142 protein-coding genes and 4 pseudogenes (1 of these 146 cut by a window edge) are annotated in these 230,686 nt (G+C 46.2%); 86 read left to right on the top strand and 60 right to left on the bottom strand.

The features are described 5' to 3' along the window. The 5 genes in view from ACWJJ5_RS05730 to ACWJJ5_RS05710 are tightly spaced (at most 17 nt apart) and all read left to right on the top strand, a layout consistent with a single transcriptional unit that may run on beyond the window. Positions 1 to 10,832: the 3' portion of an amino acid adenylation domain-containing protein gene (locus tag ACWJJ5_RS05730; protein ID WP_454022284.1), read on the top strand. It extends 4,120 nt beyond the left edge of the window; 10,832 of the gene's 14,952 nt are visible here — the last part of the coding sequence; its start codon lies off the left edge, out of view; it ends in the stop codon at positions 10,830 to 10,832. Between the two features lies 1 nt (position 10,833). After that, positions 10,834 to 24,261, top strand: coding sequence for an SDR family NAD(P)-dependent oxidoreductase (locus tag ACWJJ5_RS05725; protein WP_454022283.1), 13,428 nt, complete (start codon positions 10,834 to 10,836; stop codon positions 24,259 to 24,261). 17 nt (positions 24,262 to 24,278) lie between these two features. Further along, the gene (locus ACWJJ5_RS05720) at positions 24,279 to 34,820 is read left to right on the top strand and encodes an SDR family NAD(P)-dependent oxidoreductase (protein WP_454022282.1); all 10,542 of its coding nucleotides are present in this window, start codon (positions 24,279 to 24,281) and stop codon (positions 34,818 to 34,820) included. Then, complete coding sequence (locus ACWJJ5_RS05715) at positions 34,810 to 51,117, top strand: amino acid adenylation domain-containing protein (protein WP_454022281.1); 16,308 nt, start codon at positions 34,810 to 34,812, stop codon at positions 51,115 to 51,117. The genes ACWJJ5_RS05720 and ACWJJ5_RS05715 overlap by 11 nt, the downstream gene beginning before the upstream one ends. A 13-nt stretch (positions 51,118 to 51,130) precedes the next feature. Next, on the top strand, positions 51,131 to 58,588 hold the full coding sequence (locus tag ACWJJ5_RS05710) for a beta-ketoacyl synthase N-terminal-like domain-containing protein (protein ID WP_454022280.1): 7,458 nt from the start codon (positions 51,131 to 51,133) through the stop codon (positions 58,586 to 58,588). 134 nt (positions 58,589 to 58,722) lie between these two features. Here ACWJJ5_RS05710 and ACWJJ5_RS05705 read toward each other — a convergent pair whose 3' ends face one another. After that, positions 58,723 to 59,934 (bottom strand): cytochrome P450 family protein, encoded by a 1,212-nt coding sequence (locus ACWJJ5_RS05705; RefSeq protein ID WP_102422503.1) that lies wholly within the window; start codon positions 59,932 to 59,934, stop codon positions 58,723 to 58,725. Between the two features lie 288 nt (positions 59,935 to 60,222). Here ACWJJ5_RS05705 and ACWJJ5_RS05700 point away from each other — a divergent pair, with 288 nt between their 5' ends. Together ACWJJ5_RS05700 and ACWJJ5_RS05695 are read left to right on the top strand one after the other, a co-directional pair. Next, entirely contained in the window at positions 60,223 to 60,657 is a 435-nt protein-coding gene (locus ACWJJ5_RS05700; RefSeq protein WP_007611576.1) for a NucA/NucB deoxyribonuclease domain-containing protein, read from the top strand. A gap of 60 nt (positions 60,658 to 60,717) precedes the next feature. Continuing rightward, a complete protein-coding gene (locus ACWJJ5_RS05695; protein WP_070081855.1) occupies positions 60,718 to 61,473 on the top strand; it encodes a YoaK family protein in 756 nt (251 codons plus the stop codon). A 33-nt stretch (positions 61,474 to 61,506) separates the two neighbouring features. Here the strand turns inward: ACWJJ5_RS05695 and ACWJJ5_RS05690 are convergent, their stop codons facing one another. Both ACWJJ5_RS05690 and ACWJJ5_RS05685 read right to left on the bottom strand, forming a co-directional pair. Further along, a complete protein-coding gene (locus ACWJJ5_RS05690) occupies positions 61,507 to 61,869 on the bottom strand; it encodes a hypothetical protein (protein WP_070081856.1) in 363 nt (120 codons plus the stop codon). Positions 61,870 to 62,061: 192 nt separating this feature from the next. Continuing rightward, on the bottom strand, positions 62,062 to 63,390 hold the full coding sequence (locus ACWJJ5_RS05685; RefSeq protein ID WP_436335848.1) for a S8 family serine peptidase: 1,329 nt from the start codon (positions 63,388 to 63,390) through the stop codon (positions 62,062 to 62,064). A gap of 178 nt (positions 63,391 to 63,568) precedes the next feature. Between ACWJJ5_RS05685 and ACWJJ5_RS05680 the strand changes: the two genes are divergently transcribed. From ACWJJ5_RS05680 to ACWJJ5_RS05670, 3 genes are all read left to right on the top strand, one after another. Then, a complete protein-coding gene (locus ACWJJ5_RS05680; protein ID WP_058906034.1) occupies positions 63,569 to 63,802 on the top strand; it encodes a hypothetical protein in 234 nt (77 codons plus the stop codon). Positions 63,803 to 64,057: 255 nt separating this feature from the next. After that, positions 64,058 to 64,765: a poly-gamma-glutamate hydrolase family protein gene (locus ACWJJ5_RS05675; protein ID WP_003154076.1), complete on the top strand. Its 708-nt coding sequence runs from the start codon at positions 64,058 to 64,060 to the stop codon at positions 64,763 to 64,765. 60 nt (positions 64,766 to 64,825) lie between these two features. Further along, on the top strand, positions 64,826 to 65,278 hold the full coding sequence (locus ACWJJ5_RS05670; RefSeq protein ID WP_014305039.1) for an OsmC family protein: 453 nt from the start codon (positions 64,826 to 64,828) through the stop codon (positions 65,276 to 65,278). 13 nt (positions 65,279 to 65,291) lie between these two features. On the opposite strand, the gene erbB is transcribed toward ACWJJ5_RS05670, so the two are convergent. The 3 genes from erbB to ACWJJ5_RS05655 form a co-directional block, all read right to left on the bottom strand. Further along, the gene (gene erbB / locus ACWJJ5_RS05665) at positions 65,292 to 65,645 is read right to left on the bottom strand and encodes an SMR family multidrug efflux transporter EbrB (protein ID WP_003154073.1); all 354 of its coding nucleotides are present in this window, start codon (positions 65,643 to 65,645) and stop codon (positions 65,292 to 65,294) included. Positions 65,646 to 65,661: 16 nt separating this feature from the next. Continuing rightward, a complete protein-coding gene (erbA, locus tag ACWJJ5_RS05660; protein ID WP_071391801.1) occupies positions 65,662 to 65,976 on the bottom strand; it encodes an SMR family multidrug efflux transporter EbrA in 315 nt (104 codons plus the stop codon). 138 nt (positions 65,977 to 66,114) lie between these two features. Then, positions 66,115 to 66,420 carry a hypothetical protein gene (locus ACWJJ5_RS05655; RefSeq protein ID WP_015239898.1) on the bottom strand — a complete coding sequence of 102 codons (306 nt, stop codon included), beginning with the start codon at positions 66,418 to 66,420 and terminating at the stop codon, positions 66,115 to 66,117. 100 nt (positions 66,421 to 66,520) lie between these two features. Between ACWJJ5_RS05655 and ACWJJ5_RS05650 the strand changes: the two genes are divergently transcribed. The 9 genes from ACWJJ5_RS05650 to ACWJJ5_RS05610 all read left to right on the top strand — a co-directional run bounded on the left by ACWJJ5_RS05650 (position 66,521) and on the right by ACWJJ5_RS05610 (position 73,289). Further along, positions 66,521 to 66,925, top strand: a complete 405-nt coding sequence (locus tag ACWJJ5_RS05650; RefSeq protein ID WP_070081859.1) for a YmaF family protein — start codon at positions 66,521 to 66,523, stop codon at positions 66,923 to 66,925. Between the two features lie 98 nt (positions 66,926 to 67,023). Next, positions 67,024 to 67,968: a tRNA (adenosine(37)-N6)-dimethylallyltransferase MiaA gene (gene miaA / locus ACWJJ5_RS05645; protein WP_015388203.1), complete on the top strand. Its 945-nt coding sequence runs from the start codon at positions 67,024 to 67,026 to the stop codon at positions 67,966 to 67,968. A 39-nt stretch (positions 67,969 to 68,007) separates the two neighbouring features. Then, positions 68,008 to 68,229, top strand: a complete 222-nt coding sequence (hfq, locus tag ACWJJ5_RS05640) for an RNA chaperone Hfq (RefSeq protein WP_003154064.1) — start codon at positions 68,008 to 68,010, stop codon at positions 68,227 to 68,229. A 96-nt stretch (positions 68,230 to 68,325) separates the two neighbouring features. Next, positions 68,326 to 68,601 carry a YmzC family protein gene (locus ACWJJ5_RS05635; RefSeq protein WP_071391798.1) on the top strand — a complete coding sequence of 92 codons (276 nt, stop codon included), beginning with the start codon at positions 68,326 to 68,328 and terminating at the stop codon, positions 68,599 to 68,601. A gap of 82 nt (positions 68,602 to 68,683) precedes the next feature. Further along, positions 68,684 to 68,899 (top strand): hypothetical protein, encoded by a 216-nt coding sequence (locus tag ACWJJ5_RS05630; RefSeq protein ID WP_003154062.1) that lies wholly within the window; start codon positions 68,684 to 68,686, stop codon positions 68,897 to 68,899. A gap of 259 nt (positions 68,900 to 69,158) precedes the next feature. After that, positions 69,159 to 69,551, top strand: coding sequence for a class Ib ribonucleoside-diphosphate reductase assembly flavoprotein NrdI (nrdI, locus tag ACWJJ5_RS05625; RefSeq protein ID WP_003154061.1), 393 nt, complete (start codon positions 69,159 to 69,161; stop codon positions 69,549 to 69,551). Next, positions 69,511 to 71,613, top strand: coding sequence for a class 1b ribonucleoside-diphosphate reductase subunit alpha (nrdE, locus tag ACWJJ5_RS05620; protein ID WP_003154060.1), 2,103 nt, complete (start codon positions 69,511 to 69,513; stop codon positions 71,611 to 71,613). Before nrdI ends, nrdE begins: the two co-directional genes overlap by 41 nt. Positions 71,614 to 71,630: 17 nt before the next feature. Then, on the top strand, positions 71,631 to 72,620 hold the full coding sequence (nrdF, locus tag ACWJJ5_RS05615) for a class 1b ribonucleoside-diphosphate reductase subunit beta (RefSeq protein ID WP_024085331.1): 990 nt from the start codon (positions 71,631 to 71,633) through the stop codon (positions 72,618 to 72,620). A gap of 48 nt (positions 72,621 to 72,668) precedes the next feature. Next, complete coding sequence (locus ACWJJ5_RS05610) at positions 72,669 to 73,289, top strand: hypothetical protein (RefSeq protein ID WP_436335854.1); 621 nt, start codon at positions 72,669 to 72,671, stop codon at positions 73,287 to 73,289. Positions 73,290 to 73,338: 49 nt separating this feature from the next. On the opposite strand, the gene ACWJJ5_RS05605 is transcribed toward ACWJJ5_RS05610, so the two are convergent. Next, positions 73,339 to 74,097 carry an N-acetylmuramoyl-L-alanine amidase gene (locus ACWJJ5_RS05605; protein ID WP_069013563.1) on the bottom strand — a complete coding sequence of 253 codons (759 nt, stop codon included), beginning with the start codon at positions 74,095 to 74,097 and terminating at the stop codon, positions 73,339 to 73,341. A gap of 306 nt (positions 74,098 to 74,403) precedes the next feature. Here ACWJJ5_RS05605 and spoVK point away from each other — a divergent pair, with 306 nt between their 5' ends. The 8 genes and pseudogenes from spoVK (at position 74,404) to ACWJJ5_RS05565 (ending at position 81,870) form a co-directional block, all read left to right on the top strand. After that, positions 74,404 to 75,372 (top strand): stage V sporulation protein K, encoded by a 969-nt coding sequence (spoVK, locus tag ACWJJ5_RS05600; RefSeq protein ID WP_015417523.1) that lies wholly within the window; start codon positions 74,404 to 74,406, stop codon positions 75,370 to 75,372. A 129-nt stretch (positions 75,373 to 75,501) separates the two neighbouring features. Further along, positions 75,502 to 76,764: a GTPase HflX gene (gene hflX / locus ACWJJ5_RS05595; RefSeq protein WP_003154051.1), complete on the top strand. Its 1,263-nt coding sequence runs from the start codon at positions 75,502 to 75,504 to the stop codon at positions 76,762 to 76,764. 16 nt (positions 76,765 to 76,780) lie between these two features. Beyond that, positions 76,781 to 78,046 (top strand): methionine gamma-lyase family protein, encoded by a 1,266-nt coding sequence (locus ACWJJ5_RS05590; RefSeq protein WP_077722361.1) that lies wholly within the window; start codon positions 76,781 to 76,783, stop codon positions 78,044 to 78,046. A gap of 109 nt (positions 78,047 to 78,155) precedes the next feature. Then, complete coding sequence (locus ACWJJ5_RS05585) at positions 78,156 to 78,560, top strand: MerR family transcriptional regulator (protein WP_077722362.1); 405 nt, start codon at positions 78,156 to 78,158, stop codon at positions 78,558 to 78,560. Positions 78,561 to 78,617: 57 nt separating this feature from the next. Then, the gene (gene glnA, locus ACWJJ5_RS05580; RefSeq protein WP_003154048.1) at positions 78,618 to 79,952 is read left to right on the top strand and encodes a type I glutamate--ammonia ligase; all 1,335 of its coding nucleotides are present in this window, start codon (positions 78,618 to 78,620) and stop codon (positions 79,950 to 79,952) included. Between the two features lie 286 nt (positions 79,953 to 80,238). Beyond that, entirely contained in the window at positions 80,239 to 80,493 is a 255-nt protein-coding gene (locus ACWJJ5_RS05575) for a hypothetical protein (protein WP_224759936.1), read from the top strand. Positions 80,494 to 80,546: 53 nt separating this feature from the next. After that, a pseudogene (locus ACWJJ5_RS05570) lies at positions 80,547 to 81,030 on the top strand (ERCC4 domain-containing protein). Positions 81,031 to 81,762: 732 nt separating this feature from the next. Further along, positions 81,763 to 81,870: a DUF7667 family protein gene (locus ACWJJ5_RS05565; protein ID WP_454022279.1), complete on the top strand. Its 108-nt coding sequence runs from the start codon at positions 81,763 to 81,765 to the stop codon at positions 81,868 to 81,870. A gap of 57 nt (positions 81,871 to 81,927) precedes the next feature. Here ACWJJ5_RS05565 and ACWJJ5_RS05560 read toward each other — a convergent pair whose 3' ends face one another. Next, positions 81,928 to 82,752, bottom strand: coding sequence for a hypothetical protein (locus tag ACWJJ5_RS05560; protein WP_411306887.1), 825 nt, complete (start codon positions 82,750 to 82,752; stop codon positions 81,928 to 81,930). 367 nt (positions 82,753 to 83,119) lie between these two features. On the opposite strand from ACWJJ5_RS05560, the pseudogene ACWJJ5_RS05555 reads away from it, so the two are divergent. Further along, positions 83,120 to 83,497: pseudogene (locus ACWJJ5_RS05555) on the top strand (ArpU family phage packaging/lysis transcriptional regulator); the annotation flags it as partial. Between the two features lie 380 nt (positions 83,498 to 83,877). Here ACWJJ5_RS05555 and ACWJJ5_RS05550 read toward each other — a convergent pair. Next, a complete protein-coding gene (locus ACWJJ5_RS05550) occupies positions 83,878 to 84,294 on the bottom strand; it encodes a type II toxin-antitoxin system HicB family antitoxin (protein WP_454022278.1) in 417 nt (138 codons plus the stop codon). A 67-nt stretch (positions 84,295 to 84,361) separates the two neighbouring features. Continuing rightward, positions 84,362 to 84,544 carry a type II toxin-antitoxin system HicA family toxin gene (locus ACWJJ5_RS05545; RefSeq protein WP_127069684.1) on the bottom strand — a complete coding sequence of 61 codons (183 nt, stop codon included), beginning with the start codon at positions 84,542 to 84,544 and terminating at the stop codon, positions 84,362 to 84,364. A gap of 196 nt (positions 84,545 to 84,740) precedes the next feature. On the opposite strand from ACWJJ5_RS05545, the gene ACWJJ5_RS05540 reads away from it, so the two are divergent. The 3 genes from ACWJJ5_RS05540 (at position 84,741) to ACWJJ5_RS05530 (ending at position 87,050) form a co-directional block, all read left to right on the top strand. Further along, entirely contained in the window at positions 84,741 to 85,508 is a 768-nt protein-coding gene (locus ACWJJ5_RS05540; RefSeq protein WP_326375235.1) for a hypothetical protein, read from the top strand. Positions 85,509 to 85,878: 370 nt separating this feature from the next. Beyond that, entirely contained in the window at positions 85,879 to 86,136 is a 258-nt protein-coding gene (locus tag ACWJJ5_RS05535; RefSeq protein WP_326375236.1) for a PIN-like domain-containing protein, read from the top strand. Between the two features lie 176 nt (positions 86,137 to 86,312). Further along, positions 86,313 to 87,050, top strand: coding sequence for a PIN-like domain-containing protein (locus ACWJJ5_RS05530; protein ID WP_326375237.1), 738 nt, complete (start codon positions 86,313 to 86,315; stop codon positions 87,048 to 87,050). 625 nt (positions 87,051 to 87,675) lie between these two features. On the opposite strand, the gene ACWJJ5_RS05525 is transcribed toward ACWJJ5_RS05530, so the two are convergent. Continuing rightward, positions 87,676 to 88,770, bottom strand: coding sequence for an L-dopachrome tautomerase-related protein (locus tag ACWJJ5_RS05525; protein WP_454022277.1), 1,095 nt, complete (start codon positions 88,768 to 88,770; stop codon positions 87,676 to 87,678). Between the two features lie 546 nt (positions 88,771 to 89,316). Here ACWJJ5_RS05525 and ACWJJ5_RS05520 point away from each other — a divergent pair. Continuing rightward, complete coding sequence (locus ACWJJ5_RS05520) at positions 89,317 to 90,708, top strand: MFS transporter (RefSeq protein ID WP_454022276.1); 1,392 nt, start codon at positions 89,317 to 89,319, stop codon at positions 90,706 to 90,708. A gap of 42 nt (positions 90,709 to 90,750) precedes the next feature. Beyond that, positions 90,751 to 92,352 carry a xylan 1,4-beta-xylosidase gene (gene xynB / locus ACWJJ5_RS05515; RefSeq protein ID WP_454022275.1) on the top strand — a complete coding sequence of 534 codons (1,602 nt, stop codon included), beginning with the start codon at positions 90,751 to 90,753 and terminating at the stop codon, positions 92,350 to 92,352. 162 nt (positions 92,353 to 92,514) lie between these two features. On the opposite strand, the gene xylR is transcribed toward xynB, so the two are convergent. Next, entirely contained in the window at positions 92,515 to 93,669 is a 1,155-nt protein-coding gene (gene xylR, locus ACWJJ5_RS05510; protein ID WP_326361191.1) for a transcriptional repressor XylR, read from the bottom strand. Positions 93,670 to 93,932: 263 nt separating this feature from the next. On the opposite strand from xylR, the gene xylA reads away from it, so the two are divergent. From xylA to ppsA, 4 genes are all read left to right on the top strand, one after another. Continuing rightward, a complete protein-coding gene (xylA, locus tag ACWJJ5_RS05505) occupies positions 93,933 to 95,270 on the top strand; it encodes a xylose isomerase (protein ID WP_454022274.1) in 1,338 nt (445 codons plus the stop codon). Between the two features lie 4 nt (positions 95,271 to 95,274). Beyond that, positions 95,275 to 95,409, top strand: coding sequence for a hypothetical protein (locus tag ACWJJ5_RS05500; RefSeq protein ID WP_255764307.1), 135 nt, complete (start codon positions 95,275 to 95,277; stop codon positions 95,407 to 95,409). After that, a complete protein-coding gene (xylB, locus tag ACWJJ5_RS05495) occupies positions 95,406 to 96,905 on the top strand; it encodes a xylulokinase (RefSeq protein WP_436335862.1) in 1,500 nt (499 codons plus the stop codon). The genes ACWJJ5_RS05500 and xylB overlap by 4 nt, the downstream gene beginning before the upstream one ends. A 462-nt stretch (positions 96,906 to 97,367) precedes the next feature. Then, positions 97,368 to 99,965: a phosphoenolpyruvate synthase gene (gene ppsA / locus ACWJJ5_RS05490; RefSeq protein WP_454022273.1), complete on the top strand. Its 2,598-nt coding sequence runs from the start codon at positions 97,368 to 97,370 to the stop codon at positions 99,963 to 99,965. A 516-nt stretch (positions 99,966 to 100,481) separates the two neighbouring features. Here ppsA and ACWJJ5_RS05485 read toward each other — a convergent pair. Then, positions 100,482 to 100,580 (bottom strand): YjcZ family sporulation protein, encoded by a 99-nt coding sequence (locus ACWJJ5_RS05485; protein WP_003154037.1) that lies wholly within the window; start codon positions 100,578 to 100,580, stop codon positions 100,482 to 100,484. Positions 100,581 to 101,391: 811 nt separating this feature from the next. Between ACWJJ5_RS05485 and ACWJJ5_RS05480 the strand changes: the two genes are divergently transcribed. The 3 genes from ACWJJ5_RS05480 (at position 101,392) to ACWJJ5_RS05470 (ending at position 103,636) form a co-directional block, all read left to right on the top strand. Then, a complete protein-coding gene (locus ACWJJ5_RS05480; protein WP_003154035.1) occupies positions 101,392 to 101,577 on the top strand; it encodes a hypothetical protein in 186 nt (61 codons plus the stop codon). Positions 101,578 to 102,157: 580 nt separating this feature from the next. Further along, positions 102,158 to 103,072 carry a helix-turn-helix transcriptional regulator gene (locus ACWJJ5_RS05475; RefSeq protein ID WP_014305054.1) on the top strand — a complete coding sequence of 305 codons (915 nt, stop codon included), beginning with the start codon at positions 102,158 to 102,160 and terminating at the stop codon, positions 103,070 to 103,072. A 63-nt stretch (positions 103,073 to 103,135) separates the two neighbouring features. Next, complete coding sequence (locus ACWJJ5_RS05470) at positions 103,136 to 103,636, top strand: DinB family protein (protein ID WP_014305055.1); 501 nt, start codon at positions 103,136 to 103,138, stop codon at positions 103,634 to 103,636. A gap of 150 nt (positions 103,637 to 103,786) precedes the next feature. Here ACWJJ5_RS05470 and adhP read toward each other — a convergent pair whose 3' ends face one another. Then, on the bottom strand, positions 103,787 to 104,803 hold the full coding sequence (gene adhP / locus ACWJJ5_RS05465; RefSeq protein ID WP_079004854.1) for an alcohol dehydrogenase AdhP: 1,017 nt from the start codon (positions 104,801 to 104,803) through the stop codon (positions 103,787 to 103,789). 601 nt (positions 104,804 to 105,404) lie between these two features. Between adhP and ACWJJ5_RS05460 the strand changes: the two genes are divergently transcribed. The 6 genes from ACWJJ5_RS05460 to ACWJJ5_RS05435 all read left to right on the top strand — a co-directional run bounded on the left by ACWJJ5_RS05460 (position 105,405) and on the right by ACWJJ5_RS05435 (position 110,808). Next, positions 105,405 to 105,821 carry a UPF0715 family protein gene (locus ACWJJ5_RS05460; protein WP_454022272.1) on the top strand — a complete coding sequence of 139 codons (417 nt, stop codon included), beginning with the start codon at positions 105,405 to 105,407 and terminating at the stop codon, positions 105,819 to 105,821. 34 nt (positions 105,822 to 105,855) lie between these two features. Next, positions 105,856 to 106,617 carry a GNAT family N-acetyltransferase gene (locus ACWJJ5_RS05455; protein ID WP_454022385.1) on the top strand — a complete coding sequence of 254 codons (762 nt, stop codon included), beginning with the start codon at positions 105,856 to 105,858 and terminating at the stop codon, positions 106,615 to 106,617. A 217-nt stretch (positions 106,618 to 106,834) separates the two neighbouring features. Beyond that, positions 106,835 to 107,377, top strand: coding sequence for a GNAT family N-acetyltransferase (locus ACWJJ5_RS05450; protein WP_077722376.1), 543 nt, complete (start codon positions 106,835 to 106,837; stop codon positions 107,375 to 107,377). Between the two features lie 665 nt (positions 107,378 to 108,042). Next, on the top strand, positions 108,043 to 108,675 hold the full coding sequence (locus tag ACWJJ5_RS05445; protein ID WP_172614712.1) for a DUF3885 domain-containing protein: 633 nt from the start codon (positions 108,043 to 108,045) through the stop codon (positions 108,673 to 108,675). 225 nt (positions 108,676 to 108,900) lie between these two features. Beyond that, a complete protein-coding gene (locus ACWJJ5_RS05440) occupies positions 108,901 to 109,974 on the top strand; it encodes an LLM class flavin-dependent oxidoreductase (protein WP_454022271.1) in 1,074 nt (357 codons plus the stop codon). Positions 109,975 to 110,187: 213 nt separating this feature from the next. Continuing rightward, on the top strand, positions 110,188 to 110,808 hold the full coding sequence (locus ACWJJ5_RS05435) for a lytic polysaccharide monooxygenase auxiliary activity family 9 protein (protein ID WP_003154023.1): 621 nt from the start codon (positions 110,188 to 110,190) through the stop codon (positions 110,806 to 110,808). A gap of 164 nt (positions 110,809 to 110,972) precedes the next feature. On the opposite strand, the gene ACWJJ5_RS05430 is transcribed toward ACWJJ5_RS05435, so the two are convergent. From ACWJJ5_RS05430 to ACWJJ5_RS05415, 4 genes are all read right to left on the bottom strand, one after another. Further along, positions 110,973 to 111,071, bottom strand: coding sequence for a YjcZ family sporulation protein (locus ACWJJ5_RS05430; protein ID WP_003154022.1), 99 nt, complete (start codon positions 111,069 to 111,071; stop codon positions 110,973 to 110,975). Positions 111,072 to 111,855: 784 nt separating this feature from the next. Further along, positions 111,856 to 112,392 carry a stress protein gene (locus tag ACWJJ5_RS05425; protein ID WP_454022270.1) on the bottom strand — a complete coding sequence of 179 codons (537 nt, stop codon included), beginning with the start codon at positions 112,390 to 112,392 and terminating at the stop codon, positions 111,856 to 111,858. Positions 112,393 to 112,677: 285 nt separating this feature from the next. Further along, positions 112,678 to 112,824, bottom strand: coding sequence for a hypothetical protein (locus ACWJJ5_RS05420; RefSeq protein ID WP_164672386.1), 147 nt, complete (start codon positions 112,822 to 112,824; stop codon positions 112,678 to 112,680). 168 nt (positions 112,825 to 112,992) lie between these two features. Further along, positions 112,993 to 115,410 carry a peptidase G2 autoproteolytic cleavage domain-containing protein gene (locus tag ACWJJ5_RS05415; RefSeq protein WP_454022269.1) on the bottom strand — a complete coding sequence of 806 codons (2,418 nt, stop codon included), beginning with the start codon at positions 115,408 to 115,410 and terminating at the stop codon, positions 112,993 to 112,995. 378 nt (positions 115,411 to 115,788) lie between these two features. Here ACWJJ5_RS05415 and ACWJJ5_RS05410 point away from each other — a divergent pair, with 378 nt between their 5' ends. The 4 genes from ACWJJ5_RS05410 (at position 115,789) to ACWJJ5_RS05395 (ending at position 118,396) form a co-directional block, all read left to right on the top strand. Further along, positions 115,789 to 116,223, top strand: a complete 435-nt coding sequence (locus tag ACWJJ5_RS05410; RefSeq protein WP_003154017.1) for a dUTP diphosphatase — start codon at positions 115,789 to 115,791, stop codon at positions 116,221 to 116,223. A 276-nt stretch (positions 116,224 to 116,499) separates the two neighbouring features. Beyond that, positions 116,500 to 117,321, top strand: coding sequence for a poly-gamma-glutamate hydrolase family protein (locus tag ACWJJ5_RS05405; protein WP_454022268.1), 822 nt, complete (start codon positions 116,500 to 116,502; stop codon positions 117,319 to 117,321). 108 nt (positions 117,322 to 117,429) lie between these two features. Next, complete coding sequence (locus ACWJJ5_RS05400; protein WP_003154013.1) at positions 117,430 to 117,579, top strand: hypothetical protein; 150 nt, start codon at positions 117,430 to 117,432, stop codon at positions 117,577 to 117,579. After that, positions 117,566 to 118,396 carry a prohibitin family protein gene (locus ACWJJ5_RS05395; RefSeq protein ID WP_003154011.1) on the top strand — a complete coding sequence of 277 codons (831 nt, stop codon included), beginning with the start codon at positions 117,566 to 117,568 and terminating at the stop codon, positions 118,394 to 118,396. Before ACWJJ5_RS05400 ends, ACWJJ5_RS05395 begins: the two co-directional genes overlap by 14 nt. A 27-nt stretch (positions 118,397 to 118,423) precedes the next feature. Here ACWJJ5_RS05395 and ACWJJ5_RS05390 read toward each other — a convergent pair whose 3' ends face one another. Beyond that, positions 118,424 to 118,873: a YndM family protein gene (locus tag ACWJJ5_RS05390; RefSeq protein WP_454022267.1), complete on the bottom strand. Its 450-nt coding sequence runs from the start codon at positions 118,871 to 118,873 to the stop codon at positions 118,424 to 118,426. 141 nt (positions 118,874 to 119,014) lie between these two features. Between ACWJJ5_RS05390 and ACWJJ5_RS05385 the strand changes: the two genes are divergently transcribed. Further along, positions 119,015 to 119,443, top strand: a complete 429-nt coding sequence (locus ACWJJ5_RS05385; protein ID WP_070081879.1) for a hypothetical protein — start codon at positions 119,015 to 119,017, stop codon at positions 119,441 to 119,443. 339 nt (positions 119,444 to 119,782) lie between these two features. On the opposite strand, the gene lexA is transcribed toward ACWJJ5_RS05385, so the two are convergent. Then, entirely contained in the window at positions 119,783 to 120,403 is a 621-nt protein-coding gene (gene lexA, locus ACWJJ5_RS05380) for a transcriptional repressor LexA (RefSeq protein ID WP_003154004.1), read from the bottom strand. A 156-nt stretch (positions 120,404 to 120,559) separates the two neighbouring features. Between lexA and yneA the strand changes: the two genes are divergently transcribed. The 6 genes from yneA (at position 120,560) to ACWJJ5_RS05350 (ending at position 124,911) form a co-directional block, all read left to right on the top strand. Next, entirely contained in the window at positions 120,560 to 120,871 is a 312-nt protein-coding gene (yneA, locus tag ACWJJ5_RS05375) for a cell division suppressor protein YneA (RefSeq protein ID WP_003154001.1), read from the top strand. A gap of 15 nt (positions 120,872 to 120,886) precedes the next feature. Then, a complete protein-coding gene (locus ACWJJ5_RS05370) occupies positions 120,887 to 121,537 on the top strand; it encodes a YneB family resolvase-like protein (RefSeq protein ID WP_003153998.1) in 651 nt (216 codons plus the stop codon). Between the two features lie 68 nt (positions 121,538 to 121,605). Next, a complete protein-coding gene (locus ACWJJ5_RS05365) occupies positions 121,606 to 121,839 on the top strand; it encodes a DUF896 domain-containing protein (RefSeq protein ID WP_003153997.1) in 234 nt (77 codons plus the stop codon). A 166-nt stretch (positions 121,840 to 122,005) separates the two neighbouring features. Beyond that, a complete protein-coding gene (gene tkt, locus ACWJJ5_RS05360; protein WP_007611727.1) occupies positions 122,006 to 124,009 on the top strand; it encodes a transketolase in 2,004 nt (667 codons plus the stop codon). 151 nt (positions 124,010 to 124,160) lie between these two features. Further along, the gene (gene sirA / locus ACWJJ5_RS05355) at positions 124,161 to 124,607 is read left to right on the top strand and encodes a sporulation inhibitor of replication protein SirA (RefSeq protein ID WP_069013573.1); all 447 of its coding nucleotides are present in this window, start codon (positions 124,161 to 124,163) and stop codon (positions 124,605 to 124,607) included. Positions 124,608 to 124,692: 85 nt separating this feature from the next. Then, positions 124,693 to 124,911 (top strand): YneF family protein, encoded by a 219-nt coding sequence (locus tag ACWJJ5_RS05350; RefSeq protein ID WP_003153994.1) that lies wholly within the window; start codon positions 124,693 to 124,695, stop codon positions 124,909 to 124,911. Between the two features lie 73 nt (positions 124,912 to 124,984). Here the strand turns inward: ACWJJ5_RS05350 and ACWJJ5_RS05345 are convergent, their stop codons facing one another. Continuing rightward, the gene (locus ACWJJ5_RS05345) at positions 124,985 to 125,158 is read right to left on the bottom strand and encodes an aspartyl-phosphate phosphatase Spo0E family protein (protein WP_012117647.1); all 174 of its coding nucleotides are present in this window, start codon (positions 125,156 to 125,158) and stop codon (positions 124,985 to 124,987) included. Positions 125,159 to 125,359: 201 nt separating this feature from the next. On the opposite strand from ACWJJ5_RS05345, the gene ACWJJ5_RS05340 reads away from it, so the two are divergent. The 3 genes from ACWJJ5_RS05340 to ACWJJ5_RS05330 all read left to right on the top strand — a co-directional run bounded on the left by ACWJJ5_RS05340 (position 125,360) and on the right by ACWJJ5_RS05330 (position 127,085). Next, positions 125,360 to 126,067 (top strand): cytochrome c biogenesis protein CcdA, encoded by a 708-nt coding sequence (locus ACWJJ5_RS05340; RefSeq protein ID WP_454022384.1) that lies wholly within the window; start codon positions 125,360 to 125,362, stop codon positions 126,065 to 126,067. An 84-nt stretch (positions 126,068 to 126,151) separates the two neighbouring features. Next, positions 126,152 to 126,514: a response regulator gene (locus ACWJJ5_RS05335; RefSeq protein ID WP_007410327.1), complete on the top strand. Its 363-nt coding sequence runs from the start codon at positions 126,152 to 126,154 to the stop codon at positions 126,512 to 126,514. 79 nt (positions 126,515 to 126,593) lie between these two features. After that, positions 126,594 to 127,085, top strand: coding sequence for a CcdC family protein (locus ACWJJ5_RS05330; protein WP_088005392.1), 492 nt, complete (start codon positions 126,594 to 126,596; stop codon positions 127,083 to 127,085). Between the two features lie 27 nt (positions 127,086 to 127,112). Here ACWJJ5_RS05330 and ACWJJ5_RS05325 read toward each other — a convergent pair whose 3' ends face one another. The 4 genes from ACWJJ5_RS05325 to sspO form a co-directional block, all read right to left on the bottom strand. Beyond that, positions 127,113 to 127,541: a DUF2621 domain-containing protein gene (locus tag ACWJJ5_RS05325; RefSeq protein ID WP_003153987.1), complete on the bottom strand. Its 429-nt coding sequence runs from the start codon at positions 127,539 to 127,541 to the stop codon at positions 127,113 to 127,115. Positions 127,542 to 127,774: 233 nt separating this feature from the next. Beyond that, positions 127,775 to 128,146 carry an Hsp20/alpha crystallin family protein gene (locus ACWJJ5_RS05320; protein WP_003153985.1) on the bottom strand — a complete coding sequence of 124 codons (372 nt, stop codon included), beginning with the start codon at positions 128,144 to 128,146 and terminating at the stop codon, positions 127,775 to 127,777. 94 nt (positions 128,147 to 128,240) lie between these two features. Then, the gene (locus tag ACWJJ5_RS05315) at positions 128,241 to 128,387 is read right to left on the bottom strand and encodes a small acid-soluble spore protein P (protein ID WP_003153984.1); all 147 of its coding nucleotides are present in this window, start codon (positions 128,385 to 128,387) and stop codon (positions 128,241 to 128,243) included. Positions 128,388 to 128,416: 29 nt separating this feature from the next. After that, positions 128,417 to 128,563 carry an acid-soluble spore protein SspO gene (gene sspO / locus ACWJJ5_RS05310; protein WP_003153982.1) on the bottom strand — a complete coding sequence of 49 codons (147 nt, stop codon included), beginning with the start codon at positions 128,561 to 128,563 and terminating at the stop codon, positions 128,417 to 128,419. A 231-nt stretch (positions 128,564 to 128,794) separates the two neighbouring features. Here sspO and acnA point away from each other — a divergent pair, with 231 nt between their 5' ends. The 7 genes from acnA (at position 128,795) to ACWJJ5_RS05275 (ending at position 133,591) form a co-directional block, all read left to right on the top strand. Then, positions 128,795 to 131,521 carry an aconitate hydratase AcnA gene (acnA, locus tag ACWJJ5_RS05305; RefSeq protein ID WP_003153981.1) on the top strand — a complete coding sequence of 909 codons (2,727 nt, stop codon included), beginning with the start codon at positions 128,795 to 128,797 and terminating at the stop codon, positions 131,519 to 131,521. 61 nt (positions 131,522 to 131,582) lie between these two features. Further along, positions 131,583 to 132,092, top strand: a complete 510-nt coding sequence (locus ACWJJ5_RS05300; protein WP_454022266.1) for a TlpA family protein disulfide reductase — start codon at positions 131,583 to 131,585, stop codon at positions 132,090 to 132,092. Between the two features lie 78 nt (positions 132,093 to 132,170). Beyond that, positions 132,171 to 132,296 (top strand): FbpB family small basic protein, encoded by a 126-nt coding sequence (locus ACWJJ5_RS05295; RefSeq protein ID WP_012117651.1) that lies wholly within the window; start codon positions 132,171 to 132,173, stop codon positions 132,294 to 132,296. Positions 132,297 to 132,359: 63 nt separating this feature from the next. After that, the gene (locus tag ACWJJ5_RS05290; protein WP_003153977.1) at positions 132,360 to 132,506 is read left to right on the top strand and encodes an acid-soluble spore protein N; all 147 of its coding nucleotides are present in this window, start codon (positions 132,360 to 132,362) and stop codon (positions 132,504 to 132,506) included. 24 nt (positions 132,507 to 132,530) lie between these two features. Continuing rightward, positions 132,531 to 132,773 (top strand): small acid-soluble spore protein Tlp, encoded by a 243-nt coding sequence (tlp, locus tag ACWJJ5_RS05285; protein ID WP_003153975.1) that lies wholly within the window; start codon positions 132,531 to 132,533, stop codon positions 132,771 to 132,773. Between the two features lie 86 nt (positions 132,774 to 132,859). Then, complete coding sequence (locus ACWJJ5_RS05280) at positions 132,860 to 133,276, top strand: YbgC/FadM family acyl-CoA thioesterase (RefSeq protein ID WP_077722385.1); 417 nt, start codon at positions 132,860 to 132,862, stop codon at positions 133,274 to 133,276. A 15-nt stretch (positions 133,277 to 133,291) separates the two neighbouring features. Beyond that, positions 133,292 to 133,591: a hypothetical protein gene (locus ACWJJ5_RS05275; protein WP_003153968.1), complete on the top strand. Its 300-nt coding sequence runs from the start codon at positions 133,292 to 133,294 to the stop codon at positions 133,589 to 133,591. A 31-nt stretch (positions 133,592 to 133,622) separates the two neighbouring features. On the opposite strand, the gene ACWJJ5_RS05270 is transcribed toward ACWJJ5_RS05275, so the two are convergent. Next, positions 133,623 to 133,910, bottom strand: a complete 288-nt coding sequence (locus ACWJJ5_RS05270; RefSeq protein ID WP_007410318.1) for a HesB/YadR/YfhF family protein — start codon at positions 133,908 to 133,910, stop codon at positions 133,623 to 133,625. A gap of 88 nt (positions 133,911 to 133,998) precedes the next feature. After that, on the bottom strand, positions 133,999 to 134,580 hold the full coding sequence (plsY, locus tag ACWJJ5_RS05265; protein WP_065180807.1) for a glycerol-3-phosphate 1-O-acyltransferase PlsY: 582 nt from the start codon (positions 134,578 to 134,580) through the stop codon (positions 133,999 to 134,001). Between the two features lie 151 nt (positions 134,581 to 134,731). On the opposite strand from plsY, the gene ACWJJ5_RS05260 reads away from it, so the two are divergent. The 3 genes from ACWJJ5_RS05260 to parC all read left to right on the top strand — a co-directional run bounded on the left by ACWJJ5_RS05260 (position 134,732) and on the right by parC (position 139,957). Beyond that, positions 134,732 to 135,139: a CoA-binding protein gene (locus tag ACWJJ5_RS05260; protein ID WP_454022265.1), complete on the top strand. Its 408-nt coding sequence runs from the start codon at positions 134,732 to 134,734 to the stop codon at positions 135,137 to 135,139. 424 nt (positions 135,140 to 135,563) lie between these two features. Further along, the gene (parE, locus tag ACWJJ5_RS05255) at positions 135,564 to 137,531 is read left to right on the top strand and encodes a DNA topoisomerase IV subunit B (RefSeq protein ID WP_014305073.1); all 1,968 of its coding nucleotides are present in this window, start codon (positions 135,564 to 135,566) and stop codon (positions 137,529 to 137,531) included. 2 nt (positions 137,532 to 137,533) lie between these two features. Continuing rightward, the gene (gene parC, locus ACWJJ5_RS05250; protein WP_077722388.1) at positions 137,534 to 139,957 is read left to right on the top strand and encodes a DNA topoisomerase IV subunit A; all 2,424 of its coding nucleotides are present in this window, start codon (positions 137,534 to 137,536) and stop codon (positions 139,955 to 139,957) included. Between the two features lie 46 nt (positions 139,958 to 140,003). Here parC and ACWJJ5_RS05245 read toward each other — a convergent pair whose 3' ends face one another. Continuing rightward, complete coding sequence (locus ACWJJ5_RS05245) at positions 140,004 to 140,129, bottom strand: hypothetical protein (protein ID WP_003153957.1); 126 nt, start codon at positions 140,127 to 140,129, stop codon at positions 140,004 to 140,006. A 24-nt stretch (positions 140,130 to 140,153) separates the two neighbouring features. Further along, positions 140,154 to 140,507, bottom strand: coding sequence for a hypothetical protein (locus tag ACWJJ5_RS05240; protein WP_102422674.1), 354 nt, complete (start codon positions 140,505 to 140,507; stop codon positions 140,154 to 140,156). Positions 140,508 to 140,883: 376 nt separating this feature from the next. Here ACWJJ5_RS05240 and ACWJJ5_RS05235 point away from each other — a divergent pair, with 376 nt between their 5' ends. The 12 genes and pseudogenes from ACWJJ5_RS05235 to ACWJJ5_RS05180 all read left to right on the top strand — a co-directional run bounded on the left by ACWJJ5_RS05235 (position 140,884) and on the right by ACWJJ5_RS05180 (position 153,164). Further along, positions 140,884 to 142,302 (top strand): alanine/glycine:cation symporter family protein, encoded by a 1,419-nt coding sequence (locus ACWJJ5_RS05235; RefSeq protein WP_454022264.1) that lies wholly within the window; start codon positions 140,884 to 140,886, stop codon positions 142,300 to 142,302. A 203-nt stretch (positions 142,303 to 142,505) separates the two neighbouring features. After that, the gene (locus tag ACWJJ5_RS05230) at positions 142,506 to 143,462 is read left to right on the top strand and encodes a sugar kinase (protein ID WP_070081888.1); all 957 of its coding nucleotides are present in this window, start codon (positions 142,506 to 142,508) and stop codon (positions 143,460 to 143,462) included. A gap of 29 nt (positions 143,463 to 143,491) precedes the next feature. Next, positions 143,492 to 144,511, top strand: a pseudogene (locus ACWJJ5_RS05225) (zinc-binding alcohol dehydrogenase family protein). A gap of 13 nt (positions 144,512 to 144,524) precedes the next feature. Next, the gene (locus ACWJJ5_RS05220; RefSeq protein WP_173613222.1) at positions 144,525 to 145,160 is read left to right on the top strand and encodes a bifunctional 2-keto-4-hydroxyglutarate aldolase/2-keto-3-deoxy-6-phosphogluconate aldolase; all 636 of its coding nucleotides are present in this window, start codon (positions 144,525 to 144,527) and stop codon (positions 145,158 to 145,160) included. A gap of 1 nt (position 145,161) precedes the next feature. Further along, positions 145,162 to 146,238, top strand: a complete 1,077-nt coding sequence (gene uxuA / locus ACWJJ5_RS05215; protein WP_173613223.1) for a mannonate dehydratase — start codon at positions 145,162 to 145,164, stop codon at positions 146,236 to 146,238. Further along, a complete protein-coding gene (locus tag ACWJJ5_RS05210) occupies positions 146,235 to 147,071 on the top strand; it encodes an SDR family oxidoreductase (RefSeq protein WP_454022263.1) in 837 nt (278 codons plus the stop codon). The genes uxuA and ACWJJ5_RS05210 overlap by 4 nt, the downstream gene beginning before the upstream one ends. A gap of 83 nt (positions 147,072 to 147,154) precedes the next feature. Next, positions 147,155 to 148,156: a substrate-binding domain-containing protein gene (locus ACWJJ5_RS05205; RefSeq protein ID WP_166706253.1), complete on the top strand. Its 1,002-nt coding sequence runs from the start codon at positions 147,155 to 147,157 to the stop codon at positions 148,154 to 148,156. A 66-nt stretch (positions 148,157 to 148,222) separates the two neighbouring features. Continuing rightward, positions 148,223 to 149,494: an MFS transporter gene (locus ACWJJ5_RS05200; RefSeq protein ID WP_070081892.1), complete on the top strand. Its 1,272-nt coding sequence runs from the start codon at positions 148,223 to 148,225 to the stop codon at positions 149,492 to 149,494. 118 nt (positions 149,495 to 149,612) lie between these two features. Then, positions 149,613 to 150,428 carry a hypothetical protein gene (locus tag ACWJJ5_RS05195; RefSeq protein ID WP_176283344.1) on the top strand — a complete coding sequence of 272 codons (816 nt, stop codon included), beginning with the start codon at positions 149,613 to 149,615 and terminating at the stop codon, positions 150,426 to 150,428. Continuing rightward, positions 150,425 to 151,033, top strand: coding sequence for a DUF4166 domain-containing protein (locus ACWJJ5_RS05190; RefSeq protein ID WP_070081894.1), 609 nt, complete (start codon positions 150,425 to 150,427; stop codon positions 151,031 to 151,033). Before ACWJJ5_RS05195 ends, ACWJJ5_RS05190 begins: the two co-directional genes overlap by 4 nt. After that, positions 151,027 to 152,655 carry a YndJ family protein gene (locus ACWJJ5_RS05185; protein ID WP_070081895.1) on the top strand — a complete coding sequence of 543 codons (1,629 nt, stop codon included), beginning with the start codon at positions 151,027 to 151,029 and terminating at the stop codon, positions 152,653 to 152,655. The genes ACWJJ5_RS05190 and ACWJJ5_RS05185 overlap by 7 nt, the downstream gene beginning before the upstream one ends. Positions 152,656 to 153,029: 374 nt before the next feature. Next, positions 153,030 to 153,164 carry a hypothetical protein gene (locus tag ACWJJ5_RS05180; protein WP_255219917.1) on the top strand — a complete coding sequence of 45 codons (135 nt, stop codon included), beginning with the start codon at positions 153,030 to 153,032 and terminating at the stop codon, positions 153,162 to 153,164. Between the two features lie 422 nt (positions 153,165 to 153,586). Here the strand turns inward: ACWJJ5_RS05180 and ACWJJ5_RS05175 are convergent. Both ACWJJ5_RS05175 and ACWJJ5_RS05170 read right to left on the bottom strand, forming a co-directional pair. Next, a pseudogene (locus ACWJJ5_RS05175) lies at positions 153,587 to 154,710 on the bottom strand (alpha/beta hydrolase). Between the two features lie 196 nt (positions 154,711 to 154,906). Beyond that, on the bottom strand, positions 154,907 to 156,406 hold the full coding sequence (locus ACWJJ5_RS05170) for a cellulase family glycosylhydrolase (protein ID WP_070081897.1): 1,500 nt from the start codon (positions 156,404 to 156,406) through the stop codon (positions 154,907 to 154,909). A gap of 462 nt (positions 156,407 to 156,868) precedes the next feature. Here ACWJJ5_RS05170 and ACWJJ5_RS05165 point away from each other — a divergent pair, with 462 nt between their 5' ends. Next, positions 156,869 to 157,180: a DUF4870 domain-containing protein gene (locus ACWJJ5_RS05165; RefSeq protein ID WP_070081898.1), complete on the top strand. Its 312-nt coding sequence runs from the start codon at positions 156,869 to 156,871 to the stop codon at positions 157,178 to 157,180. 49 nt (positions 157,181 to 157,229) lie between these two features. On the opposite strand, the gene ACWJJ5_RS05160 is transcribed toward ACWJJ5_RS05165, so the two are convergent. From ACWJJ5_RS05160 to ACWJJ5_RS05075, 18 genes are all read right to left on the bottom strand, one after another. Then, positions 157,230 to 158,630 carry a sensor histidine kinase gene (locus tag ACWJJ5_RS05160; protein WP_278071887.1) on the bottom strand — a complete coding sequence of 467 codons (1,401 nt, stop codon included), beginning with the start codon at positions 158,628 to 158,630 and terminating at the stop codon, positions 157,230 to 157,232. Between the two features lie 2 nt (positions 158,631 to 158,632). Further along, a complete protein-coding gene (locus ACWJJ5_RS05155; protein ID WP_070081900.1) occupies positions 158,633 to 159,340 on the bottom strand; it encodes a response regulator transcription factor in 708 nt (235 codons plus the stop codon). Positions 159,341 to 159,482: 142 nt separating this feature from the next. Further along, a complete protein-coding gene (locus tag ACWJJ5_RS05150; RefSeq protein WP_101563064.1) occupies positions 159,483 to 160,754 on the bottom strand; it encodes a glycoside hydrolase in 1,272 nt (423 codons plus the stop codon). A gap of 52 nt (positions 160,755 to 160,806) precedes the next feature. After that, positions 160,807 to 162,345, bottom strand: a complete 1,539-nt coding sequence (locus tag ACWJJ5_RS05145; RefSeq protein ID WP_102422689.1) for a glycoside hydrolase family 43 protein — start codon at positions 162,343 to 162,345, stop codon at positions 160,807 to 160,809. Positions 162,346 to 162,515: 170 nt separating this feature from the next. After that, the gene (gene bamC, locus ACWJJ5_RS05140) at positions 162,516 to 170,384 is read right to left on the bottom strand and encodes a bacillomycin D non-ribosomal peptide synthetase BamC (protein WP_454022262.1); all 7,869 of its coding nucleotides are present in this window, start codon (positions 170,382 to 170,384) and stop codon (positions 162,516 to 162,518) included. Positions 170,385 to 170,466: 82 nt separating this feature from the next. Continuing rightward, positions 170,467 to 186,591, bottom strand: coding sequence for a non-ribosomal peptide synthase/polyketide synthase (locus ACWJJ5_RS05135; protein ID WP_454022261.1), 16,125 nt, complete (start codon positions 186,589 to 186,591; stop codon positions 170,467 to 170,469). A gap of 44 nt (positions 186,592 to 186,635) precedes the next feature. Beyond that, on the bottom strand, positions 186,636 to 198,584 hold the full coding sequence (gene bamA / locus ACWJJ5_RS05130; protein ID WP_454022260.1) for a bacillomycin D hybrid PKS/NRPS BamA: 11,949 nt from the start codon (positions 198,582 to 198,584) through the stop codon (positions 186,636 to 186,638). A 19-nt stretch (positions 198,585 to 198,603) separates the two neighbouring features. Further along, on the bottom strand, positions 198,604 to 199,806 hold the full coding sequence (bamD, locus tag ACWJJ5_RS05125; RefSeq protein WP_454022259.1) for a bacillomycin D biosynthesis malonyl-CoA transacylase BamD: 1,203 nt from the start codon (positions 199,804 to 199,806) through the stop codon (positions 198,604 to 198,606). A gap of 557 nt (positions 199,807 to 200,363) precedes the next feature. Then, positions 200,364 to 201,149 (bottom strand): 3-hydroxybutyrate dehydrogenase, encoded by a 786-nt coding sequence (locus ACWJJ5_RS05120; protein ID WP_070081905.1) that lies wholly within the window; start codon positions 201,147 to 201,149, stop codon positions 200,364 to 200,366. 12 nt (positions 201,150 to 201,161) lie between these two features. Further along, positions 201,162 to 201,824: a CoA transferase subunit B gene (locus ACWJJ5_RS05115; protein WP_094246887.1), complete on the bottom strand. Its 663-nt coding sequence runs from the start codon at positions 201,822 to 201,824 to the stop codon at positions 201,162 to 201,164. Positions 201,825 to 201,841: 17 nt separating this feature from the next. After that, on the bottom strand, positions 201,842 to 202,543 hold the full coding sequence (locus tag ACWJJ5_RS05110) for a CoA transferase subunit A (protein WP_369614199.1): 702 nt from the start codon (positions 202,541 to 202,543) through the stop codon (positions 201,842 to 201,844). 24 nt (positions 202,544 to 202,567) lie between these two features. Next, entirely contained in the window at positions 202,568 to 204,013 is a 1,446-nt protein-coding gene (locus ACWJJ5_RS05105; RefSeq protein ID WP_454022258.1) for a GntP family permease, read from the bottom strand. 303 nt (positions 204,014 to 204,316) lie between these two features. Next, the gene (locus ACWJJ5_RS05100; RefSeq protein WP_102422659.1) at positions 204,317 to 205,513 is read right to left on the bottom strand and encodes a cytochrome P450; all 1,197 of its coding nucleotides are present in this window, start codon (positions 205,511 to 205,513) and stop codon (positions 204,317 to 204,319) included. Between the two features lies 1 nt (position 205,514). Then, positions 205,515 to 206,534 carry a biotin synthase BioB gene (gene bioB / locus ACWJJ5_RS05095; RefSeq protein WP_454022257.1) on the bottom strand — a complete coding sequence of 340 codons (1,020 nt, stop codon included), beginning with the start codon at positions 206,532 to 206,534 and terminating at the stop codon, positions 205,515 to 205,517. Positions 206,535 to 206,536: 2 nt separating this feature from the next. Beyond that, a complete protein-coding gene (gene bioD, locus ACWJJ5_RS05090; protein WP_146276882.1) occupies positions 206,537 to 207,238 on the bottom strand; it encodes a dethiobiotin synthase in 702 nt (233 codons plus the stop codon). Next, a complete protein-coding gene (bioF, locus tag ACWJJ5_RS05085) occupies positions 207,235 to 208,395 on the bottom strand; it encodes an 8-amino-7-oxononanoate synthase (RefSeq protein ID WP_003153909.1) in 1,161 nt (386 codons plus the stop codon). Before bioF ends, bioD begins: the two co-directional genes overlap by 4 nt. After that, the gene (gene bioA, locus ACWJJ5_RS05080) at positions 208,385 to 209,731 is read right to left on the bottom strand and encodes an adenosylmethionine--8-amino-7-oxononanoate transaminase (RefSeq protein ID WP_204529511.1); all 1,347 of its coding nucleotides are present in this window, start codon (positions 209,729 to 209,731) and stop codon (positions 208,385 to 208,387) included. The genes bioF and bioA overlap by 11 nt, the downstream gene beginning before the upstream one ends. Next, positions 209,728 to 210,498, bottom strand: a complete 771-nt coding sequence (locus ACWJJ5_RS05075; protein ID WP_454022256.1) for a 6-carboxyhexanoate--CoA ligase — start codon at positions 210,496 to 210,498, stop codon at positions 209,728 to 209,730. The genes bioA and ACWJJ5_RS05075 overlap by 4 nt, the downstream gene beginning before the upstream one ends. Positions 210,499 to 210,776: 278 nt before the next feature. On the opposite strand from ACWJJ5_RS05075, the gene ACWJJ5_RS05070 reads away from it, so the two are divergent. The 3 genes from ACWJJ5_RS05070 to ACWJJ5_RS05060 all read left to right on the top strand — a co-directional run bounded on the left by ACWJJ5_RS05070 (position 210,777) and on the right by ACWJJ5_RS05060 (position 212,749). Further along, on the top strand, positions 210,777 to 211,184 hold the full coding sequence (locus ACWJJ5_RS05070) for a GtrA family protein (protein ID WP_278071897.1): 408 nt from the start codon (positions 210,777 to 210,779) through the stop codon (positions 211,182 to 211,184). A 6-nt stretch (positions 211,185 to 211,190) separates the two neighbouring features. Further along, a complete protein-coding gene (gene galU, locus ACWJJ5_RS05065) occupies positions 211,191 to 212,084 on the top strand; it encodes a UTP--glucose-1-phosphate uridylyltransferase GalU (protein WP_003153905.1) in 894 nt (297 codons plus the stop codon). Positions 212,085 to 212,158: 74 nt separating this feature from the next. After that, positions 212,159 to 212,749: a DedA family protein gene (locus ACWJJ5_RS05060; protein WP_003153904.1), complete on the top strand. Its 591-nt coding sequence runs from the start codon at positions 212,159 to 212,161 to the stop codon at positions 212,747 to 212,749. Positions 212,750 to 212,803: 54 nt separating this feature from the next. On the opposite strand, the gene ACWJJ5_RS05055 is transcribed toward ACWJJ5_RS05060, so the two are convergent. The 11 genes from ACWJJ5_RS05055 to ACWJJ5_RS05005 form a co-directional block, all read right to left on the bottom strand. Further along, positions 212,804 to 214,333 (bottom strand): acyl-CoA carboxylase subunit beta, encoded by a 1,530-nt coding sequence (locus ACWJJ5_RS05055; protein ID WP_454022255.1) that lies wholly within the window; start codon positions 214,331 to 214,333, stop codon positions 212,804 to 212,806. Positions 214,334 to 214,350: 17 nt separating this feature from the next. Next, positions 214,351 to 215,130 carry an enoyl-CoA hydratase gene (locus ACWJJ5_RS05050; protein ID WP_454022254.1) on the bottom strand — a complete coding sequence of 260 codons (780 nt, stop codon included), beginning with the start codon at positions 215,128 to 215,130 and terminating at the stop codon, positions 214,351 to 214,353. Positions 215,131 to 215,143: 13 nt separating this feature from the next. Further along, positions 215,144 to 216,043, bottom strand: a complete 900-nt coding sequence (locus tag ACWJJ5_RS05045; protein WP_007410122.1) for a hydroxymethylglutaryl-CoA lyase — start codon at positions 216,041 to 216,043, stop codon at positions 215,144 to 215,146. Positions 216,044 to 216,058: 15 nt separating this feature from the next. After that, positions 216,059 to 216,271, bottom strand: coding sequence for an acetyl-CoA carboxylase biotin carboxyl carrier protein subunit (locus ACWJJ5_RS05040; protein ID WP_007410121.1), 213 nt, complete (start codon positions 216,269 to 216,271; stop codon positions 216,059 to 216,061). Next, positions 216,268 to 217,617, bottom strand: a complete 1,350-nt coding sequence (locus tag ACWJJ5_RS05035) for an acetyl-CoA carboxylase biotin carboxylase subunit (protein WP_454022253.1) — start codon at positions 217,615 to 217,617, stop codon at positions 216,268 to 216,270. The genes ACWJJ5_RS05040 and ACWJJ5_RS05035 overlap by 4 nt, the downstream gene beginning before the upstream one ends. Positions 217,618 to 217,638: 21 nt before the next feature. Then, complete coding sequence (locus ACWJJ5_RS05030; protein WP_454022252.1) at positions 217,639 to 219,279, bottom strand: AMP-binding protein; 1,641 nt, start codon at positions 219,277 to 219,279, stop codon at positions 217,639 to 217,641. A gap of 44 nt (positions 219,280 to 219,323) precedes the next feature. Then, positions 219,324 to 220,466 carry an acyl-CoA dehydrogenase family protein gene (locus ACWJJ5_RS05025; protein ID WP_032857977.1) on the bottom strand — a complete coding sequence of 381 codons (1,143 nt, stop codon included), beginning with the start codon at positions 220,464 to 220,466 and terminating at the stop codon, positions 219,324 to 219,326. Between the two features lie 142 nt (positions 220,467 to 220,608). Next, entirely contained in the window at positions 220,609 to 222,147 is a 1,539-nt protein-coding gene (locus tag ACWJJ5_RS05020) for a glycoside hydrolase family 10 protein (protein WP_454022251.1), read from the bottom strand. 121 nt (positions 222,148 to 222,268) lie between these two features. Continuing rightward, positions 222,269 to 222,649 (bottom strand): DUF1360 domain-containing protein, encoded by a 381-nt coding sequence (locus tag ACWJJ5_RS05015; RefSeq protein WP_015388151.1) that lies wholly within the window; start codon positions 222,647 to 222,649, stop codon positions 222,269 to 222,271. Positions 222,650 to 222,724: 75 nt separating this feature from the next. Then, complete coding sequence (locus tag ACWJJ5_RS05010; RefSeq protein ID WP_454022250.1) at positions 222,725 to 226,528, bottom strand: non-ribosomal peptide synthetase; 3,804 nt, start codon at positions 226,526 to 226,528, stop codon at positions 222,725 to 222,727. Between the two features lie 18 nt (positions 226,529 to 226,546). Continuing rightward, a partial coding sequence (locus ACWJJ5_RS05005; protein ID WP_454022249.1) for an amino acid adenylation domain-containing protein occupies positions 226,547 to 230,686 on the bottom strand: 4,140 nt, incomplete at its 5' end.

Genomic DNA, 230,686 nt, shown 5'->3' with positions numbered 1-230,686 from the left:
AGTACAAACCGACGATCATGCAGGCGACGCCGTTTACGTGGAAAATGCTCTTTTATTCCGGATGGTCAAATGAAGAAAAAGTGAAAATCCTTTGCGGCGGAGAGGCGCTTAGCGAACAATTGAAGCAGCAGTTTCTCGATACGAAAAGTGAGGCTTGGAATATGTTCGGGCCGACAGAGACGACAATCTGGTCCGCGGTGCAGCGTATAACGGAAAATGAGAGCGCGCTTACGATCGGGCGCCCGATCGCCAATACCCGTGTGTATATTATGGATTCCGGTCTCAACCCTGTTTTAGAAGGGGTGCCGGGAGAACTTTGTATTGCGGGAGACGGATTGGCAAGAGGGTATTTCAACAAGCCTGAGCTGACAGATAAAGTTTTCGTCAGCCACCGGCTCGAACTGGGATCAAAGCTTTATAAAACAGGCGATATGGCGCGTTTTCTTCCCGGCGGCCGCATTGAATACATGGGACGGATGGACACCCAAGTCAAAATCCGCGGCTACCGGATTGAACCCGGAGATATTGAGAGCCGGCTGAATGCCTATCCGGCCGTACAGGAAAGCGTAGTGGTTGTGAACAATCACTCCGGAAATGAAAAGCTTTGCGCATTTTATATCCTGAAAAACGGAGAGCCGCTTCCATCCGCGAAGGAATTGCGCAATCATTTGAAACAAGCGCTGCCGGCCTATATGACGCCAGCTTCGTTTATCCGTCTTGAAGAGCTGCCGCTCACACCGAACGGAAAAGTTGACCGCAAGCTTCTTGCTGCCCGTGATCTGACGGAAAAGCAGCCGGACACACAAACATTTTCATCATCTCATATCCAGCAGGCGGTGCTGGCGATTTGGCAGGATGTATTGAAAAGCAAAGATATAGAGCTTGATGACCGCTTTTTTGATGCGGGGGGAGATTCGCTTCTTGCCGTGACTGTCACTGACCGGATGACGCAGGAACTGGATTGTGAATTCAGTGTAACGGAGCTGTTTGAATACGCGACGGTAAAAGACATCAGCCGGTACATCACAGAACAAAAACCGAAAGAAGCCGTTTTGGCTCCTGTGCCGCAAAAGAAAGTGAATACAGAAGACCGGGAACACCCAGCGGGAGAAATTCCCGATTATTATGAGGACAGTGTCGCGGTTATCGGTATATCCTGTGAGTTTCCGGGAGCGAAAGATCATTATGAATTTTGGAATAACATCAAAGAAGGCAAAGAAAGCATCACCTTCTTTTCAAAAGAGGAGCTCCGCCGATCCGGTGTTTCTGAAGAACTGGCTGATCATCCCGACTTCGTTCCGGCTAAATCAGTTTTAGAGGGGAAAGAAATGTTTGATCCCGGTTTCTTCGGCTTTTCACCGAAAGATGCGGAATATATGGACCCTCAGCTGAGAATGCTTTTGCTCCATTCATGGAAGGCAATCGAGGATGCGGGATATATCTCAAAAGAAATTCCGGAAACAAGCGTGTATATGTCTGCCAGCACGAACTCTTACCGCAGCCTGCTGCCGGAGGAGACGACAGCACAGCTGGAAACGCCGGATGGCTACGTGTCATGGGTGCTTGCCCAAAGCGGTACGATTCCGACGATGATTTCTCATAAACTCGGGTTGAAAGGGCCGAGCTATTTTGTCCATGCCAACTGCTCATCTTCGTTAATTGGCCTGCATTCGGCTTTTCAAAGCCTGCAGTCCGGCGAAGCCAAGTACGCCCTTGTCGGCGGTGCGACCCTTCATACGGAATCAAGTGCCGGCTATGTTCATCAGCCGGGGCTGAATTTTTCAAGCGACGGGCATATTAAAGCGTTTGACGCGGCTGCTGACGGAATGATCGGCGGTGAAGGAGCCGGCGCCGTGCTCTTGAAAAAAGCGTCGGATGCCGTTAAGGACGGCGACCATATTTATGCGCTGCTGCGCGGAATCGGCGTCAATAACGACGGAGCGGATAAGGTCGGATTTTATGCGCCGAGCGTCAAAGGACAGGCTGAGGTCATTCAGAAGGTCATTGATCAGACGGGCATCCATCCTGAAACGATCGCGTACGTCGAAGCTCACGGCACAGGAACAAAACTCGGCGACCCGATCGAACTGTCCGCACTTCAATCGGTGTACGGCCGATATACAGATAAAAAACAATACTGCGGCATCGGTTCAGTCAAAACAAATCTCGGGCATTTGGATACAGCGGCCGGAATGGCGGGCTGTATCAAGGTTGTCATGAGCTTATATCATCAGGAAATCGCGCCGAGCATCAATTACAAAGAGCCGAACCCGAATCTTCATTTAGAAGACTCTCCGTTTTACGTAGCGGGAGAAAAGAAAGAGTTAACCCGTGAGAACAGAGCGCACCGCATGGCTTTAAGCTCTTTCGGTCTTGGCGGAACAAACACTCACGCGATTTTTGAACAATATCCGGATGCATCCGAAGCAGCAGACGCTGCCGGTCCGTTCATCATTCCGTTGTCTGCCAGAAAAAAAGATCGTCTGAAGGAGTACGCAAAACAGCTGCTGGCTTTTCTGGAAAGAAAAACGGACGCCGGCCTCGCTGATCTTGCCTACACGTTCCAAGTCGGAAGGGAAGCGATGGAAGAGCGCGCGGCCTTTATCACAAGCGGCACTGCGGAGCTCAAGCGGCAGCTTGCCGATTTTATCAATGATAAGCCGGCTGTAACAGGCTGCTTCAGAGGAGAAAAACAGCAGGCGAAAGATATTGCCTGGCTTTCTGATGATGATGACAGTGCTGAACTCATTGAGAAATGGCTTGCGAAAGGAAAAGGAACGAAGCTCTGTGAAATGTGGAGTAAAGGTGTCGCCATCAATTGGCACAAGCTTTACAAAGACAAGCATCCGAAACGGATCAGCGTGCCGGTCTACCCATTTGCAAAGGAGCCGTACTGGCCGAAAAAAGCAGAAAAGAAAACATCTGCCGCACACACCGGAGTCTCAGTTTTACACCCGCTCGTGCAGCAAAATACGTCAGATTTGGCTGTTCAGCGGTTCAGCTCACGGTTTACAGGCTCAGAATTTTTCCTGAAGGATCATGTGGTCAGGGAAAAAGCGGTGCTGCCGGGAGCGGCATATTTGGAAATGTCTTATGAAGCGGTAAAACAGGCGCTTGGCGGCTTATTAAAAGACCAAGACAGAATAACGCTCCATCATACCGTCTGGATGAAACCGATCGTCGTTCACGAACAAGAGCGCCAAGTCCATATTGCGCTGTTTCCTGAAGAGGACGGCATCATCTCATATGACATTTACAGTGTAAACGCTGACGATGAAGAAGTGCTGCACAGCCAAGGACGGGCTGAAATCATAAAGGCTGAACGAGAGCCTGAGGCCGACCTTTCTGCCATACAAAACAGATGCACAGCGGACATTCTTGATCCGGCGGCCTTTTATCGGGAAGGCCGGAGCAGGGGGATGTTCCACGGAAAAGCCTTCCAAGGCATTAAGTCCGCCTTTATCGGCGAGAAAGAAGTGCTTTCGGACATACAGCTTCCGGATTCTGTTTCTCATACGAACGGACAATTTACGATTCATCCGAGCATCATTGATTCGGCTATTCAGACGGCGACGATCTGCATTATGCAGGAGTTTTCCGGACAAAAGCTGATTCTGCCGTTTGCGCTGGAATACCTTGAAGTCGTCAAACCATGCACACCGACTATGCGGGCGCATGCACGCTTCAGCGAAGGATATCAAACCGGTGATTCCGTGCAGAAAGCCGACATTGACCTGTTCGACGAAACAGGAGCGCTTTGCGTGAAGGTGAGAGGATTCTCTACGAGAGTGCTTGAAGGCGATGCAGAATCGGCTCAGCGGCCATCAGGCTCGGAAAAGGTCTTGTTTGCTCCGGTCTGGATAGAAACCGCCGCATCCGAGGAATCTTCTGTCCATGCTGATGAACATTTGATCATACTTTGTGAAGATGCCTGCCGTATAAAAGATGAAGCGGCATCCGGCCTGAAAGACGCCGAACTGCTGATTGCAGAAGGTGAGGGTGAAACAGCCGCTGAACGCTTCCAAAGCTTTGCGCAGACAATCGCTGAACACATCCGGCGGATCATCAGCGAAAAAAGGCAGGGCCGCATTCTGGTTCAGACCGTTATTTCAGCAGACGGCAGCCAGCAATTGTTTGCGGGGTTAACAGGTTTGTTAAAAACAGCCGAGTTGGAATACGGAAAACTTGACTGTCAGCTCATCGAAATGGAATCAATCGGCGAAATGCCGGCTGTGGCTCAAAAACTGAAAAACGACAGTCATCGGCCGCATGATAAACATATCCGTTATACAGGAAAAAAACGGTATGTGAAGGCTTGGGAAGAAATGCATCCCGCAGGAGGCGGCGCCGTCTGGAAGGACGAAGGCGTATATCTGATTACCGGAGGCGCAGGAAGCCTGGGCTTGATGTTTGCAAAAGAAATCACCGATTGCGTAAAACACCCGAACATGATTCTGACCGGCCGCTCAAATCTGACAGAAGCCAAACAGCGTGAGCTTGCTATGCTTCAGGACTCAGGCGCAAATGTCGTCTACAAAAAGCTGAATGCGGCAGACCGGCGGGAAAATGAAGCGCTGATAAAAGAGATTACGGCGGAATTCGGGGAGCTTAACGGAATTATTCACGCAGCGGGAGTGATACAAGACCGTTTCCTGCTGCAAAAAACGAAGGAAGAGTTCAGGGAAGTGCTTGATCCGAAAGTGATCGGCACCGCTTATTTAGATGAAGCCAGCAAAGACTGCAATCTTGACTTTTTCGTATTGTTCTCCAGTGTTTCCGGCGTTCTCGGCAATGTCGGGCAGGCTGATTATGCCGCCGGCAACGCGTTTATGGATGCATACGCCGCTTACAGGCAATCCCTTACGGAGAATGGCCTGCGGCACGGAAAAACGATCGCCTTTAACTGGACGCTGTGGAAAGATGGCGGTATGCAGGCGGGAGACGAGACGGAAAGAATGATGAAAAAAGCTTTCGGTATGGTTCCGCTTCAAAAGGCGTCAGGCCTGGCTGCATTTTATGAAGGAATGGCTCAGGAAAGGCCGCAGCTTTTAGCAGCTGAAGGAGACGCAGCAAAATTAAAACAGTCGTTCCTGTCCGTTTCTGAAACTGAAAAGCCGCAGGTGGAGAAAATAGAGCCTGTATCCGCCGTTTCGGGAGACAAATGGCACGGTGCGCTTATCAGATTGGTCAGTTCAATTTTAAAAGTCGGCCAAGACGAGATTGATATTGATACGGAACTGAGTGAATACGGTTTTGATTCCGTATCCTTTACGGTCTTTACGAATCAATTAAATGAAGCGTATCAGCTGGAGCTGGCGCCGACGATCTTCTTCGAGCACGGGACGATCCGCAGTTTAGCAGAGTATTTGACGGATGAAACAGAAGCAGGTCTTCCTTTTCAGCCGGAAGAAAAACACGATGCAGAAGAATCTCTTCAAGCGCTTCACACCGCTTTGACAGCCATGGTAATCGGCATTTTAAAAGTTGACCGTGAGGACATTGATACAGATACGGAACTGAGTGAATATGGTTTTGATTCCGTATCCTTTACCGTCTTTACGAATCAATTAAATGAAGCGTATCAGCTGGAGCTGGCGCCGACGATCTTCTTCGAGCACGGGACGATCAGCAATCTCGCCGGATATTTGGCAAAAGAGCATCCGGGCCGTTTCGGCGAAAAGAAGAAGGAGTCTCCGAAAAATGAGCAGCCAAAAGCCCAAAAACCGAAAACGCATCGGAAAAAGCGCTTTGCAACGGTAATGAACGCTAGGGCAGCGACACAAGAGCCGCGCCGCTTGGACCCGGTTGCCATTGTCGGAATCAGCGGCCGATTCCCGGGCGCGAAGGATATAGAGGAATTTTGGCGCAATCTGAAAGAAGGAAAAGATTCTATCACAACCATTCCGAAAGAACGCTGGGATTGGCAAGCGTTTGATGGCGACCCGAACCTTGAAAGGAACAAAACGAATATCAAGTGGGGCGGCTTTATCGACGGAATAGCTGAATTTGATCCGCTGTTCTTTGGGATTTCACCGCGGGAAGCCCAATATTTAGATCCGCAGCAGCGGCTGTTATTGACTTATGCATGGCGGGCGATAGAAGATGCGGGCTGTAAGCCGGAAAGCCTTTCCGGCACAAATACGGGTGTCTTTATCGGCACCGGAAATACCGGTTATAAAGATTTGTTCACAAGGGCAGGACTTGCGCCGGAAGGACATGCGGCGACAGGCAGCATGATTCCTTCCATCGGTCCGAACCGTTTAAGCTATTTGTTAAATCTTCACGGGCCGAGCGAGCCGATTGAAACGGCATGTTCAAGCTCGCTTGTTGCGATTCACCGGGCGGTATCCGCTATAGAAAACGGAGAATGCGACATGGCGATTGCCGGGGGAATCAACACGATTCTGACGGAAGAAGCGCATATCAGCTACAGCAAAGCAGGCATGCTCAGCAAAGACGGAAAATGCAAAACCTTTTCCAAAGATGCCAACGGGTATGTCAGAGGAGAAGGCGCGGGAATTCTGATGCTGAAGAAACTGACAGATGCAGAACGTGACGGCAATCCGATTTACGGCGTGATCCGCGGTACGGCTGAAAACCACGGCGGCCGGGCGAATACGTTAACCTCGCCGAATCCGAAACTGCAGGCTGATTTATTGGTGAAAGCATATCGGAAAGCGGGAGTGGACCCGAGCACCGTCACGTATATTGAAGCGCACGGTACAGGAACGGAATTGGGCGACCCGATTGAAATAAACGGTTTGAAAGCGGCGTTTCACGAGCTGGCGAAAACAAATCAAGAGCCCGAAGTCTCCGATCACCGCTGCGGCATCGGTTCGGTCAAGAGCAATATCGGCCATTTAGAGCTTGCCGCGGGAGTATCAGGCGTCATGAAAGTGCTTTTGCAAATGAAGCACAAAACGCTGGTGAAAAGCCTGCATTGCGAGACGATCAATCCGTACATTCAGCTCGATGACAGTCCTTTCTACATCGTGCGGGAAAATCAGGAATGGACGGCAGCGAAAGATAGAAACGGAAATGCGATTCCGCACCGGGCCGGGGTCAGCTCATTTGGCATCGGCGGGGTCAACGCCCATATCGTCATTGAAGAGTATGTTCCGAAAGCAGCCGCGCAGCCTGAGCACAGTCCGGAAAATCCGGCAATCATCCTTTTGTCCGCCAAATCAAAAGAAAAACTGTTTGAACAGGCGCAGCAGCTGCAAAAAGCGATCCGTCAAACGCCGTATACAGATCAAGACTTGGCGGGCGTCGCTTATACGCTGCAAACCGGAAGGGACGAAATGGAAGAGCGCCTGGCCATTCTTGCAGCGACGATGGCGGAATTGGAAACAAAGCTGGAAGCATTTGCGAAAAATGAGAAAAACATCGCGGGGTTGTATACCGGCCAGTCTCACCGCAATAAAGATACGTTTGCCTTGTTCACGGCAGATGAAGATATGGACATCGTCATTGACGCCTGGATTAAAAAAGGAAAATTCGCCAAGCTGGCAGAGGTATGGGTGAAAGGCGGCGTGTTGAATTGGAACCGGCTGTATGAAAAGGGTACGCCGCGTTTACTCAGTCTTCCGTCTTATCCGTTCGCAAAAGACACGTATTGGGTGCCTGAGAATCCTGACAAAAATAAGGTCCATACAGAGGAACGGATGAAACGTATTCTGACAAAACAATGGGAACCGAGCCCGCTCGAACTGCGTGAACCGTGCCCACGTTCCGTTGCGATTTTGACAGGCGGGGACACGATCAATCTCGCAGAAGAGATCGCAGCGCATATGCCGAATCACCGTATTATCACAACATCAGACCTTACCGGTGAATATGATTGGCAGGCGTTTGGCGGAGTCATCGACCTCCTCGGCGCAGCGAAAGAAGAAGCTTCTGGAGATATGCCCGGTATCAAATGGCTTCAGCAATTGATTGAGCATGGGCATAAAGAAGGGATGACACTGCTTTGTGTCACGAAAGACCTTGAGTCATTAAATAAAGAGGCCAATCAAACAACAGGAGCAAAACGGGCCGGTCTGTACAGAATGCTGGCATGTGAGTACGGTCATCTGTCTTCAAGGCATCTCGACCTTGAAGGAGCGCTTTCTGATGACAAACTGGCGAAGCAGATTGCCGATGAGTTTCATGCCCGTACTGATGACGCGGAAGTTTGCCGGAGGGACGGCTTGCGCTACCGCGCTGTATTGAGCGGATCAGAAAATATGAATATGCAAGGCGAGAGAATTGATTTTCCGGACAACCATGTGCTTCTGATCACCGGGGGGACGAGGGGGATCGGTCTTTTATGCGCACGTCATTTTGCCGAACATTACGGAGTGAAAAAACTGGTGCTTACAGGCCGTGAGACCCTTCCGCCGCGAAGTGAGTGGACGGGCGGACTGAATGGGGTGACGGCTTCTGTAAAAGCGAAAATTGAAGCTGTTCTCGACTTGGAATCCAAAGGTGTACAAGTGAAGGTATTGTCAGTCCCGTTAGCTGATAAAGCCGGGCTGAGACAGGAACTGAGTCAGATCAAACAGACGCTCGGATCTATCGGCGGCGTGATTCACTGTGCGGGTGTGACCGATAAAGAGACGCTCGCATTCATCAGAAAAACCGATGAAGACATACAGCGCGTGCTCGAGCCGAAAGTAGACGGGCTTCAGGCATTATACAGTGTGCTCAGCGAAGAGCCGCTGAAGTTTTTCGTCTTGTTCTCTTCCGTGTCAGCTGCGATACCGGCGCTTTCGGCAGGACAAGCCGACTATGCCATGGCCAATGCGTATATGGACTATTTTGCAGACTCATACAAAGAGCAGCTGCCGATCGTAAGCATTCAGTGGCCGAACTGGAAAGAAACCGGAATGGGCGAAGTCACGAACAAAGCTTATAAAGAGAGCGGGCTATACAGCATCACGAATGCAGAAGGATTACAGCTCCTTGACGGCATACTTCTTGCATCAGCAAGAGGCCCGGTGCTGCCGGCCGTTCTGAATCCTAAGCTGTGGAAGCCGGAGCGATTCCTGCGGCGAAGCAGGCAGGATCAGCCAATGAGCCCGGCTATGGTAAAACCGGCGGAAAAAACCGCTGATACTGCCGCAGACAACGCTCAATTAACAAGGAAAACAGAAGAATGGCTGAAAGAATTATTTTCTGAAGAGCTGCGGATTGACCAGGATCAGCTTGAGACAGACGTATTATTCCAAGATTACGGAGTGGACTCCATTATCCTTGCTCAGCTTCTGCAGCGGATCAATCGGAATCTCTCGGCATCGCTTGACCCGTCCATTCTGTATGAATATCCGACGATTCAATCTTTCGCAAATTGGCTTCTTGAAGGATATACAGAAGTTTTGTCAGAACGGTTTGATTTGGCGGCGGAGCCTGTTATGAAGAAGCCGGCTGAGCCGGTAATTGTAACACAAGCCGTTAAGGTGCAAGAAGAGCCGGCCGAAAAACAGATTCACCGGGAAGATATCGCGGTCGTCGGCATGTCCTGCCGGTTTCCGGGGGCGGCTTCCTTAGAGGCGTACTGGTCGCTTTTGGCTGAAGGCCGTTCGGCTATCGGTCCTGTTCCGGCTGAGCGATGGGGGTTGAAGACGCCTTATTACGCGGGAATGCTTGATGGAATTGATCAATTTGATCCGGACTTCTTTTTACTGGCTGAAGAAGATGTAAAGGCAATGGACCCTCAAGCTTTGGCCGCTCTGGAAGAATGTCTTAACCTGTGGTATCACGCTGGCTATACGCCGGATGAGATAAAGGGAGAAGCAATAGGTGTGTACCTCGGCGGACGCAGCCGTCACAGACCGGGTGAAGAGAAACTGCTGGATGCGAAAAACCCGATCGTCGCGCTGGGCCAGAATTATTTGGCCGCAAATCTGTCTCAATATTTTGATATGCGCGGCCCGAGTGTTGTCCTCGATACGGCTTGTTCTTCTGCTTTAGTCGGAATGAATATGGCCGTGCAGGCTCTTGTAACAGGAGAAATAAAAGCGGCCGTCGTCGGCGGTGTGAGCCTGTTTGAATCAGAAGAAACCCATAAATTATTTGAACAGCGCGGCATATTAAGTAAAGCGCAGTCGTTCCATGTATTTGACGAACGCGCCGATGGAGTCGTGCTGGGCGAGGGAGTCGGAATGGTTCTTTTAAAAACCGTGTCTCAGGCCATTGAAGACGGAGATTCTATTTATGCCGTAGTGAAGGCGGCATCCGTCAATAATGACGGAAGAACGGCAGGCCCGGCTACGCCGAGCCTGGAAGCGCAAAAATCCGTCATGAAGACGGCTCTTGAAAAAAGCGGAAAACAGCCGGAAGACATTACTCATATTGAAGCGAACGGTTCAGGCACGGTCGTGACGGATCTGTTAGAACTGAAGGCCATTCAATCCGTCTACCGTTCAAAAGACGCCGGCCCGCTCGGAATCGGATCTGTGAAACCGAACATCGGGCACCCGCTTTGCGCGGAAGGAATTGCAAGTTTCATAAAGGTTGTTCTCATGCTGAAAGAAAAGAGCTTTATCCCGTTTTTATCAGGTGAGCATGAAAACACACATTTTGATAGAGAAAAGGCCAATATTCAGTTCAGCCGCACTCTGGCAGACTGGCCGTCACCAATGCCGGCGGCAGGAATTAACTGCTTTGCCGACGGCGGAACAAATGCCCACGTCATTGTGGAAGCGTGGCAGGAAGACGAAGGGCGCCGAATCAAGCGCCACCCTTTAACACCGCCTGCATTAAATAAGCGGCTGATTTCGCCGGACAGCAAAGAAGAAACGAACGAAAAAGCTGCGGCAAACATCTGGGATACCTATGAAGTGGAGGTTTAACGTGAAGAACTTCAATAAGCAAATCACTTTATCGCTGAAAAATCCGTTTATTTTACATCATGACGTTTACGGACAAAAAGTCCTTCCGGGATTGGCTTATATTGATATGTTTTATCAGATTTTCAAAGAGCGCGGCTATTCATACGACGTGCTTCAGCTGCGCCATTTATCCATATATCAGCCGCTTATCGCGAAAGAAGACAGCGCCGTCAAGCTTACGGTTGAATGTACGAAGGTAAAAGAAGGGCGCTGGAAACTTACCGCAAAAGGGGCTGAGGTCAGCGGCGGACGAGTCCAGCCGGAAGAACGTATTTACGTCAAAGCGGAAATGCACGAGACGGCACCCGCAGTTTTCAGAGACACGCTTGATCTTGACTCTGTCAAACGCGAGGCGGAACGCACCATCGATTTAAATGAGCTGTATGCACAATGCAGAAGCCAGGAATTGGTTCACAGCGGATACATGAAAGCGGAAGGAGAAGTGTTTGAGGAGCGGGACGGCGTCACCTTTGATGTATCGCTCGGAAAAGACGCGATGGGACAGGCCGAAGGGTTTTTGTTCCATCCGACTCTTCTTGACGGAAGCGGCGTCGGCGCAAACCTATTGATCTCCTCGCTGTTAAATGGGGAAAAGAGGCTGTTTCTGCCTCTTTTCTACGAATCTTTTACAGCTTCCGAACCTTTGCAGGCCGGCTGCATCACGAGAATCAAACGTTCGTCGCTCAGGCAGGAAAAAGAGCTCATTTACATTACACTGGAGTTTTTTAACACATCCGGCCGAAAAGTAGCCGAGCTGAAAGATTTCACAAGCAAGCTCGTGCGGGATGCCGAGCTGATCAATACAGACCGAAAGACTGCTGAGAAGTCTCCTGAAAAAGCCGGTTTACCGGAAGTTGCGGCATCGCTTGAAGGCGGACACCCGCATGAGGAAGCAGAGCGGTATGTCATGAATCTGATGGCGGAAAAAATCGGCAAGCCGCTTGAACAGATTGATTCTCAAGTCGGCTACTATGAAATGGGGCTGACATCGTCCGGACTGCTTGACGTCGTCGAAACGATAAGCGAAAAAATCGGCGAAACCCTTTCTCCGACTTTGCTGTTTGAATATACGACGGCAGCAGAGCTGGCGGCTTTCCTGACAGAGCAGTACGGAAGCCATTTCAGCGCGTCTCCTGCAAAAATAGAGAAGCAGGTTGAGAAGCAAACAGAAAGAAGACGGAAAAGCAGTGTTCCGCAAGATGAAGATATCGCGATTATCGGCATGGCCGGCCGCTATCCGCAGGCCGAAAATATTCATGAATTCTGGGAAAACCTGAAAGAAGGAAAAAACTGTGTCACCGAAATTCCGGAGTCTCGCTGGGACTGGCGCCGGTTTGAAAATGTAAAGTCGCCTTCCGGAAAGAGTATTTCAAAATGGGGCGGATTTATTGATGATCCGGATTGCTTTGATCCCCAATTTTTCCGGATTACGCCGCGGGAAGCTGAAACAATGGACCCTCAGGAACGGCTGTTTTTACAAACATGCTGGGAAACGATTGAGGATGCCGGATATACGCCGAAGTCGCTCGCAGAGGCGCGCGGACGGAATAAGAGACAGCGCGTCGGCGTCTTCGCAGGGGTGATGCATAAGGATTATACGTTGGTCGGGGCGGAAGCTTCTTCTGAAGATCATGTATTCCCGCTTTCTCTTAATTATGCGCAAATCGCAAACAGAGTTTCATATTTTTGCAATTTTCACGGGCCGAGCATGGCGGTCGATACGGTCTGTTCATCTTCGCTGACTGCGGTTCACCTTGCTGCGGAAAGCATTCGGCGCGGGGAATGTGAATCGGCGGTTGCCGGAGGGGTCAACTTGTCGTTGCATCCGAATAAATATCTGACATACGGTTTATGGGACATGTTTTCAACAGACGGGGTTTGTCATACATTCGGGAAAGACGGAGACGGCTATGTACCGGCTGAAGGAATCGGTGCCGTTTTATTAAAACCGCTGCGAGAGGCGGTAAAAGACGGAGACCGGATTTATGCGGTGATAAAGGGCAGTGCCGTCAACCACGTGGGGACAGTGAGCGGAATTTCCGTGCCGAGTCCTGTCGCGCAGGCCGATTTGATTGAAGAATGCCTGGACAAAGCGGGCATCGATCCGCGCACGGTCAGTTATATTGAGGCGCACGGGACGGGAACTTCTCTCGGCGACCCGATCGAGGTTCAAGGCCTTGTCAAGGCGTTCCGCCAGTACACACAGGACAAACAGTTCTGTTCGATCGGATCAGTGAAGTCCAATATCGGCCATGCGGAATCGGCGGCGGGCATCAGCGGCTTAAGCAAAGTTGCCCTGCAGCTTCACCATAAAACTCTGGTGCCGTCTCTTCATTCCGAGGAGCTGAATCCGTATTTAGATTTTGAACAATCACCGTTTTACGTCCAGCATCATACCGAAGCATGGCAGCAGCCATCAGTGACGGAAAACGGAAACGAGACCGTATATCCCCGGCGTGCGGGCATCAGTTCTTTCGGGGCGACAGGTTCAAACGTGCATCTCATTCTGGAGGAATTTATCCCTGAAGAATCACAGAGAACAGCGTATGAACCGGCAGAAGAACAGACTTTCATTTTCCCGGTTTCCGCCCGGAATGAAGAACGGCTAAAAGAGTATGTTGCGAAGCTGTCTTCATTTATTTATCCCGGCCTGCCGCTTGAGGATGCGGCGTATACACTTCAGATCGGCCGTGAACAGATGGAGGAGCGGGTTGCGTTCACCGCTCAGAATATGACACAGCTCAAAGAGCAGCTGGAAGGCTTTCTGGCGGGTAAAACGGTCAGCGGATGCTGGCGGAACCGAGCCGATAAAAGCAATCAGGCAGAGCTTGCTCCGGACTTGATACATAAATGGCTTTCTTCCGGGAGTCTGGAGATGATTGCCAAAAAGTGGACCGGCGGAGGAACGATGGATTGGAATCTCTTGTACGGTGAAAACAAACCGAATCGGATCAGCCTGCCGACATATCCGTTTGAAAAAATCCGGTATTGGGTGCCGAAGGCGGAGAAAAGAGAATCGCTGCCGCAAAACAGGGCAGGCATGCTGCATCCGCTCCTTCATGAAAATGTATCAAACATGTCAGGCGTCCGTTTCCGGTCCTCTTTTAGCGGCGGAGAATTTTTCCTGAAAGATCACGTCGTCAAAAACGAGCGGACGTTACCGGGAGCGGCTTATCTGGAAATGGTCCGGGCGGCCGTTGAACACGCGGCAGAAACGAAGGAAGAAGGAACAGTCCGTCTGAAACATGTCGCATGGATACGTCCGTTTACAGCGGCGGATGAGTCCGCAGAACTGAATCTCCGTCTTTATGATAAAGAAAATGGGGAGATGGGATTCACGGTTTACAGTGAATCGGCTTCCTCGGAACAAGAGCCCGTTCTCTATGCGCAAGGAAGCGCGGCGTTTGTCCGAGCGGGCGAACCGGCCAAAATCGAGATTGACAAATTAAGAGAGTCACGCCGTCTGATCACACCCGACGCTTGCTATCAGGCATACAAACAGATGGGGATTGAATACGGGGATGCTCACAAAGCGGTCACGGAAATCTATGCAAAAGACAGCAAAGTGCTCGCGAAGCTCTCACTCCCGTCATCTATTTCTCATACAAAAGATCAGTTTATCCTTCATCCGAGCCTTTTGGATGCGGCCTTCCACGCGACAATCGGGTTAATGCTTGACAGAGACGGGACTGACATAAGGCCGATGCTGCCGTTTGCTCTCGAACAGATTGATGTGTTGAAAAGCTGTAAAAGCGATATGTGGGTTTCCATTGCATACAGCGGCGAAAGCAAGCCTGAAGATGCCGTGCAGAAGCTGGATATTGATGTATGTGACGAACAAGGCAATGTATGTGTGAAAATGACTGGTTATTCCGCACGGGAAATTGAAACGGATAAAACAGATACACTATTTTTTGAACACGTATGGGAAGAGAAGACCGCTGTACATGAAAAAGCACCGACTCATTTCAAAGCCCGTCACGTGATGATATCAGACCGGTTTACGGATCAAATGAACAGCATACAGACAGACTTCAGCTGTCATGTGCTCCGTGATCAGCATAAGAGTGAAGACGAACGGTTTGAAGCTTGTGCGCTTCAGGCGTTCGAAGAAGTGAAGAAAATTCTCGCTTCAAATTCCGGCGGGTGCGAGCTCATTCAGATTGTCGTGCCTCAAGAAGCGGATACGCAGCTCCTTTGCGGCTTAACGGGGCTTTTGAAAACAGCGGCGCTTGAAAACCCGAACCTGACCGGCCAGCTGATTGAATTGGAGCCGGACGTCAAAGCAGACACGCTGTCCCGATATGTAAAAGAATGCAGCGCTCATCCTGATGACAAGCATATTCGCTATGAAAACGGCAAGCGCTATACGGCACAATGGCAGGAAACAGGGCTTGAACAGTTCGGTGCCGAAAAGCCGTGGAAGGATAAAGGTGTTTATCTGATCACAGGCGGTGCGGGCGGGCTCGGATTTTTATTCGCCAAAGAAATCGCCCGGCATGCAAAAGACGCCGTTCTTATTTTAACGGGGCGTTCTCTGTTGGATAACCGTAAAAAAGTCCAGCTTCAAGAACTGTCCGATCTCGGCGCGCAAGCCGTGTACAAACAAACGGACATGACGGAAAAACAAGAAGTTCAATCGCTCACAGCGGACATCTGCCGGAAGTACGGCGGATTAAACGGTATCATACACAGCGCGGGAACGATAAAAGACAACTATATTCTGAAAAAGCACAAAGATGAAATCCGTGATGTACTGGCGCCGAAAGTCTCCGGGCTGGTTCATCTTGATGAAGCGGCAAAGGACATTGAGCTTGATTTTCTGATTCTTTTCTCTTCCGGAGCCGGAAGCGCCGGAAGCGCGGGCCAGGCTGATTATGCGATGGCCAATGCGTTTATGAACGCCTTCAGTGAAAAAAGAAACCGTAAAAAAGCCCGAAATGAACGCTATGGACACACCCTTTCAATCTGCTGGCCGCTTTGGAAAGACGGCGGCATGACGGTTGATGCTGAAACGGAAGCGATGCTGACAAAAGAAAGCGGCATGGTCCCTATGAAAACAGAAAACGGCATCCATGCTTTGTACCGCGGGTGGGCGGCAAACACATCCCAAATCATGGTGACGGAAGGCTACGCCGCAAAAATCCGGGCGTTTCTGAAAAAATCAGCGGATGATCAGCCGGATAAGGGCAGCAAAACGGAAGAAACGGCAGGTCTTACAGCAGGCGGAGAGAACATGCTTGCAGAAAAAACGGAGCATTTCTTGAAACATGTGCTTTCGGAAGTAACCAAACTTCCTGTCGGCAAAATTGACGCCAAGGCGCCTATGGAAGATTACGGAATTGATTCGATTATGATTATGCATTTGACGGGCCGGCTGGAAAAGAGCTTCGGTTCATTGTCAAAAACATTGTTCTTCGAGTACCAGAATATCGAATCGCTGGCGCAGTATTTTATGAAAGCACACCGGGACACGCTGCTGGAAGTGACCGGGATGAAAACAGAAGAAACCCCTGCAGCCAAACCGGCGCTGTCTGAGAAAGCGAAAGTAAAGCCCGTTTCCAAACGGAATGAAGGCAAAAAAGGCTTTGCGCAAGTCCGTCCAGACGCGCGGAAAAATCAGCAGCTGACGGAGCGTGAAGATATCGCGATTATCGGTATATCAGGACGATATCCGCAGGCCGAAAATCTTCAGGAATTTTGGAAGAACTTGAGTGAAGGCACTGACTGCATAACCGAAATTCCAAACGATCGCTGGGATCACAGTCTTTATTACGACGCTGATAAAGATAAAGAAGGCAAGACGTACGGAAAATGGGGAGGATTTTTGAAAGACGTGGACAAATTTGATCCGCAATTCTTCTCTATTTCGCCCCGGGATGCAAAATTGATGGACCCGCAGGAGCGGTTATTCCTGCAATGTGTCTACGAAACGATGGAAGATGCCGGTTACACGCGCAAAAAGCTCACGGAAACATCGGGTGATTTGCTTGGCGCCAATGTCGGTGTTTACGTAGGCGTCATGTATGAGGAATATCAGCTTTACGGAGCCGAAGAACAGGCGCGCGGAAAATCGCTTGCGCTGACCGGAAATCCGTCATCAATTGCGAACAGGGCTTCCTATGTATTCGGTTTTAACGGTCCGAGCATGGCGCTGGATACGATGTGCTCTTCTTCTTTAACAGCCATTCATCTGGCATGCCAAAGCTTGCGGAACGGGGAATGCGAGACAGCATTTGCCGGGGGCGTCAATGTATCCGTTCATCCGAATAAATATTTGATGCTCGGCCAGAACAGATTTTTATCAAGCAAAGGCAGATGTGAAAGTTTCGGTGAAGGCGGGGACGGTTATGTGCCCGGTGAAGGAGTGGGAGCCGTACTCCTTAAGCCGCTTTCTAAAGCGAAAGCGGACGGTGATCATATTTACGGCCTGATCAAAGGAACGGCCGTAAACCATGATGGAAAAACAAACGGGTATTCCGTACCGAACCCGAACGCCCAAGCCGCGGTGATCAAACAGGCGTTAAAAGACGCGGGAACCGATCCGAGGGCGGTCAGCTACATTGAAGCCCACGGCACCGGGACTTCACTCGGTGATCCGATTGAAATCACGGGTCTGACAAAAGCCTTTTCAGAACAAACACAAGATAAACAGTTTTGTGCCATCGGCTCAGCGAAATCCAATATCGGGCACTGTGAAAGCGCGGCGGGCATCGCGGGTCTGACGAAGGTGCTCCTGCAAATGAAACATAAGAAACTCGCACCGTCACTGCATTCCCGGACGCTTAACCCGAATATTGATTTTCTCGCTACGCCGTTTAAAGTGCAGCAGACGCTTGAAGAGTGGAAAAGACCGGTCATAAATGAAAAAGGAGTAAATAAAGAACTGCCGAGAACCGCAGGGCTTTCCTCATTCGGAGCCGGCGGCGTCAACGCTCATATCGTCATCGAAGAATATACCGCTGATGAGGATAAGGAGACGGCTTTTGCTGCACCTCATCCGTCGATGATCGTCCTTTCCGCGAAAAATGAGCAACGGCTTCAAAAACGGGCGGAACGTCTTCTTGATGCGCTGCGGAGCGGGCGTTACCGGGAAGCGGACCTGAGCCGGATCGCATATACGCTTCAAATCGGCCGTGAACCGATGGAAGAGCGTCTCGGAATGATTGTCAGCAATTTGCGAGAGCTTGAAGAAAAGCTTGACGAATTTACGGGCGGCAAGGAGTCAATTGAACGGCTCTACCGCGGACAAGTCAAACAGAATAAAGACACGATGGCGCTGTTTGCGGCTGATGAGGACATGGAAAAAACAATTGAGGCATGGCTTGAAAAAGGCAAAGCCGCAAAGGTATTAGAGCTTTGGGTGAAGGGCCTTCCGCTGAATTGGGATAAGCTGTATCAAATGGGCAGACCGCAAAAAATCAGTCTCCCGGCCTACCCGTTTGCAAAAGACCGTTATTGGATCGACACATCAGCTGATACAGCTGTCAAAAGACCGGCCGAAACACAGTCTGCGCCGATCGCACCGGCGGCCGTCCCGGAACCGGTCATTGAAGTAACAACTCTTCACGAGGAGACTGCCAAAGAAAAACCGTCAAACATTTTATTGCAGCCTTTGAGCGGCGCGACACCGAAAAGAACCGTACAGTCTGCTTCCCGTCCGGCGGTTTCCGCTGAAAAAGTAAGTGCCGAATTAACGGAAAGGTTGGCGGACGTTTTATATATGGATGCCGACGATATCGACGCAGATGACACATTTATTGATATCGGCATGGATTCAATCACCGGTCTTGAATGGATAAAGGCCGTTAATAAAGCGTACGGCACGTCCCTTACGGTGACGAAGGTATATGATTATCCGACAATCCGCCAGTTTGCGGCCTTCTTGCAAAAAGAGCTCGGGACAGAACCGATCCTTGAGGAAGCAGCCGAACCGCAGAAAACAGAGGCCGTAAAAAAACCGTCAAACATACTGCTGCAGCCTTTAAACGCTCATAAGCAGCATGTGATACAAGCAGAAGCGGATATTCTGGAGGCGATGTCTGAAACAGCAGCTTCCGCCGAACCGGAAGAACCGATTGAAGCGGTGCATGACGAGTTATCAAAAGCACTGGCTGATGTATTGTACATGGAGCGGAATGAAGTAGATATTGATGAGGCCTTTATTGACCTCGGTATGGATTCGATTACCGGTCTTGAATGGATAAAGGCCGTCAATAAACGGTACGGCACGGACTGTAATGTAACGAAAGTGTATGATTATCCGACAATCCGTCAATTTGCCGATTATCTGCGCAAGCAGCCGTCCGTCCGCGGAAGAAAAAAACAGGCGGTTCCCGTACGTCCAAAGCCGCTTACGCAGCAAGCCGCCCCGCAGGAGAAAACACCTGCCGAGCCGGAGAGATTAACGGTTCAAAAGGAACCTGAACCGGTGCAGGCCAAACGGGAGCCTAAAGACGAGATAGCGGACGCGATAGCCATCGTCGGCATGTCGGGCAAGTACCCGGATGCGCCGGACCTAAAGACATATTGGGACAACTTAGCCCGTGCGAAAAACGCCATTCGCGACATCCCGCTTTCCCGCTGGGATGTAAACAAATACTATGATCCGGCCTTAAACAAGAAGGGCAAAGTATACTGCAGATCAATCGGTATGCTTGACGGCATTGAAGAGTTTGATCCGCTGTTCTTTAATATATCTCCGTCTGAAGCCGAACTTATGGACCCGCAGCACCGGATATTTTTACAGGAAGGTTTTAAAGCCTTTGAAGATGCGGGTTACAGCTCAAAAGAATTAAACGGGAAAAATTGCGGCGTTTATTTGGGGATTATGAACAATGAATACGGAATGATGTTAAACAAACATCAGACAGGAGGAAGCGCGACGGGCAACAGTTTCAGCATCGCGGCGGCCCGCCTGCCTTATTATCTCAATTTGAAAGGGCCGGCCATTCCGATCGATACGGCATGCTCTTCATCTCTCGTCGGGACTCATTTGGCGCGTCAGGCGCTGTTGAATCATGAAATTGACATGGCCCTTGTCGGCGGCGTCACCTTGTATTTAACGCCTGAATCATACATCAGCATGTGTGAAGCAGGAATGCTGTCTCCTGACGGCCAATGTAAAGCATTTGATAACAGTGCGAACGGATTTGTGCCTGGCGAAGGCGCGGGGGCGCTCGTTTTGAAGAGGCTGAAAGATGCGGAAGCCGATCAAGACCATATTTACGGAGTCATTATCGGATCAGGAATTAACCAGGACGGAAAAACCAACGGCATTACCGCACCAAGCGCGAAAAGCCAAATGGATTTAGAGCGTCAAGTGTATGAAGCGCACAACATCCACCCTGAGAGCATCACCTATGCGGAAATGCACGGCACCGGCACAAAGCAGGGGGACCCGATTGAATTAGAAGCCTTATCTTCTGTATTCAAGGAAAAAACGGACCGCAAACAATTTTGCGCCATCGGTTCGGTTAAATCGAATATCGGGCATACGTCGGCGGCGGCAGGTGTAGCAAGCGTCCAGAAGGTTTTGCTGTCGATGAAACATCAGCAGCTTGTGCCGACCCTTCATTTCAGCACGCCGAATGAACATTTTGATTTCGATGACTCGCCTTTATTTGTCAATACCGAACTTAAACCTTGGGAAACAGGCGGAGCACCGCGGCGGGCCTGTGTCAGCTCATTCGGCTACAGCGGCACAAACGCTCATCTCGTTATCGAAGAGTATCAGCCGAAAGACCGGGGAAGCCGTAAGTCTGATGAGACAAACATTTTTGTGCTGTCGGCGAAAAAAGCGCCGCAGGTAAAAACCTATGCCGAGTCTGTGATCGAATTTGCAAAAGCCAATCAGAATATCAATCTTTCAGATATGGCATACACGCTTCAGACCGGGCGTGATGCGATGGATTACCGTCTTGCGGTTACAGCCGGTTCGAGAGAAGAACTGATCAGCCGTTTAACCGATTTTGTAAACGGAAATACGGGTGAAGGGATATATGAAGCCCACATCAAAACGGCAAAAAAAGAAATCAAAGCATTTGAAACGGACGATGATCTAAAGCAGCTTGTCAGGTCGTGGTTCGATAAGAAAAAATACGTCAAAATAGCGGAATTGTGGGCCAAAGGGCTTCAGATGGACTGGGACAGACTCTATCAAGACGAAAAACCCCGCAGAATCAGTCTGCCGGCTTACCCGTTTGCGAAGGAGCCTTACTGGCTGCCTGAACCGAAAGCCGTACCGCAGGAAACAGAAGACCGGCGCGAGGCTGTGCTTTTAGAAAAGCAATGGGTTCCGAGTGAGATCGATTCGGCCGGTGAGAAAAGCGGCAGGACGGTCATGATTCTGGCTGATGCAAGGACAGCGGGGCTTGCCGAAGAGACTGCAAAGCATTTCGCTGACTCGTTCATTTTCCCGGCCGATTCCGCTGACACTGCAGCTAGCGATTGGAATCACATAGATGGCGCAATCGATCTGACGGGATGCGGAGACGAAGACCCTTCACTGGAAGGAATCAGCCGGCTCCAGACTCTGATTGATACAAGCCGCCGGCAAGCGCGGCCGCTGACGCTGCTATATGTAACAAAAGGCTTGGAGCCATTTCAGCAGAAAACGATTCATCTTGCAGGAGCGGCAAAAAGCGGCCTGTACAGAATGCTTCAAAATGAGTATCAAAACGTGACGTCCAGACACATGGATGCCGATACAGATACGGATCAGCAGACGCTTGCCAAACAGATTGCAGATGAATTTTCGGCGGACAGCACAGAACCGGAAGTCTGCCGCCGAAACGGACAGAGATACCGTGCTTTATTCAGGGAGATTCCAAGCGGGAAGCGAGCAGAACATAAGCCCGCACCGTTTCCTGAAGACCATGTGCTTTTCATTACCGGAGGGACGAGGGGACTGGGTCTCTTATGCGCCCGCCATTTCACAGAAAAACACGGCGTGAAAAAAGTAGTGCTGACAGGCAGGGAGCCGATTCCTCCCCGTCATGAACGGTCAGCCGTTAATACGAAGCTGAAAGAGAAGATACGGGCGATTGAAGAGCTTGAAGCAAAAGGAGTGCAAGTGGCGGTGATCAGTCTGAAATTGTCTGATCATGATGCGGCGGCAGCGGAAATTGAAACGATCCGGCGCACGATGGGACCGATCGGCGGCGTCATTCACTGTGCGGGATCGGTTAATTCAGTAAATCCGGCGTTTATCAGAAAGACTGCCGACGATATACAAGAAGTGCTGGAACCGAAAGTCGCCGGGCTTCAAACATTAAGCAGCCTTTTCACAAATGACCCTTTGCAATTTTTTGTCTTATTTTCTTCAGTATCTGCAGTCGTTCCGGCGCTCGCGGCGGGACAGTCGGATTATGCGATGGCAAATGCGTACATGGATTATTTCGCGGCGGCTCATCAGCATCAATATCCGTTAGTCAGCATTCAATGGCCGAACTGGAAGGAAACCGGATTGGGTGAAGTCCGCACAGAAAACCTGAAGCAGACCGGGCTGCTGGGACTGTCCAACGCGGAAGGACTTGACTTGCTGGACCGCATTTTATCTGAAAACATCCGCCCGTCCGTTCTGCCGGCTATCGTGGATCGGAGCGAATGGCATCCCGACAGGCTGCTCTGTCAAGAGAAAAAACAAAAAGAGACTGAAGCCGTAATAAACGGCAAAGACGCGGACAAACATTCAGACAGAGAACTGCTTCTTGATACGAAGGCGTGGCTTGTGAAACTGTTTTCCGATGAGCTGAAAATCGCTCCGGAAGAACTGGAAACAGACGAACCGTTTCAGGATTACGGGGTTGATTCGATCATTTTAGCACAGCTTTTACAGCAAATGAATCATGCGCTCAAAGAGGACTTAGATCCGTCTGTTTTATATGAACACCCGACGATTGACGCGTTTGCCGAATGGCTTGTATCCAATGGTCAACAGCTGCTTGCAGAAAGGGAGGAACCTGATACAGAAATGTTGGTTCCGGCTGCCGTACAAACGGTTCACACTGAGCAAAAGCGTGCTGCTGTAACTGAAGACATTGCCGTCGTCGGAATGAGCTGCCGTTTTCCGGGAGCGGAATCGTTAGAACAATATTGGGATTTGCTGAGAAGCGGCAGGTCCGCAATCGGCTCCGTCCCGGCGGAACGTTTCGGATATGCAAATCAATACGTTGCGGGATTGATTGACAATATGGATCACTTTGATTCCGAATTCTTTTTCATTCCGGAAAACGACGCGAAAGCGATGGACCCTCAGGCGTTGGCGGTGCTGGAAGAGAGCTTGAAACTTTGGTGCCATGCCGGCTATACCCGTGAAGAAATCAAGGGCATAGAAGCCGGTGTGTATATCGGAGGCCGCAGCCAGCATCAGCCTGATCCTGAAAGTCTTGCGAATACCCGCAACCCGATTGTTGCGGGCGGGCAGAATTATTTAGCGGCAAACGTTTCGCAATTTTTTGATCTGCGCGGGCCGAGTATCGTGCTTGATACGGCTTGTTCATCGGCTTTGACAGGAATGAACATGGCCGTTCAGGCACTGAGAAGCGGCGATATCAAAGCGGCGGTAGTTGGCGGCGTCAGCCTGCTGAACACGGATGCGGCGCACCGGATGTTCCAAGAGCGCGGGCTGTTAAACGAGAAACCGGCATTTCACGTATTTGACAAGCGTTCAGGCGGAGTTGTCCTCGGTGAAGGCGTCGGCATGGTGCTGTTAAAAACAGTAAGCCAGGCGCAAAAAGACGGCGATACGATACACGCGGTCATTAAGGCTGCCGCCATGAACAATGACGGCAGAACGGCAGGCCCGTCAGCCCCGAATATGCAGGCGCAAAAAGATGTCATGCAAAGCGCGCTTTTCAAAAGCGGCAAAAAGCCGGAAGACATCAGTTATATCGAAGCAAACGGATCGGGTTCCGCGGTGACTGATTTGCTTGAGCTGAAGGCGATTCAATCTGTATACCGCTCAGGTCCGCATGTTCCGCTCGGCATCGGGTCAATCAAGCCGAACATCGGGCATCCGCTTTGCGCAGAAGGCATCGCAAGCTTCATTAAAGTCGTATTAATGCTGAAGCATAAACAAACGGTTCCGTTTCTCTCAGGAGACGAACCGATGCCGCATTTTGATATAACAAAGACAGATTTTCACTTTCATAAGTCAGCCGGCGAATGGGATGCATCCAGACCGTCAGCAGCCATCAACTGCTTTGCCGACGGCGGAACGAACGCCCACGTCATTCTGGAAGCTTGGGAAGAAAAAGATACCCGAATGAAAAGAAAGCCGCTGCCGGTACCGTCATTAAGACGTAAGGCTCTGGTAAAAGAACCTGACGTACGAGCGGAGAAACAAGAGCTTCCTGCGAAAAAAATGTTTTGGAAAGCATTTAAATAAGAGAGGAGTGGGAAGGAATGATATCGGAAAAAATCAATATCTCACTGGATCATCCCATCATGAAGGGCCATATGGTCTTTGGTGAAGCGGTATTGCCCGGTCTTGCTTATATCGATTTGATTTATCAGGTTTTTCAGGAACACGGTTATGTATACAATGAGCTCGAATTGAAGCATGTTACGATTTATCAGCCTTTAACCGTCAGTGAAACGGCTGCAATCATTCTGACCATTCAATGTTCTGATAGCGGAGATGGAAAGTGGCTCATCTCCCTTTCAGGGCAGAAACAGCAAGGTGACGAGCTGTCAGACAATATACAATATGCGACGGCTGAAATGGTGAAAAGAGACGCTGTCACATTTGACGAAACCATTGATTTCGGCGATGTGAAGCAGTCAGCCAGGTCTCTGAATCTTGATGACATGTATAACCGCTGTCTGGATCATGACTTGGTTCATTCCGGTATGATGAAATCGAACGGACGATTGTACGAAACAGAAGGCGGCATGCTGGCTGAGCTTTCTTGCGAAGAAGGAAAAGATTTCTTTTTATTCCATCCGGCCCTTTTGGATGCGAGCGGGATCGGGGGGAGCGGTTTGCTTTCAGAAACAAACCGGCTTCACCTGCCTTTATATTATGAATCGTTCACGGCCGCTGACAGGCTTCAATCAGAATGCACGGCGCGTATCGCCGCTTCCGGCGTCCGTCAGGAAAAAGAACTCACAACGATGACGATCGAGTACTTCAGCCGATCCGGACAAAAGGTGGCGGAGCTTAAAAACATTACGGGAAAAGCGGTTCGGCTCGAAGAAGACGCGAATACAGCCGAACAGAATCAACAGGCTGCAGCTGAGCCGGAAAGCGCAGATGAAAAAGACATCATTCTGTTTTTAAAGAAGCTTTTGGCTGATAAGCTTGGGCAGACTTGGGAGACGCTGGACGTTCTTGCAGGCTACTACGAGCTTGGGCTGGATTCATCTTCTTTGCTTGAGATTGTACAGGATATCAGTAAAAAGACGGGTGCGGACCTCGCGCCCACTCTTCTCTTTGAATATACAAATATAAAAGAACTCGCAGCCTTTCTGAAAAAGACTGGTTCATTTGAATGTGCGGAGGAACGTGCAGCCGAACCATCACGGTCTGAAGCTGAAGCGCCGGACGCGCCAGAACTTCATAAAAACACCGGAGACATCGCGATTATCGGAATGGCGGGCCGCTATCCGAAAGCGAAAAGTGTGGCGGAGTTTTGGGAAAACCTTAAGGCAGGCACGGATTGCATCACTGAAGTTCCGAAGTCCAGATGGGATTGGAAAACATATCAAAACGTAACGTCCCCGTCTGGAAAAACAGTATCAAAATGGGGCGGTTTCATTGACGATGCCGACTGTTTCGATCCGCAGTTTTTCAGAATCTCACCGCGTGAGGCGGAAACGATGGATCCGCAGGAGCGCCTGTTTTTAGAAACATGCTGGGAAACGATTGAAGATGCGGGGTATACGCCTGAAACGCTGGGAAATAAAGGGGAGAAACAGCATCCGATCGGCGTATTTGCAGGGGTGATGCATAAAGATTATTCCTTAATCGGCGCAGAACAATTATCTGAAACTGATCCTTTTCCGGTTTCACTGAATTATGCGCAGATCGCCAACAGAGTGTCCTATTATTGTGACTTCCACGGGCCGAGCATCGCGGTGGATACCGTTTGTTCATCATCATTGACCGCCGTCCATCTGGCCATTGAAAGCATCCGCCGCGGCGAATGTGAAGCCGCGCTTGCGGGAGGGGTGAACTTGTCGCTGCACCCGGCGAAATATCTCAGCTACGGAAGCGTGGGCATGCACTCAAGTGACGGCCGCTGCCGTACATTCGGCGAGGGCGGGGACGGCTACGTTTCCGGAGAAGGAGTCGGTGCGGTCTTGCTCAAGCCGCTGGAAAAAGCCGAACGAGACGGCGACCGCATTTACGCGGTCATTAAAGGAAGCGCCGTTAACCACGTCGGGAAAGTAAGCGGAATTACCGTCCCGAGTCCTGCTGCACAGGCAGAAGTCATTAAGGCCTGTCTGAAAAAAGCAGGTATCAGCCCGCGGACCGTCAGTTATGTGGAAGCCCACGGCACGGGTACTTCGTTAGGAGACCCGATTGAAATTGAAGGTCTGTCAAAAGCGTTCAGCCAAGGGACGCAGGATCAGCAATTTTGTTCCATCGGTTCGGTCAAATCAAATATCGGTCACGCAGAATCAGCGGCGGGAATCAGCGGGTTAACAAAAGCGGCGCTGCAGCTTCATCACAAAACGCTTGTCAAATCACTGCATTCTGCGGAATTAAATCCTTACCTGAAATTTGAGGGATCTCCTTTTTATGTACAGCAGCAGACTGCTCCGTGGATGCAGCCGGCAGCCGAAGAAAACGGAAAAGTCACACATTATCCGCGCCGGGCCGGACTCAGTTCCTTCGGTGCATCAGGTTCGAACGCCCACATCATTTTAGAAGAATACATTCAGCCTGAACAAAAAGCGCCTGCACCTGAGAACGATGCAGCAAAACTCATCCCGCTGTCAGCAAGAAATAAAGACAGGCTTCTGGCCTATGCGGAAAAATTAGCCCGATCGCTTTCAGAAAAGACGGTGCTGTCTGAACTGGCTTATACACTTCAGACAGGACGTGAAGCAATGGAGGAGAGAGCTGTCTTCCTTGTAAATGACACCCGCGACTTGAAAGAAAAGCTGAATGATTTCGTAAAAGGAAACGAAAACATCCCCGGTCTTTGGCGCGGACAAGCCGAGCTGCCGGAACTGAGCGAAACCGCTCCTGAGACGGATGATCCGATACGGCTTGCCGAGTTATGGGCAGAAGGGAAAATAATAGATTGGAATAGGCTGTACGCTTCGGGTAAACCGCGTAAAACAAGCGTTCCGACGTATCCGTTTGCAAAAGAACGCTATTGGATTCCGCAGCAGAAAAAACAGGAGAAAAGCCCGTCAGGCACAGTGCTGCATCCGCTTTTACAAGAAAATACGTCAGATTTTTCGCATCAGCGCTTCACGTCTCTTTTTACTGGAGATGAATTTTTCCTATCTGACCATGTCGTCAACGGACAAAAAATACTGCCGGGTGTCGCCTATTTGGAAATGGCCAGAGAGGCGGTCAAAAAGGCCGCTGCCGTGACGGAAAAAGGCCATAGCGTCACACTCAGGCAGGTTGTTTGGGTCAGGCCGGTCATGATTGAAGACAAACCGAAGGAAATACATATTGCCCTTTATCCAGAAGATAATGGTGAGATTACCTATGAAATATTCAGTGAAACAGAAAACGGCGAAGATCCGGTTATTCACAGCCAGGGTGAAGCGGTCATTACCGAACCGGGAAGCGCCCAGATTGATATCGAGTCTGTCAAAGCTTCCTGCAATTCAGGGACCGTGACTGCGGAAGAATGTTACGGTGCTTTTGAGAAGATCGGTCTGGATTACGGAGAGGCATACAGAGGCGTACAGCAATTGCTGATCGGAGAAGACCGATTATTGGCCCGTATTTCACTCCCGGCTGCCGTACATGACAATAAAGAACAGTATACGCTTCACCCGAGTATGATGGACGCCGCTTTTCACGCCTCCGTCGGTCTGCTTGTCCAATCAATACATGACGATGCAGACAGCCACGAGCTTTCTCTGCCGTTTGCAATGCAGGAAGTGGAAGTGTTCGGGCCGTGTCCTGAACATATCTGGTCATATATCCGGTACACAGAAGGCAGCAAAGCAGATGACAACGTAAGAAAATTTGACATTGATATGTGCGATGATGCCGGTACGGTTTATGTCCGGATGAAAGGCGCGTCCGTCCGGGCGCTTGACACAGGCCAAACAGCAGGTGGTGAAACCCCGGAGGCGCCTGTCGGCCATACGATGCTGATTCCGGCTTGGGAGCCCGTTGCACTTAAAAAAACGAAGAAAGCAAAAACGGCGGAAAAGCAGACTGCGGTTTTCGGTGAAACTGACAGAATGCATACGCGCATAAAAGAACATCTGCCGAACGCTTCCTATTATCCGATCAGAGGTACGGATGATATCACATCTCTTACGCACATGCTTGAAGGACAAAAAGAACTGGAGCAAATCATTTGGCTTGCTCCGCAGGCTGAGAGTGCTGACAGCCTCAAGGAACAGGAAAGAAACGTTCTTCATGTGTTCAAGCTGATGAAAGCATTACTTGCCTTGGGGTACGGAGAAAAACATTTGGACTGGTGCATCGTCACAGCAAATGCCCAGCCGTTTTCCGATCAAGACAGCGCCGACCCGTCACAAGCCGCAGTCAGCGGACTTGCCGGAACAATGGCGAAAGAATATCCGCATTGGAATATCCGCATGATTGACACGGAAACGGACGGCAGCTGGCCGATCGAAGAGGCGCTCAGTCTTTCTGCCGGAAAAAACGGTCAAATTTGGGCGTACCGCAATCAGCAGCTGTTTGAGCGGCAGCTGATACCGCTTGACAATATGCCGAAAAACGGCACGCTGTACCAAACAGGCGGAGTTTATGCCGTGATCGGAGGCGCCGGATATCTTGGCGAGGCATGGAGTGAATACATGATCCGCCGCTACAAAGCACATATCATTTGGATCGGAAGAAGCACACTGAATGATTCCATACAGGCGAAACTCGACCGGCTCAGCGCATTCGGCCCGGCGCCTGAATATGTTTCCGCCGATGCCGCTGACAGTGCTTCCTTAGAGCGGGCTTATCAGTTTATAAAAGAGCGTCACACAAAAATGAACGGAATCATCCACTCGGCAATGGATCTGTCTGAGCAAAGCTTAAATAATATGAAGACAGAAGAGTTCAAATCGGTGCTGCGGGCAAAAGCCGATGTCAGTGTGTCCATGGCGGAGGTATTTGGACGGGAGCCGCTTGACTTTGCGCTCTTCTTCTCCTCGCTTGTGGCATTTATCCATAACGTGAAACAAAGCCACTATGCCGCAGGATGCGCTTTCAGTGACGCATTTGCGAAAGAACTTGATCAGACGTGGAATTGTCCGGTCAAAGTCATGAATTGGGGCTATTGGGGCAACAGCGAAGCGGCTGAAGACGGCGATTTTATTCAGCTGATGGATCAGATCGGATTGGGATTGATCGAACCGGACGCTGCGATGGAGGCGCTTGAAACCCTTATGACGCTGCCGGTTGATCAAGCGGCTTTCATTCATACGACAAAACCGGTCGCAGTCGAAGGGATGAGTGAAACAGAAAAAATTTCCGTTTATCCGTCTCAGCCGCTTGTCTCTTCACAACAGCTGAAGGCCGCTCCGCCCGGCGCACGTCTTGTAAAAGAGGCTGAACATCAAAAGCTCGATGATTTTCTGTATCAGCTTTTGATCGCCCAGCTTAAAGAAGCAGACTTGCTGACGCCGCAAAGCCTTAAAGCGTATGAGCCCGAACACGAATACTTTAAAAAGTGGCTCAATCAAACGATCGCTTTCCTTCTGGAACATGGTTATCTGGAAGGGAGTGCGGATTCATATAAACTGTCGGCCCGTGCCGAAGACACAACCGCCTCGCTATGGCAAAAATGGGAGCAGGAAAAAGAGGAATGGCTCAATAACGCCGATACAAAAGCGATGACTGTTTTAGCCGAGACGATGCTTAAAGCACTGCCGGACATTCTGCGCGAAGACGTGCCGGCGACTGACATCATGTTCCCGCACTCTTCAATGGAACTTGTTGAAGGAATTTATAAGCACAATCAAGTCGCGGATTACTTTAACAGCGCTCTGTCAGATACATTAACGGCGTATGTGAAAGAAAACATCAGCAAACATTCAAAAGCCGAGATCCGCATACTGGAAATCGGAGCGGGCACAGGCGGCACAAGCGCAGGCATATTTGAAAAGCTTAGGCCGTATCAAAACTATATAAAAGAATACTGTTACACCGATGTATCGAAAGCTTTTCTCGTGCATGCGGAGACGGAATACGGCAAACGGAATCCTTATCTGACGTATAAGCTTTTTAACGCAGAAGCGCCGCTTGCCGGCCAGGACATAGAGCCGGGCGCATACGACATCGTCGTTGCCGCCAATGTGCTCCACGCGACGAAAGACATCCGCCAGACGCTGAGAAACGCCAAAGCCGTTTTAAAAGACAACGGTTTGCTGCTCTTAAATGAAATGGCGGGAAACAGCCTGTTCCCGCATATTACTTTCGGACTGCTTGAAGGCTGGTGGCTGCATGAAGATTCCGCCCTTCGTATTCCGGGGTGCCCGGGCTTGTATCCGGAAAGCTGGAAGCGCGTGTTAGAAAGTGAAGGCTGGCATTCTGTCTTCTTCCCGGCAGAAGCGGCACATGAATTAAGCCATCAGATTATAGCGGCAAAAAGCAACGGCGTTGTGCGCCAAAAAACGCTTACATCAGGGGCCGGAAAACGGACCGCTCCGCCAAAAGCAGCATATACGCCGGAACTTCAGGCGCAAACAACGGTGCAAAAAGGCGACACGTCTTTAACAGAAAAAAGCACCGAGTACTTGAAAACGTTAATCGGAGAAACGTTAAAAATTCCGCCGGCTCAAATTGATCCGAAAGCGCCGCTTGAAAAATACGGAATTGATTCTATCGTCGTCGTACAGCTGACAAACGCGTTACGAAATGTATTGGACCAAGTCAGCAGCACTTTATTTTTTGAATATCAGACGATCGAGGCGCTCGTCGCTCACTTAATCAAAACGAAAAAAGACGCGATGATCAAACTGACAGGACAAACGCCTGTTCAGGAAGAACAGAAGGCAACACCAGAACCGCAGGCTGTACAGCCTGCTAAGCCGCTTCGCACTGACTGGCGGCGGAGGGAAAAGCGGGCAGCCAAAGAGCCCGTCCGGCAAAGTTCGGTTCGCGACGTGGCCATCATCGGTGTTTCAGGACGCTACCCGCAGGCAAAAACAGCGGCTGAGCTTTGGGCCAATATTAAAAAAGGAAAAAACTGCATAGAAGAAATCCCGCGGGAACGCTGGAACTGGCAGGATTACTACGATGAAGAGAAAGGTAAAGAAGGCTCTATTTATACGAAATGGGGCGGCTTCATTGAGGATATGGACAAGTTTGATCCGCTGTTCTTTCAGATTTCTCCTTTGGAAGCGGAGCGAATGGACCCGCAGGAGCGATTATTTTTAGAAACGGCGTATGCGAGTATCGAGGATGCCGGCTATACGCCTGACAATCTGTGCCAAAGCAGAAAAATCGGTGTTTTTGCCGGCGCGATGAACAAAAACTACCCGACAGGCTACGGCTACTGGTCCATTGCCAACAGGGTATCTTACCTTTTTGATTTTCAAGGGCCGAGCATTGCCGTTGATACAGCCTGCTCCTCTTCTTTGACAGCCATTCATCTGGCGCTTGAGAGCATATACAGCGGTTCAAGCGAATGCGCAATTGCCGGTGGCGTAAACATAGTGACCGACCCGATCCATTATATGAATCTGTCAGTCATGAACATGCTTTCCGCAAGCGACACGTGCAAATCGTTCGGCGACCGCGCGGACGGCTTTGTCGACGGAGAAGGGGTGGGCGCTGTCGTATTAAAGCCGTTGGAGCAAGCGATCGCCGATAACGATCACATTTACGGTGTGATTAAAGGAAGCACCATTAACAGCGGAGGCAAAACAAACGGATACACCGTTCCGAATCCGAATGCGCAGGCCGCCTTAATAAAAGAAGCTTTCCAAAGGGCAAACGTCCCGGCGCGCACCGTCAGTTATATTGAAGCCCACGGTACGGGGACCGCATTAGGAGATCCGATTGAAATCGCCGGATTAACGAAAGCATTTGAAGAGGATACAACAGACAAACAGTTTTGCGCCATCGGCTCCGCAAAATCAAATATCGGTCATTGCGAAAGCGCCGCGGGCATTGCGGGTCTGACAAAAATATTATTCCAGCTCAAAGACCGCCAAATTGCGCCGTCCCTGCACGCGGAACAGCTGAATCCAAATATTGATTTCGCGTATACGCCGTTTGCCGTTCAGCAGGAGCTCGGTGAGTGGAAACGTCCCGTCATCGGCGGCAAAGAGCTTCCGAGAAGGGCGGGGTTAAGCAGCTTCGGCGCGGGAGGAGCAAACGCCCACCTCATCATAGAAGAATATACGGCAGACAAAGTGCCTGATGAGACGCCGGCAGATCAGCCCGCCATCATCGTCCTGTCCGCAAAAAACAGCGAACGGCTCACTGAAAAAGCAAAACAGCTCAGAGACGCTATCCGTGAAAAAAGATACAACGGCAGCGACCTTATGAGCATAGCCTTTACTCTCCAGACTGGCCGGGTGCCGATGGAAGAGCGTCTCGGCTTTATCGTCCATTCACTTCATGAACTTGAAGAAAAACTGAATGGATTTATCGCCGGACAAAACAGCGCCGGACTGCACCGTGACGGCACGGAAGAAAACAAACGGATGCTTGCCGTATTTGCGGCCGATGATGATATGGAAACCATCATAGACGCTTGGATCAGCAAAAGAAAATATTCTAAGCTGCTTGAGCTTTGGGTAAAAGGATTGGACATCAATTGGGCGAAATTATACGGAGAACGTCCTCCGGCCCGCATCAGCCTGCCTGCTTATCCGTTTGCGGAAGAACGCTTCTGGCATCAGCAGCCTGTACAAAGCAAGGCTGCGCCCGTTAAGGCGCCGGCTGATGAAACTGATCCGGCGGAGCAGTTTGAAGTAATGGCTTTTAGAGAAGTTCTTAAAGAACAGGCTCTGCCGGCTGCCGGAGAAAAGCAAGTCAAAACGGTGATTTCTTTCTTAACTGATCAGAAGAAGCAGCAGGAAGCCATCTCTGTGATCAAATCGTATGACAGTGACATTGACGTTATTTTTATCGCTCAGGGAGACCGGTATGAGGCTCTGTCCGCCGGCCGCTGCCAAGTGGTGCGGGAAGATCCGCAATCATATGTGAACGCTTTTGCGGATATTCAAAAAGAGTACGGTGAAGCTTCTGCCATTTTGTATTTATGGGCGCTTGAAGATAAAAGCTGCATCGAAGATTATTCATGTATTGTCCATATTCTCAAAGCAATGGCTGAGACCGGTCTGCAGCCGGAAAGGCTGTTATTGGCGGGGGAATATGCATCCGGTCTGGAAAGGTGCTACTTGGAATCATGGATCGGCTTTGAGCGTTCGCTCGGCATTGTTCTTCCGAAAACAAGTGTTACCGGCCACTTCAGAAAAGCCGGTGCGGCCATAACGGACTGGATGAGAACCATTTGGGATGAGCTGAAAGCTGAAACAGACCATACCGTTTTCTTGGAAGAGGGAAAACGATATGTCTATCACACCGAACCAACCGGACTAACGAAAGAAAACGGCAGGATCAGAACCGGCGGAACATATCTCATTACAGGCGGATTAGGAGGGCTCGGCTACTTATTTGCCCGCCATCTCGCCCGGAACTACCAGGCAAATGTCATTCTCACGGGGCGGTCGCCGATCAATGAAGAAAAGAAAGAAAAAATGAAAGGCCTGGAAAATCTCGGCGCGGGTGTTCTTTACGCTGAAGCCGATGTTTGTGATCCGATCGGAATGGGCGACTGCATCAAGCGCGCGAAAGAACGATTCGGAGCCATTCACGGCGTCATTCATGCGGCGGGCATCGAAAGCAGAACATCCGTCTTTGAAAATGAAATCGGGAATTTCCGCAGTACGCTTGAACCGAAAATAAACGGAAGCCTGCTTCTTGACGAGTGGCTGAAAAACGAAACGCCTGATTTCATCTGCTACTTTTCATCCACATCGGCTGTTTTAGGAGATTTCGGCTGCTGTGATTACGCGGTCGCGAACAGGTTCCAAATGGCGTATGCCCGCTATAAAAACGAACAATCCGAAAGCGGAAACGCTTTTGTCATAAACTGGCCGGTCTGGAAAAACGGCGGAATGGCCGTCGGCGGTGAAGAGACGACGGGCATGTACCTGCAATCAAGCGGCCAGCGCCTGTTAGAAACAGATGAAGGCATTGAGCTGTTTGAGCGCATCATTTCTCAAGACAACACCCAGTGCCTTGTCATTGCCGGCAAAAGAAGCCGTGCCGAACGATTTTTAGGCATACGGCGGGACGATTCATCAAAACCGGATGCGCTTTTGGAAACCGTGAGCCGCCGCATCCCGGAAGAAAGCACGGAAAAACGGCTCGAAGCGGATTTGAAAGAGCTGATACACAGTCTGCTGAAAATATCTAAAGATAAACTCGTCCTGCATAAAAACTGGGCGGAATTCGGATTTGATTCCATCTATTTAGCCAAATTTGCCGCTCTTTTGTCGAGTCATTACGGCATTGAAGTCACTCCGGCGTTATTTTACAGCTATGCCACGCTCGGAGACGTCATCAGCTATTACCTGACAGAACACAAAGAAACGATCGAAACGTTTTACCGAACGGAAGAAACCGAAACAGAAGCCGCCGCTCCGGATAACAAGGAGTATACGGATCAGGAGATCATCGCCATGATGAAACAGGTCTCTGAGGGGACATTAGATTTTAAAAGAGTGCAAGACATCATAGAAGGGAGTAAGACCTATGAATCATAAAGAACTTCTCGATGCCTACAGATCAGGAACGCTCACCATCGCTGAAGTAGAACAAAAGCTTCAGGCTTTCAAGCGGACAACTGCAAAACGTCCGCTTTCTGAAGGCCAGAAAGGTTTGTGGATGCTTCAGAAAATGTTTCCGGAGATGAGCGCATATAACATTCCGTTATGCTTTCGTTTTCAAAAGCTGGATATCGAGACATTCAAAAACGCCCTTTTGTCCGTGCAGCGCCAGCACCCTATTTTGACCAGTGTGATAAAAGAGGAAAACGGCCTTCCGTATCAGATAGAAGATACGGATCGGCATTTTCCGATTGAAGAAATGGATCTTTCTGAATTAAGCGGGCGTGACGTTCTTTCGTTTATTAAAGAAAAAGCAAAAGAACCGTTCGCGCTTGAAACCGGGCCGCTCCTGCGTGTTCATGTATTCCGGCGGGCGAAGCGGGAGCCGATTGTGTTAATCACCATTCACCATATCATTTTTGACGGCGTCTCTCTTATGACGTTTATGTCGGCGCTGCTGGACGCTTATGTAAAAGCAAGTGAAGGCAAAGAACCTGTCATGGTTCAGCAGGCCGCAGATTATCATGACTTTGTGAAATGGGAAAAAGAGCTGCTGGAAAGCGAAGCGGGAAAAACGCATCTCTCTTATTGGAAAAAGCAGCTGGAAGGACCGCTGCCGGTGCTTGAGCTTCCGTCGGATTATCCGAGATCATCGGTTCAAACTTGCAAAGGGCAGGCGTATCAGCGCTTGCTTCCTGATGAACTGAACCGGCAGATTAAAGTGTGCGCCCAAAAACATAATGTCAATGAATCCGTTGTGTATCTCGCTATTTTCAAAGGACTGCTCTATCAATATACGAATCAGGAAGATGTCATCGTCGGCATGCCGACGATGGGGCGCTCTGAGGCTCAATTTGAGTCTGTCATCGGATACTTTATTAATATGATCGCGGTCAGAAGCAGGGAGACGGGCGCCAAATCCTTTACGGCGTTTTTGAAGGAGCTGCAGCTGACACTGGCAGAAGGGCTGGACCATGCCGCGTATCCGTTTCCCGCGCTTGTCAAAGAATTGAAGACGGAACGCTCGCCTGCGGTTTCGCCTGTTTTTCAAACCGCGTTTTTCTATCAAAACTTCTTCCGGACAGAAGGAGCGGAAAAGCTGGCGGAACTATATCAATCACTCGGCATTGAAATGATAGAAGACATTCATCAGGAAGGCGAATTTGAGCTTGCGCTTGAAGTCTATAAAAAAGAAACAGGAACCGTCCTGCAATTTCTGTACAACCCGGATGTCTACAGCCCTTCTTTCATCGAACGGATGGCGGAGCATTATATGAAACTGGCAGAAAAGGTGCTTTCTGATCCGGAGATCGCTTTTGAAGCGTGTTCCGGCCTGCTCAATCAAAAACGTGAAGCAAGCCGTTCATCCCATCAGCCGAATGAGCGCTGCATTCATGAAGTGTTTGCGGAAAAAGCCGGACGCCACCCTGACAGAGAAGCCGTCACATTCGGTGAAAACAGTCTTACATATCGCGAATTAGATGAACGAAGCACGGCGCTCGCTGTGTACCTGCAAGAAAAGGGCGTCACACCGGAATGCCCGGTCGGCATTTGTACGGAGCGTTCTTTTGAGATGGTCATCGGCATCCTCGCCATTTTAAAAGCGGGAGGCGCGTATGTGCCGCTGGACCCGGCTTTTCCAAACGAACGGATGGCGCACGTGTTGACTGACAGCGGCGTTTCAATCGTATTAACGCAAGCAAAGACGCGCGGCATGATTGAACAGTTGGCCGTCGGCGGTGTGAGCACGGTGGAAATTGAAAAGAGCGGACGTTCTGTCAGCGGGGCAAAACTGACGCCGCGTTCAAAACCGCATCATCTCGCTTATATTCTATATACGTCCGGAAGCACGGGAAAACCGAAAGGCGTCATGGTTGAGCACAGGGCCATCATGAATACGCTGCAGTTTTTGGAAGCTGAGTATCCGGTCGCACAAGAGGATGCCTATTTGTTAAAAACGAATTACGTATTTGACGTTTCGATTTCTGAATTATTCGGCTGGTTTATCGGAAACGGACGGCTTGTCATTTTGCCGCCTGGTGCAGAAAAAAATCCGCAGCTTTGCATGGAATACATCCAAACCCACCAGGTCACGCACCTGAATTTTGCTCCCGCCGTGTTTAATGTATTTCTGGAAACGGTAAAGCGGCATACGGCATTTACAGAAGACGGCCCTGTGAAATATGTGATGGTGGCCGGTGAGGCGTTTCCGAAAGATTTAGTCAAAAAGTCAGTTTCCATCTTCAAACATGCCAGAATTGAAAACATATACGGCCCGACGGAAACATCTATTTATGCCGCTTACTACAGCTGCGGCCAAAAGGAAATCACAAGCAGGAATACGCCGATCGGGAAACCGATTCACAATACGCGGCTTTATATCGTCGATGAAAAGCTCAGCCCCGTCCCCGACGGTGTGGCCGGGGAGCTTTGCGTGGCCGGCGCCGGTCTGGCCAGAGGCTATTACAATCAGCCTGAGCTGACGGCGGCATCATTTATTGATAATCCGTTTAGTGAAGGAGAAAAACTTTACAAGACAGGTGATTTAGCCAGATGGCTGCCTGACGGAAATATAGAATATGCCGGCCGGATTGACAGTCAGGTGAAAATTCGCGGCTTCCGCATCGAATTGGGAGCGATTGAAACGAAATTGAACGAACATCCGGACATTCTTGATCAGGCGGTTGTTGTTCAGGAGAAGAACGGACATAAAAAGCTGATTGCTTATTATACGGCCCGCTCCGGTCATACGGCAGATGAAAAAGCGCTCCGCAACCATCTTTTATCGAGTCTGCCGGATTATATGGCGCCTGCTCATTTTATCCGTCTGGATGCGCTGCCGTTAACACCGAGCGGAAAAGTGAACCGCAAAGACCTAAAACAGCGCAAGGTAATTGTTCACCGGTCTGAAAAGACGGGCAGACTGCCGTTATCAGAAGCGGAAGCGAAAGTGACCGCAATATGGGAAGACCTGCTGAATACGGCGGGCATCAAAATCGAAGACGGCTTTTTCGATGTGGGAGGCGACTCGCTTTTGGCTGTTGCGGCGGCAGAACGCATTAAACAGGAGCTCGAATGCGATTTTACCGTTACGGATTTATTCGAACACTCTACCATTCAGGCGATCAGCCGATTTATTGTTGAAACAAAACAGGCGGCTGAACCAGAGGCGCCCGGCCAAGATGAGAGTGAAAGAGAACAAACACCGCAAAACGGGGTGCCGTCTTACTTTGATGACAGTGTGGCGATTGTGGGGATTTCCTGCCAGTTCCCCGGCGCGAAAAATCATCATGAGTTTTGGAAGCAGTTAAGAGAAGGAAAGGAAAGCGTCCGGTTCTACTCGGAAGAAGAACTTCGGGAAGCCGGCGTGCCTGAAGATTTGATCGAAAATCCCGACTATGTGCCGGCATTATCGACGATAGAAGGAAAAGATCTCTTTGACCCTGAGTTCTTTCACATTTCTCCGAAAGACGCAGAATTTATGGATCCTCAGCTTCGGCTTCTGCTGCTTCATTCTTGGAAAGCCGTCGAGGACGCGGGATATGTATCCAAAGAGATTCCGAAGACAAGCGTATATATGTCGGCAAGCAATAATTCGTATCGGTCGCTTTTGCCGGAAAAAACGACAGAAGGCCATGAATCTCCCGATGGCTATGTGTCATGGGTGTTAGCGCAGAGCGGTACGATTCCGACGATGGTTTCCCATAAGCTCGGATTAAAAGGGCCAAGCTATTTCGTTCATTCCAATTGCTCATCATCATTAGTCGGTCTTTATTCAGCCTATAAAAGTATAACGAGCGGAGAATCGGAATACGCGCTCGTCGGCGGAGCAACGCTGCATGCAGCGACCGGTATCGGCTATGTGCACCAAAACGGATTGAATTTTTCAAGCGACGGGCATGTCAAGGCATTTGACGCTTCAGCCGACGGTATGGCGGGCGGAGAAGGAGCGGCCGTCATTCTGCTGAAAAAGGCGTCGCAAGCCGTTCAGGACGGAGATCACATATACGCCATGCTCAGAGGCATCGGTCTGAACAATGACGGAGCGGATAAAGTCGGATTTTACGCACCGAGTGTAAAAGGTCAGGCTGACGTCATCCAGCATGTTTTAGACAGCACGAATATTCACCCGGAGACGATTTCCTATATCGAAGCGCACGGCACTGGAACGACATTGGGTGATCCGATTGAAATGTCCGCGCTGCAGCAAGTGTATAAACGTTACACGGACCGGGAGCAGTATTGCGGGATCGGCTCCGTAAAAACGAATATCGGACATTTGGATACAGCAGCAGGTCTGGCCGGGTGCATCAAAGTCGCCATGAGTTTATATCATCGGGAGCTGGCACCTACCATTAATTACACGTCACCGAATCCGAATATCAAATTCAGCGGTTCGCCGTTTTATGTGGCGGATAAGAGAAAACCGCTTCCGGAGAGAGAGACGCCGCACCGGGCAGCGTTAAGCTCATTCGGACTCGGAGGAACAAACGCACACGCCATTTTTGAACAGTATGAAAACAAAACGATCAGCGGATTAAATGACGGACAGCCGCCTTATATCGTTCCGCTGTCAGCGAGAAATAAGCAGCGTCTTACTGCCTATGCATCTTGTTTATCCGGCTTTCTGGATGAAGCCGAAAACGATGTTTCCTTGCATGATCTGGCATTTACGTATCAGACCGGACGTGAAGCGATGGAAGAGAGAGCCGTTTTTATCAGTCATGATCATCACGATTTGAAGCGTCAGCTGCAGGATTTTATCAACGGCAATGACCAAAACATCTTACGGGGCGAAAAAGTGAGAAGCAGAGAAGTGTCGGCTCAGGAGATGGAAGAGCTTGCGGCATGTCAGACACGTGATGAAAAGCTGAAAGCATTTGCGGCGCTCTGGATTGAAGGAGCGCGTGTTGATTGGGGCTTATTGTATCAGGATTCCGCGCCGCGAAGAATCAGTGCGCCGACCTACCCGTTCGCAGAGGAGCGCTTCTGGCCGGAAGAAACTGTGAAGCAAACAGATGCGAAGTTTTTGCATCCGCTGGTACATCAGAATACATCCGTCTTGCAGGAGCAGCGGTTCAGTTCGGAATTCACGGGAAAAGAGTATTTTATTGCCGAGCATATCATTAAAGGAATGGCGATCGTGCCGGCTGCCGTCACCCTTGAGATGGCACGGGCCGCGGCGGAGAAAAGCATCGGCGGGGCAACAGAGGATTCTCTCGGCCTGCGCTTAAAGAATATCGTATGGGTACGCCCGGTGATAGCCGATCAGGACGCTGTCCGTGTCCATATCGGACTTTATGAAGAAGAGGACGGACAGATTCAATACAGAATGTACGGCGGTAACGATTCTATCGGTGAAGAAGCTCCCCTTTATAATCAGGGCATCGCTGAAATCATCCGGAAGGAACCGGAGGAAGCGGCGGATATTGAGCAGCTGAAGCGCCGGTGCACGCAGGGAACAATCGAATCTCAAGCGTTTTACAAAGGAATGATCGGAGCTGATTACGGGCCGGGCTACAAAGGTGTACAGCTTGTATACAAAGGCGAAGACCGTCTGCTTGCTAAATTGAAGCTTCCTGAATCCGTCTCCCATACGAAAGCTGATTATATCCTTCATCCGAGTATGATGGACGGTGCGCTTCAGGCCGCCGAATATTTGCAAAACGTGACGAGAGCGCTGCTGGCAGAAAGCGGGGAACCATTCAAAGCCGCATTGCCGTTTGCTTTAGAGGAGCTGGACGTTCTGAATCCGTGCGCTGATGATATGTGGGTGCACGTCACATTCAGTGCGAACAATAAAGCCGGCGATCCTATCCAAAAAGCAGATATTGATTTATATGACAATAACGGCGGGCTTTGTGTGCGGATGAGAGGTTTCTCAACGCGGATCATGGAAGAAAACGCGGGTGCCGGCGTTCCCGTCAGCCGTACCGAGACATTGCTCGCTGAACCGGTCTGGAAAGAGCAGCCGGAACCGGCCGATCATGCGCCTTCGTATGAACAGCATATCATTTTCCTTTGTGAGTACGATGAAGCCGTTAAACAAGCTGTCGAAGCAAAGCTTGAACATGCAAGCGTCATTATCTTGGACGATCGTCCCGCATCTATTGCAGAGCGGTATCATTCTTATGCGGGTCAGCTGTTTGACCATATCAAAACCATAATGAAAAGCAAGCCGAAGGGTCGGGTTCTTTTTCAGGCTGTTACGCGGTCAGCAGGCTTACAGCAGGTGTTCTCAGGCATTACCGGCCTCTTCAAAACCGCATGCCTTGAACATTCCAAGCTGATCTGTCAAATGATCGAAGCCGAGGAGAAAGAAAGTGCTGAAGGCATCGCGGAAAAAGCGGCGGAAAACCGTATGCATGCCGAAAGCGTCCATGTGAAATATGAAAACGGCAAGCGCTTTGCCGCTGATTGGGAAGAGGTGGATATTTCTCAAGCGGAGCCGGATATTCCGTGGAAAGACGAAGGCGTTTATCTCATTACAGGAGGTGCCGGAGGTTTAGGTCTGATTTTTGCAAAAGAGATCGCAAACCGTACAAAAGACGCTGTCATCATACTAACCGGCCGGTCCGCTCTCAGAGAAAAGCAGAAAGACATGCTGGAAACAGTACGTGCTGCCGGCGCTTCTGTTTTCTACGAGCAGACCGATGTCACGGACGAAGCAGAAGTATACCGATTGATCCGCAATATCCGCAAACGGCACGGCAAGCTGGACGGGATTGTTCACAGTGCCGGCATTATAAAAGACAACTACATGGTGAAGAAGACGGCAGAGGAATTCCAACACGTTCTCGCTCCGAAAGTGAAGGGCCTTGTGTATCTTGATGAAGCGTCACAACATGAGAAATTAGATGTCTTTATTGTCTTCTCATCCTTATCAGGTGTGCTTGGAAGCGTCGGCCAGGCTGATTATGCGTCTGCAAATGTCTTTACGGAGATGTATGCCGAGTACCGCCGTTCTTTACAAGCCGCAGGACAAAGATACGGAAAGACGCTTTCTGTCAGCTGGCCGTTATGGAAAGAAGGCGGAATGCAGGCAGGAAAGCAGACGGAAGATATGCTGATGCAGGAGGCGGGAATCGCACCGCTCGGCACAGATGCCGGCATCAAGGCTTTATATCAAGGCTTGATGAGCGGGACAGCCCGGATGACGGTTCTTGAAGGAGATGTGAAAAACATGAAAGCAAAACTGTTTCGCAAAGAGAATGATCATCCGGAAGCAGAGACCGGCGTACGTCATGACATTGATGCTGACAGCCTGCTTGAAAAAGTGAAGCATCTGTTAAAACAGCAGACGGCCTCACTGTTAAAAGTAAACATTGACAAAATTGATCCTCACGAAGAAATGACAAAATACGGGCTGGATTCTATCTCGATGACTGAGTTTACGAACCAGTTAAACAAAACGTACCGGCTTACGTTAACGCCGACGATTTTCTTTGATCATCCGACAATCCATGAATTTGCCGTTCATTTAATCAGTGAATACGAAGAGGAATTTGCCGGACGGTTTGCGGTAAATACAAAAACGGTTCAATCGGCAAGACCGGTAAAAGAGACTCAAATCACGCGCCCGGCCGTTAAGCGGCGCCGCACTCTGCCTGAGACACTTCCGCAGACAGTGCAGCGGGACCAAGGGCCGGAACCGATCGCAATCGTAGGCATCAGCGGGATTTTCCCGATGGCAGAAGACATTGAAGCTTTCTGGCAGAACCTGAAAGAAGGCAAAGACTGCATGACCGAGATTCCGAAAGACCGCTGGGACTGGCGGGACTATTACGGGGATCCCGCAAAAGAAGCAAATAAAACAAACGTCAACCAAGGCGGGTTTATTGACGGAATTGCCGAATTTGATCCGTTGTTTTTCGGGATTTCACCCCGGGAAGCGGAGCAAATGGACCCTCAGCAGCGCCTCTTGCTGACGTATGCGTGGAAAGCGATTGAAGATGCCGGATATGCGTCAAAGAGTCTCTCAGGCACAAAGACAGGTGTGTTTATCGGGACCGGAAACACCGGCTACGGTTCTCTTTTAGCCAATGCCGATGCGGCGATTGAAGGGTCATCCGCGGCGAATACAAGTCCGTCTGTCGGACCGAACCGTGTCAGCTATACGCTCAATCTGCACGGGCCGAGCGAGCCGATTGATACCGCCTGCTCAAGCTCGCTCGTTGCCATACACCATGCCGTTTCTTCAATTGAAGAAGGGACGTGCGACATGGCTTTGGCGGGAGGAATCAATACGATTGTTCTTCCGGATGTGTATATCAGTTTTGACAAAGCGGGCGCGCTGAGTAAAGAAGGAAGATGCAAAACGTTCTCCGATCAGGCTGACGGTTTTGCCCATGGTGAAGGAGCCGGGCTCTTTTTCCTCAAAAAGCTGAAAGCCGCTGAGGCGGATGGGGACCATATTTACGGCGTCATTAAAGGAAGCGCGGTGAATCACGGCGGCCGTGCGGCATCTTTAACAACGCCTAACCCGAAACAACAGGCGGAAGTCATTAAAGCCGCATACAAAAAAGCGGGCATTGATCCGAAAACAGTCTCTTATATCGAAGCGCACGGCACCGGAACAGAACTGGGGGATCCCGTTGAAATTAACGGCCTGAAACAAGCGTTCAGCTCGTTTGCAGACGGAAAAGAGAAAGCGGCCGGCTATTGCGGCTTAGGGTCGGTCAAAACGAATATCGGCCATTTATCCCTTGCCGCGGGAGCAGCGGGCATTATTAAAATTTTGCTGCAGATGAAGCATCGCACATTAGTCAAAAGTCTCCACTGTGAGACGGTAAATCCGTACATTCAGCTTGAAGACAGCCCGTTTTATCTGGTGCGGGAGACGATGGAATGGAAGACGCAGACGGACGAACGCGGAAACGAACAGCCGCGCCGCGCGGGCATCAGCTCATTCGGCATCGGAGGCGTAAATGCCCACGTCGTCATCGAAGAATACATTCCAGAAGACAGAGAGGAAGCAGATGATTCTCATATCGACCCATGTCTTTTCGTTCTGTCCGCCAAAAATGAAAAACGCCTGAAAGAGCAGGCAAAACAGCTGAAACGTGCGCTTACTGAAAAACGGTACGATCATTCCAGCCTCGTTTCTATGGCATATACTCTCCAAATCGGAAGGGACGCCATGGAAGAACGCCTGGCGGTTATTGCCGGATCCGCAGAAGAACTGCAGGAAAAACTGTCACAGTTTATCACTGGAGATAAGCATGCGGATTTGTACAGAGGAAGAATAGACAAAGGCACGCTGCAAATGCTGACGGAAGATGAAGAAATTCAAGAAGCCGTTGAAAAATGGATGGCACGCGGCAAATACGCGAAGCTGCTTGAATTATGGGTCAAAGGGCTGAACGTCGATTGGGCGAAGCTGTATGGAGACCGGCCGCCTAAACGCATGAGCCTGCCGTCGTATCCTTTTGCAAAAGACCGCTATTGGGCGGCGAAACACACCGGAAAACACGAAAAAACAAGCACTGTGTCTGCCGGAAAACAAGACGCGCTTCATCCGCTTCTGCACAGAAATACTTCAAACCTTGCAGAACAGCGGTTCAGCTCAATCTATACAGGAGAAGAATTTTACCTTGCGGATCATGTTGTAAAAGGCGTGCCGATTTTACCGGGTGTGGCACATCTTGAAATGGCGCGCGCAGCAATGGAACAGGCATCTGAAGTACCGGCCGGACAAGGAAGCATCAAGCTTAAGAATACGGTTTGGGTGCGGCCGATCACCATTGAAGACGAGCCGGTCCATGTCAACATCCGTCTCATTCCTGAAACGGCAAATGACGTTCAATTCGACATTTACAGCGGCCGGGAAACAGATCAGCCGTCCGTTTACAGCCAAGGGGCAGTATCAGTCCGCCCTGACGCAAAGGCTCCGGTCATTGATCTGCAAAAACTGAGATCACAATCCGCCGAGACACCGTTTTCTGCAGATGAAGTGTACGATATGTACCGCAAAATCGGTTTTGATTACGGCCCGGCTTTCCGGGGTGTCAAAGCGATTTATACAGGTGATGATTTCGTATTGGGCAGACTGTCTCTTGATGCGGCTTGTGCGGACACGGTGCAGGAGTATGTCATGCATCCGGGCTTAATGGACTCTGCATTGCAGGCATCAAGCATATTAACCGGAACAAATGATGAAAAACTGATGCTTCCGTTTGCGGTTCAGGAGCTTGAAGTATTCAGCGCATGCGCTGCCGAGATGTGGGTATACGCCAGACTTTCTGAAGACCACAAAGCCGGCCAGGTTGAAAAACGCGATCTTGATATTTGTGATGAAAATGGCAAGGTTTGCGTAAGGCTGAAAGGTTTGTCATTCAGAACGGCTGAAAAAGAACCTGAGAAAAAAGAAAAAGCTCCGGAAACGCTCATGCTTGAGCCGGTATGGACACGAAGCGATGAAACTGCCGTTCAAACGGAACCCGTTTTTGCCCGGCATATCGTAATGCTTTGTGATACAGACGCCGGATTAAAACAAGCTGTTGAAGCCGCGGGAGCTGAATGTATTGAAATGACCTCCCCGCACGGGAAAGCGGCGGCGCGCTTCCGTGATTATACAGGACGGATATTGGAGACGCTGCAAAAACTGCTGAAGGAAGAGACGGAAGGAGACGTCCTTATCCAGACGGTTCTCGCTAAAACAGATAAGCATCAGCTGCTCTCAGGGATTTCAGCTCTGCTAAAAACAGCCGGCCTGGAACATAAAAAACTGAAAACCCAGCTGATTGAAATAGAACCGGCGGAAAACGGCAGAATCACAGACATCATCAGAGAAAATAAAACAAGGGCTGATGACAGCCATATCAAATATGAAAACGGCATCCGATATAGCGCAGATGTCAAAGAAACGGCCGTGTCCGGCGGAAAAATACGCATTCCGTGGAACGACGGAGGGATTTATCTCATTACCGGAGGAGCCGGGGGCTTAGGATTTATTTTCGCGAAAGAAATTGCCCGGAAAGTCAAAAAGCCGACACTGGTTTTGACAGGCCGTTCCGCATTAAGCGAGAATCAAAGGATGCAGCTGCAATCGCTTGAATCACTCGGAGCAAAAGCGGAGTACAAACAGGCTGATGTAACAAACGCTCAAACTGCGGCAGACCTGGTCAAAACAATTGAAACGGAATATGGCGGCCTTCACGGCATCATTCATAGCGCGGGTGTGATGAAAGATCAATATATCGCAAAGAAAACAACCGAAGAGTTTTACAGTGTATTGGCTCCTAAAACGGACGGATTTGTCAACCTTGATGAAGCAACCGAGCATTTAGCGCTGGACTTTTTCATCGTTTTCTCATCCATTTCCGGTGTCACCGGGAATGCGGGACAGGCGGATTATGCGGCGGCAAACGCATTTATGGACAGCTATGCGGCATACCGCAACGCGCTGGTTACGGCAATGTACCGCCACGGTCACACATTGTCAATCAATTGGCCGCTTTGGAAAGACGGCGGAATGCAAGTCAACGAAGAAATGGCGAAGCTCACCGAAAAAAGAACCGGCGTAACACCGATGCGCACTGAAACCGGAATAGAAGCTCTTTACAAAGCATGGAGCATGGGGAAAACAAGTGTGCTCGTCATGGAAGGAAACCGCGCCGTAATGCGGGAAAAACTGCTTCCAAAGACTCCCGCAGCCGCTTTTGCACCGGTTAAGAAAACGGAGGAAACGCCTGCGCCGAAAGACCTGACGGCCAAACTTCAGGAATTGCTGGCAAAAGAAGTTTCCGGACTTCTGAAAATAAACATTGAAGAAATCGATATCGAATTGGAGTTCAATCAATACGGATTTGATTCCATTACGCTGACGGAATTTGCCAACAAGCTGAATGACACTTATCAGCTTGATCTGACACCGACCGTATTTTTTGAATATGCGACGATTCAAGCCTTGGCGCATCATTTAGCAGAAGACTATCAAACACAATTTGCAGGCAGCACACAGCCGAAAGAAGAAAAACAAAGCGGTGTAACAGATGATGGCGGCATCAGACTGGCAGGGAACAAACGATTTGCAAAAACTGCCGTACAGCCTGTTCAGACTGCGGCTGAACATAAACCGGAACCGATCGCCATTGTCGGCATGAGCGGAGTGTTTCCGAAGGCCGCAAATATTGATGAGTATTGGCGCAACTTAGAAGAGGGAAAAGATTGTATAACAGAGGTGCCGGCGGATCGCTGGGACTGGCGGGAGTATTACGGTGACCCGCTTAATGAAGCCAACAAAACAAATGTAAAGTGGGGCGGATTTATTGACGGAGTTGCGGAATTTGATCCGCTGTTCTTCGGAATTTCACCGCTGGAAGCCGAACAGATGGATCCCCAGCAGCGCTTGTTAATGATGTATGCGTGGAAGGCGATAGAAGATGCGGGATATTCCGCTAAAAGCCTTTCCGGCACGAAAACAGGCCTGTATATCGGCACGGGGAATACCGGATACGGCTCACTGTTTTCCGACCTGGATATCGGCGGTGCGTCAGCCGCAAATATGAGTCCGTCAGCAGGGCCGAACCGCGTCAGCTATATGCTCAATCTGCACGGGCCGAGTGAACCGATCGACACGGCTTGTTCCAGCTCGCTGGTCGCGATTCATCACGCCGTATGCGCCATTGAAAACGGGAACTGCGAGATGGCGATCGCCGGCGGCGTGAATACCGTCGTCACACCGCAAGGCCACATCGCTTATGACAAAGCGGGTGCGCTGAGCAAAGAAGGGAAATGCAAAACGTTCTCCGACAGGGCGGACGGATTTGCCGTCAGTGAAGGTGCCGGAATTCTGTTTTTGAAAAAGCTGTCAGAAGCGGAAAAAGCGGGCGATCATATTTACGGCGTCATCAAAGGCAGCGCGGTCAACCACGGCGGACGCGCGAACTCCTTGACGACACCGAACCCGAAAGCCCAGGCGGAAGTCGTCAGAACGGCTTATGACAAAGCAGGCATTGATCCGAGAACCGTCACTTATATAGAAGCGCACGGAACCGGAACGGAGCTTGGCGATCCGGTTGAAATCAACGGCCTGAAATCCGCCTTTCAAAAGCTGTACGAAAAAACAGGCGATCCCGCCGTTTACGCGAGTCACTGCGGTTTGGGATCGGCAAAAACCAATATCGGCCACCTGTCACTGGCAGCCGGTGTCGCGGGTGTGATCAAAGTGCTGATGCAGATGAAGCATAAAACACTTGCAAAAAGCCTCCACAGCGAGGTCATCAACCCGTATATCAAACTGAAAGACAGTCCGTTTTACATCGTACAGGAAAAAAGAGAATGGACGGCATTGAAAGACGAAAACGGCAATCATCTGCCGCGCCGTGCGGGAATCAGTTCTTTCGGCATCGGCGGCGTAAACGCCCATGTCGTCATTGAAGAATATATCCCGAAGGAAGAAAGAAAAACAGCTGTTTTCACACACCCTCAAATCTTTGTGCTGTCGGCCAAAGAAGAAGAACGTCTGCAGGAACAAGCGCAGCAGCTGGCGCAAGCTTCTTTTACGGATGCTGATCTTGCCGATGTTGCTTACACGCTTCAGCAGGGACGTGATGCGATGGAAGAAAGAGCGGCCATCATCGCTTCCACGGCCGAAGAACTGCGGGACAAGCTAAAAAGCTGTGCGAAAGGACGTTATGATATAGCGGGCATTTATAAAGGAAAAGCGGGGGCGGGTAAAACCCCGCTGAAATCCATTCTGGCAGGCGCAAACGGCGAAGCGGATATCGAAGAGCTGATAAGCCGCCGAGAGAATGGCAAGCTTGCGGAATTATGGGTGCAGGGCGCGGATATCAAATGGGACGGCTTATATTCTGATATCAAGCCCCAACGGATGAGTCTTCCTGCTTACCCGTTTGCGAAAGAGCGGTACTGGATCACGGACAACCGGCCGAAAGCAGAAAAACCGCAAGCTGTGCCGACGGCGCGGGTGCTGCACCCGCTGCTTCACGAAAATGTATCGGATTTAACAGAGCAGCGGTACCGATCCGAATTTACGGGACAAGAGACGATTTTCACCGATCATCTTATTAAAGGCAAGCCGGTCATGCCGGGCGTTGCCTACTTGGAAATGGCCAGGGCGGCGGTTGCTCAGGCAGTCAAAGGGCAAAAGGAACGTCCTTCTGTCATCCGTCTGAAAAACATCGTTTGGGTTCGGCCGATCGAAGCGGGAAACCGCCCGATTGAAGCGCAAATCAGCCTGAACCCGAGGGAAAACGGTGAAATCGTGTATGACATTTACACCGATTCACAAACAGAAGCAAGCGGCAGGCAGATACACTGTCAGGGGGCTGCCGGCATTCTCGGCGCCGGTGAGGCTCCGCACCGTGATATAGGCGCACTGAAAGCTCAATGCGGCCGCAGCATGCTGACTTCTGAGCAGTGTTACGGTTTATTCAGCAAAATCGGCATTGACTACGGTCCCGGACAACAAGGAATTCAGCACATTCATATCGGAAGCAATCAAGCATTAGCTGAGCTCCGTCTGCCTTCCTTCCTCGAAGAAACGGCAGATCAATACGTTCTTCACCCGTGTATGCTTGATTCAGCTTTGCAAGCGACAATCGGACTGAAGCTGCATGCAGGTGATAACCAGCTGTCACTGCCGTTCGCCCTTGAGGAACTGGACATTTTCAGCCCGTGCACGACAAGTATGTGGGCGTATGTCAGCTCCCGGGGAACGGATGAAAAAATACAGCGGCTGGACATTGACTTATGCGATGAGACAGGCCGGGTCTGTATCAGGATTAAAGGGATTTCTTCCAGAAGGATGGAAGGCCCGGCGCCGGAAACATCATTAAATGGAGCAAACCTTCTGGCTCCGGTATGGGATCTTGCGGAATTCCGTGACCCAAGCCCGGCATATAAGACGGAAGAGGTTGTCTTTATCGCAGGGGATGAGGAAAGCACGGCTTTTCAATTGCATCATCCTTCTGCGAAACGGCTTCATATCAACCCGGAGGATGAAATAGAGGCTGTTGCGGCTGAACTGAAAGCAAGAGGGTCTTTCGGGCATATCGTATGGATCGCTCCTTTTCACAGCGCTGATGACATGGTGAAAGCTCAAGATGCGGGCGTCATCCAGATGTACAGAGTGATTAAGGCGATGCTTGCTTTAGGATACGGAGGCAAGCGAATCAGCTTGACTGCAGTCACAATAAAAACACAGTCCGTACAGCCGGCGGACATCATTGATCCGGCTCATGCAGGCATTCACGGTTTGATCGGTTCGCTCGCAAAAGAGTATCCGAACTGGCAAACACGGCTGATTGATGCCGGATGTCCGGAAGATGTTTCAAAGGCGGAGCTGTTCTCAGCGCCGTTTGATGAGCAAGGCAACACTTGGGCGTACCGGAACAATCACTGGTACAAACAGCGTCTCATTCCTGTACAGCAGCCGGTGTCAAGCCGGACCGCTTACCAAAAAGGCGGCGTTTATGTCGTCATCGGCGGCGCGGGGGGCATCGGCGAGGCATGGAGCGAATATGCCGTGAAAACGTATCAGGCGCGAGTCGTTTGGATCGGCAGACGAAAACATAACAGCGCCATCCAGGAAAAAATCGACAGACTCAGCCAATTCGGGCCGGCGCCGATTTATATTGAAGCTGACGCGGCAAATCCGGATGAGCTCACACGGGCGTATGAAACGATCAAACGCACGCACCCGCAAATTAACGGAATCATCCATTCCGCAATTGTTTTAGAGGATCAGAGCCTGGCGAATATGCCGGAAAGCCGTTTGAAAAGCGTGCTCGCTGCAAAAGTCAATGTCAGCGTGAATATGGCCCGCGTGTTCCAAAATGAGCCGCTGGACTTTGCTTTGTTCTTCTCATCTGTTCAATCATTTGCACGAGCGGCCGGACAAAGCAATTATGCTGCCGGGTGCAGTTTCAAAGATGCCTTTGCCGCTCATTTGGCTCAAGTCCGGCCGTATTCGGCGGCAGTGATGAATTGGAGCTATTGGGGCAGTGTCGGAATCGTATCATCTGCCGAATATCAAGAACGGATGAAACAGGCGGGAGTCGGATCAATTGAAGCGCCCGAAGCAATGGCGGCGCTTGAACGATTGCTCGGCGGCCCATTGAATCAGTTCGTTATGATGAAACAGGCGGAAGAGCCGGAGGAAAAACCGGAAGAAATGATAGAAGTATACCCTGAACATCACGGCTCGGCGATGCAAAAACTGCGAAGCTATCAGCCTAAAGTAACAAGACATGTACAACAATTGAGTTAAGGAGGGGACGGCTTTGCAAAACACTGAAGATCTTCTTTACAAACTATTGGCAGGCCAGCTGAAATCTGTCGGATTTTTTACGGAAAACGAAACGCAGCCTGTCATGCAGGGGTTTTACGGCAGGTGGCTGGAAGAAAGCATCTCCATCTTGGTGCAAAAAGGCTTTTTGAAACAGTCTGGCAGTACGTATGTGTTAACGGGTCCGATAGAGCGTGCGGACGTTCTGTGGCAAGAATGGGATGAAAAGAAAGCTCCTTTACTCAAGGACAGCAGCAAACGGGCGATGATCACCTTAGTGGAGACCGCTCTCAGAGCTTTGCCGGATATTTTATCCGGCAGAGTTTCTGCCACTGATGTTCTGTTTCCTGATTCCTCAATGGAATTGGTTGAAGGAATCTATAAAAACAATGAAACGGCAGACTACTTTAATGAGGTGCTCGCTGACACATTGACGGCTTTCATTGAAGAACGCCTGAAAGAAGACCCGAACGCGGAAATCCGGATATTAGAGATCGGAGCGGGGACGGGCGGGACGAGCGCGGCCGTTTTCAAAAGATTAAAAGAGGTCAAACCTCATGTGAAAGAATATTGCTACACCGATCTGTCAAAGGCCTTTTTCATGCATGCTGAAAAAGAATACGGTCCCGACAATCCGTATTTGACTTATAAGCGGTTTAATGTGGAAGAGCCCCCGGCTTTGCAGGGTATAGAGACGGGTGCATATGACGCGGTAATTGCGGCAAATGTGCTTCACGCGACAAAAAATATTCGGCGGACACTTCGCAATGCCAAAGCGGTGCTTAAAAAGAATGGGATTTTGCTATTAAATGAGATCAGCAGCCATTCGGTTTATTCTCATCTGACATTCGGTCTTTTGGAAGGCTGGTGGCTGTATGAAGACGCCAAACTGCGTATTCCCGGATGCCCTGGGCTGTATCCTGAAGCATGGCAGTCTGCGCTGGAAAGCGAGGGATATCGGTACGTTACATTTATGGCGGAATCGTCACATCACCTCGGCCAGCAGATCGTGGCGGCAGAAAGCGACGGCGTCATCAGGCAAAAGCAGCCGGACGCGCCGGCGGTTGAAGAAATTGCGGCTTCCAAAGAGCCGGCTGATTTCACAGAACCGTCTTTCTCAGTCACAGACCGGACGGTGCAATTCATAAAAGAAACGTTAGCCAAGTCCATAAAGCTTGCTCCCGAGCGCATTCAGCCGGAAACCAGCTTTGAAAAATACGGCATCGACTCCATTTTGCAGGTGAATTTTATCCGTGAACTGGAAACATTGACGGGCGAGCTGCCGAAAACGGTCTTATTTGAACACACGAATACGAAAGAACTTGCCGAGTATTTGCTGGAAACTTACCCGGATAAGCTGCAACAGGCATTCGGAGCCGATCAAGCGCCTCCTGAAACGGAGCATCCGGAACCTGCAATGAATGAACCGGTGCCGCTTGTCACGGAAACGCGGCGATTTATCACTGAACAAAAAGAGCCAAAAGCGCCAAAGCCGGAAACAGAAACCGTCACCGATAATCGCTCAGATCATGACGACATTGCCATTATCGGCATCAGCGGCCGCTATCCCGAGTCTGAAACCCTCGATGAGCTGTGGGAGCATTTAAAAGCCGGAGACAGCTGTATTACGGAAGCTCCGGAAAACAGATGGAAGTCCGGTCTTCTGAAAACGATGGCAAAAGAAACACGAAAAGAAGAACGCAAAACACGGTACGGCGGATTTCTGAAGCATATTGACGCTTTTGACCATCACTTGTTTGACATCCGGGAAGACCATGTGATGGAGATGACGCCTGAGCTCCGTCTAAGCCTTGAAACCGTATGGGAAACATTTGAAAACGGCGGCTACTCGTTAGAAAGAGTAAACGAATGGCAGGAATCAGACAGCGGGATCGGTGTATTTATGGGCAGTATGTACAATCAATATTTCTGGAATATCCCGTCATTGGAAAAAGCTGCGCTCAGCTCTAACGGAGGGGATTGGCATATCGCCAACCGCATTTCTCACTTTTTCAATTTAACGGGTCCGAGCATGGGCGTTACGACCGCATGCTCCAGCTCACTGAGCGCCATTCATCTCGCCTGTGAAAGCCTGAAGCTTAACAGCTGTTCCATGGCGATTGCCGGAGGGGTCAATCTCACGCTTGAACCGTCTAAATATGATGCGCTTGATCGGGCGAATTTGCTTGAACAGGGAAGTGAAAGCAAAAGCTTCGGAACCGGCACGGGTCTGATGCCGGGAGAAGGAGTCGGAGCAGTGCTCTTGAAGCCGCTCTCCAAAGCGGTTGCCGACAAAGACCATATTTACGGGATCATTAAAAGCAGCGCGTTGTGCCATAGCGGCGGAAGGCAGATGTACACGGCTCCGGATCCGAAACAGCAGGCGAAGCTCATGGCGGCTTCCATTGACAAGGCCGGAATCAATCCGGAAACAATCAGTTATGTTGAATCAGCGGCAAACGGCTCTGTATTGGGAGATCCGATTGAGGTCATTGCCCTGACAAACGCGTTCTCGCAATATACCGATAAAAAACGATTTTGCGCGCTTGGATCCGTCAAGTCAAATCTCGGCCATTTAGAGGCGGCCTCCGGGATGTCCCAGCTCGCGAAAGTGCTGCTGCAAATGGAGCGGGAAACATTAGTTCCAACCATTAATGCAAAACCGCAAAATCCGAATATCGCGCTTGAACAAACGGCCTTTTACCTGCAGGAGAAAACCGAGTATTGGGAGCGTCTGAAGGATGCCGAGACGGGAGACATCATACCGCGGAGAAGCATGATCAATTCCTTCGGGGCAGGCGGGGCATATGCAAATCTCATCGTAGAAGAATATATCAATCCGAATTCTAATCATGCCCGTCACGGCAATGAGGAATATATTTTCCCTGTGTCAGCGAAAACAAAATGGAGTTTTGAAGCCTATCTTGAGAGACTGGCGGCCTTTTTAGAAAAGACGCCATCTCTTCATCCGGCCGCCATCGCATCCGCGCTGCAAAAAAGAACGCATCATCCGGAGTATCGGGCGGCATTTACGGCTGCTTCCGTTCAGGAACTGTCGGAAAAACTGGCCGCTTACCGCATGGATCAGCGGAATCTCAATTTCTCCGATTCTGATATCGGCAGGCGTGCGCGGCAATGGGAAAAAGGAGAGAATATCACGTTTGATCAGTTGCAGCAAGAGCACGCCGTTCATCTGCCGGCCTACGCTTTTGACCACGGGACTTCTTTTCATTTCGGTGAATCAGAAAACGCTGCCGGCGTTCAGGCGGTATACAGTGATGACGACCCATACGTGAAAGGGCATCAATTCAGCGGAGAACCGGTACTCGTCGGCGCTACATATAACAGTCTGGCAGTCGATCATTTTTGTGATCTTTTTCCTGAAGCAGAGGGAGGACATATTAAAAAACTGAATTACGTCAGCCCCATTACCGTAAAAAAAGGCGATCGCATCGAGCTGAAAACAGAATCGAAACAAAACGGGGATGGATTTGAACTGAGCATAATGCACCGCAGCCGCACGTCTCCTGATTGGAGCATAGCGGCGTATGCCGAGTGCAGCCCGTATCCGTTTCAAAAGCAGCACGCGGATCTGGCGGCCATTCAGCGCTCATACCGGGAAGTGGGCCGGATAGATGAGTTATACGGAGACGGAACGGGAACCGTCGTGTGGGGAGAAGAATTTAAAACGATCACCCGCCTGTACAAAGGCACTGATGCCGTTTTAGCGAAAGTGAACCTGAACAATAGCGACTCACAACAAGCGCATCATTATGCCATAAATCCGTTAATCGCCAACAGTGCTTACTTGGCCTCGCTTTCTTTATTGGACCAAACAGAGGCGGAAAGCTATCTGCCGTTCGGCATTAATTCCGTCACCTTCAGCAGCCCGGAAAATCTTACCGATTGCTGGCTGCACATCAAGCTGGCCAAACAAACGGGGGAAATGATTCTGATTAACGCAGATGTCATCAGCAGCCGATCGGAAGTGGTGATGCGTTTTGAAGGCTATGCCCTGAAACGGTTCCGCCCGAAAACCGAACAGATGAATCAGCCGGCCCGAACGGCTGTTAAGAATGCGGGAGCACCGATTTCTGCCGGCAGTCTGACAGATGATATCCGCAGCTACGTCCTTGGCAAGCTCGCCAAGATGATGGATGAACCCGCGTCCTCTCTTCGTTCTGACGCGAATATCATGGAATTGGGACTTGATTCAGCGAGTCTGATCGGGCTGACAAAAGAGATCGGCCAAGAGGCGGACATCGATGTGAATCCAACATTGTTTTTCGAGTATCCGACGGCGGAGGAGCTGACCCGCCACTTCGCGTCAGCATATGAGAGCAAGTTTTCTCAATTGCTTGCCGATCATAAGCATTCAGAAGAGGCTGGGGTCACGGAAACAGAAGAGCGCACTTTACCGAAGAAACAGCATACGCCTTGTGAAAACGCCGATGTCAAGCAAGGAATCGCGATTATCGGTATGTCAGCTCAGTTTCCGCAATCCCCGGATATCCAGTCTTTTTGGGGGCACATCGTAAACGGGGATCGCTGTATTACCGAAATTCCGGCGGACCGCTGGGACTGGCGCCGTTACGCCGGCGATGAGAATGACACGAGTCTCAGATGGGGCGGTTTTATTGACGGTGTCGGAGAATTTGACCCGCTCTTTTTCGGAATTTCTCCTAAAGAGGCATCACAAATGGGGCCGGAGCAGTTTCTGCTTTTGATGCATACATGGAAGGCAATGGAGGATGCGGGCCTGACAAATAAGGCATTATCAAGCAGGACGACAGGCGTTTTCGTTGCCGCGGGCAACAGCGATCCGAACAATGGAACAGCCATTCCGTCCATCATTCCGAACAGGATATCATATGCCTTGAATTTACAAGGACCGAGTGAATATTACGAGGCTGCCTGCACGTCAACGCTGGTGGCATTGCACAGGGCGGTTCAATCAATCCGTCATAACGAATGTGAGCAGGCTGTCGTGGGCGCCGCCAATATTCTGCAATCGCCGAAAGGTTTTATCGGTTTTGACTCAATGGGATATTTAAGCAAAAACGGCCGGGCGAAATCGTTCCAAAAAGATGCGGATGGCTTTGTCAGAAGCGAAGGGGCGGGCGTGATCATCATCAAACCGCTTGAGGCGGCAATTGAAGACGGCGATCATATTCACATGGTCATTAAAGGAACAGGAGTGTCTCACGGCGGTAAAGGCATGTCGCTTCACGCACCGAATCCGGCGGGAATGAAGGCCGCGATGAAAAAAGCGTACGAAGACACCGATGTTGATCCGCAAACCGTCACTTATATTGAAGCGCACGGCATTGCCTCCGAAATGGCAGATGCGCTGGAGTTTAATGCAATCAAAGCGGGTTACGGCGAGTCTGCAAATCAAGAGGAAAGCACGCCTTGTTATATCAGCACCGTGAAACCTTGCATCGGGCACGGCGAACTCGCTTCCGGACTGGCCGCCCTTATAAAAGTAGCGATGGCCATGAAGCATCATACCATCCCGGGCATTCCCGGATTTACAGCTGCAAATGAGCAAATGGCTATTCAAAAAAGCCGCTTCCGTTTCACCGAAGACAATCAGGAATGGACACAGCTCACCGACCATACGGGCAGACCGATCCCGCGCCGGGCCGCAATTAACAGCTATGGCTTCGGCGGCATGAATGCGCATGTCGTCTTGGAACAGTACAGCCCGAGCCATAAAGACAAAGAATCTGAGCATGACCCGCAGCTTATCGTGCTTTCTGCTAAGAGCGAAGGGCGTCTTAAGGCGGCCGCAGGTCAGCTGGCTGATTTTGTGCAAACTGGAGATACTCCGTCATTGCGGGATATTGCTTATACGCTTCAGACCGGCCGTGAGGCGATGAACTGCCGCTTGGCACTCGTTGCCCGCAATCAAGATGAATTGCTGGAAAAACTGAAAGAGTACAGAGCATTTTCCGAAGAAAGCAATGGAATGAAAAGCTTCTTTACAGGCAGTCAGCAGACTGGATCAGGAGATATCGGCGTTTTACTGGAAGGGACTCTCGGTACAGTCGTCACGGAGACGCTGTTGGCTGAAAACAATCTGGAAAAGCTTGCATTTTGCTGGGTGAAAGGAGCGGATATACCGTGGGACAGACTCCACCAAGGCGAATCTGTTCAAAGAGTGCCGCTTCCGACATATCCTTTTGAACACCACAAGTATTGGAACGGCGGTCAGCCAGAAGAGATCAGCCTTGCACCGGTTTCCCAGGACCCTCAGCTCCGCCGCGAGAGCGCAGCTGACATTGTGGCTGACATTTTGGGGATGAAGGCAGCGGAAATTGATCAAAATAAGCCGCTGACTGAATACGGATTCGATTCAATCTCCTGTATTCAGCTGCTGAAAAAACTTGAGGACGGAGACAGCCGCATCAGTCTGGAAGCTCTTCAGAAATGCAGCACTCTTCAGGAGATCGGCATGCTGTTAAAAACGAACCAACCGCATGAGGCGGGCCGGAATTTTCCCGAACTCGTCAAGCTGAATGAAAGAGAAAAAGGCCGTCCTGTTTTTTGGTTTCACGGCGGAACAGGAGGCGTTGAAGCATACCAGCCATTCGCCAAAAAGAGTCAGCGTCCTTTTTACGGCATCCAGGCAAGAGGTTTGACAGGGAAAGAGCCGCTGCAAGGAATCGAAGAGACGGCCGCTTCTTATATGAGAATCATCCAAGCGGTACAGCCGAAAGGCCCTTATGACCTCGGCGGATATTCCTTGGGCGGAATGCTTGCATATGAAACCGCGCGCCTCTTGCAGGAGGAAGGTCATACAGTAAAAAGCGCCGTCATGATCGACACCCCGTACAGTGAAAAATGGAAAGAAAGAAAACCATCTGTTAAGTCAGTCATGCTGCAAACGATCAATACGATGCTTACGGCATATCTTAAGCCTGAAAACCTTGAAGAGGCATTAATCAGCAGAGAAGACATTACCGTCCAGGCTGAGGAAGAAGAAGTATTGAAAGAATTGATCGGCCTTGCCAAAAAGCGCGGTCTGCCAAAATCCGAAGAAGCGATCCGGATGCAGCTGGAGCAAATGATGAAGACGCAGCTCGCTTACGGAATGGAAGAGTATGACATGAAGCCGCTGCCTCATCCGGAAGCGCTGCAATGCTACTACTTCCGTAATAAAAGCGGTTTGTTCCTCGGAGATCTTGAACGTTATCTGACAGCAGAAGAAGAACAAATTCCGTTAGACCATGATGCGTATTGGAAAGAATGGGAACACCAGATGAAACACTTTCACCTGCTGGACGTCCACTCCTCCAATCATGTCACAATGCTGTCGGAACCAAAGCCGCAAAACGCCATTAAGGCATTCTGCGAAAAACTGTACGCAAACAAAGGAACGATAAGCGCAAATTTCCTTAAATCTTTCAGAAAAAAGCTGGACGAAACAAATGAGTTGGTAAAACGGTAATAGAGAACGGCCGGAGCAATCCGGCCGTTTTTTTTATACATAGAACTAAATTCATTATGTACTAAATATTCACTATTATATTGATTTCCTGTTTATAAGACATTAAAAAAACCCCCGATAAACAGGGGGCGATATTAAAATCTGACAGGCAATGTTTCAAGCCCTCTCAAAAACACGTTTTTTCTCCATGTTACATCCTCGGGCGCGCCTTTCAGCTCTATATTCGGGAACCGTTTTAAAAGCGAAGTAAAGGCAATGGATGCTTCCATCCGGGCGAGCGGAGCCCCGAGACAAAAATGAATGCCGAATCCAAAAGAGATATGACGGTTCGGTGTTCTCGCTATATTTAATGTATCAGGATCATCGAAATATTCCGGGTCCCGATTGGCTGAACCGATGCCGATAAATATCATATCGCCTTTTTTAATAGAAACATCTTTATAGGTGAAATCTTCAAGCGCCCATCGATTCGCCATCATGATGACGGGAGAGGTATACCGCAAAAGCTCTTCGACCGCCGTCTGGATATTTTCGGGCTGCCGCTTTATCTTCTCCATCTGGTCTTTGTGCAGAAGAAGCGCCAGGGTGCCGGAGCCGAGAAGGTTAACCGTTGTTTCAAGCCCGGCAACGACTAACAAAAACAGCATGGAATACAGCTCTGATTCACTCAGCTTTTGGCCGTCCTCTTCAGCGTAAATAAGCTTGGTTGTCAGATCTTCAGCCGGATGTTTTCTTTTATCTTCGATCAGTGTTTTCATATATTGTTTAAATTCTTTGAGAGCCTGGTTGGTCGCATCTTGTCCGCTTTCTGACGTGTCAACCATCGCGTTAGTCCACACTTGAAATTTGGCGCGGTCCTCTTTCGGAATTCCGAGCAGCTCGGAAATGACGATAAACGGAAGGGGTGCCGCGAAATCTCTCATAATATCAGGGTCTGCTTTTGTTTCCATTTCATCCAGCAGCTCTTCTGTGATCTGCTCTATCCCGGTGCGAAGCTGCTCAATCATCCGGGGAGTGAACCCCTGATGCACCAAAGATCGAAGACGTGAATGATCCGGAGGGTCTTTTGCCAGCATATGCTCTGAGACAAAATCGATATCTTCGCTGACATTCAGCTTTGCGATCAGCTCCTTCGGCATGACCCGTCTTACATCTCTCGTAATTCTGCCGTCTTTTAAAAACGCCATACAATCATCATAACGCGTGATGAGCCATGCCGGAAAGGTGCCTCCGAAACGCTGCAGTTCGAATTTATGTATGGGGTCCTGCTCTCTGAATCTGCTTAAAACCGCAAAAGGGTCTTCGTGAAACTCGGGTGAGTGTGGGTGAAACATTGTTTTTTCCATCTGGATTTCCCCGCCTTCATGTTTTTGAAAAGACATAACCAACAGCCGGTGCCTGCCGACCGGACGGCATTCCTCCTTTTATCTGCCGAAGACACTGATCACAACGGCTCATAAGTATGTCTAAAATATATAAGGAAACAGAAGCCGGTTCAATAGATAAATCGTAAAGCCGCCATTTTCGTTAATTATCAACAAAACAGCAAACTTTTTTTGCCAATTCATCATGTGTGTTAAATCCGGCTAATATACATATTTACGCTTCATATCAACTTCTTAAGGAGGATGTGAATGAATGCGTTTATGAAATGGGCGGCAAGTCTGCTTTTGGTGATCTCTCTTCAGTTCGGCCTTACGGGCGCCGGCATCCATTCGGACAGTGCTGCTCGTGCCGCATCCCGATACGATCAGGTGCTGTATTTCCCGCTGTCAAAATATCCAGAGACGGGAAATCATATAAAAGACGCCATTTCGGCAGGTCATTCTGAGATTTGTACAATTGATCGGGGCGGAGCGGAGAATAGAAGGAAAGAATCATTGAAAGGAATTCCGACAAAGCCCGGGTTTGACCGTGATGAATGGCCCATGGCAGTCTGCACAGAAGGCGGGGCGGGGGCTGATATCAGATATGTAACCCCGTCGGATAACCGCGGGGCCGGTTCATGGGTTGGAAATCAAATGAGCGGCTATTCCGACGGCACGAGAGTATTATTTATCGTTCAGTAACTTCTCCGGTTCGCCGGAGTTTTTTTTATGCTTTGAAAAAGCGGCGCGCCGGCTGGACATATGAAATGGCGAAGAGTAAACTTATATGTTGGAATCAGCATGAGAAAGGATTGGATCACATTGACAGTGACTACATACCGAAATATTGCACTTTTACTTCTTTGTTTAACAGCGGGAATTGTGGATGTGATCGGTTATTTAAGCCTGGGACATATCTTTACCGCCAATATGACGGGGAATATCGTTCTGTTCGGCCTGGCGATCGGCAACTCATGGCACCTTGCCGTACTCAAATCGTTAACCTCGTTAATCGGATTTATTGCCGGCGTTATTGCCGCGGCCTTGCTTGTGGGCAATAAAAAGAAATCATTCTGGCCCCCTGCGGTAACTGCCGCTTTAGCTATTGAAGGAGCTGTTTTGCTGCTGTTTGCTTTGTTCTCTTGCTTTTTTGCAGATGCCATTTCTGTTTATGTGCTGATTATGCTGCTCAGCTTCGCAATGGGAATGCAGACGACAGCCGCGAGAAAACTTGGTGTAGCGGGGATTTCCACGACCGTATTAACGGGAACGCTCGCTAATTTTTTTGAAGATCTCACCGCAAGGTTTTACAAAGCGGACAAGCGGAAGCAGTTTACGAGAGATGCTGTATTGCGCGCGCTTGCCTTGGTTCTGTATTGCTTTGGGGCGGTCATAGGCGCTTTTGCCGAACCGGATTATAAGTTTGCCGTGATCTGGCTCCCGATTATCATTATTTTAGGCATTATGCTTTGCGCATTCACGATGTTCCACGGATATTCTGAAGAAAAAAACCAATAAAAAAACGCCGCTGATTCAGGGCGTTTTTTCTTTTTATTGCTCTTTCCGGGTCCCGATTGTATACACGGCCCGATCTGTATGTACCTTTAATCCGTCTTGCTCCTTTTGGATGGTAATGTCGCCGAGCAGTGGAATTTCATACGCATCTTGGGGAAGCGGGACATTTCCTTCCACCGTATAGGTTGTGCCGTGCCCTTTTAAGACGAGTTCTTCATCCGCTACATAGTCATCGGGATGGTTTGTCCGGCGGACGAGAACGTCATCAAGGTGAAGCATGATCTGATCCATATCAGAAATCTCGTTTCGGCTGTCTGTCAGCTCTCCTTTTCTGATATCAAGCGTTTGTCCGATCTGTTTTTGCAGCCATTCAGACAATTCGGTGTTTGTAAGTGCCATTGTGATTCCTCCTTTTATCTACACCATACTTATTCCCTATTTTTTTAGAAATACACCGCCTTGCATTGATCTTTTTTTCTGACAGCCGGTTCTGACCTGTTCCGAGTTCCTTCATTATAAATGTTTCATCTATTCACCTGAAAAACGGAGTCATCTGCCGCTGCAGACGACCCCGTTCTCATGATAAAAAGGTTACTCTTTCGGCACGGCGTTTTCAGCGTTCACTGCGCCCGCTCCGTAAATGTTCGGATCTTCATTTGTCCATTGATCCGGACTTTGTTTGATCAATGTTTTCACTTCGTCAGGCGAAAGCTGCGGGTTTTGCTGAAGGATTAAGGCGGCGATGCCCGCACAGATCGGAGTGGCCATGGACGTGCCCGAAAGACTGAAATACAAGGAGCCTACTCGGTTTGATTTCTGTAATTTGTCAAGATATGAACGCGGAGAACGGAGAGATACGATATCGACCCCGGGCGCAAGAATGTCAGGCTTCTCTTTTCCGTACACCGTCGGGCCGCGGCTTGAGAAAGAAGCGACCGTATCGTCCTCATTGCTGGCTGTATCATTGTCATCATAGGCGCCTACCGTGATGACCTTCTCGCTGACACCGGGGCTTGAAATCGTTTGAGCTTCCGGACCGGAGTTGCCCGCGGCGACGCAGACGACGATTCCTTCATTCCATGCCTCTTCAACGGCCTTGACGAGCGGGTCGTCCGTTTCTTTATCATATCTGAGCGCATCTCCGCCCAGTGACATGCTGATGATTCTGATCGGATTCTTTGTGTGTTCTTTATTATATTGTATGCACCATTCCACACCTTCAATGATATCAGCCAAGGTTCCTGATCCTGATTTGTTTAAAACCTTGACTCCGATCAGATCGGCTTCCGGCGCCGGCCCCTGATATTTACCCGAAGATGAAGCGCCGCTGCTTGCGATATCACCGGCGCAATGGGTGCCGTGCCCGTTGTCATCATACGGTTCTGTCTTTTGGTTGACAAAGTCCTCAAATCCGATAATCCTGCCTTCTAAATCGGGATGCTGGTAGATTCCGGTATCAATAACGGCGACGGTTACGCCTTTTCCTGTTAATACGGTGCCGTTACGGGTCACTTCTTTTGCATGAGACGATTCAGCTGCCGTATCAAGGAGAGCTTTTACTTCACGGTTTAAATAGATTTTACGGATATCCCGGCATTGCGAAAGAAGCATGTGAAGGGCGGACGGAGTGACTTCGGCGCTGCAGCAATTGATTGTTTGAAACTGCTTTTTTATAGTGCAGCGTTTTTCTTTTGATAAGACCTGTCCTGTGCTGTGAAAACCGGATTCATGGCAGCCCTCTTCAAATTCAATGATGACTGACATTTTCTTTCTGTTTTTCACCTTTTTTTCGAAAAAATTGTGTAAAAAGCAAGGTGTCCATTTGAAAGGTTTATATAACTGTAATACGTTTTCTCTGAGCGGCCAGTCCAGCTTATGAGCATTTGACCGCACCATTTGTACCATTGAGTAACCAAACATATATACTTTTCCTCCCATTCTGGCGATTCTCTCTATACCATATGAACAGGCCGTATGTTCGGTCAGTTTGTTTGTCCTTCAGGAGCGCTGGTTACTTGCGGCTTTTTCAGGAGAAGAAATCGAGTTGGGTCGGAACATTTGTTCGTTTATAATGAATCCGGCGGAAAGGGGTATATACATGAACATCATATTGGGACACTCCTTGGAAAAACAGCTTCCGATTGATATTATATATATGAAAAAAGACGGCTCCGTTTCAAAACGGACCATTATGATAAAAAAAGGGGATGAGCGGGCTGTAACGGCATTTTGCTGTACAAAAAGGCAGATGAGAACTTTTTTGACGGGCTCCATTCTGTCCTGCGCATTTGCTTCGGGAGGCGGATATTCATTTTTAAAAGCGTATTCTTGATGCCGTCCGTTTCCGGCCGTGAATCTCCCGCCCCTGAAAATTCGGGCGTTCCTCCCTTTTTTTTTGCCCTCTCTCAACCTTTTTTCACTGATGCCCGGCATTTGAGCGCTTGAACCGTGACAATCCATTGATTTTTCGAAACCGGGAAGTTTTTCACTGATGATAATGTTAATAGAATGTTAAGATAAGACCTATTGACAAAAATCCATATAATGAATATTTCATTTTTCAGAAAGGAGCAAAGAAGGAGAGCTGATGAAAAGAATTTTACTTAATGTCATCATTATCGTAGCAATGGTCTTACTAATAAGATGTGCTCATTATGCGTCAGACCCTGATCCCTCGAATTCTTCTGATACATACACAGATTTTAAAGATCTGGCTGAACATGAAGACCCCGATGATTATCATATATCGTACAATAAGCGAAAGGGGAGCCCCGTATTGATCATGTCGCCGCACGGAGGGAGAATTGAGGGCGGGGTGAGCGAGATCGTCCGCTCTTTCAGGGATGATTATTCAACCTACCTGTTTGAGGGATTAAAAGCGCATGATAACCAGACTCTTCATATTACGAGCACCAAGTTCGATGAGCCTTCAGCAGTCGAAAGCATTAAGCAGCACCATTATGTTATCGCAGTTCACGGTTATAAAGGCGACGAGAAAAATACTCTTGTCGGAGGAAGCGACCGGAAGCGGGCGAAAAAATTGGTGAGAGCTCTCAAACGAAACGGATTTCCTGCAGAATTGGCAACCTCAAAAACCGGTCTGGCCGGGGTTGACACCGAAAATATCAATAACCAGGCGCAAACCGGGCTGAGTATACAGCTTGAGATCAGCAGAGAACAGCGGGAAGCGTTTTTTGATAATTTTGATTACCGCGAAAGGGAATTCACAAAAACGGAGGAATTTTACCGGTTTGTCCGTACGATAAAAAGAGTGATCAATCAAGAGTATTCGTGAGCTTAAAAAAAGACAAACCAGTGAAAGGTGAGTAAACTGAAAAAAAAGGAGGTTTGTCCCTTGGCAAAACATCACTTTTATTTAAAAGCAAATTGGCCCGGAAATCGCAATGACGTCGGCGATATTAAAAGCGGCCGGCTGGAAACGGCTGTGTCCATTCCTAAGGAAATGGACGGACCCGGAGAAGGCACAAATCCTGATGAAATGCTGCTTGGAGCGGCCGCGACCTGTTATATTATAACGCTTGCGGCGATGATGGAAAGAAGCGGTCTGGATAAAGAAGATCTACATATGGAATCTGAAGGAATTGTAGACGTCACGAACGGTGTGTTCACGTACCAGAAAATCATTCACCGCCCGTTTATATTATTAAAGCCGGATGCAGCCGAAACGGACTTTACGCTCGCCAGGAAGTTAGCGCAAAAAGCGGAGTCCTCCTGTATGATTTCTCGAGCGGTCCAAGGAAACGTGGAGATGGAGCTTGAGGTTGAAGTAAAAGCTGCCCGCGCTTGACGAGTTCAAACGGTCAGCTCCGGGCCGTTTGATTTTTTTTAGCTTTTTGAGACTTGGAACGGTTCAGCAGGATGACGCCCGTGATGACAAAAATAAGCCCGATCATCATTTTGGCTGTCATGGCTTCCTTAAAAACAAAAAAGCCGACAATTGCCGTTAAAGCCGTGCCGACACCTGACCATGTCGCGTATGCGGCGGATAAATCAAGGCTTTTCAAAGAGAAGCTCAAAAACATAAAAGAGGCTCCGATTCCGGCAATGACGCCGAGAGCGGGCCATAAGTGCGTAAAACCGTCCGACAGCTTCAGCATCGTGCTTCCAAACACTTCTGATACAATGGCTAATGCCAGGCAGAGTAATCCTTTCATATCATGTTTCTCCTTTCTACCAATTCATCAGAATGACACCGGCTAATAAGAATACAAGTCCGATGACGGCCTGCTTGTCCAGTTTTTCATGAAACCATTTCGCTCCGATAATGGATGCGAGCACCGTTCCGGCTCCGCTCCATGTTGCATAGGATAAGCTGAGCGGAATGAGATTCAGTGTCAGTGAAAGCATATAAAAGGCCAATGAATAGCCTGCCACTACAAGCGTGCTCGGCAAAAACCGCGTAAATCCGCGGGAGACCTTCAGCATGGCCGCGCCGATTGACTCTGATAAAATAGCAATTGTGAGGAAGATATAACCCAGAATCATATCAAATCCCCCTCTCATCATAATCCTTATGCCTTTTGTTTAAGGCAGTAAAATAAAATAATATCCGAACTTTGCCCGCCAAGTCAAGACATTAGGCCTATATAAAAAGGCCCCTGAAAGGAGCCCTTTTTGATTGTCTTAGTAGTAATACGGATAGTAAGGGTAGCCGTAACCTCCGTACAAATACGGATTGAACAAAGCGCTTCCGACAAGCCCCCCGACAAGCCCTCCGACAAACGGTCCGCCGTAAAAACCAAACGGCCGTCCGAACCCGCCAAACCAAGGGCGGCCAAACCAAGGCCGGCCAAAACCAAAACCCGGCCGCCCGAAGCCGAATCCGAATCCGGGACGCCCGAACCCGAAGCCCGGCCGTCCAAACCCAAATCCGGGCCGTCCAAACTGTCTCATATCACTATCTGCTTCGTATGTGTATTCTTCATTCATAATTTAGGTACCTCCAAGAATAAATTTGAGATGATAACAGAGTATTCAGCCCACCAATTTTTGATTGGGCGTTTATCAAAAAATAAAGGAGTGAGCTTTTGTGGGCCTGTATCAGTCCGATTGGTCAAAAAAACCTCCGCACACACACGCATACCGGGCTGTTACGGATGTAGTGCAGGGGCATTACCATGTGATCGAAGGCTTTTCACAGCCGGAGAACGGCAGCAATACAGATGAGCATACACATTTCTATACGGGCATCACCTCGTTTGAAAACGGCCATTTTCATAGGTATTACGGCATTTCCGGCCCTGCCATCCCGAGGGTTGACGGAACACATTACCATGAGCTTTCAGAGACCACCTTTGCCGCCTACAATGAGCCGATTCAGATCCAGCACGGCGGCGTCGTTTACGATCCGCGGGAGAAAGGACGGAAAACGCACCGCCATACGCTCAAAGGAAAAACGAGAGAGGTTGTCGGAAACGAGCCGATCGGGTGGTAGCGGATGTTTAGCGCTCAGGAAAAAGGGCAAAATGGATAGGTGCCTGAAGAAATGAATGCTATAATTAGGGGGAGATTTATAAAAGAGAGTGATACATATTGAAAAATAAAAAACAGCCTGTCGTCATACTCGTCGGACCGACGGCAGTCGGAAAAACAAAACTAAGCATCGGACTCGCGAAAATGCTGAATGCGGAAATCATCAGCGGAGATTCCATGCAGGTATATAAAGGGATGGACATCGGAACGGCCAAAGTCACCGAAGAAGAGACAGAAGGCGTGCCGCATCACCTGATTGATATTTTGGAGCCGTCCGACACTTTTTCAACGGCGGATTATCAGAAAATGGTAAGGGGAAAAATCACCGAGATTGCCGGTAGAGGAAAGCTGCCGATGATTGTCGGGGGGACGGGTCTGTACATTCAGTCCGTGCTGTATGACTATACGTTCACGGAAAACTCCGGCGACCCTGTATTCCGGGAGCGCATGGAGAAACTGGCGGCTGAAGAAGGGGCGGAAGCGCTTCATGCCAAGCTTGCGGCAGCCGACCCGGAAGCGGCGGCAGCCATTCATCAAAACAATACGCGAAGAGTCATCCGCGCGCTCGAAATCCTGCATGTATCGGGAAAAACAATGTCAGAGCATCTTAAAACCCAAAAACGGGAGCTGCTTTACAATGCGGTTCTTATCGGTCTTACAATGGACAGAGAAGTGCTGTACGGCCGGATTAACGAGCGCGTTGACCTGATGCTGGAAACCGGCCTTCTTGACGAAGTAAAGCGGCTGTATGATATGAATATCCGGGACAGCCAATCGATTCAGGCAATCGGCTATAAAGAGCTGTATGAATATCTTGATGGAAAAGTGCCGCTCCCTCAGGCTGTGGAGCAATTAAAACAAAATTCAAGGCGATATGCGAAACGCCAGCTGACCTGGTTTCGCAATAAAATGCCCGTTTCATGGACAGATATGACGCCGCCTGTTGATATTGAGCAGAAAAAAAAGGAAATTTTCGAGTGCATAGCAGGAAAACTGGAAATTTAATCGAAACAGTATTGTATTGAGAACCAAGGAGGACGAAACATGAAACCGATTAATATTCAAGATCAGTTTTTGAATCAAATCCGAAAAGACAATACGTTCGTCACGGTGTTTTTACTCAACGGCTTTCAGCTTCGCGGCCAGGTAAAAGGCTTTGACAACTTTACCGTTTTGCTCGAAACGGAGGGGAAGCAGCAGCTTATTTATAAACATGCCATCTCCACGTTCGCCCCGCAAAAAAACGTCCAGCTTGAGCTTGAATAGACTTTTTGACAAAGACCATGAACAATGGTCTTTTTCTATGCGCGTCTGTATATTGCAGGCCGTATATCGGAAAGATAAAAGGGGGTACGGAAAATCGTGTTCGAAAGTGAAAATGAACTGAGAAGAATCAGGATTACGCTCGTTTGGATCGCTGTTTTTTTGCTGTTTGGAGCTTGCAGCAATCACGAGACGGTGGTGACGGATGATGACGGCGGCTTGGCGGATGCCGAACCGCAGACAGAAGGCGTGGTGCAGCTGGAACATAATCGTTTCGGCATTGTCGAGGACGGTTACTTAAAAATATACCGCTATGATGAAAAAACGGATAAAATCGAACTGAAAAAAGAAACGGCGCTGGATGAGCTTGAATAAATTTCACAAGCGTTCGAATTTACAAAGCGGGCCGCACAAGCTACACTAAGTACTGACATTGATCATGCAGAGGGTGAGACGATTGAAACACAAGGTGATAATCAACCATTGGGAAGAAACTTGTGAAGATGATTCCTGCTATGAATATGGAACCAGCATCATCGTTGACGGCAAAGAACTGATCAGAGAGGCTTCCATCACAAGCGCTCTGAAAGCCGTACTGAAAGAAATCGGTGCTGATGTGGAGATTGAAGAAACCGTTGAAAGCGAAAAAAAATGTGATTCTTACAAAAAATAAGAATAAAAGTCTAGACTACTAAGCAGTTTTTTTTCATGTTATGATAGACATCGGCTTACACATGACACCTTGAGTAGGATGAGAGATGATTCTCGTTCTGCTCTCTTTTTTGGGCGTTAATCGGGCCGGAGCCAAAGTCCGCTCTTTCAAAAATATGAATTTTTTATAAATCGATCTCAATATGTTGTGTTTTTCTGAGAGGTTAGTATACTATATATAGTGTTAAGAGATTCATTATTTTTGATAGGTCGTGATAAGGATGGTTCAAATCATATTTGATTCAAAGACAGGGAATGTTCAGCGTTTTGTGAATAAAACAGACTTTCAGCTGATCCGCAAGGTGGACGAAACGGACCACGTGGACACTCCGTTTGTTTTGGTCACCTACACGACAAACTTCGGTCAGGTACCGGCATCAACACAATCATTTCTCGAAAAATACGCCCATCTCTTATTAGGAGTCGCTGCGAGCGGCAACAAAGTATGGGGCGATAACTTTGCAAAAAGCGCCGATACCATCTCTAGACAATATCAGGTGCCGATCTTGCACAAATTTGAACTCAGCGGCACATCTAAAGACGTTGAATTGTTTACTCAGGAGGTAGAAAGAGTTGTCACAAAATCAAGTGCCAAAATGGATCCAGTTAAATAACGAAATCATGATCCAACAAGATGGAAAATTCCAGTTTGATAAAGATAAAGAGGCTGTACATAGCTATTTTGTAGACTATATCAATCAAAACACAGTTTTCTTTCACGATTTAAAAGAGAAGCTGGATTATTTGATTGAAAACCAATACTACGAAGAGGAATTCTTAAGCCTTTATTCTTTTGAAGACATTAAAGAAGTGTTTAAGACAGCTTACGCTAAGAAGTTTCGTTTTCCTTCCTTCATGAGTGCGTTTAAATTCTATAATGACTATGCTTTGAAAACGAATGACAAGAAAAAAATCCTCGAGCGTTATGAGGACCGGATCTCAATCGTCGCGCTGTTCTTCGCAAACGGCGACACTGAGAAAGCAAAAGAATATGTGAACTTGATGATCAATCAGGAATATCAGCCAAGCACACCGACATTTTTGAATGCCGGCAGAAAACGCCGCGGAGAACTTGTGAGCTGTTTCTTGCTCGAAGTCAATGATTCCTTAAACGATATTTCACGGGCGATCGATATTTCCATGCAGCTGTCTAAATTGGGCGGCGGGGTTTCTCTTAATCTGTCCAAGCTCCGCGCGAAAGGTGAAGCGATTAAAGATGTTGAGAATGCCACAAAAGGCGTTGTAGGCGTCATGAAGCTTCTTGATAACGCGTTCCGTTACGCTGACCAAATGGGGCAAAGACAAGGCTCTGGCGCGGCGTACTTAAACATTTTCCACCGCGATATCAATGACTTTCTTGATACGAAAAAGATTTCTGCGGATGAAGATGTGCGTGTCAAAACGCTTTCTATCGGTGTCGTCATTCCGGATAAGTTCGTTGAGCTTGCACGTGAGGACAAAGCGGCTTATGTATTCTATCCGCACACGATTTATAAAGAATACGGCCAGCATATGGATGAGATGGACATGACGGCGATGTATGAGGAACTTGTCGACAACCCGCGTGTCAAAAAAGAAAAAGTGAATGCGCGCAAATTGCTTGAAAAGCTTGCCGTTCTCCGTTCTGAGTCAGGTTATCCATACATTATGTTCCAGGACAACGTAAACAAAGAGCATGCGAATAACCACGTATCAAAAGTGAAATTCTCGAACCTTTGCTCTGAAGTGCTTCAGGCGTCACAGGTTTCGGCTTACACAGATTATGACGAGGAAGACGAAATCGGCTTGGACATTTCCTGCAACCTTGGTTCATTAAATATACTGAATGTCATGAAACATAAATCGATTGAGCGCACGGTGAAACTCGCGACGGATTCCCTGACTCATGTATCTGAGACGACGGATATCCGCAACGCGCCGGCAGTCAGACGCGCGAACAAAGCGATGAAGTCGATCGGTTTAGGCGCCATGAACCTTCACGGCTACCTGGCCCAAAACGGCATCGCTTATGAAAGCCCGGAAGCAAGAGATTTCGCCAATACGTTCTTTATGATGGTGAACTTTTATTCCATCCAGCGTTCAGCTGAGCTTGCGAAAGAAAAAGGCGAAACGTTTGAGCATTATGAAGGCTCCACTTATGCAACGGGAGAATATTTCAATAAATACATCGAAAAAGAGTTCTCACCGGCATACGAAAAAATCGCTGCGCTCTTTGAAGGCATGCACATCCCGACAATCGAAGACTGGAAAGAGCTGAAGGCGTTTGTCGCCGAAAACGGCATGTACCACAGCTACAGACTGTGCATCGCGCCGACAGGCTCCATTTCCTATGTCCAATCCAGCACGGCGTCCGTTATGCCGATCATGGAACGGATCGAAGAAAGAACATACGGAAATTCAAAAACGTATTACCCGATGCCGGGGTTAGCGTCTAATAACTGGTTCTTCTACAAAGAAGCTTATGATATGGACATGTTCAAAGTGGTGGATATGATCGCGACAATCCAGCAGCATATCGATCAGGGAATCAGCTTTACCCTGTTTTTGAAAGATACGATGACAACTCGTGATCTGAACCGTATTGATCTGTATGCCCACCATAGAGGCATCAAAACCATTTACTATGCAAGAACGAAAGATACCGGGCAGGACAGCTGTCTTTCTTGTGTCGTTTGATTAAAGGAGAGTTAACAGTGACAAAAATTTATGACGCAGCAAACTGGTCAAAGCATGAAGATGATTTCACCCAAATGTTTTACAACCAAAACGTAAAGCAGTTTTGGCTTCCGGAAGAGATCGCATTAAACGGCGATCTTCTTACTTGGAAGTATTTGGGTAAAAATGAGCAGGATACGTACATGAAGGTGCTCGCCGGCCTGACACTGCTTGATACAGAGCAGGGGAACACAGGCATGCCGATTGTGGCCGAGCACGTCGAGGGCCATCAGCGAAAAGCGGTTCTTAATTTCATGGCGATGATGGAAAACGCGGTGCACGCAAAATCATATTCAAATATTTTTATGACGCTTGCTCCGACTGAAACGATCAACGAAGTATTTGAATGGGTTAAACAAAATAAATATTTGCAGAAAAAAGCGCAAATGATTGTCGGGCTTTACAAAGCCATTCAAAAAGATGATGAAATTTCACTGTTTAAAGCGATGGTCGCATCGGTTTACTTAGAAAGCTTCCTTTTCTACAGCGGTTTCTATTATCCGTTATATTTCTACGGACAGGGAAAACTGATGCAAAGCGGCGAGATCATCAACCTGATTCTTCGTGATGAAGCGATCCACGGTGTATATGTCGGACTGCTGGCACAGGAAATATACAATAAACAAACAGAAGCGAAAAAAGCGGAACTTCGCGAATTTGCGGTTGAGCTTTTAGAAGAGCTTTATCACAATGAGCTTGAATATACAGAGGATCTCTACGACCAAGTCGGGCTGTCTCATGACGTAAAGAAATTCATCCGCTATAACGCCAATAAAGCTTTGATGAACTTAGGGTTCGATCCTTACTTTGAAGAAGAGGATATTAATCCGATCGTATTAAACGGATTAAACACCAAAACAAAATCACATGATTTCTTCTCCATGAAAGGGAACGGCTACAAAAAGGCGACGGTAGAACCGATTAAGGACGAAGATTTTTATTTTGGCCAAGATGAAGAGCAGATATAATATCTGCTCTTTTGGCTTGAGTGGAGAGGTAAGACAGGAGGAACGGGCATGAATAAAATGGATGAAATCATCTTGGCTGCACCGCGGAGTGACGTCTTTCAAAACGAAATGCTGACATTTCAGGGAGTCAACAGCCAGGATGAACGTATCATAAAAATTATGGCTCAGATTGAGGCGCATTTTTTTGAAATCAGAAGAGGCGACGCGGAAGAGGACCCGCGATTTAAACAGCCGATTCCGTATGTCGTCATCCGCCGTGATGATGAGGTATTTGTGTATGAGCGGCTCGCGGGCGGAGGGGAATCGCGCCTCCATAATAAGCTTTCTCTCGGCTTCGGCGGACACATGAACCCTATGGAAGGGGCGGCTTCATTTTCGGAAGTGCTGAAACAGAACACCGACCGGGAGCTGGCGGAAGAACTGTACATTCGCGAGGAGGACAAACAAAACATTGTCACACTCGGCTTGATCAATGATGATGAAAACGATGTAGGGAAGGTGCATATCGGCATTCTTTCTGCGCTCCAGTTAGCGCCTGCAGCACAAGTCGAAGTGAAAGAAAAAGATCAAATCGCCGGGCGCTGGATGAAACTGAGCGAACTGAAAGAGGAAAATGTGTATCAGCGTCTTGAAGCTTGGTCTCAGTTTGTCGCCGATATACTTCAATAACAAAAAACCCCCGTTCGTCCCAAAAAAGGGAGAGCAGGGGTTTTTTCATTTAGTCTTGCACAATGAAGGCATCAAATCCGGCTTTTTCGGCCCGCGCTGCCAACGCTTCAGCATAATCTCTGAAAGAGAATGCGCCGATCTGCACTTTAAATAAGCCGCCTTTTGGAAGCACAATCGCGTCAAAACCTTTAGACACCGCATCGGCGGCAAGCGCATCAGCATTTGCTTTCACGTTGAATGCGCCGATTTGCACTTTATATAAGTCAGCCTTTTTTTTTAGACCGAAAGCTTGCTCCAAGCCCTTGGCATGTCCTCTTGCAAGGCTTTCAATAAAACTGGCTGTTTTCAGTTTGTTTGCATCAGCTGACGTATCAACAAAACCATTCTCCGTCAAAATCGCCGGCATCCTTGTCTCCCGCAGCACATGGAAGTTGGCTGTTTTTTTTCCGCGGTCATTAAAACCCGATGCTTGAATTACTTGCGTGTGGACGGCTGATTGGTAAGTCGAGGTCGGCGCTCCGACACCGGGGTAAATATAGCTTTCGAATCCGGTTCCGCCTCCTGAGTTAATATGAATGGATAAAAAATAATCTGCGCCCCAGCTGTTGGCGGCATCCGTTCTTTCCGTCAGGCTGACCGTCTTATCGCTTGTCCTGCTCATCGTGACAGAAACTCCTTCATACTCATTCGTCAGAATCGTGCGCAAAGCCAGTGCGATCTCCAGCGTGACCGCTTTTTCCTGAAGTCCGTTTCCGGTTGCACCTGAATCAGTTCCGCCATGACCGGGGTCTATAAAAATTTTAACCATTCTCCATCACCTCATTACAGCATATGATGATGTTCAAAAGGTGCTTGTACGGCTGTCATTCATGAAAAAAATGAGAGATACACCCAACATTTCCCGGAAAATAAAAATAAATGGTTTGTCCTCCCGTTTCTGCTGAATACAATAAGAAATGAAAAATATTTCTCGGGAAAGCGCAGGATTCAACATCATTCCCGAAGAGAACGGAAAAAGTGACAGATAAAGAGGAAAACGGGCCTCATGATGATAGGCGGATGTCACCGAACCTCTTCATCATGAGTAAGATAAAGAGAGAACAGAGAGGTGAGCATGTTGGAACGCGCTGTAACCTATAAAAATAACGGACAAATTAACATCATTCTTAATGGCCAAAAGCAAGTGCTGACAAATGCAGAAGCTGAGGCGGAATATCAGGCCGCCCTGCAAAAAAATGAAGCCAAGCACAGCATTCTGAAAGAAATTGAAAAAGAAATGAACACATTAGTGGGTATGGAAGAAATGAAACGCAACATTAAAGAAATTTACGCCTGGATATTCGTCAACCAAAAACGGGCCGAACAAGGGCTGAAAGTCGGAAAACAAGCTCTTCATATGATGTTCAAAGGGAACCCCGGCACCGGGAAAACCACCGTCGCGAGACTGATCGGCAAGCTTTTCTTCGAAATGAACGTTCTTTCCAAAGGACATCTGATCGAAGCGGAACGTGCCGATCTGGTCGGTGAATACATCGGACACACGGCGCAAAAAACGAGAGATCTGATTAAAAAATCGCTCGGGGGCATTTTATTCATTGATGAAGCATACTCACTTGCAAGGGGCGGAGAAAAGGATTTCGGTAAAGAGGCGATTGATACGCTTGTCAAACATATGGAAGACAAACAGCATGAATTTATTCTGATCCTGGCAGGGTACTCGAGAGAAATGACACATTTCCTGTCATTAAATCCCGGTCTGCAATCGCGTTTCCCTATCAGCATCGATTTTCCGGATTACTCTGTCACTCAGCTGATGGACATCGCAAAGCGCATGATAGCAGAGCGGGAGTATCAATTAAGCCAGGAAGCCGAGTGGAAGTTAAAAGATTACTTAATGACAGTGAAAAGCACGACAAGCCCCATTAAATTCAGCAACGGGCGCTTTGTCAGAAACGTGATTGAAAAATCAATCCGCGCTCAGGCCATGAGGCTTTTAATGGGAGACCAATACTTAAAAAACGATTTAATGACGATCAAGAGCCAGGATTTACTTATAAAAGATGAGGCGGCAGCTCACGAATAGACCTCTCAGCCGGTCTGAGGGGTCTCTTTTTTATTTCTCTCTTTAAAACCCGCCGGATGTGTGGTATACGCCCTGCGGGTTTGGTATGATAGTACTACTGCCCAATACGACACAGAAAGGAACATCCATTTGAACGAACAGGAAGGAAAAAAAGAAACGGTCATTTTGGTCGGCTGCCAGCTTCCGCACATGACAGATGAGCACTTTGAACATTCCATGGAAGAGCTTGCTTCATTGACAAAAACGGCTGACGGAACGGTGCTGACCCGGATTACGCAAAAACGGAACAGAGCGGATGCCGCTACATACATAGGCAAGGGGAAAGTAGACGAGCTGAAGGCGCTGTGTGAAGAGCTTGAAGCGGATCTGGTTATTTTTAATGATGAACTGTCACCGAGCCAGCTTAAATCACTCGCCACTGCAATTGAAGCGAAGATCATCGACCGCACGCAGCTTATTTTGGATATATTCGCAAAAAGGGCGAAGACGAGAGAAGGAAAGCTTCAGATCGAATTGGCCCAGCTTCAATACGCGTTGCCGCGTCTGAGCGGACAAGGAATCAATCTCTCAAGACAAGGCGGCGGAATCGGGACGAGAGGGCCCGGTGAGACAAAGCTTGAAACAGACCGGCGCCACATTAGAAACCGCATACACGAAATTAACGTGCAGCTGTCAACGGTTATCCGCCACAGAAGCCGTTATCGGGAGAGACGCAAAAAGAACGGTGTGCTTCAGGCTGCACTCGTCGGTTATACCAATGCAGGAAAATCAACGTGGTTCAATCAATTAACAAGCTCAGACAGCTATGAAGAAGATCTGCTGTTTGCAACACTTGATCCGATGACGAGAAAGATGGCGCTCCCAAGCGGCTACAGCGTCCTTTTGTCTGATACGGTCGGTTTCATTCAGGATCTGCCGACGACGCTGATTGCCGCTTTCCGTTCAACGCTTGAGGAAGTGAAGGAAGCAGACTTGATCATTCATGTCATTGATTCATCCAATGAAGATTATGCCGGGCATGAACAGACTGTCCTCGGTCTGTTAAAAGAGCTTGAGGCAGATGATATTCCGGTGCTGACCGCTTATAACAAACGTGACGAGACACTTCCTGACTTCATCCCGACAGCGGGAGAAGGCCACATCATGATCAGCGCCAGAATCGCCGGGGATGAAGCAAAACTAAAAGCGGAAATCGAAGCTTATTTGCGCCGGGAGCTGATGATGCCGTATGAAGTTCATGTGCCTGCCGCTGAAGGCAAATTGATGTCACGCATCAAATCAGAGACCATGATCGACAGCCTTTATTTTAATGAAGAAAATGAACGCTACGAAGTCTCAGGTTATGTACAGGAAGAACAAAGCATACTCGGAGAATTGAAGAAATTCATGTAAGGAAGGTATACACAACATGTTTGACACACTGACCCACGGCGCTCTTTTACAAAAAACCGCCGAAGAAACAGAAGCGGAAATCTCCGCCGTTCATAAAAGAATAGAAGAAATCAGTGAACGGAATGAATGGAGAGTCCTGCAAAGCTACAGAAAACATAAAGTAAGCGATACGCATTTTACGCCTTCAACCGGATACGGTTATGATGATATCGGACGAGATACACTGGAGAAGATCTATGCTGATGTGTTCGGAGGAGAGGCGGGACTTGTGCGGCCGCAAATCATTTCCGGTACGCATGCGATTTCAATCGCGCTCTTCGGCGTGCTGAGACCCGGGGACGAATTGCTTTATATCACAGGCAAGCCTTACGATACACTCGAGGAAATCGTCGGAGTAAGAGGCGGGGAGTATTCAGGCTCGCTTAAGGAATTTCAAATCGGATACAATGCAGTCGATTTAACATCAGAAGGCAGAGTGGACTTTGAAGCGGTCCGGGCTGCAATCCAACCGAATACAAAAGTGATCGGCATCCAGCGTTCAAAAGGATATGCGAATCGTCCGTCTTTCAGAATAAATGAAATTGAAGAGATGATTCGTTTCGTAAAGGAAATCAAAGAAGATGTCATTGTTTTTGTGGACAATTGCTACGGAGAATTTGCAGAAGAGCGGGAACCCTGCCACGTCGGAGCGGATCTTATAGCCGGCTCCCTGATTAAAAACCCGGGCGGCGGCCTTGCTAAAACGGGCGGCTATCTTGTAGGGAAAGCCAAGTGGATTGAGGCCTGCTCTTACCGGATGACCTCCCCGGGAATCGGAAGTGAAGCCGGGGCTTCGCTTTATTCACTGCAGGAAATGTATCAAGGTTTCTTTCTCGCTCCGCATGTAGTGGCGCAAAGCTTGAAGGGCGCGGTATTTACCGCCCGTTTTCTTGAAAAGCTCGGCTTTACGTCAAACCCAGCATGGAATGCGCCGAGAACGGATCTGATTCAGTCAGTTGAGTTTCAGGACCCTGATAAGATGATCGCTTTTTGCCAGGCGATACAATATGCTTCACCGATTAATGCGCATGTGACGCCTTATCCGAGCTATATGCCGGGATATGAAGACGATGTCATTATGGCAGCGGGCACTTTCGTACAGGGAGCAAGCATTGAATTATCAGCAGATGGACCTATCAGACCGCCTTATGTCGCGTATGTCCAAGGAGGATTAACCTACGCGCACGTGAAAAATGCGATTTGCAGCGCCGTAAATGCTTTAATGGAAAAAGAGCTGATTTAGGCCGGTTGCAATTTTCAAAGAATTTGATGTTAAGATTCCTTACATTGTATTGACACAAAATATAACATCACCTATAATGAGACTAAGATAAGAAAAGGAGGAAATTGAGATGAGTGATAACATTCGCCGCTCAATGCCTTTATTTCCAATTGGGATTGTCATGCAGTTAACAGAACTTTCTGCCCGGCAAATTCGATATTATGAGGAAAATGGATTGATATTTCCAGCGAGAAGCGAAGGAAATAGACGATTATTTTCATTCCATGATGTAGATAAACTGTTAGAAATCAAAAATCTGATTGAACAAGGCGTCAATATGGCGGGGATCAAACAAATTCTGGATAAGGCATCTGCCGAACCGGAAGAAAAATCCGAAAAAACCGCCAAATCGATGAAGCACAATCTGTCTGATGACGAACTCAGAAAGCTTCTGAAAAACGAACTGATGCAGGCAGGCCGTTTCCAGCGGGGAAATACTTTCCGCCAAGGTGACATGTCCCGATTCTTTCATTAATCCGTTAGCAACTGTTTTGCTATATACATTTACCTTTTAGAGGAGGAGTTTTACGAAATGGCAAAGTACACAAGAGAAGACATCGTAAAATTAGTAAATGAGGAAAACGTAAAGTATATCCGCCTTCAATTCACAGACATTCTCGGAACGATTAAAAACGTGGAAATTCCTGTGAGCCAGCTTGAAAAAGCACTTGATAATAAATGCATGTTCGACGGTTCTTCCATCGAAGGTTTCGTCCGTATCGAAGAGTCTGATATGTACTTATATCCTGATCTGAACACATTTGTAATCTTCCCATGGACGGCTGAAAAAGGTAAAGTAGCACGCTTCATCTGTGACATTTACAATCCGGACGGCACGCCGTTCGAAGGTGACCCGCGTAACAACCTCAAACGGATTCTGAAAGAAATGAAAGAACTCGGTTTCAGCGATTTCAATCTTGGACCTGAGCCTGAATTCTTCCTGTTTAAATTAGATGAAAAAGGCGAACCGACGCTTGAATTGAACGATAAAGGCGGATACTTCGATCTGGCTCCGACTGACTTGGGAGAAAACTGCCGCCGCGATATCGTGCTTGAGCTTGAAGAAATGGGCTTTGAAATCGAAGCATCTCACCATGAAGTTGCTCCGGGTCAGCACGAAATCGATTTTAAATATGCCGGTGCCATCCGTTCTTGTGACGACATCCAAACTTTCAAACTGGTTGTCAAAACGATCGCCCGCAAACACGGTCTGCATGCGACATTCATGCCAAAACCGCTGTTCGGCGTAAACGGTTCCGGTATGCACTGCAACCTATCACTCTTTAAAGATAACGTTAACGCATTCTTTGATAAAGACGCTGATCTTCAGCTGAGTGAAACAGCAAAACATTTCATTGCCGGTATCGTAAAACACGCGACAAGCTTTACGGCTGTCACAAACCCGACAGTGAACTCTTACAAACGCCTTGTTCCGGGCTATGAAGCACCTTGCTACGTGGCATGGAGCGCGCAAAACAGAAGCCCGCTGATCCGTATCCCGGCTTCCCGCGGCATCAGCACGCGTGTTGAAGTCCGCAGCGTAGACCCGGCGGCAAACCCGTACTTGGCGTTAAGCGTATTGCTTGCAGCAGGCCTTGATGGAATCAAAAACAAACTTGAAGCACCGGCTCCGATTGACCGCAACATCTACGTCATGAGCAAAGAAGAGCGCATGGAAAACGGCATCGTAGATCTTCCGGCGACACTGGCGGAAGCTCTCGACGAATTCAAATCAAACGAAGTCATGGTTGCAGCGCTCGGCGAGCACCTGTTCGAACACTTCATCGAAGCAAAAGAAATCGAATGGGATATGTTCCGCACACAGGTTCATCCGTGGGAGCGCGAACAATACATGTCTCAATATTAATCTCTCAATCCCTTGGCACTATTGGTGTCAGGGGTTTTTTTGATTTGTTAACAAATTTAATAATTTAATATAAATAAAATACCACCCACAAAACACCCACGAAAAATCAATAAAAAATTACTCCATAATTGTGGAGATATAATCCTCGTACTTATTCATTGAATCTCTGTCAATTTTTTTGCTGATGTGTGAGTAAATATCTGATGTAACTTGAATACTTTTATGGCCCAGTCGTTCTTGTATTATTCGATATTTGAAAGGTGAATACTCGGATCATGAACATAGTGTGAAACAGACCATAGATAAAATTATTAATTATTACATGGGCATTGATCAAGATATTAATAGAAAAATAGACGACTGGTTCAATCATGATTTTGAATCAGTTATGAAAGTGATGAAATTACTCGTTCTCTTTTGGGAGAACGGCTGGAGGGAGCTAAAAGAATCCGTTTCAAACTTTGAGAGCGAGGAAAAGGACCAGCTTTCCATAGAAATTTATGACGGGGACATGTCGTATTTTAAGGGGAAGAAAGCATGACAATTATTCACTGTAACTAATCGGAAACGGAGTTAAAAGAAATTCTGGGCAGCATGGTCATAATTGTGGATACGAGGGAGCAAAAAAATCAGCATGTTCTTGATTATCTCCGTAAAAAGAAAGTGGCAATCAAGTTCAAAGGAATGAAAACCGGCGATTACTCGGCCATGATTCCCAAGAATGATGAATTTGGAATCATTCGTGATATGTATTTAAATGCAGCCATTGAACGAAAAAACGGAGTGGACGAGCTGGTGCAGTCGATTAAAGACAGTTCTCGGTTTAAAAATGAATTGATCAGAGCATCCAGACATCCATTTACTCTTCTTGTGGGAGACCTGGAAGGGTATCAAAAAATACTGAACGGAAAATATCGTTCAAAATATGAACCGAAAGCGTTGTTGGGCAGCTTGAAAACATTTGAGGTTCGCTACGGCTTTTCGCCCGTTTTTATCAGTCCTAACGCTATCGTAAAATACATTTATCTACTATTTTAATTATATGGCTCGAGATTTATTAAAAGGTGGATTACTATAGCAAAGTCCAGACAGCAGAGAAGTTGTAAAAATTTATTATATACAAAATGAGTTTTGCTGTCTGGTTTCTTATATAATCACGTATTTTTATCGTGAGATTTGTTGTTTACCATCTAGTTCGTTAAGTGATATCCATCTACTCTCTATAGCACATACCCCAGTACCTCTTACTATTGGATATACGACATAGATGAATTCCATCCAGTCGCGTATTGTGTTGTCATATTCAAACCGTACATCATGAATAAATATTCTAGTACCTTCTAATCGTATCTGCTGGGGCTGAAATAATCTGACCGATACTTGGTTGATATTTTCTTAGTTCCGATCTTTGAATATTCTGTGTGTAATTATTGTGAATATAAGGTGACGGAACAAGATAATACATTGGATACATTTTAAAACCTTGAAAAATAATTTACAGTTCATCATATTTCTAATTTATGTATAATGTGATGGGTAAAACTTATTGTCCTGTTTTTAGGGCTTTAAGTACAAAACACCTGATGAATTATATGAGCTTTCACTAAAAGGATTAGACGGGATATTCAAAAGAAATTGATTGAAAGGGGAAAATGACCATGGCATTTGTAGGGTTTGAAGAATCACAAGAGGTACCGCAGCTGGCCGAAAGTTTAATCGATAAGCATCTTGTAGGCGTCACGGGCTCCAGAAGGTGAGGAAATGAGCGAATAGGATCTGCCTGGATGCAAACCTGAACAAGTGCTGGAAGGTGGCTGCCTTAAAGTATCAGTCCTTAATTGCTCTCACTACAAAGGATGGCGATTGGCAACACGATGTGTGCAGCCAACTTGGAGAAGTGTCTGTGGATTTCCATTGATGGGCCACAGCAGGGAAGGGACAAAAAATTAAGCCATCCTGAAAAGATGGCTAGTCTCTAGCTTTTCAATCTTTCAATAGTAGCTGATACAAATTTCTGTACTGAAGATATCTTTTTCTGTTTCTCTTTTTGATGAATTTTTTCATCGAGAATCAATTCAATCGCAAGTTGCACATTAGGGAATAGATCAAGGCATTCTTTTTCAGTTAGCTCATGTATACCTTTACTTAAAATTGCATACAGTTGTCTATTTTGAACAAGGAATTCTGGTAAATAATTTTTAAGTAGCTTAATTTTTTCATCCATTTTTGAACGATCAAAAATGCTGTTGTCCCATTGAGACTCTTGGGATGCCGCAGTTTGCCTGGCTTCTTCAATTAGATTTTCAAAGATTCTGCGAAGGTAAACAAATGAACCGGCACCAATTTCTTGGGAATTCAGTCGTATTGCCTTTGAAAAATCCCGATAGTCGTCATTTAAGATTTTTCGATATTTATCAATTTTATGTAATTGAAGGTCAGCAAGGGACGGATATTGTCCTATCTTAGTCACTTTATTACCACGAATAAGTAGCGACAAATAGAATAGATGGTCTCCGTCTCTTTGACATTTTAATAATAAGTCTATGGGATAGTCAACTTTTATCCTATCTAGAAAATTTACTGGGCCGTGCTCAGGTGGATATACCGGAAGATATCCTCTCTGTGAATGAAATTTAAATGTAGACTCTTTTTTGCATTCAATACAGTAGGAATCAAATTGAAACTTTTTGGGAGTCTTCATACAAGCTTCAAATTGATCAGCGTTTTCTTCATTGATGATGAAAGGTTGATATAAACCTAATTGTAATGCTAAATAATCTGACGTTATCTCATTACACAAACCAAAACAACTCCATTCTATTTTTTATCATAATTTTACCACAAAAGTAGGTGATTGGTGTGGGAGGTCATTGACTATATCGGATTCACCACCGCCCAGTATCGGGAATTGAAAATGACAATGACAGATATGGAGATCGCTTAGGATCAGAAGAATTGCACATGCAAAAAGCATGAACGATCTCAATTATTTAGTGGGGATTTCGATACAAAAATTTTTAATAACCACAAGATCAGATAATGCGGTCGGAACCGTGAAGGGGGAAGCTATGGAATCGTCATTCTGGCTACTCCATTCATCTGGATGGAGATCTGGAAAGACGGATCCAAGAATGGGGAAAAGAAAAATGAACGAAGGGAGGGAAAAGATGTTAAAAGAACAGCTATCTTTTCTCGATGATGTGGACGAAAAGGCCGTCCGAAAAATAGTCATCAAAGAACTGAAAAATTTACCGCGCGCTCAAAGGCCAATTAAAGAATAAAAAGGAATGTTCGTCTGCCGGCATTAACATTTTCCCTTCTCTCCGGGATTCATTTACCGTTAATGAACTCAAAGTCAAGCAGATGGAACGGGCTTTAAAAAACAGCTTGGACGATGAAGAACGTTTAATTATTGAAAAGAAATACCTGACGGCTGCCAGGATGAAAGACATTAATATTTATATGGAACTCGGGATGAAAAAGGATACTATTATGAAATAAAACAGCGTGCCATTTTACGCATTGCTACAGCATTCGGAATTATCTGTGTGCTTTTTATCAACAAATTCCCGACAAAACAGGGGGCAAATTGGGGGCTATTTATGTTTGGAATCCCGATAAACTTAACTTATCAACAAAACACGGGTGACGCGCCTAACCCTTATCAATGGCGTATCTGGATACGGAACAAAGGTGTTGAGGAATGAAGCCGAACGAGAGGAGCATTCTGAGCCTGGATAGCAGCTGGTCTGCGGCGGCCGTATCGGGGAATAGTAATTTCGTTTTACCTTCGATCTTACTGTACTTGGCTTCCTCTCGAAGTATGTGTGAGGCGCAATTCTTAATAAGCGATTAGCATAAGGAGTCGATAAAAAAAGAGCAACCGGTAGGCTGCCCATTTAAATGTTAACTTAACTTAAGGCAATTAAGACCTTGGATTTTTATAAATCCCAAGATGTTCTTTTATTGCCTCTTGAAGCAACTGTGAATAATTCACTTTATGCTCTTTTGCGATGTCATCCATCCAGCGGGGGATAGTAAGTGTTTTCTTAACTGCTGCATTTTCCATATCATGACGAAATGGGGGCATCCAAGTTTCAATTAAAACGATGCTTTGGCTTTCCTCTGCTTTGATTTCCCTTGAAGGTGTAGCTTCAGGTATTATATCGCCGTCTTGTTCGAAGCCATAAAGGTGCAAGGCCATAGCTTCTTTTGCCATTGCTAAAGCTTCTTCGTCGGAGTTGCCAAAAGTGATACACCCAGGTAAATCTGGAAATGTTACAGTGATGCCGTCGTCATCATAATCGAAAAGAGCAGGATAAATGTAACGTTCTTTCTTCAATTTATTAACCCCTTTATTTTATTTTTATTCTTATTATTTATATTTATATATCCTTTTGCAAGGAGGGCTATTTTAGCCCCGCCTGCTCAAGGATTGATTTCAATGTTTTCTTTGGAAAGTCTTTTTTAGGATGTGGGATGGTAACCGTTCCGGGCTTTGTCGGATGTTTGAATTGATGATGACTTCCTTTTGCTCGGACTTCGTACCAACCATCTTTTTCAATTAGCTTGATTAATTCTTGCGAACTCATTAGATGATTACCATCTCCTTTCTATATACTCATTATAACACGTGTTGTTATAATACGTGTTTATGCTTTCTTTTGAAAAAAACATTTTTTGTCTTACGGTTGAGACTAATTTATGAAAAGAATTTTCGTTCGACAAATTTCGTAAATTGTTCCATTGTCCCTACCTTTTACCGATAATAAGAGGGGAGGAGATTTAATGACAGTTTTAAAGAAGATATTGTTTTATTTATGGCATTTGATAAGAAAAATAGTGATTTTTGTATTTTTTCCAACACAAAATTTTTCACACTTACTTATCCAATCAATAATATTGGTACCTTCAGTTGGCGTGTCTCTGGGTATGATTCGGCGTTCGGGTCAAATTATTGAGATTACAGGCTTTCTGCTATCTAATATATTATTGTTATCTTTGCTATACGGGGTGTTAACATTTCTTTCTCATTTAAGCGGCAGGAAGGACCCGATATATGTAAAAACTTCTGAACAAAAGCCATTTTCACACGAAATTTCTAAAATAAATGACATTATTGCAGTGATGGAAGAAATAAAGAAATCACTCAAAGAATGGGCAGAAACTGATAGAGACCAAGCCCTCGAAAGGTTAAAGCTATTAAGAATATATAATAAAGTGAGTTCAGGTAAAAAAAATTTAAACCTCTTTGCTAATTCTATAATAGTTGCAATCCTTGGTTTAACAACTTCAATTATTTTTAATAAAGATATAATGAACTGCATAAAAAAAATAAATGGTGGTAAATTAAAGCTAGTTGGCGATAATTTTATTTATTATGCTAGTGGAACTACCCTATTTTTATTAGGTTTAATAATTGCAGGACATATCTTGGTACAAAGTCATAGGATTAATAAACAAAGTGAACTTTATGAAGAAATTTTGAATGAACTTATTTTAGAATTGGAAGAAAAACCGGGTGAATTTGAAAATAATAATCCTTCAAGCACCTAATTAAGTCTTTGTTTACGGTAATTCTAATCAACGTTTAACCAGCCTTTAAAGCTAGTTTGTAAAATATAACCAGGCGCTTTCCCGATTCAGGCAAGGCGCTTTTTGTTTTGGAGGGATTAACTTTGTCAGAGAATAATTTGTACGTTGTCCAATTTAAAGCATGGCACAATAACGGCACAGATAATTATGGTAATAAGTAATAGGCAATAAATAAAGGGAGTGGCACTGCTGATGAGCGGGGGCGTTTTTATGTTCTGTTCTCCCAAACAACTCTGGTGAATCGTTCGAAAAATTTCGCGATTGGTTTCTTTTTGGTATGCTTAACCGATAATATATAAGAATATAAAAAAATTTTGTAGGAAAGTTATGAATGAAGGATTGGAAACGATACTTATATCAACCAAAACCAGCTTCTGAGTTGCTAAAAGAATCGACAATTGTAATTGATACAAACGTTTTACTAGCCGCTTATCAGTGGAGAGAAGTAACAGTTAATAAAGTTTTAACAACTTTACAGCGATTAAAAAGTGAAGATAGACTTAGAATTCCTTTACAAGTTATAAAGGAATTTTCTAAGAATAGAACAAAAGAAATTAAACAACGAATGAATGATATAGACCAGGTGTAAGTTACAAAGAGACAAAAATCCAATAAGGGAACGTGTTCCCATGCTTGAAGGAAAAGATATCCTTAAGAATATTGAGACCCTACAAGAGAATCATCATAGTGCCCTTAAAGAATATAAGGATGGATTAGTTGAGCTAAGAGACCATCTAAAAAAACTTTTTTTATGAAGACCATTTCTTGGACAGTATTCTGGAAATTGCACAAGAGACGATTATTTTCCCACCGGATGGAAAAACCGATGAGGATCTGATGAAAGAGGCTGAAGAACGTTTTAAAAATAAAATTCCGCCGGGATATAAAGATAATCCTAAAGAGGAAAATAGTTCAAGAGATTTTATTATATGGTTTTCAATTCTTCAACTGGACACTGATGTGGTTTTTGTTAGTGGGGATAAAAAAAGTGATTGGGTCTATAAGGATAATAATGAAAACCCCATAGTTGCAAGGCGTGAATTAATTGAAGAATTCTTTATACAAACTGGTAAGGATTTTGCACATATTACCCCAAAAGATTTTATAACGTCTTTAAATTCAGATGTAAGTGAAGATGTAAGAGAAGACTTATCCAACTACAAAACAAAATTTAAAGTAGAGGACTCAGATGAATTAACTGTCATAGAACCAGTTAATTCTCAGGAGAAGTTAGATAAAATTACCCGAAGAATATTTGAACTCGTCGAAGATCTTTGTCAAAAAGAAGAGCTTAAAATAGAAGGCGATATATATATAGCACTAAACTCCTTAGTTGCAAATAATATAATTAGTAGAAAAACTCGTGAAGAAATAGAAACAATCATAACAATTAATAGAGATATTGATCTTGGTTTATTAGGTGTGGATGATTTCAGTGTTGGTTGGGCTATTTCAAAAGGAACGCATTGTATAAACAATATAACAAAATATCTACAAAATTAATGCTCTTTAAAAAGAGCATTTTTTTAGCAATTAAAGAGGTGATATTATTGCCACGTATTTTTATAAATCAATAGATTGGAAACGAACAAGACAACTTGCATTGATACGAGACAATTATCTTTGTCAGCATTGTTTGAAAGATCATTGCTTTACTCATACGAAAGGGCCATTATAGGGTGAAAATATTGTCCGATGTTTGTTTGCAAGCGATATGCGGCGAACACTATAAGAGACCTTAACTCATATATCAAATCAGCGTCATTCTCTTTCTAAGGCGGTGTAAACGCGAAAAAAATATTCGCATTCATGCTGCTGCTTTTGTTAAATGATTTTCTTTTTATCACAGGTGCAGCATTAGTTCACCCTTGGGAGCGCGAACAATACATGTCTCAGTATTAATCTCTCAATCCCTTGGCACTCTTGGTGTCAGGGGATTTTTTGATTTTGTCATAAGATTAAGAGGTCGATATTTTGGTCCTTGACCAAAATATGACCAAAAAAAATTGAAGTTATGAATCTAACTCCATAATTGAGGACACGTATTTATTGTAATCCCTTATTCGGTTTAGGATGAAGGCTAAATGAAGCCAATTATGCTCTAAAATTGAACCGGCCATTTTTATTTTCAAAAAGCAGGAGCAGGAAATTCATCAATTTTGATACGAAGTAAACTATAAGGTTTCTGTCGTAAGTCTTCTCCATAATGAAATCTAGCCTGCCGATGTAATTGGTTCACGATGACGTATAAGTATCCATCCGGACCAATCGAAAAAGTATCCGGCCATAAAATTCTCGGATCATGTGCGATGGTTTCCATTGTGCCATTCGGCAGCATCTTTCGAATACTATTGTTCTCGTAATCTCCGGCATAAACGGCTCCTTTTGCATCTGTAATCATTCCATCAGACGCGCCTTTTTCTCCCCAATACGCCACATGATAAAGTAAATCCATGTCCGATATATTTCTATCTCTCAGGGCTTCTGTTGAGATCGAGAACAGATGACGGCTGGTCAGTGGACAAAAAAATAATACCTTTCCGTCAGGAGAAATCGCAATACCGTCGGATGCCAGCCTAAATGGGGAAGTTGAACCATCCCTGTTACGATTCATCAAAATTTTGCCTTCTACTTTCGGTACAAAAGAGGAATCCGGTGAAGTTGGATTTGCTCCATTTAACCGTCTAAATGCGTTTCCGGTTTCTAAATCAACGACGATAATAGCTCCTGGTCCTTTGGAAGAAGAATCCGTTATATAGGCATAACCTGCAGTTCCGACACGAAAATCAAATCGGACATCATTCAGGTAAGTTGTTGGAAGGACAACATCTTCTGTAAAGGTATACACTCTTCTGATTGTATTGGTTTTTAAATCAACAGCGACTAATTTTGCCCCGCCTTTAATTGGTTCAGAAAAATTGGGTGCCGCTGTATCTAGTATCCAAATCGTTCCTCTTCCATCAGCAACTACACTTTGGACACTGATGAAAGTCATTTTGATATTCTCAAGGTTAACCAAATTGGTTTGTAAATCAGGATAAGGCTGCAATTTATCCCCAATTATTTCCGCAACCGTAAATTTAACATCGTCTCCCCATTTCGGAAAACAAATGAATATACGACCGGTTTCTGAGACAGTAACACCGGTAGGCATAGCTCCATAAAATGCATAAACCAGTTCTAAATCACCAAAATATTTTTCAAAAGGCAGCATAGGTTTCATAATATCCTCCTCAACCAATTAAACGGGATATCACTTATATATGATTCGCATTTTTTCAAGTGCATGTTTCTTAATAAGTTTTACTAAACAAAAGATGATGGAAGTGCTTATCATTTAATAAATCAGTCAGGTGACACATGGGGTTTTTATTTAACGTCTGTCGAAGCAGCCGGCAATTACAACATGGTACGTCCTTTGGTCGGTTTTAAATTCTCTGAAAAAAGAGTTGAAAAAGCAGAAAAGATTTTATAATATGAAATCAAGTTAGTTTGTTCGATCAACAAACTAATGAAACCACTTTAATTGCCCATCATGTAAAGGTCTTAAATGGGAGGGGGATAAGAGGCTCGATTTAATTGGAGGTATATAAAAAGTGAAAGCCAAGCTTTTATCCTGTTCACTATGAAGAAAATGCTCTGTGAAAGTAAATCGCTATCATTTTTTTGAAAGCGCTTTTATAAAGCCTTCACTGGCCGATAAAATTGAAGAAATGTTATACCATTTCATAATGTTCCTTATGTAAAGGATCGAAAAGGGGAGGAAATCATGCTCAGTGAAAATGTAAAGAAGATCAGCATGGTTGAAAAAGTTGGATATGCGTCTGGAGATTTTGCATGTAATTTAATTTATGCAACAGTGTCTACTTATCTTTTGTTCTTCTATACAGATATATTTGGTTTACCGGCAGCAACAGCCGGTACGATGTTTTTAGTGGTTAGAATCATCGACGCTCTCGCTGATCCTTTTATCGGAACAATAGTTGACAGAACAAATAGCAGGTTTGGGCGCTTCAGACCGTATCTTTTATTCGGAGCTTTTCCATTTGTCATATTGGCAATACTCTGTTTTACAACCCCGGATTTTTCGGATATGGGGAAATTAATATATGCTTATATCACCTATGTCGGCTTGTCGCTTACATACACAATGATAAACGTGCCATATGGCGCGTTAACATCTGCAATGACCCGAAATAATCAAGAAGTTGTTAGTATAACGTCTGTCCGTATGTTATTTGCGAATCTTGGGGGACTTGTCGTTGCATTTTTTGTTCCCTTACTGGCTGCTTATTTAAGCGATACTTTCGGCAGCGAATCTCTTGGCTGGCAGCTAACCATGGGTATTATGGGAGTTATAGGCGGGTGCCTTTTAATCTTTTGTTTTAAAAGCACAAAAGAGCGTGTCACGCTTCAAAAATCTGAAGAAAAAATTAAATTTTCGGATATATTTGAGCAATTTCGTGTTAATCGGCCTCTAGTTGTATTAAGTATTTTCTTTATTATTATTTTTGGAGTGAATTCAATCAGTAATTCGGTTGGCATCTATTACGTAACGTATAATTTAGAAAGAGCGGATTTAGTGAAGTGGTACGGTTTGTTGGGAAGTTTGCCTGCTTTGGTCATTTTACCGTTTATACCAAAGCTTCATCAATTATTAGGGAAGAAGAAATTACTAAATTATGCATTATTACTGAATATGATCGGCCTCTTAGCTTTACTGTTCGTTCCGTCAAGTAATATATTCCTGATACTTTCCTTTCGATTGCTGGCTGCTGCCGGAAGTCTCACTGCCGGGGGCTATATGTGGGCGCTTATACCTGAAACAATCGAATATGGAGAGTATAAGACCGGGAAAAGAATGGGCGGTCTCATATACGCTATTATCGGATTTTTCTTTAAATTCGGCATGGCCTTGGGAGGGGTTGTACCGGGTTTGGTTTTAGATCAGTTTGGATATGTGGCAAATCAGGTGCAAACGCCGGAGGCATTGACGGGAATTTTAATTACAGCAACCATTATTCCCGTGTTCTTACTGGTTCTGGCCATGATTGATATTAATTTCTATAACTTAGATGAGAAAAAATATAAAAACATGGTGCGAGAATTAGAGAATAGAGACAAAGTTTATTTGGATCATATTGACGATTTCAAAGCTTAAAACATGATGAGTCAACAGAAAATAGCTGAGGAGGCGTTCTGCATGAAGATTATCAATCCAGTACTTAAAGGATTCAACCCCGATCCGAGTATTTGCAGGGTTGGAGAGGATTATTATATCGCTGTATCTACATTTGAGTGGTTTCCGGGAGTCCAGATACACCACTCAAAAGATTTAGTCAATTGGCACTTAGTTGCACATCCATTACAGAGAGTTTCGCAATTAGACATGAAAGGAAATCCTAATTCAGGCGGGGTCTGGGCGCCATGTTTAAGTTACAGCGACGGAAAGTTTTGGCTGATCTATACGGATGTTAAGGTTGTAGATGGCGCCTGGAAAGATTGCCACAATTATTTAGTGACTTGTGATACGATTGATGGTGATTGGGGGGAGCCGATCACATTAAACAGCTCGGGGTTTGATGCTTCTTTGTTCCATGATACGGATGGGAAAAAATATTTATTAAATATGTTATGGGATCAGCGTATTGATCGGCACTCCTTTGGAGGCATTGTCATGCAGGAATATTCTGATAAGGAGCAAAAACTGATCGGTAAACCGAAAGTGATATTTAAAGGAACTGAAAGAAAGCTGACGGAAGCGCCGCACCTTTATCATATCGGGAACTATTATTATTTATTAACCGCAGAAGGAGGAACGCGGTTCGAACATGCTGCTACAATTGCCCGTTCTGCAAATATTGAGGGGCCATATGAAGTTCATCCTGATAACCCAATCTTAACGTCATGGCATGATCCAGGAAACCCATTGCAAAAATGCGGGCATGCATCTATTGTTCACACACATACAGATGAGTGGTATTTAGCTCATTTAACGGGACGTCCCATTCATCTGGACGATGATTCAATTTTTCAGCAGAGAGGATATTGTCCTTTGGGCAGAGAAACAGCTATTCAAAAGCTCTATTGGAAAGATGGCTGGCCTTATGTAGAAGGCGGAAAAGAAGGGAGCTTGGAGGTGAATGCGCCTTCTATACCTGAAACACTGTTTGAAGACACGTATCCGGAAGTTGATGAATTTGAGGATGCAGCATTAAATATTAATTTTCAAACATTAAGAATCCCGTTTACGGAGAAATTAGGTTCATTAACTCAAGCGCCAAATCATTTACGATTATACGGCCATGAATCCTTAACTTCGACATTTACTCAGGCATTTGTAGCCAGACGCTGGCAAAGTCTCCATTTTGAAGCGGAAACGGCTGTTGCGTTTTATCCGGAAAATTTTCAGCAAGCCGCTGGTTTGGTGAACTATTACAATACAGAGAACTGGACGGCTCTTCAAGTCACGCATGATGAAGAACTTGGCCGTATTCTTGATTTAACGATATGTGATAACTTTTCTTTTTCACAACCGTTAAAAAATAAAATTGTAATTCCTCGTGAAGTCAAGTATGTCTATTTAAAAGTGAATATTGAAAACGAAAAATATTATTATTTCTATTCATTTAACAAAGAAGATTGGCACAAAATCGACATTGCATTGGAATCGAAAAAATTATCAGATGATTATATCCGCGGCGGGGGATTCTTTACAGGAGCTTTTGTAGGGATGCAATGCCAAGATACGAGCGGAAATCATATTCCGGCCGACTTCAGATATTTCCGTTATAAAGAAAAATGAATGTCCGCATGAAAAAGGAGCTTTCTATTTTGGAACTCCTTTTTCATATTAGAAAGTGCCTGTGTGGAAAAACACGTCAGATATGCTCCCATTCAGGATGAAAATAACAAAACAAAAAACCCATCTTTAAAGATGAGCGTAAAACATAGAAGTTTATACATTTCAGTTATGAACCATGTCGAGAAAATGATCAATCACAATAGAGGACATTCCTAAAGCGGGTGCATTTTTTCCTAAGAAAGATGGTAATAGTTCATAGCTATTGTCTAGGTGGGAATAAACCCTGGATGACACTTCGCTTTTAATTGAATGTAAAACCATAGGATGCGATTCAATGATGCTGTTTCTTAAAATGATGGCTTGCGGATTGAATGTATTTAAAATATTGGTCAGGCCTATTCCTAAATAGAAACCAAAATTCTGTAATGCATGTAAAGTTCCAATATCATTCAGATGGGCGAGGTCTATGATATCTTGAGTGGACACTTTTTTCTCTTTCGTCTTTAGAGATTTTATTAAAGCCTTTTCTGAAGCATACAATTCCCAGCAGCCTCGGTTTCCGCAGCTGCATTTCGGACCATTAAAGTCTATTGTCATATGTCCCATTTCTCCAGAGAATCCGCCAACCCCTCTGTATAAATCATTGTTTATAATAACGCCGATTCCTATCCCTGTACCGATACTTGCATAAATCATGTTATCGTGATTTTTGGCAGCACCAAATACTTTTTCTCCATATGCGCCGGCATTTGCCTCATTTTCAATAAAAACGGGCACATTGAACTTCTTTTGGATGAAAGATTTTAAGTCAATATCTCTCCAGTTGGAGTTCGGAGCGAAAACAATTTTTTGATTTTTATCAATTAACCCGGGAACGCATATGCCTATACCAATAAGCCCGTACGGAGATTGCGGCATATTTGCAATAAAGTGATGAATCATCTCAATTAAAATATCTTTAGTGATTTCTGGAGAATTGCATTCCAAATGGTGGTGTTGGTCAAGGACGATCGTCCCTTCAAGATCTGTTAAAATGCCATTAATATAATCCACGCCAACATCTATTCCTACGGAGTATCCTGCTTTTTTATTAAAAACAAGCATGACAGGTCTTCTGCCGCCGCTTGATTGTCCCTGACCTATTTCAAATACGAGGTTTTCTTTCATTAATGTGTTTACCTGTGACGAAACAGTTGATTTATTTAATCCGGTCATTTCAGATAATTTTGCTCTTGAAATAGGAGAATTCTTAAGTATTTCGTTTAGTAATAACTTTTGGTTAACTTTTTTGACAAAGGCTTGATCAGCGATATCCACTTCATCCACTCCATTTGTATAATCTTTAAATTAAGTTGAACGTTCTGTGTTATCGTGCGAAACGCAGTACATAGCGAATGCAACCTTTATTATATCTAATGTGTTCGTAAAAAACTAAAAAAAATATTGAAAATACTGATGAGGTTATATAAGATGAAAATAAGTTAGTTTGTTTAGGCAACAAACTAATATATAACATGACATAAAAGCATCTGTATTTGAATGATCATGTTTAGAATTTATTTTTAAGGGGGAAATCACACATGGCTCACTCTCATTCTGGTTCAGTCGGCTATTTTGAAAGCGTAAACAAAGTGATTTACGAAGGGAAAGATTCCACTAATCCTTTAGCATTTAAATATTATAATCCTCAAGAAGTAATCGGCGGAAAGACAATGAAAGAGCATCTGCGATTTTCTATTGCCTATTGGCATACATTTACCGCTGACGGCACAGACATGTTTGGCGCAGCTACGATGCAGAGACCGTGGGATCACTATAAAGGCATGGATCTGGCGAGAGCGAGGGTAGATGCAGCGTTTGAGATGTTTGAAAAACTGGATGCGCCATTTTTTGCTTTTCATGACCGGGATATCGCACCGGAAGGAAGTACGTTAAAAGAGACAAATCAAAATCTGGATATAATCGTGGACATGATAAAAGACTACATGAGAACCAGCGGCGTTAAGCTTTTATGGAATACTGCAAATATGTTCACGAATCCCCGTTTTGTGCATGGTGCGGCGACTTCTTGTAATGCAGATGTATTTGCGTATGCCGCAGCCCAAGTAAAAAAAGGATTAGAAACAGCAAAAGAGCTTGGCGCTGAGAACTATGTATTTTGGGGCGGACGTGAAGGGTACGAAACTTTGTTAAATACCGATTTAAAATTTGAGCTTGATAATATGGCCAGATTTATGCATATGGCAGTGGATTATGCGAAGGAAATCGGGTATACAGGGCAGTTTTTGATTGAACCAAAACCAAAAGAGCCGACCACCCATCAATATGATACGGACGCAGCAACAACCATTGCCTTTTTAAAGCAATACGGCTTAGACAATCATTTTAAATTAAATCTCGAAGCCAATCATGCCACATTAGCCGGGCATACATTCGAACATGAATTACGCATGGCGAGAGTGCATGGCCTTCTTGGCTCTGTTGACGCGAATCAGGGTGATCCGCTTTTAGGCTGGGACACAGATGAATTTCCGACAGATTTATATTCTGCGACATTAGCAATGTACGAAATCCTGCAAAATGGCGGTCTTGGAAGCGGAGGATTAAACTTTGACGCAAAGGTCAGGAGATCTTCTTTTGAGCCTGATGATTTACTATATGCCCATGTTGCAGGGATGGATACATTTGCAAGAGGATTGAAAGTCGCACACAAGTTAATCGAAGATCGTGTGTTTGAAGATGTGATTCAACACCGTTACCGCAGCTTTACTGAAGGGATTGGTCTTGAAATTGCAGAAGGAAGAGCTGATTTTAAGACACTTGAGCAATATGCGCTGAACAATCAGCCAATTAAAAACGAATCAGGGAGACAGGAACGGCTAAAAGCGATATTAAACCAATACATTTTACAGGTATAACCAAATGAAAAAAGAAGCTCCAGATCCCGCCATAAAAGATGCAGGCAGCCAAGTTCCCGGAATTGCCCGTCATGAAGTTACTGTTATGGCGGGTCATTTCAATGGGGATCTATTTAGAGAGGAAGGAGTGAAAAAATGAAGTATGTCATTGGAATAGACCTTGGAACGAGTGCCGTTAAAACCATTTTAGTCAATCAAAACGGCAAGGTTTGTGCAGAAGCGTCCAAAAGTTATCCGCTCATCCAAGAGAAGGCGGGATATAGTGAGCAAAATCCTGAAGACTGGGTGCAGCAAACAATTGAAGCATTGGCTGAATTGATTTCGATATCCAACGTTCAAGCCGGAGATATTGACGGGATTAGCTATTCAGGTCAAATGCATGGGTTAGTACTGCTTGATCAAGATCGGCGGGTGCTGCGTCATGCGATTCTTTGGAATGATACCAGAACGACGCCTCAATGCAGCAGGATAACCGAGACATTTGGCGATCATCTGCTTGATATCACAAAAAATCGTGTCCTTGAAGGGTTTACATTACCTAAAATGTTATGGGTGAAGGAACATGAGCCTGAACTTTTTAACAAAACCGCTGTTTTTCTGCTTCCGAAAGACTATGTGAGATTCCGCATGACCGGCGCCGTTCACACCGAATACTCCGATGCGGCAGGAACGTTACTTTTACATATGACCCGCAAAGAGTGGAGCGATGAGATTTGCAATCAATTTGGTATTTCAGCGGAAATTTGTCCTCCGCTGGTTGAATCCCATGACTGTGTAGGATCGCTGCTTCCGAGCGTTGCGGCGAAGACAGGGCTGCTCGAAAAAACAAAAGTATACGCTGGGGGAGCAGATAATGCTTGCGGTGCTGTCGGAGCCGGTATTCTTTCTTCGGGAAAAACATTATGCAGTATCGGGACGTCAGGAGTCATACTTTCCTGTGAAGAAGACAAAGAAAGGGACTTTAAAGGGAAAGTGCACTTTTTTAATCATGGAAAGAAGGATTCTTTTTATACGATGGGAGTCACGCTCGCTGCAGGGTACAGTTTGGACTGGTTTAAAAGAACGTTTGCGCCGAACGAATCGTTTGAACAATTATTGCAGGGCGTGGAATCTGTTCCGATAGGAGCAAACGGACTGCTGTACACTCCTTACTTGGTCGGTGAAAGAACGCCGCATGCTGATTCATCTATTCGGGGAAGCTTGATCGGAATGGACGGAGCCCATAAAAGAGAGCACTTTTTGAGGGCGATAATGGAAGGCATCACATTCTCTTTATATGAATCAATTGAGCTATTCCGCGAAGCGGGAAAATCAGTTGATACGGTTGTCTCTATTGGCGGGGGAGCTAAAAATGAAACGTGGCTTCAAATGCAGGCTGATATTTTCAATACGAGGGTGGTTAAGTTAGAAAATGAACAAGGTCCGGCCATGGGGGCTGCGATGTTAGCCGCCTTCGGAAGCGGGTGGTTTGACTCTCTTGAAGAATGTGCAGAGCAGTTCATTCATGAAGCAGCTGCATTTTATCCAAAAGAACAAAATGTTCAAAAATATAAAACATTATTCGAGTTGTATAAGAACATTTACGTTCACACAAAAGATCTCAATACAGCTTTAAAGAGCTTTCGACAAACCTAATTTTCAGGAGGTCAGTTGAGGGATATCAAAGCAACGGCAGCGCTAATGTAACTTCAAATGTGTTAGCTATTGAAGGAAACTGATAAGCATTCTTGTAAGTTGTGACTGCATCAGTCTAAACTCATATGACGATGAATTGAGAAGTATACACACAAAACATCCCCTCACATTGCGTGAGGGGGATGTTTTTTATTATTGAGATTTTCCTGTTTCTTGAATCCGTGGAGATAGCCTTTCTGCAATGGATTTGCAGGTATTACTCAACTTCAGGAGTTCCTTAGAAAATGAAAAAAGAACCTCGCCAAATTGGCCAGGTTCTTTTTATATTGCACAAAAACAGACACGGTGATATAATCAGAACACGCGCGCTTTCTGTGTGAAAAGTCATAGTTATCCATCTTATATTATGATTATATCATGCTGAAAAGCTCTTGTCAAATTTTTTTGAAGGGGAGATATAGAATGAGTTCTTTGGTTCTCGGCATTCACGAAATTGAAAAAACACAGCCTTTGCTCGTTGGAGGAAAAGGGTTACATTTAGGGGAATTATCAAAAATTCAAGGAATACAAGTACCGGAAGGATTTTGTGTCACAACCGCAGGATATCAAAAAGCCATTGAACAAAACGAAACGTTACAAGCGCTGTTGGATCAACTGACCATGCTGAAAGCGGAGAATCGGGATCAAATTGGTGAAGTCAGCAAAAAAATCCGGCAAACCATTATGGAAGCAGAAATTCCTTCAGATGTAGTCAAAGCAGTCGCTTGCCATCTCTCCCGGTTCGGCGAAAAACATGCCTATGCCGTACGTTCCAGTGCGACAGCTGAGGATTTACCGCATGCCTCTTTTGCCGGTCAACAAGACACTTATTTAAATATTACCGGCGTCGATGCGATCTTGCAGCATATCAGTAAATGTTGGGCGTCCCTATTTACGGATCGCGCGGTCATTTACCGTATGCAAAATGGATTTGATCACAGCCAAGTTTATTTATCCGTTATCATCCAAAGGGTGGTGTTCCCTCAGGCTTCGGGGATTTTATTTACCGCTGATCCGATGACCGGAAACCGAAAGCTGCTATCCATTGATGCCGGTTTTGGACTTGGTGAAGCACTTGTCTCCGGCTTAGTCTCTGCCGATTGTTATAAAGTACAGGACGGGCAAATCGTCGATAAGAGAATAGAAACTAAAAAATTGGCTATCTATGAACGAAAAGAAGGCGGAACAGAAACACAGGAGATCGCTCTTGATCAGCAAAAGATTCAAACACTGACTGATGAACAAATTTTACAGCTGGCACGTATCGGGAGACAGATCGAAGCTCATTTCGGCCAGCCGCAAGATATCGAATGGTGTTTGGACCGCGATACTTTTTATATTGTCCAAAGTCGTCCGATCACAACGTTATACCCCGTTCCTGAAGCGAACGATCGAGAAAATCACGTCTATATCTCTGTTGGTCATCAGCAAATGATGACGGATCCCATAAAACCCCTTGGATTGTCTTTTTTTCTGTTAACGACTGCTGCACCTATGCGTAAAGCCGGCGGAAGGCTATTCGTTGATGTCACACATCAACTGGCATCTCCTAATGTCAGAGAAGTTTTCTTAAAAGGCATGGGGCAGCACGATCCGCTCTTAAAAGACGCACTTATGACCATAATAGAGCGGCATGATTTCATTAAGCCGATACATGATAAAACGGCGCCGATTCCCGGCAAAGGCAATGCAGATATGCCGGATCAAGCTGAAAACGATCCGGCAATTGTTTCTGATTTGATTAAGAGCAGTCAGGCATCGATAGAAGAGTTAAAACAAAACATCCAGACGAAATCAGGATCTGATTTATTTCGTTTTATTTTGGAAGATATCCAGGAATTAAAGAATATTTTATTTAATCCAAAAAGTTCGGTATTGATTCGAACTGCAATGGATGCTTCATCATGGATTAACGAAAAAATGAACGAGTGGTTAGGCGAAAAAAACGCAGCAGATCCGCTTTCTCAATCTGTACCCCATAATATTACTTCAGAAATGGGGCTTGCGCTATTGGACGTCGCCGATGTGATCCGTCCTTATCCAGAAGTAATTGCCTATTTAGAGAATGTAAAAGATGATCACTTTTTGGATGGGCTGGTGAAGTTTGAAGGCGGGCGGGAAACCCATGACGCTATCTATGCTTATCTCAACAAGTACGGAATGCGATGTGCCGGAGAAATTGATATCACAAGAACTCGATGGAGCGAAAAACCAATTGCACTTGTCCCTATGATTCTTAATAATCTCAAAAACTTTGAGTCAAATGCCAGCCAGCGGAAATTTGAGCAAGGGCGGCAGGAGGCGTTGAAGAAAGAACAAGAGTTATTAGACCGATTGAAGCAATTACCGGACGGTGAACAAAAAGCCAAAGAAACTAAACGAATGATCCAAATCATCCGGAACTTCAGCGGATTCAGAGAATATCCAAAATACGGCATGATCAGCCGCTACTTCGTTTATAAGCAGGCTTTACTGAAAGAAGCCGAACAACTCGCAAAAGCGGGGGTTATTCATGAAAAAGAAGACATATACTATCTCACTTTTGAAGAACTTCAGGAAGTCGTACGCACAAATAAATTGGATTACCAAATCATCAGCACACGAAAAGGCGAGTACAAAGTATATGAAAAACTATCTCCGCCGCGTGTTATTACGTCTGACGGTGAAATCGTTACAGGCGAGTACAAACGAGAAAATCTCCCGGCCGGAGCGATTGCCGGGCTGCCCGTTTCCTCGGGAGTCATAGAGGGCAGGGCACGGGTTATTTTAAACATGGAAGATGCCGATTTGGAAGATGGGGATATATTAGTTACCCCCTATACTGATCCCAGCTGGACACCATTGTTTGTATCCATAAAAGGCCTGGTCACTGAAGTTGGCGGACTGATGACCCATGGAGCGGTTATCGCGCGTGAATACGGCTTACCTGCAGTTGTTGGAGTTGAAAATGCAACCCAATTGATAAAAGATGGTCAGCGAATCCGCGTTCATGGAACAGAAGGCTCTATTGAAATATTATAATAGCGGGTGTGTGCATCGCGTCACCAGCTATTTCCCGCATTTTAACTGACAAAGACCGAACAATAAGAAAAGCCGGAACCTCTTAGAAGAGGAATCCGGTTTTTTTATGTGAAAATGATTTAATGTGTGAACACCGCATTTTGTGGGCGGACCCTTACAAAAAAGATTCAGTGACTAAATCTAACGAATGACAATTTTATAAAGGTGAGTAATATCCTTTTTAAGTTCACAACATCTGTAATCCTGATGAATTAAAAACCGCCTTAGTTTTTTAACAACTATTTAGGGATTTTGTTCATGAACAAGTTTTTATTCCGAATTGGATTCGCCTTATTCTTCATAGCGGCAATATTGGCGCAGGCAGGGGAGGAAACTCTCCCGCTTACCAGAGTAAAAATAAAAAATGTTTATCTTAGATGATTTTTTTTAAAAGTAAAAACGCCATAAAACTTCTTATGGCGTCTGTCCGAACTAAGGGATGCAATGTTTGGGAGACGAATATAAATCGTCAATGTGCTAGAAAAGGAATGCAGCACCTACAATGATTAACAAAATGAACAGCACAACGATCAATACGAAAGAACTTCCACCGTAATTTCCACCGTAGTTCCCCATATTATTGCCACCTCCTGTTGTTAGGATAGTACATAATATGCCGGATGATAAATTTCGACATAGATTTAAGTCTAAATAAGAAAAAATGGATATTAAGTCTAAAATGAAGAGCTTCTAAGAATATGAAATAATGGGAAGTTAACTGAAAGAGAGAAATGGATGGGACGGTTTGCTGTTTAAAGAGGGGATATGGCTCAACATGCAATAAAACTGTGTATGAAAGTGGTGAGCCATGACGTTACTTCATCATGCAGAGCCACATACGAAGAGGTACAGGGAAATCATAGTTAACGAAAATATTCATCATTTCCCGGGCAAGCGCAGTATACGACAAATCAAAACAAATCACAAAGGGACGCAAGGTACGATACAAGGAGGCTGCTTGAGGGTTTGTGATGCCGATAAAGTTTCCGTTTCAAAACGGTCATATGTTTATTCGACACTTTACCTTTATTCCTGCAGAATGATTGTAAAAGAAAGTCCGGCAAAACTGCCGACTTTCCTAACGGAATTTAGATCTCAACAGATCTAAAGAAACCATCGACACTATCACCGGTGCCGCTATCATATTTCAGGATGTATTCTCCTTTTTGGTTAACGCTGAATTCTTGAATGAACGTTTTCCCCGCATTTAATGTCGTAGAGGATATAAGGAAGAAGCTGCCTGATTGAGTGAGGTATAACGATGACCGGGGCGGCTGCGGATCAACTGAAACGAAGTATATTCCCAAGCAAGGAGTATTTCTTTAACCTGAAACTTTTATAAAGCTTTAACGTATTACTTTATAAAGGTAAATAAGGAGGCTTCTGAATGGGATTAAAAAATTTCTTTAATACTGAGTTAAAATGCTCTATCTGCGGAAAAACATTAAAATCAGGGGATGAGATAACAGCTTATCTTACACTTCCGAGTGAGAAGAAGATGCCTGTGGGGAGAATGGACAAAGTGTTAAGCAAACACTCTGATAAGGTCTGCTGTAAAAAGTGCAGTGAGTAGGTTTTTAGTGTTATGAGGAACCTCTGGCGGGTTTCCTCATAACAAATATCAACCAATTAAATTAGAAAAAAGCGAAATTGTGATGATTAAAGTAGATAAAGAACTGAGGGATACCAAAGGGATCATTTTTCGTTTACTTTGCTTTTTTGAAGGTTTGTTTAGCTCGTGGATCACTGCACCCCATAAAAGCGTGGATGCTAAAATGATAAGACTCATATGTAACAACACTCCCTTGTTTTTAAGAATTTTACCATATTTATCATAAGGATGTCGATAGAACGAACATCTCTATAAAAAGAAGATTTTTATCTAAAATTGTTGAGAGATTCAGTGAACTATTATGTAGATTAAATTGAGCCTCAAATTACTCAGTGAAGAGAACAGGCGTTTTATTGAATATCAGATGAAGCGATAGAAGGGTTTATCAGGGTCACAAAGTATATGGTAATTCGCGTATTATGCGGTTGGGTGGAAAAATTAAGCTTTCTGCGTGGTATCTTGAAGTGACAGGAGGTGAACGGCATAAATGTGTCAGAGTAAAAAGAGCACTTCCAACCCTAATAAGGAAAGGAATTGAGAATTGAAATTAGAACGTTTGTTATCAATCATTTTCAAGCTCTTACATAATGAAATTTTATCTGCTTCCAGTTTAGCTGATGAATTTCAAGTATCAACGCGGACAATTTATAGAGACATCGAAGCGATTTGTGCAGCTGGAATACCAGTCGTTTCATACCAAGGGGCTAACGGCGGTTTTGGGATAATGAGAGGATACAAATTTGATAAAAGTTTAATCGGTTCTCATGATGTATTGAATTTAATTACAGTATTAAGCAGTTTGTCGAGTGTTTTTGAAGATAAAGAAGTTGAACACACGATAGATAGATTAAAATCTCTGGATACAAGCGAAAACAGCGGGACTTTGTATGTTAACTTGGAAAGCCTTAGAACAGAACCGAATTCATTAATCCGGCTGCGAAAAGCTATACAGGAAAAAAAGGCAGTACGCTTTGATTATGTCAGTAATAAAAATGAATTTACATCACGTGAAGTAGAACCTATCCACCTTCATTATAAGTTTCGTAATTGGTATGTATATGGCTTCTGCAGAGAACGTCAAGATGATAGAGAATTTAGAGTATCACGTATGATGAATATAACGCTTACTCAAGAAGAGTTTTTGCGCAGTCACAAAGTGAAAGATGAACCATCTTATTCAGAATCCGACCTAGGAGGGTTTGCGGATGTAGTCATTTGGGTTAATCCTAATTCCATAGCTAAAGTATTAGATCAATTTCAGAACGCTTCAAAAGTCATGAACAGAGATGGAAGTATGACGTTTACAATCTCTGTGTATCGGCCTCAGCATGCCGGATGGCTTAAATCAATTCTTTTGAGCTTTGGCAGTGGCGCTAAAATTATAAAACCGCTGGAACTGCAATCAATTTTAATGGATGAAGCCGAAAAAATAATGAAAATTTATAAAGATGTATGACAATCTGCTGTCATATATCTTTTTTTATAATCACAAGTATCAACTTTAAAGGAGAGATGTTAAATGAACCATGCGAAAAATATGTATCAGTATCATGTGTGGGCGAATAAAGCGTTATTAGAAAGAATAAAGGAATTACCAAGTAATGTCCTTTATGAAGAGGTTCACAGTTCATATCCTACAATTGCTCAAACGTTCAGTCACATCTGCGCGGTGGATGTTATGTGGCTGCAAGTGCTTAAAGGAATAGACATGCAGGAAGCATTGGAAGGTTCTGTGGCTTATGCGGAAAGAGCTCATTTATATTCTGCAGATGAATTTGCGGCGTCTTATGAAGAACTGGCTTCACAGTTTGAAGAATGGATGAATAGCCAAACAGATTTAGAACAAAAAATGAACTTAAATAATCCTTGGTTAGGTTACAGAGAAACTGCTTACTCAGAAATTTTATTCCATGTTGCCAATCACGGAACTTATCATCGGGGCAGCATAACAACTATGTTAAGACAGCAGGGCTACGCTTCGGCAATGAATGACCTTGCATTATATTGGTATCAGGGTTAGTTCAGAGAGTACTTGCAAAATGAATAACCGCTGAATGGTCTGTAGAGCTTCTTTTCTGAACTAAATGACAAAGTCTCATTCAGTCTGGGTGGGGCGCAGAGCAAGAATAGAGATTAAAGGCTGCCGTATCATTCCCGGCAGCCTTAATGATTAGGAAGTAAAATCGATAACCATGCGGCCGGTCACTTTACCTTGCTCCATTTCTTCAAAAATATCATTCACATCTTCGATCGGGCGTTTTGTCACTTTAGGTACAACTTTACCGTCCGCAGCAAATTGAAAAGCTTCCTTCAGGTCTTCTCTGGTACCCACTAATGAACCTACTACCTGAATTCCATCTAACACGAGACGGGGAATATCTAAATCCATTTTGTCCACCGGTAAACCGACGGCGACTACGCGAGCTCCTGCTTTTACAACATCAATCGCTTGATTGAAAGGGGTTTTAGAGACAGCCGTGATGACCACTGCATCAAGCCCTAAATCGTTAGTCACTTCTTTTGCTTTAGCGACGGGGTCTTCGTTTAAACTGTTTACAACCGCATCAGCGCCTAAGCTCTTAGCAAAATTCAATTTTTCATCGCTAATGTCGAAAGCAATCACTTTAGCGTTAAAGACGTTTTTTGCATATTGAACAGCCAGGTTGCCTAAACCACCGACTCCAAATACACCGATCCATTGACCTGGTTTAATTTCACTGACTTTAACCGCTTTATAAGTTGTTACACCTGCACAAGTAATGCTGCTTGCTGCTGCAGGATCCAAATTTTCCGGCACCTTTATTGCATAATCGACCGCTACGATTGCTTCTTCAGCCATTGCGCCGTCAACTGTATAGCCGGCATTTTTTACATCACGGCACAAGGTTTCACGGCCTGTTAAGCAATATTCGCAGCGGCCGCAGCTTTCAAACATCCAGGCAATAGAGACGCGGTCGCCCTTTTTCAGGCTTGTTACGCCTTCACCAATCTCAGTCACAATGCCTATTCCCTCATGACCTAAAGTGACGCCGGTAACATCCCCGAAATCAGCATTTTTAACATGCAAGTCAGTATGACATACACCGCAGTATTCCATCTTAACTTTGGCTTCACCATGTCGCAAAGGACGTAATTCTTTTTGTACGATCGCTATACTTTTGTCTTTTGTTGCTACTACAGCTTTCAAATCATACACCCCTTTCAAATATTAGCAGAAAATTTTTACTTATCTTACAATTTAGCATACTGCTCTTATTTTGAAAACCCTTACATTTTTGCAGGCAAGTGTCTCTACAAAAATTGAGGGAGCTATGAAGGGAGGATTCTATGGATGATTTGTCATCCGAATGGTGTTTAAATGGGGGTTTGTCTCCAAATGCACAGAATGCTTTGCTTTTGTGGTCATAATCTTTCTATAGATATTTGACTTGCACTGCAGAGAATTACACTGGCAGGATATGATTTTACCTTTAGTGAAAAGAATTTCACGGGTAATCATTTGAACTTGAGCTCGGCTGATAAGGTGAATGGTGATGCAAACAGAAATCATTACTTATTGATTACAAAAGAAGCAGGCTGCGGAGACGTGTGGATTTCACGGATTCGAACACGATGAGCCGGATGCAGATTGGTGAGCGATCTTTTTTAATGGCAATAAAATTTCTGGATATTAAGATAGCGAATTGATGATATGCCAAAAAAACATAGATCTTTTAAAGTGATGGATATATACTGATTTTAAAAATAAAAAAATGGAAAATGTATTTTTATAAAAAGCAGGTGAAATTATGGGAGCGGCGTCTTGGAGCAAAAGTCGAAAGTATATTTACACGTTGGCTTTTTCAAGTTTGTCGTATGGTTTGATTTTCGGGCTATATATGTTTGTATACTCGGGTTTTGTGCCAATTGCATTGGTTACTGTAGTTATCATTGCTTTTTACGCATTCATTACTTACTTTTTGTTTGCTGTTCCTGTGCAACTATGGCTAAGAAAGAAGCCTAAAAAGTTTAGTTTGATTCATCTTTTCATTTATACCGCAGTCGCTTTTTTAGCTGTGTTCTTGTTCTGGCACATAGGTAATCCGTCAATTGATTTCACGGTTTTCAGAAGTTTCATTTATTACATAATGAGCATTGCTGCTGCGTTCATATATTGGTACTGGGACTCTATATTTCTGAGAAATTACAATGTTCACCGGAAGTAAAGCTGATGTTCCCAAAAGAAAGCGGGTGAGGAAAATTGAATACATTGAGTTGACTAGGGACAATATTGATGACAATCATATTTGCTGTGCGTTAGGTACGAAACAATATGAGGATGCGGTAAATGAAAAGAAGAGCTGGCTCAAAGATCGGATGAGTGATGGCTTGGTGTTCTACCGCCTAAACGAACGGGCCAAAATTTTTATTGAATATTTACCTGCAGAAGAAGCGTGGGTCCCGGTAAGCGCACCTAATTTTATGTTTATTAATTGCCTTTGGGTCTCAGGTAAATATAAGAATAACGGACATGCGAAACACTTGTTAGAAAAATGTGTGTCAGATGCAAAATCCCGCGGTATGGATGGGATATTTCATATAGTGGGGAAGAAAAAACTCCCTTATTTAAGTGATAAGCATTTCTTCGAGCATATGGGATTTGCTGTGCAAGATGAAGCAGAACCCTATTTTCAGTTGGTGTCACTGACGTGGAAGGAACATGCACATCCTCCTGTATTTAAAAAACAGGTGAAAAGTAATTCCGTTAATGATGAGGGAATCATAATATTTTATACAGCTCAATGCCCATTTGCAGTCGGAGTGTTAAAGGATTTAAAGGAACTGACTGAAAAGAAAGGGCTTCATTTTCAGGCCCTGAGAATAACGTCAAAAGATATGGCGCAAAAATCCCCGGCAGTTTGGACGACTTTCAGCGTGTTTTATAATGGGACATTTCTCACTCATGAGATGATGAGCGTAAATAAGTTTGAAAAAATACTGAATAAGCTTTTAATGGCTTAACTTTGTTTTATTACTATTGCTCGTTTCTATATTCGATACTGAGGGTTTTTCAGGAAAATTGTTCAGTACTTTACATTGCGGGCGGCAAATGAATGATTATTGTTTTTGACAAAGATGATAACACCCATCATTATAGTAAAAATAGATTGTGATAAGTTCTTCAACAAACGAAGAAGTTCTTTTCAAAGGTCGATAACAATGAAACAGGAGACTGCAAATGCAAAAAATTGAAACCCATCGCTTAATTTTAAGAAATTTTACCGAGAAAGATGCGCAAGGTCTGTTGGAATATTCGGCACATCCGAGAGTGAATTGCTTTCTTGATGACAGAATATCTACGTTAGAAGAAGCTGCCGTAAACGTTCAAAAAAGAAGCCGAGATGACTCTTATATTGCAGTTTGTTTAAAAGACAGTAATGATCTAGTCGGAGAACTATTTTATTTAAAAGAAGAGCCAGATACCTATTCCGTTTGTTGGAATTTTAATGCCCGTTTTGAAGGGATGGGATACGCAAGTGAAAGTGCGAAGGCTTTCTTTGAGTATCTCTTTATGCAAAAAGAAGCAAGAAGGCTTTATGCATATGTTGAAGATGATAACTGCAGGTCACAAAAACTATGTGAGAGATTAGGAATGCGTAAAGAAGGTTATTTTCTTGAGTTTATTTCATTTACTGCCCACGAGGATGGAACACCTAAATATGAAAACACTTACCAATACGCATTGCTAAAGAAAGAATGGTTAAAACAAAAACATAGTTAATAGAATTTGTGGGGAAATAACCTCTCCTTTACCGAAAAAACCCTGCTGAAAGCAGGTTTTTTTGTATTTAAGTTAAATACTTCATTAGGTTACCTAGTAACGATCAAAAAGATTCAGCCTGAAGGTTGGGAAAAACATGAAAATCATTATAGCAATGTTGTAAAATTAGAGAGAGGATGATTGTGATGGACATTTTGCAGTTTAACGACAGAAGGAGCGGGAAGTAATCGAATCAGCAATGTTCAATTCATTTTGATGCATTTAAAGAAGCGCTTGAGGATGGAAAAGTGGTTGATAATCAAAATGTGAAAAGCAGGTCAGAGGCAACCTATTTTACGGTGAGACCGGAAATATTCTCTTCATCTTCTGATGCTGTTCAAAGCTGACACCTCTTGATGCTTATGTATAAGAAAATAATACCATTGAAATATATGTAACATCAATGAATAAGGTTGGAAACGGAGGGGTTCAAAGTTGGTGCGATCTTGTGTAAAAGAAAGGATCAGGATGAATGTGACCAGCATCCACCCTGATCAATGGGGTTCACAGTGTTCTATTTCATTGTATTCCAATCGGAATAATATTACAAGGGTGAAAAAGAAATAAGCGGAATGTTTTCGGCTTCTTCTGTCTCTGGAGCGGGAAACGGAAAGTGAGATGTTTGAATGAAAATAAATGATTATCTGAAGGAAAGGTTTCCGACTTTAAAATTAGTGTCCGGCATTTATCATCAATGGGACGTGGGAATTCATTTTTCTCTGGGCGGCAATATGTATCAATTTAATGAAAGCGGTGCTTTGAATATTGAGTATTTTCAGCTTGTTCATCATCAAACCGCCGCACTTTTCAATGAGCTGTTTGAACATAGTGATGACATGTTCCTTGTTGCCAACGTATATAAGCATAAAACTCAAGGTAATCACGCGAGAAAATTAAAGGTTTATCAGCCGTTTCTGAAGTGTAAGGATGATTTATATCGGATTCAGGTGAAGACCTGCCCCTGTCCGTTTGAAGAAGATGATGCAGAAGAATATGAAATGCAGCAGTTTTCTTTATTATGTAAACGGAAAGATCTGCGTATTCCCCAATTACTTAAGGCAGCCGTCCACGAAGATTTTCCGCTGAAGCCAAGGTTCGGGGGCTGTTCCGTTGGGTATCCCGATGTTTTCTTTGTGAATATGACAAAAGATATTATTTTCTTTCTGTATGATGACAGAGGGTGTGAAGTCATCGCTCTTGATGCCGGAAGAATACGAAAGCTTTATGATCAATATCACGATTGGATTGAATTGGACTGAAAACGAACACATGAATTCGAATCCGCTTGTGCCGGCTTTGTTCTTGCCTAGTACGGCTGCATGAGTATAATGGGCAGAATTGAAGGGCGCCGGAAACTTTTTTTCCTCTTATACCGGCCTTCTGCATGTTAAGCTTCTGTATTTATTTTGAATGAATTCCTATTTATAAAACGGCTGAATAGAATAACATAAAAGCTTTTTTACACAGTGCAGGAGGAGAGAAATGTGAGGGCTGAACACCGTGATTGTATGGAAATTGGAATTTATTCATTTGCAGAATTATATCCCGATCCTCTGACAGGGAAAACAGTCAGCGCAAAGCAGCGGATAGATGAATTGATAAAGCTGGCGAAACTGGCTGACGACGCAGGGCTTGATGTATTCGGTGTAGGCGAGCATCATCGTCTTGATTATGCGGTATCTTCGCCGCCGGCCATCTTATCAGCGATTTCACAGATCACTGAAAATATTAAGCTGACCAGTGCCACGACTGTATTATCCACCGCAGATCCCGTCCGTTTATTTGAGGATTTTGCAACGCTTGATTTGATTTCAGACGGCCGGGCGGAAATCATTGCGGGACGGGGCGCATTTTTAGACTCGTTTCCTCTTTTCGGTTATGACGTAGGCCATTATAAAGAACTGTTTGAAGAACACATTAACCTTTTTTTAAAACTAAATTCCGGGGAAGAATCGGTTACCTGGAAAGGACGTTACCGACCGCCGCTGCGCGAGGCAGAAATTTCTCCTCGGCCTTTTCGCGGAAGCATTCCGCTATGGTTAGGTGTTTCGGGGACTCCGGAAAGCGCAGAACGAGCCGGGCGTGCAGGTGCGGGTTTGGCATTAGCTGTACTGAGCGGTGATCCGATGTCATCTAAGCCGCTTGTTGACAAATACCGAGAAGCGGCTTTTAAAGCCGGTCATCCTCCGGAAAATGTGAAGGTTGCCGTAACCGGACATATGTTCATTTCAAAAACGAATGAACAGGCAATACAAGAATTTTACCCGTATCATTCAAATTACTGGTCTCACGTTCATTCATATCACGGGATCGATGAGCCTTTAACGAAGGAAGATTTTGAGCGGGCGTCCGGAAAAGAAACAGCTTTATTTGTGGGAAGTTCACAGCAGATCATTGAAAAAATCATGCATCAATATGAGTTGTTCGGGCATCAGCGATTTCTCGCGCAAATCGATATAGGAGGTATGCCGTTTAAAAAAGCCGCGGAAAACATCGAACGATTAGCAACGGAAGTAGCACCGGTTATCCGAAAAGAAACCGGCAAATCCAGCGAATGAAGTTCTGAGCAAAAGGGGCGGGCCGGTTTTTGGCAATCGCGGATTCGACAACAGAATCGGCTCGGCTTTTTCTTTATGATTATAAAAAACAAAGGGGAAAGCGCGAACCTCATTGCTTTTTCCTATCAAGAAAAGGAAGGTCATTTCATCCTCTATCGTGAAGTGTATATACCGAAAGGTTTTTATTAACAAAAGAGGGAGGATGATGCAGTAATGAAGGGTTTAGTCAAAGCTGCAGTTTTAACTGTTACTCTTGGGATTGGAGGCGCTTTCTATTCAAGTGATGCATCTGCGCACGGGTATATAAAAGAGCCCGTCAGCAGAGCGTACATGGGAGCTTTAGAGAAACAAACATTGGGCTGGACGGCCGCTGCGCAGAAATATGGCTCCGTCATTGATAATCCTCAGTCTGTAGAAGGGCCGAAAGGATTTCCGGCTGCAGGTCCGCCGGATGGAAGAATTGCGTCTGCAAATGGGGGATCGGGACAAATTGACTTCGGTTTAGACAAGCAGACTGCAGATTATTGGGTAAAACAAAACATCCGCGGCGGTTTTAACACCTTTACTTGGTACTACACGGCTCCTCATGCGACATCAAAGTGGCACTATTATATCACCAAGAAAAACTGGAATCCGAATAAACCTTTGTCAAGAGATGAATTTGAATTAATCGGAACGGTAAACCACGACGGTTCCAAGGCAGATACGAATCTGACTCATAAGATTTTTGTGCCGACTGATCGAAGCGGGTATCATGTCATTTTGGGGGTATGGGACGTTGCGGATACTTCCAATGCCTTCTATAACGTCATCGATGTAAATCTTACACAATAATCTATGAATTACTGATCGGCTGCATGTTGATTCATCGGCCGATCTTTTTAGTTTTAATGTGTGAATGAAAAGGGGAAAAACAGCAGAGCGCCATAAACATTTCATTTATGGCGCCGTACGATCATGGAGGTGCTGCTGACATGGATGCGGAGGTAAGAGGATTCTTAATAACCGCCGAGGAAAGAAGCCCCAACGATGATTAATAAAATGAATAGCACCACGATTAACGCAAAGGAGCTACCATAACCACCTGAGAATCCCATATAATCTCACCTCCTAAAGAGGATTAATACATACTATGCCGAAATGAAAAGTTTGATAGGGATGCTAGTCTACTTTTTGAAAAAAGGTTTTTTAGTCTATATTTCCTCCACATGGCCATCCGTTAAAATGAGTAAAAGCAGGAATCGTACTGCTTCCTGTAATAGAAACGTAGGCTCATATATTGAGCAGTTGCGAAGAGGATGCGCAGTTGGCTTGTTTTTTTAAAAATGAAAATGTAACACGCTATTAGGATTGGACCCTTTTGATTCAACGGAACAGGCTGAAGAAATGATTGGTTGGTTTCAAGAGCAGTAGCATGAAAAGAGGGAATGTGATGAGGAATAGAGAAAAAAGATGCGAAGGGCATAATCGGAACCATGTATCAAAACGGACTGCCTGATAATATACGCGTATACTCCATTCAGAATGGGAACGTTAACGATCTAAATAGAAGAACTTCAAGTGTTCTGCGGTAAATAAAAAAAGCCGATGAAGGCTTAAAATTGATTAGACGCTGTAAAGCATTCTTTTTGCTGTGCTTTCTGCAGACGGAGTTTGATTGTAAGAAACGATTCCGATCATCACTAACAAGATGATGAACACCAATATGCTCCACAACATTATTTTTAAAGACTTTGACATGGCATACCCTCACTTTGAAAGACTTACCGGGGCTGCGATCGGAGCCCGCACTTCAAGTATAGTCGTTATAACGGTGAAAAATGTGCAGTATCCCGTTATTAAAATAAAAACTTGCGGGCGCTGCCGCAAGTTTTCTCTGTATTAAGGTCTGTGGAATTCAATATGCTGATTATCACGATCGAACCATCCTCTGAATGCCCAATTGATCCAGCCCCCGTCTCCTTTGTTATCAAAGGAACCGTCTTCGAAGACCCAGATTCCGTAAGTAATGCCGTCATAAACGGCTGATCCGTAAAATTGAACGCCGTTAAAGCGGTCTTCATATTCTTGATTTAAATTGAACACCATGACGTTGTACTTCTGTCCTGATGCGTAAAATGTTGTTTCCATGACATTTTTTACCCAGCCGGTTCGGTTTTGATCTGACTTAACCGCTTCAGCAATGCGATCTGAAATTCCGAGAACATCTACGTTTACGTTCAGCCCGGCATCAACACCTGCTGCTTTTACGTTTTGGCCTGCTGTTTGGGGTAATTTACTTTCTAACGGATTTGCAACGGGTGAAACGTGAGACGCGTTTGCATGTTCAGACTGACTGGCTGCTGAGGCACTGGCTGTGAAAGGAATTGTTAGAGATAAAGCTAAGCATGATCCGACTATTGTTCTGGCGATTTTCATGTCTATGACCTCCTGAGGAAATTTTTAAAAATTGTTGCAAATTCATGGTATCGCAGAGAAATTGACCAAGCAAAGAGTAGATTTTCTCAAAAGTCATGTCATTCTATTTGTGTTGTTTTCTGTAAATGAAATACTTTTCATTAGGCGAAAAGGGAAGAAAATAATAGAGTCTTTTTATGTATTGTGATAGGATGACCGGATTTTGGGTAAAAAAAGCCCGGAGAAACGCCATAATAAGAAAAACACCCGGGGTTTACCGGGTGTAAAAAGTGTTGATATGTCAAGTCAGCAGCATTTTTTACATTTTTTGCATTTTCTTTTATAAACAACGATGTAATCATAATCAAGATGCTTTTTATCTTGTTTCTTCTTTTGTTTAGGCTGCTTTGGCTGGTGATCATAATGTCCGTTCATACCCATATCCATATCCATACTCATATTCCTCCTTTTTTCATCTGACGGTAGTATTCTATGACAGAAAGCATGGATGGCTTGGACAAATGAAACGGTATGCTGAAAAAGAGGCATCTCATTCGGTATAAAAAACAGGATCATACCCGCCCGATAGAAAAGAGAGGAGATGATCCTGATATTGAGACCCTATTTGATAACCGCAATTGCAATGCCGTACCCTTTTTCAGCACTGTATAAGGCCGTCAGTTTCAATACCTTCCAGCCTTCCGCGGCTTTAGTCCCGATTCCGTTATGAGCCGTGATATAATCTCCCGGGCTGACCGTACTGTCGACCCGTACGTAATGCCGGCCGTTGAGTCCGACAATATGCCATTCGTCTCTGGCCGCGCGTGCTTCATAGTCAGCTTCAAGAGCCGGACTGCAGTCCGGGTTTTGTTTCGGTACGCGTACCGTTTCTCCTGTTTCTTCGTCAGTCACATTTTCGTATATGAAACCGCCGAACTCATTTGTCAAAAAGCGGCTTTGCCATCCGAAGCTTGCGGCTCCTGAGATAAAAGCGGCTGTTTCTGAAATGACGCCGAGCATATAATCTCCGACGTGAGCCGGTTCAATTTTTTCGCCTTTCACTGTGACGATCGTCCCGGCGGGAATCGTCTGGCCGGTTACACTTTCAAAATATTCTCCGTACCCTGACAGGGAAGAGGTGACAGCTCCGGCGAACGTACCGTGGCCGCCCGCTGAATCCAGTTTCCATTTGATGGACTGATGCCCTCCGGCAACCGTGTATGGTTCTTCCAATGTAATGCTTTCTGATGACAGAATCGTTCTGGAGACTTTGCCGCCTGTAATATGGACATTGTTTGAAGCGGCGATAAATGCCCTTGAACCTTCAGAACTTGAACCTCCGGAAGAGCTGATGATCGCATTTCTGTCACCCCTAGCCGTAATATCGCCTGTTCCCGCAATAACGGCGCTTGTCGGGTTGAATGCAAAACCGGAGCTGGTCGCGAGCTGTGCGCCTCCCTTTAAATTGACGGGGATCTGCTCATAAGTCTGTCCTTTTATAGATGCGGCCGCGCTGTAACCTTCCGCTTGCACCCCGAGAATGACAGCCTGACTGTTAGGGGACGTAATTCCGACGGAACCGCCGTCTCCGATCATTGTACCGTTCATAATATTTACGTTATATTGGCCTCCGCCGATTGAGATGCCTTTAGGAGAAGACTTGTATATATCAAAATTTAAAATTTTAACATAATCGGTTTTATTAGATCCGCCGGATATATTGATGTCAACCCCGGCTTGTGTAAAGCCGCGTATTTTAATGCCGTTGATCGTAATATTTTGACTGCGGTATTGAAGAGCCACGACTGGATTCCCGCCATAGTCGTATGAGGGATCACCAATAGCTGTGAATCCGTTTACATTAACGTTTTTATAGGCAGAGATGACCAGCGCCCTCGGGGTCACACCGTCATAGAGAGCATTGAATACCGGTTCAATCGCGGTGCAATCGGTTAAAGTAACATCATAAGCCGTCGTGCTTTCGGGGTCTGAGGCCTGATGATGGCCGATATGACGAATATCAAATGAACGTACATCACGATACGAAACATGACCGATAATATGAACATTTTGAGAAGCCGGCCACAGGCTGTGCGCCTTTACCTCAATCCCGCGGATATTTCCGCTCGTATAGTTATTTAAAAGCCACACATGTTTAGAGCCGTCGTCAATTTCAATGCCGTTCGAGTTTGCGCTGCCCTCAGCATGCTCTGTGCCGCGGGGGTTTCCGGAATGGCAGTTGGAAATGAAAATATATTCGCTGTAATGGGTGGTTATGCCGTCGTCTCCGGCGCCGTATGCCACACAGTTATCAATCCATATATAACGGCAGCCATCTTTCGTCCATTCTGTTTCAGGCAAATGATCGTAAGTCGGAGATGTAATATCTATACCATGAAGACCCGCGTTAACCGTTTCAACATTCTTAATCCAGCCGTATTGCACATTAGCAAACGTTAAACAGCTGGAAAACTGTCCTCCGGGGTTCCTGACTCCGCATTGACGATCAGGATTCCAGTCTAAAGTCATGTTCTGGACAAAAATATTACGGTTTCCATTTTCGTAATCATCGTTAGTAATGACCCATTCGTATGCGGGAGTGTCCTCATGAAGCTTAAGCACGGTAATCCCTTGTCCCTCACCGGAAATGGTAGTCCAGGAGGGGAGTTTTATCCCTTGAACCAAAAATTCTCCTGCGGGAACATTTACTTTGACCCGGCCGTTCCCGATCGCTCTCCGAAAGGCTTCCGTATTGTCCCGGCCGTCAGGGACCGCTCCGTAATCCTCCACATTCACTTCCCGGGTGATTTTATTCATAAGCATTTCGTATTCTGTATCAAGCCGTTCTTTTAAAAGTGAGGTGACCATTCCTTCCGCCGTCACCCGGGCATCTGCGACCTCAAGATTATCATCCGTTGCGGAATGCTTAATAAAATTCTGCATCCTTGCTTTGAGATGCTCCAATTCAGAGGGCTGTGCAGGGCGAGACTGCAGTGGGGCGTTTAAAGACGGATCAGGAAAGTTTTTAAATTGAACCATTCTAAAGACACCTCTTTCTTTTGATATAAGCGCCTGAGGCAGGGGACAGAAAAGAATCGCGCGCCCTTTAAGCGCTTATTCTTCAAATTCTTTATTCAGAACGAAATTCCTTTTGAAACCAAGGTGAAATTTTAAAAAAGCTCTGTTGAAAGAAGGATATAAAGCTTTGCATTATTGTAATTGAAGCTGTCATGTGAAAATGGAGGGAAAAACTGATAGGAGGGGTCCTCATTTTAGGTTTATTCTCATTGTCTTCGCCGTGCTTCCTCTTCGGCTGCATATACACCAAAATCAGCATTCTTATCAGTTAAATGGTATAATGGGGCACGGATTGGTCATCAATACGACTGAAATAGGGAAGCAAAAGGAGCAGCGAACATGACTTTACAAATCAAAATTAAATATTCAGATGATACGCAAACGAGAATCAGTAAAATTGAACAGGGCGATTGGATTGACCTGCGGGCAGCTGAAGATATAACAATCAAAAAAGGTGAATTCAAACTTATCCCGCTTGGAGTTGCGATGGAACTGCCGGAAGGATACGAGGCGCATGTCGTTCCGCGTTCAAGTACATATAAGCATTTCGGTATCATTCAGACAAATTCAATGGGAGTCATTGATGAATCATATAAAGGCGACAATGACTTCTGGTTTTTTCCTGCATTCGCGCTTCGGGATACCGACATTTCCAAGGGGGAGCGGATCTGCCAATTCAGAATCATGAAGAAAATGCCTGAAGTGGAGCTGATCGAAGTAGACAAGCTCGGAAACAATGACCGGGGCGGACTGGGATCAACAGGCACGAAATAAAACGAAAAAAAGACTGCTTAACAGCAGTCTTTTTTTTATGGAAACAACAGTTACATTCAATTTGTTTCGGGGATTCTTAAATTGGGAAATCAAACAAAACTAAGGAGAAGGGTTTCATTTTTATCATTTAAGCTTTCCGTCTCTTTGAACAGAAAGACTTTCTTAGGTTAAAGGATAGAGGTTGTTTTGATGTTTTTATTCTTCAAGATGAACGGAGGTTTTGTCCAACGTATATAATATTGTGACAAAAGTGTAAACAAAAGAAAGGATGATGTTATGGAAAAAAGGGTTAGAAGAGTAGACCGTAAAGCAGCTGGCAAAGAGGCAGAGCAGAAGAAACCGTCCAAAGTCACCCTGTTCTGCCGTTCGCTTCAAAGGCTGAAGCATTTGTATTGTAACATAAACATACAAATGCCATCAATAACCAAAAAAGGAATTTTAGTTTTAATTTTACCGTTTTTGCTTCTGCCGTTCTTTCGGGCTGATGCCGCTTCAGATATTTACGGCAGTTTCGAGGAATTAAAGCTGAATGAAGATCCTTCCGATTTTTCCATTTCAACGCGGGAGCATAACCCTTCTGTCCTCATATTAGCTATACACGGCGGAGGCATAGAGCCGGGGACCAGTGAGTTAGCCAGAGAAATTGCCGAAAACCGGAGTTTATATTTATTTGAAGGGTTAAAATCAGCCGGTAATGCGGCTCTGCATTTGACAAGTTCGCATTTCGATGAACCTAAGGCCGTGCAAATGGTGAAAGAGCACTCTAATGTCATTTCATTGCACGGTTACGGCAGTGATGATAAAAAGATAAAAATCGGCGGTACAGACAGAGAACGGGCCGAACTTTTGACCGATGTGCTGAAACGGCACGGGTATCCAGCCGTTCTTCTTGGCACAAATGATAAATATGCAGGCGTCAGTCCGAACAACCTTGCCAATCAATCTTCATCCGGATTGAGTATCCAAATCGAAATGAGCACCGGCTTCAGAACATCACTATTTGACACTTTTACGCTGAAAAGCAGAGCATCCACACAAAATAAGACCTTTTATCAATTCACAAAAACGATTTCTGATTTTATCAGTGACAATTATTAATAAGCACGCCTATTTTGTCGGCGGGGCTTTTTCTTTTGAAATTTATGAAACTTTAAGTTCTTAAGATCGTATACATAATTGACAGGATGAAAGAAAAGAGGTGGGCAAATGAAAGTGATGATCGGGTCTATCATTCTTCTTGTCATCATCGGATTCGGTTTATGGCTGATGCTTAGTCCAATCTTTAAACAAGTGGGAAGCGGAGCCAAAAAATTAAAAAAGTCATGGGAGGAAGAAGATCAGCATGAGCGAAAATAAGCGCGGAAACACAAAAAAAATTCTCGGCGGTGTGATTATAGGTGCAGCCCTTTTAATTGCGGGCGTCACAGCGTCACTATTCATTGAAAAAATACCGAACGGTTATGTCGGGGTTGTATACTCACCGAATGGCGGGGTAAAATCCGACACATTGGACCAAGGCTGGCACTTAGTCGGATTATTTAATAAAGTGACGGAATACCCGGTGCGTATGCAGACAGTGAATAATGAAAATATAAAAGTGGCAACCTCTGACGGTAAAAATATTGAAATGGATATCGCTTACAACTATGTCGTGCAGCCTGATAAAGTAGTCGATCTGTTTAACAAATTCGGGGCGGTAGATGTGGAAACGATCGAAAATACATATTTAAAAACAAGGCTGTGGGATGCGGCGCGAAAATCAATCAGCAAATACTCGGTTATTGACACATACGGGCAAAAATCTGCAGAAGCCGCTGCCGATGTTCAAAAGAGATTTGCTGATGATATGAAGAGTCTTGGATTTTTAATTGATGATCTGACGCTTGGCGTACCAAAGCCGGATAAAGCCACACAGGAAGCCATCGATGCAAGGGTGAAGTCTTCACAGGAACTTGAACGGACACAAACTGAAATTAAAATAGCCGAAGCCGAAGCGAAAAAGAAAAAAATTGAAGCGGAAGGGATCGCTGACTATAACGAAATCATAAAGAAATCAATGTCCGATGAAATGATCAAATATAAATGGATTGAAAAATGGGACGGAAAAACGCCGAAAGCGACAGGCACAGACTCACTGCTGCAGCTGCCGCTGGACGATCAGAAGCAAAAGTAAAAAGAGAAGGAGGCGATTGCCTCCTTTTTATGTTTTTTCCTGAGGGTCTTTTTCCGGCACTAATTCTTCAGACGCCTCGGTTTGATAGCTCCATAGCGTGCTATCCGTCTCTGTTGTGTCCTGATAATCTTCGGGAAGTACATATTGCTGCAAATACCGGTGAAAAAATGCCTCAAAAACAGAAATGCAAAGTGCAGAGATAACCGATGCCGCGGCAGGAGAGACATTAAACCCGCCAATGTTCATCAGGAATATCCATAATATAATGAATGAAATTCCGAAATCAGCTGCAATGGCTGTGAAATTGCTTGTTCTCGGCAGAATCATGCAATCACCCGCAAAATAAGTGATTAAACTTAAGATCACTGTAATAAACAGAACGTTTAAAAAGGTTACTTGGTACATAAGATCCAGAACAATGTACAGTAAAGCAAGTGTGAGCGCCGTTTTAGAAGCGAAAGCAATTACGTGTTTCATTTGAACCACCTTCGTTATTTCGTTTAGTCTTCATTGTAAGCAATCCGCAAATTTTTAAACTGGTATATAGTGGTTATAAAGTAAAATGTGAATAGACATCACAGGATTCACAAGTTAAAATATGTAAAAAGGGGGATGCAAATGAAAAAATACTGGATATGTATTGCTGTTTTTTTATTATGTTTTAGCGGAATACACTCAGCTAAAGCGGCTACCACTGAATTCGGATCAAAAACAAGCTTCACTTTGGAGGGAAACGCAAAAGAGTTTCATATTGAAAATCCGGGGACTGTAGCTGCCGACGATTATTTTTTAGGCTATAAGTTCACCATAATGAACAACTCTTCGTGCGGTTTAAGCATGAAACTCCAGCGGATGGCGCTGAACGGAAATTTTTATACATTAAGTTCTAAAAACTACAGCGGCAGCTGGCTAAACCTCAGTGCCCAGGATAAAAAATCAATTGATCCGTATCACAAATACAGGATTCTGGTTGAAAGTTCTTCAAACGTCTGTGGTCCCGTCTATATTAAAGGGTTTTACGGTGTAGAATATTATCATTTTGATTGAAAATAGATACTCGCTAAAGGCAGCGGGTTTTTTTATATTTATATTTAACTTATTGCACTATGTACTAAATATTCATACATAAATTTTTGACGTACCCGCCCAAAGAAAAGATAAAAAAACAAATTCATCACGCACAAATATATAAAAAGTTGAAAAATGGATGAAAAGTTTCTTGAGGGAAACATTATTAGTTGACTTCAAAAGTGTGATGTCGGATAATAAGAATGTAAGTTTTTCCTCCTTAGCAGGTTCGTTTCTTAAGCCAGGGCGAATCTGCTTTTTTTATGCAAAAAAACCCCTCTGTAAGGGGTTTTTTACGATAAATGAAGTTTAATAGAATTAATGGACGGCTCTGAATACGCCGATCACTTTCCCCAAAATGCTTACGTTTTGCAGGATAATCGGCTCCATCGTCGGATTTTCCGGCTGCAGCCGCACATAATTGTCTTCTTTATAGAAGCGCTTAACCGTCGCTTCATCATCTTCGGTCATAGCTACGACGATTTCTCCGTTATTGGCCGTGTTCTGCTGTTTGACAATGACGTAATCTTTGTCAAAAATGCCGGCGTCAATCATACTTTCTCCCATGATTTCTAACATAAAGACATGTTCGCCCGGAGGAACCATCCGGTCAGGAAGCGGGAAATACTCGTCGATATTTTCAACAGCCGTAATCGGAATACCCGCCGTCACTTTCCCGATGACCGGAACGTTTACGACCTGGCTTTTCGGAATATGGACTTCTTCTTCATCCAATACCTCAATCGCCCTCGGTTTAGTAGGGTCCCGTCTGATCAGGCCTTTTGTCTCCAGCCGCGCCAAATGGCCGTGCACGGTTGAACTGGAAGCCAGTCCTACTGCTTCTCCTATCTCTCTTACAGAAGGCGGATATCCTTTCGTTTTTACCTCTTCTTTAATAAAACGCAGGATATCAAGCTGCCTTTTTGATAGCTTCGTCATATTTCGCACCTCAAAACGTCGATTTTAAGTAGATTATAGCATGATTTTCCTGACAGTACAAACATAGGTTCGAAAAAAACGATTGACAGAAACATTTGTTCGTATATACTGAAAGATATAAAAAGCGAACAAACATTCTTATCGGAGGTTATTTACATGGCGAAAGAATCTATCATATTTGTCGGGCTGTTTACTGCGATTTTAAGTGCCGCTATTTTACTTGTCTCATGTGCGGGAAATGATCAGTCCCTCAGCCAATATGTTAAAATAAAGGTTCAGGACGGCGATACACTCTGGTCACTTGCGGATCATGTAGCAGAAAAGAAACACATTAATAAAGAAGATTTCATTGAGTGGGTGACGGAGAATAATCATCTCCAAACTGCTGATATAAAGCCCGGAGACGAACTTATTCTTCCGGTTAAGAAGAAGCATCCGGCCGTATATCAGCTGGCCATTGTCAATTAGAGAGGAAAGAGAGAAATGAAGGCGCTCATTTATGCCCGCGTAAGCACAAACAAAGAACAGCAGCAAACGTCATTAAAAAGACAGGAAGAAGAGCTCAGTGAGATCGCTGCTGCAAACGGCATGGAAGTCGTGAAAGTCATTTCTGAGAAAGCCAGCGGTTATGAAATGGACCGCGACGGAGTATTTGAAATGCTTGATGAAATTAAAAAATCACATATTGACGCGATATTGGTGCAGGACGAAACGAGATTGGGAAGAGGAAACGCCAAGATTGCGCTTTTGCATTGTATTTACAGGGAGAACGTAAAAATATATACGACGGCTCATAAAGGTGAACTGGAGCTTTCCGAAGCTGATTCGATGGTACTCGAAATCGTCAGTATTGTTGAGGAATATCAAAGGAAAATTCACAATATGAAAATCCGGCGGGGAATGAAAAGAGCCGTGAAAAACGGCTACAAACCTGAACGGAATCTGAAAAACAGGCATGAAAACAGCGGAAAAGAAAAAAAAGAGGTTCCGGTTTCGGAAATTATCAGGCTGAGAGCCAACAAGCTTACCTTTGCAGAAATCGCAGCGACCCTAAGAGGATTCGGCTATGACGTGTCCAAAGCCACGGTTCACCGGCGGTTTCAGGAATATACCGCAGACACAGAAGGCAGCTGACGCGCATCAGTTGTAAAAAAGACTGCGTTTTAGTAGTATATAATCAACACGCACCAAAGGAGCTTATTATGATTTCTAAAGAAAAAATCGCAAGAATTAACGAATTGGCTCAAAAAGCTAAATCAAACACGATAACGGATGAGGAAAAAGCTGAACAGCAAAAGCTTCGCCAAGAGTATTTGAAAGGATTCCGCTCCTCAATGAAAAATACGTTAAAGAGCGTAAAAGTGATTGATCCGGAAGGCAACGATGTCACCCCTGAAAAATTAAAAAGAGAACAACAGAAAAATAATCTTCACTAAACAGAAAGAATACGGCAATACGTATTCTTTTTTCGTATATACTAATATCAGGATGTGCTTTACGACAATTTTCAACAAGTTTATCTCAAATTTAAGCTGAAAGAGTTGAGAAAAAGTCAGCATCGCTTTATGATGAAAAGGTACAACAATAAGGAAGGGGATTATAATGGATACAATTGAAAAGAAATCAGTTGCCACCATTCGTACACTATCTATAGACGCAATTGAAAAAGCGAATTCCGGACACCCGGGCATGCCGATGGGAGCCGCTCCGATGGCATACACGCTGTGGACGAAATTTATGAATGTAAATCCGCAGAATCCGGGCTGGTTTAACCGCGACCGCTTTGTTTTATCAGCAGGCCACGGTTCAATGCTTTTATACAGCATGCTGCATTTAAGCGGATATGACCTCAGCATTGAAGACTTGAAACAGTTCCGTCAATGGGGAAGCAAAACACCGGGACATCCGGAGTTCGGGCATACAGCCGGAGTAGACGCAACGACCGGGCCGCTTGGACAGGGGATTGCAATGGCAGTGGGAATGGCAATTGCAGAACGCCATCTGGCTGAGACATATAACCGTGATTCATTCAACGTAGTTGATCATTATACATACAGTATTTGCGGAGACGGCGATTTAATGGAAGGCATTTCTTCCGAAGCCGCTTCTCTTGCAGGCCATCTTGAATTAGGCCGCCTGATCGTATTATACGATTCTAATGACATTTCCTTAGACGGCGATTTAGACCGCTCTTTCTCTGAAAATGTAAAGCAGCGTTTTGAAGCAATGAACTGGGAAGTTCTTTATGTTGAGGACGGAAACAACATCGCTGAATTGACGGCTGCCATTGAAAAAGCGCGCCAGAATGATAAAAAACCGACTTTGATTGAAGTGAAAACCACGATCGGTTTCGGTTCTCCAAACCGCGCGGGCACATCCGGCGTCCACGGCGCTCCGTTAGGACTAGAAGAGAGCAAGCTGACAAAAGAAGCGTATGCTTGGACGTTTGAAGAAGATTTTTATGTTCCGGAAGAAGTATACGGGCATTTCAATCAAGCTGTAAAAGAAGCCGGCTCGAAAAAAGAACAGGAATGGAATGAACTGTTCGCGGCTTATAAAGAAAAATATCCTGAGCTTGCTGAACAGCTGTCACTCGGCATGAAAGGCGAGCTTCCTAAAGACTGGGATCAGGAAGTTCCCGTTTATGAAAAAGGCAGCAGCCTTGCTTCCCGCGCATCTTCAGGTGAGGTGCTGAACGGGATCGCCAAGAAAATTCCTTTCTTTGTCGGGGGATCTGCTGACCTTGCGGGTTCAAATAAAACGACAATCAAAAATGGAGGAGACTTCACGGCCAAAGACTACGCCGGGAAAAACTTCTGGTTCGGTGTCCGTGAATTTGCGATGGGCGCTGCATTAAACGGAATGGCGCTTCACGGCGGCCTCCGCGTATTCGGCGGCACATTCTTTGTATTCTCTGATTATTTAAGACCTGCCATTCGTCTGGCATCATTGATGGGACTCCCTGTCACTTATGTATTCACGCATGACAGTATTGCCGTAGGAGAAGACGGGCCGACTCACGAACCGATTGAGCAGCTTGCTTCTTTACGCGCACTTCCTAACCTATCTGTGATCAGACCTGCTGATGGAAATGAAACCGCAGCTGCATGGAAGGTTGCCGTTCAAAGCCAAGATCATCCGACAGCTCTTGTATTGACACGCCAAAACCTGCCGACGATTGATCAGCAGGCTGAAGAAGCGTATGCGGGCGTGGAAAAAGGGGCTTATATCGTTTCCAAAGCCCAAACGGAATCACCGGCCGCTCTTCTTTTAGCGACAGGTTCTGAAGTCGGACTTGCGATCGAAGCTCAAGCGAAACTGGCTGAAGAAAACATTCACGTATCTGTAGTCAGCATGCCGAGCTGGGACCGCTTTGAAAAACAATCGGCCGAGTACAAAAACAGCGTGCTTCCTCCGAATGTGACGAAACGTCTTGCGATCGAAATGGGTTCAAGCTTCGGATGGGGCAAATTTACCGGTCTTGAAGGAGACGTTCTCGCAATTGACCGTTTCGGTGCTTCAGCTCCGGGAGAAACAATTATGAAAGAATACGGGTTTACTGCAGAAAACGTAGTTGACCGCGTGAAAAAACTTCTAAACAAATAACGAGACAAAAGAGGATGAGTCAAATCATCCTCTTTTTCCTGTTTATGCGACAAAAATAGAAGGGGCGGCGTAACAGTAATAGACAATTCTTTCTTTTCTCCTTTTGTATAATAGAAAGCAATAACGAAGCGCTGTAAAAGGGGATGAGGAAATGGAACGTCATTACTATACGCACCTGATAAAGGATGAGTTTGCGAACCACTACTTCGGGCGGGAAACGGCTATGTTTGAGTTGTTTCGAGACTATCATTGGACAGATCTGACACCCCAGGAATATCAAATGACAGAAAAGCAAGTTCAATATATAACGGAACCGATTCCGGTGATACATATGCATCAGCATCTCCAGCTGCATTTAAACCGAATGAGTTACAGCCGTTTGGATTCCATTTACCGGCTTACACTGCCCGGAGAAAAGGGCCGCGCCACCTTCATGATGAAAGACAGTTTAATTGAGATTGCGGCTTCGGGAGATTATGAGGCGGAAACGATTTTCTTTGAGATTCTGCGTAAAATCAGCCCCTGTTTTCTTGCAATGGATTTCAAGACACGGCGCTACGGGTGGTTAAATCCGGTCAGAGAAAGAAATTTTGTCTAAAAACGAGGAAAAAGAGATGTAAATGTTGTATAATAGCCTTTGGTTTAGTACACTTTAAACTAGACAACATGAAGGAGGAAATAAAATGACTTTATGGGTTGGCATCCTAGTGGGCGTTGTCGCATTGCTCATAGGTGTTGCACTCGGGTTTTTTATTGCTCGTAAATATATGATGAGCTATTTGAAAAAGAATCCGCCTATTAATGAACAAATGTTACGCATGATGATGATGCAAATGGGAATGAAACCTTCTCAAAAGAAAATTAATCAAATGATGAAAGCCATGAATAATCAAGCGAAATAATACGTACAGATTATGATATAGAGATACATGGTTATAAAAATAAAAAACCCGGAGAGGGTTTTTTATTTTGGCGTCATGTTTCACCCCAACTGCCGGTGTGCAGTTCTTTTTGGTATTGTATGAGAAGGTGGTCAAGCTCCTGGCTGAGTTCTATCGTAATGTTTGATGTCATTCCGTTTGTCATGACGATTTTAAGCAGCTCTGCCCGTTTTTTTTCAATTTCATTTAATAGATGCTCTCTAATCACAGGGATATATCCTTTCATACATAAATCTTTCACCTGAGTCGCTATTATTATATCCACATTTATACTGTTTTTCAAATAAGAAGGAGTATAATATCTCGATGTCAAATTAAATTATATAAGCTTTTTCTATAAAAAGTAATCCTTCTCGGGAAAGTGTTAAAAAAATGAAATGATTTTGTCATAACTCGAAGGGAGTGTGTCATCGTGAGTTTTAATTACTTTCTGACGTTTGGGGCCGGATTTCTGTCTTTCATTTCTCCATGCTGTCTGCCGTTGTACCCCGCCTTTTTATCTTACATAACTGGTGTCAGTATGGACGAGGTGAAAACAGATAAGGTGATGCTGCAAAAGCGTGGCCTCGTGCATACACTTTGTTTTTTGCTTGGTTTCTCCGTGATTTTTATCGCATTGGGATATGGAACTTCGTTTATCGGCAGTTTTTTTACCCAATATCATGAAGCGATCCGCCAGTTTGGCGCTATCATGCTGATCCTTTTCGGGCTGATTACTGCCGGTGTGTTTCAGCCGAAATTCATGATGAAAGAGCGGCGCATTCACTTTAAGCGCCGTCCGGAGGGGTTTATCGGTTCGGTTCTGATCGGTCTTGCGTTTGCAGCCGGCTGGTCGCCGTGCAGCGGGCCTATTTTAGGAGCCGTGTTTTCGCTGGCAAATACAAATCCTTCTTCAGCAGTGCCGTATATGTTTTTATATGTTCTCGGTTTTGCGATTCCTTTTCTTGTTCTTTCATTTTTTATTACCAGAATGAATTGGATTCGCAAGCATCAGCTGCTTATCATGAAAATCGGCGGCATTCTTATGATTCTGATCGGAGTTATGCTGTTTTTTAACTGGATGAGCTACATTCTGATCGTTCTGTCAAATCTTTTCGGAGGATTTACGGGTCTGTAACGGATTAATAACTTTTGAACTATTATATACCCTTTCGTTTTTGGTACAATAAGACTAGTTAATGTTAAATATGTGGAGGGGAATATGACACGAGTTTTAGTTGTAGATGACGCCAAGTTCATGAGGGTGAAAATCAGAGAGATTCTGGAATCGGCAAATTACACAGTGGCCGGGGAAGCGGCTGACGGCGAGGAAGCCCTGGCAGTATATCAAAAAATCCGTCCCGACCTGGTGACAATGGATATTACCATGCCGGTCAAAAACGGTATACAGGCGCTGCAGGATATTTTAGCTTTTGACCCGAAAGCCCGGATCATCATGTGCACCGCCATGCGGCAGCAGCGGATCGTTCTGGAAGCGATTGAATTAGGCGCTAAAGACTTTATCGTTAAACCGTTTGAAGCATCTAAAGTGCTGGAGGCCGTAGGCCGGGTAACGGGAACGTAAACGTGTTCTCTTTTCAAATTGGTTTTTTTTATGTTTTTGGAGTATAGTATATAGTATCAAACTCCGTGCAAGCAAAGGAATGATAAAGATGATGATTATAATTTCATCCGTTATTGCAGCGGCCATGGCAATTTCCGTGATGATCGTCAGGATTAAAGCCTCCGACAAGCCCGCTTCACCTAAGAAAATAATTCTCCCGCCGATTTTCATGAGTACGGGAGCGCTTATGTTCCTTTTTCCGATTTTCAGAGTGACGGGCGAAGAATTTTTGGAGGCCATTACGCTGGGCGTGATCTTCTCTATTTTTCTGATTAAAACATCTAAATTTGAGATTAAAAATAATGAAATCTATTTAAAACGGTCAAAAGCGTTTGTGTTTATCCTGATTGGTTTGCTGGTTATCAGAATCGCTATGAAATCCATTTTGAGCACGACGATTGATTACGGAGCTTTAAGCGGAATGTTTTGGATTCTGGCTTTCGGAATGATTGTCCCGTGGCGCATCGCGATGTTTATGTCTTACCGCAAACTTTCTAATGAACTGAAGACCGCTGATATTCAGATGAATTAAAACCTTTCCGTCCGCCGGAAAGGTTTTTTATTTGAGCAGGGCTTGATAAGGAGTAAGATCAATCTGTTTTTCGCGGAGATGCTTTTTTAAAAATTGATGATCACGCTTAGGAGTGGCGAGTATGTAACCCCTGATGATTAAATCACGGTTTATTTGTTCAGCTTCCTCCGCTAAGGAAAGTTCACCGATTTTTCCGGCGATTTTCGCTTTGGCTACATCCCGAAAGAGCTCCGGTACGGGAGCGACCAATTCATCCAAAAACGCCTTGTCACCCGCATTCCATAAGTGCCTGCTTTTTTCAATATAATAGTCCTGCCAATCCAGTTCTGACCGGCCGTCTTCTTTCGGTAAGCGTTTTAAAAATTTTCGAAACATAAAAAACCCGCCGATAGACAGCAATCCGATCATCACGATGACCCAAAATAAAATAAACCACATAAACCAGCCTTCTAGCATTGTTCTATCTCCTCCTTACTTTAACCATATTGTAAACGAAGACAGAATAGAAGAACACATGAAAAAAAGAATAGAAAAAATGATAGATGTCCAGTCATTCCGGTTGCTAGAACATATTCTATCGTATAGTGATTCTGCTATTTGGCCATGGGAGATTCACTTTTAGGGTATATGACTGATATGACCGGACAAAAAAGCCGCTTCCATTGAGGGATGAAAGCGGCTTTTTTATGTTATAGAGGAAATTGAAAGGAAAAAGAGGCAGGAGTCTCATTTGGCTCCTTGTTCATGGAGACGGTCAGAATATGGTTGGTGAAATCAGTGAAAATATGTTTGTCATTCAGATAAAAAGGAAGCACCATTTGTTTGTTTAACGTCCGTTCAAGCGTTTTAACAGAGAGCATAAACTCATTTCCCGAAAGAGTGACGGTGATCGCCTGCACCTGCTTCAGCGCCGTCAGGTCGGCTTCAATGATATATTGACGGCTTGTTTCATATAGATCGATCGGCAGCGTCTCGTCATACCAAGCATACGGGTCCTCGTAAAACTGCCGCAGCCATTCTTCCGTATCATCAAATTCTTCAGCGTTTTTTGAGTGATTCATGGAAGCATTCCTCCATATTAAAAAGCCTTGCTATAACGTATGCAGAAGCTTTGAATGGGTGAATGGCACAAAAAAACAGACACCGGGGTCTGTTTTACATATCGTGGCTTGTATTATGTTTTTGTCTTGTATGGTTGCGGTTTTTCACTTTTTTGCTTCCGCTCAGCGGTTCCGGCTGGCCGGGGTTATGGCCCTTCGGAGCATTTTTATGCATATCTTTACTTGTGTTTTTATTTGTCATGTTAAAGCCTCCTTTTTAAGGTGTTCCGGCTATTGGTTTGTTTTTCTTTTTTTATTGTTCTGCCGTTCTTCTTCCGTCAGGACGAGCTGGTCATTTTCTATATAACCCGCGCCTTTTCCTTGGCTTTTCGCATCATTCATGCCGTTAATTACATGATTGGCTTTCCGTTTTACCATGATCATCACCTCAACATTAATATGGCTCTTTACAGCCCGTTGTATGAGGCGGAAAATCGGACAAAATTTACCGAAAATCATGCTGATAAGACGATCTTATTGTATTTAATAAAAACATTGATATTTACTTATGTATGATTTTATACTAAGATGAAATTGTGAGAAAATTGTGATGGAATGTGAACATTCATCTAAAGAACGATCTTGATCATTGAAGGGGGATTTTGGAGAATGACAAATCAGCAAAAAGTCGCAACACAAGACGTTTTCCAAGCAAGAAAAACATTTTCTTCAAATGGGAAAACATACAACTATTATTCATTAAAAGCATTGGAAGACGCAGGGGTCGGCAATGTTTCAAAACTTCCTTATTCTATTAAGGTTCTTTTGGAATCCGTTTTGCGTCAGGTAGACGGACGCGTCATTACAAAAGAACATGTTGAAAATTTAGCAAGATGGGGTACTGCTGAATTAAAAGATATCGATGTGCCGTTTAAACCGTCACGGGTTATTCTACAGGACTTTACCGGCGTTCCGGCCGTAGTTGACCTGGCATCTTTAAGAAAAGCCATGGCCTCTGTCGGCGGAGACCCTGATAAAATCAATCCTGAAATTCCGGTTGACCTGGTCATTGACCACTCCGTACAAGTCGACAAAGCCGGTACGGAAGACGCGTTAGCCATTAATATGGACTTAGAATTCGAAAGAAATGCAGAACGTTATAAATTTTTAAGCTGGGCAAAGAAAGCGTTTAACAATTATCAGGCCGTTCCGCCTGCAACAGGTATCGTTCACCAGGTAAACCTTGAGTTTTTGGCAAGTGTTGTCCATACGAAAGAGGAAGACGGAGAACTTGTGACATATCCTGATACTTTGGTGGGAACAGATTCCCATACAACAATGATTAACGGAATCGGCGTCCTCGGCTGGGGTGTCGGCGGTATTGAGGCGGAAGCGGGAATGCTCGGCCAGCCTTCATATTTCCCTGTTCCTGAGGTCATCGGCGCGAAACTTGTCGGAAAATTGCCTAACGGAACGACGGCGACTGACTTGGCGCTGAAAGTCACTCAAGTGCTGCGTGAAAAAGGCGTAGTCAATAAATTTGTTGAATTCTTCGGTCCTGGTGTTGCTGAGCTTCCGCTTGCGGATCGGGCGACTATTGCCAATATGGCGCCGGAATACGGAGCGACTTGCGGATTCTTCCCGGTTGACGAGGAAGCACTTTCTTACCTGCGTCTGACCGGCCGTGAAGAAGAGCAGATCGATATTGTGGAAGCATACTGCCGCAGCAACGGTTTATTCTATACGCCTGACGCGGAAGAGCCGATTTTTACAGACGTTGTGGAAATTGATCTGTCAAAAATCGAAGCGAACCTTTCAGGCCCGAAACGTCCGCAGGATTTAATCCCGCTTTCCGTTATGCAGGAAACATTTAAAAAACATCTTGTCAGCCCGGCCGGCAACCAAGGATTCGGGGCGGATGCTGCTGAAGAGAACAAAGAAATTTCATTTAAACTTAACAGCGGTGAAGATGCGGTTATGAAAACAGGGGCGATTGCAATCGCCGCTATTACAAGCTGTACGAATACATCAAACCCTTATGTATTAATCGGTGCCGGATTGGTAGCCAAAAAAGCGGTAGAATTAGGATTGAAAGTGCCGAATTATGTGAAAACTTCACTTGCACCGGGGTCTAAGGTTGTTACTGGATACTTAGTCAACTCAGGCCTGCTTCCTTACATGAAGGAGCTCGGCTTTAACCTTGTAGGGTATGGCTGTACGACATGTATCGGGAACTCCGGCCCGCTTTCTCCAGAGATTGAAGAAGCGGTTGCTAAAAATGATCTCCTGATCACTTCTGTCCTGTCGGGTAACAGAAACTTTGAAGGCCGGATCCATCCGCTTGTCAAAGGAAACTACCTTGCGTCACCGCCGCTTGTTGTCGCATACGCGTTGGCAGGAACTGTAAACATCAACCTGAAAACGGATCCGATCGGTGTCGGAAATGACGGACAAAATGTTTATTTCGATGACATCTGGCCGTCCATGGATGAAATCAATTCTCTCGTCAAACAGACTGTTACGCCGGAATTATTCCGCAAAGAGTATGAAACGGTATTTGATGACAACCAGCGCTGGAACGAAATCGAAACGACGGATGAAGCGCTGTATAAGTGGGACCAGGATTCCACTTACATTCAAAACCCGCCGTTCTTTGAGGAAATGTCTGTAGAGCCGGGAAAAGTTGAGCCTTTAAGAGGACTTCGCGTTGTCGGCAAATTCGGAGATTCCGTGACGACTGACCACATTTCTCCGGCCGGAGCGATCGGAAAAGACACACCGGCGGGCAAATACCTGCAGGAAAAAGGCGTTTCTCCTCGTGACTTTAACTCTTACGGCTCACGCCGCGGAAACCATGAAGTCATGATGAGAGGAACATTCGCCAATATCCGCATTAAAAACCAAATCGCACCGGGTACAGAAGGCGGATACACAACACATTGGCCTACCGGGGAAGTGACATCTATTTATGATGCCTGCATGCGGTATAAAGAAGATAAAACGGGTCTTGTCGTTCTGGCCGGAAAAGATTACGGAATGGGCTCTTCACGTGACTGGGCTGCAAAAGGAACAAACCTGCTCGGCATCAGAACAGTCATTGCCGAAAGCTTTGAAAGAATTCACAGAAGCAACCTCGTCTTCATGGGTGTGCTGCCGCTCCAGTTCAAACAGGGTGAAAACGCGGATACACTCGGCTTAACCGGTAAGGAAGTCATTGAGGTGGATGTTGATGAATCTGTACGTCCGCGCGACTTGCTGACTGTCAGAGCAATCAGTGAAGACGGTACGGTAAAAACGTTTGAAGTCGTTGTCCGTTTTGACAGTGAAGTGGAAATTGATTACTATCGCCACGGCGGCATTTTACAAATGGTGCTTCGCGATAAAATGAAACAGTAGCAGAATGAACAAAGGAGAGAAAGCAGTCTGCTTTCTCTCTTTTTATGCGGGAGGCCTTAAGATGCTTGCGAAATGGCTGGGCGGAATGTTACTTATCGGGTTGTTAGTGTATGCGGGCTGGAATATTTATTCTGTGCAAAAAAGTCCGAAAGAAGGGACAGAAGAAGGGATGAAAGCCCCTGACTTTACACTTGATACATTGACAGGAAAAAGTATCTCCCTTTCTGATTATAAAGGAAAAAAAGTGCTCCTCAATTTCTGGGCGACGTGGTGCAAGCCGTGCAGAATGGAAATGCCCGATATGCAGGAGCTGCAGAAAGAATATCCTGATATTGCGGTAGCAGCCGTTAATTTTACATCCTCTGAAAAAAATATACAGGCTGTGAAATCATTTGCTGATCATTATCAGTTGACCTTTCCTATTCTGATTGACAAAAGCGGAATTAACGGGGATTTCAACGTGCTTTCTTATCCGACAACATACATATTAGACGAAAAAGGAACCATTCAGCACATTCGCGTAGGCACGATGACAAAAAAAGAAATGAAAGAAAAACTGGATCTCAAATAGAGGTTCAGTTTTTTTATTGTAAAGGGCTTAGGTTTTGAAAAATTGGAAAAAATGAATGAAAACACGGAGGTGAGAAGATTGAAAAAAATGCGAAAACGTTCTTTTCATGAATTGGTTATGGAAAATAAACGTGAGCTGATGACCAATACGGAATATTTGAATCAGCTTGAAGAAAAGCTGGAGCAGCGGTTCAAACAAAAATAACCTTTAATTTGCAGTCATGTTTACACCTCCTTTTGCAAAATATACTCTTAAGGAGGGATGAACATGGGCATAAACAAGAAAGACGGCCAGCCGCAATACGCTCCGAGCCACTTAGGGACAAAACCCGTTAAATATAAACGCAATAAAGGGGAAAAGTTTCATGACAAGTCAAACGGACATCCGATTGTCATGCAGACGAAAGGCGAATAACATCATCAAAGGAGAGCAGACATTATGACAAACAATGATCAAAAACCGAATCCGGATGACCGTTCCGATAACGTTGAAAAGCTGCAGGATATGGTGCAGAATACAATTGAAAATATAGAAGAAGCGAAAGAATCAATGGAATTTGCGACAGATGAGGAAAAACAGCGCATTCAAGAGAAGAATGCCAGACGCAATGAAAGCATTGAATCGTTCCGCAGTGAAATTCAGGATGAATCGGCTGCAAGAGAAAACGGCTATCAATCATAATAAAAACCAGGGAAACCTGGTTTTTTTCTCTTTCCGGCTCGTTGTGATAAAATGGGGCTAATCTGATAAAAAGGGAGCAGAGAACGTTGCGTGTGTCAAAAAAAGAAATAGAAGTGCGTTATGCGGAAACAGATCAAATGGGCATCGTCTATCATGCCAATTACTTAGTCTGGATGGAGGTCGGCAGAACGGCGCTGATTAAGGAACTCGGATTCCTTTACAAAGATATGGAAGATAGAGGAGTGCTGTCCCCTGTATTGGATATCAGCATTTCTTATAAAAAGCCGCTCCGCTACGGAGAAACGGCTGTCGTACATACTTGGATTGAAGAATATAACGGATTTAAAACCGTTTACGGCTACCACATCTATAATCCGGATCAAGAACTTGCCATCAAAGCGACATCCTCTCATATATGCGTTGATAAAGAGAGCTTCAAACCGATTCAGTTTCGCAAGGCTTTTCCTGATTGGCATGCCGCTTACGAAAAGGCAAAAAAATAAGGAGCGGCTGCAGTTATGGCATTTGGAATTACGCGTAAGGAACTGGAAAGATGGAAGCGGGATGTATCGGAAGGTAAAATCGCTTTTTTAACGCATTACTGGCTGGACGACCGCTTTCCGGAGGCTAAGACCGTGACGAAGGCCGGTTCAAGCGATCTCAATAAACTGATCAGATGGGGAGCGGAGTACGGGCTGAAGCCGGAGTGGATTCACCATAAAAATGAATTTCCCCACTTTGACCTGCTCGGAGAAACGCAAAGAAGCATATTAGAAAAAGAACGTCTGACTGATCATCTCAAAAGGTTCAGGCTGTAAAAAAAAGAACGCATCCGCTGCGTTCTTTTTTTTACACGTAATCAAATACCGGCTCTTCTGCCTGATCTGAATATGTGACTGACAAATCGTGATTATCAAAGTACCATAAGTCGCTTTCTTCAATAAAAAAGGTAATGCCTTCAACTTCCGTGCTGGTGCCGATGTTCATCGGCCGGTCTTTTAAAATGCCGAGAGAAAAGCCTTTCTGAACGTTGCTGCATCCCCCGTAACGGACAAAGAAACGGACATGGTCGCCTGTTTCCAGATCGAGCTCTTCTTTGTACCAATCCAGCGCGCCTTTCGTTACTTTCATGTTCATCCGGAACACTCCCTTTTTGTTTCTCATATAAAGAAATTATCTCTATTATAAACGCATATGGCATTTTGATGTCAAAATTGAAGTTTCATCAAAACCATTTGATCTTCGGTTCTGTTTTGTTTATAATCCGTTTGATGTTTGCCCTGTGTCTGTAGATAACAAACGCGGTCAAGAGCGTCACTACGATTAATAAATAAGGGTCTTTTACAAACAGACAGTAAATAATCGTATAAATCCCTGTTAACATTGAAGACAGAGAAACAAATTTCGTAAGGAATAAAAATACGAAAAATACTGCAACCATCGTAACGAATAACAGCGGAGCATAAAACAGCAGGACGCCCCCTGATGTGGCTACGGCTTTGCCTCCTTTAAACTTTGCGAACACCGGGAATACATGGCCGATCACTGCTGCCACCCCTGCGAGAAGAGGATGAATGGGGACGTGCAGTAAATATGGGAGCGCTGCGGCCAGGGTGCCTTTTAAAATATCGGCTGCGACGACGACAGATCCCGCTTTAACGCCAAGCGTGCGAAAAGCATTTGTAGCGCCCAAATTGCCGCTTCCGTGTTCTCTAATATCGATCCCTTTCGCAAGTTTGCCTACGACTAAACCTGACGGGATGCTGCCTATTACATAGGCCAAAATAATCAATAAAGCAATCAACATCTACATTTCTCCTTTTCAATGTCCCTTCACTCTATTTTAACACGAGTTGTTACCGTCTGATGACAAGTTTTTTGAGAATTAAGCTGACAAAGCGCTTTTTTTGATTCCGGCGAAGCGGTCATGTACAATATATCAAAAGGAGATGGTAAAGATGCAAAATCCTTCAAAATCAGAGATTAAAGAAATTCTGGACCGGAGCAAACGGATCGCAGTCGTCGGGCTGTCAGACCGTCCCGATCGGACTTCTTACATGGTTTCCAAAGCGATGCAGGATGAAGGGTATGAAATTATTCCCGTCAACCCAACGATTGATGAGGCGCTTGGCGTTAAAGCCGTTGCTTCATTAAAAGACGTGGAGGGGCCGATTGATATCGTGAATGTGTTCAGACGCTCTGAGCAGCTTCCCGGCGTTGCTGAAGAATTTTTACAGACGGACGCTCCCGTTTTTTGGGCGCAGCAGGGCCTTGCAAATGAAGAAGCGTATCGCATGATTACAGACAAAGGACGGATGGCTGTTATGGATTTATGTATAAAAGTCGCCCGCGCTGTTATAAAATAGGAACAAAAAAGGCAAAAATCCTTGGCAAATCAGGGGTTTTTGCTTTTTTATTGAAAGAATACTCTTTGCGTATGATGATGAAACAGATACAATAAAGCATGAACAGCTTTTTTAGAAACCCCTTTATACAGGGGTTTGCAGTCTGTTTGCGATGGCCGGCATAAAGCTATATAATAGAAAGCGAACTCATGTTCTTATCTGCCGAAAAGGGCACCAAAAAGATGAAAAGCCGTTCGAATGTATGTCTTGCGGCCTAAAAAAACGAGCCATTCGCTTAAATATGTTGCGAAATCAAGCATATTGGTTATAATTGTGAGTCCGAGGAGAATTGGACCGAAGCTTGCGCATACTGAAAAACAAAGACATGAAATCATTTAAAAAAGAGAATGATTAAGAGCAGGTTTTTTGAAAGGGGTTTGTACGTTTGGCTAGAAAACAGCAATTTGATTACAACGAAGATGCCATACAGGTGCTTGAAGGCCTGGAAGCCGTCAGAAAACGACCGGGAATGTACATCGGTTCGACGGACGCACGCGGCCTGCACCATCTGGTATATGAGATCGTCGACAATTCCGTCGATGAAGTTCTTGCCGGCTACGGAGATCATATTATCGTAACGATACATAAGGACAACAGCATCTCTGTACAGGACAGAGGACGCGGAATGCCGACCGGGATGCATAAGCTCGGAAAGCCGACGCCGGAAGTTATTTTCACCGTGCTGCATGCCGGGGGGAAATTCGGACAGGGCGGCTATAAAACAAGCGGCGGTCTGCATGGTGTCGGCGCATCTGTCGTAAACGCATTATCGGAGTGGCTGACAGTTACTATTGAGCGTGACGGATATGTTTATAAACAGCGGTTTGAAAACGGCGGCAAGCCCGTGACTTCACTTGAAAAAATCGGAACGACCAAAAAAACGGGAACGCTTACCCATTTTAAACCTGATCCGTCAATGTTCAGCGCAACGGTTTATAATTTTGACACGCTGTCAGAACGTCTGCGCGAATCGGCTTTCTTGTTAAAAGGTTTGAAAATAGAATTAATTGATGAACGGAACGGCGTAAAAGAAGTATTTTATTATGAGAACGGAATTGAAGCATTTGTCGCTTATTTAAACGAGGAAAAAGACGCTTTATGCGAAGTCGTTTCCTTTGAAGGCGAGCATCATGATATTGAAGTCGATTTCGCGTTTCAGTTTAATGACGGGTATTCAGAAAATATGCTGTCATTCGTTAATAACGTCAGAACAAAGGACGGCGGCACCCACGAATCAGGAGCCAAAACGGCAATGACAAGAGCGTTTAACGAGTATGCGCGAAAGGTCGCCCTTTTAAAAGAGAAAGACAAGAACCTTGAAGGCGCCGATATCAGGGAAGGTTTGTCCGCAATCATTTCCGTGCGTATCCCGGAGGAACTGCTGCAATTTGAAGGCCAGACGAAAGGGAAGCTCGGCACAAGTGAGGCGAGATCCGCCGCGGATGCCGTCATTTCTGAGAATCTTGCTTATTTCTTGGAAGAAAACCGCGATACGGCAACCCTGCTTGTCAAAAAAGCGATTAAAGCAAGTCAGGCCCGTGAAGCGGCCCGTAAAGCGAGAGAAGAAGCGAGAAGCGGCAAAAAGCGCAAAAAATCAGAAGCGACGCTGAGCGGAAAACTTACACCGGCCGGTTCCAGAAATCCGGCGAAGAATGAATTGTATCTTGTGGAGGGAGACTCTGCGGGAGGTTCTGCAAAACAGGGAAGAGACCGGAAATTCCAAGCCGTGCTGCCCCTTCGCGGAAAGGTCATCAATACAGAGAAAGCAAAGCTTGCAGACATCTTCAAAAATGAAGAAATCAATACGATTATTCATGCGATCGGCGGCGGTGTCGGCGCAGATTTTGATATAGACGACATCAACTATGACAAGATCATCATCATGACGGACGCGGATACCGACGGCGCGCACATTCAAGTCTTGCTGTTAACGTTTTTCTACCGCTATATGAAACCTTTAATCGAGCATGGAAAAGTCTTCATCGCCCTTCCGCCTCTTTACAAAGTGAGCAAAGGAAGCGGCAAGAAAGAGATTATTGAATATGCTTGGTCCGACGAAGAAATGGACGGCGTTTTAAAGAAAGTCGGCAAAGGGTATACCATCCAGCGCTATAAAGGTCTGGGAGAAATGAACGCAGACCAGCTCTGGGAAACGACGATGAATCCCGAATCGCGAACGCTCGTCAGAGTCAAAATCGACGATGCGGCACGGGTAGAGCGCCGTGTAACGACATTAATGGGAGACAAAGTAGAACCGAGAAGAAAATGGATTGAAAAGAATGTTGCCTTCGGATTAGATGAGGAAAGCAATATTTTGGAAAATGAAAACTTGTCGGTCGCTGAGGAGGTTTAATAGTGGCACAGCCAGAATTATTTCATGATTTACCGTTAGAAGAAGTAATCGGCGACCGTTTCGGACGCTACAGTAAATACATTATTCAAGACAGGGCGCTGCCCGACGCTCGTGACGGTTTAAAGCCGGTGCAGCGGAGAATTTTATACGCCATGCACGCAGACGGAAATACATTCGATAAAAATTTCCGTAAAGCGGCGAAAACGGTCGGAAACGTTATCGGTAATTATCATCCGCACGGTGACAGCTCCGTTTATGAAGCGATGGTGCGGATGAGCCAGGATTGGAAAGTGCGGAATGTGCTGATTGAGATGCACGGCAACAATGGAAGCATTGACGGTGATCCGCCGGCTGCCATGCGTTATACGGAAGCGAGATTATCTTCTATCGCGTCAGAGCTTTTGCGTGATATTGATAAAAATACGGTTGAATTCGTTCCGAACTTTGATGACACCAGTAAAGAGCCGGTTGTTTTGCCCGCCATGTTCCCTAACTTGCTTGTCAACGGATCCACCGGGATTTCAGCGGGCTATGCGACTGATATTCCCCCTCATCATCTGGGTGAGGTCATTGATGCCGTCATTAAACGGATTGAATCTCCGGATTGCACCGTCGATGACTTGATGCAGGTGATTAAAGGGCCTGACTTTCCGACAGGAGGCATTATTCAAGGAGTCGACGGCATTCGGAAGGCTTATGAAACCGGTAAAGGCAAAATTATTATCCGCGGCAAGGCTGAAGTGGAATCCGTAAGAGGCGGACGGGAGCAAATCGTCATTACAGAAATTCCGTTTGAAGTAAACAAAGCCAATCTCGTTAAGAAAATGGACGAATACCGCATAGACAAAAAAGTCGAAGGCATTTCTGAAGTCAGGGATGAAACTGACCGCACGGGGCTCCGGGTGGTCGTTGAGTTAAAGAAAGAAGCCGATGCAAAAGGCATCCTGAATTTCTTATATAAAAACACTGATCTGCAGACAACATATAACTTTAATATGGTCGCCATACATAACCGCCGGCCGATGCTGATGAGTCTTACGGCCATCCTGGATGCGTATATTTCCCATCAGAAGGAAGTGGTGACAAACCGCTCCGTCTTTGAATTACAAAAAGCAAAAGAGCGGCATCACATCGTTGAAGGACTGATGAAGGCGCTGTCTGTGTTAGATGAGGTCATAGCGGTCATCCGGGCAAGCAGCGACAAGAAAGATGCGAAACAAAACTTAATTTCTAAATTCGCATTTACGGAGCCGCAGGCCGAAGCGATCGTATCCTTGCAACTGTATCGTCTGACAAACACGGATATTACGGCGCTAAAAGAGGAAGCGGAAGAGCTCAGCAAGAAAATTCAGGAGCTCGAAGCCATTTTAAGTCATGATAAAAAGCTGTTAAAAGTCATTACAAGCAGCCTGAAAAAATTGAAAAAGACCTATGCTGACAGCAGACGGTCTGTCATTGAAGAAAAGATTGAGGAAATTAAAATCAATCTTGAAGTCATGGTTGCCTCTGAGGACGTATATGTGACAGTCACAAAAGACGGCTATGTAAAACGAACAAGCCAGCGGTCATTTGCCGCTTCTAACGGCCAGGATTTCGGTATGAAGGATACTGACAGACTGATTCACCAATTTGAAATGAATACAACGGATGTTCTCCTGCTCTTTACCAATAAGGGAAGCTATGTTTATTGCCCGGTTCACCAGCTTCCCGATATCAGGTGGAAAGACATGGGGCAGCACGTAACGAACATCATCACGATTGACCGTGATGAAACCATCGTGAAAGCTATACCGGTAAAAGAATTTGATCCATCTTCATATTTATTGTTCATGACGAAAAACGGCATGGTGAAAAGAACTGAAATGACGCATTACAAAGCGCAGCGTTACTCGAAAGCGCTTGTTGCCCTTAACCTTAAAGGGGATGATGAGCTGATTGATGTTCATGTCACAGACGGCGGCAGCCAGCTGTTTATCGCCACCCGCCTCGGGTACGGTTTATGGTTCGGTGAAGATGAAGTAAATGTAGTCGGTGCCCGTGCGGCCGGCGTAAAGGGCATAAATTTAAAAGACGGTGATACCGTCGTATCAGGGCAAATTCTGCATGAAACAGATTCGCTCGTCCTCGTCACACAGCGGGGAGCGATCAAACGGATGAACCTATCTGAATTCGAAAAAACATCCAGGGCGAAACGCGGTGTCATCATGCTGCGTGAGCTTAAAAAGAACCCGCATCGGGCAGTCGGCGTATTCGCGTGCGCTTTAGCCGACATGATCGCTGCGGAAACAGAAAAAGGCGAGAGAATCGAAATCGCCGTGAAGTCCTTGCGGTCGAATGACCGATACAGCAACGGCTCCTTCTTTACCGATGAAGATGAGACAGGGCCGGTAACAGATGTATGGCGTATCCCTGCATACGATGTTTAAGAGTAAAAATAAAAAACCTCCGCTCATTGAGCGGAGGTTTTACTATTTAGCTTTCATGGCTGCCGAATAAGTCAGTGATAGCGTGAATGACTTCGATTCCCTGCCATACAAATAAATTCAACGCAGTGAATGAAAACAACCCTAAAATCACCATTCGTAAGATAAACAACATGTTTAACAACCTCCTCATTTTATGTTACATAGATAGGCGATGTTGAACATGAAGCTCATCGAAATACGAGGACTGATAAAATTTAGCGATTAAAAAGCTTTTCTTTCGCTGTCTTCTCCAGGAGGCGGGGCGTCTCCTGTCTGATATCACGATCAGTGAGACAGAAGCGGCAAAAAGCGCCGTCAAGATATATGAGCCCGTCAGCGATTTTTTCTCATCATCAGCATTTTGGCCGGCCTTCATTTCGTGCATTTCCTGCTGGTCGGCTACCGCTTTAAAATGATGAGCGGTATCAAACGCATGGGGAATGGAGAGCAAATGAAAGCTTGCAATCGCTAAAAATAAAATAGAGGCTTTTAAAAACAAGATTTTTTTCAAATGTTCTCCTCCCTTCATAAGTCTGAATATTTTTATTATAATACCCTAATTTAAATGTAAAGTAAACACATTTATTAAATTTAAAAAATTATTATCCTGGTTAAGTATATACCATTCCATCCATCTTTTCATCTCTTTTTTCTTAAAGACCTATTTGTTATGATATGCACGCATTCCTTATAACGTGACAACATTTTTCAGGCTGTAAGATAAAAAACGGGGCATGACAGCAAAAGATGTGATGAAGAAACCGAAACATTTTCTTAAAAAAACTTCTCAACCACTGTTGTTGTGATATAATAATACCCGTTGTGTTAAAAGATCTAACATATGCAGCAAAAATGACAGTAAAAGATATGTAAAAGGGAGGTTAAACATGGAGGCTTTCATCAGTGAAATCATAAATGTTCCAAATGATTTTATTTGGAAGTATCTTGTTTATATTTTAGTCGGGATCGGATTGTACTTTACGTTCCGTTTTCGCTTTATTCAATTCCAGTACTTTTTTGAAATGTTCAGAATCGTCGGGGAGAAGCCGCAAGGAAATAAAGGAGTGTCTTCAATGCAGGCATTCTTTATCTCAGCCGCTTCTCGTGTCGGAACCGGAAACTTGACCGGCGTCGCGCTGGCGATTGCAACAGGCGGTCCCGGCGCAGTATTTTGGATGTGGATCGTAGCGATTGTCGGTATGGCTTCCAGCTTTGTGGAAAGCACTTTGGCGCAGCTGTATAAAGTGCGTTCCGGTGACGAATTCCGCGGCGGTCCGGCATATTACATGGCAAAGGGTCTGGGCGCCCGCTGGCTCGGTATTTTATTCGCCGTATTGATTACCGTTTCTTTCGGACTTATCTTTAACGCCGTGCAGTCAAATACGATTTCTGTGGCGTTTGACGAAGCGTTCCATGTGAATAAAACAGTTATCGCAATCATTTTAGCTGTATTAACGGCTTTCATTATATTCGGCGGTCTGAAGCGTGTTGTTTCCGTCTCGCAATTAATCGTTCCGGTTATGGCGGGAATTTATATTCTGATCGCGCTGTATGTCGTGATTGTAAATATCTCGGCGGTACCTGAGCTGCTTGTTACGATTGTGAAAAATGCGTTCGGTTTTGAGCAGATCGTCGGCGGAAGCTTAGGAAGCATCATTATTATCGGAGCGCAGCGCGGCCTGTTTTCAAACGAAGCGGGAATGGGAAGCGCGCCGAATGCGGCAGCAGCTGCACATGTGTCGCATCCGGCTAAGCAGGGATTAATTCAGACCCTCGGCGTGTTCTTTGATACGTTTATCGTTTGTACATCGACTGCTTTTATCATTTTATTGTACAGCTTTACGCCTAAAGGCGACGGCATCCAAGTGACGCAAGCCGCACTGCAGCACCATCTCGGCGGATGGGCGCCGACATTTATTGCGATTGCGATGTTTTTATTCGCATTCAGCTCAGTCGTCGGCAACTATTACTATGGTGAAACGAATATCGAATTTATTAAAACAAGCAAAACATGGCTTAATATTTACCGCGTATTCGTCGTAGTGATGGTGGTATACGGATGTTTGGCTGACTTCCAGATCGTCTGGGACATGGCAAACTTGTTTATGGGACTCTTGGCTCTCATTAACTTAGTGGCAATCTTACTGCTGAGTAATGTAGCCTACAAGATCTATAAGGATTATGCCGCTCAGCGCAAAAAAGGTCTTGATCCTGTATTCAAAGCCGAGAATACCCCGGAGCTCCAGCATATTGAAACATGGGCGGAAGAAGAAGGTACAAGCCCTGAACGTAAGACTGCTAACTGAGGAAACATGCATACAATTTTCAAAAAAACCCCTTACATTTTGTTGTGAGGGGTTTTTTATGTGAAAAACCGGGTTATTTTTACTGAAAACAGATTTTTTTGAATTTATTGTATTTTCCTCTTGTGTATGTAAGGGCTTTCATATAAAGTTTAACTAAACCGGTTTACCAAACCGATTTAGTCTTAAAGGAAAGGAGTATTGATGTGGCTTCTGATTATGGCATTTTTACGATCGGTGATGCGATGATCACCTTAAATCCCGCAAGCACAGGACCTTTGCGTTTTGTTACCCATTTTGAACGAAAAGCAGGAGGAGCTGAACTGAATTTTGCGATTGCATGCGCCAGATTGAACCTGCACTCAAAGTGGGTCAGCAGACTGGGGAAGGATGAGTTCGGCAGAGTGATTTATCAGTTTGCCAAAGGAGAAGGAATTGATGTGACTGACGTCTCCTATGTTGAAGGCTTTCCTACATCTTTAAATGTCAAAGAGATCAGAAATGACGGTTCAGGCAAGACGTTTTACTATCGTTTCAATTCACCAATTCTGACTCTTGCACCGGAAGATATAACAGAGAATATGTTTGCCGGCATTCACATCGTTCATCTTACCGGTGTGTTCCTCGCACTTGATAAGAAAAATCTTGAAATTGCTGAAAGAGTGCTTTCCATCGCCAAAGCAAGAAAGATTCCCGTATCTTTTGATCCGAATATCAGGCTGAAGCTGTGGACGATTGAGGAGGCTCGTGCGGCATTTCATCAAATCTTTCCGCATACTGATATTCTTCTGGCGGGCCGGGACGAAATGAAACAGCTGACAGGTATAGGAGAAAATGAAGCATTAGCCCGGTTTGCAGAGAGCTATTCAATCAGTCAGCTTGTCATAAAAGACGGTGAAGCAGGTTCTGCGCTGTATCATGATCATAAGTGGGTTCACAAAGAGGCTTTCCCGGTTGCGCCTGTCGACACGGTAGGAGCGGGTGACGGCTTTAATGCCGGCTACCTGTACAGTTATCTGCATGGTTTTGAACCGGAAAAACGTCTGGAGTTTGCAAATGCAGTCGGTGCGCTCGTCACCACAGTTTCCGGTGACAATGAAGGGCTTCCCTGCCTAGAAGAGGTTCTGTCATTTGTAAACAAAGAGACTGTGATTGAACGGTAGCAAGCACAACTTAAAAAGCGGGTGAAAAAATGAAAGCGGTTCAAGTACGGAAAGCATTTGATCTGATGGTGACGGAATGTGAGAAACCGTCAGTTGTCCACGCGGATGATGTTCTTGTCAAGGTGAAGCGGGTCGGAATTTGCGGATCAGATTTGCATATTTATCATGGGACAAATCCGTTAGCGTCCCTGCCGAGAGTAATCGGACATGAAGTCACAGGGGAAGTCGCAAAGACCGGTTCTCATGTCCGGCGTTTCAAGCCGGGTGACCGGGTAGTGATTGAACCGATATCTTATTGCGGAACATGCTATGCCTGCCGGAAAGGACGTCCGAACGTCTGCAAAGCGCTTTCGGTGTTCGGCGTTCATGAAGATGGCGGGATGCGGGAATATATCGTGCTTCCGGAAAAGCAGCTGCATGCTGTTTCGCCCGATCTGCCCTGGGAGGAAGCGGTCATGGCAGAACCATATACGATCGGCGCCCAGGCCGTTTGGAGAGGCCGTGTCGAGAAGGAAGATACCGTTTTGATTCAAGGAGCGGGACCAATCGGAATCTGCATATTAAAAATGGCAAAGTTCAAAGGCGCTTCCGTCATGATAACCGACTTGAATGATGAACGCTTGGCATTCGCTGAAAAAAACGGTGCGGACGTTACCGTCAACGCGTAAAAAGAAGATCCCGTTTTGCGGGTGAACGAATGGACAAAAAATGAAGGCGCCAATGTCGTCATTGATGCTGTCTGTCTCCCCTCAACGTTTGAAACGTCCATTGACGCGGTGTCTCCGGCCGGTCATGTGGTTGTGCTAGGTTTTGATGAGAGGACTGCCGGCATTTCTCAGCTTCCGATCACAAAAAAGGAAGTCACGATCACCGGTTCAAGATTGCAGACGAATCAGTTTCCGTACATTACAGACTTACTGAATAAAGGCCTGTTAACGCATGGCGGTCTTATTACACATACATTTTCAGCAGATGACGTCCATCAAGCATTTCAGTTGATCGAACAGCACCCGGGCAAGGTGGGAAAAGCAATCATTACGTTTGATTAAAGGAGGAGCGAGAATGCTGCCTAAGTACGCCATTTACGAAAAACTTCTGCATGCACAAGTGGTGGCTGTCATAAGGGGACAAAACAGCCAAGAGGCGCTTGAAGTTTCAAAAGCGGCCATTTCAGGAGGTATCAGCGCCATTGAGCTTACATACACAACTCCTGAAGTGGAAGATGTCTTTAAGGAACTCCGGCATCAAGATATTCTTCTTGGAGCCGGTTCTGTAATGGATACAGAAACGGCGAGACACGCCATTTTATCAGGCGCTTCATTTATCGTCAGCTCTCATTTTGTAAAAGAGATAGCATCTCTATGCAACCAGTACAGCGTACCGTATCTTCCGGGATGCATGAGCGTGTCTGATATGGCTTTGGCGCTCGAAGCCGGATGTGATGTGGTAAAGCTGTTCCCCGCTAATTCGTTTGACCCTTCATTTATCAAGTCGGTCAACGGCCCTCTGCCGAATGTCCGCATTATGCCGACCGGGGGTATCTCATTAAACAGTATGAATGACTGGCTTTCTGCCGGAGCGGTCGCGGTCGGAGTGGGAAGCGACTTGACAAGAGCATATCAAAAGGGCGGCTATGAAGCTGCCGTATCCCTCAGCAAAGAATACGTCTGCCGAAAAAACGAATATACGGGGGTGTAATATGAATATCACGTTTCGCTGGTATGGCCAAGGTAATGATACGGTGACTCTTGAACATGTCAGACAAATTCCCGGTGTCAAAGGCATCGTCTGGGCTCTTCACCAGAAGCCCGCGGGCGAAGTATGGGAAAAGGAGGACATTGAAGCGGAAGTCAGATTCATTCAATCCTATGGGTTTCATGCAGAGGTCGTGGAAAGCGTGAATGTTCATGAAGCCATTAAACTCGGCCATGAAGAACGCGGACAATATATTGAGCACTATAAACAGACCATTCGCAATCTGTCCGAATTCGGCGTGAAAGTCATCTGTTACAATTTCATGCCGATATTTGACTGGACGCGTACCGATATGTTCCGCGCGCTGGAGGATGGGTCAACCGCTTTGTTTTTTGAAAAAGCGAAAGTGGAAAGTCTGCCTCCGGAGGAACTGATCCGCACGGTTGAGAAATCTTCTGATTTGACGCTTCCCGGGTGGGAGCCGGAGAAAATGGCCCGGATCAAGGAACTGTTTGAGGACTATCAAACGGTCGGTGAAAAACAGCTTTGGGCCAATCTAGAATTCTTTTTACATGAAATCCTTCCTGTAGCGGAGGAACACGGCATTCAAATGGCCATTCATCCGGATGATCCGCCCTGGTCAATTTTTGGCCTGCCCCGTATTATCACCGGTGAGAAAAGTTATGAAAAGCTGCGAGAGATTTCAGATTCACCCGCCAACTGTATTACGTTGTGCACGGGTTCGATGGGAGCGGATCCCGCCAATGATATGGTGAAGATCGCCAAACACTATGCGGGAGCTGCGCCGTTTGCCCATATACGAAATGTGAAAATCTGTGATAACGGTGATTTTACGGAAACTTCGCATCTTACCAGTGATGGGTCCATTGATATTACCGGTGTGGTAAAAGAATTGCACGGCCAAGGCTACAAAGGATATGTACGGCCTGATCACGGCCGTCATATCTGGGGCGAACAATGCCGGCCGGGTTATGGTTTATATGATCGTGCCTTAGGAATTATGTACTTGAGCGGACTGTGGGATGCATTCTCGTCTCATGAGAAAGAGGTGAAGGGATGAGACCGATTCATGAATGTTTATCAGGAAGAACCGCTGTCATAACAGGCGGGAGCGGTGTTCTCTGTTCAGCAATGGCAAAGGAGCTTTCACGGCAGGGGATGAAAATTGCGATCGTCAGCCGGAATGCTGATAAAGCAGAGCGTGCGGCGGGCGAGATTGCTGACGCTGGAGGAACCGCCGTTTCTGTACCGGCTGATGTTTCAGCCCGTGATTCTCTCGAAAAGGCAAAAGACGAGATTATCAGCCGGTTCGGTTCTGTCAATCTTTTAATTAACGGAGCCGGGGGAAACCACGCTGATGCGATCACTGCCAGTGAGACGTATGAAGAGGATGAGCAGAGCCCATCATTTTTTGATATGGACGAAACGGGATTTTCCAGCGTATTTTCAAGCAACTTTACCGGTGCATTTCTGGCATCGCAAGTGTTTGGAAAAGACCTTTTGAAGGCGGAATGTCCCGCGATTATTAATATTTCTTCTATGAGCGCGTATACACCGATGACAAAGGTGCCTGCCTACAGCGCGGCTAAGGCGGCGGTTCAGAATTTTACGATGTGGATGGCTGTTCATTTCGCAAAAAAAGGGCTGCGGGTGAATGCCATCGCTCCGGGTTTCTTTTTGACTGCGCAAAACCGTGGGTTGTTATTACAGGAAGATGGAAGTCTGACAGACCGATCCAATAAGATTATGGCACATACACCGATGAAACGTTTCGGGAAACCGGAAGACCTTCTGGGAACGCTCCTGTGGCTTTCGGATGATTCATGCTCAGGCTTTATCACCGGGGTCACCGTTCCCGTCGACGGAGGTTTTATGGCTTATTCGGGAGTGTGACAGAATCCCTGTCCCTGTCAGATTGTAAACGATTTACTTCTGACTTATACTAGTGAAAAATGAAGACAGACGGGGATGAGTCTATGAAAACCATTACAATTTCTGATGTGGCGAAATATGCAAACGTATCTAAAAGCACCGTATCTCAATTTTTAAACCAGCGCTATGATTATATGAGCGAGAAAACGAAACAAAAAATAGAAGCGGCCATTCAAGAGCTGAACTATCAGCCGAATTTTGTCGCCCGCAGCTTAAAACAGAAATCAACATTTACGGTAGGTGTGGTGGTGGCTAATATTCTTCACACCTTTTCCACTCAGGTCATCAGGGCGGTGGAAGACTATTTTCATGAACAAGGATTTCATATTATTGTCTGCAATGCGGATGATGAACCGGAAAAAGAAAAGAAATATATTGAAATGCTCAGGGCCAAGCAGGTGGACGGAATTATTATTTTTCCGACGGGCGAAAATCTCTCTTTATATGAAAAGATGAAACGCGATACGTTTCCGGTTGTGTTTATGGACAGAACCATTGAAAAACTCGGGATTCCGACAGTGATGCTTGATAACCATCATGCAGCCGGTCTTGCCGTTGACCGGTTTATCGAGAGCGGCATTAAGAGAATCGCGATTATTACGACGTCCATTATTCGGGAAATCAGTCCGAGGGTAGAGCGGATTGAAGGGTATAAAAAGGCGCTTGACCGCAACGGAATGATGGTGCGGAACGAATATATCAAAACAGCCGATGCGGCTGATATTTCCAATGTTTTGTCAGAGCTGTTCTCCCTTCAGGAGCCTCCGAAAGCGATATTGGCGGCAAACGATATTGTTCTTGTTGAGGTGCTGAAGTATATGAAGGAGCATGATATGACAATTCCTGATAAGGCAGCCGTCATCGGAATTGATGAAGTTCCTTTTGCGGGGTTTTTTACTCCTCCGATTACGACGATCGTCCAGCCTGCGGCAGAAATGGCGCGAAAAGCGGGAAGCCTTCTTCTTCGCCAGATACAAGAAAAAGATAGCGGTGAAAAACGGATTCACCGCTATAAACCGGCGCTTCTCGCAAGGCAATCCGGATAACCGGTTTCATTGCATAAACCGGTTTACTCCGGCAATTTAAATTATGAAATAAGAGGGAGGGATTTTATGTTCTCAAAGGATAGATTCCCTATTATTCTTCTTTTATTTTCAGCCGGGGTGATTAACTATTTAGACCGCTCAGCGCTGTCTATTGCAGCGCCGTTCATACAGCAGGATCTCACATTGTCTGCAACCCAAATGGGGCTGATTTTCAGCAGTTTTTCTGTCGGATACGCTGTGTTTAACTTTCTCGGCGGTGTTGCATCTGACCGGTACGGGGCTAAATTGACATTGTGTACGGCGATGATCGTTTGGTCTCTTTTCAGCGGGGCGGTTGCGCTTGCTTTCGGATTTGTAAGTCTTTTGATTATCCGTATTTTATTCGGTATGGGCGAGGGGCCGCTGTCGGCTGCCATAAGCAAAATGGTCAACAATTGGTTTCCTCCGTCTCAGCGCGCCACGGTCATCGGCCTGACAAACAGCGGCACGCCGCTCGGCGGAGCGATTTCCGGCCCGATTGTCGGGATGATTGCTGTGGCATTCAGCTGGAAGGTTTCCTTTGTCCTGATCATGATCGTGGGTTTAGTCTGGGCGTTTATCTGGTTTAAATTTGTCAAAGAACGGCCGGCGCCGACGGAAGACGCCCCGGCCATGAAAGCGGCGATTCAATCGCATGAGCAGCATATCCCGATGACCTTTTATTTGAAACAAAAAACGGTTCTCTTCACGGCTTTTGCCTTTTTCGCCTACAATTACATCTTATTTTTCTTCTTAACATGGTTTCCGAGCTATCTGGTGAAAGAACGCGGTTTAAGTGTTGAATTTATGAGTGTGGTGACTGTTATTCCCTGGATTCTTGGATTTATCGGTTTGGCGGCAGGCGGAATGATTTCTGATTATGTATTCAAAAAAACCGCCGGAAAAGGGGTTTTATTCTCACGGAAAGTCATTCTTGTCACTTGCCTGTTCGCTTCCGCTGTACTGATCGGATTTGCCGGACTTGTTACCACTGCCGTAAGTGCCGTTATTCTCGTTGCTTTATCAGTCTTCTTTTTATATATAACGGGCTCTATCTATTGGGCGGTGATTCACGATGTGGTTGATCAAAGGAATGTCGGGTCAGTCGGCGGCTTTATGCATTTTCTTGCAAACACGGCCGGTATTATCGGGCCTGCTTTAACCGGCTTTATCGCGGATAAAAGCGGATCATTCTCGGGGGCGTTTTTGCTTGCAGGCGGATTAGCTGTTTTGGCCTCAGCTGCGGTAATCCGTTTCGTGCGTCCGATTATCATTCAAACAGTTTCTGAAGATAAAAAAGACACCATACCTTATTCATAAGTCATCAAAGTCATTGAGGCTGTCCTGCCGATAACGGGATGGCCTTTTCGTTCTGCCGTTTGACCTGTTCCTATGATAATATAGGAATTGTTTACAAAAGAAGGGAAGAGAAGGGAGCATGAAACAGAAGCCGATATATGTCGAAATCAATATTGCATCTGATATAGAAACACTTTGGGAATATACGCAAAACCCGCATCTTCATAAGGAATGGGATCTGCGTTTTTCTGACATTACATATCTTCATAGGCTGCCAGATGAACCGCAGAGATTTCTATATGAAACACGAATCGGTTTTGGGCTGAAGGTATCCGGCACAGGCGAATCAATAGGTGACATGAGGCCTCGCTCGTCAGAAAGAGTGTCTTCGCTCGCTTTTGCCTCTGATCATCCGCTGTCACTTATAAAAGAAGGCAGGGGCTACTGGAAGTATATAGAGCGGGATAACGGACAAACCTCATTTTTGACTCAATATCAATATGAAACGGTCCGCGGTCTGCCGGGAAGTTGGATAGACCGGTTTTTATTTCGTCCTCTGCTAAGCTGGGCTACCGCATGGAGCTTTGATGCGTTGCGGCTTTGGATAGAACAAAACAGACATCCGAAGATATCAGTCCGTTTCGGATTTGTCTATGTCTGTATGTGTCTCGTATTCAGTCTGTATTGGTTTTTTCAAGGCTTTCATGATGGCTGTGCCGATGCAGAGATCGTGAGGGGAGCGCTGGAGACAGGGTTAGGGGTATTATGGCTGCTTCCCATGCGGAGAAAGTGGCTGATTCACGCCGGGCAGTCAGTCTTCTTTTGTGTAACGGCACTGCTATATTCCGGCGGCGGATTCGTGATCTCTTTAGGAGTGCTTACGATAGCCGGCATGATTCTTAAGTTCAAGCTGCCGAGCGCCTGGCATACAAAACGAAAGAGAGAAGTGAAATGACGGATTCAATGTATGAAAAAGCGATTACTCATTATCAATCACTGCACCCGATGCTGCAGAAACGGTACAGATTTGACGGATCACGCACGTTTTGCGGAGAAGGCGTTATGTCAGAAATAAAGGGAGGTTCTTTTCTTGTCAGAATGCTTTTAAAGACCGGTGTTTTTTTCAGATGTTTTTTCTCAGAGAGGGGAAACGATATCCCTTTCACTATCGAAAACAAAATCAGGCAAAATGGCGTGGAATGGAATCGTACCTTTTTCTTTAAAAGCAAAACGCGTTTTTTTGATGCAGTCATGGAATATGATGAGCGGGAAAACAGAATTCTTGATTACTTCGGCAAACCTCACATCCTACTGTCTGAACTGCATTTAGAAGCGTCTTCAGACGGAGGGCTTGTTATTACATCCGGAAGGCAGTGGCTCCTGATAGGCGGAAAGAAAATCCCGCTTCCGGCATGGCTGTGCGGCAGTTCAACCGTTTATGAGGCTTATGATGAGGAAATGAATTGCTTCAGCATAAAGGTTCATGTGAAAAACCGGATACTCGGCACGCTTTTCTCTTACCGGGGGACTTTCCGGGAAACAGAGGGAGAAACATGCTGAAGCGTCATCTCATGGTCAGCGTGATTAGCTTTTTGGGATTTGCGGCGGCTGAAGCTCCGTATATATCAGCTGCTGAGACGTTTGTTTTATTATCCATACTTTTTTTCGTTCCCGCTGTATTCTGCTTTGCTTTTCGGCCGTCAAAGACCTTAGAGAATGTGTTGTTACGGAGTTATCCTGTTGCCGCTATATGTGCGGCGCTTGCGCTTGTCACAGGCTTCAGTTTTTTTGCCTTTGTGTGGCTCATTTATACGCTTGGACTGGCACTGTATGCTGTCTGGCGGCTGATGAAAACAAATATTCACAGAACAGAAGAGATGTCTGTTATGGCGGGTTTCATTTATTTGGCCGGGGGCGGATTCTGGTTCTTCGCATATGTTCTTGAGATTCCCGTCATGAATTTCGGCCCGCTTATCGTTCTGCTGACGGCGGTGCACTTTCACTATTCCGCTTTTCTCATTCCGATCTTTAACGGATTGCTCGGCAGGATCATACGGGAGAAACGCGTACTTTACCGGTGGAGCACGGTCATTATTTTGATTTCGCCGGTCCTTATTGCCTTGGGGATTACATTTTCAAAGACACTTGATGTGATTGCTGTCGCTCTGTACCTGGCGGGTCTGTATGTAAATGCATATCTCGTCTTTAAGGCGCCGTTTGTTACGAAAACAGGCAGGATCTTGATCAGGAGTTCTTCGGCTGTGTTAATGATCACAATTGCTTTTTCTTTGATATATTCGTACGGTGTCTACCGCGAGGAGGCAACGCTCACGATCAGCCAGATGATTTGGATTCACGGGGCCGTCAATGCATTCGGCGTTATCCTGCCGGCTTTGGCGGGGTGGAGAATAGAAAATCCTAGACCGTTCGATGAGAACAGTGAAAGAACGTTCAGCAGAATTTACGGGAAAGGAACGATAGGCAAAGATTTTTTGACTGACATTCATGCAGCAAATGACATCCATTATACCGGCCTTCAGGATCAGCTGAGAGAACTGCATTCTGAAGACTTTTCAATTGAAAAGCTGGCGCCGGCCGTTATTTCCTTTTATGAAGAGACAATTGATTATGACATCATGGCAAAAGTGACATGGAGCGGATGGTTTCGTCCGTTCGCGTGCGTGTACGAGCGGTTCAGCAGAAGAGCGGGGCAGATTCATCTGTCCATGAATCCGGATTGGTATATCATGCACAGTGATATTATAGGAATTGACTCTGACAAAGACGGCAGAAAAAATGTCCGTGCGTGGATCAGAACAAATGAAAAGCAGGAAACCGTTTTTACTGCGCTGTATTCAGCGTACAGGGCAAAAGGGGAAGGATACATGAATATCTCTCTTCCGCTGCCGTACGGCCAAATGACGGGCATTTTAAAGCCTTATGCGCATAAGCAGAATCTTGTTTTGACAAGCAGACGGCGAAAAAGCGGAGCGGGTGATGAAGGGATTTATCTCCAGACAAAATGGGGAACGTGTCATCTTCCGCTGGCAGAGACATTTCTTATTTCAGCCCAGAGCGAAACAAGCCTGAAGGCCGTTCATCATATGTGGCTGTTCGGACTGAAATTTTTAACTGTGCATTATCGGATCACTCACGCTTCCGCAGGTAACCGAAGCAAATAACAAGCTGCAGAGCCGTCTGTTCATCAGGCGGCTTTTTCTCATGCAAAGATTCCTACATTGAGCGGCATGATGAAGGCAGCCGGGCAGATGGCCCTGCTGAAAATCTTGTTCTTTTTGTTTATGATTCCGCACGCACTGGCTCTGTTAGTGATGAGAACTTTTGTTCGCAGGTGCGGAAACTGGGTCACATTGCCGTTTTTATTTAAATCATTCCTTTTATAATAGGTTTTTCACTCGGCATTATCTTTCCTTTGCTGCTTGGAATGTCGATTGAGTCTGTTCCGGCGGGCATGAGAGCAACATCGATGGGGCATACCAGGCGCTTTATGCACTCGGTATTTTCGGAGGACCTTGGTTGCGGGATTTTTTAATGATTGGCTGGGCTCAGAGCCGGATTTTATTTCGCTGCAGTGCTTTGGCTGGCGGCTGTCATACTTGCTCGGGGAGCCGATGCGAAAAATTCGTCGGAAAAAAGCAGGGAAGATGCGGCAAAGTATTATCAGACCTGATTTTTTATATGCTTGCCTAAAGAAATGATCTCATTGCGGGTAATGACCAAACAAGAAATTCATTTCAAGCTTGCTTTTGCGTTAGGTTTTATTTCAGCTGAATCAAAACTAACGCTGTAAACATTTTTATACGTGTAACGCTAACTGCAATAACACAATGTGCGGTTATTGCAGTTATAAATTTCTCTTTTTTGTCTCAATAACTAAAGTATACTTGGTTTATGAGACTGGTAATTCATTTCTCTGTGTAACTTCCTAGAATATATATTATGTAAACTAGAAATTGTGAAGAGAATATAAAAGTGGATACATATTCTAACAGCATCCCCTTTTTTGTAAGGTAATATTAAAAAACCTCTACGTCCTTAATAAATTAAATTGGTCATAAAGGTTTTTCAGTTTGAGTATTTTCATCGGTTATGTCACTTGTTGCTGGTCTTCTTGATCAAGTTCACGCCATCGTATGCCAGACTTTCCACACTTGCAGCTTTCTGCAGGATGTAATGATCAAATAGTCTGTAACAAGATTTCGCATCTCCGTGGCATCCCGTTCGCCTCTAAGTTCCTCATTCACACTGGTAAACACGATGTCGCAGTAATCTAAATGCGCAGCACGATTAACAGAGAAATAATAGGTATCCATGCTATTGTTAGCGCCAATGATCGCATTCATGTTATAGTTCGGTTCACAAAACAGCAGCAAAAAGGGTTTCTTAAGGTCGCTGCCCTGAAGGCCGAACGCTCCGCTGTCCAATCCAATCCCGCAGGCAAACCGGTCGTCGTCCCGGCAAACAATCGCCGTCGTAGCCCCGCCATAAGAATGTCCGACTATGCCCATGCCGATGTCAAGCCACAATCTGTCCTTAAAGATGGAATTCAGCTCTCCAGAGTCCAGTTTGACAAGATAATCGGCTGCATACCTTACATCTTCCGCCTGCAATTCACAATACTTTGTTAACTTGCCAAGAATCGGCAGTGTAAACACGTTATGGCACATCTTAATGGCAGTTTCATCGTCAGGACGCATCTCCATCTTACCAGACAACGCCAGCATCTCCGGATCTTCAGAAAACGCCAAAATGGCATCAGAAAAATCCTTTGATACATTAAACAGGCGCCCATCTTTACGCTTATACATCGTGCTATTCTGATGGCCGATGCTTACCGCCACATATCCCATGCTTGCCAAGTCTGTACAGATCACTGTGCCCCATTCTGGAGAACCGCCTCCGCCGCAAACATAGAATAACACCGGATAACGCTTTTCTTTCCCGGAGAGAGCAAGGTCGTCGTAACATTGGGTCTTGATATCTATAGAGTAAGCATCCTTCAACGCAGTGAGAAGCGGCTGCTCATCAAGCATTTCGCAGACTTCAGGAAACATGTACGTTGATGTAGTCTTCCCTTCGCTGCTGTCGGACGGATAGTACACAAACGCCGTCAGTTCTCTTTTTGTATGATCTGATGCCGTGTACTCAAAATCCATTTGGGTGCGGCCGACAGTATAGCCGCCAATTGGCTCTGGAAATGCGTCATACCTTTTCATTCTCTTGTTCCCCCTTAAGTAATAAAAGTGGCGGATGTGAAATACATACATTGCGCGATAAACGCTTTTCAAAACTGTGAAACGATTACATTAAATGTTCAGTGAATCATTATCTACTCCTTCACGTAAACCTCCATGTATTGCTGTTTAAGATGATAAAAGCGGACATCGTTGCTGATGTCCGCCTAAAGCTTAACTAATGGGGTTCTGTTCCCCAAATCAGTTTTCCTTGATGATATAATGTAATTTTTTTCGTTGTTTTAAACGTATTTGATTGAAAAAAGGAATAATCGCCGCTTTGTGCATAATTACTCCAGTCATCATGGTGAAGACGAAGCTGAATATTCCCTGTGCTTGCTCCCGGTGACAGCGTTCCTGTTTTAAACCCCAGTTCCAGATAGGTATCTGCACCTTGCTTAGGTTTATGCAGCGCCGCAAATTTGTGGATCAGATTGCCGCATCCAATTTGCGCGTAGTCACAGTCATAGTTTTGGCCTTTGTTTTTCGCGTTATACCAGTAACGGGCAGTGACATGTTTTAAATCAACCGTCGCATTGCCGTTATTTTTTATGTGAAGCTGCGGGCGGATTTGGTTGCTGTTCACACTCCCATCCCCTGCTTTGTATTGTACGGAAATGCCTTTTTCCTGTGCGGGGTTATCTTGTGCTGGCGTTTCAGGGGCGTCCTTCGTTGAATCTTTGCTGCCGTGAATGTTTTCTCTTACGAATGTTCCTGAAGCAGTTAAATCTGACAGCGGCCAGCCGCCTGTTTTAGATGCTCCCGGCTTTAAAGCCGAAGATGATTCCTGCTTATCAGAAAGATTCCAGTTCACCCAGCTGATGTTTTTGCTGTCGAGATAATTCAGCCATTCCCGCGACTGGTCAAGGAATACACCGCCATTTCCAGACGCGTCGCTTGTTCCCCATTCCGTCACGAAAATAGGCGCTCCTTTGCTGAGTGCATAGTTTGCTTTATCCCGTAAAGATTGGCCGTGTGTGCCGGCATAAAAATGAAGCGCGTACATGACGTTTGCATCTTTTAGCTGGTCATCGGCTGCATCATTCACATCTTGGCTCCATGTACCGGTTCCGACAATGATGATGTTGTCTGGATCATTTTTGCGGATAACGGAAATCACTTCTTCCGCATACGGTTTAATATCACGCTTCCAGTTCACATCACCGTTTGGTTCGTTTGCAATTTCATAAATGACGTTTGGCGTGTTTCCGTAAAGACTTGACATTTCCTTAAAAAATTCTTTTGCCTTCTCTTTATGTTGGTTTGGGTTGCCGTCATTTAAGATATGCCAGTCAATGATGACATATATCCCAAGTTCTTTTGCCGCTTCAACCGCTTCTTTTACTTTATTTTTCACGGACGGATTATCAATATAACCGCCGTCTGCCGTATACATCGCCGCGCGGAAAACGGTTATGCCCCAATCGTCTCTCAGCCATTTTAAGCTGTCTTTATTGACAAAATCGCCATACCATTGCAATCCATGTGAACTGATCCCTTTCAATTGTACCGCTTTGCCTTCCCGGTTTACGAGCTGTGTCCCTTTTATGCTAAGCTGCCCATTCTTGGCTATTGGCGTTTTTGTCCCTGCTGCAGATGCCGGCGAAACCTGCAAGCTGCCCATTGTCAATACCGTAATCAATAAACACGTAATAAAAATAGAAATTGACCGTTTCATATCTGATCTTTTCCTCCTTCGCATCATTTTGGATCTTCACTTCTTATGAGCTCGAACTCATTGTAAAAATCTTTCTCATGATTGTCTATCAACCTAATTTCTTGTTTTTGGGAGGTGTAAAAGCCTGTCAATTTGCTCTATCTCTATTGAATAAGACACACATGACACATATAGAACAAAGAAAACTGGACTGAATCGGGACTTTACACGTTATTTTTCAATCGAATCGAAAAATTAAATGTATTTCCAACGTAGACGCGCTAAATGTGATGAGTCTCAATATGGCATTGAATCTTATGATTGCTGTAAAAAGCGAGCCCTTGCCCGTCCTTGTTAATTTAAGGTTGATGTAAGGTTCGGATTAATACGGGTTAAGGTTGGAGTTGTACAATAAGATTGTACTTCAGTGTGGGATTCAGCCAGAAGAATTCCCCCTTTAATAAATCATAGAGGTGAAAAGGTTTGAGAGAAAATAAAATTTTGTCTTCATTATGTTACTTCAGTATATTTTTTGCACCGTTTCTGTTTCCGATTATCGTCTATTTCTTAAGCCAGGACGATGTGAAAGATCATGCGAAAAAATCTTTATGGACGCATCTGATTCCTTATTTGATTTTTGGAATTGGCATCATCGCTTCAGGTCTACTCGGTATGAATGATATCAGACATGCCGGGCCTTTCCTGCTTGCGACTTATGCTGTTACATTCCTTGTGGCGATCTATTTTTTCATTTGGAACATTGTCAAAGGAATCAAAGTGTTTTCGGAACAATAGGAAAAAACGGTTCTGTTATTAATCAGCAGAACCGTTTTTTGTATAGCCATTATGATAATTGTATATCTATCGTTGTCCCTTCTCCCGCGGTGCTGTGAATGGTGATGTCCCCTCCGTGCTTTTGGATAATATCCTTTGCTATGGCCATTCCAAGACCAGAGCCTGCATGCGTCGTTCCTGTATTTGTCCCCCTGTAATAGCGATCAAACACTTTTTCCAGCTCCTCTTCTTCTATCCCTTTGCCGTTGTCCCTAATTGTCACATGAGTTCGTTCTTTTTGTTCAAGCTGTACAACGATCTTCACATCGGGATCATTGTGAACGAGGGCATTTAAAATGAGATTCGTGACCGCTCTCCGAATCAATATCGCATCAAGGTTCAGCATCAGCTTTTCCAGGTTCGTTTGAAGCTCAATGGACTTATCCGCATATCTGGAATCGTTTAAAATATCAATTAACGTTTCCCGCAGAAGCGATACAAGGTTTACCCGTTCTTTATTTAACATCACATCGTTGTTTTTCAGCCTTGTCGTTAAATTTAAATCTTCCATCACATCTTTCATATAGAGGGATTTACTCTCAATGATCCGGGCGTAATCTCTGATCTGTTCGACTGTGAGATGATAATTCGGATCTTTGATGATTTCTGCATAGCCTTGAATAGATGCTAATGGTGTTTTAATGTCATGAGAAATATGACTGATCCACTCTTCACGCATTTGCTCTAATTTATCTTTTTCTTTTTTGCTTAAAGATAGTTGTTCCGATAAGTGATTGACATTATAGAACACATCTTTATAAATGCCTTTGGATTTCATTTTGATCGTATAATCTCCATTAGCTAACCGCTGGATTCCTTGAATGACACGGCCGAGCGGTTTTGTGAGCTGCCGGCTGAATAGATAGCCAATGAGTAACGCGATTAATGCATCTATTGATAATAATATGATGGTTCCTGCATTGAACTTCGTCACAAATTCCTTGGTATCATATGAGAGGACAAATTTTCCGAGAGAGGGATTTTTAAACCCTATAAAGTAACTGTACTCCTTGCCGTTTACTTTTTTTCCGCCGGCGTAAATGGTTGATAATAATTGTTCATCCTTATATTTATGTAAATTTACAATTTCAATAGGCGTATATTTTTTCTTCAGTCCTTTAGGTTCTCTATCATGATAAACATCCTGTCCGTTTTCATCTAATATTTGAATCCATGCATTCTGCTCTTTTAAAGCTTTTTGGCCCTCTTTGTTTACTGTGATACCATTGTTCGATAATGTGACATATTGCCGGAATGATCTTGTGAAAGTTTCCGGTGTACTTTCTTCATCATGTTGGGTGTTCGCCTGGAAAACGAGCCAAAACATAAAAATAAATAAATTAATGAAGACTGTAATGATGGTCACTATGATGACAGATACCATGTATCTGCCTGTTAATCGCCAATTCATCCTTACGCATCCTTTACAACAAATTTGTAGCCTAACCCTTTCACAGTGACGAGAAAGTCTGGTTTTGATGGGACAGTTTCTATTTTCTCACGGAGCCTGCGTATATGAACCATCACCGTGTTGTCAGAACCGAAAAAGTCTTCTCCCCATACAGCTTGATAGAGTGTTTCTTTACTGATCACCCGATTGGGATGCTGCAGAAAATAGGTCATAAGCATAAGTTCTTTAGGTGTTAACTCAATAGCCGCTCCATTTTTGGTGAGCTCGGCTTGTTGTTGGTTTAATTCAAATGGCCCTTTTTTTATCACGGTTCCGGTTTGAGAAGGCTGTAAGTAAGAGACCCGTCTCAGCTGCGCTTTGACCCGGTATGCGACTTCTTTAGGGCTGAAAGGTTTTGTAATGTAGTCGTCCCCGCCGATGGCAAGTCCTACAATTTTATCCGTTTCCTCCCCCTTTGCAGACAAAAAGATGATAGGAATGTGTGAAATGTCCCTTATTTGCTTGCAGATATCATAGCCTTCACCGTCTGGCAGCATGATATCCAATATCACAAGATCGGGATTTTCTTGATGAAATTGAGCCAATCCGTCACGGGCAGTTGAAGCGGTCACTACGCGATCAATGCCTTCTCTTATTAATACGGTTTTGATCAGTTCCAAAATTTCTTTTTCATCGTCTATGATTAATACTTTGCTGTGAAGCCGTGACATATATTGATCACTCCTTGAAGTCATTGTCATTATTATACCCAATGTCCGTGTATCGTTAAAAAACCAACACTTCTCTTCCACAGAAAATAAGCCAATTTTCTTTTTCGAGTAAGAAAATTGGCTTATTGCGATGCTGATGTCTCTAACGCTTTACAACAAATGTTGTCACGCTTTGAGCCGGCAGATGGGCCCAAAAATGATTATCCGTTACTTTGAGATCCGTTCCAGGTTGAAGATTGCTGCTGCTGCTCGTGATCCATCTGGATACTTGCGAAGCAGACCCATTCTGCAACACGAAGTTTTGGTTGACCCCTGTGTTATTTTTATTAATGGCAACAATCACGACTTTATTGTCTCCTTTATAGGCTGACACATAAACATTCGGTTCAGGATTTTTCGTTGCATCAATCCTTACATAGCCAGGGCGCACAAATTTTGAGAAATGAGCCATATTGTATCCGCGTTTGCTGATCATCCCATCTTCTTTCATAGGGCCGTATGATCTGCGGATGTACCACCACACATAAGCTTGAAAATCTCCCTCTACCATTGAATGATGAATATGCTCTGAAACACCTAAAGCCTCAGGCCATCGATCCGCCGAGTTGTTATCACTGTTCGGATAGTATACTTCCGTCATCCAAAGGTCCTTCCCCGCTCCTTTTTGTTTGAAAAGAGGATAAGGAAACTGACTGACCTGAGTGCCGTACAGGTGGGTTCCGAGGATATCCATATTCCTAAGCGCCTGCGGATCGTTCAAAATGGGGTCCGATATATTTTTCAGGTATTGAAATGATTCCGGCGCAATCACACGGGCATTAATGGAACCGGCATTCTCTCTCATGAAACGCAGGATTTCTTGGGGCGTCCACCATGTCCATTCGTGAGCGTAATCAGGCTCGTTCTGCATAGAAATCGCATACAGATTCACACCATTACTCTTCATGAAATTAACGAAATCGTTAAGATGCTGCGCGTATGCGGCGTACTTATCGTATCTCAGCCGCTTAGCTGATGTGTCACCATTATGATTGAAAGTCTCAACCATATCGTTTGGCGGATTCCAAGGGGAAGCAAAAACGATTGCTCCATGTTTGATCGCACTCTTTGCAGTCTCCACTTCCTTGTACCAATTGTTTCTATTTTCATCTACATGAATTCTTAAGACCGAAAAACCTAACTGATTCTGTCCATTGCCAAAAGCGGTCTCCCGTTGAGGCGCAGTCAAATCTCCAATCCAAGCCGGGTGGTTCATTCCTCCAAAACCGCGAATCACTTGTCTATCTGCAGATATATTAACTGTTGCATCACTCGCTGCTGAAACTTCAGTAACTCCCGGTCCTATGAATATGACGGACAGCATTGTGAAACATACCAATAACACACAAATTGGTTTTTTTACGCTCGACATCATTTTTTTCCTCTCCTTCATTTGTCTTTTATGGACTTAGAAAACGTACCTTTGCTTATCTTTGTGTAAACTGCCAGTAATCAACATTAAACAAGTTTCCTGTACCAGTTCCGGTAAATACAAAGAATACGTTGTGAACACCGGATGCGCCGCTTACCGCAGTTTCTATTTCTCTCCAGGATTGCGTTCCGCCTGTGGAAGGGACATTCAAGGTTCCGACAAGCTTACCGTTTGCACTGTCTAGTCGCACTTCTATTTTTCCGCCAAGAGCGGATGCTACATTTGCTTTAAACGTTCTGGCACCGCCTGACCCGAAGTCTGCATTTCCAACAGCAATCCAGTCTCCGTTATGAATGTTTGTGACATGTTGATTATTGACCGGCCCGCCGGGTGCAGAGGAATTCTCGGTCAAAATCCGTCCGTTCCAGGCAAACGTTTCCGCTTCTACCCGGTGATATGGATTCAAGTTGGATAGCTGTTTGACACCTGCAAAATTTGCCGCTACCTCTTGCAGGGAGCCATCTGGATTATGCACAAGCTTATTTATATGGGGAGAACGGTATCCTTTGCCGGCCCCGTAAAGAGCGGAGCTGACAGTTTGAGTATGATACACCACATACCACTCGTTTTTAAAATTGAAAACAGCATGGTGATTGTTTCCGCCGCCTCCGAAAAATGCTCCCGGATTTTTCAGAAAGTGCCCTCTATACGAAAAAGAATTCATAGGACTTGAGCTGGTCATATAGCCGATCTCACCTGGAGGTTTATCGGCCGGGTGCGCGCCCCCGAAATTGATACAATAGGAATAGTAATATTTTCCGTTATACTTATGCATTCCCGAATCTTCAAACATAAAAGGCGCATCAATCGTAGATGCACTTCCGGCAACACTGGTCATATCAGGCCCCAATTTCATGACTCTTGCTGTTTTAGGATCGGCCCATTGCCCCTGTGTGGGATTTGAACCGCCCGGAACGCCTCCGCCGGCATATAGGTAACCGGTACCGTCATCATCTACGAATACTGCAGGATCAAAAAGCCATACAACACCGGACATTCCTGGTGTACTTGGCGTCACCAGCGGTTTTCCGATCGGATCTGTCCATGGGCCGGTCGGGCTGTCTGCGGTGAGAACCCCGATACCTCCGCCGCCGTTTGCGAAATAAAGGAAAAATTTATCCTTACCGTTGATCTTTTTCACCGCGGCTGACGGGGCCCATGATGCTCCTGCCCATTTGGCAATCCCCCGGCCGCCATTCACCCCATTGGCACCCGCTGCGGGAATCGCTCCGTGATCTGTCCAGTTCACCATATCCGCTGAAGATATGACGGATATTTTATTCAAATTGGCAAATGAATTATCCTTAATCGTGCCGTCGCTATTATATTCATAGTCATCGCTTGACATATAGATGTAGACTCTTCCGTTATAGGTCAGCGCAAACGGATCTGCGCCCAGATGGTGGTCGATAAGCGGATTTGAATTCCCAACATGTTTTGCAATTGGAGTGCTTACCGCATTCGCATATTCCCCAGGTAAACAGCTCAATAATAAAGCAAGAACAAATAAACATACGCTGCACTTTTTCATCAGCTTAACATCCTCCTGTTTCCGCATATTAGGTTTTTAAAAAATATGATAACAACAGGTCATGAAGAATGCGTAAAATGAATGATTTTTAGAGTGAAAACGTTGCAAATATCTGACCCTCTTTTATGAAAAATGCCGCCGATTGCAGTCAGCGGCATTTTGCCCTGAATCACTTACATTTTGTCAAACTTCGTGTCGCCAGCAAACGATCCTATTGACAGTTGTTCTTCAAGAACAAGTCCGTGATGATGCCGTTCTTCAATCCTTTTGATAAGAGATCGAATTGTATCCGTATTTTCTTCGATATTGTGAGGGTCAAAGATCGTCACATGGTCTCCTTTTAATTTGTACTCAAGGTAATGCTGTGCGGTTGATTGCTTCCATCCTCTATCGGTCAACTCGCCGCATAGAAAATGATGAATGTTGGCGTTCACCGCGCCGGAATTGATCAGTTTATTGTGATATGTGAGATAGCTTCTGATTTTATCCTTAATGGAAGGAATGGTTAATAATTCTCTGTAATAATCCGGAATGATATCGAGATTCCGATGAATGATCTCTTCGGTTTCCTCTTCCGAAAAATAATTCACCGAAACGGCTCTTTTAGAATCAAGCATCATAATGTCCGATACGATGCGTCCGCGCTTCTCCAAGGCTTTGGCAACCTCAAAAGCCAAATTCGACCCCGAGGAGTAACCGAGTAAAACAAAAGGCCCTTGTTCCTGAATGCCTATCATGCTTTCTGCATACCGGTCGACTATCTCTTGCTCGTAAGACGGCTCTTCTAAGAAATCAGCGGCATAGACGGTGCAGCGGCCGTCTAGTCTTTTCGCCATTTCATTATAGACCAGCCCGTACCCGATTAAAGGCGGGAAACAGAACAAAGGGATTGAACCGTTCTGATTCATCTTGACGAATACGTTATCCGTCTTGGACTCGAAAACTGCCGCTTGAATGGCGCGTGCCATTGTTTCGATGGTAGGAAAATCGTATACGGCTTGATAATGCATTTTGATTCCCATACGGTCGTTGATTTGATGAATAACTTGCAATACTTTGAGCGAATGGCCGCCAACGTCAAAGAAGTTATCTTTAATTCCCGGGTCATTGAGAGCTAAAATGTTCTTCCATATCTCGGCCAGCTGCTTTTCAATTAACGTTCCGGGCGCTTCGTATTCGGTTCCGGTGAGCCTATTTCCCTCAGGAGCCGGCAAAGCTTTTCGATCGATTTTTCCATTTGCGGTTATCGGCATTTTCTCCATTTGAACAAAGTAAGCCGGTATCATATAAGCGGGCAGTTTGTTCAGTAAATGACGCTTCAGCTGCGCCGTATTTAATGAATCGTCTCCTGACAAGTAGGCGCACAGCTGCTTTGAGCCCTCTTCTTCAATCGCGATGACGACCGCTTCTTTGACAGATTCCGATTGCAATAAAGCCGCTTCGACCTCGCCAATTTCAATCCGGTAGCCCCGGATTTTCACCTGATGATCAATTCTTCCTAAATACTCGATATTGCCGTCAGGCAGCCACCGGGCGACATCTCCCGTTTTGTACATTTTTTCGCCTGCGGCAAACGGGTGTTCAACAAATTTCTCAGCCGTTAATTCCGGGCGGTTCAAATATCCTCTGGCCAGTCCCTCTCCTGCCACATAGAGCTCGCCCGGTATGCCCATGACCTGAATGCGTTGATATTCGTCCAAAATATACGCTTGCAGAGTAGGAATAGGTTGTCCGATGTTGCTTCTGCCCTCGTTGATTTCCCGTTCCGTGATTTCTTTATATGTGACATGAACGGTGGTTTCGGTGATGCCGTACATATTGATTAATTGTGTTAAAGGATATTTAAGCTTCCAGTCTTTCAAGAAGGATGGATTTAACGCCTCTCCGCCAAATATGATTTTTCGGATGTTTAAATTGGATTCGGGATCTGCTCTCTCCTCCTGCATCAGTTGATAAAAATAACTTGGCGTTTGATTTAAAATGGTCACAGCTTCCGATTTTAACAATTGCAAATACCTTTCCGGGTTTTTGGCTATTTGTTTCGGAACAATCACTAATTTGCCTCCATACAGCAGCGCTCCGTACATTTCCCATACTGAAAAATCAAAGCAGAAGGAATGAAACAAAGTCCAAGTGTCCGATGTGTTAAAATCAAAAACATTTTTGTTGTTAAATAACAGACGAACCACGTTTTTATGTTCAATGAGCGTGCCTTTCGGATTCCCCGTAGTTCCTGATGTATAAATCACGTAGGCTAATTGATTTGGCATCACGCTCAGATTGAGATTAGATGGTTCGGCGTCGTATGATGACGGATCGTCAAGGAAGACAGTATGACTTTGATAATCGGTACCTTCCAGAAGATGATGTTGCAATAATAAGATAGAGACGTTAGAATCCTCAAGCATATAATGGATGCGTTCTTTCGGATAATCCGGATCGATCGGTACGTAAACGCCCCCGGCTTTCAAAATAGCAAGGATGCCTATCACCATCTCCGGTGAACGTTCCGCCATAATGCCGACAAGCTCCTCGGCCTGAAGTCCTTTGGCAACCAAGGTTCGGGCCAGCTGATTGGCGCGTTCATTTACTACCCGATATGTCAGCTTCTTATCTTCAAAAACAATCGCTGCTTGCTCCGGCGTTCGCTTCGCTTGTTCTTCAAACAATTGATGAATCGTCTTTTCCTTTGGATACTCAGCCGCCGTATCGTTGAACTTATCTATCAGAAGCGATAACTCATCTGCTGTTACGATATCAAGGTCTTGAACGCGAACTTCCTGATCGTCCGCCATTTGCTTCATGATTTGCATGAAATGCGTCTGCATCCGTTCGACACTTGCTTGATCATAAACATCGCGGTTGTATACAAAACGAATGTCAATTTCTCCATCCGGCATCACGATAAAAGTAAAGTCATAATGTGTATGTTCTTCCATATGAAAATCGAGAATGTCTAATGCGTTGTCATCCTGCTTCATATGTTCTATTTGTTTCTCAACCGGGTAATTCTCAAATACCATAATATGATTGATCAACTGCTGCTTTTGCTCAGTTTGAGCCTGAATGTCATACAACGGAAATGTATCATATTTTTGAGAAGCCAGTGCCTGCTCCTGGTTCACTTTCAATACTTGTGCAGCTGTCATTTCAGGCTGCGTATGAATACGTACGGGAATGGTATTGATAAATAAACCGACCATGGTTTCAATTCCCGGAATTTCTGCCGGTCTGCCGGATACGACCGTGCCGAAGACGACATCCTGACTTCCGTTGTATCTTTGCAGCAATAAGCCCCATGCTGTTTGTATCCATGTATTGACGGTGACATGCTGGCGGCTTGCGGCCCGTTTGATTTCGTCTGAGAGCTGCTTTCCTAAATGAAACGTATGCTCTCCTTTTTCGTATCCTTTCGTCTCGTTCGTCTGGCCGGAAGGTTGTTCTTGTAACAAAACAGTTTGCCCTTCATGACCTTCCAAGTAATTACGCCAATAGGCTGACGCCTGTTTGTGATCTTGTTGATCGAGCCATTCGATATATCGGCTGTATGGAGTGACGGCTCCCCGCTTCGGATGCCTTTGTTCGAGTATCGCATAATAGGTTTCAAACACTTCTTTCGTAACAAGAGGCAAACACCAGCCATCCATTAAAATATGATGAAAGCTCCATATCAAGCGCGCTTGGTCTTCCTCTGTCCGCAGGATCGATACGCGCATTAAAGCATCCTGGGTGAGATTGAATCCCCGCGCCTTATCTCTTCTAGCAAAATCGGCAATAAACTCGCTGCGCTGATGACTGTTCATGCTGCGAATATCTTCAACGGCCGTTTCAATCGGCTTTTGCCGGAATACAATCTGCAAAGGCTGATCTTTCCATTCTGTATAAAAAAGAGTCCGAAGAATGTCATATTTTTCGGCCAGATGCGCTAAACTCATCCTGAATGCATCGATATCCAAGAAACCTTTCAGATCAAAAGCGGCTTGTTCAAAGTAAGCTTCGGAAGCCGAATCGATCAAGCTGTGGAACAACATTCCTTTCTGCATCGGGGTTAATGGGTATATATTTTCAATGTCACCGAGATGACTCGTTTGCTGCACAAATTGATCCAGTTCACCGATCGTTATACCTTTTAACGAAATATCGCTTGGCGTCAGGTGAATTTGATCTTGAGCATCACAATGTGCGATGACTTGCTGCAGGCTGCTTTTTAAGAGATCGGCACAGGCTTCCATTGTTTCTCTTTGATATTGTTTACCGCTATAGCTGATGGCCAGCGACAATCGGCCTTCTGAAATCATGCCGTTGATATCAAGTGTATAGGTCAAGGGACGATTGTCACTGGCTGTTTTCCCGCTTGAGTAAGGGGATACCTCCATCTTGCCGTTCCGGACATCTTGATCAAATTGACCCAAATAATTGAAACGTATTTCCGGATGTCTGGTCCATTCATGTGCCTTCGGGTGATCGGACAAATATTTGATCAGGCCGTAACCTATTCCTTTTTGGGGGATCTGACGCAAATTTTCTTTCACTGTTTTAATCCGCTCCGGGATATCCTGATCAGCTTTGATTTGAAGCGAAACCGGATATAGGCTTGTGAACCATCCCACGGTACGCGAAATATCGAGATCCGGAATGATAGACTCTCTGCCGTGTCCTTCAAGGTGAATGAGAATGTCTTCATATCCGGTCCAACGATGAACAGCAATTCCCAGACCGGTCAGTAATAAATCGTTCATATCGGTCGAATAAGCCCTGTGAGCGTTTTTTAATAAACGTTCGGTTTCCTCGACGGTCCATTGAACAATGACCGTTTCCTTGTCTTTGGCCAGACCGGTCTCCTGTCCATTGTCCTTTGGCAATGTATGTTGCGGATTATGTTTCTGTCTGAACCAGTATTGATTTTCCGCTTCGAATTCCTGACTTTCTGCATAACGATTCAACTGTTCAGCCCATAACAGGTAAGAGTCCGTTTTCTTCGGAAGCCGGATCGCTTCTCCGTTTTGAAGCTGCTCATAAGCTGCCGCTATATCCTCAAGTAAAATCCTCCACGATACGCCGTCGATGACCAGATGATGAACCGCAATCAGCAAATGATCTCCCTCTTGACACCGGAACAATCCCAGTTTCATGAGCGGTCCTTCCGCTAAATGAATGGATTGCTGAATCTCATTTGAAATGGTTTCTATCGTCTGGGACACATTTTTTTCTTCGCGTAATGAGATCACTTCAAGGCTGAACAGATCACCTTCTTCGATCCCCCGATTTCGGGCTTCATATCCATCTTCTGTCGGAACATAGACCATGCGCAAAGCATCGTGATGCTCTGTGATCTTCTTCATGACTTCCCGAAGCTTGGATTCATCCAGTCCCTCTTTCCAATAAAGCATAATCGCTTGATTGTAATGGTGTAATTCCGGGTATTTCTGGTCGAAAAACCAATGCTGAATCGGTGTCAGCAGTGCACGGCCTTTGATTTCTCCTTGTTCTGCGATTCGGGTTACCGGCTCTACGTATGGAACAAGCTCGGAGATGGTTGGGTATTTAAACAAGTGTTTGATTTCAAACTTATACCCGGCTTGGTATAATCTTGAGGACACTTGAATCGACTTAATGGAATCGCCCCCCAATTCGAAGAAATGATCTGAGATTCCGACCCGTTCTAAGCCTAAGACCGACTCCCACACCGCGGCCAGTATTTTTTCCAGTTCTGTTCGAGGAGCTTCATAGTTCATACCTGTAAGATTCTCTCTTGGAGAAGGAAGGGATTTACGGTCTATTTTCCCGTTGAAAGTAAGCGGCATCTCTTCCAGCTGAACGAAATACGCAGGTATCATATAGGATGGAAGCTGCCGGGACAGCTCTTCACGGAGCTCGCCTGCAGTTAAAGCATGTTGTGCGGTATAATAGGCGCACAAGGATGTTTCCCCATCGATTTCCCGGGCGATGACGATGGCTTCTTTGATCGCCGGCAGCTGAAAAAAAGCGCCTTCGACTTCGCCGATTTCAATGCGGTAACCGCGGATTTTCACCTGGTGATCAATCCGGCCCAAATACTCGATATTGCCGTCCGGCAGCCATCTTGCCAAGTCTCCCGTCCGGTATATCCGTTCTCCTGATGCAATCGGATGGTTTACAAACTTCTCGGCCGTCAGTTCGGGACGATTCAAGTAGCCCCTTGCAAGCCCATCGCCCGCTATGCACAGTTCTCCCGCCACACCGATCGGCTGCATATGTTCCAAATCAGCATGTAATATATACAATTGAATGTTGGAAATCGGTTTGCCTATCGGAATCGTTGCATATGTTTCTTCCATCTGGCAATCAAAGTATGATACATCAATTGTTGCCTCAGTCGGTCCGTACAAATTGATGATTTGAGCCTGGCTCACCGACGTGATGATGCGTCTGAAGCCTGCGACATGTACAGGCTTCAAAGCCTCACCGCTTGCAAACACATGTCTTAATGACGCTAATTTTTGTTTCAACATCCCGCTTGGCTTCTGATCCATGGATTCCAGGAAGGCATGCAGCATCGCCGGTACAAAATGCAGTGTGCTGACGCCTTTTTGTGCAATTGTATCTAAAATCAGCTCGGGATTCTTTTCTCCTCCGCTTGGCAGCAGCACCAGTTTAGAACCTGCCAGCGTCCACCAGAACAGTTCCCACACTGATACATCAAAGGTGATCGCAGTTTTTTGCAGAATCGCATCCCGCTCATCCAGAGGGTATTTTTCCTGCATCCACACCAGCCGATTGATGACCGACCGGTGCTCAACCATAACCCCTTTCGGCTTGCCCGTTGAACCCGATGTATAAATAACATAGGCCAGATGATCCGGACCAGCAGCCGGCTCTACATTCGACCCGTCTTCACAAAAGTTGTGCGGATCTTTCATATCCAGCACTTTTCCCGTAAAAGGTACTCTCTCTTGCGATTGATTCTGCACGAGTAACAACTTCGTATCCGAATCCTCCAATATGTATCGAACCCGTTCCTCGGGATAGCCCGGGTCAATCGGTACATACGCCCCGCCGGCTTTCAAGATCCCGAAGATCCCTACAATCATATCCAGGGAGCGTTCGGCCATAATCCCGACCGGCTGATCCGGCTGCACGCCTTCAGATTGCAGAGTCCGAGCGAGTTGATTCGCCTTTTCATTCAATTCCCGGTACGTCAGACGGCTATCCTCGTAGACAACAGCCGTTTGATCAGGGGTGCGTTCCGCTTGTTCCTCCAAAAATTGATGAATCGTTTTTTCTCTTGGATACTCTGCAGCCGTTTGATTATAGGCGATGAGTTGATTTGTCTCTGAGTCTGACAGAATATTAAGCTGTCGGATCATAAGGTCGGGTTGGAATAACAAACTTGAAAAAACCCGGTTTACATGTTCGATCACTTGCATCATATACTGGCGATCATAAGCTTGTTCATTATAAGTTAACTTTAAATGAATCGAATCATTTTCGATGGAAAACTGAAATAACGTATCAGCAGCAGCCGTTTCTATAAAACGAATGGGGTGAAGCTGATCTAGTGATACGATCGTATGGATCATTGGCAAATGATTTGAATCGTAGTTCAGATTTAATGGACCGGCCATTTTATCGAAAGGAACGTGCTGATTTAAGATGGCTCCGTTCAGCGTATGCTTGAATTCATTAAATATGGATTTAAATGTGCTGTCCGCATTTATGTTTTGTTTGATTAACATGACTTGATCTAAACGAAGGTCTTCATCGGTTTCGTCTTCAAAGGTCGGTACACCTACAATAACGCCCTCTTCCCCCGTATATTTGTACAAAAGACACTCGATTCCGACCAGGAGAACCATATAAACAGCCATTGGCGATTTATTCGTCATTTTCATGATGCGCAGGGATACATCGGAGCTCAATGAACTGTGAATCCGGTTGGGTGCACTCGGCACATCGTGCTCTATTGTTGAGTCCGACATTTGAAACGAAGGGATTGCACTGGGACGATCTTCCGCATCGAACATGCTGCTCCAGAACAACTCCTGTTGCTTGAATTCTGACATTAATATCCCTCCAGTGAGTTTTAGCCGGCTGACCGCTGTCCCCGTAAAAACATCATGCCGGGGACAGCCGGTACCGGCCGTTTTAGAAATTCAATTCGATTTCGTTTGCAAAGTGTTCACTTTTATTTACTTTCTCACTTAATTGAATTTCTTTTAAAGGAATCGATGGGTCTTTTATGATCGCCGACAGAATCATGGCGTAATCTTTGCTCAGCGTAGCGATGGTTTTCTGTTTAAACAGCTTCGTGCAGTACTCAAAGCTTCCTTGAATCTCGTGCGGATTCATCACGAAAGTCAGCTGTAAATCAAATTTGGCCGCCGTATTTGTTTGTTCATATGGTCTGACCGCGAGAGAGTCCAATTCGATATCCGTTTGTTCCGTATTTTGCAGAACAAACATCGTATCGAATAACGGATTACGGCTTAAGTCCCGTTTCACTCCCAGTTTCTCAACTAATTCTTCAAAAGGATATTCTTGATTTTCATAAGCTTTCAGCATCGTTTCTTTTGTTTCCGTTACATAATCCATAAAGGTCTTTTCTCCAGCCGGAGCCGTACGGATGGCCAGCGTATTCACAAACATCCCGATAATATGCTGTAAATCTTCATGCATTCTTCCCGCAATAGGCGTACCGGCGACGATATCTTCCTGACCGCTGTATTTGGCCAGCAGTATGTTATAGGCTGACAGCAAGATCATGTAAGCGGTCGATCCGGTCAATTCTTCCATCTGTTTAATCCCCTGGACCACAGTCTCATCGAGAGCGAAATTGTATCGCTTGCCTTCAAAGCTTCGAATTCGCGGTCTGGCAAAATCTTTCGGCAGTTCAAATGGCGGGAGTTCCTCATGAAATACATTCAGCCAATAGTTCTCCTGCCTTTTGATGCGTTCCCTCTGCTCCGCCTGCTGCTGCCATACAGTGTAATCTTTGTATTGAATCCGGAGCGGGGTTAATTCTTTGCCGTCATACAATTGAATCAGTTCTTCAACGAAAATATTCATAGAAGCGCCGTCTGAAACGATATGATGCATGTCAAACATGAAAACATGTCTGTCCTGTTCTAATTCGATGAGTCCGGCCCGAAGCAATGGAGCCTGACTGAGATCGAAAGGCCGCACGAAATTGCGGAACAGCTCCTCGACCTGCTCATCAGCTGCTTGGTACGTTTCTATAGAGAAATCCGCCTGCGGCTTGATCACTTGCACCAGCTCTCCCCGAACCATTTCAAATCCGGTTCGTAGCGATTCATGGCGCTGGATCAGACTTTGGAACGCAGATTGTAAACGATTCATATCGATCCTGCCTTCCAATGTCAAAATCCCCGGCATGTTGTAACTTAGTTCTCCGCCTTCAATTTGTGTAGACAGGTAAACCATCTTTTGTACGGAAGATACAGGATAAACATCTTTGGCTTCTGCAACAGGGATTTCATCCGGTCCGCTGGTTTCCGCGCCCGCAATGACCCTCGCCATTTCTTCAACCGTCGGGTATTGAAACACTTCTCTCAATGAAATGCTTTTGCCGAATTGCTTATGGATCTTGGTAACGAGCGTCATCCCCCGTAACGAATGCCCGCCGAGATCGAAAAAGTTATCTTTGACGCCGACTTGTTCTAACTTCAATACTTCTTTCCAGATGTGAACCAGCTGCTCTTCCGGATTTGTCCTTGGAGCAACATAGTCAATCCCGGTCTGCAAGCCTGCTTCAGGCAGCGGTAACGCGCTGCGATTCACTTTTCCATTGGAGGTTAACGGCATTTGTTCCAGTTGCATCAGGTATGAAGGAACCATGTAGCCTGGTATTTGATCAAAGAGTTTTTCTTTAAGCTGATTGATCGGCAGTGACTTCTCCCCTGTAAAATAGGCATACAAATCGCTTTGTCCCTCTGCATTTTCTCTGGCCAGGATCACCGCTTCTTGTACATGCTCGATGTTGAGAAGAGCGGCTTCCACCTCGCCAAGTTCGATCCGGTAACCGCGAATTTTGACCTGATGATCCTTTCTTCCGGCATATTCAATGTTTCCATCCGGCAGGTAACGGGCAAGATCGCCTGTTTTATACATCCGCTCTCCGATTACAAACGGATCGGCCACAAACTTTTCATCGGTTAATTCAGGCAAGTTCAGATACCCTCGTCCTACTCCGTCTCCGGCGATGCACAGCTCACCCTTTACACCTATAGGCAGCATCCGGTCATGGGAATCAACAATATACACACGGTTGTTGCCCAGCGGCTTGCCGATCGGCACGTAACCGCCGTCGTCAGCGGATGCCAATGTCTCCGGTACGATATGGAAGACCGATGCATCCACGCAGGTTTCCGTCGGACCGTATACATTGGTTATGAGCGGCATTGATGACCCGTTCGAAGCGAACAATTCAAGCAATTGCGCCACTGTCGCCTGCGGGAGCGCTTCTCCTCCAATAAGCATGTGCCGGATCGTTACCCCATGAAGGCTGTCTGCAGCGATAATCAATTGCAAATGTGACGGTGTTCCGTCTGTTACGTCAATGCGGTGGGTGCGATAATAGTTTGACAAGGCATAACCGTCTGATACTGATGCTTTAGGGACGATATACAGTGCATGTCCCCCTAACAGTGCCGCGAAAATTTGCTTGACCGATGCGTCGAAATAGTACGGTGCCAACAGAGACACACGCAATCCCGAATCATAAGCACCGTACACTTGTCCGCGGAGCCCCTCCATCAAATGAAGTACCTGGCGATGCTCAATCAGCGTGCCTTTTGGTTTGCCGGTTGTGCCTGATGTGTATATCACATACGCCAAGTGATCCGGTCCGGCTGCCGTCACCAGATTCGAGCCATCCCCGCTGTTCATTCGTTCGTCATTCAGCAGTAAAATTTCTCCGGCAAAGGATACACGATCTTGTAAATGGGGCTGTGCCAGCAGAACCTTTGCTCCTGAATCCTCCAGAATATAGCGGATGCGTTCCTGCGGGCTGTCCGGATCCATCGGCACATACGCGCCCCCGGCTTTCAGGATCGCCATAATCCCCACGATCATTTCCAGAGAACGTTCTGCCAGAATACCCACAGGCTGGTCAGGCTGCACGTCTTCGCTTCTTAAAATCCGCGCCAGGCGGTTGGCCCGCTCATTCAGCTCACGGTATGTGAATCGGCTTTTCTCGTAAACTGCGGCCGTAAGTTCCGGCGTACGCTCCGCCTGCTCCTCGAACAATTGGTGAATTGTTTTGTCCCTTGGGCAGTCTATTGTCGGTTGGCCCCATCTCTCCACAATCTGCTCTTTTTCCTTCGCGGTGATCATCTCCAGCGATGAAAGCGGTGCCTGCGGATCATTCGCAATCGCCTCGATCAATTGGATAAAGTGCTTTGCCATGCGTTCCGCAGTTTCCTGCTTATACAGCGCTGCCGCGTAACTGATCATACCTGTAATTCCGTCTTCATTTTCTGCCGCTTGGAACGTCAGGTCGAACTTCGCCATCGCATGGTTGTCCGGATAAGGGGTAAAACGCACATCATCGAGGCTCAATTCTCCCCGTTCTGTGTTTTGCCATATGAACATCGTGTCAAACAGCGGATGGCGGCTGAAATCCCGGGACACATTCAGCTTGTCCACCAGTTCGTCGAATGGATACTCCTGGTTTTCGTACGCTTTTAATGTATGCTCTTTGACTTCCTGCACGTACTCCCGGAATGTTTTTTCCCCGATCGGTTTCGTTCGTATCGCCAGCGTGCCCACGAACATGCCGATTAAGCTTTCCAAATCCGAATGGGTTCTTCCGGCAATCGGGCTCCCTACTACGATGTCTTCTTGCCCGCTGTATTTGGCAAGCATGGTCGTATAAGCAGCCAGCAGCACCATGTACAGCGTGCTTTCGCTCTTCACCGCCAAGCCTTTCAGCTGTTCCGTCAGCTCCGGTCCGATAACAAACTCGATTTGTCCTCCTTCAAAGCTCCGCGCAGCCGGTCTTCCGTAGTCGGTTGGCATATCCAGCACCGGAACCTCTCCGCTGAACACATCCAGCCAATACGCTTCCTGTTTCTTCATCCGTTCGCTTTGCATATCCGCCAGCTGCCACGCCGCATAATCTTTATATTGAATCCGCAATGGCGGCAACTCTTTTCCTTCATATAATGAAACGAACTCTTCAATCAAATTCTTGATAGATACGCCGTCTGAAATGATATGATGCATGTCAAACAGCAGCAAATGGCGGTCTTTTGCAAGCTCGATCAGTCCTACCCGCAGCAGCGGTGCTTTCTCCAAGTCAAATGCCCGCACAAACCCATGAACGAGGGCTTCCGCCTGTTCTTCTTTCGCCTGAGTGAATTCCACTGCAAATCGGACGTCGTCATAGATCCGCTGCACCGGTTCTCCATCTATCAGTTCAAAGCCGGTACGCAACGTTTCATGGCGCTGAATCAGCTTGCAGATCGCCTTCTCGACAAGTTCCCGATCCAGAGCTCCATCGGCCCTCATGACACTCGGCATGTTGTAGCTCAGCTCTCCGCCTTTCAGCTGATTCAAAATGTACAGCCGTTTTTGCGCCGAGGAGACGGCATAGTATTCTTTTGCGTCAACGGCCGGGATAGATGTATATGCTGTGTGTTTCATTCCGGTAATCGTTTCTGCCATTTCTTCAATTGTTGGCGACCGGAACACTTCCCGCAGCGGCAGGCTGACCCCCATCTCTTTGTGCAGCTTCGCCGTCAGAGTCGTTGCCCGCAGCGAGTGACCGCCGATGTCGAAGAAGTTATCTTTCACGCCGATACGCGGAAGTCCAAGCACCTCTTTCCAGATATGCGCCACCTGCGCTTCCGCCGCTGTACGGGGAGCAACGTATTCGCCCCCTGTTTGCACGCCTCCTTCTGGTGCTGGCAATGCTTTGCGGTCGACTTTTCCGTTTGCCGTGAGCGGCAAACGCTCTAGTTGGATAAAGTACGACGGGATCATATACCCCGGCAGTTCCTGCGACAGCGCTATTCGCAGCTCGCTCACCATCAGCTCGGTGTTCGCTGAAAAGTATGCGCATAGCTGCTTTTCTCCGGCTCCGTCTTCAAGAGCGGTGACTACTGCTTCCTGTACATACTCTATCTTTAAGAGCTGAGCTTCCACCTCGCCGAGTTCGATCCTGTATCCTCGAATTTTCACCTGATGATCGATCCGGCCCAAATATTCGATGTTACCGTCCGGCAGCCATCTCGCCAGATCGCCCGTCCGGTACATCCGTTTGCCGGGTTCGAACGGATGATCCACGAACTTCTCCGCAGTCAGCTCCGGACGGTTCAGGTACCCCCTCGCCAGTCCGTCGCCTGCGATGCAAAGCTCTCCCGGTACTCCGACTGGCTGTAGACGCATTGATCCCGGTGCCATCATATACAGCTGTATATTCGAGATCGGCTTGCCGATCGGCACCGATGCATACGCTTGGTTCGCTTCGCAGTTGAAGTACGACACATCGACCGTTGCTTCCGTCGGGCCGTACAGGTTGATCAGTCGGGCGCCGTTCATAGGCGTAATAAGGCTATGGAATCTTGCCGTATGTGCCGGCATTAAAGCCTCGCCGCTTGCAAACACTTGCCGCAACGTACGCAGCTTGCTTGTCTGTACGCTCGCCGTCTGTGCTTCCGCAAACTTCAGGAAGGCGTGCAGCATCGCCGGGACGAAATGCATTGTCGTGATACTTTGCTCTTCTATTGTGTTCCAAATCACTTCGGGGTCTTTCTCTCCGCCGAGCGGAAGCAGGCACACCTTCGCACCGGTCAAAGCCCACCAGAACAGCTCCCATACCGAGACGTCGAAGGTGATCGCTGTCTTTTGTAAAATCGTATCGCCGCTGCCGATCGGATAAGCCTTTTGCATCCACATCAACCGGTTTATAACCGGACGATGTTCAACCATAACCCCCTTGGGCTTGCCGGTCGATCCGGACGTGTAAATTACATATGCCCTATCGTCCGCACGGGACAGCGGCTCCAAGTTAGAAACGTCATCATCGTAAACGGAAGTATCATCGAGATCGATGACCGTTCCTGCAAAAGCAACCCGTTCTTTCACGTGACGCTGTGACAGCAGCAGGGTCGCTCCTGAATCTTCAAGGATGTAGCGGATGCGTTCCTCTGGGTAATCTGGGTCGATTGGCACATAAGCGCCTCCCGCTTTCAGGATTGCATAAATCCCGACCATCATTTCTAGAGAACGCTCAGTCATGATCGCAACAAGCTGGTCGGCCTGTAGGCCTTCAGCTCGTAAAGTGCGTGCTAGTTGATTGGCCCGTTCATTTAACTCAAGGTATGTCATACGCTGCTCCTCGAATATAACCGCCTCATGGTCCGGCGTCCGGAGTGTTTGTTCCTCGAACAGCTGATGAATCGTTTGTTCACGTGGGTAATGCATTTCGTTAGACTGAAAACGGCCGTGCAGCTGTTCTTTTTCTTGCTGCGTCAGAAGTTCCATTTCTTCTATTTTGACAGACGGCTGCTGCAAAATTTGGTGAATGAGCTGTTCAAAATGTCCGCGAATCCGCTCTGCCTCTGATTGTCCATATTCATTTTGGTTGAAATCAAAATGAACGGTGAGTTGTTCGCCAGGGATGACAACTACATTAAAATCGTAATGGGTATGTTCTTCTATATGGAAATTCACGATATTTAAATCCGCAGCATCATGGCCCTTTTCGACTTGCTGCTCTATCGGATAATTTTCAAAGATCAGTATATGATCAATTAAGTTTTGCTTTTGTTCCGTTTGGGCCTGAATTTCGTATAAAGGATAGGTATCGTATGATTGGGAAGCCAGAGCGTTTTGTTGAACCATTTGCATCGTATCAGCAAAAGTGCAGTCCTCATCGCAGCGGATGCGAACCGGAATGGTATTGATGAACAGGCCGATCATCTGTTCTACATCAGGAATTTCCGCCGGCCTTCCCGACACGACACTGCCAAAGACAACGTCTGCTGACCCGCTGTATTTCTGTAATAAAACTCCCCATAACGTTTGGATCAACGTGTTTAATGTAACCTGATGCTGATTTGCGATCTGCTGTAATTGTTTTGTCTGTTCGTGATCAAATCGGCAGATCACATTGGCATAGGCGTATTCTTTTTGTTCATGCTGCTCTATTTTATGAAGAAGCGTGGTTTCACCTGTATATCCTTCAAGATACCCGCTCCAGTACCGCTTTGCCGCTCCCTGATCTTGGCGGTCAAGCCACTCGATATAGTCGCTGTAAGGAGCTGCCGATGACGGTTCTGGTTCCCTGCCTTCCTGTAAGGCGCGATAATGATCAAACACTTCCTTCGTGATAAGAGACAGGCACCAGCCATCCATCACAATATGATGGAAGCTCCAAATCAAATGATATTTGCGGTCTTCCATACGGAAAATCGCTATACGCATCAGCGGACCCCGAGCCAAGTCAAATCCTTTTGCCTTATCTTCTCTTTGATAGGCTGCGATTGCATCCTCTCTCAGGTGCTCCTCTATATCACGCAAATCTGCAAAATGAATTTGCGGTGTTTGCGTTTTATAGACAATTTGTAAAGGAGTATCGTTCCAGCCGCTGTAAAAACGGGTTCTGAGCACGGCGTATGTTTCAAATAATTGTTTAAGGCTTGCTTTAAACCAATCAATCTTTAATTCTCCCTGCAAATCGAACGATGCTTGTTCAAAATAAGAACTTGAGGCCTCGTCCAGCAGGCTGTGGAAGAGCATTCCTTTCTGCATCGGAGTGAGCGGATACACGTTTTCAACCTCACCTGCATGCGGCAGTTGAATGAGGAGCTGATCCAATTCGTCAATGGACATGCCTTTTAACAAAATATCGCTTGGCGTCAGTTCCGATTGTTCTTTATGAACGCAATGCGTAATGATTGTCCGCAGGCGGCTTTGAATCGTTTCCGATAACCGCATGATCGTTTCTTTTGCGTACTGTTTGCTGCTGTAGCTGATCGTAAGCTTCAGCCGGCCGTCGGTGATCATTCCGTTTATATTCAATACATACGGTCTTTCTTGATTTCCGCTTGAGTCTGAACCGCAAGAATAAGAAGATAATTGAACCCCATGCTGCTGTAAATCTTGGTCAAACTGTCCAAGGTAGTTAAAGCTGATCTCAGGATTGAGTTTCGATGGCATTCCGCCGCTTAAGTACCTTGCTATTCCATATCCGATCCCTTTATGCGGAATTTGGCGCAATCCTTCTTTGGTCGTCTTGATATAATCAGAGATCTCTTTGCCCGGATGCGCGTGCAGCACAACCGGATACAGACTTGTAAACCACCCGACCGTGCGGGAGATATCTATATCTTGTATAATCTGTTCTCGGCCGTGTCCCTCTAAATGAATCGGAATTTGTTCCAGTCCTGACCAATGCGATATGGAAAGACCGAGAGAAGTTAAGAGCAAATCGTTTATTTCCGTGTTATAAGCGCGATTCGCTTGTTTTAATAGCAGCTCCGTTTCCACTTTCGTCCATTCCACAGTTGCTGTTTCACTGTCTTTTGCAGTTGTATGGGTTTCATGAAAATCTTTAGGCAGCTGTTTGACTTCGGTTTGTTCGATCTTTGTCCAATATTCCTGTTCCTGTTTTATGGTTTCACTTTTCGCATATTCTGAAAGTCTCTTAGCCCATAATTGGAAAGAGTCTGTTTTTTGCGGCAGTTGAATCACTCGCCCATTCTCTGCTTGCTTGTAGCCGCTAACGATATCTTCCAGTAAAATGCGCCATGAAATCCCGTCTATAATCAAATGATGGATGGCGATGAGCAGATGATCTCCATTTGCGCATTGAAACAACCCGGCTTTCATTAACGGCCCATCACTTAAACGCATACTGCTTTGTATCTCATCAGCTTTGGCTTCAATTGTCCGTCCCGGATCGGAATCTTCTTTCAGATTCAGGACTTCTAAGCGGTACAGTCCGCTTTGGGCGATTTCTTCATTCTGTGCCTCGCAGCCATTTTCCGTAGTCCGGAACGTCATGCGGAGCGCATCGTGATGTTCAGCAAGTTTTTGCAGGGTTTGACGAAGCTGCGTTTCCTGAAAACCTTCCGGCGCATGCAGCATGACGGCTTGATTATAATAATGCTGATCTGTCGTTATTTGTTCGAAAAACCAATGCTGAATAGGAGTCAGGCTGACTTTTCCTTTGACCTCACCTTGATCGGCTATACGCAGATTCTGCTTGATATGCGGACTCAATTCTGCAATTGTTGCATATTGAAACAAGTCTTTGATTTCCATTTTGTATCCTTGCTGATTTAATCTGGAGGATACTTGAATGGATTTAATGGAATCTCCGCCAAGGTCAAAGAAATTATCAAGAATACTGACGTTTTCAGCGCCTAATACCGATTCCCAGGCAGAAACTAATATTTCTTCCGCTTTTGTTCGGGGAGCTTTATACTCTGCTCTGTCCTGCAGCTCGAAATCCGGAGCCGGCAGCCCTTTTTTGTTTATTTTTCCGTTAGAAGTTAAAGGCATTTCATCAAGCTCGATAAAATAAGCCGGAACCATATAACTTGCAAGGGTATGAGACAATTGTTTCCGGAGCCGGGCAGCCGTTGTTTGCCCGCCGCTTACGTAATATGCACACAATTGTTTAAACCCGTGGACATCCTCTCTGGCTGTAACGACAGCTTCCTTGATCGCTTCTTCTTGAAGCAGTGCCGCCTCGATCTCGCCTAATTCGATACGATAGCCTCTGATTTTCACTTGTTCATCTATTCTGCCCGCATATTCAATGTTTCCGTCCGCCAGCCACTTCGCCAAATCTCCGGTCTTATACATCTTCGCTCCGGGTTCAAACGGGTCATCGACAAATTTCTCTGCCGTTAATTCGGGACGATTCAAATATCCTCTTGCCACACCGGCGCCGCTGATATAGATTTCTCCCGGCACTCCGATCGGTGCGGGTTTCATATTCTCATCAAGAACGTAAATGCTCGTGTTTGCCGCAGCGGTTCCGATCGGTACCGATTCCCGTCTGTCCTTTGCGGCATCATAACGGTAAATCATGCAGCCGACAACGGTTTCCGTCGGTCCGTACTCATTGCATATTTCAACCCGGCCTTCGAACTGTTCATGAATGCTGCGGGCTAACCGGGTGCTTAAGTTTTCCCCGCCCACAATCATTCTTCGGACAGCCGTTTGATCGGCAATGTTCATTTCTTTCAAAACCTGCAAATGGGCCGGAGTCAATTTAATGATATCCACCCTCGGGTCCCTCACAATCGATTCAAGCAGAGCTGTTTTATCTTCTCCGTCATAGACGATGATTGCATTTCCTGTGACAAGCGGCGTGAAAATAGAAGTCACCGTCAGATCAAAAGAAATTGACGAATACAATGGGAAGTTGGCTTTCTCGCCTTTTACATAAACCTCTTTCGCCCACCAAATATAATTGGTCAAGCCTTGGTGCTCGATTAGTACGCCTTTTGGCCGGCCTGTGGAACCTGACGTATAAATGACATATGCCAAATGGCTCACATCATTTATCGGAGCAAGGTCAGAGCCATCTTGGTGATAAGAACTTTCATCATCAAGTAAAACCGTGACGCCTTCATAGGCGAGCTGTTTCCTGACGTCCCGCTGCATTAAAACGATTCCGGCTTGGGAGTCATCCAGCATATACCGGATGCGGTCTTGCGGATATTCCGGATCTATAGGGACATAGGCTCCGCCTGATTTTAAAACGGCAAGGATTCCGACCACCGATTCGATGCTGTTTCTTGTGATGATGGCTACAGGCTGATCCGTCTGGACTCCTTTCGCTCTTAACGTTCGCGCCAGTCGGTTGGCCCGCTTATTGAGTTCTCCGTACGTGAGCTGCCTGTCCTTATCAATGACGGCTGCTTGATCGGGCGTACGCTGCGATTGCTCTTCAAATAATTGATGAACCGGCGTCTGCGGAAACGGCGCGGCCGTGTCGTTAAGCGTCTGCAGAAGGGTTCTTCTTTCGCCTTCCGTTAACAATTCCGCTTGATCCACCCGGATATCCGCATTTGTCACGACTTGATGCAGGATTTGCATGAAATGTTCCCGAACCCGCTCTATGCTTGCACGATCATACACATTTGCATTGTATTCAAAAGAGATGTTCATCTCGTCGCCCGGTATAACGGTCAAATTAAAATCGTAGTTGGTCTGTTCTTCCATTTGCACGTTGGAAATTTTGATGGATGTTCCGTTTTGGCGGCCTATGCTTTCCATATACTGATCAACCGGATAATTTTCGAATATCATTAAATGTGTAATTAAATCTTGCTTTTGCGTTGTACGCGCTTGAATATCGTACAGCGGGTGCGTCTCAAATTGTTGAGACGCTACAGCCCTTTCCTGCGCCTCTTTCATAAGCTCGGCAAACGTTGTCCCGGCTTCACACCGGAACCGGACGGGAATGGTGTTAATGAATAAGCCGATCATGGTTTCCACGTTTGGAATTCCAGCAGGTCTTCCGGATACAACACTTCCAAACACAACGTCCCGGCTGCGGTTATATTTCTGCAGCAAAACCGCCCATGCCGTCTGCAGCAGCGTATTCAGCGTGACATGATGCTCGCCTGCCGTCCGCTTCATTTTCGAAGTGAGATCGGAGCTTATGTCACACGTCACTTTTTCAGGAACGTATCGTCCGTCTTCCGCTGCATGATGATCCTTAGGAAGGCCGGTTTGCTCCTCATATCCCTCCAAGTACTGATCCCAATAAGCCGTGGCCTCTTTCGCATCTTGCCGGCCGAGCCATTCAATATATTGACTGTACGGAGTAATTGATGATTGTTCAGGCTGCTTTTGCTGAAGCAAGGCAAAGTAATTCTCGAATATTTCTTTTGTAATCAGCGGCAGGCACCAGCCGTCCATCAAAATATGGTGGAAGCTCCAGATAAAACGGTATGTCTTTTCATCCGTACGAAGGATGAATAACCGCATTAACGCGCCTTTTTCTAAGTCGAACCCCCGCATCTTATCTTCTCTGGCATACTGCTGAATGATCGCTTCTTTTTGTGATTCCTTCATCTCTCGTAAGTCATTGAATTGAAAACCGATTTTTTTCGTTTTGAATATGATTTGGAGCGGCTGATCCTTCCAGCCTCTGTAAAAATTCGTGCGGAAAATATCATATTTTTGCGATAAGCCGTCCAAGCTTTTTGAAAATGAATCAATCTCCAGATCTCCATGCAGATCAAACATCGTTTGCTGAAAATAAGCACCTGAATTCGGATCAAATAAGCTGTGAAACAGCATGCCCTTCTGCATCGGCGTTAATGGATAAATATTTTCCGCTTCGCCTAATTCACGCGTCTGCTCCAAAAGCTGTTCCAGTTCGTCGATTGAGATATCTTTTAACAGGATGTCACTTGGTGTGAGAGAAGTCTGCTGCCGGCTTACGCAATGCGCAATGACTTCTTGCAGACTTTCTTTCAACCCCCGGGCAAATTGCGCCATAGTAGATCTTTCGTATTGTTTGCTGCTGTAGCTCAGTGTCAGTGATAATGTCCCTTCGGCAATCATGCCGTTCAAATCAAGCACGGCCGTTCTCTCTTGGTTTTCGTTCATCGATAACCCTGTGGAATATGGCGATATGCGCAAAGCCTGATGCTTCAGGTCTTGGTCAAATTGTCCCAAATAGTTAAACGATATCTCCGGATTCAGCTGCAGGCTGTCGGCTTCCGGGTGCCCGGATATATATTTGATGATGCTGTAATTCATTCCTTTATCAGGGATGCGGCGCAGCCCTTCTTTCACGATCTTGATTCGCTGCGACAGGTCTTTTCCGGCTTCCATCCTCAGGACGACAGGGTACTGGCTTGTGAACCATCCTATCGTGCGGGAAATGTCAGCATCCGGAATAATCGGTTCTCTCCCGTGGCCTTCCAAATTCACGACAATGTCTTCCGTGCCTGTCCACTTGTGAACGGCCAGCCCTAACGAAGTCAGCAGCAGATCGTTGATATCCGTGTTGTAGGCGCGGTTCGCTTGTTTTAATAATTGCTCCGTTTCCTCTTTTGTCCATTGAATCGTCACTTCTTCGCTGTCACTTAATAACGATCCTTCGCTGATAGTGTCCTTAGGCAATGGCTGAGGCTTTATGCTTGAAAGCTCAGTCCAATAAGCAATCTCCTCTTTCATGTCGGTTTCCGCCGCATGCTTGGACAATTGATCGGCCCAGAATGGAAACGAATCTGTTTTTTGCGGGAGCTGGATCGTTTGTCCGCGTTCTGCCTGCTCATAACCGCTTGCAAAATCTTCGAGCAAAATACGCCAGGATACTCCGTCAATCAGCAAATGATGAATTGCAATCAGCAAATGATCTCCGTCCGGACATTGGAACAAACCGAGCTTCATCAATGGCCCTTTGTCTAATACCATGCTGCTTTGAATCTCATTCGCTTTATCGGCAATCGCTTGAGCCGGATCGGTTTCCCCTTTATAATTCATCACTTCCAGATGGTATAGTTCACTTTCATCTGTTCCTGTAATTCGCGGAGCGTATCCATCCGGCGTTTTTTCAAAAATCATCCTCAAGGCATCGTGATGCGACGCGATCTGTTCCATCGTCCGGCGAAGCGGAGCCTCTTTAAAGCTTTCCGCCGAATATAACATGACGGCCTGATTGTAATGGTGTGCATGCGGCATGTTTTGTTCAAAAAACCAATGCTGAATCGGGGTCAGCTTGGTTCCGCCATTCACTTCTCCTTGATCAGCCACCCTGCTGACCGGCGCTACAAACTGACTAAGTTCAGCAATCGAGGGGTGTTTAAACAAATGCTTCATATCAACCTTGTATCCGGCTTGATACAATCTGGATGACACCTGAATTGACTTAATCGAATCTCCGCCAAAATCAAAGAAATTATCCAGAATTCCTATACGTTCTGCCCCTAATACTTCTTGCCAGATAGACGCCAGCAGTTCTTCTATTGTGTTCCGCGGGGCTATGTATTCGTATTCCGCCCGCGTATTTTCGTCAGCAGCAGGCAAAGCTTTCAGATCAATCTTCCCATTGGAAGTGAGCGGAATGCGTTCCAATGGGATAAAGCGGGAGGGAATCATATAATTCGGCAGTTCCCGGGATAATTCTTTTCTGAACTGCGCAGCGGTCAAAGAAGGCTCGCCGACATAATAGGCATACAATTGTTTGGCCCCGTCTGCGTCTTCCCGCGCGACGACTGCGGCTTCACGAACGTTTTCCAGATTGAACATGGCTGCCTCTACCTCGCCGATCTCAATCCGGTAGCCGCGAATTTTCACTTGATGATCAATCCGCCCTAAATATTCGATTCTTCCATCCGGCAGCCATCTGGCGAGATCACCCGTTTTATACATCTTTTGACCAGGGACATGCAGATGCTCCACAAATTTTTCCTCCGTCAATTCAGGACGATTGAGGTAGCCGCGGGCCACTCCCGCTCCTCCGACATACAGCTCTCCCGGTACGCCGATCGGCTGGATTTGATGGTGCGCTCCTAAAATATAAGCTTGATGGTTGGCCACCGGGCTGCCGATTGTGATCTGTTCATCAGCGGACTGAACAGGGTGAAATGTAGATACCACGCTGTTTTCTGTCGGTCCGTATTCATTATTGATCCGAATGCGAGGCTGCAGAGAATGCAGCTTCTCAACTGTATCTGTTTCCAGCTGCTCACCGCCTACAACAACATGCTGAACATGGATGAAGTCCTCTGTGTTCATCTGTTCGATCATCGTTTTCAGAAGACGGGGAGAAGTTGAGAAATGAGTAATTCTCTCTTGTTTTATGGCATTTTGAATGGCGAAAGTTTCTTTATTCTCTTCATTAGGCAATAGGTGCAAAGTTGCCCCCGAGATGAGCGGGCCGAAGAAATTTAAAATGAACGCATCAAAAACATACGGGTACAAGACAAGCACGCGATCCGCCGGAGAATGCTTAAAAAACGCCTTCTTCCATTGGAGCGAATTCACAATGCCGCCGTGTTCAACCATGACTCCTTTCGGCTTTCCTGTTGTACCCGACGTATAAATGACATAGGCTAAATGGCTGTGTCCCGCTACTGGTGATAACAATGAGCTATCGGCATGGTATGATGTTTCATCATTCAAATCAATCACCGGGCCGTCAAAGGTGAGACTGTTTTTTAAATGACGCTGAACAAGGAGAACGTCTGCATCCGCATCATGAAGCAAATATTGAAGCCGCTCTTTTGGATATTCAGGATCCAGGGGCACATAAGCGCCCCCTGCCTTCCAAACGGCTATAATGGATACGATCATCTCTAATGAACGATCGGCGAGAATGGCGACTAACGTATCAGGTTGAACCCCGCAATTACGCAATGTTCTTGCCAAACGGTTCGCCTTCTCATTCAGTTCCCTGTACGTCAAATGGTCGTTTTTAAACTTGACGGCCGCATGCTCAGGTGTTCTTTCTGTTTGCTCTTCAAATAATTGATAGACTGTTCTGCTCCCGGAGAAATCTCTGACGGTATCGTTAAAATCAAACAATAGCTTCTGTTTTTCCGCTTCCGGTAAGATCTCTGCCGTATGGATCGCGGCTTGAGGCTGAAACAGGATCACAGACAGCAGCTGATCCAAATGGGATACAATTTGATTGATATAGCGCTCATCGTACAGGTTGCCGTTATAAAAAAGCTTCAAATGAATCCCGTTGTTCTCCAAATCAAAGTGAAACAGCGTATCGGCTGCAGTATCTTCTTTAAATTGCAAGGAATGAATTTCGTTAAGTGAAACGACGGTATGAATGAACGGCAGATGCTCGTCATTGTATTGCACGCTCAGATGCTGAACCATTTTTCTAAACGGCAGGTTTTGATTTTTCAGAGAATCATTAACGGCTTCTTTCAGCTGTCCGAATACGGTTTTAAATGTACTCTCGTTTGAAAGCGTATTTTTTAAGAGGACAATGTTGTTAACGGCTGACTGGCCGGCTTTTTGCTTCGATACCGTCGGAATGCCAAGAATCAGGCTCGTTTGATCCGTATATTTATATAACAAGCATTCAATACCCGCCAATAAAATCAGATAGGCCGCCATATCGGAATGATTCGCCATTGTCATGATTCTTTGAGATACTTCCGGAGATAAGGAACGGCAGATGCATTTTTCCTGGTAGCCGGTACGGGCCAACGACGCTTTATCCGCTGCTTTAAAGTAAGGGAATGCGCTTAGTCCGTCTTCTTCATCAAACAGGTTTTCCCAGTACGTTTCTTGGTTTTTAAATACCGACATTGGAGCACCTCATTTTATATAATTTAAAGAAATAATGCTTTTCCCTAAAAGTTCAATTGAATAGAATCAAGCGCGTTCTCTTCTTCCTCATTGCTGCCGCTCAATCCGATATGTTCGATTAGAATGCTTGGCTGTTCCAAAATCGCCGATAGGATGTGTAAGTAGTCGTTTGATAAAACCTCGATTCTGCTTTTCTTAAACAGTTTTTTCGAATATTCAAACAGTCCGTGATAGTTGTCGCGGTCCGCCTGAATCGACAAGGTCAAATCGAATTTCGCAACCGGATGATGAAATGGATACGGCTTGAGTTGAAGAGAATCGAAAGTCAATTCAGCATGATCGAGATTTTGCAGCACAAACATCGTATCGAATAAAGGATTGCGGCTTGAATCTTTTGGAAGATGCAGATGCTGAATTAATTCTTCCAACGGATAGTCTTGATTTTTATAGGCGTTCAGCATGTTTTCTTTTACTTCGTTTAAGTAGGCATCAAATGTTTTACGGCCCGCCGGGTGATTGCGAATGACTAACGTATTGACGAACATTCCCACGACCGGCTCTACATCCAAATGAGTCCGCCCGGCAGATGGCGTTCCTACGATAATATCTTCTTGTCCGCTGTATTTGGATAAAAGAATCGTATAGGCTGCCAATAAAATCATATACAGTGTTGCTCCTGTGTCTTCTTCCATTTGGCTTAAACGCTGTTTCAAGTGTTCGGGTATAAGAAATTCAAATGATTCGCCTTCGTAATCGCGTATGGCAGGTCTCTCATAATCCGCAGGCATATCCAGTACAGGAATATCACCGTGAAACTGATCCAGCCAATACGCTTCCTGGCTCTTGATGTTCCGTTTCTGAATGTCCGATTGCTGCCAAACTGCAAAGTCTTTATATTGAATAGAGAGCGGGTCCGGTTCGTTCCCCTCGTAGATTCGGCTTAAATCTTTCATCAGAATATTGACGGACACGCCGTCAGAAATGATATGATGCATATCAATCACAAGCACGTGCCGCGCAGGTTCAATTTCAATCAGTCCGGCCCGCATCAGCGGCGGTTTGGCTAAGTCAAACGCTTTGATGAAATCAAGCACACGGTCTTCCGCTTCTTCTTCGCTTGCTTGAATCCGTTCTATCGTAAAGTCGACGTTCTGATGAATACGCTGTGCCGGCTCGCCTTCATATAAATCAAAGCTGGTCCGCAACGCTTCATGACGCGCGATTAATTTTCGGAAAGCGGCGTTTAACCGTTCGGGATCGATCGTCCCTTCCACATTCATGGCACCCGTCATATTGTAAGTCAGCTCGCCGCCTTCTGTGTGACTTAACAAATACATCCGCCTCTGAGCTGAAGAAACCGGATAATATGGCATTTCCTTTGCAACCGGAATCGGTACATATCGATTTTTGTCCATGTGTAACGCCTTGTCAGCCAATTGTTCAATGGTAGGAAACTTGAATATGTCTTTGAGAGACAGATTCACATCCAGCTCTTTGTGAATTCTGGCGGCTAAGGCAGCCGCTCGAATGGAGTTGCCTCCGAGATCAAAGAAATTATGTTTGATCCCCGCATGGCTTATTCCGAGCACTTCCTTCCATAAATCTGTCAGTTTGGATTCCGTCTCATTACCCGGCGGAACATATTCAGCTGTCAGCTGCAGACTCGCTTCTGGGGCTGGCAGTGCCTTACGGTTTATTTTCCCGTTGGACGTTAACGGCATATGCTCCAGATGGACAAAATAGGACGGAACCATGTAGTCCGGAAGCTCCGATGACAATTGTTCCCTAAGCTGCGCAGCCGCTATAGGCTTGCCGCTTACGTAATACGCGCATAATTGTTTTAAGCCGTCTTCTTCTTCTTTCACTGTAACCGCGGCTTTTTGCACCGCTTCCGCGTTATGCATTGCTGCTTCAATTTCACCAAGCTCGATTCGGTATCCCCTGATTTTGACTTGTTCATCAACGCGCCCGATATATACAAGATTTCCGTCCTTCAACCGCTTAGCCAAATCCCCTGATTTGTACATCTTCGCTCCCGGGACATACGGGTTTTCAACAAATTTCTCTGCCGTTAAATCCGGACGGTTCCAATACCCTCTGGCAACACCCGGTCCGCTGATATATATTTCGCCGATTACCCCGATCGGAACCAGGTTTCTGCTTGCATCGGCCACATAAATATCCGTGTTGGCAGCCGGAGTGCCGATCGGTACAAATTCCCGCTTGTCCCGTTCTGCGTCGAAGTGATAAATCATACATCCGACGACAGCTTCCGTCGGTCCGTATTCATTGAAAATGTCCATCCGGCCTTTAAACTGCTCGCTGACACTTTTGGCCAGACGGGTGCTTAAATTTTCTCCGCCGACAATCATTTTCCGTATTGCGGTGCCGCCAGCGATATTCATCTCCTTGATGACGTGCAGATGTGCCGGGGTCAATTTGATCATGTCTATTCTTGAGTCCCGCATAATCTCAGAAAGCACAGCGCTTTTATCTTCGCCCTCAAAGACAATGATGGTATTTCCCGTAACCAGCGGTGTAAATATCGAGGTCACAGTCAGATCGAAAGAGATGGAAGAGTATAATGGGAAGTTGGTTTTCTCACCTCTTACATAAACCTCTTTCGCCCACCAAATATAATCAGCCAGTCCCTGATGCTCAATGAGAACACCTTTTGGATTTCCCGTGGAACCTGACGTATAGATCATGTAGGCCAAATCATGCGCATCGCTGTCCGATTCAAGATTCGAGTGATCCTCATGGTATGAGTTTTCCTCATCCAAAAGCACAACGTCACCATCATACGGTAATTGATCCAGCAGGCTGCGCTGTGTCAACACAACCTCCGCCCTTGAATCTCTCAGCATATATTGGATCCGATCTTCCGGATATTCAGGATCAATGGGCACGTATGCGCCGCCGGCTTTCAGAACAGCCAAAATTCCGACAATCAGTTCGATCCGATGCGGGCAGATGATGGCAACGAATTGATCCGCTTGTACGCCTTTTGTCCGTAACGTCCGCGCCAATCGGTTCGCCCGTTCATTGAGCTGTCTGTACGTATACCGCTCATTGCCAAAAATAACGGCTTCATGATCGGGACTCTGTTCCGCTTGCATTTCAAACCATCGGGTTACTGTTTCGTTATGCGGATACGGCGTCTTTGTGCCATTACACTCCGTCAGCAGTTGATGCCGTTCGGTTTCAGACAGCATAGGAACGGAAGACAATGTCATCTCCGGCTGCTCAACAAGACTGTTTAAAATGGCAGTATAGTGTTTGGTGATCTGTTCAATGGTGTCTTTTGTGAATCGTCCCGGTTTATAATCAAAATGCATCTCTATCTGTTGACCGGCATCTTCGATCGTGAGCATCAAATCATACAAAGAGACCCCTGGATTTCGTTCTTTCACTTTAAATGTACATTCATTGTGCCGGATTTGATGAAATTCAATGTTTTGAAACACAAACATCGTGTTAAACAGAGACTTTCCGGTTGTTTCCCGCTGCACATTTAATTTCTCCACAAGCCGGTCGAATGGATAGTCTTGGTTTTCGAAAGCGTCAAGCGTCTGCCGCTTTACTTCTTCCAGATAATCCGTAAACGTTCTATTGGCGTGCGGCTTCGTCCGGATTCCAATGGTTTGTATGAAAATACCGATGATTTTTTCGATATCCGGATGATTTCTTCCTGAAGCAGGCGTGCCAACGACAATGTCTTCTTGTCCCGTATATTTATGAAGCAGCACATTATAGGCGGCCAGAAGCACCGTATAGAGAGTGGTTTCCGCCTTTTGCGCCAAATCTTGAAGCGAACGGATGACATCCGGCCGTAAGGAGCATGTCACACGCTGTCCCTCAGAAGACCGTTCTGCCGCTTTTGAACCGTCTGTCGGCAGGTTAAGGATGGGAATTTCGTCTTGAAATTGTTCCAGCCAATATGTCTCCTGCCGCTTCATAGCATCCTCATTCAGCCGTTGGTTTTGCCATTCTGCGAAATCTTTATATTCAAATTCAATGTCCGGTAATGGTTTCTGATGATATAAAGCCAGCAATTCATTTGTAAGGATGTTGACGGAATAACCGTCCGAAATGATATGATGCATATCGATGAGCAGTTCGGCCTGCTCGTTTTCAATCTTGATCAGCTCCGCACGAACTAACGGAGCTTGGTCCAGGCGGAACGGTTTTACAAACCGGTCTGAATAGGCATCAAATTCGTCCCGGCTCATTGTCCGGACATGAACGTTAAAATCAACTTCGTTTTCAAGTTTCTGAACGATATCGCCATCTATAATGTCGAAATACGTGCGAAACGCTTCGTGCCGCTGCATCACTTGTTGAAGAGATGAGATCAGGGCTTGCTCATCGTACTTCCCTGTTATTGATATTTGGCCGAACATATTTTGCGCCAGCTGATCCGGTTCCAGTTGGTGCAGGAAATATACTCTTTGCTGCGCCGGCGATGTCGGGTAATACGCTTTTTTCTCGGCAGCCTTCATCGGGAGGTGCACGACTTTTGTTTCGTTCTGAATGAAATGTGCTAATTCCTTAACAGTCTGGTGATTGAAAAATTGTCCGATGGAAACCTTTTGATGAAATGTCTTCTGAACTTTGGAAAGCATAAGCGTCGCCTGGAGCGAGTTTCCTCCCAGAGCCAGGAAGCGATCTGATCTGCCGACCCGTTCAAGGCCGAAAAGTTCCTCCCAAATCCGCGCCAGCTGCCGCTCCGTTTCATTTACCGGCGCCTCGTAGGCTTCAGTGAAATTTGCTGTATTGCTTCCTATTGAAGAGACCCGCTTCTGGTGTTCGGCATACAGTTTTTGTAAATCATGCTGTTCTTCATCGGAAAACAGCATCATGGCGTCAAGAGGGATTGAATCTCCCTCAACCATTTTTTGCAGCAATTTTGTAAAACCCGCTCCCCACTTTTTCATGATTTCCGGACTGATGACGTTCGTATTAAAGTCGAAATCAAGAACATATTCTTGATGCGCGTCTGTTATGTTAAGAAATAAATCGTACAGGGTGCATTTTACCGGGTATGCAACGGGCTCCGCTTCCGCCTTTCCGAAATGCAGCTTTCGAAAAGGCCTGTCTAAATTAAAGATAATACGCATATCCGGCACTTGATCGTGCGGAAGCTCTCTGGCCACCAGTGTCATCGGGACGGCTTGGTGCCGCATTGCAAGATTCACGCTTTCTTTCATACTGCCAAGATAACCGGATAAAGTGCTTTCTGAAGAAGACGTGTTCTTCACCGGAATCATATTGACGCAATTTCCAACCAGATCATGCTGTTTCATATGCGATTGACCTGCAGCGGGGACCCCGATCACAAGGCCTGACTGTTTGGTAAGCCGGTGCAGAAAAAGATGAAATGCACCCAGCATCGTCACAAATACGCTATTTTTCATCTGAATGCTTAATGACCTTAAAGCCTCGCTCAATGGCCGTCCAAGCCTGACGGTACACCGGTCTCCCTCATACCCCTTCGGATAACGGACAGAACCTGCGCTCGGCAGAATTGGCTGCTGTATCGGTTCAGAGAAATGACGCCGCCAATACCGGACCCCTTCTTCATAATGGCCGCTGTCAATCTGTGCCTGCCGCCAGTCTAAGTATTGGTGAAACGAAACATCTGCCTCTTTCGGTGAAATCGGCTTTCCTTGTACAATTGCCGCGTAGTTGCTCTCCAGTTCTTGAACAAAAACGGCGATTGACCATCCATCGGCAATGATATGATGGAACGTGAGCACAATCAGATGTTCATTGTGAGCCGCAGTAAGCACATGGATTCTAAACAAAGGCTTTTGTTCATGGAAATGAAACGGCCGCTTGGCATCTTCTGTCAGCCATTTTTGAATTTCCGACTCCCGATGTTCATGCGGGTGACCGGTAAAATCAATGACTGGTATTTCTATATTCATCCGTTCCTGCACTTGCTGTACCTCGTCATCGGGATGAATCACCGTACGTAAAGCTTCATGACGGTCAACGATATGCCGGACGGCTTGTTTTAATGGCGTATGCTGCAGTTCGCCCTCCACTTTCAGCATAATGGACTGGTTTAAAGCGGCGGAAGCTTCATTCCCGTAATGGGATGCCATAACCAACTGCTTTTGTTCAGGTGAAAGCTCGCGCGTCCCGGACTTTTTACGGCCTCCGCCATCAGGGGAATCCGGGCCTTCCGGAATAAATCCGCCTCGGCGAAGATCCTCCACCGTGTCTTTCACCGCTTGAATAATATTTTCGATATCATCCGCGGTATGCGCGACGGACAAGAAGCAGTTGCGTCCTTCCCACACATAGACACCTTTATAGTTGAGATGGTAAAAGAACAAGTCATTATCAAGCGATGAGACAAACCGGAATAAAGAACCGAATCGAACCATGCGGATAGGCACTTGCGCTTGTTCGAAGCAGCGATTCAGCTCATCGACCAAGTAGGCTGTTTTTTGATTCAGCTGCTCATACAGATGTTCTCCCTCGGTTTGTAAATGACGAAGGACGGCTAATGACATTCTCATGGTAAGCGGATGAGTATTGAAGGTGCCGGCCACAAACGTGCGTTTCGCCTCGTCTTGCGGGTAGGAATCGTCCCCATACTGCCAGGTACCCCCGTCGATCGCATTCATGAACTCAGCTTTTCCGGCAACTACCCCTAACGGCTGTCCGCCGCCGATGATTTTTCCGTAGGTCACTAAATCAGCCTGAATGCCGAACCATTCCTGTGCGCCGCCGAGACCGATCCGAAATCCGGTAATAATTTCATCCATAATCAGAGCTGTTCCGGATTGCTGCGTGATCGCCCGCAATTCTTTCAAAAATGCCCGCGGCTGCAAATCCGGTCTGCGGCTTTGTACCGGTTCCACCAGTACGGCTGCCAATTCATCACCAAGACTGCGGATCACGTCCAGCGAATCGGGATTGTTGTAATGTAAAATAATCAAATCATCCATAAAGCTTTGCAGTATACCCGGAGCCAGCGGATTCGCAGACGCGGCTCCGCCTTTTGTGCCGGCAACCCCTAATACGCCGTCAAACGTGCCGTGATAAGATCCCGAGAACGCCACGACTTTCTTTCTTCCTGTTGCCGCCCGCGCCAAACGCAGGGCAACCATGACGGCCTCTGTTCCGGAATTATAGAAAGCGACCCTTTCCACCCCGGTACATGTGCGGATCCGGTCGGCAACTTCACCGGCGACATCTGACATCGGGCCGAGCGGAGGCAATGATGAACGGGCTGAATCATCGATAACCTGTGTAATAAAGGAAGGATGATGCCCGAAAAGGTTAACTCCGAACCCCATGGTGATATCGATATATTCATTTCCGTCAATATCCCACATTTTAGAACTGTCAGATCGTTCGGCGATAATCGGGTATACGATTTCCTTCCAATACGAACGGAAGCTGGACAAGTTGCGGTTGTTTGCATGAGCAAATCGGGTGTTGTCCGTATATTGTTTGGAACCTTTCGTTTTATCTGCGTATTTCTTGATGAAATCTTCTAAGTATTGTTTTTGCCGTGCGGTATAGTGTCCCTGATCATGCAGGTTCTGAGGCTGGAAAGGAACATAGGGTTTCGCTTCTTGAGCCGCTTTCTTTTCTGCAGTGACGGCCGGAGGCCCCTGCTTGACAGAAGGAATTGATTTCTCTTGCGCTTTAGCGTATTCTTTCTCATCGGAATGATGTCCGCTGTTTCTCAACAAATTAAAGCTATTTAATTGAGCTTGCAAGGTATCCTGAATTAATTGATTCTGAGAAGCGATTATTTTTTCGAGCATATGCTCTTGATGACCTTCTCTGCGATCCGATTCAGACTGTGCTTCTGAAATGACCTGTATTTCCTGCGCCGGAACATTCTCTTGAGGCGGAGCGGATGCAAAGGACGATGGAACGGTCTCAGCCAAGTAATCTATGACACTTTGAAGGTTGTTCATCGTATCAAAAAAACGATCCATCGGGATGTCTGCCCCAAATTCGTCCGCGATGGCTTTTTTGACCTGTGACAGCATGATGGAATCCATTCCGAGCCCGATAAAATGAGCATTCAGATCGAGTTCCTCCGCTCTGATCCCCGAAGCATTGCTGATTACAGTTTTCAGGAAGGATTCAATGTGCGACTTCGATTGATTGATATTCAATGCCGCTTCTCCTCTCTTTTCGTCCTCGTTTAAGCGCAATTGGTCAGCTTCAGCCCAGCATCGGCTCCGTTCAAACGGATACAGGGGCAATGGCGTCTTTTGTACAGTTTCACCGGAATAAAGCGCGCGCCAATCGATAACGGCTCCTTGCACAAATAATTCGGCGGCGCGATGCAGCCATATGATCCGTTCATCTTGCGTACGTAAACGCTGCTTAATCAGTGCGGCTGCTTGTTGATTCAGCTCTTCTTTATGAGCGGGCAGCATTTCCTTCATATTCTTGTAGCCGATGTATACACCGGGAAGGTTTCTGTCTCCCTGAATCAGGCGGGTCAGCTTATCCGATAGTTCTTGTTTACCGGATACAATCATGGCAATGCCATGATCCAAATGAGCCCTGCCCGTACTGGCTGTATAGCAAATGGACTTTAATGAAGCTTGGCTGTCATCCGATACATATTGCCGGTACTGCTGTGCGAGTTCATAGAGTGATTTTTCAGTATGAGCGGATAAAACAAATAGGTGCGGCCCATGTTCATCCTCGGGCGCATACTCACTTTGAGAAATATATTCTTCCAATACCACATGAGCGTTCGTTCCGCTAAAGCCAAATGAGCTGATTCCGCCTCGCAGCGGCTCATCACCGGATGTGAACGCTGCAGCTTCCTGGTTTACGTAAAATGGTGAAGAGTGAAAATGAATGAGCGGATTAGGTTCATTAAAGTGCACTAACGGCGGATTTTTCTTGTGATTCAGCATGAGGACAGATTTGATCAGCCCGACGATGCCTGCCGCTTCAAACAAATGACCGATGTTCGATTTAACAGAACCAATCGCACAAAATTGTTTTTTTGCCGTATACTTTTCAAACGCTTTACAAAGCCCGTTAAATTCAACCGGATCGCCGAGCTTCGTTCCGGTGCCATGCGCTTCGATGAAAGACAGTGTTTCAGGGGCAATGCCCGCGTCTTTCCAGGCCGTCTCAATGACCTCAGTCTGAGCTGCCGGATTCGGTGCTGTAATCCCGGCGGTTGTTCCGTCTTGATTCAGCGCGCTTCCCTTGATTACGCCGTAAATATGGTCTCCGTCGCGAACAGCATCCTGCAGAGGTTTTAGCAGGACTGCGGCCGCGCCTTCACCTGTGCCAGTACCGTCCGAATCTTTGCTGAACGTTTTCGTGTACCCGTCCGAAGATTCCATATCAAGTCCGATACAGATCGGCAAGAGCGATGTCCGGATACCGCCGGCAAGAGCCATTTCACAATCGCCGGATATTAAAGATTTACATGCCATATGAACGGCGGCAAGCGATGAGGAGCATGCCGTATCGACTGTGACCGCCGGCCCTTTTAAATTTAGGAAATAAGCGATTCGGCTGGCTAACACGGAAGGAAGATTGCCCACGATATATTGATGAAGCTCCTCCGGATAATTCGCAGAAAGGAGACGTTCATAATCGTAGCCCACCTTCGAGTACCCTGCATATACCCCGACACGGCTCCCGTTCATGCTGCCGCCGGCATAGCCCGCATCTTCAATCGCATGCCATACAGACTGCAAAAACAGTCTTTGGTTAGGGTCCATAAACTGAGCCGTTTTAGGAGCTAAACCGAAGAACGAGTAATCAAAGCGGTCGATTTCATCTAAATAGCCGCCCTTCACAAACTGATTCTCATTGATTTCGCTTTGGATGGACTTTAAATAATCCGCCGCATCTTTCAGCCGGGATGCAGGGTATTCTCGAATGCTGTGCTCACCTTTTTCAAGCAGATTCCAAAAATCACTTTTCGTTGATGCTCCAGGGACATTGAGCGACATCCCGATAATGGCGATATCTTTCGGCGTCACATGGCTTGGTTTCGCTGCCGCGTCCTGCTTGATTTCAGCCCGGCTTTCAGACAGATATGCCGCTAAATCAGTGATAGAAGGATACGTAAAGAGATCTGAAACGGCAAGCTCGCGTCCGAATTTCTGTTCTATGCGCTCGGCAATCTGCGATAACTGTAATGAATTTGCTCCCATATCAAAATAACTGTCAGCGAGGTGAACCTTTTTCCCATTGAGCACATCGGAAAAGATAGACAGTAATTCCGTTTCAATTTCATGAATGGGAGTCTGTCCGGATGTTTCCGGGCTGCTCTCCAAACATTCATTGATAGCGGCAGACTCTGTTGCAAAATTCCCTGCCTCATACTGTCTGGCAAGTTCGTAGCGTTTAACCTTTCCGCTGGTTGTTTTAGGGAGTTTTCGGATCGGAAGGACTTCTTTTATGCTCCAGCCCCCCCGCTTGAGCAAATGCTTTTTTATCTCTTTGACAAGCGGTGCGAATTTTTCAGGTGATTTTTTGTAAACAACAAAGAGCACGATTTCTCCGCTTTGTGTCTTTTGATCATATACACCGCAGGCGGCAACTCTTCCTAAGTCAACCTCTTCCATTTCAATCGCGACCCGTTCAATATCGTGCGGGTAGATATTTTTTCCGTTCACGAAAATAATGTCCTTTTCTCTTCCGGTTACGACTAAGTTACCACTTTCACTAATGAATCCGAGGTCCCCCGTTTTTACCCAGCCGTCAGAAGTCAGCGCTTTTTCCGTACTCTCAGGGTTGTTATAATACCCTTGTGTCACATTGTCTCCTTTGATCTGGATATGGCCGATGATTCCGTGTTCTACTCTTTCATTTGCTCCATCGGAGATCCGAAGCTGACAATAGTCAATAGGTTGTCCCACTTCGACGAATGAAGCGCAATTTTGATCCTCTTTGCTTACTTTTACAGCTCTTTCACCAAGATTTAAATAGTCACGATGCAAATAAACGGGAACGAATTCTTTACCTAATTTAGAGAATGCTGCGCCGACCGACGCTTCCGCTAAACCGTAAACATTCAAAATGGCGGATCTTTTCAGATTGAATGCTGCGCATCTTTTCAAAAATTCGTCACATAGCTCCGGCAATATCGGTTCTGCACCGTTTGCGATGACCTTGATGTGGGATAAATCCCAGTCTGGTTCGTTTTTCAGAAATTTAAGGAAGTAGTTGTACCCGAAATTAGGAGAGGATAGAATACTGGCTTTATGTTCATGAGCTTTTTTCATCCAAAGAATAGGTCTGCGAATAAATAATTCTGTAGGCATTAGATTTTGATTGATTCCGGTTATGAAGGGAACAAGGTGGCAGGCGATGAGCCCCATATCATGCGTTAAAGGCATCCATGATAAGAAAGAGTCTTTCGAATGAACGGCTAGGGCATTCCCAATGGCGCACGTGTTATGTATTAAGTTGTGATGCGTTAACATGACTCCTTTTGGATCTCCTGTCGATCCTGAAGAAAATTGGATAAAGGCGAGTTCATCCGCATCAGGTTCATAAAACGAAGCGGGGTAATCGTAGGTTTGATCTTGAATGATGTCAGATTTTTCGTTTAATTGATGATGGAAATCCTGTAAATCGTGTTCTGCAGCGTATTTCTTTATTTTGTCCAATACTTTTTCAGAGGCAATCAGAAACGGATGATTTAATATATTCCAAATGCGCCAGACCTTCAGCTTATGGTCATCATCTTCTCCGATACTGACCGGTACCGGGATCATTCCTCCTAATATACAAGCCCAAAAAGCAACGACAAATGATTTGTTTTCTTGGATTTGAAATACAATTTCCTGCTTCGGCTTAATGCCGAGATGCTGTAAATAGCCAAGATACCCTTGCGCCTCTTCAAACAATTGGCGATAAGAGACAACCGTCTCGTTTTTATCGGATTCGATAAAACGGATCCCGCGATCAGAGATATTGCTTCTTTCCCGAATGACTTCTACTAAGGTTTGGAATTGACTGGTATACATAGGTCCCCTCCTGGGCGCTTTATTTTAAAATCCGCAATTCTTCCCAAGCCGGAAGCTGTTTAGCCTCGCAAATTAATTTGCATAAATGGATCGAATGGTTGAGCTCTTGTTCTGAGAGCTCATTTTCATGTCTTTCCATTCTCTCTTTCAGCTCTTGGATTTGCGTAAATAATGCCGTCGTCATATTGGAATAAGCCGCTGAATCCTTGTTGTAATTTCGCGCAATGACGGATTGAATCATCAATTTATTCAGTTGTTTTTTGCGTAAACGGACAATATGTTTCTTTCTTTCCGCTGAATTGGAAAGCAAGTGAACATCAGATGTCTGTCCTAAGGGATAAGGTACAATGTGATTCGTTGTTTTTCTCAGCAGACCGGCTAAGACATTGTTCGGACCCATTTCGATGACTTCTGTGACTCCGTGTAAAAGCAAGTAATGCATCGATTCCGTCCATCTTACCGGCATCGTCATGTGCTGCTTGAGATGTTCGCTGATCGAATTTCCGCTGCTGTAAGGGCGTGCGGTGACATTTGAAATGATCGGCCATGCGGCATCCCGGAAGAAATACCGGTGTAATACAGTCTGGAATTGTTCAGATGCTGATCGTATCATCGGACTGTGAAAAGGCGCACTGACATTCAAATAAGTGTATGCCGCTCCCTTTTCCTCCGCCATCTTGATGACACGTTCCACAGCTTGCCGGTGTCCGGAAATCACATGCTGCTGTTCTGAATTCATGCAGGCTACTCCTGCCGGAAAGTCTTCCGTCGACACTTTCGAACATATTTCCTGCAACGTTTGAAGAGAGAGGTGAGTCACGGCGGCCATCGTCCCCTGCTGCTGAGGATCCGCATTTTGCATAAGAATTCCCCGCTGCCTTACAAGTGTAACGGCATCCTGAAAAGAAAGGGCGCCGGCACAGACAAGCGCTGAATATTCGCCTAAGCTATGACCTGCCAGGAAGCGGGGCTTCACCCCTATTTCCTGCATATACACTTGAAAAGCAATAACACTGACCGTTAAAATAGCGGGCTGCGCGTTCATTGTCTTTGTCAATTCATTCATATCTCCGTTAAAACACAGTTTTTTTACATCCAAGGAGATCGCATCGCTCGCTTCTTCAAACAATCTCTTTGCGAGCACAAAATCATTCCAAAATTGTTTGCCCATTCCTACAAATTGAGACCCTTGTCCAGGAAATAAAAAGGCAAGATTGTTCATGAGATTCCTCCGATCATATTGAACAGAAATACAATATCCTACAAATTATCCCTTTATCTAACATCCTAGCATGATTATAACAAATGTGTATAGAATACTTTCGGAGGAGTTATTGTTCGATTTTACAAACGAATTAGATATATTTATTCATAAAATAAAACATGGGGGTTTCACCGAAAATCAGTCTTAAAGAGAGATGATGAAAAGCCGGAGTGGAGCCTGTTACCGGCTCTTCTTCACTTAGGACGAGCTCTTCATGTTTCATATGTTTTAGGGCTATTGGCATTATTGTGTCAGAAATTACATATTTTCTGTTTATTGTAAAAATTCATTTGTATATCTGTGAAGGATTGTAAACTGAGGGCGTTTGATTATAAATGCGGCGCAAGAGATGGATCTGGTGAGGAAAATCTGCAAGGACAAAATACGCCGCAGAACAAGTAAATGACCCAGCCCGGATACCGATTGACGCAGTAAATCGGCCTATTGAGTGAACAAGGTTTTCAGGCATAAAAAAACAGCCGTTCAGAGCGGCTGTTTTTTAAATAGTACAAGAACTATTGAGCGGTATACCCGCCGTCCATGACTACGGCCTGACCTGTGACCCCTTTTGCTTTGTCGCTGGCCAAAAATACGGCGTAATCAGCGATTTCCTTCACTGACAGCAGCCGTTTTTGGGGAACGAGCGGAAAGATGACGTCCTCAAGCACCCGCTCGTACGGTACATTCCTTGTTGCGGAAATGTCCTTTAACTGATTGCGGACAAGCTGAGTGTCCACATATCCCGGACAAAGCGCATTGACGGTAATGCCGTCAGCCGCGCCTTCAAGTGCACCGACTTTCGTTAAACCGATGACGCCGTGCTTGGCGCTGTTATATGCCGCTTTCCCGTGAAAACCGATCAGCCCGTTGACAGACGCCATATTAATGATTCGACCGAATTGCTGTTTTTTCATAATGGGGAATGCATGCTTCATTGCGATAAATGGCGCAGTCAGCATGACACGAATGAGCCGTTCAAACTGTTCGGTGGGAAATTCCTCGATGGGCGCGACATGCTGAATGCCCGCATTATTCACAAGGATATCGAGACGTCCGAATTGTTTCTCGACCGTCTGCAGCATGTCGGCCACTTGCTTTTCATTTGTTACATCGCATGTGATGCTGACTGCTTCACAGCCTTCATCTTTAAGTCCTGCCGCCGCTTCTTTCCCCGCTTGTTCGTTTACATCAGAGATGATGACGGCTGCTCCTTCACGGGCGAATTCTCTTGCAATTTCAAGCCCGATTCCTCCGGCTGCTCCTGTTACAACGGCTGTTTTTTCAATAAGCAATGAATCCATGGCGGCACCTCCTCATTTTGGTCTGACCCCGTTTTTTAACGACTGGCTGACAGTAAAATGACCTTCTGTTTTCTCAAAGACCTCCTCCATTGTTACACCTTCCTGCAGTTCGGTGAGCGTCATACGACCATCATGAAAATCGAATACAGCCAAATCTGTGATCAGCCGATCGACCACCTGCCTGCCGGTTAAAGGCAGCGTACATTCCCTTCTCACTTTAGATTCCCCATATTTATTAACATGCTCCATAATGACAATAATCCGTTTTGCTCCGTGCACCAGGTCCATGGCGCCGCCCATTCCTTTGATCATTTTTCCGGGGATCATCCAGTTCGCCAAATCTCCCCGTTCGGAAACTTCCATCCCGCCGAGAATCGCTACATCAATGTGGCCGCCGCGAATCATGGCAAAGGATTCGGCACTGTCAAAATACGAGGCTCCCTTTACCTCGGTAATGGTTTCTTTTCCCGCATTGATCAGATCGGGGTCAACCGTTCCTTCCGCCGGATAAGGCCCGATCCCGAGCAAGCCGTTTTCAGACTGAAGCAGGACGTTATAATCATTCGGTATCTCATTGGCTACAAGCGTCGGCATCCCTATTCCCAAGTTCACATTCATTCCGTCCTTAATTTCCTTTACAGCCCGTTTGATCATTCGTTTTCTGCTATCTCTCATTCTGTCAGCCTCCTTTATCATGCTTGCCGGACGGTGCGGCGTTCAATCCGTTTTTCATGAATCCCGCCAAGCAGCACGTGCTGCACAAAAATACCCGGCGTATGAATTTGATCCGGATCAAGCTCTCCGGCATCGACGATTTCTTCAGCCTCTGCAATCGTCACTTTGCCTGCCATTGCAGCGAGCGGATTGAAATTTCTCGCCGTCTTTCTGAATATCAGGTTGCCCAGAGGATCGGCTTTCCAGGCCTTTACGATGGCGGCGTTCCCTGTAATCCCTTTCTCCAGAAGATAGGTGCGCCCGTCAAATGTCTTATGTTCTTTTCCCTCGGCTACTGATGTTCCGACGCCCGCAGGTGTATAAAACGCCGGAATGCCCGCCCCTCCCGCGCGAATTCTTTCTGCGAGCGTTCCTTGGGGCACCAATTCGACTTCCAGCTCTCCGCTTAAAAACTGCCGTTCAAAGGTTTTGTTTTCTCCGACATAGGATGCGACCATTTTTTTGATCTGCCGGTTTGCAAGCAAGAGGCCTAACCCCCAATCATCAACACCGCAGTTATTACTGACAACGGTCAAGTTTTTCACGCCGCTGTCCCTGATCGCGAGAATTAATTGTTCCGGAATGCCGCACAGGCCGAAGCCTCCTGCGATGAGGGTGTCTCCATCCTTGATCAGTGCAGCAGCATCTTTATAAGAGTCCATCACTTTTCCTTTTCCCATATTCGTTTCCCCTTTCTGTTTTGGCTACACAAGGCCCGTCAGACTGTAAATGGCGATGATGACAAACACAGCGGCTGTTTTAATGACGGTAATGGCAAAGATATCCCTGTAGGATTGGCGGTGGGTCAACCCGGTGACCGCGAGCAGCGTAATGACGGCGCCATTATGCGGAAGAGTGTCCATCCCGCCGGAGGCCATCGAAATCACCCGGTGCATGACCTCCGGCGGGATGTGGAATGTATTGATTGCTTCTGTATACGCTGCTGACATCGTGCTTAAAGCGATGCCCATTCCTCCTGATGCCGATCCTGTAATCCCGGCAAGCGCAGTGGTCGTCACCGCTCCGTTGACGAGCGGATCAGTAAACGTCTGCGATATGCCGCTGCTGACCATTTTAAAGCCGGGAAGCGCCGCAATGATGCCGCCAAATCCGTATTCGGCTCCTGTATTCATCGACGCTAGCAAGGCACCCCCGATGCCCTCATTCAGTCCTTCTTTCAAATTAAAGAGCACTTTTTTCCAATCGAACAAAATCGTTGTCATGATTCCGATGAACAGTGCGAGTTCTACTGACCAGATCGCAGTGACGGAGGAAAGGTCAATCTTCCCGAACGCTTCTAAACCGAGCTGCGCAAAATCAAATCCGTCAGGGTACCAATACGGGAGCCACATCGTGAAGCATTTGTTCATGACCCCCACAAGGATAAGCGGAACAAAAGCGAGCACTTGCCGCGCGGGGCTGGGTTCTGCCTCCTGCGGTAAAACAGGCGTATGTTTTTCATTAGCCAGACCTGAGGGTTCCTCTGCAGCGGAAACTTCAGATTGAAATCCAGCATAGCCTTCTCCGGCATTGGCCGCTTTTTTGCGCCGTGATTCTAAATAAATCATTCCGGCCGTAAGCACAAATGCTGCACCAATCAGTCCGAGCCAGGGAGCGGCATAAATGTTTGTTTTAAAAAAAGCTGTCGGAATGACATTTTGAATTTGCGGTGTGCCGGGAAGTGCATCCATTGTAAAAGTAAAGGCGCCCAATGCAATCGTACCGGGTATCAGACGCTTGGGAATATCAGCTTTAATAAATAGGTTTTTAGCAAACGGATAAATGGCAAACACCGCTACGAAGAGACTGACGCCGCTGTACGTTAAAATCGCACCCATTAAGACGATGGCGAGAATGGCTCTTTTTGCTCCCACAAGCCTGACGATTGTTTTTGCAATCGACTCGGCGAGCCCGGATATTTCAACAACCTTGCCAAAAACGGCCCCTAAAAGAAATACGGGAAAATACAGCTTAATAAATCCTACCATCTTCTCCATAAATATATTCGAGAAGAAAGGAAGTACGAAGCTTGGATCTGTAAGAAGCACGGCAAACAGCGCACAAATCGGGGCGAATAAAATGACTGAAAAGCCCCGGTAAGCCGCAAACATCAGCATGCCTAATGCCAATAAAATAATAACAATGTCCACAAATCCCCCTCTTTTCTGCTCAAAATTAGTAAGCGCTTACAAAAATCAAGAAAATAAAGCAAAAAACATGCCGGTTTTGCACAGTTTCTGAGGCTGAAAAAATGTGCATCACGGTGAATTTTCCGTTTTGGCGAAAGAAAAGGAGATTCTTGCTGCATGATATTGAATGGCTGAGCAGCGAGTTTTTTTAAGGATAGTGAGATGGATCAGAGAGGATTTTTGCTTTATAAATATGTATTCTTTTTTCTTTCATTTATTTCCTGCAAGAGGAACCGATAAAATCCGGCCCTCCTGCATGGTCATTCAGCCAAGGACAACCGGAAGCTCTTTGAGCGACCTAAAACCAATGAGCTTGCGGTATTCAAGGCGGTGTGCGGCCAGCCGAAGCTTAGGCATCCGCTCAAACAGTGTGAGAATTGCAATTTGTGCTTCGATGCGCGCTAATGAGGAGCCTATGCAAAAATGGGCGTTCTTTCCGAATGCAAGATGCGGATTCGGTTTTCTTCGGATGTCCATTTTATGAGGCTGATCGAATATGCTTGGATCGCGATTGGCCGCTCCTAAAAAGATGTATACCTGCTCTCCTTTTTTTATGGTTTTTCCATTTATTTCACAGTCTTCTGAAGCGGTGCGTGCCGTCAGCTGCGCGGGGCTGTCGTAGCGCAGACATTCCTCGACAGCAGTTTCAATAAGCGAGGGGTTTTCTCTCAGTGCGCTAAGCTGTTCAGGGTGTTTCAATAAAGTAAACACACCGTTGCTCATGAGGTTTACCGTCGTCTCGTGTCCGGCTATGACAAGTAAGATACATGTCGCGAGCACTTCGTCTTTTGAAAGCTGTTTCCCCATGATAAACCTGCTGATTAAGTCTTCCTGAGGATGTGCTTTCCGCTCGTGAATCAAATCTCTGAAATATGCAGTCAGCCTGCCTGCGGTGTCGCTTGCTCTGACTAACGTCTTTCTTGACCGGGTAAGATCAATGGCCTGAATGACGTCTGCCGTCCATTGTCTGAATTGATATCTCTCCTCTTTCGGCACTCCGAGTATCTCCGCAATGATGAGGCTTGCCAATGGAAAGGCAAACTCTGAAACAAGGTCTGCGGTTTTTTTGTTTTGGATTTGATCCAACAAGTCATGAACCGTTTCTTTTATACAGGGGCGAAGTGATTCCGCCGTCTTTGCGGTAAATTCTTTACCTATAAGCATCCGCATCCGCTTATGGTCTGATTGATTTTTAAATAACAGCATATCGTGCTGGATATGCGATAGATTTTGATATTTCGTTGAAGCTTCCGGAAAAGGAATGCGGTTTTTAAATCGGGTGTCTTTCAGAATCGATGCCGCCTCTTTGTACCCGGTGACATACCAGCCCGGATGTTTTAATACGGTTCCTTTATAAACAGGATCAATGGATCGCAGTTTTTCATAAAACGGGTAAGGGTCATTCCAAAAATCCGCATCGGCATGGAGAGACGGATGTGCACTTGATAGGCCCGCCGTCATCTTATACCTCCGTATTGCAGGCGGATTGCAGGCCGGCTTTCATTTCTTCAACGGATTCGACTTCAAACCCTAAATCATGGAGCATTTGATGATCCTCTGTTTCATGCTGCCCTGCTGTCGTTAAGTAATCTCCGACGAAAATCGAATTTGCGGCGTAAAGTCCCAGCGGCTGCAGCGAACGAAGGTTGACTTCCCGGCCTCCTGAGATACGGATTTCTTTTGTCGGATTGATAAAACGGAACAAGGCGAGCACTTTCAGGCAATACACCGGATGTAATTCGCTTACCCCTTCTAACGGAGTTCCGTCAATCGCATGCAGAAAATTAACCGGGATGCTGTCGGCGTCAAGCGCTTTTAAGCTGTTCGCCATATCAATGACGTCCTGTTTCGTTTCTTTCATGCCGACGATGACACCCGAACAAGGCGACATCCCCGATTGTTTCGCCGTTTCCACTGTATTGACCCTGTCGTCATACGTGTGGGAAGTCGTAATGTTTGAATGATTCCTTTGTGATGTATTGATGTTATGATTGTACCGGTCTACTCCTGCCTGTTTCAGCCGCTCTGCCTGTTCCGGCTTCAGCAGACCGAGGCATGCGCAGATTTTTAAACCGTACGTTTCTTTAATTTCTTTGACAGCATCAACAACTTGATCTACTTCTCTGTTCGACGGTCCCCGCCCGCTGGCGACGATGCAGTATGTCCCTATATTCAGGTCGTGGGCGCGTTTTGCCCCCTTAAGCAATATATGCTTATCCACCATCCGATAAGACTCGATCGGCGCTTTTGATATTGAAGATTGTGAACAGTACCCGCAATTTTCCGGACACAGACCTGATTTTGCATTCATAATCATATTCAGCTTTACTTTTTTTCCGTAAAATCGTTTTCTGATATGAAAAGCGGCATGCATCAGCAATAAAAGATCCTCATCAGAACAATTTAAAATGGCCAGCGCTTCTTGATTCGTTACTTCCGCCCCGTCCAGCACTCTCTCTGCAAGATCCATCCATTGATTCATGTTTATCTCCCCATTTGTGTCAGATTCATGAAAGAGGAAACATCTATATGTTTCTCAATCATGTGTTGAATGTTTTCCGGTGAAACGAGATCCAGCTTCGGTGTGATTCCCAAAATCGGAACTTTGCATAATGTTTCAATCATGCTCGGGTTTGTCTTCTCGTCCAGCCCCGGCCGGCTCTTTACGCCGTTGATCATAATGCCGAGAACCTCTATCCCCATGTTTTTCGCATATTCAACGGTTAAATATGTGTGGTTGATGGTTCCGAGATCAGGCCTGGCGACAATCACTGCCGGCAATTCCAAGGCTTTTATCAGATCACTGACTAAGTAATTTTCACCAAGCGGAACGGAAATGCCGCCTGCCCCCTCGACGATGAAACACTCATGACGATTTTTGATCTTACTCCAGTGGGCCATGACTTCATCCATGCTCACGGATTTCCCCTCAAGCATGGCGGCCGTGTACGGCGCAAGCGGCTCTTTCCATTCAAATGGCGTGATTTCTTCATGAGACAGTGCGGTTTGTGACATGTTTTTCAACAGCGAGGTGTCACTTTCCGGATGAGTCCGCGGCACGCCGCTTAAAAACGGCTTAAACACTCCGATATCCGCCTGTTTCTGCCTGAATGCCGCGGCAAGTCCGCAAGAAACGATGGTTTTTCCGACGCCGGTATCTGTTCCTGTGACAAAAAAACTTCTCATTTGTTTATATTCAGCTCTTTTCTAATGGAATCAAATGCTTCTGTCAGCTCGTCTATGTCCTGTAAGCTGCGATCCGCCGTAACGGTCAGCCTGATTCTGCTTTCGCCTTCCGGAACGGCGGGCGGGCGGATGGCCGGGGCGCAGATTCCCTTTTTCTCCAGCAGCGCAGCGGCTGAAACCGCTGTTTTTGCATCACCGATGATAACGGGGATAATCGGTGTATCCCCGCCTCTTACGATAAAGCCCATATCGGCCAGACGCGTTTTTATCTTTTTGACAGACGACTGCAGCTCACGGCGCGTATCGTGCATATCTGATATGAGGTCAAATGCCGTATGCGAAGCCGCACAAATTGACGGCGGGAGGGCCGTCTGAAAAATAAACGTCCTCGCCTGATTCAGCAAAAAATCAATGAAAATGTTTGATCCCGCGGCAAAACCGCCTTCCGTTCCTACTGCTTTGCTTAATGTGCCGATGACAACATCAGGACAAACACCGAAATAGTCACTGGTTCCCCCGCCGTTTTCCCCGAGTACACCGGTTGCATGCGCGTCATCTGCTATCACAAATGCCTGGTACTGCTTTGCAAGCGCCATTATTCGGTCAAGAGGCGCAATTGTGCCGTCCATGCTGAAAACGCCGTCTGTGACGATAAAGCGGCGGTTCCGCGTCTGGACGGAGGCAAGTTTTTTCTCAAGATCAGCCATATCAATATGGCGGTACACGATGGTTTCCGCTTTTGATAAACGGCAGCCGTCAACAATGCTCGCATGGTTCAGTTGATCGCTTAAAATGACATCGCCTTTTTGAGGCAGTGAGGCAAGCACGCCGATATTCGCCAAGTAACCGCTTGAAAATAATAAAGCCGCTTCCGTCTGTTTAAAGTCCGCGATTGTTTGTTCAAGTTTTTCGTGCCACACAGTATTTCCTGTCGTTAACCGTGAGCCGCCGCTTCCCGCTCCGAACCGGCTCAGCGCTGTTTGCGCGGCTGTGATCAGCCGTTCATCTTTTGACAGACCTAAATAGTCATTGGACGCCCAGGTCTGCCGCTTTTGCCCTTTGGTTTTAAGAGCGGTTTCCTGTGTTCGCAGCGTCCGATACAGCCCGTCTCTTTTCACCGCATCGAGCCTTCCGAGGAGCCATCCGTCAAAATCCACGGCCGGTCACCTCGGCTATCGCTTCTTTCATAATGGATATCATGGCTTGTAACTGATCGGTTGTGCTGGCAAGCGGCGGCAGAAAGGCGATGACGTCTCCGAGCGGCCGTGTCAGCATACCCAGCTCTCTCATTTTCAAGGACACCTTGTATCCCATCCGCTTTTCAGGCGGATAAGGCTGTTTCGTCTCTTTATCCCGCACAAGCTCTATGCCGCACATCAAACCGAGCTGGCGGACATCGCCGACATGAGGAAACTGCTTCAGATCATGAAGAAATTTCGCTGCCGTTTTTGATTTTTCGGCGACTCGTTCAACGATGCGCTCTGATTCGAATAAACGCAGATTTTCAATTGCCGCGGCACAGCCAAGCTGATTTCCTGTATAGGAATGGCCGTGGAAAAATGTTTTCATTTTGTCGTAGTCATCGTAGAAGGCTTCATAAATGGCTTCTGTGGCAAACGTCACAGCGATCGGCAAATAGCCTCCCGTAATGCCTTTCCCTGCCGCCATCAAGTCCGGCTGGACATTTTCATGCTCGCAGGCAAACATTTTTCCGGTGCGGCCGAACCCCGTCGCCACTTCGTCAACGATCATTAACACATCATATGCCGTACACAGCTTTCGTACGCCTGCCAGAAAGCCTTCAGGCATGACGATCATCCCGGATGCGCCTTGCACCATCGATTCAATCGTAAGTGCGGCAATCTCTTCGTGGTGTTTTGCAAGCAGCTGTTCGAGCGCGTGAAGGCATTCATCCCGGCACTGTACGGGGTCACCGCTATCAGATCTGTATACATAAGGAATCGGGGCTTTGTAGCTTTCAAACATCAGCGGGCCGTACACATGGTGGAAGAGTTCAATGGAGCCGACGCTGACGGCTCCGATCGTATCGCCGTGATAGCCGTTCTGCATCGAAATAAACGTCTGCTTCTTAGGTCTCCCTACGTTTTTCCAGTATTGAAAGGCCATTTTCAGAGCGATTTCCATTGCTTCCGCTCCGCTGTCGGAGTAAAAAACGCGCGTCAGCTTTTCCGGTGTGATGCCCGTCAGCATCTCCGCAAGTTCTGTTGCGGGAACGTTCGTCATACCCAGCAAAGTCGAATGAGCGATTTTTTCAAGCTGTTTTTGAATCGCTTCATCCATTTCTTTTTTGCGGTGGCCGTGTACATTGAGCCATACTGAAGAAAAGCCGTCATAATATTCTTTGCCGCTGATGTCTTTCAGCATGATCCCGTTTCCGCTTTCAATGATTAACGGATCTTCATCGTAATCTTTCATTTGTGTGAAAGGCAGCCAAAGATGCTGTTTGCTTTTTTCAATCATTGATTGTTTCATATGTTCTCCTCCCGCTGAATGAATACAGGCTGCTTCTCTAAAAAATGGATACAGCTCTCCGTATCTATGGAGCCATCAGTAAAGAAAACCCGGCATCCGCTTTCATCTCCGGCATTCTTCATCTTGGCAATCCGCTGATATCCCAGCTTCTTTGCGGCAACGTAGCCTGTTATGTAATCAGGGTCATCTGACCAGCACAATTCGGCAATAATTCCCGGATGTGCGCAAACTTTTGCCGCGATGGCATGTGCTTCTTTTATTCGTGAATTTTCCGGCATGTTGTGAGTAAAAGCCCATTTTTGAAAATCATGTGACGGCCAATCCACTCGGGATACCCGCACACCTCTATTTCCTCTGCCGTCAATGCGTTTTCCTGCCCGGATATCAAACAGGACCGCTCCTCTTGCTTCTGCATATTCCGCAATGTTTTCGTTCGCTTTCTCTATCATGTGCGGAGGAATCCCCGCCTTTTGCAGAAGCTTGCGGGCGATTGCTTGTCCTTTTTCCGGCGTGTCTGTTTGATGGAAGGCAACCGGCAAAGGGCGGATCGTTTCGATCGGTTCATGAACGCTTTCAAGCTGAATCTGCATAAAATCAGGTATCCCTCTTGAGTGTGAGAAGCCTTTATGTAATAAGCCATCTACCGCTTCCTGTAAACCGCTGTAAGTGATGAGCCGTTCTCCGCCGGAAATGTGTTTTCCGCCCTGCTCATGGGGGGCGTTTCGGGAAGCTCTCATTCTGACGCTATAATAGGTCTCTTCCCGCATGGAATCTCCCTCCTTTCTTTTATTTCGAAATTTAATGTTAACCAAAATAACAAAAGGTTAACACTCATACAGAATATTAGTGTCTTGCACGTAATATGTCAACCTGAACTATAAAACTGTTAACTTAATGGGTTTTACAAAGCCTCATTACGTTTTCATGTTTTGTTCATATTTTAGTAATTGTTTATTCAACACTGTCCGCTAAAGTAATCCATATCAACAAATAGGACAGCGATCCGCATCTTACTTATGAAGGGAGGTCAAAACCGGATGCCGTTATGCTGAAAGAAAAAGTAAAGACAGCAGGCCGTTTTTGCACCGTGGGCGCCGGCAATACGCTGATCGATTTTGGTGTCTTCTTTCTTCTCACCGCTTGCCATGTCCCCTATCTGCCGGCGCAGATCTGCTCCTATTCGGCAGGGATCCTCAACAGCTATGTGTGGAACCGGAAGTGGACGTTTCGTGTAGAGCGCAAGGCTGACGGGAAAGAGATCGTGCGCTTTCTCATCATTAATCTTGCCGCGTCGGGAATCACCTTTTTGCTGCTGTACGCGTTTCAAAAAGGCGGCTGTTCGCTTTTGGTGAGTAAGCTCGCCGCCACTATCGGCGGAATGATGTTGAATTTTATCGGAAACCGAATCTGGGTATTTGGAGATTCGCTGAAAAACATACAGGATCAGGAGTGAAGATGAATGAGAAAAAAAGTGAGAAAAGCGGTCATCCCCGCAGCGGGTTTAGGAACGAGATTTCTGCCGGCGACAAAGGCGCAGCCGAAAGAAATGCTGCCGATCGTCGACAAACCGGCAATCCAATATATTGTCGAAGAGGCCGCAGCGTCAGGAATTGAAGATATACTGATTATTACAGGGAGAAACAAACGCTCGATTGAAGATCATTTTGACCGGTCGGCGGAGTTGGAATTCAATCTTGAGGAAAAAGGCAAGTCAGAGACGCTGAAGGAAATGCAGCGGATTGCCGATTTGGCCAATATTCATTACATCCGTCAGAAAGAACCGCTCGGACTAGGCCATGCAGTGCTGTGTGCGGAGCCTTTTATCGGAGATGAGCCTTTTGCCGTTCTCTTAGGTGATGATATTATGGTATCTGACACTCCCGCTCTTTTACAGCTCATAGACGTCTATAACCAACACGGCACAGAAACGATCGGCGTACAGCCCGTCGATCCTGCTGATGTCAGCAAATATGGTATTATACAGACGGGGCGGCAGAGCGGTCATGTGTACCGGGTTGAGGATCTGATTGAGAAACCGGCCGTTGAAAAGGCGCCCTCTCATATTGCGGTGATGGGCCGCTACATATTAACCCCTGCCATTTTTAAAGCGCTGAAGACGATCGGAAGAGGCGCGGGCAACGAAATCCAATTGACAGACGCGCTGCGCGAAATATGCCGCACCCGAAGCATTTACGCGCGGGAGCTTGAAGGAAGCCGGTTTGATATAGGAGATAAGTTCGGCTGTTTTAAGGCCGGCACGGAGATCGGGCTTCTGCGGGAAGAAATGAGACCGAAACTTTTAGCTTATTTAGAAGAGGTGTTAAAAAGAGAATCTGAAGAAATCGTGCGTTAAAAAATAATTTGTAACCATTTTGCTTGTCAATCAGTCATATAATTGGGTAAAAAGATAAAGAGGTTGTGAACAGTGTGGGCAATTTTATTAATGAAATATTATCCTGGCTGACAAGTATGGGCTATTTAGGGATTGCGCTCGGATTAATGATCGAAATCATTCCGAGTGAAATCGTTCTGGCTTACGGAGGCTATATGGTGTCAGAAGGCACGATCAGCTTTATCGGCGCCATTGTCGCCGGTGTGATCGGGGGAACGATCGCGCAGTGCTTTATTTACTGGATCGCCCGTTATGGGGGACGGCCGTTTTTGGACAAGTACGGCAAGTACTTACTTCTGAAAAAGCATCATGTTGATGTTGCGGAAAACTGGTTTCGCCGTTACGGCGCCGGCGTTGTGTTCTCGGCGCGGTTTATCCCGGTCGTCAGACATGCGATTTCCATCCCGGCCGGCCTTGCGAAAATGCCTCTTTCCAAGTTTGTCATATTGACGACGCTTGCCATTATTCCGTGGTCTGTCATTTTCGTTTATCTCGGGTATCAGCTCGGGGGACAGTGGAAAGACGTAGACAGCTATGCCGGAATGTATACAACTCCGATCATTATATTGGCTCTCGTATTTATTGTTGTTTATTTTGTTGTGAAGAAAATGAGATCAAGACTGTGAAAAAAGACTGCATAAGAACGGCTGCCGAGCCGGATCTATGCAGTCTTTTTTTATTTATACCGGGTATACGGGGTGTTTCCGGTGTGTGAATGTCAGTTGTTTGGACATGTAAGCAATGAGGCGTTTATTGAGTTCTTCCCGCAAGGAATCAGCAGGAACAATGCCGTCAATCACCATTTCAGAGGCAAGCCGGTAAAGGTTAATGTCTTCCTTATATTCATTACGCTTTTCTTGAATAAAAGCCGGCCTTTCTTCAGGGGCCAGCTCGCTGATTTTGTTTGCGTAGACCGCATTCACCGCTGCTTCAGGACCCATTACGGCAATTTGCGCAGTCGGAAGCGCTAAACAGCAGTCCGGTTCAAAAGCAGGCCCCGCCATCGCGTATAATCCGGCACCGTAGGCTTTTCTGACGATAACGGAAAGCTTCGGAACAGTCGCTTCCGCCATTGCGGAGATCATTTTTGCGCCATGCCTGATGATGCCCGCCTGCTCAACCTTCGTTCCGATCATGAATCCGGGAATGTCTGCTAAAAACAGAAGCGGAATATGGAATGCGTCGCACAAAGCGATAAATTTTGCGGCTTTATCCGCCGAATCGAGAAATAAAACTCCGCCTTTGACACGCGGCTGATTGGCGATAATGCCGATCGGCTGTCCGTGAATCCGCGCAAGCCCCGTTATTAATTCCTGCGCAAATAACGGTTTAATCTCAAAAAACGAGTCTTCATCAATGACACGTTCAATTAAATCCATCATGTTGAACGGTGCGTTTTGATGTGCCGGGATGACATCTGAGAGCGGTTTTTCAAAAGCTTTCGGGTTCTTAGATTTGTTGACGGGCGCTTTTTCAGTATAATTTGCCGGAAAGTAGCTGAGATATGTCTGCGCCATCATGATTGCTTCCTGTTCCGTCGGGGCGAGGAGATCACCGCAGCCTGATACGGAACAATGCATACGGGCGCCGCCCATTTCTTCAAGCGATACTTTCTCGCCGATCACCATTTCTGCCATGCGCGGGGAACCTAAGTACATGGATGCATTGCCTTCGACCATAATGACAATGTCGCAAAAGGCCGGAATGTAAGCGCCGCCCGCAGCGGAAGGACCGAACAATAAACAGATTTGCGGAATGCGGCCCGACAGCTTTACTTGATTATAAAAGATGCGGCCGGCTCCCCTTCTGCCCGGGAACATGTCAACCTGATCCGTAATTCTCGCACCTGCGGAATCGACTAAGTACAAGAGCGGACACTGAAGCTTCTCCGCCGTCTCCTGAATGCGGATGATTTTTTCCACCGTTTTCGCGCCCCACGAGCCCGCCTTTACGGTTGAGTCGTTTGCCATCACACAAACGGTTCTGCCGCCGATGGTTCCGATCCCGGTAACGACCCCGTCAGCCGGCAGTCCGTCTGACATGCACTCGGCGAAAAAAGCGTCTTCAACGGATATGCCGTCATCCAATAAAAGCTTCAGCCTGTCTCTTACAAAAAGTTTTCCCTTCTTTTCATTGCTTGCGTGATATTTCGCGGCTCCTCCCTTTTCAATTGTTTTGCTGCGTGTCTGCCGTTCTTTTTCGTAATCCATCCGAGTCCCTCCATGTTTTATTTTCCTTTGTATTCAGGGGGTCTTTTTTCTTTAAAAGCGCGCAGGCCCTCTTCTCTGTCAAGTGTGGGGATGACTTGTTCATATGCTTTTCGTTCGATTTCGAGCCCTGTATTGAGATCTGTCTCCAGACCCTTGTTTATCGCGGATTTTGCTTGTCTGACGGCGATCGGTCCATTAGCGGCGATGCGGCCGGCCAGTGCTTTTGCTTTTTCCATAAGTTCATCGGCTTCACAAACATGCTCGATCAGCTTCATGTCTTTTCCCTCTTCGGCAGAAAGCCTTCGGCCGGTATAGATCAATTCTTTTGCCGCGCCGGGACCGATAAGCCGGGGCAGTCTCTGCGTTCCGCCCGCCCCGGGAATGATTGCAAGCCCTGTTTCAGGAAGGCCGAGGCCCGCCCGGCTGACGGCTGTTCTGATATCGCAGGCGAGAGCGAGTTCAAGGCCTCCTCCGACAGCGGTTCCGTTCAGCGCTGCAATGACCGGCTGCGGGAGAGCTTCAATGGATGCAGCCGTTTCACCGATACGCCTGACGCTTTGCTTAACTTGTTCATGATTCATCCCCGCTCTCTCTTTTAAATCAGCGCCGGCGCAAAATGTGTTTCCGGAGCCGGTGAGAATGACACAGCGAATGGATGGCGAGTTTTTGATGTCTTCAATCACACGCTGTAAATGATCAATCATTTCTGATGACAGTGAGTTGGCCGCATGCGGGCGGTTCAGCGTGATCAGACCGATCGTTTCTTGACAGACGGAATACAAGATGCAATCTCCCATGGCTTCTCCTTTCTCATTTCGTTCTGAATGCCTGCAGGTTTCTGCTTGGCAGATCTTTGCCTATTTTATCCGCGATCCAGCCGGCGGCATAAAGAAGTTTATTCATGTCCGTCCCGGTATCAATCCCCATTTGTTCGAGCATATAAATGACGTCTTCTGTGGCGGCGTTTCCTGCTGATCCCGGAGCATACGGACAGCCGCCAAGCCCGCCTGAGGAAGTATCGAAGGATGTAATCCCCATATCAAGAGCGGGAATGATATTCGCTAGAGCCGTTCCTCTTGTATCATGGAAATGGAGTGCGATTTTTGAGGCGGGAATTCTCGGCAAAAGGGCTTCAAGCACGGCTATGACCTGCAAGGGGTTTGCCGCGCCGATTGTGTCGCCGAGCGATATTTCATCAACACCCATTTCGAGCAGGGTGTCTGACAGGCGGATGACTTGTTCGACCGGCACGTTCTGTTCGTACGGACAGCCGAACACAGTGGACAGATAAGCTCTCGTCGCCATTTTTTCAGCTTTTGCTTCAGTAATAACCCGCCTGAGCTCTTGAACGGTCCGGTCAATCGGTTTGTTTACGTTTTTTTGGTTATGGGTTTCGCTTGCAGATAAAAATACACAGGCCTGATCGATTCCGCCTTCTGCAGCATGCTCCAGTCCGATGAGGTTCGGAACGAGAGCCGCGTAGACCGTATGTTCAGATCTGGCAATGCCTTTTGCGACGTCCAGGCTGTCACGAAGAGCCGGAATCCATCTCGGATGCACGAATGATGTCACTTCGATATAGGGAAGGCCTGTTTTTGACAGCATATTGATCCACTCAATCTTATCTTCTGTATCCACCCACGCCGATTCATTCTGCAAGCCGTCACGCGGTCCTACTTCATTGATGCGGACATGTTTCGGACAGTTCATGCTGCACCTCCCGTTTTATTGAAGTTCAATCAGGACCTCTCCTTCATCAGTGAAATCACCTTCTGATTTTTTCACTTCTTTCACCGTACCCGCTGCATCAGCGATAATCGGAATTTCCATTTTCATAGATTCCAAGATGGCCACTTCCTGTCCTTCTTCAATGACATCACCGGGCTTCACATGAATTTTCCACAGGTTTCCCGCCATCTGAATTTTTATGACGCTCATTTTGACGCCCCCTCGTTCATTGTTTGTAAAAAACCGGTTGTTGCCTCACCCTTTTCAAACACTTCTGAATGGGCAATTTTTGTCAGCAGCGGAATGTTGGTTTTAATCCCTTCTACATGATATTCGCCAAGGGCGGTTTTCAGTTGTTCAATGGCTTGTTTTCTCGTATTCGCCGTGACGATCATTTTAGCAATCATCGGATCGTAAAACGGAGAAATGACGCTTCCCTTTTCGACGGCGCATTCGTGTCGCACTGACGGGTGTCTTAAAACGGAAAAAGACGAGATGGCACCGGGTGACGGGTAAAAGGTGACCGGGTCTTCCGCATAGATCCGCACTTCTATCGCATGACCGCGGTGGTTGATATCTTTCTGCGAGAAAGTCAGCGCCTGCCCGGCGGCGATTTTCAGCTGTTCTTCCACAAGATCCAGTCCTGTAATTTCTTCTGTCACCGGATGCTCCACCTGCAGTCTTGTGTTCATCTCTAAAAAATAGATTTGTTTCTTTTGGTCGACGAGAAATTCTATTGTGCCTGCATTTTGGTAGCCGATCGATTTAGCGGCTTTAACGGCGGTTTCACCGAGTCTTTGTCTTAATTCATCGTCAACAAACGGCGACGGCGCTTCTTCTATCACTTTTTGGTGGCGCCTTTGTACTGAACAGTCACGTTCAAACAGATGAACGGTGTTTCCGAAAGAATCTGCGAGAATCTGAATTTCAATATGACGGGCATTTTCAATGACCTTTTCCATATACATTGCGCCGTCTCCAAAAAAGGACGCGGCCCGCTTTTGATTGCCTTCGAACGCTTTGGCCAGCTCTTCTTCTGAATGTACGATCTGCATGCCGATTCCGCCTCCCCCTGCAGACGCTTTCAGCATGACCGGAAAGCCGATGGCACGGGCTTCGGCTAAGGCGGAGTGAACATCGGGCAATGGCTCTGAAACACCGGGAACGATCGGGACCTTTGCTTTTTGCATCGTTTTTCGGGCTTCTATCTTGCTGCCCATCTTGGCGATGATATCACCGGGCGGGCCGATAAATGTGATTTGTTCCTTCCGGCAGCGTTCGGCGAACAGGCTGTTTTCTGACAGCAGCCCGTAGCCCGGATGAATGGCGTCCGCTCCGGCGGATTTGGCGGCTTCTATGATTCTGTCGATATGTAAATAGCTTTCATTTACTCTCGATTTACCGATCGGATAGGCCTCATCAGCCACTTTTACATGCAGCGCGTCCCGGTCGGCTTCTGAATACACAGCTGCCGAGGGGATGCCGAGACGTTTGCAGGTGCGGATAATTCTTAAGGCGATTTCTCCTCTGTTGGCAATCAGGACTTTTTTAAACAAATGTGAAGCACTCCTTTTTCATTAAGTTAACTTGAGCTCTTCAATCGTTTTTTCCCGCAGCTTGAATTTCTGAATTTTTCCTGAGGCTGTCATTGGATATTCATCTGTAAACAAAACATACCTGGGGACTTTATAGCGGGCGATATGTTCTTTGCAAAAGGTTCTGATGTCTTCTGCGGAAGCGGTTTGTCCGTCTTTGAGCCTGACCCACGCCGCGGCCTCTTCTCCGTATTTCGGATCAGGCACGCCGACGACCTGAACGTCTGCCACTGCGGGATGCCGATATAACATTTCCTCAATTTCGCGCGGATAGATATTTTCGCCGCCCCTGATCAGCATGTCTTTCAGACGGCCCGTGATTTTGCAGTACCCGTCCTCGTCCATGACAGCCAAATCACCGGTATGCAGCCAGCCGTCCTTGTCTATCGCTTCTTCGGTCGCTTCTTGATTTTTATAGTAACCTTTCATGACATGATATCCGCGGGTGCAGAGCTCTCCTTGTTCGCCCCGGTCGGCTTCTTGGGATGTTCCGGGCCGAACGATTCTGACTTCGATATGGGGAAGCGCGCGCCCCGCTGTTTCCACTCTTCTTTCAAATGAATCATCCGTTCTTGTCTGCGTAATGACAGGTGATGCTTCGGTCTGTCCGTAGGCAATGGTAATGCCGGTCATCCCCATTTTGCCGATCACTTCTCTCATGACTTCCGCCGGGCATGGCGAGCCTGCCATAATCCCGGTTCGGACGTGGGAAAGATCATATGCAGAAAAACGGCTGTCATTTAGGAGGGCGATAAACATCGTCGGTACACCGTGCAGAGCCGTGCAGGCTTCTTGCTCCACCGTTTTCAGAACGGCCGGCGGAGAAAACTGTTCGATCGGAATCATCGCCGCACCCGCGGAAACACATGCCAGCACGCCAAGCACACACCCGAAGCAGTGGAAAAACGGCACGGGAATACATAAACGGTCACTTGAAGTAAGCTTCATGCATTCTGCGATATTGGCCGCGTTATTTACGATATTAAAATGTGAGAGCATGACGCCTTTCGGAAATCCGGTCGTACCTGATGTATATTGCATATGAATGCAATCATCCTTTTTCAGGCTGTCCATCCTTCCGTCAAGCGCTGCATCCGTTACAGCTTCGCCTTCCTTCAGCAAAGAATCCCAGCGGTGCATCCCGGGCGGACTTTTATCACCGATATATAACACCGTCCGTAAAAAGGGGTAACGTTTCGAACGCAGCCTGCCGTGCTCACAAGTTTTCAGCTCCGGAATCAGCTTATTCACCATCTCAACATAAGATGTCTGCCGGTAGGAATCCATGATTATCAGGGCCGAGACGTCTGAATGCGCCAGCAGGTAATCGAGTTCTGCGATTTGAAAATTTGTATTAATGGTGACCAGAACAGCGCCGATTTTCGCCGTTGCAAATTGCGCCGCGAGCCATTCCGGTATGTTGGATGCCCATATGGCCACATGATCTCCTTTTTCAATTCCCAGTTTCATCAGCCCTTTTGCGGTTTGCCGGCATAACCGGTCAAACTCGGCATACGTATAACGAAGGCCGCGCTCAGGGTAAACAACCGCTTCATGATCCGGAAAAAGCTCCGCGGTCCGCTCAAGCAGCTTTCCGGCTGTTAAATGGATAAGTTCAGCCATATGACCTGCCCCCTTCCATCCCTGTCTTAGTAAACGTTTTCATTTCACTTCAAAAGCTGTCTTGCGATGACCATTCTTTGAATTTCTGATGTTCCTTCGCCAATCTCCATCAGCTTTGCGTCACGAAGCATACGTTCGACACCGCATTCCTTCATATAACCGGAACCGCCATGAATTTGGATGGCCTGAAGGCAGGTTCTGACGGCCATTTCTGAAGCATAAAGCTTGGCGAATGCCGCTTCTTTCGTAAATGGCAGGTTTTGATCCTTCAGCCATGCCGCTTTAAGCACCATTTGTCTGGCAAGGTCAATTTCCATCGCCATATCGGCCAGCTTAAATTGAATGGCTTGAAATGACGATATCGGACTGCCGAACTGCTTGCGTTCCTTCGCATATGACAGCGACGCCTCCAGTGCGCCTTGAGCGATACCGACAGCCAGTGCCGCAATCGAGATCCGCCCGCCGTCTAATGTATATAAAAATTGTTTAAAACCTTTTTCAGGATCACCGAGCAGGTTATCGGCAGGCACCCTGACATCCTCCAGCACAAGCTCGGCCGTATCCGATCCTCTCACACCCATCTTGTCGTACGGATTTGTGATCGTAAATCCCGGTGTGTCTGTCGGGACGATGAGAGCTGAAATGATCGGTTTTCCGGCGGAGTTCTTTCCCGTAACGGCGGTGACAATGACCGTGCGGGCGTAATTTGCGTTTGTGATCCAGCATTTTTCTCCGTTTATCACATAGTCATCGCCCTTTTTCTCGGCTTTTGTCTGGGTGCCGCCGGCATCTGAACCGGCATTCGGCTCTGTCAGCCCGAATGATCCGAGCGCTTTTCCCGAAGCAAGCGGAACAAGATGTTCTTGCTTTTGCTGTTCAGTACCGAAATAGTATAATGGGCTTGCGCCGAGTGACACGGCTGCCGCGTAGCTCAGCCCCGTGCTGCCGCAGGCTTTTCCGATTTCTTCGACCGCTGCTGCATATGAAATGGTGTCACCGCCCGCCCCGCCGTATTCTTCCGGAAACGGAATTCCGAGCAGCCCGAGTTCGCCTATTTTTTTAAATGTGTCTATCGGGAAGACGGCTGATTGATCAACCTCATGGGCTTTCGGGGCAATTTCATTTTTGGCGAAATCTCTGACCATTTCGCGCACCATCTGCTGTTCTTTTGTCAGTTGAAAATTCATTAACCTTCCTCCTTCTGCTGCTTTCTACATTTTATTAATGGGGGTCTTTATTCATTCCATCCAAATAAAGTCTGAACATTCGGACTCATCCGCCGCAAAAAAAAACTGACAGTGCCGCAACTGTCAGTTTTATTAATAATGGCTATTTAATCGTCCGTTTTGCGGAGGGACGGCTCTCATGGTGAAGCCTGTCAACGGAAGTAACGATATAGGTGCATGCTTCTTCCGCCCGAATAACAGTATCTGAAAATGTCTGCGTCCGTGACGATGTTTTTCTGACTGTATCCACTAAATAAGGCTGCTTTCCCTTTTCTGCGCGGTAAATGGCGTAATAAGCCGTTTTTTTACCGTTGGATTTCGCATCTTCGATATAGAGTGTATGGCCTGAAGCATTCTTCTCCGCCCGTTTGACAGCCGGTTTTTTTAAAGCGGAATGTCCGAGCCAAGGCATCTCGGGAATTAATGCGGGCCGGCTGTACATGTCATTGATCAAACGGTTTTTCACATCGAGCGGATTACGGTTTAAATCCTTTAAACTGAAATGCATGCTGCCTTTTATCCATGCTGATCCTCTGTTTAGAGTAATCTGTCTTCCGTATTCCCCCGGGTCGGCCCAGACCGGATCAGTATTGTTGTTGATTTTATAAGCAGCCTGCCCGATATATAAATGCACCGGCCGATTGTTCACTTCTTTTCCCCACCAATCCGCTAAGACGTCATATGCCGCCGCTTTAAATCCGATACTCCAGTAAATTTGCGGTGCGATGTAATCAATGTATCCTTTTTGGACCCATTCTCTTGTATCAGCATATAAGTCATCGTAGTTCCGCACCCCGGCGGCCGTTTCGGAGCCTGTCGGATCATCTGCGGCATTTCTCCATACGCCGAACGGGCTGATTCCGAATTTGACATAAGGTTTTTCTCGTTTGATGGTTTCGTTGATTTCTTTTACAAGCCGGTTGACGTTATCCCTGCGCCAGTCATCAATTGATGCAAAGTGAGCTTTTCCGTACCGTTCGTATTCCGCCTGATCGGGGAATTCCTGTCCGGCAATTTTATAAGGATAAAAATAATCATCCATATGAACCGCATCAATGTCATAACGGCTGACCACCTCTTTGATTCCATCCGTTATAAATTGTCTTACTTCCGGAATTCCAGGATTATAGTACAGCTGTTTTCCGTATGCAGCGACCCAGTCCGGATGGGAACGCGCGGGATGATCGTCTGAAAGCGCATTCAAATTTGTGTGATTCATCGTGATCCGGTAAGGATTGAACCAAGCGTGAAATTCAAGATTCCGTTTATGTGTCTCTTCAACTAAAAAAGCAAGCGGATCGTATCCGGGATTTTTGCCTTGTGTTCCTGTCAGATACTCTGACCAAGGCCCGTAATCTGATGGATAAAAAGCATCAGCCGCAGGCTTAATTTGGACGATAACGGCGTTCATTCCCATCTCCTGAACGTCATCCAGCAGCTTGCTGTATTCTCTTTTTTGCTCTTCCGGTGACAGCCCTTTTTTAGAGGGCCAGTCGATATTGGTGACAGATGCGATCCATACGGCTCGCATTTCTCTCTCCGGCTGAGTGCCGCTTGCTTGTGCGGATGCTGAGAACGTAAAGATGCCGGCTGTCAGTACAACGGCCAAAAACCATATCATGCTAAAACGGCAGCTTTTCATGTTTTTCCCCCTCTCTGCTTTACGGTATTCCGAAGCATTCCGGGCGGTGAATCAGGAAGCCTGCTTTGCTCCTCTCAGCCTAAAAGGGAAAGAAAAAAGTCCTAAAGCGAATCAAAACGCTTCAGGACTTTTTATGTTTTATGGCGGCGAGCACGTCAATGACCTTCGTTCCGACGCCGACGCATGTTTCAAGAATGGCCTGCGCTCCGGCAATGGACAAAATGAAAATAACCGGATGTGCATAGCGGGGCCAGACCAAATAGCAGATGCCGATCAATATGGCGCACCAGACGCCCGCACACCAATAACATTGCAGCATATAACCGAATGCGGAGGAAGGGACTTTTTTTTGGATGGCGCGCCCGTTTTGATCGACGGTTTTTTCTTGCTTTATAAAGGGTTTTCTTATGAATTCCGTAATCTTATCAAATACGATCAAATGGGTCAGCCGGTAGCTGGCAAGAATAATCATTACATACGTAAGCCAAGATAGGTTCGTCATCTCAAAGCCTCCAAAAAAAACTGAGTGTGATTCCCCTATCTTGCCCTTTGTCTTCTTCAGTCATTCTGCCGGATGTTACAGATTCCGCGCCAAGCGTCTTCCGCTGTTTGCGATGATGTCCAGTATGACCTCGGCATTTTTGTGTGCAAACTCGGGCTCAAACATATCTTTATGGGCTCCCTCGCCCTGATATTCCTGGTAGAGTCCCGTTGTGGCGCCTTCCCATTTCTTCGGCTCAGACTCAGCATTGTGCTCTTCCTTTAAGCCGGCCTCGATAAAATGGAGGTTTGCCGCAATTTGGCCGTCATTTATCAGTTCCGCCCAGTACGTTTGATAGCGCTCTGTTTTTCTGATGACCGCTTCCCTGACGGCTTCCGGGACATTTTCGGCTGTTGCGTTTGTTGGCTGCGGCGGCAGTGCGTCAAGCTTTCTGTACGCGTCCGCGATAATGACATCGCTGATTTCTAAGCCGCGCTTTTCCATCGCTTTTGCCGCCTCGAATGCCGTATTGCCGCCCGCTGAATATCCGAAGAGGATATAAGGGCCTTCCGGCTGGATTTCCAGCATTTTATCAATGTATTGTTCCATTCTGCTGTCTTCTTCAATAAAGTTAAAACCGTACACAGCAGCCCGTCCATTTAATGCCGCCGCCAGATCTTTAAAGAAAATGCCGAAACCTGAGATAGGCGGAAAACAGAAAAGATTGCGGCCTTTCGGCTGATTCAGTCTGCTGATATGCTGTTCGGCAGCTTCTGACAGTGTGTTTGAATACAGCTTTTCAGCCAATTGTTCAATTGTCGGATATTCAAATATCATTTCAATCGGGACGTCCATCTGCTGCCTGGTCTTCAGCTGATGAATCACTTGCAATGCTTTCAAAGAATGGCCGCCCAGCTCAAAGAAGTCATCCTGTATGCCCAGCTCTCCGCAGCCGAGGATCGGCGTCCAAATGTCGATCAGCTCACGCTCTACCCAGTTTCGTGGCGGAACGGCTTTTGATGAAGCTTTTTTCCGTTCCGGCGCAGGCAGCCCGCGGCGGTCCACTTTGCCGTTTGCGGTAAGCGGCATACGGTCAAGCTTCATCACATACTGCGGAATCATATAGTCGGGAAGCGACCTGGCCAATAGGGATCGAATGGCTCTTTCTTCAGCATGTGCGCCTGTATAATACGCACAAAGGGTTGCTTCTTGTCCTTCGTCTGACACGATGACTGCCGCTTCCCTGATTCCATCAATTTCAGTCAGCCGCGCTTCAATTTCGGCCGGCTCGATACGCTTCCCGCGAATCTTGAATTGACGGTCGATACGGCTGATGTATCCGATGCTTCCATCAGGCAGCCAGTGTGCCAAATCCCCTGTTCTGTAGATCTTTTCTTCAGGATGAACCGGATGGCTGACAAACGCTTCACTTGTTAAATCAGGCCTGTTTAAATAGCCTTTGGCAACCCCGTCCCCGCCGACACAAAGCTCACCGGGCACGCCGATCGGCGCAAGTCCGCCATTTTTATCAATGATATACGCTGTTGAATTGCTGATCGGTTTTCCGATTGGGATCGGCTGAGAAAAATCGTTCCTGATTTCGTAAAAGGTAGAAAATGTCGTATTTTCCGTCGGCCCGTATATGTTATAAAGGCTGAGATTCGGACAGCGGTGTCTGACCTTATTGATGAGCGCCGGGGACAATGCTTCTCCACCGACATATAAGGTGTGCAATCCGGAAAACATCTCCGGATCCGCCTGGGCAAACTGGTTAAAGAGCGCCGTCGTCAAAAACAGAATCGTAATACGATTGGAACAAAGATAATTGCCGAACCTCTCAGGGGCAAGCATTGTCGTGCGGTCAACCACATGAAGGCACGCTCCGGTCAATAGCGCTCCGAAGATTTCAAACGTCACTGCGTCAAAACCGATGGACCCTGTCAGAATGAGACGGTCCGTCGTGCCGGCTGACGTGTAATTGCTGTTTGACACGAGCGATACGACGTTGCGGTTGGAAATCATTACGCCCTTCGGTTTTCCTGTTGAACCGGATGTATACATAATATAGGCAAGATCATCAGGTGACGTAACGGTATTCAGTTTTCCCGCCTCAGCGGTTTGTTTTTCAGCTGCAGCCGGGATAGAGATGATGTGAGAAAAGTCAACGTCAGTCTCAATCCCTTTTTGTACCGTTAACAGCTGTGCTCCGCTCTCAGTGAGCATATCGGCGATCCTGTCGGATGGCAGTTCTGCATCGAGCGGAAGGTACGTCCCTCCCGCTTTCAATACAGCAAGAACAGCGATGATAAATTCCGGTGAGCGTTCGGCAAGAATCCCGGCAATTCCTTTTGGCGCCAAACCGTTTTCCAGCAGGATGCGGGCGAACGCAGTTGACCGTTCATCGAGCTCCCGGTACGTCATCGTCAGCCCGCCGGCGTGAAGCGCCTGATGATCCGGGGTTTTCTTCACCTGTCGGCTGAACAGGCTGATGATGCTTTCGTCTCTTTCATAAATTGTTTTCGTGTCATTAAATTCGCCTATTATTCTTGATTTTTCCTTTTGTCCGAGCATCGGAAGCCGATCAGCGGGAACATCGGGATTGAAGGCGGCGCCGCGCAGCGCTTCTTCCAATTGTCCTTTTACGCTCTCTATCCATACTTCGTCATAAACGTTCGCATTGTAGCTGAATTTGATGATCAGCTCATCGCCGGGCGCTATGATGAGGTTAAAATCGTAGCCCGATTGTTCCGAAACATTGACATTCCCGATCCGGAACGGTGCATCCGATTCCTTTTCCGCGTCTCTCATCTGCTGCTGAATCGGATAATTTTCAAACACGATGATATGGTCGATTAAATCCTGTTTCAGCTCAGTCTGAGATTGGATGTCAGCAAGCGGATGATAACTGAACGCCTCTGAATCAAGCATTTCTTTCTGGCTGCGGCCCAGCAGTTCTCTAAAGCTTTCGTCACCCGTTTTAATGCGTACCGGCACGGTATTGATAAACAGCCCGATCATGCTTTCCACGCCGTCAATGACGGAAGGCCGCCCTGATACGACAGCGCCGAATACAGCATCGTCCGTCCGGTTGTAGCGCTGCAGCATCAGGCCCCATACAGTCTGCATAAGAACCGCGAGCGTAGCGCCCTCTTCTTTGGCGATGGTTTTCAGCCTGTCTGTCAGATTTTGATCTAAAGAAAACAGGAGCTCTTTCTTACGGTAGCCTTTTTCCTGGGGACGGGCCGATATTTTCGGGAGTCCTGAGGGTGTCTCGCAGCCTGCTAAATATCCTTTCCAATACTCAGAAGCCGCGTCTTTGTCCTGATCAGTCAGCCATGTAATATACGTGCTGTAAGGCTTTGCGGGCGCCAATGTGACGGGTGAGTCTGATTCAATCGCCCGGTACATATGCATGAATTCCTGAAGGACGATACCGAGGCACCAGCCGTCCATAAGGATGTGATGGTGGCTCCAGACGCATACATATTTTTCGTCAGCCGTTTTAAACAAAGACACACGCATCAGCATATCCTTTTGCAAGTCAAAGCCTTTTAAGCGGTCACGTTCCTTAAATCGCTGTAAGTAGGCGCTCTGTTCCGCTTCATCCAAATGTGTAAGATCTTCGCGGTGCAGCCGGAATTCCCGCTCACGCAGCACGACTTGGCGGGGGCCGTTCAGCTGAGCGACATGAGGTAAAAAAACCGTTCTGAAAATATCGTGGCGGCTGATGACAGACTGTACGCTTTGCTCAAACAATTCCGGACGAAGCCGGCCTTTTATGGTGAAGACGGATTGCTCGATATATGCAGCCCCCTCCTTTTGCAGAAAGGAATGAAAAAGCATTCCTTCCTGCATTCGGCTGAGGGGATAAATATTTTGGATATTTTTTGTTTTGTCCATGTGTTCCTCCCGCTCGGTTTAGTGGAAGCTGAGTAAGTCGGCAATATCCTGCAATGCTTCCTCAGTCAGCTCCCGATCATCAAAGTCACTGACGGTCTTCTCCGTATCGGTTTTGCTGAGGCAGTGTTCCGACAGTTTCAGGAGATAATACCGGCAGCTTTCGGACAGCCGTTCGATCGTACCTTGCCGGAAGCGTTCCGTTTCATAGGAAATGCTGACGGTCATCCGGCCTTTTGCCGCAATCGCGCTGATTTCAAGTGACTGCTCCCGTTTCCATGTATCTGTGACATCATCTCCGCCTCCCAAGGGAGAAAACTGAAACGCGTCAGGCTGTTCCGTTTCTGCCGGATTCCCGCCGGGCGCATCGAATTGTCCGAGATAATTAAAGCTGATCTCCGGTGCTTTCCCGAAAGTCATCCCGGCAAGCTTCGGCGGTGTTAAATATTTGAGGACGCCGTATCCGTTCCCTTTATCCGGAATGCGCCGCAATGTGTCTTTAACGGTTTTCAATGTGCGAATTTCATATTCTTCAAGAGGTTCATAAACTCCGCTCCGGACAAGCACCGGGTAAATGGAAGTGAACCACCCCACTGTCCTGCTGATGTCCGCACCTGCCTGCTCCGATTGGCGTCCGTGTCCTTCAAGGGCGATTTTCAAAGCGTGCCGCGGCGACCACTTTTGAAGGGCAAGCACGGCGGAAGCCAACAGCACATCTTGCGTATCCGTATTGTAGGCGCTGTGCACATCTTTCAACAGGGCGTCCGTTTCACTTTCTGTCAGAGTGAAGGATACCGTGTTCCGTTTTTTTGCTGGAGTTTGAGATAGACCTGCCTGCTCGTAAGGAAGACTTTCTGTTTCATAGTGTTCAATCTCCCGCCAATACTCCGCCTGCTGAAGAAGCTGTCTGCTTTCGGCATAATCGGCCAGCTGCTCCGTATATGTTTTGAATGACATGGTTTTCGGAGGGAGTTTGATTTCCTGTCCAGAGGCGGCCTGCTCATAAGCAGAAGCCAAGTCTTCCAATAAAATCCGCCATGATATCCCGTCGACAGCGAGATGATGGACGGTCAGAAACAAGTAATCTTCTGCTTCAGAGCGGAACAGCCCCGCCTGTACCAGCGGCCCGTTCTCCAAATCCATGTTTCTCTGAAGCTCTGCGACGCGGCGTTTTATAACACGTTCCTTCTCATGCTCATCGCCTTCCGTTTCTAATATGGTCAGGTTGTAAAGCTGCTCATCTGCGAGGTCAGCCGGTCTGTTGAAGAGGAGAAGACCTTTCTCTTCGTCTTTTTTGCAGACAAGGCGCAAGGCATCATGATGAACGGTAATGGCTTTTAACGTTTTCCTCAGAGCCTCTTCATCTATTGAATTTGTTCTCGTCAGCATGACGGACTGGTTAAAATGATTTGCTTCCTTCATGTCTTGTGTGAAGAACCATTTGTGAACCGGCGACCACTTCACTTCTCCTTCTGCGGGAGCTTGGCTGACCGGCTGCCGCTCTGTACGGACATAAGGAGCCAGCTCTCTAATTGTCGGCCGGCTGAAAATATCTTTTACGGCGATCTGTTTTCCTGCCTGATGTAATCGGGCTGATACTTGCAGGGCTTTGATGGAATCGCCGCCCAGTTCAAAAAATGATTGATCCGCGGCAATGTTTTCAGTTCCGAGCACTTCGCTCCAAATCGCGGAAAGCTCTTTTTCCAAGTCGCTTTCAGGCTCCGTAAATGCCCGTCCGGTGTGCGCTTTTTTCCGCGGCTCAGGAAGCGCGCGGCGGTCAAGCTTCCCGTTCGGTGTGACAGGCAGGGCTTCAAGTGTTTCAAAGAACGCCGGCACCATATAAGCGGGCATTTCATTTCTGAGTGCCTGCTGCACGGTTTCACTTTCTGTTCCTTCTTCTGTCACGATATAAGCGCATAGTTCCGTTTGGCCTGCTGATGCGGACAGAGCGGTAACGGCTGCTTCCTTGACACCTTTTATGCCTGTTAAGGCCGATTCAATTTCTTTCAGTTCCACCCGGTAGCCTCTGATTTTGACTTGCTCGTCCATTCGGCCGATATATTGCAGCGTGCCGTCCGGCAGCCATTTTGCCAGATCGCCCGTGCGGTACATGCGCCGGTTCTTGTGGAAGGGGTCTTGGACAAAGACTTGAGCCGTTTGCTTAGGAAGATTGCGGTACCCTCTTGCAAGGCCGGAACCCGAAATGCAAAGTTCTCCCGTTACACCGATCGGCTGCGGGTGATCCCCGTTTAAAATATAAACGTGTGAATGCTCAATCGGACGGCCGATCGTAATGTTCTCACTTTGTTCTATATGTCTTGCCGCTGTAGTGGCGACGCTGTTTTCCGTCGGGCCGTACTCATTGGCAAGCTCCGTGTGAGGACAAACTGATAAACTGCGGCTGATAATGTTTTGGTCGACAGCTTCTCCAGCTAATGTGACAATTCTGAGAGACTCTGCATCCCCCGGCTCCAGTACGTCAAGCAGTGTACGGTACAGTACGGGAACAATGATCATATGAGTGATGCGGTAAGATGCAAGATAGTGTTTAATGGCAAGAATATCTCTTGCTTCATCTTCAGCTGGAACGGCCGCCTTCGCACCTGAAATCAGCGGTGTGAACATACTTGTCACAAAACCGTCAAAGGAAAATGAAAAGAGCTGAAGAACTGTATCTTTCTCATTCAGATCATAAAATCCGCTGCGCCATTGAAGGGTTTTGCTGACGGAACGATGTTCGACCATAACCCCTTTCGGCCTGCCTGTCGTCCCGGACGTGTAAATGATGTAAGCCAAATCTTCCGGTGCTGATAATGGCTGAACCGATGATGCGTCTTGTTCTTGGATATCCTCCAGTGCGAGCACTTCACCTTTAAAATGATCAGGCACTTGATCTATCGCGCCGTGTACGGTAAGGAGAAGCGCTGTGCCGCTGTCTGAAATGATATATCGCTTGCGTTCCTCCGGGTATTCAGGATCTATCGGGACGTAGGCGCCCCCGGCTTTCCAAACCCCGAAGACTGCGGCGACTTGTTCCGGTGATCTTGGTATCACAATGCCGACGGCGGCATCCGGTCCGATCTGCCGTTTTTGCAGAGCTCTGGCGATTTTATTCGACCATTCATCTAATTCTTTATATGTGACCAACGTTTCCCCGCTGATAAGGGCTGCCGCATCCGGTGTTTTTCGCGCCTGGGTGATGAACAGTTCATGAACTGTTTTTTCAGGCAGCTGTTTATCCGTCATGCCGTTAAAGTCCGAAAGAATTCGGTCCCGTTCCGCAGCAGTCAGCATGCTGATCGCTTGTATAGAAGTTTCCGGTTCACGGACAATGTGTTCAAGCATCGTCATAAAGTGGGAAGCCCAGCGCTGCATCGTTTCTTTCCGGAATAAAGACGCCGCATATTCAAACAGAAAATGAATCTGTCCCCCGCCTTCAGAAGCCTGCAAAGTGACATCAAATTTGGAAACCGGACGGGACACGTCCGCAGGCTGAATATGCAAACCGTCCAACAGCAATTCCTCATGCTCCATATTCTGAACGACAAGCATGGCATCAAACAGCGGATTACGGCTTGTGTCCCGCTGCACGCCGAGCCGTTCCACCAGCTCTTCAAACGGGTAGTCCTGATGTTCATACGCCTCAAGCGCCGCCTGGCGGACTTCCGCCAAATAATCGGTAAACCGTTTGTCCCCCTTCGGCTCCGTTCTGATGGCGAGCGTGTTGACGAACATGCCGAGAATCGGTTCAAGGTCTTTGTGCGGACGCCCGGCAATCGGCGAGCCGACAATGATGTCTTCCTGCCCGCTCAATCTCGCGAGTAACGTATTGTACGCGGCGAGAAGAACCATATACAAAGTGGAGCCGTGATCGCGTGCGATGCGGTGAAGGCCGGATGCCGTTTCAGCGTCAAGCGTGCACGATACGCTGCCGCCCGCAAAGCTTCTGACAGCCGGACGGGGCTTGTCAGCCGGAAGCTCCAGCACCGGAAGCTCTCCTTCTAACCGCTTCAGCCAATAGGCTTCCTGCTTCTGATACCCTTCTTTCTGCTGAAACGACCGCTGCCAGACGGCATAGTCTTTATATTGAAGGCGCATCGGCGCAAGCGAACGGCCTGCGTACAGCTCGCCGAATTCTTTTATCAAGGTGTTGACGGACAC

It is taken from the genome of Bacillus sp. JK74 (assembly GCF_053663395.1).
The sequence above is the reverse complement of the archived record's forward strand: the minus strand, read 5'-3'. Positions and strand labels throughout refer to the sequence as shown.

Coding starts and splice junctions, on each gene's coding strand:
- ACWJJ5_RS05720 (WP_454022282.1), top strand. CDS start 24,279: ATGATATCGGAAAAAATCAATATCTCACTGGATCATCCCATCATGAAG.
- ACWJJ5_RS05715 (WP_454022281.1), top strand. CDS start 34,810: ATGAATCATAAAGAACTTCTCGATGCCTACAGATCAGGAACGCTCACC.
- ACWJJ5_RS05705 (WP_102422503.1), bottom strand. CDS start 59,934: ATGGAAAAAACAATGTTTCACCCACACTCACCCGAGTTTCACGAAGAC.
- ACWJJ5_RS05700 (WP_007611576.1), top strand. CDS start 60,223: ATGAATGCGTTTATGAAATGGGCGGCAAGTCTGCTTTTGGTGATCTCT.
- ACWJJ5_RS05695 (WP_070081855.1), top strand. CDS start 60,718: ATGAAATGGCGAAGAGTAAACTTATATGTTGGAATCAGCATGAGAAAG.
- ACWJJ5_RS05690 (WP_070081856.1), bottom strand. CDS start 61,869: ATGGCACTTACAAACACCGAATTGTCTGAATGGCTGCAAAAACAGATC.
- ACWJJ5_RS05685 (WP_436335848.1), bottom strand. CDS start 63,390: ATGTTTGGTTACTCAATGGTACAAATGGTGCGGTCAAATGCTCATAAG.
- ACWJJ5_RS05680 (WP_058906034.1), top strand. CDS start 63,569: ATGAACATCATATTGGGACACTCCTTGGAAAAACAGCTTCCGATTGAT.
- ACWJJ5_RS05675 (WP_003154076.1), top strand. CDS start 64,058: ATGAAAAGAATTTTACTTAATGTCATCATTATCGTAGCAATGGTCTTA.
- erbB (WP_003154073.1), bottom strand. CDS start 65,645: ATGAAAGGATTACTCTGCCTGGCATTAGCCATTGTATCAGAAGTGTTT.
- erbA (WP_071391801.1), bottom strand. CDS start 65,976: ATGATTCTGGGTTATATCTTCCTCACAATTGCTATTTTATCAGAGTCA.
- ACWJJ5_RS05655 (WP_015239898.1), bottom strand. CDS start 66,420: ATGAATGAAGAATACACATACGAAGCAGATAGTGATATGAGACAGTTT.
- hfq (WP_003154064.1), top strand. CDS start 68,008: ATGAAACCGATTAATATTCAAGATCAGTTTTTGAATCAAATCCGAAAA.
- nrdI (WP_003154061.1), top strand. CDS start 69,159: ATGGTTCAAATCATATTTGATTCAAAGACAGGGAATGTTCAGCGTTTT.
- ACWJJ5_RS05610 (WP_436335854.1), top strand. CDS start 72,669: ATGAATAAAATGGATGAAATCATCTTGGCTGCACCGCGGAGTGACGTC.
- ACWJJ5_RS05605 (WP_069013563.1), bottom strand. CDS start 74,097: ATGGTTAAAATTTTTATAGACCCCGGTCATGGCGGAACTGATTCAGGT.
- spoVK (WP_015417523.1), top strand. CDS start 74,404: ATGTTGGAACGCGCTGTAACCTATAAAAATAACGGACAAATTAACATC.
- ACWJJ5_RS05590 (WP_077722361.1), top strand. CDS start 76,781: ATGTTTGACACACTGACCCACGGCGCTCTTTTACAAAAAACCGCCGAA.
- ACWJJ5_RS05585 (WP_077722362.1), top strand. CDS start 78,156: ATGAGTGATAACATTCGCCGCTCAATGCCTTTATTTCCAATTGGGATT.
- glnA (WP_003154048.1), top strand. CDS start 78,618: ATGGCAAAGTACACAAGAGAAGACATCGTAAAATTAGTAAATGAGGAA.
- ACWJJ5_RS05545 (WP_127069684.1), bottom strand. CDS start 84,544: ATGAGTTCGCAAGAATTAATCAAGCTAATTGAAAAAGATGGTTGGTAC.
- ACWJJ5_RS05540 (WP_326375235.1), top strand. CDS start 84,741: ATGACAGTTTTAAAGAAGATATTGTTTTATTTATGGCATTTGATAAGA.
- ACWJJ5_RS05535 (WP_326375236.1), top strand. CDS start 85,879: ATGAAGGATTGGAAACGATACTTATATCAACCAAAACCAGCTTCTGAG.
- ACWJJ5_RS05525 (WP_454022277.1), bottom strand. CDS start 88,770: ATGAAACCTATGCTGCCTTTTGAAAAATATTTTGGTGATTTAGAACTG.
- ACWJJ5_RS05520 (WP_454022276.1), top strand. CDS start 89,317: ATGCTCAGTGAAAATGTAAAGAAGATCAGCATGGTTGAAAAAGTTGGA.
- xynB (WP_454022275.1), top strand. CDS start 90,751: ATGAAGATTATCAATCCAGTACTTAAAGGATTCAACCCCGATCCGAGT.
- xylA (WP_454022274.1), top strand. CDS start 93,933: ATGGCTCACTCTCATTCTGGTTCAGTCGGCTATTTTGAAAGCGTAAAC.
- ACWJJ5_RS05500 (WP_255764307.1), top strand. CDS start 95,275: ATGAAAAAAGAAGCTCCAGATCCCGCCATAAAAGATGCAGGCAGCCAA.
- xylB (WP_436335862.1), top strand. CDS start 95,406: ATGAAGTATGTCATTGGAATAGACCTTGGAACGAGTGCCGTTAAAACC.
- ppsA (WP_454022273.1), top strand. CDS start 97,368: ATGAGTTCTTTGGTTCTCGGCATTCACGAAATTGAAAAAACACAGCCT.
- ACWJJ5_RS05485 (WP_003154037.1), bottom strand. CDS start 100,580: ATGGGGAACTACGGTGGAAATTACGGTGGAAGTTCTTTCGTATTGATC.
- ACWJJ5_RS05480 (WP_003154035.1), top strand. CDS start 101,392: ATGGGATTAAAAAATTTCTTTAATACTGAGTTAAAATGCTCTATCTGC.
- ACWJJ5_RS05470 (WP_014305055.1), top strand. CDS start 103,136: ATGAACCATGCGAAAAATATGTATCAGTATCATGTGTGGGCGAATAAA.
- ACWJJ5_RS05460 (WP_454022272.1), top strand. CDS start 105,405: ATGGGAGCGGCGTCTTGGAGCAAAAGTCGAAAGTATATTTACACGTTG.
- ACWJJ5_RS05450 (WP_077722376.1), top strand. CDS start 106,835: ATGCAAAAAATTGAAACCCATCGCTTAATTTTAAGAAATTTTACCGAG.
- ACWJJ5_RS05445 (WP_172614712.1), top strand. CDS start 108,043: ATGAAAATAAATGATTATCTGAAGGAAAGGTTTCCGACTTTAAAATTA.
- ACWJJ5_RS05435 (WP_003154023.1), top strand. CDS start 110,188: ATGAAGGGTTTAGTCAAAGCTGCAGTTTTAACTGTTACTCTTGGGATT.
- ACWJJ5_RS05430 (WP_003154022.1), bottom strand. CDS start 111,071: ATGGGATTCTCAGGTGGTTATGGTAGCTCCTTTGCGTTAATCGTGGTG.
- ACWJJ5_RS05425 (WP_454022270.1), bottom strand. CDS start 112,392: ATGAAAATCGCCAGAACAATAGTCGGATCATGCTTAGCTTTATCTCTA.
- ACWJJ5_RS05420 (WP_164672386.1), bottom strand. CDS start 112,824: ATGGATATGGATATGGGTATGAACGGACATTATGATCACCAGCCAAAG.
- ACWJJ5_RS05415 (WP_454022269.1), bottom strand. CDS start 115,410: ATGGTTCAATTTAAAAACTTTCCTGATCCGTCTTTAAACGCCCCACTG.
- ACWJJ5_RS05410 (WP_003154017.1), top strand. CDS start 115,789: ATGACTTTACAAATCAAAATTAAATATTCAGATGATACGCAAACGAGA.
- ACWJJ5_RS05405 (WP_454022268.1), top strand. CDS start 116,500: ATGGAAAAAAGGGTTAGAAGAGTAGACCGTAAAGCAGCTGGCAAAGAG.
- ACWJJ5_RS05400 (WP_003154013.1), top strand. CDS start 117,430: ATGAAAGTGATGATCGGGTCTATCATTCTTCTTGTCATCATCGGATTC.
- ACWJJ5_RS05395 (WP_003154011.1), top strand. CDS start 117,566: ATGAGCGAAAATAAGCGCGGAAACACAAAAAAAATTCTCGGCGGTGTG.
- ACWJJ5_RS05390 (WP_454022267.1), bottom strand. CDS start 118,873: ATGAAACACGTAATTGCTTTCGCTTCTAAAACGGCGCTCACACTTGCT.
- ACWJJ5_RS05385 (WP_070081879.1), top strand. CDS start 119,015: ATGAAAAAATACTGGATATGTATTGCTGTTTTTTTATTATGTTTTAGC.
- lexA (WP_003154004.1), bottom strand. CDS start 120,403: ATGACGAAGCTATCAAAAAGGCAGCTTGATATCCTGCGTTTTATTAAA.
- yneA (WP_003154001.1), top strand. CDS start 120,560: ATGGCGAAAGAATCTATCATATTTGTCGGGCTGTTTACTGCGATTTTA.
- ACWJJ5_RS05370 (WP_003153998.1), top strand. CDS start 120,887: ATGAAGGCGCTCATTTATGCCCGCGTAAGCACAAACAAAGAACAGCAG.
- ACWJJ5_RS05365 (WP_003153997.1), top strand. CDS start 121,606: ATGATTTCTAAAGAAAAAATCGCAAGAATTAACGAATTGGCTCAAAAA.
- tkt (WP_007611727.1), top strand. CDS start 122,006: ATGGATACAATTGAAAAGAAATCAGTTGCCACCATTCGTACACTATCT.
- sirA (WP_069013573.1), top strand. CDS start 124,161: ATGGAACGTCATTACTATACGCACCTGATAAAGGATGAGTTTGCGAAC.
- ACWJJ5_RS05350 (WP_003153994.1), top strand. CDS start 124,693: ATGACTTTATGGGTTGGCATCCTAGTGGGCGTTGTCGCATTGCTCATA.
- ACWJJ5_RS05335 (WP_007410327.1), top strand. CDS start 126,152: ATGACACGAGTTTTAGTTGTAGATGACGCCAAGTTCATGAGGGTGAAA.
- ACWJJ5_RS05330 (WP_088005392.1), top strand. CDS start 126,594: ATGATAAAGATGATGATTATAATTTCATCCGTTATTGCAGCGGCCATG.
- ACWJJ5_RS05325 (WP_003153987.1), bottom strand. CDS start 127,541: ATGCTAGAAGGCTGGTTTATGTGGTTTATTTTATTTTGGGTCATCGTG.
- ACWJJ5_RS05320 (WP_003153985.1), bottom strand. CDS start 128,146: ATGAATCACTCAAAAAACGCTGAAGAATTTGATGATACGGAAGAATGG.
- ACWJJ5_RS05315 (WP_003153984.1), bottom strand. CDS start 128,387: ATGACAAATAAAAACACAAGTAAAGATATGCATAAAAATGCTCCGAAG.
- sspO (WP_003153982.1), bottom strand. CDS start 128,563: ATGGTAAAACGGAAAGCCAATCATGTAATTAACGGCATGAATGATGCG.
- acnA (WP_003153981.1), top strand. CDS start 128,795: ATGACAAATCAGCAAAAAGTCGCAACACAAGACGTTTTCCAAGCAAGA.
- ACWJJ5_RS05300 (WP_454022266.1), top strand. CDS start 131,583: ATGCTTGCGAAATGGCTGGGCGGAATGTTACTTATCGGGTTGTTAGTG.
- ACWJJ5_RS05290 (WP_003153977.1), top strand. CDS start 132,360: ATGGGCATAAACAAGAAAGACGGCCAGCCGCAATACGCTCCGAGCCAC.
- tlp (WP_003153975.1), top strand. CDS start 132,531: ATGACAAACAATGATCAAAAACCGAATCCGGATGACCGTTCCGATAAC.
- ACWJJ5_RS05275 (WP_003153968.1), top strand. CDS start 133,292: ATGGCATTTGGAATTACGCGTAAGGAACTGGAAAGATGGAAGCGGGAT.
- ACWJJ5_RS05270 (WP_007410318.1), bottom strand. CDS start 133,910: ATGAACATGAAAGTAACGAAAGGCGCGCTGGATTGGTACAAAGAAGAG.
- plsY (WP_065180807.1), bottom strand. CDS start 134,580: ATGTTGATTGCTTTATTGATTATTTTGGCCTATGTAATAGGCAGCATC.
- ACWJJ5_RS05260 (WP_454022265.1), top strand. CDS start 134,732: ATGCAAAATCCTTCAAAATCAGAGATTAAAGAAATTCTGGACCGGAGC.
- ACWJJ5_RS05245 (WP_003153957.1), bottom strand. CDS start 140,129: ATGTTGTTTATCTTACGAATGGTGATTTTAGGGTTGTTTTCATTCACT.
- ACWJJ5_RS05235 (WP_454022264.1), top strand. CDS start 140,884: ATGGAGGCTTTCATCAGTGAAATCATAAATGTTCCAAATGATTTTATT.
- ACWJJ5_RS05220 (WP_173613222.1), top strand. CDS start 144,525: ATGCTGCCTAAGTACGCCATTTACGAAAAACTTCTGCATGCACAAGTG.
- uxuA (WP_173613223.1), top strand. CDS start 145,162: ATGAATATCACGTTTCGCTGGTATGGCCAAGGTAATGATACGGTGACT.
- ACWJJ5_RS05210 (WP_454022263.1), top strand. CDS start 146,235: ATGAGACCGATTCATGAATGTTTATCAGGAAGAACCGCTGTCATAACA.
- ACWJJ5_RS05205 (WP_166706253.1), top strand. CDS start 147,155: ATGAAAACCATTACAATTTCTGATGTGGCGAAATATGCAAACGTATCT.
- ACWJJ5_RS05200 (WP_070081892.1), top strand. CDS start 148,223: ATGTTCTCAAAGGATAGATTCCCTATTATTCTTCTTTTATTTTCAGCC.
- ACWJJ5_RS05195 (WP_176283344.1), top strand. CDS start 149,613: ATGAAACAGAAGCCGATATATGTCGAAATCAATATTGCATCTGATATA.
- ACWJJ5_RS05190 (WP_070081894.1), top strand. CDS start 150,425: ATGACGGATTCAATGTATGAAAAAGCGATTACTCATTATCAATCACTG.
- ACWJJ5_RS05185 (WP_070081895.1), top strand. CDS start 151,027: ATGCTGAAGCGTCATCTCATGGTCAGCGTGATTAGCTTTTTGGGATTT.
- ACWJJ5_RS05170 (WP_070081897.1), bottom strand. CDS start 156,406: ATGAAACGGTCAATTTCTATTTTTATTACGTGTTTATTGATTACGGTA.
- ACWJJ5_RS05160 (WP_278071887.1), bottom strand. CDS start 158,630: ATGAATTGGCGATTAACAGGCAGATACATGGTATCTGTCATCATAGTG.
- ACWJJ5_RS05155 (WP_070081900.1), bottom strand. CDS start 159,340: ATGTCACGGCTTCACAGCAAAGTATTAATCATAGACGATGAAAAAGAA.
- ACWJJ5_RS05150 (WP_101563064.1), bottom strand. CDS start 160,754: ATGATGTCGAGCGTAAAAAAACCAATTTGTGTGTTATTGGTATGTTTC.
- bamC (WP_454022262.1), bottom strand. CDS start 170,384: ATGTCAGAATTCAAGCAACAGGAGTTGTTCTGGAGCAGCATGTTCGAT.
- ACWJJ5_RS05135 (WP_454022261.1), bottom strand. CDS start 186,591: ATGTCGGTATTTAAAAACCAAGAAACGTACTGGGAAAACCTGTTTGAT.
- bamA (WP_454022260.1), bottom strand. CDS start 198,584: ATGTATACCAGTCAATTCCAAACCTTAGTAGAAGTCATTCGGGAAAGA.
- bamD (WP_454022259.1), bottom strand. CDS start 199,806: ATGAACAATCTTGCCTTTTTATTTCCTGGACAAGGGTCTCAATTTGTA.
- ACWJJ5_RS05120 (WP_070081905.1), bottom strand. CDS start 201,149: ATGGATTCATTGCTTATTGAAAAAACAGCCGTTGTAACAGGAGCAGCC.
- ACWJJ5_RS05115 (WP_094246887.1), bottom strand. CDS start 201,824: ATGAGAGATAGCAGAAAACGAATGATCAAACGGGCTGTAAAGGAAATT.
- ACWJJ5_RS05110 (WP_369614199.1), bottom strand. CDS start 202,543: ATGGGAAAAGGAAAAGTGATGGACTCTTATAAAGATGCTGCTGCACTG.
- ACWJJ5_RS05100 (WP_102422659.1), bottom strand. CDS start 205,513: ATGACGGCGGGCCTATCAAGTGCACATCCGTCTCTCCATGCCGATGCG.
- bioB (WP_454022257.1), bottom strand. CDS start 206,534: ATGAATCAATGGATGGATCTTGCAGAGAGAGTGCTGGACGGGGCGGAA.
- bioD (WP_146276882.1), bottom strand. CDS start 207,238: ATGAGAAGTTTTTTTGTCACAGGAACAGATACCGGCGTCGGAAAAACC.
- bioA (WP_204529511.1), bottom strand. CDS start 209,731: ATGAAACAATCAATGATTGAAAAAAGCAAACAGCATCTTTGGCTGCCT.
- ACWJJ5_RS05075 (WP_454022256.1), bottom strand. CDS start 210,498: ATGCGGGAAGAGACCTATTATAGCGTCAGAATGAGAGCTTCCCGAAAC.
- ACWJJ5_RS05070 (WP_278071897.1), top strand. CDS start 210,777: ATGCTGAAAGAAAAAGTAAAGACAGCAGGCCGTTTTTGCACCGTGGGC.
- galU (WP_003153905.1), top strand. CDS start 211,191: ATGAGAAAAAAAGTGAGAAAAGCGGTCATCCCCGCAGCGGGTTTAGGA.
- ACWJJ5_RS05055 (WP_454022255.1), bottom strand. CDS start 214,333: ATGGATTACGAAAAAGAACGGCAGACACGCAGCAAAACAATTGAAAAG.
- ACWJJ5_RS05050 (WP_454022254.1), bottom strand. CDS start 215,130: ATGGGAGATTGCATCTTGTATTCCGTCTGTCAAGAAACGATCGGTCTG.
- ACWJJ5_RS05045 (WP_007410122.1), bottom strand. CDS start 216,043: ATGAACTGTCCGAAACATGTCCGCATCAATGAAGTAGGACCGCGTGAC.
- ACWJJ5_RS05040 (WP_007410121.1), bottom strand. CDS start 216,271: ATGAGCGTCATAAAAATTCAGATGGCGGGAAACCTGTGGAAAATTCAT.
- ACWJJ5_RS05030 (WP_454022252.1), bottom strand. CDS start 219,279: ATGGCTGAACTTATCCATTTAACAGCCGGAAAGCTGCTTGAGCGGACC.
- ACWJJ5_RS05025 (WP_032857977.1), bottom strand. CDS start 220,466: ATGAATTTTCAACTGACAAAAGAACAGCAGATGGTGCGCGAAATGGTC.
- ACWJJ5_RS05020 (WP_454022251.1), bottom strand. CDS start 222,147: ATGAAAAGCTGCCGTTTTAGCATGATATGGTTTTTGGCCGTTGTACTG.
- ACWJJ5_RS05015 (WP_015388151.1), bottom strand. CDS start 222,649: ATGACGAACCTATCTTGGCTTACGTATGTAATGATTATTCTTGCCAGC.
- ACWJJ5_RS05010 (WP_454022250.1), bottom strand. CDS start 226,528: ATGGACAAAACAAAAAATATCCAAAATATTTATCCCCTCAGCCGAATG.